Raw genomic sequence first — 230,686 nt, 5'->3', positions numbered from 1 at the left:
CCCCTCCGCTCTGGGTACGGCTGCTTCCTCCGGTGCTGCTGGTGGCGATCTGCGTGGCAGAGCTGGCGACGCGCGAGGCGCTGGACATCGGCTTCCTGCTGGGGGCCATTCCCTCGCTCGCCGTGCTGTCCTACGGCCCGGTGGCGACGGCGGCGTTCGGCCTGATCGTGGTCGTCCTGCTCAACGTTCCGGCCATCCAGCTCAACCATCCGGGCAACACCGACCTGCTGACCATCACCTTCATCGCGCTGCTCAGCGTGCTCGTCGCGCTGGTGCGCAGCCGCAGGGAGCAGCACCTGGTCACCGTGCGGTCGGTGGCGGAGGCCGCCCAGCTGGCCGTGCTGCCCCCGCTGCCCGGCCGGGTCGGCGCGGTGCGCTGCGTCGGTCTCTACCGGCCGGCGCAGCGCGAGACGCTGGTCGGCGGTGACTTCTTCGACGTACGCGACGGCCCGTTCGGGGTGCGGGCGGTGATGGGGGACGTCCAGGGGCACGGGCTGTCGGCGGTGGGGACGGTCGCCTCGCTGCTCGGGGCGTTCCGGGAGACCGTTCTCGACCAGCGCGATCTCGTCGACGCGGCGGCCCGGCTGGACCGCAGGCTGGTCGCGGACTCCGCGGCGGCGGGGAACACGGAGATGTTCGCGACCGCGCTGCTGCTGGAGTTCCTGCCCGGCGCGGACGGGGTGCGGCTGGTGTCCTGCGGGCATCCGCGTCCGTTCCTGCTGCGCGGCCCGAAGGTCCTGGAACTCGACAGCGATCCCGGTCCCCCGGTCGGCACCGGGTTCTTCGCCCTGGCTCCACCGGAGTGCCGCACGGTCGTGCTGGAGCCCGGCGACCGGCTGTTCGTGGCGTCGGACGGGGTGAACGAGAGCCGCGACGAGTCCGGCGCCTTCTACCCCCTGTCCGAGCGGCTGACGGAGTTCGCCGACGAACCCTCGCAGACCCTGCCGGACCGGGTGTGGGAGGACCTCACCGCCTTCTGCCCCCGGATTCGCGACGACGTCACGATGCTGGTGCTGGCGCCCGTGCCGAGCGGTGCGGGGTGACGGCGCGGACGGCCGGGCCGCCGGCGCCGCCCGTTCCCGGCTCCACCGTGGAGACCCTCGCGCGCGGCGGGGCGCCGACCGCGCCGCAGCCGCCCCCGGGAGCGGGGAAGGGTGGCCTGCCGGGCACCGGGCCTAAGCTCGGGGCATGGCCAAGTACTTCGACGTGCACCCCGAGAACCCACAGCGCCGCACCATCGGGCAGGTGGCCGAGATCGTCCGGAGCGGCGGGCTGATCGTCTACCCGACGGACTCCTGCTTCGCTCTCGGCTGCGCGCTCGGCAACAAGGAGGGCATCGACCGCATCCGGTCGATCCGGCAGCTCGACGAACGGCACCATTTCACGCTGATGTGCGAGGACTTCGCGCAGCTCGGCCTGTTCGTGCGGATCGACAACGCGGTGTTCCGCTCGGTCAAGGCGGCGACGCCGGGCAACTACACCTTCATCCTCCCGGCGACCAAGGAGGCCCCGCGCCGGATGCTGCACCCCCGCAAGAAGACGGTCGGCGCGCGCATCCCGGACCACGCGGTCGCCCAGGCGATCCTCGCCGAACTCGGCGAACCGCTGCTGTCGAGCACGCTCCTGCTGCCCGAGGAGGACAAGCCGCTCACGCAGGGATGGGAGATCAAGGACCGGCTCGACCACGTGGTGGACGCGGTGATCGACTCCGGGGACTGCGGGACGGAGCCGACGACGGTCGTCGACTTCTCCGCCGGCCGGCCCGAGATCGTGCGGCTCGGGGCGGGCGACCCCGCACGCTTCGAGTAGCCGGAGCACCGCGGCCGCGCCGCGGACTCCCGGGGAGTCCGCGGCGCGGCCGCCGCTGTCGCGATGGTGCGTGCGGTGCGGATCAGCTGGTCGTCAGGGCGGTGTCGTCGACGACGAAGCTGGTCTGGAGCGAGGAGTCCTCGGTGCCGGTGAACTTCAGGGTGACGGTGGAGCCGGCGAAGGAGGAGAGGTCGAACGTCTTCTGCGTGTAGCCGCCGGCCTTGTTCAGGTTCGAGTAGGTCGCCAGGGTGGTCGAGCCGGCCTTGACGGTGAGCTTGTCGTAGGCGGTGCTCGTGGTGGTCTCGGCGGTGTCGATGTGCAGGTAGAAGGTCAGCGTGGCGTGGCAACCGGCAGGCACGGTCACCGACTGGGACAGCGTGTCGGTGTGGGTGGAGCCGTAGCCGTCCAGCCAGGCCTTGTAGGAACCGGAGTGGGCCGCCTCACCGGAGTCGGTGGTGATGACCCCGCTCGACGCGGTCCAGGTGGTGTTGCCGGACTCGAAGCCGGCGTTGCCGAGCAGCTGGGCCCCGGTACAGGTGCCGCCGCCTGAGGGGCTGACCGTCCAGGTGAACGAGGCGGTGCCGGTCGCGCCGGTGCCGTCCGTGACGGTGACGGTCGTGCTGGACGTTCCCGCGGCCGTCGGGGTGCCGGTGATGGCGCCCGTCGAGCTGTTGATCGACAGCCCGGCCGGCAGCCCGGAGGCCGCGTAGCTCAGGGAGCCGCCGTTGGTGCTGCTCGCCGCGATCTGCAGGCTCACCGCGGTGCCGACGGTCGCGGCCTGGCTGCCCGGGTTGGTGACGGTCACTCCGTTCCCCGGAGGCGTGACGTGACTGCCCACGTTGATGCCCGCGAAGGCGTTGGCGACTCCGGCGTACTGCGTCGAGTTGGCGCCGTACAGCGCGGTCGCGGCGTTCAGCGCGGCGGTGCGGGCGCCGGCGTAGTTGGTGCTGGACGTCATGTACGTCGTCAGCGCCTTGTACCAGATCTGGAGCGCCGCGGCGCGGCCGATACCGGCGACGGCGACGCCGTCGGAGGTCGGGCTGTTGTAGCTGACGCCGTTGATGGTCTTGGCGCCGCTGCCCTCGGAGAGCAGGTAGAACATGTGGTTCGCGGGGCCCGAGGAGTAGTGGACGTCCAGGTTCCCGATACCGGAGTACCAGGAGTCCTTCGACCCGCCGTCCTTGCTGGGCTTGTCCATGTAGCGCAGCGGGGTGCCGTCGCCGTTGATGTTGATCTTCTCGCCGATGAGGTAGTCGCCGACGTCGGAGGAGTTGTTGGCGTAGAACTCGACGCCGGTTCCGAAGATGTCGGAGGTCGCCTCGTTCAGGCCGCCGGACTCGCCCGAGTAGTTGAGACCGGCGGTGTTGGAGGTGACGCCGTGGCTCATCTCGTGGCCGGCCACGTCCAGCGAGGTCAGGGCGTGGGTGTTGCCCGAGCCGTCGCCGTAGGTCATGCAGAAGCAGCCGTCGTCCCAGAACGCGTTCACGTATCCGGAGCTGTAGTGGACGCGGGAGTAGGCGGCGACGCCGTTGTTCTTGATGCCGCTGCGCCCGAAGGTGTTCTTGTAGAAGTCCCAGGTCTCCTGGGCGCCGTAGGCGGCGTCGGCGCCGGCGGTCTGGGTGTTGGAGCCCGACCCGGTGCCCCAGGTGTCGTCGGAGTCCGTCATCAGCGTGCCGGTCCCGGACGTGCCGCCGTTCAGGCTGTACGTCTTGTGGCCGCCGCGCGTGGTGTCGTACAGCTGGTACGTGGAGCCGGACAGCGTGGTGTTGAGGCTGACGGTGCCGCTGTACTGGGTGTTGCCGGTGCCGGTCTGGACGCCCTCGTAGCGGCTGAGCTCCTTGCCGGTGGTGGCGTCGGTGACGACGTGCAGCTTGCTCGGGGTGCCGTCGTCCTGGAGGCCGCTGACGACGGTCTCCCAGGCCAGGCGCGGGGTGCCGGTGCCGGCCCAGATCACCTTGCGGGCGCTGTCGGTGGCCGGCCGCTGCGCCTTGAGTTCCTTGGCCGCGCCGAGCGCCTTGGTTCCGGCGGCGGCCTTGGTGACCTTGGCGGTGGTGGTCGCGACCTTGATGGCGCGCTTGTTGTTGAAGGTCGTGCCGACGGTCCCGGAGGCCCGCGAGGCGGGCGGGGTGTGGACCACCACGTCGCCGCCGAGCACCGGAAGTCCGGCGTAGGTGCGCTCGTAGCGGGTGTGCAGGGTGCCGTCGTTGTCCTTGACGACGTCCTTGACGACCAGCTTCTCCTTCGGGCCGAGACCCAGGAGTCCGGCCGTGTCGGTCGTCCGCTGCGACGCCTTCTTCAGCAGGGCCACGTGCTGGGACGGGGTGAGCTTGGCCTCCAGTCCCCCGGAGCGCAGGGGGCTGGTGTGGGGGGCGGGCCGGGCGGCTGCCGGAACCGTCTGCATGCCGACGGCGAGCAGGGCGGCGGTGGCCACCAGGGCTCCGGCCGCGGTCGCCTGACGGGGGATACGTCTCACTCGGACTCCTACTGATTCGGCCGCGGTCGGCGGCCGGTGAGGGGACCGGACAGACGGGATGTGCTGTCCGGGAGGAGCTGCGCAAGCGCGTGCGGGAACGCGACCGTGGGCAGGTCGGGGAGTGACCTGCGCTTCGGGTGGGGGAAGAATGGCATTGTTGACTGATGCATGACATCGCTGCGGCGGCGATCGAGGGTTATCCCTACGCGACGCCGGGGGACCCCCCTCGCCACCCGCCCCTCGCCTCCCCCGGGACCGCCCGGCTCGCCCGATTCCCGCCGGGCCGCGGTGATCGTCCCGACGTTTAATGAGGGCGTCGGAGGGTCGTCTTCCCCGGGAGCAGCGCATGACGGCGGCACAGGTCACTTCAGGGGGCGGGCGGAACAAGCCCGGAAGGCTACGGCGGCTGGGCGAGTGGTGTGCCCGGCACTTCGTGGTCGTGATCGTGGCCTGGCTGGTCGCGCTGGCCGCGCTCCAGGTGCTGAACCACTCGTACGGCGGAGACTACTCGGACAATTTCACGCTCCCCGGAGTCCAGTCCACGAAGGGCGTGGACGTGCTCAAGGAGCACGACCCGGCCGCCGGCGGCTACAGCAGCCAGGTCGTCCTGCGGGACACACAGAAACCGCTGACGTCGCTGAGCAGCCAGATGAACCAGACGGTCGGCGACCTGCAGAAACTGCCGCACGTGCTGTCGGCGCAGAACCCGCTGCCCCCGCCCGGGTCGCAGCCCTCCTCCGGGCAGTCCCAGCAGCCGAACGTCGGGCCGTTGTCCGACGACGGCAAGACGGCCTACATCACCGTGCGCTTCGACGTGCAGCCCTCGACGCTCGGCTCCGGCTACCTGGACGGGGTCGACAGCGCCGTGCAGCCGCTGCGGTCCGCGGGCGTCGAGGTGGAGTACGGCGGCCCGCTGGGCGAACTGGCCCGGCCCGCACCCAACGACCGGCTCAGCGAGGCCATCGGCTTCGCGGTCGCGATCGTCGTCCTGCTCGTCGGCTTCGGCAGCGTGCTCGCGGCCGGACTGCCGCTGGTGACCGCGCTGATCAGCGTCGTCGGAGGGCTGGCCTGCCTGGGTCTGCTGGCCGCCGCGTTCACCTTCGCGACCGTCTCACCGACGCTCGCCACCATGATCGGACTCGGCGTCGGCATCGACTACTCCCTGTTCCTGATCACCCGTCACCGCCAGCGGCTCATCGACGGCGCCGACCCCGTCCACGCGGCGGGGCAGGCCACCTCGACCAGCGGCCGGGCCGTCGTCGTCTCGGGCTGCACCGTCGTCATCGCCCTGGCCGGGCTGTCCGTCTCCGGCGTCTCCTTCATCAGCAAGCTCGGCCTGGCCGCGGCCGTCACGGTCGTCTCGGCGGTCGTCGGCGCCCTCACCCTCGTACCGGCCCTGCTCGGCCTCATCGGCCGGCGCATCGACCGGTACCACCTGCGCAAGCCCATCGCGGAGACCGACGCCGAGCCGGGCGAGCCGGTCCACGGCACCTGGCACCGCTACGCCCAGCGCGTCGAACGGCGCCCCTGGTGGTTCCTGACCGGCGGCCTGGTGACGGTGGCGGTGCTGGCCATCCCGCTGTTCTCCATCCAGCTCGGGCACATCGGCGACGGAGCGGACCCGACGTCCTTCACGGACCGGCGGGCGTTCGACATCATGTCGGACTCCTTCGGGCCGGGCTCCAACGGCCCCCTGACGGTCGTCATCGACCAGACCGACGTGCCCTCGGACCAGCGTTCGGCACTCGCGTCGAATGCGAAGAAGGCGCTCTCCGACGTGCCGGGCGCCGCCACGGTGACCCCGCTCACCGCCACCAAGGACGGCGACGTGCTCGTCGGCACCGTGTTCTCCAAGGAGTCGCCGCAGGACGAGGTGACCACCGACCTGACGAACCGGCTGGTCGACGACACCCTCCCGCAGGCGGTCTCCGGCACGGCCGCCAAGGGCTACGTCACCGGGACCACGGCGGCCCAGGTGGACTTCCGCGACATCGTCGCGAGCCGGCTGCCGCTGATCATCGCCGTGGTCGTGGCGCTCGCCTTCCTCATCATCCTGCTCGTCTTCCGCGGACCGTTGGTCGCGCTCAAGGCGGCGGTGCTCAACGTGGTGTCCATCGCCGCCTCCTACGGTGTCGTGGTCGCCGTCTTCCAGTGGGGCTGGGGCGGCCCCTCGCTCGGCGTGTCGGGCACGGTGCCCATCGAGAGCTACGTGCCGATGATGATGTTCGCGATCATCTTCGGACTCAGCATGGACTACGAGATCTTCCTGCTCTCGCGGGTCCACGAGGCGTGGCTGAGCACCGGGGACGCCAAGGGCAGCGTCGCGCACGCCCTGGAGATCACCGCACGAGTGATCACCTGCGCCGCCCTGATCATGGTGAGCGTGTTCGCCGCGTTCATCATCAGCGACAACATCGTCGTCAAGATGCTCGGGCTCGGCCTCGCCGTGAGCGTGCTGATCGACGCGACCGTGGTGCGCCTGCTGCTCGTCCCGGCCGTGATGACGCTGCTCGGCGCGCACGCCTGGTGGACCCCGCGCCTGCTCGACCGGATCCTGCCGCACATCGACACCGAGGGAGAGTCCGAACCGGCCGCCGCGGACCGCACGCGTCCCCCGGCCGGCCACTGACCGCCTCACGCTCCCGACCCGGCAAAGGCCGGCCCGCCGGGAGCGCGAGCGTAAAAACCCGGCTGCCGCACGCCGTCCGGCTCCCTAGCATGGCCAGGATGCCTCGACTCGAAGCGCTCCATCCCCGCCACGCCGCGTCGCTGCTCGCCTTCGAGCGGGAGAACCGCGCGTACTTCGCCGCCTCGGTCCCCGACCGCGGTGACGCCTACTTCGCCGAGTTCGACGCCCGCCTGCGCGCCCTGCTGGCCGAGCAGGACGCCGGAGTGTGCTTCTTCCACGTCCTGACGGACGAGACGGGAGAGGTACTGGGGCGGGTGAACCTCGTCGACGCGGCCGGGGGCGCCGCCGACCTCGGCTACCGGATCGCCGAGCGGGCGACGGGCCGGGGACTGGCGACGGCCGCGGTGCGCGAGGTCTGCGCCCTCGCCGCGACGGCGTACGGGCTGCGCTCGCTGCGGGCCGCCGCGACCCGCGACAACGCCGCCTCCCGTGCGGTGCTCGCCCGCACCGGGTTCCGGCCGGTGGGCGAACTCGTGCTCAACGGGCGGCCGGCGATCCGGTTCGCGGTCGACCTGCCCGCCGCGGGCCCGACGGCCCCGGCCGGGCCGTTCAGCCGATCGGTTCGGCCGCCGGGCTGATCGGGGTCTGGTACGCGCCGCTGGCCAGCATGCGGACCTCACCCGCCGGGCTGATCTCGGCGCGCAGGATGCCGGTGGGGTCGCTGTACACGGGATGGCCGCCGGGACCACTGGCGGCCGTCCGCTCGACGGTCACCTGGTCCGTGACCATGGTGGAGTCCGGTCCGGGGTGGGTGAAGGTCAGCCGGTAGCGGTCCACGGTCATGTCGGGCCTCCTGCGCCGATGGACTGAGCCGAAGAACAAACGGGACGAAAGGGTACGCATCCATGATGCGGCCAGATGCCCGCGACAGCAGCACCGCCTCCGCCGACACCCCGGGCACCACCGGCCCCACCGCTCGCACCGGCGATCACCCTGGGTGACGCCCCTCGCCTCAGGGCGCCGGGCAGTGTAGACATGGCACATGGTCGGACTCTTGGGTCGAACCCGCTCTCGGTCGACCCGCCGCCCGAGTACAGCGCACCAGCAGCACGGGGCCCACGAGGGAAAGCACCGGCGCGGTCCCTCCAACGGACGCCGCTCCGCACTCGGTGGACGCAGTGTCGCCGGACAGGTCTTCGTCCTCCAGGTGGCCGTCGTGCTGCTGCTGGTCGTCGCCGCGGTGGTCGCCCTCGTGCTCCAGGTGCGGCACGACAGCACGCAGGAGGCCCGGGGCCGCTCACTGGCCGTGGCCGAGACCTTCGCGAACGCGCCCGGCACCCGCGCGGCGCTCAGCGCCCCCGACCCCAGCGCCGTGCTCCAGCCGAGCGCCGAGGCCGCCCGCAAGGCGTCCAAGGTCGACTTCATCGTCGTCCTGAACACCGACGCGATCCGCTACACCCACCCCAAGCCGGACCGCATCGGCAAGAAGTTCGTCGGCACCACGGCGCCCGTCCTCGCCGGGCACTCCATCACCGAGCAGATCAACGGGACCATCGGGCCGCTCGTCCAGGCCACGGTCCCGATCAAGGCACCCGACGGCAAGGTCGTCGGCATGGTGTCGGCGGGCATCACCACGGCGAACGTCGGCGGCGCCGCCGACCGCCAGCTGCCGCTCGTACTGGGCGCCGCCGCCGTGGCACTCGCGCTGGCCACCGCCAGCACCGCGCTCGTCAGCCGGCGCCTGCTGCGCCAGACCCACGGTCTCGGCCCGTACGAGATGACCCGGATGTACGAACACCACGACGCGGTGCTGCACTCGGTGCGCGAAGGGGTGATCATCGTCGGCGGGGAGGGGCAGCTGCTGCTCGCCAACGACGAGGCGAACCGGCTGCTCGACCTGCCCGCCGACGCCGAGGCCCGGTCCGTCGAGGACCTCGGCCTCGACGCCGAGACCGCCGAGCTGCTGGCCTCCGGCCGGGTGGCGACCGACGAGGTCCATCTGGTCGGCGACCGCCTGCTGGCCATCAACCAGCGCCCCACGGACCTGCGGGGCGGCCCCGCGGGCAGCGTCGCCACGCTGCGCGACTCGACCGAGCTGCGGGCGCTCTCGGGCCGCGCGGAGACCGCGCGGGAACGCCTCAAACTCCTCTACGACGCCGGAGTCGGCATCGGCAGCGGTCTGGACGTCACCCGCACCGCCGAGGAGCTGGCGGAGGTCGCGGTGCCGCGCTTCGCCGACTTCGCCACCGTGGACCTGGCCGACGCCGTGCTCAGCGGACAGGACCCGGACACGGGCACCGGGCTGCGCCGCACGGCCTCCGCCGGCATCCGCGAGGACGCCCCCCTCTACCCGGTCGGCGAGCACATCACGTTCATCCCGTCCTCGCCGCAGGCCCACAGCCTGCGCACCGGCGAGGCCGTCGTGGAGCCCGACCTGCAGGACGCCCCGGGCTGGCTGGACCAGGACCGGCCGCGGGCGACGAAGATCGTGGAGTACGGCATCCACTCGCTGATCACCGTGCCGCTGCGGGTGGGCCCGCTGGTCATGGGCGTGGTGAACTTCTGGCGGTCGCAGAAACCGGAGCCCTTCGACGCCGAGGACGTGGCGTTCGCCGAGGAACTGGTCACCCGCGCCGCCGTCTCCATCGACAACGCGCGGCGCTACACGCGCGAGCACACCATGGCGGTGACCCTCCAGCGCAGCCTGCTCCCCCGCAGCCTGCCCGAGCAGAGCGCCCTGGACCTCGCCTACCGCTACCTGCCGGCTCAGGCGGGCGTCGGCGGCGACTGGTTCGACGTGCTGCCGCTGCCCGGCGCCCGGGTCGCGCTGGTGGTGGGCGACGTCGTCGGGCACGGGCTGCTGGCCGCGGCGACGATGGGGCGGCTGCGCACGGCCGTCAACAACTTCTCCGCGCTCGACCTGCCGCCCGACGAGCTGCTCGGCCTCCTGGACGAGCTGGTCGGCCGGATCGACCAGGACGAACTGCCCGAGGGCGGCACGGCCGTCGTGACCGGGGCCACGTGCCTGTACGCCGTCTACGACCCGACGACCCGGCGGTGCACCTTCGCCCGGGCCGGGCATCCGCCGCCCGCCGTGGTGCTCCCGGACGGCACGGTGGAGTTCGCGGAGGTGCCGGCCGGCCCCCCGCTCGGCCTGGGCGGGCTGCCGTTCGAGACGGCGGAGCTGGAACTGCCCGAGGGCAGCCGGCTCGTGCTCTACACGGACGGGCTGGTGGAGGACCGGGAGCGGGACATCGACGTCGGCCTGGAGATGCTGCGCAGCGCGCTCGCCGGCGCCGCCCCGTCCCCGGAGGACACCTGCCGGGCCGTGCTGGACGCGATGCTGCCGGCCCGGCCGAGCGACGACATCGCCGTGATCGTGGCCCGCACCCACGCGCTCGGCCCGGACCGGATCGCCGAGTGGGACGTGCCCGCCGAGCCCTCCGCGGTGGGCGAGGTGCGCTCGGCCGTCACCCGGAAGCTGGCGCAGTGGGGGCTGGAGGAGATGACCTTCACCACGGAACTGATCCTGAGCGAACTGGTGACCAACGCGATCCGCTACGGCAACGGGTCCATCGGCGTGCGGGTGCTCTACGACCGGACGCTGATCTGCGAGGTCTTCGACGGCAGCAACACCTCCCCGCACCTGCGGTACGCGGCGTCGACGGACGAGGGTGGGCGCGGCCTGTTCCTGGTGTCGCAGATGGCCGAGCGCTGGGGGACGCGGTACACCCCCGAGGGCAAGGTGATCTGGGCGGAGCAGCCGCTGCCCTGAGGGCGGCGGCGCACCCGGTCGCGCCGCGGCGACGGTGCGGTGGCGGCTCCGGCGCACTCAGCCCTGGGCCGCGGTGCCGGTCCGGTGCCCGCAGGGGGCGGTGCCGGTCCGGTGCCCGCGGGGACGGGAACGGGGCTTCGGGTCAGCCGGGCGGCGGGCCCTCGCGGGTGTCGCGGGCGGGCGCCGAACCGCCGCCGACGCCCTCGCCCGCGCCGGGGCCGTCGGCCGGCACGAGCGCCGCACCGCCCTGCAGCCGCTCCAGGTCGGAGGGGCGGACCTGGATGACGACCAGGGCGACCAGGGCCGCGAAGACGGCGAACACGGCCGCGGCGACGAAGGCGCTGGAGATGCCGGAGGTGAGCACCTGCTCGCCGAAGGGCGGCGGGAGCTGCCCGGTCCTGCGGAACTCAAGGCGCTGCTGCGGGGTCGCGGTCGCCAGGAACTTCCGCACCTGGACCGTGGTCTCGTTGCGGCTCGCCGTGCCGAACACGGTGACCAGGACCGACAGGCCGAGCGAGCCGCCCACCTGCTGGGTGGCGTTGAGGATGCCCGAGGCCGCACCGGCGTCGCGCTGGCGCACGCCGGAGACCGCCATCAGCGTCAGCGACACGAACTGCAGGCCCATGCCGAAGCCGAAGACGATCGTGGGACCCAGGATGCTGCCGAGGTACGTGCTGTGGACGTCCGTCAGCGTCAGCCAGCCGAGCCCGGCGGCGGCCAGGATCGCGCCGACCGCCATGAAGGGCTTGGGGCCGAAGCGGGGCAGCAGGTTCGAGGCGACGCCGGCGCCGATCGCGATGATCACGCTGACCGGCAGGAAGGCGAACCCGGCCTTGAGCGGACTGAACCCGAGGATGTTCTGGACGAACAGGGTCAGGAAGAAGAACATCCCGAAGATGGCGGCGGACAGGCTCAGCATCATCGCGTAGACGCCCGAGCGGTTGCGGTCGCGGAACATCCACAGCGGCGTGATGGGCTGTCTGGAGCGGCGCTCGACGGCGACGAACGCGAGCAGGAACACCACCGCCGCGCCGAAGGCGCCGAGAGTCAGGGAGTCGCTCCAGCCCTCCTCGGAGGCGCGGATGAAGCCGTAGACCAGGAGCACCATGCCCAGCGTGGAGGTCAGGGCGCCCAGGAGGTCGAACCGGCCCGGATGGCGCTCGGACTCCCTGATGAAGCGGGGGGTGGCGAGCACGATCAGCAGGCCGATGGGCACGTTGACGAAGAAGACCCAGCGCCAGTCGAGCCACTCGACGAGGACGCCGCCGGCGAGCAGCCCGATGGCGCTGCCGCCCGCCGAGACGGCGGCGAACACGCCGAACGCCCGGTTGCGTTCGGGGCCCTCGCGGAAGGTGGTGGTGATGAGGGACAGCGCGGTCGGCGAGGCGATGGCACCGCCGACGCCCTGGAGGGAGCGGGCGGCGAGCAGCTGCCAGGACTCCTGGGCGAGCCCGCCGAGCAGCGAGGCGAAGACGAAGAGCAGGACACCGAACATGAAGACGCGGCGGCGCCCGAGGATGTCCCCGGAGCGCCCTCCGAGCAGCAGCAGCCCGCCGAAGGTCAGCGTGTAGGCGTTGACGACCCACGAGAGGTTCTCGGTGGAGAAGCCGAGGGCCGTCTGGATGTGCGGCAGGGCGATGTTCACGATGGTGATGTCGAGGACCACCATCAGCTGGCACGAGGCGATGACGAGGAGGGCGATGCCGTTTCCTCGGCCCCGCCGCGGAGAGTCGGCGGACTCGGATGATGTCGCGTGATCGGCCGTCATGGAGAGGGCCCCGCATCTAGGGTCGGCGGTGGTCGTGGAGGGTCACCCACACGACGCTATGCCCGCCCGCGCCACCCCACCAATCGATCATCCTTGCGATCCCTGCGGGCGGCGCACCTCCTCCCACCTGCGGGTCACTCGCCGGGCACGGTTGCCGACGGTGCCACGGGCCGCGCGCCCCGGGGGTGCGCGCCGCGCGCCGGATCGCGCGCCGTGCGACCCGCGAGACCGCGTCCGGCGGGGCACCCTCCCCGGAAGTCGGGAGTGTGCATCCGGCGTCGGGGGGTAACCGTTGACCTGCTCACCGGCGCCCGGCGCCGGACGGTCCCCGACGAGCCCGTGTCCCAGGAGGTAAGCGTGCCGGCCGAACCCGTTCCCGTGTCCATCGAGACGACCCCGTGCGGCGACGGCGTCGTCCTGGTCGCCGTCGCCGGGGAACTGGACGTCGAGACGGCTCCCGCGCTGCGCAACCGGCTGGCCGACCTGGTACGGGAGGGTCACCGGCACCTGCTGCTCGACCTGTCCGAGGTCCCCTTCATGGACTCCTCCGGGATCAACGCCCTGCTGATGGCGCATGACGAGGCAGGCCGCGCGGGCGGCGGCATCTGCCTCGTCTCGCCCGCGCCGGTCGTCCGGCGCGTCCTCGATCTCACGGGGGTGAGTCTCACGATCGCGTCGCTGGACGGCGTCGAGGCGGCCCTCGCGCACGTGGGCGGGGCAGGGTCGCGCCCGTAGGACACGCGGTCGTGCGCGGGCTCCCGGCCGGCCCCGCTCCTGCTGACCACCGCGGAGCCGTAGACCTGCGAGGAAGGACCAGAGACCAAGATCACGCGACGGACAGTTGCCATTTGACAACTATGGACGCCAGGCAACAAAGTGAGCGCCCTCGGCGAGCGGAAAGGAACGGAGATGGCGCAGTGGACGTGGAGTTCGCGGGTGGCGACGGCGGCGAGCGCCGCCCCGCCGCAGCCGATCGCGGCCCTGCGGCGCCGCGCGGTTCAGGCCGTGCGGACCGCCGGTGAGTCGTCCTCGTGCAGTTGCGCGGCCGCCGTCGCGCAGAAGGCGGCGAGCCCCTCCGCGAGCGCCGTCCGCTGCGCCACGGGCATCTGGGCGAGCACCGACTCCACGGCGTGCTCGCGCCGTGTGCGCAACTCCGCGAGGAAACTCCGGCCGCGCGCGCTCAGGAACAGGCGCAGCTCGCGGCGGCTGATGGCGCTCGGCGCCCGCTCGATGTACCCCACGGCCTGCAGCCGGTCGCAGAGCCGGCTGGTGGAGGGCGGCGTCGAACCGAGCGCGTCGGCGAGCGTGCGGAGGTTGATTCCCTCGCCGTGTTCCAGAATGAACAGAACGCGCAACTGGGATGCGGAGACCGGGGTCGTCGAGGCCCGCCCCCAGAGAACCTCCAGCAGTTCGGCCGCCTCGGAGGTCACACGAGCCACCTCACTGGGCTGTGGACGCGGGCCGGTGGAAGTCACGGTTTCACTCTCCCAGTCTTCTCGGTCGCTGTCAGCCTGTCGGCACCACGGACAGGAACAGGACAGCTGTCGGGAGCCGGGACAGGAACAAAACAACAGATACCGGGTCTCACGTGTGCCGGACCAGCTCCCCGGAGCTTGGACCCGGCATCGTACTAGTCGAAGAATGGCGTATCCGACATCGTGAACAGATTCGTGGCCGCGGAGCGGGCTCTGCGCACCGCGCCACCCCACCAGCTCCTCGACGCGGTCCGCGCCGTGCTGTGCGATCAGTACGGGGCGGAATCCGTCGAGCTCTTCATGGCCGACTACGGTCTCACCGTGCTCCAGCCCGTGTCGGTGCTGCCGCACACCCTGGAACCGATCCCGGTGCACAGCAGCCCCGAGGGCCGGGCGTTCGGCGCGCAGGAGCCCTTCGTCGAGCAGCGCGCGGGCGACGGGGTTCGGGCGCACCTCCCGGTCACGGTGCGCGGCGACCGGCTCGGCGTACTCACCGTCGGCCTGTCCCCCGACGCCTGCGACCCGCGGACCCTCTCCGAACTTGCCGAGATCGCCGAGATCCTCGCCCACGAGGTGCTCGTGGCCGAGCGCGACACCGACCTCTACCTCCAGGCCCGGCGCAAGGACCGGCTCACCCTCGCCGCCGAGATGCAGTGGCAGCTGCTGCCCGGCCGCTCCTGCGCGCAGGCGGAGTACGAACTCGGCGCCCAGCTGGAGCCCGCCTACGCGATCTTCGGCGACAACTTCGACTGGTCGGCGAGCGCCGACCGGCTGCTGCTGTACATCACCAACGGCATGGGCGAGGGCATCGAGGCGTCCCTGCTGACGAACCTCGGCATCAACGCACTGCGCAACGCGCGCCGGGCGGGCATCCCGCTCCAGGACCAGGCCGCCCTCGCCGACCAGGCGATCTACGCCCAGTACCGGGGCTCCTCGTACCTGTCGGTCCTGATGCTCGACTTCGAGCTGTCGACGGGCCGGCTGCGGGTGATCGACGCGGGCTCGCCCCAGATGCTGCGGCTGCGCGGCAGGACCGTCGAGCGGGTCGACTTCGAGGCCCAGCTGCCGCTCGGCATGTTCGAGGAGACCGACTACGTGGTGCAGGAGTTCCAGGTGGAGCCGGGCGACCGGCTGCTGTTCGTCAGCGACGGCGTCTACTCGGTGGCCGGCCCGGGCGGCGAGGCGTACGGCGAGAAGGCTCTCGCCATGGCGATCACCTCCACGCGGCTGCTGCCGGCGACGGAGGTGCCGCGGGCCGTCCTGCGCGAACTCGGCGGGCACCGGGGCAGGCCGAACACCGAGGACGACGCCCTCGTGGTGTGCCTCGACTGGCACGGGCCGCGGCAGGCCGGGTAGCCGGGCCCGCGGGAGGGGCCGAGCCCGGCCGCCGCGGACCCCGGCGGCGAGCGGGTGTCGGACTCGTTCGCGCCATGGCTACAGTTGCCGTACGACAAGAGATCATGCCGGGCCGGGACCACGCCCCTCGGCACGCAGACGGACCGAAAGAGGAGAGCCACACGTGGCGGACCACCAGGCAGCGGCACAGCAGGAATCGGCGGCTCACGAGGTCGGCGCGTTCCTGCGCGGACGCCGCGAGCAGATCGCCCAGCGCTGGGCCGACGAGGCGCTGTTCCGCACCGTCTTCACCGTCTCGCGGGACGAGGCGGTGGAAGCCGGCCGGGCCGTCGTGGAAGCACTCGCCGCCGTCGCCACCGCGGGCCGGGTCGAGGACCTCGGGGCCGCGGGGTTCGCCACCGTCCGGGACCAGCTGGGGCGCATGTCGGCGTCCCGCGCGCGGACCGGCGCGACCTCCGCGCAGATCGCCGACGAGGTCGCGGCGCTGCGCCTCCCGGTCGCCGAGATGCTGGACGCTGATCTCGCCGACGCCCCCGCCGAGCGACCCGAGGCGTGCGCCGTCACGCTCACCGCCCTGCTGGGCACCCTGCGCCTGGTCGTGCTGGAGACGACGCTGAGCGCCGGGCAGGAACTCATCGACCGCCAGCGCCTGCAGTTGCTGGAGGTGGCGACCCCCGTGATCAAACTGTGGACCGGGGTGGTCGCCGTGCCCCTGATCGGCACACTGGACAGCGCGCGCAGCCAGGTGGTGATGGAGAGCCTGCTGGAGGCCGTCGTGACCCAGCAGGCCCGCTTCGCCATCCTGGACATCACCGGTGTGCCCACCGTCGACTCCCTGGTGGCGCAGCACCTGATGAAGACGGTCGCCGCCGCCCGGCTGATGGGCGCGGAGTGCGTGGTGTCGGGCATCCGACCCGCGATCGCGCAGACCATCGTGCACCTCGGCATCGACCTCGGGGAAGTCGTCACCCGCGCCAGCCTGGCCGACGCGCTCGCCTACGCCCTCAACCGCCAGGGCATCGCGATCGTCGACCAGGACCGCACCGGCCAGAGCCCGCGGTGAGCCCGCCGTACGACGCCGGCTTTCCCGGCGCCCGCGTCCCGGTCCTGAAGCTCGGGGACGTCCTCCTGGTCACGCTGCAGGGCGAACTGCACGACGAGGCGGCCGAGCGGTTGCAGCGCGACATCGGAGAAGCCATCGCCGCCAGTTCCGTGACCGGGGTCGTCATCGACATCTCCGGCGTGGAGATCGTCGACTCCTTCCTCGGGCGGGTGTTCGCCGAGGTGGCGGCGCACGCCAGGCTGCTCGCGGCGCAGACGGTCGTCGCGGGCATGCGGCCCGCCGTCGCCATCACGATGGTCGAGCTGGGGCTGACACTGCCCGGGCTGCGCACGGCGCTCGACGTCCAGGAGGCCATGCGCCTGCTCGGGGCGCCCGTGCCCGGGTACGGGCCGGCCGGCGGGGAGCGCCCGTGACCGACACGTCCGACCACGTCACCGCCTGCCTCCCGATCCGCACGGACATGGATCTCGCGTGGGTGCGCCAGCACGTCCGCCAGGCCGCCGGCCGCATCGGCTTCGGGCTGGTGGACCAGACGAAGCTGGTCACCGCCGCCAGCGAGCTCGCGCGCAACACGCTCGTACACGGAGGCGGCGGCCAGATGGATTCCACCGAGCTGCGGACCGGCGCGACCCGGGGGCTGCGCCTGGTCTTCTCCGACCGGGGACCCGGCATCCCCGACATCGAGCGGGCCCTCGGCGACGGCTACACCTCGGGCGGCGGTCTCGGCCTCGGCCTGGGCGGAGCCCGCCGGCTGGTGCACGAGTTCTCCGTCGACAGCACACCCGGCGAGGGCACCGCGGTGACCGTGATCTGCTGGACCACCGGGCCTCCGCCGCCCGGCCGGGAGAGCACGTGACCCGCGTCTGGGACGTTCCCGTCCACGACTCCACCCGGGTCCGGGACGTCCGGGTGGCCGCCGAGGCGGCCGCCGACCACACGGGACTCGGACGCGACCGGCGGGCCGCCGCCGCGCTCGTCGCCACCGAGCTGGCCACCAACCTGCTCAAGCACGGGGGCGGCGGGCGGATACTGATCGACACCGTCGACGCCGATCTCGCGCCGCCCGGCACCGGCCGCGGCCCCGCCCTCCAGATAGCGGCGCTCGACCACGGTCCGGGCATCGCCGATCTCGACGCCGCGCTGCGCGACGGCTTCTCCACGACGGCGTCGCTCGGGGCGGGGCTCGGCACCTGCCGCCGCATCGCCGACCGGTTCGAGGTGCACACCGTGCCCGGGCAGGGCACGGTCGCCCTGGCACGGGTTCAGGCCGCCCGCCGGGACCGGCCCGGGCACCGCGTCCCGGACCCGAGCGCTCCGGTGCGGGCCGGCGGCATCAACGTGCCGCTGGCGGGCGCCGCGTTCTCGGGCGACGCGTGGGCCTGCGTACGGACCGACGACCACGTCAGCCTGCTGCTCGCGGACGGGCTCGGGCACGGCGAGGCCGCCGCGAAGGCGTCCGGGGCCGCCGTGGACCAGCTCCACCACTGGGCGCACCTGCCGCCCGCGGACCTGCTCGGGCAGCTGCACACCGCCCTGCGCGACACCCGGGGCGCGGCCGTCGCCGTGGCCCGGCTCGACCTCGCGGCGGGCCGGCTGGACTTCGCGGGGATCGGCAACGTCGGCGCCCGGCTGCTCACCGGGGACACCTGGCGTCCCCTGCTCTCCCACCCCGGCATAGTCGGCGCCCACCGGCCGGCGCGCCTGCCGCACTGCCGGGTGCCCTGGACCGCCGACAGTCTCCTGGTGCTGCACAGCGACGGGCTGCCCAGCCGCTGGACCCCGCCGGCCGGCGCTCCCCCGATCGCATGGGACCCCGCCGTCACCGCCGCGGTGATCGTGCGAGACTCCAGCAGCGCAGCCCGTCCGGTACGGGACGACACCACCGTGGCCGTCCTGACCCCCACCCCGCAGGATCACCGCCGATGACCCACTCCTGGAAGATCAGCACCGTCGACGACGCCGCGCGGGCGCGCATCGCCGCGGCCCGGCTCGCCGCCGCCCACGGCGTACCCACCGTGGAGCGCACCCGGCTGGTCACCGCGCTCAGCGCCCGGCTGCGGCAGTGCCTGGTCAAGGGCGGCAGCTGGACCATGACGCTGAACGTCGCGCCGCCGGCGGACGGCGACGGGCCCGGCAGCCTCACCGTCACCCTGTCCGCCCGGGGCGGCTCCGCCGGCGCGCCCGGCTGGCAGGAGAGCGTCGCCGTCGCCGAGCCGGTTTCCGGCTCGGACGCGGCGCGGGTGCCCCGCGACCGACGGGCGTTCGCCGACGCCCTGCTCAGCGCCGACGAGGACACCGCCCAGATCCTGGACCGGCTCGGCGAGCGGGAACAACTGGTCGCCTTCCACCGGGAGGAACTGCACCAGACCAACCAGGGCGTCCTCGCCCTGCACGCGGAACTCGACGCGGCCGGGCGGGCGCAGCGCGAGCTGTTCGCCGCCGAGCGCGCGGCCCGCACGGAGGCCGAGAGCGCCCGGCACCGGCTGACCTTCCTCGCCGACGCGAGCGCCGCGCTGACCGCCTCGCTGAACCACGAGGAGATCCTCAGCCGGCTGCCGCGCCTGCTCGTGCCCGCCTACGCGCGGAGCGTCGACGTGTGGCTCCTCGCCGACGACGACGGCAGGCGCACCCCCCGGCCGGCCGCGGCGGTCACCGCGGCCCGCACCGGCAGGCCGCAGTACGCCGCCGACCACCCGGGCGGCCTGCCCGGGGTCGACGACCTGCCGCCGTCCGCCCTCCATCCCGACGGGCCGCTGCTGTGCATCCCGCTGCCGAGCCGGCACGCGCCCCTCGGCGTTCTGACGCTGACGCCACCGCAGGAGCGCTGGAGCGCCGACGACGCCGTCACGCTCATCGAACTCGCCCGGCGCGCCGGGACCGCGATCGACCACGCGCAACGCTTCGAGCACAACCGGGACATCGCCGAGACGCTCCAGCGCGCCCTGCTCACCGACCTGCCCACGACCCCGGGCCTCAGTCTGGCCGCGCGCTACCTGCCGGCCACCCACGGCCTGAACGTCGGAGGAGACTGGTACGACGCGTTCCGGCAGCCGGACGGGGGGCTCGTCGTCGTGATGGGCGACGTGACGGGTCACGGGCTGCGGGCCGCCGTCATGATGAGCCAGCTGCGCACCGCGCTCCGGGCGTACGCGGTGGACGGCGGGACGCCGGGGCGGCTCCTCACCCGCCTGCACGTCTTCCTGCACCACCTCCAGCCCGACCTCTACGCCACGGCGGCCATCGCCCGCTTCCACCCGGACGAGCCCACCGTCACCTGGGCCGCCGCGGGTCACCCGCCGCCGGTGCTGCGCACACCGGACGGGGCGGTGCGCGTGCTCGACGACAAGCCCGGTGCGATGCTCGGCATTCCGCTGGACCAGGAGATCCGCGACCACACCGCCGAGCTGCCGCGGGGCTCCACCCTGGCGCTGTACACGGACGGCCTCGTGGAGCGCCGGGCGCAGGGGATAGACCCGGGCATCCACCGGCTGGCCGAGGCGCTCGCCGCGCAGCGCGCGGCGGATCTGGGCCGCGACCTGGAGGGCGCCGCCGACCGCATCCTGAAGCCGATGCTGCGCGACTCGCAGCGGGACGACGACGTCTGCCTGCTGCTGTGCCACGTCGGCGCCACCGACGCGGCCGTCACCCTCCCCCGGCAGAGCACCGCGTCGGCGGCCGCGCGGGCGCCCGGGCAGGGCGTCCAGGGGGCCGCGCCACGGCCCTGATCGGCCCGGGGGGGGGGCCCCCCGGGGGGGGGGGCCCCCCCCCCGCGCAGCAGGGGGGGGTCGCCCCCCGGGGGGGGGGCGGCGCACAACCCCCCGCGGGGGGGGCTCCCCTGGGGGGCGCCTAACCCCCCCGGGGGTGCCGGGGGGGGGGGGGGGGGGGCGGGGGGCCCCCCCCCCCCCCCCACCCCGCCCGGGCCCGCACCCTCGTGTGCGGGCCCGCCTTCATCACCGGCCCGCCCGGGCCGCAGGAGCCACCATGCACACTCGTACTCCCCGCTCCCTCCGGCGCGGTGCCGCCGGCGCCCTGATCGCGCTGGTCGCGCTCTGCGGATGCAGCTCGGACGGCGACGACGCCGACGCGGCGGCGAAGCCGACCCGGAGCATCTCCGAGGACCAGGCGGCCGGGATACCGGACGACCAGGCGAGCCCGCCGGCCGAGACGTCGGCGGCCCCCTCCAAGGGCCCGGTCCTGCCCGACGCGAAACTGACCCCGGCGACCGGCTCCTTCACGGACCGGCAGAAGAAGTACCTGCACGGCAGGGTGCCGAAGAACATGGACCCGGCAGCCGTCCTCCAGCTCGGCGAGGAGACCTGCCAGCGTGTCGAGCGGACCGCGGCCCACGACGAGGACGCCGCCGTCGGCGCGCTCATCGCCGGGGACCTGCCCTCGGCGGACGCCGCGATCGAGAAGCTCTGCCCGAAGCAGAAGCCCCTGCTGGCGAAGGCCGCGACCGGCTTCGCCGACGGGACCCGCAAGAACCCCGACCCCGGCAGCTACCGCGCCCTGACGACCGCCGAGGGCTGCACCTGGAAGGCGCTGGGACCGGACGGCAAGCCGCTGGCCTCGGGACCGGGGCCGGACGCCCCGAAGAAGGTGACCGCGAAGATTCCGTCGGGCACCCGGACCTTCATCTCCACGGGCTGCTACGCCTGGCTCCCCGCGTAACCGGGCGCCGGGCGGCCCGGGAGCCGCCCGGCCCGGTCGTCAGGCCCGCTCGTACACGTCGAGCAGGGTGCCGAGGACCGCGTCCATGGAGAAGGTCTCGGCGGTGAGGTTGCGCGCGGCGGCCGACGCCTCGCGCCGGGTGTCCGGCTCCAGCAGGTCGAGCACGGCCGGGGCGATGCCCTCGGGGCCGGCCACCACGCGGCCGGCCCCGGCCCGGCCGACGTCGCGGGCCAGGCCGTTGGAGCCGGTCACCACGACCGGGGTGCCCACCGCCATCGACTCCAGGACCGACATCGGGAACGGTTCGTCCACCGCCGGCAGGACGTACACGTGCGCCGCGCGCAGCTCCTCCGTCATCCGGGCCCCGTCGAGCGCTCCCGGGCAGCTCACCCGGTCCGCGAGCCCCAGCTCTCCGATCCGCCGTCGCACGGCGGCGAGTTCGCCCTCGTCGGGGCCCGCCACCACGAACGTCGCGTCCGGATGCCGGGCCAGGATCGCCGGTGCCGCCTCCACCAGGTCGACGGGCCGCTTGCGGGCCTGGAGCCGGGCCGCGTACAGGATGCGCGGGGCTCCGGCGGGGGCGGGTCCCCCGGGCTGCGCCGGCACCCCGTTCACCAGCCGGACGGCGGGTGCCAGGCCCGGCGCTCCCGCCACGGCCTCCAGGTCGCGCAGCTCACGGGCGGTCAGGTGCAGGACGGCGGTGGCCTCGCGCAGCACCCGGCGGACCGCGACCGCGTCGAGGACGCGGGCCGAGCGCCGGCCGCTCGGGTCGACCATGCCGTGCGTCTGGAGGACCAGGGGCCGCCCGGCGCGCAGTGCGGCCAGCGCCACGGGCAGGGTCACCAGGTCGCGGGCCAGGTGCACGTGGACGACGTCCGCCTGCCGTACCAGCCGGCGGGCGCCGGCCAGCAGGGACGGCGAGGTCAGCCCGCTGAAGCCGAACGGCAGTACCCTGCGCGCCGGGTGGAGGCGGGCGGGCACGCCCTCCACCTCCGTCGGGGGCGAACCGGGGAAGCCGTCGGCGAGGGCGGTGAGCCGGGCGTCGTGCCCGCGTTCGCGCAGCCCCTTGCAGAGGTTGAGGGCGACCCGGACCGGGCCGCCGAAGGCATGGGTGGGGCTGTGCAGGGTGACCGCGTGCAGCACTCTCACGCCGGCTCCTCGACGGGTCGGCGCCGGTTGTCGGCGGTGTGCAGGGTCAGTTCGGGCAGGTCCTGGTGCAGGACGGCACCGGCCCCGACGACCGCGCAGCGGCCGACCTTCACTCCGGCCAGGACGGTGGCACGCGCGGCGATCCAGGCGCCGTCGTCGACGCTGATCGGCGCGTTGCGGTAGCGGAAGTCGGCGGCGCGGTGGTCGTGGCTGCCCGTGCACAGCAGGGCCTCCTGGGACACGCACACATGGGCGCCGAGGGAGACCGGCTCCAGGTTGAGGATCCAGGCCCCCTCGCCGATCCAGGTGTGGTCGCCCACCGTCAGCTTCCACGGCCACAGCACGCGCACCCGGTGGCGGACGAGCACCCCCTGGCCGATGTCGGCGCCGAAGGCCCGCAGCAGGGCCGTGCGGACCCGGGCCGGGGTGAACCACGCCATGAAGACCGTGTTCATCACCGCGAACCAGAGCGCCTGGACGACTATGCCGCGCCCCTTGTCGTATCCGGCCAGCGTGAAGGCCGGGAGATCTCGCATCGATCCATCCCCCCAACGGCGTCTCCCCGGACGCCACTTCGCCCCACTGTAGTAGCTGACCGTTCACCCCAGGCCGGCGCTGGATACACTGCGCCGGGGATCACTTTCGGGGCGGGGGCGCCATGACGCAGCAGACGGACCCGGGCAGGACCGGTACGTCCGGGCCGCCCGAGCGGGACCGGCCGACGGCGGTTCCCCCCTTCCGGCCGCGCACGCTCCTCTCCCGCGCCCTGTCGGTGCCGCTCGTCCTCGGCTTCGCGGTGTTCCTGCCCCTGCTGGTGCTGGTGCAGCCCGGCACCGGTCTCCACGACTCGGCGCTGTGGCTGCAACTCGCCCTCACCATGTACGCCGGCATCCGGCTGTCGGCGATGATCCTGTCGAGCCGCCGCAAGCTGCTCGCCGGTTCGTTCTGGCTGTTCGTCTACATGGCGATGGGGGTGGCCCCGCTCGCGCAGGCCGTGCTCGGCAGGACGCCGACACCCGTGGTGGGCGCGCGCACCGATCTGACGGAGGCCGTCGCGCTGGTCCTGATCGGCTGTGTCGCCTTCGACATCGGCACCCTGCTGGCCCGCCAGCGTCCGGAGCGCAAGCGGGACGACAAGATGCGGCCGGCGCTGGTGCACCGCCGCCGCCTGTACCTGCTGACGCTGCTCGCCTTCGCCGGTTCCGCGCTCCTCGTGGTGAAGCTGGGCGGCCCCGCGGTCTTCTTCACCAGCCGCCAGGAGATCATCAGCAGCGTCGAGGAGGCAGGTCTGTCACAGGCCGACTCGCAGGCCGGGCAGGCCGTCGTGCGCGGCTTCGGCACGGTGCCCGCCCTCATCGCCTGGCTGGCCTACACGCGCTGGCTGGTGACCTCGCGGCGGGCGCGGCGCTCCGTGGTGATCATCGCGGTCTGGGCGGCGCTCGCCGGGCTCAACGCGGTGGTCAACAACCCGATCTCCAACCCGCGCTTCTGGTTCCTCACCGTGCTCTTCTCGCTGCTGTTCACCGTCTTCCCGGTGAGCGCGGCCTTCTACCGGGTCGCGCTGAGCCTCGGGGTGATCGTGGCGCTGGTCGTCTTCCCGTTCGCCGACCGCTTCCGCTACGACGACGCCAACTACCGCCCGGTGCAGACGACGTCACCGCTGGAGCCGCTGGCGCTGAAGGACTACGACCAGGTCGGCATGTTCGCGAACACCATCACCTACGTCCGCTCGGGCAGCGGCCACACCTTCGGCGCCCAGCTCGCCGGGTCGGTGCTGTTCGCGGTTCCGCGCTCGGTGTGGCCGGACAAGCCGATGGACACCGGGGTCATGGTCGGCCAGTGGATGGGCGCCACCAACACCAACCTGTCGTCGCCGGTGTGGGCCGAGCTGTGGATCGATTTCGGTCCGGTCGGCATGGTCGCGGGCTTCGTGGCCATGGGCTACGCGGCGGCGCGGGTCGACCGGCGCTACGCGCGGCGTGCGGTGCGCAGTTCCCGGCCGGGCAGCCTGATCGCCCTGGCCGTCCCGCTGGTCGCCGGCTACTCCTTCATCCTGCTGCGCGGGCCGCTGCTCCAGGCGTCGGGCCGGGTGGCCATCGCCGCCGTCTGCATAGCGCTCATCACCACGTTCCGCCAGGACCGGACACCGGGTCTGCGCTGACGGTTCCGCTGTGCCGACGGGACCGGCGGGGCCGGCACCCGACCCCGGGCGGGCCGCTCGCGGCGTCCTCCGGTGCGGTTCGGTGCGGTGGTCCGGCGGGTCGGCCGGCGCCGGGCGCGGCGCCGCGTGCACGGCCGTCTCGCGGAGCGGAGGGAGCGGGCCCCTGCCGGCCGCCGGCCCCGTCGTGCGGGGAGGGCGTCCGGGACACGGCGGACGGTGTCGGGCGGGCCGGCGGGGCGCCCGAAGGCGCTCCCCCGGCGGACACGGTCGGGCTCAGCTCGCCGGCACCGCCGGTGCGGCCGCTGGGGCGGTCTCCCGCTCCCGCAGGCGGACGACCCTGGTCCAGGCCGCGACCGCCTTCAGCGCGGAGCCCGCGGCCAGGCCCCAGGCGGCGCCGAGTGCCGAGCCGGTGAGCAGGTATCCGCCCAGCATGAGGACGACCGCGAGCAGCGAGAAGACCACCTGGACGGAGAGGGTGGCGCGCGGGCTGAGGACGCGCAGCGTCACCAGGGCGCAGGTGCCGAGGCCCATCACCGCGTACTGGGCACCCGAGGCGGGCAGCAGGTCGGCGGCCGACTGCCAGGTGGCGCCCAGCAGTTGGCGGCCGACGTGGGCGGGCAGCGCGTACAGCACCAGGCCCCAGGCGAGGCCGACGGCGCTGAGGCCGAGGCCGAGGGCGGCGGCGGCGCGGGTGACCGCCCGCCGGCCGCCGAGCCGGTTCAGCAGCGGCGGACCGAAGGCGTTGACCGAGTTGAACAGGACGTTGAGCGGCCCGAAGAGCGTGGTGGCGCCGCGCAGGGCGCCGACGGCCAGCGGCGCGGCGAACAGGCCGAGGCCGAGCACGGCCAGCTGGCTGGAGGCGTTGCCGACGGCGAACTCGACGACGAAGCGCCGCCCGAGGTGGCCGCGGCGCACATAAGGCCGCAGGTCGGCCCGCGCGGCCCGCACGTGCGGCCACAGCAGACGCAGTCCGAGCAGCAGCGCCGGCACGGCGGACACGCCCCACACGGCGACCAGGACGCCGGGCGCGGCGTGCCGCGGCTGGACCAGCAGCGCGGGCACCACGCACACCAGACGCAGCGTGTCGGCGGCCAGCGCCAGCCCGGGCCGGCGCAGCGTGGAGAACGCGTACCGCAGGCCGTCCTGCACGAGCACCAGGGGCAGGACCAGGCCGAGCGCGAGGAACGCCCCGCCCGGCCCGGCCAGGCCGCCGGTGAGCGCCCCGGTGACGGCGCCGGCGACGGCGAGCGGTACGCCGACGGCGGCGGAGGCGAGGGCGGTGAACGCGATCGCGGAGCGGCAGGCGGCACCGGTCACGGCGGTGTCCCCGCGGGTGAGGACGACGGCCTGGCCGACGTAGGCCATGTTCAGGCCGAGCAGCACCGTGAAGGTGAGGTACACCATCGAGAAGGTGGCGAAGCCGTGCGCGGTGGAGACACGGGCGGCGATCACCAGGACGGCGATGTTGGTGAGGCTGGACGCCGCCTGGTCCAGGACGGAGGCGAGGGCGGCCGCCGACCGCCGCGGGGCGCGCGGCGGTTCGGACGGCGTTCCGGTCGGCGGCTGGTGTCCGGCGGCGGTCACCGGTCCCCCGAGCGGACGGTGCGCAACGCGACCGTGTCGCTGCCGTCGCCGTCGAAGCGCCGCTCGGGTTCCGGGGTGCCGGCCGGTTCGGGCGCCGGGGCCGGTGTGCTCTTGGGCGTGCGCCGGCCGCCGCCCCGGCGGGCGGCGGGCGCGCCGACCCGCTTGGCGTCGCTGTGGGTCACCGCGCCGAGGACGGTTCCGCCCGCCCCGACGATGAGCTCGCGGATGCGCGTGAGGTCGGCGCGGTGCACGGTCCGCGGGTCGCAGACGATGAGCACGCCGTCGACGCGGTCGACGAGGGCGAGGGCGTCGGCGTACGCCAGGACGGGCGGGGCGACGACCACCACGGTGGCGTCCGGGTCGTCGGCCTCGGCGATCAGCCGGGTCGTGCGGGCGGAGGTCAGCGCGCGCGGCACGTTGCGCACCCGCTCGCCGGGAACGAGCCCGAAGGCTCCCGACTCGCCCGCGTCGACGAGGAGCTGGCCGCGGCTGGGCCACTCCCCCTCGGCCTGCTCACCGCTGCGGCTCCAGCGGGGCCGGGACGCGGCGGTGACGTCGAGCCGCTCGGAGAGCGACGGGGTGCGCAGGTCGGCTTCCACCAGCAGGACGTTCTTGCCGGTCTCGGCGAAGGAGGCGGCGAGGTTGACCGCGACGGCGACGCTGGACTCCATCGACCCGCGCGGGGCGACCACGAGCAGCCGGCGCCGGTCCGCGAACCGGTCGTCGTAGGCGAGCCGGAAGGCGATCGAGCGGTACTCCTCGGCCGCCCGGGAGTCGGTGTGGCCAACCACCAGGGTGCCCGCCGAACCGCGGGGCAGCGCGCCGAGGACGGGCCCGCGGACGGCGCGGGCGACGTCGCCGGCCGAGCGGGGCGCGGGGTCGAAGACCAGGCGCACCCAGGCGCCGAGCAGGCCGAGTCCGACGCCGACGAGGCCGCCGAGACCGAGCGACAGCGGCAGGCCGGGGCCGTCGGGGGAGGTGGGGACGGTGGCGTTGCGGATCACGTTGGCGGGCGTCATGTCGAGCGCCTTGAGGCTCGTGATCTTGGAGCGGAGGTCGGTGATGCGGTTGAGCAGGTTGGCCTGCACGGCGTAGGCGGAGTCGGCGGCCGAGCCGTCGGGGAGCTGCTTGATCCGCTCGGACAGCTGGTCGTTCTGCTTGGCGACCGGGTTGAGCTGGTCCTGGAGGCTCTTGAGCATCGAGTCGCGGACGGCCTCCCACTGGTCCTTGCGCATGTCGATGTACGAGGTCGTGAGGGCGTTCGCCCGGCGCGCCGCCTCCCGGGGGTCGGAGGCGTTGTACGTGAAGTGGAGCACGAGGGTCTGCGGCGGGTTGGTGACCTGGAGACCGTGCTGGAGCCGGTCCACCTCGCCCGAGCCCAGCTTGAGCTGCTTCGCGGCGCCCTCCGCGACCGACCGGCTCAGCGCGGTCTGCCGTTCGGACCCCATGTTCAGCGCCTTGTCGCTGGAGAGCGTCGGCGCGAACGGGTCGCTGGTGGGAGCGCGGAGCACGATGTCGGTGGTGGCGGCGTAGCTGTCGGCGCCGGTGACACCGAGCCAGGCGCCGGCCAGCAGTCCGATGCCGACGCCGCCGCCTATCAGCCACCGGTACCGCAGCAGCTGGCGGAACTGCTCGCGCAGTTGCTCCGGCTCGTCCTCCCCCCGGACGGGAACGTGTGTCTCGTTCACCTTCCAAGTCCCCCCATTGCCTCGTCGATCAGCGCGTCGATGCGCGCGAGACCCGCCTCGCGTGACAGATGGGCGGCGACGTGGCGCGGACCCGCCGCACCCAACTCGTCAGCCCTTCGCGGATCTTCGGCGAGTCTACGCACCGCGGACAGAAACTGATCAGGATTCTCCGGTTCCACCAGCGTTCCGGCACCGGAGCGCAGCACCTCGCGGGCCGTCCCGCCCTCGGCGGCGACCGAGGCCACCACCGGGCGGCCGGCCGCGAAGTAGGAGGTGAGCTTGGAGGGCACGCTCATGTCGAGGACGGAGGCGCGCTGCGTGACGGCGAGGACGTCGGCGGCGGCCAGCACGTCGGGGAAGTCGGCGTCGTCCACCGGCGGCAGGAACTCCAGGTTGGGCAGTCCGTCGGCCAGTGCGGCGAGGTGCTCGCGCTGGTTGCCGTCGCCCATCAGCACGATCCGGGTGGCCGGGTCGCGGCGGGCGGCGTCCACCAGCACCTCCAGGCCCTGCTTGAGGCCCATGTTCCCGGAGTGCAGGACCACCGTCTGCCCCGGCTGCCAGCCGAGCCGCTCGCGGGTGGCCGCGCGCGGCGCCGAAGGGGCCTGTATGTGGCTCCAGTTGGGCACGAGCCGGATGCGGCCGGGGTCGACGCCCATGGCCCGCACCCGCTCGACGAACGTCTCGTGGATGACACCGACCAGGGTGGCGCGGCGCAGCACCCAGGACTCGGCCCGCTCGGCGAGTTCGGCGGCGCGCCCGCCGCCCTGGATGCCGGACTGCGCGGCGGCCGCCCCCATCAGGTCCTGCACGACCGGGACGTACGGCGCCCGGTGCCGGGCGGCGATCCGGGCGCCGAGCACGCCGCCGGCGAGGCTGGGCAGTTGGGCGAGCACGGCGTCGAGCCGGCCGGTGCGGGGCGGGGCGGCGAGGCCGTGGACGAGGATCGAGCTCTCGAACAGGGCCCGGCGCAGGGCGCTTTGGCGTGGCGGGACGCTGTGCCGCCGGCGGTGCACGGTGACCCCGGCACGGCGTTCGGTGGCCCGCCAGACCGTGCGGTAGGCGGGGTCCAGGCTCCAGGACGGGTAGTGCGGCAGTCCGGCGAGCACGTGGGTGTCGTGGCCCCGGCTCGCCCAGTGCTCCGCGATTCCGGTGGCGTACGGGCCGATGCCGGTGTGCTCGGGCGCGTAGTTCGTGGACACGAGCAGCAACCGGCGCCCGGGTGTGCGGAGTTCGCCGCGCTGTCCGGCGCGGCCGGCGACGTCCGGCTCGGCGGGGCGTGCGGCGGCGTCCGGCTCGTCGGTGCGTTGCACCGGTACCGACCTTGCCGGGCCGGCCACTTCGGTGCCGCTCCGGTCACGACGCTCGTCGTGGGCATGTGTCACGCGACAGAACCTTCCCCCCGGCCGCCTGCGCGGCCTCCCCTGTGTGTCGGCGCCCCGCGGGACCCCCCGGTCCTCGCGCCGGTCGGAAGTGACCCAGGACGCACCCTAATTGTTCACCCTCCCTGCACCATGCATGAACGCTATCGTCAAAGTCCGCGCATCCCCCGGAAAGGGGTGCGCACAGGGGGCCAAAAACGAACAAGGGGGACATCTGTGCCATCGAGCAAGCCGTACCGCGTGGGCTACGCGCCGGGCGCCTACGACCTTTTCCACATCGGGCACTTGAACATCCTGCGCCACGCACGCGCGCAGTGCGACTACCTGGTGGCCGGCGTCGTCTCGGACGAGATGGCCGAGCGAGCCAAGGGCAGGCTGCCGATGATCCCGCTGGTGGAGCGGCTGGAGATCGTCAGGAGCATCAAGTACGTCGACGCGGCGTTCGTGGAGACCGTGCCGGACAAGCTGGAGACGTGGAAGCAGGTCCGCTTCGACGTGCTGTTCAAGGGCGACGACTGGCGCGACACCCCGAAGGGGGACCGGCTGGAGCAGGAGTTCGCCACGGTGGGCGTGGACGTCGTCTACTTCCCGTACACCGTGCACACCTCCAGCACCCAGTTGCGGCGCGCCATCGACGCGCTGGACGGGACGCGGTTCACCGACGAACTGCGGACAGCTCCCGGAACCACTTGGTGAGGAAGGCGGCCAGGAAGAGCACGGCGGCGGCGGCGAGGACCGTGTAGGCCCACCGGAAGGCGCTGCCGCCGCCGAGCAGCAGGAAGACCAGGCAGAAGACCCCGTGGTCGACGGGGAGCAGGGCCACCGCGCGCACCGTGGAGGGCCCGGCCCCCTCGCCCGGGGCCGCCTTGGGCTTGAGCTTCTCGGTGAGCAGCCCGCCGAAGAACGTGACGACGGCGGCGAGCTGGAAACCGAGCGGCACGAGCAGCCAGGCGTCGGCCCCGGTGCCGAAGTGCCCCGGGGCGCGGTAGAAGGCGATCAGCACGGCGGTGTGCAGCGCGGTGATCTTGGCACAGTCGACCACGTGGTCGAGCCACTCGCCGGCCGCGCTGCCGCCGCCGCGCAGCCGGGCGAGCTGCCCGTCGGCCGAGTCGAAGGCGAAACCGACGGCGAGCCCGAGCCAGACGACGACACCCGCGGCCCAGGTCGGCGCGGCGACCGCGGCCGTGGCGACGGCCGCGAAGCTGAACACCGCGCTGATCAGCGTGACGTGATTGGGCGTCAGCCCCAGCCGGTAGGCGCCGGCGGCGAGGTACCGGCCCACCGGCCGGTTCACGAACCGCGAGTACAGGGACACGCCCTTGGCGCTCTTCTGCGCGGACTTCAGCCGTATCAGCGCGGACGTCGTGCTGCTCATCGATCCCCCCGGACCTCGTCTCCGCACGGCCTCCCCGGCCGCTCCCCTGATCCACATCATCACAGCAGTCGACGTGCGATGGCGAACGATCGGATAACTGACCGGAAACGAAACGCGACGGAAACCGCCAGGGCTCCGGGGGGCCGACGGGCCCGCACCCGAGCCGCCCGCCGGCCCGGCCGGGCAGGGGCCCTCAGTAGGCTGGGCGCATGCCCGCCTTCCTCCCTTCGCTCGTCTGCTTCATCCTGTTCTGCGCGGGTTTCGTGCGGGACCGCCGCCGGGCCGGCAACGCGGTTCTGCTGGGGCTGTCCCTGGTCTTCGGCGGGATCGCCCTCTTCCGGGAACTGACCCGCGGACATCCGCAGGTGGGGCGCGATCTGGCCTTCGCGCTGCTGATCCTGGCGGCCCTCGGCGTCATCGTCCTCGCCTGGTTCCTGATCGCCAACGGGATCACGATGGTGCGCAAGGAGGGCAGAAGCCCCGCGAACCTGCTGTCCCTCGGGGCGGGCGTCGGCCTGGTCGCCCTGCTGGTCCTGCTCGCCACCGCACTGGCGCTGCACACGCACGCGCTGATGGTGGTGGCGGCGGCGGCCGTCGCCCTGGCCGGATACGTCGCCTTCCTGTTCCTGTGCTTCCTCTCCTACGGCGCGCTGTACGGACGTCTGCGGCTGCGGCGCCGGGCGGACTACGTGGTGGTCCTCGGCTCGGGCCTGATCGGCGGCACCACCGTGCCCCCGCTGCTGGCCGGCCGGCTCGACCGCGCCCGGAAGGAGCACGCCCGGCTCTCCCGGCGCGGACGGCGGCCGGTGCTGCTCACCTCCGGAGGACGGGGACCGGACGAGAAGCTGCCGGAGTCGCACGCGATGGCCGACCACCTGATCGCCCGGGGTTTCCCCGCCGACCTGATCCGGCGCGAGGACCGCTCGACCACCACGGACGAGAACATGCGCTTCAGCAAGGCTCTGATGGAGAAGGAGAAACCGGACTACCGCTGCGTGATCGTCACGAACAACTACCACGTGTTCCGTGCCGCGGTGACCGCCCGCCGCGCGGGGGTCCGCGGCCACGTGATCGGCGCGCCCACCGCCTCGTACTTCTGGCCGAGCGCGATGATCCGCGAGTTCGTCGCGCTGCTGGTCTCCTACCGCCGCACCAACGCCGCCCTGTTCCTGCTGGTCCTGGTGAGCGGCCTGTTCATCTGGTGGCTGGGGTGGCCGGCCCCGGGCGGCCCGGGCATCCTCGGAGCCGCACGGACCTGACGGCGCGCGAGAGACGTCGCCTCGCGGCCGGGGGGAGCTGTGCGCAGGTCCGGAGGAGGAGCCACGGCCGCGCCCCCGGTGACCGGCGCTGCGGCCACCACCCGCCGCGACCGCCCCGCCCCCACCCCGACGCCCGTCGCCCGACGCCCGTCGCCCGGAACGGAGTCCGCGTCCGGCGTACCGAGCCCCCGGTCCGGCGTTTCGAGCCCCGTCCGGCGCCCCCACGCGCCGTACCGCGCGCCGGGAGCCGCCGCGGACGGCGGAGGGGCCCGGCGGATGCCGGGCCCCTCCTCACACGACGCGGGGTGACCGCGGCCGGGGCCACGGGCGTCCGCTGACGGCTGTGCGTCAGCCGCGCACGATGTTCTCGGCCTGGGGGCCCTTCTGGCCCTGGGTGACGTCGAACGTGACGTGCTCACCCTCCACCAGTTCCCGGTAGCCGTTGCCGGAGATGTTGGAGTAGTGGGCGAAGACGTCCGGGCCGCCACCCTCCTGCTCGATGAAGCCGAAGCCCTTTTCGGAGTTGAACCACTTCACGGTGCCGCTGGCCATACTGCTGTCCTTCGCATAACGCCGGGACTTCCCCGGCTGATCTGTAGCAGGTGCCCGTCCGCCGCCGGAGTCCGTCGTCGGAGCGCACCGATCCTTTTCTACCCCACCGGCCGCACGGATCACCCAACGGGTGCCCTGCCTCAGCGCGCCGCCGTCCCGCCGACGGGGCGACACTCGGACATGTGTACGCCCACAGGCAGGAGTTGTACGCTGCAAAAGTGCAGGGCGACAAGTTCTTTTTCGGGGTGTTCGAACTCGACACGGCTCGGCACCAGCTTCGCCGGTCCGGCCAGCCGGTGCACGTCGAGCCCCGGGCGCTCGGCCTGCTGCGCCACCTGGTCGAGCACCGGGACCGGGTGGTCCCGAAGGACGAGCTCCTCGACGAGGTGTGGGGCGACCGCTTCGTCAGCGAGGCCGCCCTCACCACGGCCCTGCGCACGGCACGGCTGGCGGTGGGCGACACCGGCAGCCGCCAGCAGGTGATCCGCACGGTGCACCGGCGGGGCTGCCAGTTCGTGGCCCCGGTGACCGTCGCCGGTGACGCGGGGGCCCCGCCCGCCGGCCGGGACATCGCCCCGGGTCACCAGCCGGACACGCCGGGTGCGGAACCCGGCCGGGCGGCACCTTCCGGCCGACCGGGTGGGCCGGACCGCCAGACCATTCGCTTCTGCCGGGCGGCCGACGGCACCCGCATCGCCTACGCCTCCGTCGGCTCGGGCCCGCCCCTGCTCAAGGCCGCCAACTGGATGTCCCATCTCGACCTGGAGTGGTCGACGCCGGTGTGGTCGCACTGGCTGACCGGGCTCGCCCGGGACCGCCGGCTGATCCGCTACGACGAGCGCGGATGCGGCCTCTCCGACCAGACGGTCCCCCACTCCACCTTCGAGGACTGGGTCGACGACCTGGAGACCGTGGTCGAGGCCGCGGGGGTCGACCGGTTCCCCCTGCTCGGGGTGTCGCAGGGCGGCGCCGTGGCCGTGGCCTACGCCGCGCGCCACCCGGAGCGGGTCAGCCGGCTCGTCCTCGCCGGGGCCTACGCCCGGGGCCGGCAGGTCCGGGCCCGAGGCGAGGCGGAGAGCGCCGAGGCCGCCCTCGACCTCGACGTGGCCCGGGTGGGCTGGGCCCATCAGGACCCGCGGTTCCTACGGGTCTTCGCCTCCCAGTTCCTGCCCGAGGGCACGCCGGACGACTGGGACGAGTTCACCGCCTTCCAGCGGCAGACCACCTCACCGGCGAACGGGGTGCGGTTCCTTGAGGAGTTCGCCCGCATCGACGTCTCCGAGACGGCCCAGCACGTGGCGTGTCCGACGCTGATCCTCCACTCCCGCGAGGACGAGCGCGTACCGGTCTCGCAGGCCAACGAGCTGGCCTCCCTCATTCCCGACAGCCGGCTCGTCCTGCTCCGGAGCCGCAATCACCTGCTCACCGCCCACGAGCCGGCCTGGGGCGAGTTCCTGGCGCACATCGACGCCTTCCTCGCCGAGTAGGCCCCCGCGGCCGACGGGCGACGCGCCGGGTGAACCGGCGGCCGGCTCCCCGTGACCGGCGGCCTGGCACCGCCAGGTTCGGGCGGCCGGCACCGGCACGGCCCACGCCCCGCCCCGTGGACCCGCGATGCGCGCCCCGGGCCTCGCCCGCCCGCAGTCGCGCCCCGCGCCGGCCGAAACGACCCGCCAACGCCGCGCACCCCACCCGCCCCCGTCCCGTCGGCCCGCACCGGTCCCGCGCCGCAATCCGGCTCGCCGCATGAGGGAAGTGCCCTCAGAACACCCTCAGTTCGTCCTCAGGGGGACCTCAGTCGGCCACCATGCCTCGACCTGCCTCTCGGCCCGATGCTTGAGCGGTACCGGACGCAGACGACGGGGGCGTCGCACCGCGTCCGGCACACGTCAACGACACGACACTCACGAGAGAAGGACCGAAGATGCGACGCGACAACTCCAGGACGGCCGGCCGGAACGGGACGCGCCGGGGACTGGCGATGCTGATCGCGACGGGGGCGGGGCTGGGCTCTCTGCTGCTGGGAACGCTTCCCGCGCAGGCCAACGACACCACCAAGACGGTCGCGGACGACGGCCGGTCGATCACGTTCTCCACCGGCGACAGCAGCCGCGACGTCAGCGGGAACGTCACCTTCGTGGTGTCGTCGGACGGCAACTGGTCGATCACGGGCACCGGCAGGAACGCGCACCTGCTCGTCCGCACGTTCCACTGGACCTGCGACCTGACGTGGGACGCGGCCCGTGTCTCGCACGGCACCGGCAAGAAGGCCGTGCCCGGCAAGAAGACCCGGACCACGAGCGCGCAGGCCTACGACCCCGCCATGCAGGCGGACTTCGCGGACATCGCGGCCCGCGGACGCGCCGACTGCGACATCGTCGTCGGCTGACGCCACCGGCCGCCGTCCGCCCCCCGGCCCGTACGCGCGGCGACCGCCTCGGGCCCGACGGCCGGGGCGGGCCCGCGCGGCGGCGGCGCTCGCCCCGGGCCCGCGGGGGCGCCGGCCGCTCCCGGGGCACGACGGTGTTCTCCCGGATGCCGCGGCGATGGAGGTCTCCTCCACCGCCGCGGCATCCGCGCGTTCCGGACGGACGCCGGCCCCGCCCGCCGCCTGCCGGCCGGCACGGCTCGTCGTCCCGGCCCGGAGGGTCCGAGGCGTCACTCCTCCTCGGCGAGGAAGGCGTGCAGATGCGCGAGGTAGGTGGGCCAGGCCGGGTCGGCGGCGGTGAACAGGTGGTTGCGTCCGTCCAGCAGGATCAGCCGGCTGTCGGGAATGAGCGTGGCCAGTTCCAGCGCCTGCGCGACCGGGACCCGCGGATCGTCGCGAGCGTGGACGATCAAGGTGGGGCACCTCACCTCGCGGGCGACGGAGGCGACGTCGATGCGGGTGAACTCCTCCAGGAACCGCAGGGCGTTGGCGGGCGAGGTCGTCTGCCGCTGATAGGCGGCGAAGGCGTCCCACTCCGCGGGCGTGGCGTCGCCGATGAACTGGGAGGCGTAGTAGCGCAGGAAACTGCTCTCCTGGGTACGCCACCCGGCCCGGGCGATGTCGAGGTCGACCTCGGCGGCGTCCCGTTCGGCGGCGCTGCCCGCGCGGACCCGCTGGCCCCGGGCGTACGCGGAGGTGAGGATGAGCCGGCTGACCCGTTCGGGGCGGCGTGCGGCGTAGGCGACCGCCACCGCGCCGCCCTGGGAGACCCCGAGGAGGGGGAAGCGGTCGAGGCCCACGGCGTCGACGACGGCGTCGAGGTCGGCGACCAGGTCGTCGAGGGCGAAGCCGGGCACCGTCCATTCGGACAGGCCGCAGCCCCGTTCGTCGTAGCGGATCAGCCGCCGGCCGCGGGTGAGGCCCTCGAACCAGTGCGCCCACATCGGCGTGGTCCGGTCGAGATCGAGACGGGTCAGCCAGTTGGCGGTCTTGACCAGGGGCGGGCCCTGCCCGGTGGCGGTGTAGGCGACACGGGTGCCGTCGGCCGACCGGCAGAAGCGGATGACCTCGTGATCGGCCGCGGCCGGGGCGGGGGAACCCGAGGACGTGGGAGGCACGGTGGACGCCGCGGCCGGGGCCACGGCGGACGCCTCACCGGAGGCGGAGTCCGCCACCTCGTGCCCGGCGCCCGCGCCGTCCGCGACGGCCGCCGTCCGGGGCACCGCGTCGGGACCTGCGGTCACCGGCCCGGAGCCCTCGGCAGCGTCGCGGCGCACTCCGGCGCGGTCCGCGCCGCCCGCGGGAACCGCCGTCACCGGTGCGACGAAGCGGTGGCGATGTGGACCGACCGTCCGGATCAGCTGCTGGCGGGCCTCGGTGTCCCCCACGGCGAAGCGCGCGGTGCGCAGCCAGCCGCTGAGCGCGGCCTCGCCGGCCGTGCCCAGGTCCCCCACGCGCTCGCGCAGTTCGTCGGCCGTCACGACACGGTCGCGGTGCTCGACCAGATGGCACAGGATCTCCAGAGCGCGCGGCCCGACGTCGACCGCCTGCCCGTCGTGGCTGAGCGCCCGGCGGTCCACGTCCAACACGTACCGCCCGAACCGATACACCGCGCCACCCACACGAAAACCTTACAACACCTGCACGGATGACCGGAGTTGACCGGCCATCCGTGCCGGGTGCGTCGCGCCCGGCCGGGGCCGGCGCTCAGGAGTCCACCGACTCCCGATCGCGCAGTTCCCGGCGCAGGATCTTGCCGGAGGCCGCCTTCGGCACCGCCTCGATGAACTCGACCCGCCGGATCCTCTTGTAGGGGGCGACCTGCCGCTCCACGTGCTCCATGACCTCGGCGGCGGATATCGGCACGCCGGTCATCGGCACCACGAAGGCCTTGGGGATCTCGTTGCCCTCCTCGTCGCGGACGCCGATCACCGCGGCGTCGGCTACGGCCGGATGCTGCACCAGGAGAGCCTCCAGTTCGGCCGGGGCCACCTGGTAGCCCTTGTACTTGATGAGTTCCTTCACCCGGTCGACGATGAACCAGTTGCCCTCCGCGTCCACCCGCCCGATGTCCCCGGTGTGCAGCCAGCCCTCGGCGTCGACGGTCGCGTCGGTGTCCTCGGGGCGTCCGAAGTAGCCCTTCATCACCTGCGGTCCGCTGATCCACACCTCACCCGTCGCGCCGGCCGGCACGTCCTGACCGGTGACCGGGTCGACCAGCCGGGCCAGGGTGGACGGGAGCAGGTGCCCCACGCAGGCGAGGGGCTCGTCACGGTTGCCGTCGGCGTGGATGTGGGTGGCCGGGGACAGCTCGGTCATGCCGTACGCCTGCCCCACCTCCACCCCGAGCCGGTCCGACACCGCCTGCTGGAGGCCGGCGTCGAGCGGCGCCGCGGCGCAGATCACGCGCCGCAGGTGGGACAGGTCCAGGGCCCCCACCGCCGGATGCTTGGCGAGCGCGAGCATCACCGGCGGGGCGACGTAGGCGTGGGTGATGCGGTCGCGCTCCAGACCGGCCAGGAACGCGTCGACGTCGAAGCGGGTGTGCACGTAGACCGTGGCGCCGCGCAGCAGCGCGCTGTTGACGAGGGCGGTGAGCCCGAAGATGTGGAAGAAGGGCAGGATCGCGATGACGCGGTCGTCCGCCTCGACCCGGTGCAGCGCGTTCAGCTGTTCCAGGTTGGTGCACAGGTTGCGGTGGGTCAGCATCACGCCCTTCGGCACGCCCGTCGTGCCGCTCGAATAGGGCAGGACGGCCACGTCGCGGGCCGGGTCGATCTCGACCACCGGCACGTCGCCGTCGCGGACCAGGTCCAGGACCGGACGGTGGCCCTCGGCCCGGTCGCAGACCAGGATCTCGATGTCCCGGCCGGTCAGCTGCCGGACCGTCTCCACGGCGGCCCGCGCGGTCTCGATCAGCGCCGAGACGCCGACCATCAGCCGGGCGCCGGAGTCGACGAGTTGCTTGGCGATCTCGGCGGGTGTGGCCAGCGGCGACAGCGTGGTGACCGTCGCGCCCACGGTGGTGGCGGCATAGAGGACCACCGGGAACAGGATCGTGTTCGGCGAGTGCAGTGCCACCACGTCGCCCTTGCCGAAGCCCTCCCCCGCCAGCCCCGCCGCGAGCCCGCGGACCAGTCCGGTCAGCTCGGCGTAGGTGAGGGTGCGCCCACTCGCCACGTCCACCATGGCGGGCTTGGTCCCGTGCCGCGCCGCGCCGTCGAGCACCCACGCGTGGACCGGCCGGTCGACGACGGCGACGTCCGGGTACCTGCTCGTGTAGATCACTGTGTCTCCTTCTCCCGCGCGCCGCGGTGCCGCGGATCGCCTTCGGTCTCCGGCCCGGCGGGCCCGCCCCCCTGCCGGGCGGCGGTCCGAAGCACGGCGCGCGAGAGCGCGGCCCCGGGAGCCGGGCGCCGCGGGGGCGGCCCCCCGCCACCGCACCACGCCGCCCGGCTCCCGGCCGGTCGTCCCGGCCTGTCCGGAACAACCCGATCATCCTGGGGTCCGCCGCTCCGGGACTTGGTGGAACTCTGAGCCTTCCCTGAGGGCGCCCTGAGGACAAGACCCGGGAATCAGGACAAGCCCCGGGAAACGCACCGCTGTTACCCGGCGGCGACACCCTGCGCCCGCGGTCACCGGGCCCGCGGAAGCACTCCCCCCTCCGCGCGGGCCCCGCGCAGGGCGGGCGTCCGGCGAGACGGCGGTGACCGGCCCTGGACCGCCGGCCCCGGCCCGCGGGACACGGATCGCCGGGCGCGGATCGCCGGACGGTCCACCGGGCGCAGACCGTCGGACGCGGACCACCGGACGGGTCCACCGGGCGCGAACCGTCGGACGTGGACCACCGGACACGGACCGCCGGACGCGAACCACCGGACGCGGATCGCCGGACGGGTCCACCGGGCGCAGACCGTCGCACGCGGACCACCGGGCGCAGTCCACCGGACGCGAACCACCGGGCGCGGGCCACGGACGGGTCGACCGGACGTGGACCACCGGGCGGCACGGTCCACCGACGAGCGCGGCCCCTCCGGCGGCTCCGGTCGCCGTGGGGCGCCGGGCGGATCATGCGCCATCGGACGCGAAGGCCGCCCGTGTCCCTGCCGTTCCCGCGCGGCCCGGCTCCGAATACTGGGCAGATGCTCCGACATCTGCGCGAAAGGGTCCTGCCGGACAACCAGCGCCGCTCCCTGGACGACCTCCAAGAGGACCTCGACCTGTCGTCGGGGGACAGCCGGGCCAAGCAGTCGGCCTTCTGGACCATGCTCACCCTGTCGTCCGTCATCGCGGCCTGCGGCATCCTGACGGACTCCACGGCGACGGTCATCGGCGCGATGATCATCGCGCCGTTGTCCACGCCCATCATGGGGATCGCGCTCGGGGCCGTGCAGCGCCGCCGCAGCACGGCGTTCGCCTTCATGGCCCTCGGGTGCCTGCTGGTGATCCTCGTGGGGGCCGCGGCGTCGGTGGTGGTCCCCCAGTCCTACGACCTGCTGACGAACGGCCAGATCTCCGGCCGCACCTCCCCCGGGCTCCTCGATCTCGTCGCCGCTCTGACCACGGGCTTCGCCGGCGCGGTGGCACTGGCACGCAAGGACGTCGCGGCGGTCCTGCCCGGTGTGGCGATCGCCATCTCCCTCGTCCCGCCCCTCGTGGTCACGGGCGTGTGCGCGGGCCAGACCGCCTGGTGGCTGGCGCTCGGCGCGCTGGTCCTCTTCCTGTCGAACCTCTTCGGCCTGGTCTTCGCGGGCATGGTGGTCTTCGCCACCCTCGGCTACACCCTCCCGTCCGATCCGCGCACCCACCGCGGTCCGCGCAGGGCCTACGTCATGCTCGGACTGCTCTTCGCCGCGGTCCTGCTCCCCCTCGGGGCCAACACGGTGACCACGGTGCTGATCAACGCGTGGACCTCGCGGACGAAGGCGGCGGCGGAGCGGTGGCTCGCCGACAGCCCCGGCGCGAGCGTCACGAGCGTCGACGCCCAGTCCCGGACCCTGTACGTCCACGTCCGCGGCCCGGGAGACCTCCCGCCCGTCGGCGACCTCCTGGACGACCTCGCGGGCAAGATCCCGGACGGCGTCCTCATCGTCGTCGACGCCACGCGGGGGCAGCAGGTCACCGCAGGGAAGGTCGGCGGGTGACGGGTCCGCGCGTCACGAACGGGTCCGACAACAGCGGGATCAGTCCGCCCGACGGACTGCCAGGGGCCGGCACCGCTCCCGGAACCGCACCCTGTCCCGTCCCCACGACGTCGAACGTCAGGAAACGGGGAACCAGGCCGAGAGTCGCTTGGCGATGGCCGGTACATCGTGAGTTCGGCCAGGACGTCATCGACCTTCGGCTCGGCCCGATTCCGGGCGTCGCGGATGGCCTCAATGGCACGTTCCTGCTTGCTGCGACGCTCCCGACGAGCTCGCTCGGTGAGCTTCGCGTCAAGGTCGCCGGGGCGAGGTCCGAACCGGAGTCGCCGCCCGTGCCGACGGCCCCGGTCCGCGCGGCCCAGGGTCGGAGAGGTCCGCGCGGTGGAGACTCCCGACATCCGAGCGTCATCCGAGCGTCAAAGTCGCGCATTCCGCCCTCGCCCCGTCGCCGCGAGCCCCGCGCCGGCCCTTGAAGCTGCAGCTCAGGCCGTTCTGCACAATGGATACACGCTGAAGCAGGCCAAGGACGCCACAGGCGCCATCACGGAACGCACCTACACCAGGGACAGTGACGGAACCGCCGTCTACAGCGACGCCGTCACCTCCACGATCCAGGGCCGAACCTCCTCACACGTGGGCTGGTCGCACCAGCGATACAGCTACGACGCCGCCGGACGCCTGACCCGCGTCGAGGACACCAGCGACAACACCTGTGCGCTGCGCACCTACACCCTGGACAAGCGCTCCAGCCGGACAGGTACCGCGAGCGTCTCGGCCGACACCGGGCTCGCCTGCCCCACCGGTGCAGGCACCACCACCGCCCGCGCCTCGACACCGCGGACCGAATCGTCGACTCGGGCTACACCTACGACGTGTTCGGCCGCACCACCGCCCTGCCGGGCTCGACCCTCGCCTATTACGCCAACGACCTGGCCCGCCAGCAGACCGCCGGCACCCGGCGCCAGACCTGGCAGCTCGACGCGGCCCTGCGCTCCCGCTCCTGGACCACCGAGACGAACAGCGCCGGCACCTGGACCCAGACGTCCGCCAAGACCAACCACTACGGCGGCGACTCCGACGACCCCAGCTGGATCGTGGAGAACACCGCGCAGGGAACGGTCACCCGCAACGTCACCTCCGCGACCGGCGTGTTCAGCGCCACGACAAGCAAGTCCGGTGACACGGTCCTGCAGTTCTCCAACATCCACGGAGACATCGCCCTGCAACTGCCGCTCGACACGGCCGTCGCACCCACGGTTCTCGACAACGACGAGAACGGCGCGCCCCGTGCGAACAAGGCCGCGGCACGCTACGGCTGGTTCGGCGGCAAGCAGCGCTCCGGCCAAACGCTCACCGGACTCGTCCTCATGGGCGCACGCCTCTACAACCCGGGCACAGCACGCTTCCTGCAGACCGACCCGGTCTTCGGCGGCAACTGCAACGCCTACGACTTCGTCTGCGCGGACCCGGTGAACGGAACCGACCTCGACGGCCGGTGCGGCGCCTGGGGAAATCCGTTCAAGAAGTGCGGCAAATGGCGCATCATCATGTGGTCGCGCTCTCCCGGAAGCCACTGGAAGACCATCCGCGAGGGCAGCACGTCCAACGTCACGGTGAACGGAGTCAAGTACGGCAAGTTCGGCCTCCGGCACATCAAGGACAAGCATGTCGGGAGCGGAAAGCGTCCGCCTGGCGTTCCAGCTCCACCATGCTCAGCGACCTCAAGAAGACACTCATCTCCGGCAAGTGGAGGAACGCCTGGGGCGGCGTCTACAACGGCAAGTACGACATCACGTAGAAGAAGTACACCGTCACGGCTCACTACCGCACCACCGCCGCACCGGACGGAAAGCCGCTCGGCGTGACAACCGCCTACATCAACAGGAGGGGCTGACATGCGATCTCCACATGGGGAGAAGGGTCCCCTCACATGAACTCGCCCACCTCACCGGACTCGCTCACCCGATCCGTCGCCGAGAGCATCGCACGACGTATCGCCGACCAGACGAGACCGGCGAGGTCACTGGCATCGGTCGTCGATCTGGTCGACAACGATGAGACCGAAGAAGCTCTGGACGATCTCGCGCACGTGATCGAATACTTCCGCATCTCGATCCATCGCGCCGAGTACGACCAACTCGTCGCAGCAGCACAGCAGTTGGACGCAATGGACTCACTCACCAACCTGAGCGTGGAGCAGTTCGTGACCGAGCAGACCTGATCCAGGTCTCCACTCGCGGAACAGGGGGCTCGGCCGAATATTCGGCCGAGCCTCTTTCGCGACCTCGGGCATCGAACCCGGAACATCTGTTCGGCCGAGTGACAGACCAACCGAACAGCCAGAGCACTCCAGGGCGGCGCGCACGCTCTCCCCGGCCGCCACCAGGCCGGCCTCCTTGCAGTGATCCAGCAGCCGGTCGAAGACCACCCGTTCCATGCCGCGCTCGGCCAGACGGGCCCGGAACCGGACAGCACACTTGCGGGTGCTGACGCGGCCTCGGCGAGCGGGCGACAGCGCCGACAGGACGCGTCGGCCATCTCCCCGATGCCCTGCTCGAAGACTTCTTCTGCACCTACCAGCAGGTCACGGGCGGTCTGGAGGGCGACGGCGAAGCCGCAACGGTCGGGATCGGTGCCTGCCCGGGAGTCCGCTGCCTGGACCATGGTGCGTCGCTGGTAGAGGGTGAGCACGGCCCACACCTCCTGCTCGACGCCGGCCGGGTCGTGCGAGCGCAGGACACGTCCGTGCAGGATGGTGTGGCGCAAGGCGTAGTAGGCGCTCTCGTGCTCCCAACGCTCGTGATACAGGTGCACGAGGCGGTCGGCGGGTAGCGGCGGGCGTCTAGGAGCGTGGTCACCAGACGGTGGGAGCCCCCGAAGGCGCCACCGGTGCAGGTGATACTCACCTGGGCTTCGACGATGCGCACTGGGACGCCGCCGATGACCGAGAGGTAGGAGGAGTCGGCGAGGGGCTGAGTGGACGTTAAGTCCGCTCCCCCTCGGTTCATGACCGCTCGATCGTGTTACTGGGGGAGCACGATCACGAAGACGAGCCACCCTGTCTTCGCCGCCCCGCTGGGCGTCTCGTCCCCGTCGGGCAGCAGGGCAGCCCGACGGGTTCCTTGACGCGGCGGACAGCGGTCACCACTCGGCGTCGGTGCCGCCCGACGCAATCGGGGTGCCGGTGGACGTCCTGCGATCAGTCCATCATGAACCAGCCGCGTACCTGCGCCTCGTGATCGACGTAACGTTCGCCGGAGACGTCGACGACGACCTTGTCGATCGCGCCTCCGGTGAACGGGAACGGCCCTTCGTAGTCAGGGGTGACCGGCGAGGCGTCGTCCCGGCCCACACAGATCCCGTCCCCGACGAGGCAGAAGGAACCGGGCTGCGTGACGATATCGTCGCTGCCCACCTCCTGGTCGTCCATGTAGAGGGTGAGGGTGCCCGCGGCGCCGGGCATCGTGGGATCGGTGCTGCGTCCGTTCGCCGCGAACTCGGCCGTGAGCACGTGCCTGCCCGGCGGAATGTCCCGGTCGGCGTCCACGGCCTGGAGGGTGCTGCCGACCCAGTTGAACGCGTAGTGCAGGCGATGGTCCTTGACGTAGAGGCTGTGGCCGCCCGCCACCCCGCCGTGGGCGTACAGCACGCCCTCGGCGTCGGGCGAGTCGACGTCGACCCCGGCGGCGATGGTGTACGACCGGCCGCTGGTCACGACTCCGGACTGTTCGGGGACCGCCGCGGTGTCGGGGTAGTACACGTAGCGGTCGCGCTCGGGGCTTCCGTGCGGGCGCTCGGCCAGGACCTGTTCCAGGGCGGTGCGGTCGTCCAGCGGCAGCCCGTTGTAGATGCCCGCGTAGTAGTACCAGAGGCTCTTGAGGGTCTCCAGCCGGGCCGGTTCACGCGCGGCAAGGTCTGTGGACTGGGCTCGGTCGGTGGTGAGCTCGTACAGCTCCCACACGTCGTGGGCGAAGTCGCCCCAGCCGCTCAGTGGCGGGTGCACGGTGCAGGCCAGCCACCCTTCGTGGTAGATCGACCGCTGCCCCAGCATCGCGTAGAACTGGGTCTGTCGTCCCGGCGCCCCGGGGTCGGTGAGCGACGCCTTGAAGCTCTCCCCCTCGATCGGGTTCTGCGGGCGGCCCTTGAGTACCTCGGGCGGCTCGATGCCGAGCAGGTCGTAGAGGGTGGGCACGACATCCACCGCGTGAACGTACTGGTCGCGCACCTCCCCGCGGGCTTCGATCCCGTCGGGCCAGGCGACCACGCACATGTCGGCCACGCCGCCCTCATAGCCGGCCCAGCGCTTCCAGTACGGGAACGGGGTGTCGAACGCCCAGGCCCACCCGGTGTTGTAGTGGTTGTACGACGTCGGTCCGCCGAGGTCGTCAATGTGTTCCAGGGACAGCTCGGTCGGCGTGCTCATGCCGTTGAAGAACCGCCACTCGTTGAACGTCCCGTCCGGTCCGCCCTCGCCGCTCGCCCCGTTGTCGGAGACAGCCACAATGATCGTGTTGTCGAGCTCGCCGGTGGATTCGAGGAAGTCGAGCACCCGACCCAGCTGGTCGTCGCTGTAGGAGACGTATCCGGCGAAGACCTCTGCCATCCTGACGAACAGCCGCCGCTCGTCGGCACTGAGCTCGTCCCAGGGCCGCACGGTGTCCAGCAGCGGCCACGGCTGGCCGTCCGGCCCGGTCACCACAGGCTCCCCGTGCGGATTGATCGGGGAGAGTTCGGTGTTCTCCGGCAGCAGACCCATGTCCTTCTGACGGCGCAGGATCCCCGGCCGGATGGCTTCGTAGCCCTCGTCGAACACGCCCTTGTACCGGTCGGCCCACTCTCTGAAGACGTGGTGCGGCGCATGAGCCGCGTCGAGGGAGAGATACATGAAGAAGGGCTTGCCGGGGTCGACGACCTTGGCGTCGCGGATGAAACCGATCGCCTTGTCGGAGAAGTCCTTGGCGATGTGGTACCCCTCGTCCGGCGTGGCCGGCGGGTCGACCGGGTGGTTGTCGTGGACCAGGTCCGGATACCAGCAGCTCGACTCGCCGCCGAGGAAGCCGTAGAACCGCTCGAAGCCGCGCCCCAGGGGCCAGCGTCCCTTGTAGGCGGCCAGATTGGTCTCCTCGCCGGGAGTGAGGTGCCACTTGCCGACGCAGTAGGTGTTGTAGCCGCGTTCACCGAGGACCTCCGAGACGAACCCGTTCTCGAACGGGATGCGGGTGGAGATCCCGGGGAAGCCGGAGCTGAACTCGGCGATGGTCGCCATCCCGTTCGACGTCGCGTTCCTGCCGGTCATCAGCGAGGCCCTGGTCGGGGAGCACAGCGCTGTGGTGTGGAAGTTCGAGTAGCGAACCCCCATGTCGGCGATCCTCGACATCGCCGTCGTCTTCACCGGGCCGCCGAAGCAGTCCATCGTCCCGTAGCCGACGTCGTCCCACGCGATCACCAGCACGTTCGGAGCGTTCTCGGCCGCCTTCGGTGCGAGGAACGGCGTCCAGTCCGGCTGCGAGTCACGGATGTCGAGAGCGATCTTCCCCTTGAACGGCTTGGCCATGACGGTTCTCCTCATTGCCCGGGGCCTGACCGGCTGTCCATCCACCCTGGCCGGGTACGACCCGCCTCGCCTCACCCCTCACGGGTGACAGAACGCAGGAGCGGCACACCGTATCGCCGAGTGGACGTGCGGCGTCATCGCACGGTGACGCGCCACTGGGCGGCCTCAGGGACAGCGGTCTCCTGGTCCGGTCCCGCACGGCGGGAATGACAGGGCGTCCGACGGCGATGAGGGGCACCCGAGCCCCGCCCGCGAGGAGACGAAGTCGGGACATGCTCGTCGCCCTGCTCGCCGTGGTTGCGCTCCTGACGGTCCTGCTCGGCCTGAGGGGCTGCACACCCGGTGGGGGCCCGGTTACGGCCGATGGTGTGGGAAGTACGGCGCTCGCGCCGCCTGACGGCAGCCACCACCCTGACCGCCCCTCGCGCGCTACTTGAAGTCGCCGTGCGCGAGCAGGACGAGGTGCTGCCCTGCCGACGGCCCGCCGCAGACCCGACCGGCTTGAAGGGATCACCGCGCGGCAACCTCTGACGGCGTGCGAGGGAGTTCCCGCGCGTCACCCCTGCCGGGTGGCGTGCCTGGGGATTGCGAGGTCCCATCCTGGGCCGATGAGCACCGTAGAACTGCCCGATCCGACCGTCCGGCGCCGGCCCTTTCATCTGCTGGCCAAGCCGGCCGGGGCGATCTGCAATCTGGACTGCACCTACTGCTTCTTCCTGTCCAAGGAGTTGCTGTACGAGGGCAGCAGATTCCGCATGGCAGACGAACTGCTCGACACCTACATCCGGCAACTCATCGAGGCGCACGGACCGGCGCCCGAGGTCACTGTGGCCTGGCAGGGCGGTGAGCCCACGCTGATGGGCCTCGACTTCTTCCGCAGGTCCGTCGAGTACGAGCACCGCTACGCCCGCCCCGGCCAGCGGATCGTCAACACCATCCAGACCAACGGCACACTCATCGACGCCGAATGGGCCCGCTTCTTCCGGGAGAACGACTTCCTGGTCGGGCTCTCCGTCGACGGCCCCCGTGAGTTGCACGACGCCTACCGGGTCGACAGGGGCGGAAAGCCCACCTTCGACCGCGTGATGCACGGACTGCGTCACCTGCGCGAACAGGATGTGCGGTGGAACGCGCTGACCACCCTGCACGACGCCACCGCCGGGCAGGGCCGCGAGGTATACGCCTTTCTGCGCGACGACTGCGGCGCCGAGCACATGCAGTTCATCCCGATCGTGGAACGCGCCACCGCGCACGACCTGCCGCTGGCCAACGACGGCTGGGGCGCCCGCGCCACGGACCGGCCCCTGTACCGGCAGGAGGGCGACCGCGTCACCGACCGGTCGGTCACCGGAACGCAGTACGGCCGGTTCCTCATCGACGTCTTCGAGGACTGGGTGCGCCACGACGTCGGCCGGGTCTACGTCCAGATGTTCGACGTGGCGCTGGCCAACTGGTACGGCGAGCCACCCTCTCTCTGCGTACACTCCGAAACCTGTGGCAGTGCCCTCGCCCTGGAGCACAACGGCGACCTGTACTCCTGCGACCACTTCGTCGAGCCGGAACACCTGCTCGGCAACGTCGGCGACCGGCACCTGCTGGAGCTGGTCGACTCACCGCAACAGCGGAAGTTCGGCCAGGACAAACACGACACCCTTCCCCGGTACTGTCTGGACTGCGACGTACGCTTCGCCTGCCACGGTGGCTGCCCCAAGGACCGCTTCGACACCACACCGGACGGCGAACCGGGCCTCAACCACCTGTGCGCCGGATTCAAGGCGTTCTTCCACCACGTCGACCACCCGATGCGCACAATGGCCGGGCTGCTGCGCCAGGGGCGGGCACCCGCACTGATCATGCGCGAATACGCGGAGGCGGACGCGCACCGGCCGCACAACACGCCCTGCCCGTGCGCGGGCGGACGCAAGTGGGCCCGCTGCCACGGCAGGCCCGTCGCGGCGCACCAGCGGTAGCGCCCAACACGTCAGGGCACCTCGCGGAGCAGCCCTGCGCGTCTCCACCCCATGCAGGCGCCGGCAAGCGGCCTGAAGAGCTACAGGAGCGAGCGTCATCGCGATGGCCGAGGCCCTGAACGGCACCTTCAAGGCCGAGCTGATCGAAATGCAAGGACCCTTGGAAGGACGTCGCCCAAGTCGAGCAGGCGATCTTCCGCTGGGGCACGCGGTACAGACGAAGAGCGCCTCCACGGCGCCCGCGACTACGTGCCACCGGCGCGTACGAGGAAGCCTTCTGGCGCAGCCAGGAACGCGCCCCCGCAGCCGGCCGGACCAAGGCTGTACCTGGTCGTCGTCAGCCGGCCCTCCCGGGCAGGGCACCGGCCCCTCCCTGTCTGACCTGCTGCTCTCGCTTCCGTGAGGCGCCCTGTCCGTGGCGTCGACAGCCACACCGGGCCGCCGCATACTGAAAACAGGGTCGGCGAGGCCCGGCCCTGGGCCCGGGAGGTACCAGACATGGACTGGTGGCTGTGGGTGGTGATCGCCCTGGCGGTCGTGGCGCTGGGTGCCGTGTCGCTGCTCGGGGTGCAGGCACGTCGTCGCAGCGGTGGGGTCATCGCGGGCGGCAGGCGGCACCCGCACGACAGGAAGGGGCCGGGGTCATGACCGGCTACGTGCGCGCCAGTGAGATAGCCAAACTGCCCGTGGTCACCCTCGGCGGCGAAGACGTCGCCCAGATCAAGGACGTCGTTTTCGACGCGGCCGACGGCAGTGTGCGCTGTTTCACCCTCAGTGGGCGGGGTCTGCTCTCGGGCCCGCTCAAGCGGGACCTGCTGTGGAACAAGGTGCACGCCCTGGGGCCGGACGCGGTGATGATCCGGAACGAGAACGCCCTGGCCGATGACGATGCAACGGCCAAAGCTTCCGAAGCGTCCGGCGGCGGCAACGTCATCGGCTCACGGGTGATGACCGAGGGCGGTACCGACCTCGGCAAGATCGTCGATGTCGTCATCGAGGCGGGGCGGAATCCGGCAGTGGCCGGATACGAAGTGGAATCCGCCGCGCAGGGCCGCCGGCACATCCTGCTGCCGGTCATCAAACCCGGAGCCATCTCCGGTGAGATGGTCCTCGTACCGGAGGCCACCGGCGAGTTCACCGCGGGTGATCTGGCCGGGTTCCCCGAAGCCGCCCACGGCCTGCACGCCCGCCTCGAACGGGAGAAGTGATGCTGTTCAGCCAGGCCAAGAGCCGCGACGTCGTCGCCCTGACCACCGCCGAGACCCTGGCCACCCTCACCGGCCTCACCATCGCCCCTGCACCCGCCCGCGTCGCCGCGCTCCGCGTCAAGACCCGCGGCCCCGGCACCCTGGTGACCTGGAGCAACGTGCACTCCTTCGGCCCGGACGCGGTGACCGTCCGCACACCCGACAAGATCCAGGGCGACCAGGACACCAGCGCCGTCTCCGACAAGCACCACGACCCCATCGGCAAACGCGTCCTGACCGAAACCGGACAGGACCTGGGCACCCTCGACGACATCGACTTCGACGAAGGCACCGGCCATATCGAACGCCTGATCACAGCCGACCAGGACATCCCCGGCTACCGCCTCCTGGGCGCCGGCACCTACGCCATCGTCATCGCCGTCCCCTAGGCAGGAGCGACGTCTGGTTTCCGGCCTCAAGGGCAGGTACGCGCCGTTGGGTACTCGACGACGGGGCCGTCGGCTTCGCATCAACAACTACGCCCCGGTCGGCGGCGAGCGCATCGACAAGGAGCAGTCTGTGGCATCCGCCCTCGTCCGGATCGGAAGCCGGTCGCGCCAACCGGGTGGGGTGAATGTCGGTCAACTCGATTCGGACGACGCCCAGACTCTCGTCGTGGGAAAGGGCGGGGCTGAGCACCGCCCGGGACGCGGCCGTGGAGGACGGCCCGCTGCATGGAGAGGAACAGATCGGTCGAACCGCCTGCGACACAAAGCCGCAGGTCAGGCGCCCTTCGCGGCAGGCTCCAGAATCGCCACGCACTCCACGTGATGGGTCATCGTAAAGGTGTTGGCCTGAGTGAGTCATGGAAAAGACCAGGTCAGAGGCGCATTCTCGGCTTGATGTGCAGCTTGAAGGGGGCCCAGAGCGTCAAACGAGCGTCGCGGTGGACAGTGCCGAGTCGGTGTCGGGCCACCGGCCTCGCGGGCGAGCGAGCGGGATCCCTCGGGATGATCCGGTTGCCGCAGTCTGTTCAGCCCTGAGCAGCACGGAGGAGGTCGCACGGTCTACCCGGATTCCTGGTCTCGCCTGGAAATGCCCCACTCTCGTCGGCGCAACAGGTCCTCCGCCCACTGCGGAACCGCGACCGGCATGCCCGCGATCACCACGGTCATGTCCGGTCACGATGCACGTGCGGCGCTGTCACCCCTTGAGCGCCACCCACTCCCGGAGCACCGGTTCCAGGCGCAGCTGGGTGTCCTCGCGATCGAAGACCTGGAGGGCGTCGAGGAAGTCGACGATCCACCGTGCCTCGTCCTCGTCATCGATCTTGAGCGCGACGGCGGTCACCGCGCCTTCCAGGTCGAAGAGGCCGTCCTTGAACTCGTCGGTGAGGGCCCGGTATCCGGCGGCCAGCAACGGATCCGCGTACACGCCGGTCGCCTCGGCGAATGCGCGGGCCTGGGCCCGGTCCGCGCGGAGGTCGGCCAGACGGCGCAACACCTCGTCGGGGTCGCCCAATTCCTCGTGCAGGCGGTGGGCCCGGTCCACCAGGAGCGGCCAGCCGCCAGTCAGTTCGTGGAGACGGTCCAGGCGGTCCTCCGTGTGGAACATGTTGATGCGCTGGGCCCAGCCGCGCAGGCTGCGGTGGTCGTGCCTACGCAGCACCACCGGTGCGGCCGAGGTCGGCTCGGTTCCCGTCAGCAAGGAGCGCCACAGGGTGAGCTGAGCGGGGCCGGTGACGATGACGACCGCGCGGGTGACCCCCGGAGTGGCGGGCAGCAGCGTCTCGGCCAAGTCGACGGCTTCGCGGCAGGTCTCGGGCCGGACCGGATCCCGGTAGTTGACGAAGTCGCTGATGACGACCCGTCGTTCTCGGGGGCGTCCGCCAGTGAGTTCCTGTTTGTAGACGCTGGGCTTGCCCACGGGTGGCAGCGTCCAGCCGTCGATCGGTCCGGCGATCGTACGCAACGTCCGGGCGACGTCGGTGACTCCGGTGGCCGTGCTGCCGAGGACGACTCGGGTCCGGTTGGACCGCTCGCCCAGGAGGTCGTCGAGCTGTGTGTTGGTCAGCGGAGCCGGCCGCCCGTCGGGGAGCTCGGGGCGGCCCTCCTGCACGATGCTCTCCTGCAGTTCACAGTCCTGTTCGGCCCTAAGCAGACGTGCCTCCACCTCGTGGGAGGTCCCGATCATGCGCAGGGCGTTGGGACCGCGCAGATGCCAGCCCAGTCCGTCGTGGTTGGGCGCGAGGATACCGAGACCCACCATCTCGGAGAGGTAGGCGCGGAAACCCTCGGTGTCGAGCTGGTCGAACCCCTTGCGCCAGTACGTCTCACACTCCTCGCGCAACTCGGTGTCGCTCAGCCGCACCTCCAGGCCGTGATGGCGGGCGTGGTACGCCAGCACATTGGCGATCACGTCATAGCGGTGGTCGAGGCTCAGCGTGTCCTTGAAGGCCGCCGAGATGCCGTCCCGGAGCGCGGCGTCCGACTCCACGATCTCGATGTCGGTCACCTCCACCTCGTAAGGGGGTTGCCCGGCGCCGCGCCGCGTCCGCTTGCGGTGCATCAGCTCGACCAGCCTGTGCCCGAACATCTGCAGCAGGAACGGCTGGTACGAGCAGTAGCCGAGCACACGGTTGACGAGATCCAGGTCCTTGAACTCGAACCCGAGCGCCCGCATCGGCTCGACCAGCAGTTCCGCAGCCGACTGGGGAGCCAGCGGGCCGATCACCTTCGGGGTCTGAGCGAGGTGGCCGAACGGCCCGTTGCTCGCGAGCTTGGAGAAGCGCTGCACGGAGTGAAGTCCTGCGAAGACGACCTTTGCCGCGTCCTTGGTGTCGGACCCGAGGCCCTTGAGCTTCTTGGTCTGGTCGAACCGCGGGGCGTCGGCCTCGAAGAACTGGTCGCACTCGTCGAGCAGGATCAGCAGTCGGCGACGGGAGTCCCCGTCCAGCCAAGCCCGGATGCCGGCGCGCACCCGCTCGGAGGTCTCCTGTCGCTTTCCGCGCCCCTGCGGCCGGTCATCGAGTACCTGTGCCACGGTCAGCTCTCTCAGGAGGACGCTCCACAGCGCCTCCGGCCCGCGCGAGCTGCCCTTGCCGATGTTCTCCTGGTCGAGGTTGACGTAAACCGTCTGGTGATATCCGGGGCGCTGCTCCGTGAACAGTTCCCCGGCGTCGGCGAGCAGCGCCGACTTGCCCAGGCCCCGGCCGCCGTAGATGACCTGGGTGCCGCGCGGGTCGAGGATGCTCTTGCGTTCGGCGTCGCGGCCGTAGAACATCTCGCCGCCGATCCGGCCGCGCTTCTCCCTGATGTACGGGTTGACGCCGGAGAAGGGCAGCAGGGTCTGCGTGGCGGCGCTGACCTGGCGGTTGCCGCAGGCCGCGAGATAGGCGAGGGCGGCATCGTCCACCACGAGCAGCGGCTGCAACCGGTCGGAGCCGGCGGCGAGTTCGACTCGGGCCTCAAGGCTCAGCGTGCCGAAGTAGACGACGAGAAGGCTCGCTCCGCTGGTGTCGCGCTCCGCCCAGCTCATGACGACCTTGGCGGGCGGCCTGCCCCAGACCATCATCACCCGCAGGTTGCCGCCCTGCTCCTTGATCTGCGAGCCGAACGCGGGCGCCTTCGCTCTACCGTTGATCTCCACGCCGGTCGCTTCGAAGAGACGGTATTCCCGCCGGTGCTGGGATCGGTCGTCGAGCGGCCTGGCGCTCTTCGCGTCGTAGCCGAGGAGCTTAAGGAGAGGCGGCACCTGTCGCGTCGGAGCCACCTGGAGCCGGTCCTTGCGTTCGGTGGCGGCAAGCGCGCGCCACTCGTCGAGGGCGTCGGCCGCAAGCGCCGCCTCGTCGGTGGAGAGGCCGCCGTAGTCCAGGACGGGGACCATCGGATGCTTGCCGCCGGACCGAACCAGCTCGACGAGCTCATGGTCGATCCCTCCGGGCAGGCCGTCGGGCACGGCCGGGAAGAACTCGGTCAGATGGGACTCACCGCCCTCGATCTCCGGGACCGGCTCGCCGATCTCCAGGAAGTAGACGAGGTCGGCAGCGGTGGCCAGGTCGTTCGTCTCCAGGCGCCGCAGGACCTGGGCCCGCTCCTCCACGGAGGGGTCCAGGGCGTCGAGCCGAGCCCGGATTCGATCCGCCGCCTGCTCCCGGAAGGCCGGCAGGCCACTCCGTACCGTGTCGAGCGCCCGTCGCACGTGCAGCAGGTCGTGTCGGTCACCGCTTTCGAGGCTGTTGTGGGCGTCGGCGAGCAACTCCTGAAGGCCCAGGTCCTGGTCCTCGGTCACGGCACCGTCGGCCTGCGCACGGTGCAGCTCGGCGACGAGTGCGTCGTGCGCCTTCCGCAGCTGCGCACGCCGGGTGGTCTCCCTGTCGTCGAGCTCGGCTTCCGCAGGCGGGAAGAACTCCCCCGCCCCAGCGGCAGGCAACAGCCCGCGTCCGGCCAGCTCGACGATGTCACGGGCCGCGGTGAACGCGTCATGGGAGAGCCGCTCGTCCAGCGCCTCCTGCCAGCTCCGGTGGACCGCGGTCAGCAGTTCGTCGGGCGACGGCCGCTCGTCACGGGTGTCACACACCTTCAGCAGCTCCGCGTCCAGAACGAGCGCTGGGTCGACGGGACCGCCGGAACGCGTGGTCACGGTGGCGTCGGCCAGCAGAGCGAACAGCTCCTCCATCGAGGCATGGGCCGCCCAAGCCATCGCGCCCGAGAGGGCGTCCGGGCGCCGCGCCAACCGCTCCAGTTCGCCCAGCGCCGCTTCCCTGCCGTCCAGCAGGGACTGGCGCAGGGAGGAGATCTCCTTGACCGCCCGGCTGCCGTCGGAACGGTCGCCGCGACGGGTGCCGTCGACCGCCAGGCACCACTCCTTGACCAGACTGACGGCCCGCTCCACGAGATGCACCAGGTCCTGCCGCCCGGAGCCCTGGAGCGGCTTGCCGCTGGACGAGCGGTACTTGCGGTCCATGCGGTCGATCTCGCTGTTGACCTCGGCCAGTTTCGACAGCCGATCGGCCTGCTCCCGCACCTGCTGCAGCGCGTCGCGGTCGTCGCCGACGACGGTCGTGAGCAGCGATCCGAGCATCCCGTCGTCGGGGGCGAGCCAGCGTTTGGCGATCTCCGTCGCCCGTGCGAACCGCAGCCGCTGCGGCGAGAGCAGGGCACGGCTCTGATCGCGCAGTTCCCGCAGCCGGGCCTCGGTCTCGGAGACGTCGGCGACCAGCGGCGAGGCGATCAGCAGGGCACCGCTGAGGGCACGGTCGGCGACGGCGGCCGCCGCCTCCCCCAGCCGGTCCGGGAGCCTCGGCACCAGCGCCTTGAGCTGAGCGCCCGCAGCGTGGTCACCGGTGATCAGCGCGGTACGCAGCAGGGCGGGCAGCAGGAGGAGATCGCTGCCCTCGGTGTCCTTGCCCGCATATCCGCCGTACTCCTGGAGCAGGTCCGCCGTCAGCCGGGCACTCTGGCTGTCCCCGGAGGTGAGCAGCGCGGCGGCACCGGCCAGGCGGATCGCCGCCACCTTGGGCTCGGGGTGGCCGGCGGCCCTTGCCACATGGTGGGCAAGTCCGAAGCGCCGCTCCACGACCAGTTGCGCCAGGACCCCCTCGACCGCGACCTCATGGGTGGCGTCGTCCGCCGCCGGGACCGCTGCCCGGACGGACGTGTCATCGACGGGAGAAAGCGTGGGTGCTGCGGGTGCCTGGACGGGCGCGTCAGCGGACGTGGGGAGTGCCGAGTCGCTGTCGGCGGCCGGCCCGGCGTCTGCCTTGGGTGCGTGGACCGGCGCGGCGGTCGTCGTGGCTTCCGGCTCGGCGGCGGGCTGGGGCGCGATCGCCTCGGTCGACGCGGCCGACTGCACGGTTTCGTGCTCTGCGGTCGTCTCGGCGTCGGACGGCTCGGCGGTGCCGTGTGCCTTGTCGGTCCCGGCGGGGTACGAGTCACCGTCCGCCGGCTGGTCCAGCGTCAGCTCGGGAGCGATGAGCACGGCCATGGCGCACGTGGGCAGGACCCGTACGACCTTTCCCTGCAGTGCCAGGATCTCCGTGGCGGCATCCGCCTGTCGTCCCAGCCTGATGAGCCGGGCCAGGGCGGCGAGCGCGGCGCCCTCCTCGTGGTGCAGCTCCTCCCACACCGGCACGTCCAGCAGGCGGCGAGCCGCGCCGCGCACGGCCTCGGCGGCAGCGGCGGCAGCGGCGGAGCTGTCCGGACGGCAGTCGACATCCAGCAGTTCCCGCAGCGGCTCGCGGGCCTGGAGGTCACGCTCCCGCGCTGTCCGGTGGGCGTGAGCAGCGCGCGTGATGTCCTCTAGGCGACGAGGCACCCCCTCAATCCCGGCGGCCCGGAACACCGCGTCCACGTCGTTGAAAACAGTGCTCAGCGCAGCGAGCCGAGCCAGGTCCTCATCCTGCGGAGGGCGGCCCTCCATGACCGCGTCGGTGACCTTCTCCGCGGCCTGGCGGGCCCCTGCCAGGGCGGACTCCAGCTGCTGACATGCTTCCTCGGGAGCTGTCCCAGCCTTGGTCCCGGGGTTGTCGGACGCGGTAGCGGTCTCCTCGTGCGAAGTACCGGTGTCCGCTGCCGCGGTCTGCGGTGCGGGGGCGCTGGCGCCCGGCCGGTCGGCGATGGCAGCGGCCCCTGGTTCACTGTCCTCGGCGAGCGCCAACCCGTCGTCTTCCGCCGCTCCAAGAACGAAATCGGGGTGCGCCTCCACGAGGGGCCGCGCCGCGGCAGCGACGGCGGCGAGCCCGGCCGCCTCCTCGTCGTCGGCCGTCGCCCCGAACCAATCCTGGTCCGCCGCCCAGGCAAGGATGTGGGCGTCGGTGACGGAGGCGTTGCACCACGCGAACACGGTGGCCCGGACCAGCGAGGCGCCCCACCGGGCAACAGGGTCGGGGACCGGCTCCCCGTCGTGCGCCAGGACGAAGGCGCGCACCTGGTTCATCACGGTGACCGTGAGTCCCTTGATCCCGCATGTGCAGGCGTGCTGCCGTGACTCGCGCCGTAGCCTGGTGAGGACGTCCCGGCACAGGGCACTACTCACCCGTCGAGGGGCCGACATGCGGATGCCCAGACTGGTAAGCAACTCCTGGCGGTGCTTGGGCCGCAGGGAGTTGAAAGTGAGTTCCACCATGTCCGCCGTGAGGTCGTTCAGGGCGGCGACGGCCGGGGATTGCAAGGCGTTGAGCGCGGCGGCCAGGCCTTCCAGGTCCTCGGCCGAGACGCTCGGCGGGGACCACGGCGGCCCTGTGACGACGCGGTAGCGGTCCTGCATGTACACGCACTCCGTTCCTGTTGGTGACGGGAAGATTTCTGTGGGTGACGGGAGGAAGAGAGAGGGCCGGAGCCGTGGACGCGTGAAAGCCTTGAAAGGTCAGCGGCCGCGCGTGTGCTCGGTCACGAACGTGTACCCGTAGGGCAGTTCCCAGCCGTCCGCCTTGCCGAGCCTGCGGCAGTGCTCCCGGAAGGCCGCGCGCTGAACGTCGCTGGGCAGACACCCCGGCCGCAGTCGGCGCAGATGACCTGCGACGAACTGAGCGCCGCGCAGTCCCTCACCGCCCGGTTCGCCACCGCCCCACGGACGTATCACCCGCGGCCTGGCGGGGCGGTAGCCGATGAGGTGAATGGTCCGCTGTCCGTCACGCGGCGGGAAGTGCGGCTGCCCCCAGGCGTCCTGGCTGCCCAGGGCCGACTCCAGAAGACGTTCCGCGAGCAGTTCCGCGACGGCCGAGCCCAGGGCGGCGGCCTGCGACCGGGCCGGTCGGCGCCCATAGACCGCGCTCGGCAGGACCGACCGGTCCATCAGGGCATGACCGTCCAGGGTGAGTAGACCGCAACGGCGCACGGTGCGCATCACCAGTTGCCGGGGACCCAGCCCGACCGCGCTGTCACCGTGGCGGCTGCTGCCCGGCACGTCCTCCCTGGTGAGCACGCGAGGGTCGTAACAGTGCCCAGTCTCACGGTCACCGGCCTGCACCCATTCCTTCAACCGCGTCGTGGCCAGCCGAATCACCGTGTCGCCACGGAGCCGGCGCAGCTCCAGCATCAGGCCGGGGAAGAAGTCACCGGGCCAGACGATTCCCGTCAACCGACCCGATTCGTCACCGAGTTCGGCCGCGACATACTGCACCGCCTCCTTCTCGTCCAATGTCTCACCAGCATGGTCGAGTTCGAGGCGAAGCGTGGGGTGCGCGCCGCGGGGCCGGCAAAGGTCCTGCGCGACGAACGGGTGCATGGGAAACCAGCCGCCGATGAGATGGGCCAGCCGCAGGGGCGCCCTCCAGACGATGTCCTGCGCGTCGCTTCGCAGGAGTTCGCCGATGCCGAGGGCGTCGTCGTCGGCGAGAGGCGCATCTACCGGTTCCAGCTCCACTTCCGTTTCCGGCTCCGGCGGTGCGGGCAGTGTGGAGTTCCAGCCGCGCCCGGCCGGGACCAGGGGGTCTCTGGGTGCCTCTGCGTCACCGGGATGGTGGGACCGCCACACCCCTCCCCCCTCGAAGGCGTCGTCGAGGGTGACCCGGGAGCCGTTGCCGAACAGGCCCTGGTCGCTGTCCCCTTGGACCACGTCGGCAAGCGCCACGTTCGCCCGGCACACCGCAGCGGCATACCCCACTTCCCTGAGCCGTTCCTCCGCCCCGGGAAAACCGCGGAGCCGTGGTCCGACCGCTGTGTACACAGTGACCGGAGCGACGAGGCCGTGTCGCCGCCTCGCCGGGGTGGCCGCGCGCTCGACCGCGGCCACGAGAGACCTGAGGTCATCGCCGCCCAGCGGTCCGGTGTCCCGCCAGCAGTCCGCGAGGGAGGTACGGGTCAGGGCGTAGTGGCCCCAGGTGCGCAACACTGCACTGGAGTTGAGGACACCCCGCATCGTGTCGAGGAGACCGAGCAGTCCCGCCCGCAGATCGTCGTCGTGCGTGCCGCCCACCAGGGAGGCAAGGGAAACAGGGACGAAGGGGCTGAGAAGCTGTTCCCGAGCCGTCGTCAGGAGATGGTCCGCGTAGGCCGTCAGGTCGTCGCGCCGGGCTGCTTGCAAGGACGGATAGCACACGTCGACGACGACATGTCCGTCCTCATTGATCCATCGCCCGCGCGTGCGTAAGCGATGAAGCTGGGCCGGTGACAGACTCAGTGCCGGACCGAAGGCGTGGAGGTCCGGCACCAGCAGCTCCCTGCGCCGTGGTTCGGCGTCTGCACCCGGCCTACCCGAGCCCTCGGCGCCCGCGGGCGCCCCTGACACCCAAGCCGGGACGTCACCGAGCGCGTCCACCTCCGGGTGCGCGCCCTCCCTGTAGACGATTTCGGCGTAAAGCGGGTCCGACCCGGTGGCGACACACACCATGGCCCCGACCGGGAGCACGGGAGCGCACTCACCGAAGGTAATGACGGGAAAATCATCGAGGCACAGCGGGCTTCCCCCGTAGCCGTCGCCGCCGAGCTCGTACCCGAAGTACACGGCGTTGAAGGCGACCGTGGTATGCACCGGCGCCGGACGGACCGCGACAACGGCTTCGAGATAGCTCCGCAGTCGACTGCGTTCCTGGCCGGGGACGGCGTCGTAGCCCCGCGTCATGGCAGGCGTCAGGAGAGCCTGGTCACCGTACGGATCCGGCACCCCCGTGCGCTCGCGTTCTCCGACCCCTTTTGCTGACACATACGGGTCCCCACCCATGACACCTCCGCCGCATTACAGGTCGCCCCAGCCCACCTGCGGTGATTCCCGCAGAGTATGCCCATCCTTGGGTTTCCTGTGGCACTTTCATCACTTTGCGATGGCCCACGACGATCGAATCCGCCTACCGCGTTCACGAATTCCGTAGAACTGGAGCGTTAACGCCACGAATACGGCCCGGCCGGAGAGGTACACCAGCGCCGCCATCTGCCGCGGCAGTCAAGCTCCGACCAGCAGGGGCGAGCCAGCCAGCCACGCAATAGGCCAATCCCGTAGCGGCCTGACGAGAAAGATCCACCACCCCGTGGGACGGCAACGCCACCCGCTGACAGTCGTAGCCACCCATGGCCAGGTCCACGATGCGCAACAGGCACAGCCCGGCGCAGGGGCTGCTCGTACCGCCGCACTCCACCACCCCCGTCGACACCGGACCGCCGGTCACCTTCCTGATGTGGCCGCCCATCGCCGCGCTCCGTGCAACGACGCACGGACCGCATACCGACCTCATGCATGAGCTGACGCCCTATCAAAGCGAACGTCCCATGAGCGTCAGGGCCACCTCAAGCGGACCTGCGAAGACCGGTGGCCACACTCGCCCACCTTCCCGTCCGGGATTGGAACCACAGGTGTCGAGCACGCCCGGCTACGCCCGAGCAACCCACGAAAACCGCAGGTCAGATCCCCTTTGCAGTAAGCTCCAGAATCGCCACGCACTCCACATGAGGCGCCCTTGCCTCGTCGAACGTCAAGAAACGGGGAACCAGGTCGCGAGGCGCTTGGCGATCGCCGGTACATCGACGTTGTCCTGCGCGACTTCCTCGACGAACGGGCCGGCCACGGAAACGGGCGGCGGGACGGTACTGGCGCTCACGCCGTTGAACCGCAGGAAGACACGCATGGCAAGCCAGGCGGTGCGCTTGTTGCCGTCGATCAGCGCGTGATTGCGGGCAACGGAGTGCAGCATTGCTGCCGCCTTCTCGTGCAGCGTGGGATACAGCTCGGCTCCGAACACGTTCGTCCGGGGCCGTTCGATCGCTGACACCAAAAGTCCCATGTCACGCACGCTGTGCTCGGTACCGTTGACCGCGCGAGCGATGGCCAGGATCTCGTCGACCTGGATGTAGCGCACGTCCGTCACTTCAGGTAGTCCAGGATCTCCGCGTCACTGTCCATCAGCTCGGCCAGGACGTCATCGACCTTCAGCTCGGCCCGGTCCTGGGCGTCACGAATGGCCTCAATGGCAAGTTCCTGCTTGCTGCGGCCCTCCCGACGAGCCCGCTCGGTGAGCTTCGCGTCAAGGTCGTCGGGGAGTCGAAGTGTCATCGCCATACGGAGATGATACCAAGCCGGTATCAAGTGGCGCGATCGGGCCGCGCTCGGCTCCTCGGAGCGTGGGACCAAGCGGCCGTGCGCATCGCTACCGCGGAGGCCCAAAGACTTCCATTTCGAGCGTCATCCGAGCGTCAAGAATCTCGCAAGAGCCACTTCAAGGCGTCGCCGTTGCAAGCGTCTCGCTCACGAATTCGCAGGTCAGAGAGATCTCAAAGATCGATCCGCCCGCTCCAACCGCTGCACGGAGGGAAACAGGTCGAGCAAGCCACCCGGACAACAAAACTGCAGGTCAGGCGCCCTTCGTGGCCGGCTCCAGAATCGCCACGCACTCCACGTGATGGGTCATCGGGAACAGGTCGAACGCCCGCAGCGTCCGCACGCGGTATCCGCCGTCGCGGAAGTACGCCAGGTCGCGGGCCAGGGCCGCCGGGTCGCAGGCCACGTAGGCGATCCTGCGGGCGCCCAGGGACGCCAGGTGCTCCACCGTCTTCCGGCCGGCGCCCGCGCGCGGCGGGTCCAGGACGACGAGGTTGACCTCGGTGATCCCGGTGCGCGGCAGGACCGCCTCCACCTTGCCCTGCTCGATGCGGACCCGCTCGAAGCCGGCGAGGTTGTGCCGGGCGTCCTCCACCGCGCGCTTGCCGGACTCGATGCCGAGGACCGCGCCCTGGTCGCCGACGCGGTCCGCGAGCGCGCCCGCGAAGAGGCCGACGCCGCAGTACAGGTCGAGCGCCATGTCGCCCTTGCGCGGCAGCAGGCCCTGCATGACCGCCTTGACGAGGGTGTCGGCGGCCTTGGGGTGGACCTGCCAGAAGCCGCCGCTGCCGACCCGGTAGGTCCGGCCGTCGGCCCGTTCGCGGACGAAGGCGCGGCCGTGGACGCGGTGGATGCCGCCGTCCTGTTCGGCCACCCGCATCACCGAGACCGGCTTGTCCAGTTCGACGAGGGGGAGCCGGGCTCCGGGCCGCGGCTCCAGGATGACCATGCGGTCCTGGGAACCCGTCGCCGCGATCGCCTCCACGCCGGCCATACCGGACCAGTCGCGCTCCTCGATCCCCAGTTCGGTGACGCCCTCGGCGGCGATCATGCACCGCTCGACGGGCTCGACCTCGTGGGACCGGTGGCGGCGCAGACCGGCGTTGCCGTCCGCGTCGACCGCGTACTGCACGCGCGTGCGCCAGGCGGGCACCTCGCCGGCGGGAAGCTTGTCGCCCTCGGCGGGCATCACGGTGCCGTCCCAGCCGGCCTCCTCGGGCGTGAGGCCCGCGAGACGCCGCAGCTGCTCCGCGATGACCTCGCCCTTCAGCCGGCGCTGCGCGCCCGGCTTGGCGTGCTGCCAGTCGCAGCCACCGCAGCGGCCGGGGCCCGCGTAGGGGCAGGGGGCCTCCACGCGGTCCTTGGACGGGTCGACGATCCGGACGGCGTCGGCGCGCAGGAAGCGCGCGCCCTCCTCGCCCTCGGTGACACGTACGACGACGCGCTCGCCGGGCAGGGCGTGCCGTACGAAGAGCACCTGGCCCTCGTCCGTGCGGGCGATGCAGTGCCCGCCGTGCGCGACGGGGCCGATCTCGACCTCGTACTCGACCCCCACCAGCGACTTCTTCGGTTCTGCCTGCATGGTGGGGTGACTCCAGATGCGATGGGGTGGGACGGCCGGACAACAGCCGACCAGTCTACGTGCTCCGGGCGCGCGCCTCCGCCGCACCCGGTCGGCGCAGGGTCCGGCCGGGCCGGCCGAACGCTGCGCCGCCGCGGGCTCAGCTCTTCGAACTGGATTCCTTCGGCCGCTCGTTCGCGGGTCCGCGGCGCACCGCGCCCGGGGCGTTCCAGTCCTGCCGCCTGCGGGCGCGCACCTTGGCGGCCTCCGAGGACACCAGCTGGTAGGGCACCGAGGTGACCATGACGCCGGGCGTGAACAGCAGGCGGCCCTTGAGGCGCAGGGCGCTCTGGTTGTGCAGCAGGTGCTCGTACCAGTGACCGACCACGTACTCGGGGATGATCACGGAGACGGCGTCGCGCGGCGACTCCTTGCGCAGACCCTTCACGTACTCGATGACGGGGCGGGTGATCTCGCGGTAGGGCGAGTCGAGGACCTTCAGCGGTACGTCGATGCCGCGCCGCTCCCACTCCTCGCGCAGGTTCTTCGTCTCGGCGGGGTCGACGTTGACGCTCAGCGCTTCGAGGGTGTCGGAGCGCAGCAGCTTGGCGTAGGCGAGGGCGCGCAGCGCGGGGCGGTGGATCCTGGAGACCAGGACGACGGAGTGGACGCGCGAGGGGCGGACGCTGTCGTCGGTCGGCCCCTCGGGGGCGGCCAGTTCCTCGGAGACCCGGTCGTAATGCCTGCGGATCGCGGACATCGTGACGTAGAAGATCACCATGCCGAGCAGGGCGACCCAGGCACCGTGGGTGAACTTGGTGACGAGGACGACGACGAGGACCAGGCCGGTGAAGAAGGCGCCGAAGGCGTTGATCGCCCGGGAGCGGACCATGTGGCGGCGTTTGGCCTGGTCGGTCTCGGTGGCCAGGTGGCGGTTCCAGTGGCGGACCATGCCGGTCTGGCTGAGCGTGAACGAGACGAACACGCCCACGATGTAGAGCTGGATCAGGCGGGTGGAGTCGGAGCCGTAGATGACGACGAGCAGGCTCGCGGCACCGGCCAGCAGCACGATGCCGTTGGAGAAGGCCAGGCGGTCGCCGCGGGTGTGCAGCTGGCGCGGCAGGTAGCGGTCCTGGGCGAGGATCGAGCCGAGCAGCGGGAAGCCGTTGTACGCGGTGTTGGCGGCCAGGAACAGCACGAGCGCGGTGGCGGCGGCGAGGACCACGAACAGGAAACTGCCCTTGCCGAACACGGCCTCGGCGACCTGCGAGATCACCGGATTCTGCACGTAGCCCGAGCCGACCGCCATGCCGTTGTGGATCAGGTCGGTGGCCGGGTTCTCGGCCATGCGCACGTTGGTGGCCATGGCCAGGGCGATGATGCCGCAGAACATGGTGACGGCGAGCAGGCCCATCATGGCGAGCGTGGTCGCGGCGTTCTTCGACTTCGGTTTGCGGAAGGCGGGCACGCCGTTGGAGATCGCCTCGACGCCGGTGAGGGCCGCGCATCCTGAGGAGAAGGCGCGCAGCAGCAGGAAGACGAGCGCGAAGCCCGCGAGACCCTGGTGCTCGGCCTTGATGTGGAAGGCGGCGGTGGGGGCCCGCATGGTGTCACCGAGGACGAGCCCGCGGAACGCACCCCACGCGATCATGATGAAGACGCCGGCGACGAACACGTAGGTGGGGATCGCGAAGAGCTTGCCGGACTCCTTGACGCCCCGCAGGTTCATCAGGGTGAGCAGGATGATGACGGCGACCGCGCAGGGCACCTTGTGCTGCACCACGAAGGGGACCGCCGAGCCGAGGTTCTCGATGCCGGAGGCGATGGAGACGGCGACGGTGAGGATGTAGTCGACGAGCAGGGCGCTCGCGACCGTGAGGCCGGCGCGCGGGCCGAGGTTGGTGTTGGCCACCTCGTAGTCGCCGCCGCCGCTCGGGTAGGCGTGCACGTTCTGGCGGTAGGAGGCCACCACCGTGAACATGAGCACGACGACCGCGACGGCGATCCAGGGGCTGAAGTGGTACGCCGACACGCCCGCGATGGACAGGACCAGCAGGACTTCTCCGGGGGCGTACGCCACGGAGGAGAGCGGGTCGGATGCGAAGACGGGCAGGGCGATGCGCTTCGGCAGGAGCGTTTCGCCGAGCCGGTCGCTGCGCAGGGCCCGCCCGATCAGAATCCGTTTGGGCACGTCGGTCAGTTTGGACACAACAGGGAATCGTAAGGGCTCGAACAGGGAGCCGCCCACCCGCCGCCCCCGTTCGTCTCGCCCTCTGCCCTCCGAGTGAAAACGGGACCCCTCCCGCTGCGGATTCCGCAGCCCCGCGGGTCGGCGTGTCTATATGACAAAACCCCGCACCCTGACCGCCCTGGAGAACCCATGCACCTGAGCGCGGAGCTCGTCGGCGCGACCGTCGGACTGGTCGGCCTCGGAATCCTGACCCTCGCCAGTGTCCGGAGCATCACACGGCGCTGAGGCTCCCGTGCGCCCGCGGTCCACCGCCGTGTCGGCGACCGCCCGCGAAAAAGCGCAGGCGGCGCTGCACAGGGGTGCCGCCGGGTGACCGCGCGTGTGTAGCTTGGGCGGCGGTCTGAGACCCTGTTGGCCTGATCCGTAACCATTGACATCCGGAAGGACGGTCGTGCACATCGTCATCATGGGCTGCGGAAGAGTGGGTTCCGCTCTTGCCCAGAACCTGGAGCAACAGGGGCACACGGTCGCCGTGATCGACCAGGACCCCACCGCCTTCCGTCGGCTGGGCTCCGGGTTCGGCGGCCGTCGGGTCACCGGAGTCGGCTTCGACCAGGACACCCTGCGCGAGGCGGGCATCGAGGAGGCGGGCGCGTTCGCCGCGGTCTCCAGCGGTGACAACTCGAACATCATCGCCGCCCGCGTGGCCCGCGAGATGTTCGGCATCGAGAACGTCGCCGCGCGCATCTACGACCCGCGTCGCGCCGAGGTCTACCAGCGACTCGGCATCCCGACCGTCGCCACCGTCCGCTGGACGGCCGACCAGATGCTGCGCCGGCTGCTGCCCTCGGGCGCCGAACCGCTGTGGCGCGACCCCACCGGCGGTGTGCAGCTCGCCGAGGTACACACCTCTCCCGCCTGGGTGGGCCACAAGATCAGCCGCCTCCAGGAGGAGACCGGCGTGCGCGTCGCGTTCCTCACCCGGCTGGGCGAGGCGGTCCTGCCGACCTCGCAGACGGTCCTCCAGGAGGGCGACCTGGTGCACGTGATGATGCGCACCGACGAGGTGGACAAGGTCGAGGCGGCGTTCGCCAAGGGCCCTGAGGAAGAGGCGGGTCACTGATGAGGGTCGCCATTGCCGGCGCCGGAGCCGTGGGCCGCTCGATCGCGGGCGAACTGCTGGAGAACGGCCACGAGATCCTGCTGATCGACAAGGCTCCGACCGCCATCTCGGTCGAGCGCGTCCCGCTGGCGGAGTGGCTGCTCGCCGACGCCTGCGAGATCACCTCCCTGGACGAGGCGGCGCTCCAGCGCTGCAACGTGGTCATCGCGGCCACCGGTGACGACAAGGTCAACCTCGTCGTCTCCCTGCTCGCGAAGACCGAGTACGGCGTCCCGCGGGTCGTCGCCCGGGTGAACAATCCGAAGAACGAATGGCTGTTCAACGAGTCCTGGGGCGTGGACGTCGCCGTCTCGACGCCGCGTCTGATGTCGGCGCTCGTCGAGGAGGCCGTGAGCGTCGGCGACCTGGTGCGGCTGCTGCGCTTCAGCCACGGGGACGCCAACCTCGTCGAGCTGACCCTGCCGCCGGAGTCCGCCCTCGCGGGCACGACGGTCGGTGACGTCGCGTGGCCGGAGGACACCTCGCTGGTGACCATCATCCGCGGCACCCGGGTGCTCACCCCGTCGCGGGAGGACTCCCTGGAAGCGGGCGACGAACTCCTCTTCGTGGCCGCACAGGCCCGCGAGGAGCAGCTGGAGGACCTGCTCTCGGTGCGCCGCGAGGACGCGTCCGGCTAGGCCGCGACCGCGCCGTACGACGGCGGGGGCGCCCGGAGGGATCTCCGGGCGCCCCCGCCGTCGTGGACGTGCGGACGCGCGAGGCCGGCGTGCGGACGCGCGAGGTCGGCGTGCGGACGCCGTCACGCCCCGCCGTCTCATGGCTCGGCCCGGTCGGCGGGCCGGAGCGGTTCCACGGCGCCACCGGCACCGGGCCTTTTCGGCGCTTCCGTGCACCCAGCGCACCGGCTTCACCGGCTTCACCGGCCGGCGTACCCCCGCGACGGCGGCCCGCCTTGCGAGCGCGCCCTCGTCCGTCGGGTGAACGGTCGCGCGCCCCGGCGCGCCGGGTGAGGCGCCTGGGGCGTGGCGCGAGAGTCCCTTCGCGGCGGAGGGGGCTTTCGCCGCCCGCCCTAAGCCTCGCGGCGGTGCCGGGCCGGGGCGGCGGCCGCGCCGCGCTCCTCGGCGAGGGCGGCCTTGCGCTCCTTCTCCGCCTTCTCCTCGGCCTCCATCTCCGCGAACACGTCGATGGGCGGCGGAGCCTTCGCCAGGAAGACCCAGGTCAGCCACACGGCGAGGAGGAACGGCGGGATCTTGAGGGCGATCAGCACCCAGCCGAACTGGGTGGTGTCGGCCCACCAGTAGAGCGGGAAGAGCACCGCGCACTTGGCGAGGAGGATCAGCCCCCAGGCCCAACTGGCCTTCGCGTACGCCGCCTTGCGGCCGGGGTTGCGGGTCCGCCAGGAGAGGTTCTCCTTGAAGACCGGGCCGAGGATCAGCCCGATCAGCGGCACCCCGGCGAGGGTCGTGGCGATGTACGCGACGGCGAGGCCGAGGGTGTAGAGCATGCCGGGCAGATAGAAGTCCTTGGCGTTGCCGGTCATCATCGCGAAGACCACGCCGAAGGCCACGCCGAACACACCGCTGAAGGCGTGCTTCACGGTGTCGCGCCGCACCAGGCGGACGGCGACGAGCAGCAGGGACACCGCGAGGGCGGCGATCGCCGACCAGTGCAGGTCCTTGTTGATCGTGAAGATGCTGACGAAGAGCAGGCCGGGCACCACCGTCTCGACCATGCCGCGCACGCCGCCGAAGGCCTCGAAGAGCGCGGCCTCCGTCACCGCCCTCGAATCCTGCTGGGGGTCTTCGGTCGGCTTGTCGAGCGACGTCACCGGCTACTCCCGTCCGAGCGGTCTGAGTTCGTACTTCGGATTGAACAGCACCCTACGGCCCCGGCTCATCGAGATGCGGCCGGATGCGATGAGCTTGCGCCCCGGCTCGATGCCGACGATGGAGCGGCGGCCGAGCCAGACCACGTCGAGGGCGGCCGAGCCGTCGAACAGTTCGGCCTCCAGTGCCGGGACACCGGCTCGTGGCCGCAGAGTGACCGTGCGCAAGGTACCAGTAACCGTGACGATCTGCCGGTCGTGGCAGTCGCCGATCCGGGTGCAGCCCGCGGTCGCCGTGTCCTCCCGCAGCTCCTCGGACTCCAGATCCTCCTGGGTCGAGGAGAGCCGGTCCATCATGCGCCGGAACCGGCCCGCCGGCTTTTCGGAACGAGGAACAGCACTCATACCGAAAGCGTACCGGTGAGCGTTGACACCTACGTACCCGCGGCCGCCCGCTGCGAACCGGGGGCCGGGAGCCCGCCCGGCCGGCCGGCCGGGAACGTCACGTTCCGTACAGACGATCGCGCCGTCGCCCGGACCGGTGCCCCCGCGCCGGCACGCCACCTCACCCGTCGAACATCACTGCGGTTCACGGCTCGAACCGGTACCCCATGCCCGGCTCGGTGATGAAGTGCCGGGGGTGCGAGGGGTCGGCCTCCAGCTTGCGGCGCAGCTGGGCCATGTAGACCCGCAGGTAGTTCGTCTCCGTCCCGTACGACGGCCCCCACACCTCCTGGAGCAGCTGTCTCTGGCTGACGAGGCGGCCGGTGTGGCGGACGAGCACCTCCAGCAGGTGCCACTCCGTGGGCGTCAGGCGGACGTCCCGTCCCGCGCGGTGCACCTTCTTCGCGGCCAGGTCGACGGTGAACCCGGCGGTCTCCACCAGCACGTCGTCCTCACCGGCGCCGGTGGGCTCGGCGCGGCGGACGGCGGCACGCAGCCGGGCCAGCAGTTCGTCCATGCCGAAGGGCTTGGTGACGTAGTCGTCCGCGCCCGCGTCGAGCGCCTCGACCTTCTCGTCGGAGGAGTGCCGGGCGGACAGCACCAGGATCGGGACCCTGGTCCAGCCCCGCAGACCTCTGATCACGTCGACGCCGTCCATGTCCGGCAGGCCGAGGTCGAGGACCACGACGTCGGGGTGCCGGGCTGCGGCGAGCCGCAGCGCCGTCGCGCCGTCGGGTGCCGCGTCGACCTCGTATCTGCGTGCCTTCAGGTTGATCACGAGGGCTCGGGTGATCTGCGGCTCGTCGTCGACCACGAGGACCCGGGTCATGAGACCTGCCTTTCTGCGGCTGCCGGGGAGACGTCCTTGGCGGGCACGCGATCCACCGCCCGGACGGTGAGCACCATGGTGAGTCCGCCGCCCGGGGTGTCCTCGGCGTTCAGGGTGCCGCCCATCGCCTCGGCGAAGCCGCGGGCCACGGCGAGGCCGAGGCCCACCCCGGTGCCGCGCGGCGCGTCCCCGTAGCGCTGGAAGGGGGCGAAGATGCGGTCCTTGGCCTCGTCCGGGACACCGGGGCCCTTGTCGACCACCCGGACCTCCACCCGGTCGGCGATGGCGCTCGCGGCGACCAGGACCCGCTCACCGGGCGGGCTGTACTTGACGGCGTTCTCCACCAGGTTCGCGACGGCGCGCTCCAGGAGTCCGGCGTCGACCGCCACCATCGGCAGGCTCTCGGGGATCTCCAGGTCCACGCCGTCCTCGGGAACCCCGCCGAGCGCCATGGGGACCACCTCGTCGAGGTCGATCGCGCGGATCAGCGGTGCGACGGTGCCGGTCTGCAGGCGGGACATGTCGAGCAGGTTGCCCACCAGGTGGTCGAGCCGGTCGGCGCCGTCCTCGATGCCGGCCAGGAGTTCGGCCCGGTCCTCCTCGGACCAGGCGATGTCGTCGGAGCGCAGCGAGGACACCGATGCCTTGATCCCGGCGAGCGGGGTGCGCAGGTCGTGGCTGACGGCGGCCAGCAGGGCGGTGCGGATGCGGTTGCCCTCGGCGAGCTCCTTGGCCTGATCGGCCTCGTGCTGGAGGCGCTGGCGGTCCAGCACGACCGCGGCCTGGGCGGCGAAGGCCGCGAGCACGCGGCGGTCGGAGGCGGGCAGCACGCGGCCGGACAGAGCGAGCGCCATGTGGTCGCCGACGGGCATGTCGGCGTCGGCGTCCTCGGGACGGGTGGAGGGGTCCGGTCCGACGCTGCCCGCGCAGGTCCACGGCTCGACGTCGCTGACCCGCTCCAGCAGCGCGACCGACTCCATCGCGAAGGTCTCCCGGACCCGCTCCAGCAGGGCCTCCAGGCTGGTCTCGCCGCGCAGCACGCTGCCCGCGAGGAAGGAGAGGATCTCCGACTCGGCGCGCAGCCGTGCCGCCTGGTGGGTGCGGCGCGCCGCGAGGTCCACCACCGAGGCGACGGAGACGGCGACGCCCACGAAGATCACGAGGGCGACGATGTTCTTCGGGTCGGCGATCGTCAGCCGGTGCAGCGGCGTCGTGTAGAAGAAGTTCAGGAGCAGGGAGCCGAAGGCGGCCGAGGCCAGCGCCGGCAGGAGCCCGCCCAGGAGGGCGGCGGCGACGGTCACGGACAGGAAGAGCAGCATGTCGTTGGCCAGGCCGAGGTCCACCGTGTTCAGCAGCAGCGCCAGCACGACGGGTCCGCCCAGTCCGATGAGCCAGCCCCAGATGATCCGGGACCGCCCGAGCCGGGCCCCGCGCGCCACGGGCAGCCCGCGGCCCTTGGCGGCCTCCTCGTGGGTGACGATGTGGACGTCGAGGTCGGGGCCGGACTCCCGGGCGACCGTGACGCCGACCCCGGGGCCGAGGACGTACTGCCAGGTCTTGCGGCGGGAGGATCCGAGCACGATCTGCGTGGCGTTCACCCCGCGCGCGAAGTCCAGCAGGGCGGCCGGTATGTCGTCCCCCACCACGTGGTGGAAGGTGCCGCCGAGGTCCTCGACCAGGGTGCGCTGGAGGGCCAGTTCCTTGGGCGAGGCCGAGGTCAGCCCGTCGCTGCGCGCGATGTAGACGGCCATGACCTCACCCCCCGCCCCCTTTTCGGCGAGCCGGGCGGCCCGCCGGATCAGCGTCCGCCCCTCGGGGCCGCCGGTCAGCCCGACGACGATGCGCTCCCGCGAGCCCCAGATCCGGGAGACCCGGTGCTCGCTGCGGTATTCGGTCAGGTACTCGTCGACGCGGTCGGCGACCCAGAGCAGGGCCAGCTCGCGCAGGGCCGTCAGGTTGCCGGGACGGAAGTAGTTGGACAGCGCGGCGTCGACCTTGTCGGACGTGTAGATGTTGCCGTGGGCCATCCGGCGGCGCAGTGCGGGCGGCGACATGTCGACCAGCTCGATCTGGTCGGCCCGCCGCACGACCTCGTCGGGAACGGTCTCCCGCTGCCGCACCCCCGTTATCGACTCGACGACGTCACCGAGTGACTCCAGGTGCTGGATGTTGACGGTGGAGACGACGTCGATACCGGCGGCCAGCAGATCCGCCACGTCCTGCCAGCGCTTGTCGTTGCGCGAGCCGGGGATGTTCGTGTGCGCCAGCTCGTCCACCAGGGCCACGGCGGGAGCGCGCCGGAGCACGGCGTCGACGTCCATCTCGGAGAAGGTCGCGCCCCGGTACTCCAGCTCCCGCAGGGGGACCTGCTCCAGGCCGTGCAGCATCACCTCGGTGCGGGGCCGCCGGTGGTGCTCCACGAACGCCACCACGCAGTCGGTGCCGCGCTCCACCCTGCGGTGGGCCTCGGCGAGCATGGCGTAGGTCTTGCCGACGCCCGGTGCCGCACCGAGGTAGATCCGAAGCTTCCCGCGTCCCATGATCCCTATTGTCTTCCTGTCACCGTCGTGTACGCAGCGTCGACCTTACGGCCAACAATTCCGGCATCGCGGGCGAGAGGCCCGGTCGGGGGACGTCTTTGACGCAACCCTGACGCCTTGGACAGGGCGCCGCCCGGCGGCTCGGCGCCCGGCGCGGCGCCCCCGGAGCGGAACGTCCGGACCGCCGCGTCCGGCCCGGGGCCGCCGCCTGCCGCCTGCCGCCTGCCATCTGCCCTCTGCCCTCTGCCCTCTGCCGCCACGATGGCCACGGCCGGCCTCGGCCTCGCCGCCCGCGGCGACGCAGGATCGAGACGCCTCTCCCCCTCATCCACAGCTCCCACCCGTCCACAGCCCCTCGTCCACAGTCCGCGTGCCGTCCCGTGGACCGGCACGCGGGTCAACCCCGGCGACCGGCCCTCACCTATGGATCGCACGAGACCCCCGTTCCGGTTCACGCGCCCTGTCACCGTGTGTCGGCCTCGCCGACGCACGGTGCGGCCGCGGCCGGGGACGGCCGGGGCAACCAGCCGGGCCGCGCGCGGGCCGGGGCGGTGCCGCGGTACGCGGGCAGGGGTGCGCGTCATCGCGGCGCCCCCGATGCACCGGAGGGCGTCGCGGACACGGAAAGGGCCGCACCCCGAGGGATGCGGCCCTTCCTGTTGGCTGTTCCGGCCGTCTAGCGAACCTCGGTGATCTCCGGTCCGCGCTGGAGCTGCCCCATGCCGCCGGAGAAGCGGGAACCGCTCTGCTCCTCCTGCTGGACGCCCTCGGGCACCATCTGCGCGTCGTTGGGCAGCTTCAGGACGATCGGGTCGCGCGGGGCCATCGGGCCCTCGCCGCGGACCACGACCGTGTCCCGGAAGATCTGCTCCAGCAGGCCGGCGGCCTGCGGCTGCACCGCGCCCTGCCCGGAGATCACTCCGCGCAGGAACCAGCGGGGGCCGTCCACGCCGACGAAGCGGACGACCTGGAAGCCGCCGGTGCCGTCCGGCAGCTGGACGGGCACCTGGGCCCGCAGCTCCCAGCCCAGCGGGCCTTCGACCTCGTCGATGACGCCGCCCTGCTGGGTGATCCCGGAGGCGATCTCCTCGCGCACCTCGCCCCAGATGCCCTCGCGCCGGGGAGCGGCGAAGGCCTGCAACTGCACGGCGCTGTCCTTCAGGACGACGGTCGCCGCGACGATCGCGTCTCCAGCGACCTCGACGCGCAGCTCCATGCCGTCGACTCCGGGCACGAAAAGGCCGCCCAGGTCCACGCGGCCCTCGGCGGGGTCACGGACCTCGGCGCTGTCCCAGGGGCCATCGGGGCGCGGCTCGGGTTCGAGGCGCACCCGCTCGCGGTCCTCGTCCTCGTCCGCCTCAGTGTCGACGCCGTCGACGACCTGCTCGGCCTCGCCCGCCGCGTCCTCGGCGGCACTGCCCTTCTTGCGACGTCCGAACACGTCACTGTCCTTCCCGGTCGGATACGACCGAAGCGTATCGATTCCCACCCGTTGTGCTGTCCACGACGGCATGGCCGCCGGTGGACCCGAAGCCCCTTGTGGCCCGCGCCGATGCGGGAAGTTCCGCCACCTCCCGGAAGCGGGCCTTCTCGACCTGCTGGACGACCAGTTGAGCAATCCGGTCGAAGCGCTCGAACCGCACCGACTCGTGCGGGTCGAGATTCACCACGATCACCTTGATCTCCCCACGGTACCCGGCATCCACCGTCCCCGGGGCATTCACGAGGGCGACGCCGCAGCGGGCGGCGAGGCCGGAGCGCGGGTGCACGAAGGCCGCGTACCCCTCGGGCAGCGCGATGGAGACGCCCGTCGGCAGCACGGCGCGCTCGCCGGGCGCCAGCTCGCGGCCCTCGGTGGTCCGCAGATCGGCGCCGGCGTCACCGGGCAGGGCGTACTCGGGCAGGGGGACGTCCGGGTCGACGCGCCGGATCAGCACGTCGAGTTCGGGACGGGACGCAGCGGTCACGGGTTCACCTCGAAGGCGCGGGACCGGCGGACCTGGTCCGGGTCGCTCATGGCGGCCTGGATCTCCTCGGGGCGTCCGTTGTCGATGAAGTGGTCGACCTTCACCTCGATGAACAGCGCGTCCGCGCGGACGGCCACGGGCCCCTCGGGGCCGCCGATCCGCCCGGTGGCGGTGCAGTAGATCTTCCGGCCGGCCACCGCGGTGACCTCGGCCTCCAGATACAGCACCGTGCCGACGGGGACGGGGCGGGCGAAGTCGGTCTCCAGGCGTCCCGTCACGGCGATGGTGCGCAGCAGCCAGTTCAGCGACCCGAGCGTCTCGTCCAGCGCGGTGGCGAGGACGCCGCCGTGCGCGAGACCGGGAGCGCCCTGGTGCACGGGCCGCACGGTGAACTCCGCCGAGACGCGGACCCCGTCGCCGGCGCGGGATTCGAGATGGAGGCCGTGGGGCTGCTCCCCACCGCATCCGAAACAGTGTTCGTAGTGTGCTCCGAGCGGCTCGCCGGGAGCGGGCGCGTCGGGGTGCCGCACCGGCGCGACGGCGTCGGCGGGAGGGGTCAGAGCTGCGGAAGTACCACTCACAGCCGCAGACCTTACCCGCGAGTCCGCCCGGTCCTCGCACCGTGCCAAGCTTGACTTCATGCAGCTCTCCGCATCCCCGTACGAAGAACGCCTCACCGCGCCCCGCTCGTGGTGGGCGATCAGCTTCCTGGTCGGGCTCGCGCTGGCCCTGGTCTTCCTCCCGTTCGGCACGCTGCCGATGCTGGGAGCCCTGGTCGGCGGCACGGCCGTCGCGGCGGTGGCGGCGAGCGCCTACGGTTCGATCCGGATCCGCGTGGTCGGTGGCGCGTTGATCGCCGGAGAGGCGCGGATTCCGGTCACGGCCCTCGGCCGGGCGGAGATCCTCGACCAGGAGGCGGCGCGCGCCTGGCGCACCCACAAGGCCGACACCCGCGCCTTCATGCTGCTGCGCTCCTACGTTCCGACGGCCCTGCGCGTGGAGGTCACCGACCCGGCGGATCCGACGCCGTACCTGTATCTGTCGACCCGGGAGCCGGAGCGCCTGGCGGCCGCGCTCGACGCGGCACGCGCGGGCGTCTAGCGCTGCGACCGCGGTGGCGGACCGGAAGGCTCGCAGGGTCCGGTGCGGTGCGTCGCGCGGCGGAGCGTCTCCCGCGGAGCGGACCGACTCGGGTGGTGCGACCACGCGGCGCGCAGCCGATGCCGGGCATCGCGAGCCGGTGCCCCCGTCCGGCCGCAGCACGGGCCCGCTGCGCGACGGGGCCGGGGCGGCGGACTGAGCGGGCGGAGCGCGGCCGAGAGGCGGGCGGTACGGCGGCAGGACCGGGTCCGGCCGGTGTCGCACGGCGGAAGGACCGGGTCCACCGGTGCAGGGCGGCGGTCACGGGGCGCTCGGTGCCCGCGCCCCGCTCCTCAGCGCCCCAATTCCCGGGGGATCTCCCCGATCCGGAGCGGATCGGCGGGCTCCTCCAGCGGGGGCAGCTGCGCCAGTTCCTCCCAGGGCACCTGCATCCTCCGGAGATCCTTGCGGATGTGGCCCGCGACCCGCTTGGTGTCGCGGCGGTTCATCACCGCTCCCACCGCCGCGCCGACCATGAAGGGCATCAGGTTCGGCAGGTCGCGGATCGTCCGTTTCATGATCTGCCGGCGCAGTTCCCGCTTCATGCGGCCGCCGAGCGCGGCGTCGAACGTCAGGGGGTTGGTCACGTCGATCCCGCGCTCGCCCGACCAGGAGTGCAGGTAGGCGGTGCTGCGCTGCTTGAGGTTGCCGGGGGGCCGCAGGCCGTAGACCTCGTGGAGTTCGGCGATGAGCTTCAGCTCGATCGCGGCCACGCCGGTGATCTCGGCGGCCAGCTCCGTGGGCATGGCGGGGGGCACCGGCAGCATGGCGGCGGCACCGATTCCGGCGCCGACGGTGGAGGTCGCGGCGGCGGCTCCCGCGACGAGTTTGTCCGCGAGTTCCTCGCGGCCGAGGCCCGGGAACTGTCTGCGGAGGGTCGCGAGGTCCCGGACGGGCACCCGCGGGGCGAGATCGATGATCCGGTCGGCGACGTACGCCAGGCCCGCCCTGGCCCGGCCGCCGGTTTTCCGGGCGCCGTTCCTGACCCCGTCGCGCACGGCGGCGGCGCGCCGTCGGGAGGCGGGGGTGGGAGCGTCCGGCGGGGCCGCGAGGCCCTCTGTGGCGGCCGTTCGGTCGAGCGAGGCTGATCCTGGTCGGGAAGAGCCCCGCTCGTCGTCACGCGCGCCGTCAGGGCCCTCGTGGGGCCCTTCGTCCGCTCCCCTGGAGAAGCGGCGCTTCCAAGGAGGGGTCGAGCCTGTCACGGCCGACCCTGCCTCAGTCGCAGTCGCGGCAGATCGGCTGGCCGTTCTTCTCGCGGGCCAGCTGACTGCGGTGGTGCACCAGGAAGCAGCTCATGCAGGTGAACTCGTCCTGCTGCTTGGGCAGCACCCGGACGGCCAGCTCCTCGTTGGAGAGGTCCGCGCCGGGCAGCTCCAGGCCTTCGGCGGCCTCGAACTCGTCGACGTCGACGGACGACGTGGACTTGTCGTTCCGGCGAGCCTTCAGTTCTTCAAGGCTGTCCGAGTCGACGTCGTCGTCGGTCTTTCGTGGGGTGTCGTAATCCGTTGCCATGTCAGCTCTCCCCCTCTGGGTGTCTGCGGTGTCTCGACGCACGTAACGCGCGAGAGGCCGGACTTGTGCCCGACCTGAGGCGGAGATTTTGCCTCACATCAAGGTCTGTTACTCAATCGACACCCAACCGGACTCCCCATGAGTGATCGGCTTGGATGGCGATGCGGACCGTACACGGTCCGAAGGCCGCACATCAAAGGCGTCCCACCGTGTACTTCCCGTGATCAGGACCCCCGAAAACCCGGATTTTCCCGGCGTTTCGACAGCCCACATGATCACGGAGAGTGGATGGACACCCATTCGCCCGTGTGATCGATCACACACGGGCCGCTTGATGGGGCGACCAGAAAATTCCGCGCAAAGCGAACATCGCCGCGTGTCGGCGACATGGTCTCAGATGGGAAGGGTGACGCGCATCACGAGTCCGCCACCCTCCCGGGGCCGCGCGACGATGTGGCCGCCGTGCGCGCGGGCCACCGACCTGGCGATCGACAGGCCGAGACCCACACCCTTGTCGCTCCCGGTCCGCTCCATGCGGAGCCGCCGGAAAGGCTCGAAAAGATTGTCGATCTCGTACGCGGGAACGACCGGTCCGGTGTTCGACACGACCAGGACCGCCTGACCGTGCTCCTCCTCGGTGGTCACCTCCACCCAGCCGTCCTCCGGGACGTTGTAGCGGACGGCGTTCTGGACCAGGTTGAGGGCGATCCGCTCCAGCAGCACGCCGTTGCCCTGGACGACCACCGGACGGCGCTCGCCGCGGATCTTCACGTCCTTGGCGACCGCCTCCGCGTGCACCTGGTCGACGGCCTGCGTGGCCACCTCGGCGAGATCCACCGGCTTGCGCTCGACGATCTGGTTGTCGCTGCGGGCGAGCAGCAGCAAGCCCTCGACGAGCTGCTCGCTGCGCTCGTTCGTGGCGAGCAGCGTCTTGCCGAGCTGCTGGAGCTCCACCGGTGCGCCCGGGTCGGAGAGGTGGACCTCCAGAAGGGTCCGGTTGATCGCGAGGGGGGTCCTGAGCTCGTGCGAGGCGTTCCCGACGAACCGCTGCTGGGCGGTGAACGCGCGCTGCAGCCGCTCCAGCATGTCGTCGAAGGTGTCGGCCAGCTCCTTCAGCTCGTCGTCGGGACCGTCCAGCTCGATGCGGCGCGACAGGTCCGATCCGGCCACCGCGCGCGCGGTGCGCGTGATCCGGCCGAGCGGCGACAGGACCCGGCCCGCCATGGCGTAGCCGAACGCGAACGCGATCACGGCCAGGCCGAGCAGCGCCAGCAGGGAGCGGCTGAGCAGGTTGTCCAGCGCGTGCTGGCGCTGCTCGTTGACGCAAGCGTTCATCGCGCTGTTGAACACGTCGGGCGACGCCTTGTCGGGCAGGTTGCAGATGGTGCTCGTTACCTTGCCCTCGGTGATCTTGAACGGGAGTTCGCTGCCGACGTTCAGCGCCTGCGCCGCCAGCAGGTAGATGATCGACAGCAGCAGGATGCCGGCGATCAGGAACATGCCGCCGTAGAGCAGCGTCAGCCGTATCCGGATGGTCGGGCGCAGCCACGGGAAGGGCGGCTCGGGCCGGGGGTCCCAGGTGGGCTTGGGGGGCGCCGTGGGCGGCGCGGGAGTGCTCGCCACGGGGATCAGATCCGGTAGCCGGAGCCGGGCACGGTGACGATGACGGCGGGCTCGCCGAGCTTGCGGCGCAGCGTCATGACGGTCACCCGGACGACGTTGGTGAAGGGGTCGGTGTTCTCGTCCCAGGCCTTCTCCAGGAGCTGCTCGGCGGAGACGACGGCGCCCTCGCTGCGCAGCAGCACCTCCAGCACGGCGAACTCCTTGGGTGCGAGCTGGACCTCCCTGCCGTCCCGGAACACCTCGCGGCGGTTGGGGTCGAGCTTGATCCCCGCGCGCTCCAGGACGGGGGGCAGCGGCACGCTGGTACGACGCCCGAGGGCCCGCACGCGCGCGGTCAACTCGCTGAAGGCGAAGGGCTTGGGCAGGTAGTCGTCGGCGCCGATCTCCAGGCCCTCCACCCGGTCGCTGACGTCTCCGGACGCGGTGAGCATCAGCACGCGGGTGGGCATGCCCAGCTCGACGATGCGGCGGCAGACGTCGTCGCCGTGCACGAGGGGGAGGTCACGGTCGAGGACGACCACGTCGTAGTCGTTGACCCCGATGCGCTCCAGGGCGGCCGCTCCGTCGTACACGACGTCGACGGCCATGGCCTCCCGGCGCAGTCCGGTGGCCACCGCATCGGCGAGCAGCTGCTCGTCCTCGACGACGAGTACGCGCACGTCGCTTGTCCTTCCTCTGTCCACCGGCGCGGCGCGTCTTCGGGCACCCCGCGGGCAGGTCTGTCACGGATGAGACCTCCATCCTGCCCTTTTCGGCCGTAAACCGGCTGTAAGGCAGGTGAGGGCGCCGGTAAGCCGGTCCGGGGACCGGGAATGCCGGACTTTCTCGCCGGGTTGAGGTTTCCACGGAAGAGAGCGGGGGGAGGACGGCTGTACACCCCGCGATCACGCTCTGCACGTGGCAAGCCACCTTGTGGTAGGTCCAACCGCTTCCGCAGAGCGGGCGTGGGTGTCCGGCACCGTCGCCGCCCAGCCCGGGCTGCGCTGGGCGGCACCCATTCGGAGACGTGATCGCCCCTTCCGATCGGCACACCCCCGTGCCACCCGACCCACGACCCAGGACGAGGGGGCGCAGCATGGACGCTTTCACCGCAGGACTTCTGCAGCGCATAAGGGCGACCGAGACCGACCTGACGCGTGCGCGCGAAACAGGGGACGACTTCCTCGCCGAGGTCGAGCAGGCCGAGCTGGACGACCTGCACCGCCTCGCCGCCGAGCACGGTGTGGAGGTCGGCGCGACGCGCGTCTGATCCGTACGTTCACGAGCGGAGCGGGGCCCCGGTATCGATCCAGTACCGGGGCCCCGCTCCGTTGTGCTGCGGCCGGTCCCCCGCCCCGGGCCGGCCGCTGCCCGGTGATCGGGCGCGGCGTCGCGGACAGGCCCCGGCGCCGGCCGGGTCCCGCGGCCGGTCCGGCGCTGGGGGGAGTTCCACGCTCGCGCGGACGCGCGGTCCCTCAGTCGTGCCAGGCTCCGAAGTCCTCCAGGAGTCCCTGGAGAGGCTCGAAGACGCCCGGGGAGGCGGCGAGGGCGAGGTCGCCTCCGGGACGCTCTCCGGGGCGCCCACCGGTCACGGCGCCCGCCTCCCGGGCGATCAGGTCCCCCGCCGCGAGGTCCCAGGGGTGAAGACCGCGCTCGTAGTAGCCGTCGAGGCGGCCGGCCGCGACGTCGCACAGGTCGACGGCCGCGGAGCCGGAGCGCCGGATGTCCCGCACCAGGGGGATCAGCCGCCGCGCCACCTCCGCCTGGTGCGCCTTGACCTCGGTGACGTAGTTGAAGCCCGTCGCGACCAGAGCCTGCTCCAGGGACGGCGACGGACGGCATGTCAGCCGCCGTTCGCCGACCCAGGCGCCGGTGGCGCGGGCCCCCCGGCCGCGGACCGCGTGGTAGGTCTCGCCGCGCATCGGCGCCGCGACGACGCCCACGACGGTCTCGCCGTCCTGTTCGGCCGCGATGGAGACGGCCCAGGTGGGCAGCCCGTAGAGGTAGTTGACCGTGCCGTCGAGCGGGTCGACGATCCAGCGGATGCCGCTGGTGCCCTCGGTCGCGGAACCCTCCTCGCCGAGGAAGCCGTCGCGCGGCCGGTGCTCCGCGATCAGGTTGGTGATCAGCTTCTCCGCGGCGATGTCCATCTCGGTGACGACGTCGATCGGGCTGGACTTGGTGGCGGCGACCGCCAGGTCCGCGGGGCGGCCGTCCCGCAGCAGGGCGCCGGCGCGGCGGGCGGCCTCGTGCGCGAGCTGGAGCAGTTCGGTGTGCAGGGGCGCGGTCACGGGGCTCCTCATGCGTAGGGGCTGTCGGCGCCCGCGGCGGCGGGCTTGGGCGTACGGGCGGGACAGCAGCCCACCGGACACAGGTCGTGGCCGGCACCCACGGCGCCCAGGGCACACCGTGTCACCTCACGGCCGCTCTCGGTCGCGGCGCGCTCCAGCACCAGGTCGCGGACCGCGGCGGCGAACCGCGGGTCGGACCCGACCGTGGCCGAACGGCGCACCGGCAGTCCCAGGTCCGCCGCCTTGTCGCGAGCCTCGGTGTCCAGGTCGTACAGGACCTCCATGTGGTCCGAGACGAAACCGATCGGCACCATCACGGCGCCCGGGGCTCCGGAGGCGTGCAGCTCCTCCAGGTGGTCGCAGATGTCCGGCTCCAGCCACGGGATGTGCGGGGCGCCGGAGCGCGACTGGTAGACCAGCCGCCAGGGATGGTCGACGCCGGTCTCCTCGCGCACCCGGGCCACGATCAGCTCGGCGACGTCCAGGTGCTGGCGGACGTACGCCCCGCCGTCGCCGTGCCCGTCGGCCGGGCCGGAGGTGTCGGCGGCGGCGGTCGGGATGGAATGCGTCGTGAACGCCAGGTGCGCGCCCTGCCGGGCCTCCTCGGGAAGCTCGGCCAGCGAGCGCAGGACGCTCTCGGTCATCGGCTCCACGAAACCGGGGTGGTTGAAGTAGTGGCGCACCTTGTCGATCCTCGGGAGCTCCCGTCCTTCGCCCTCCAGGACGGCCAGGGCCCCGGCGAGGTCCTCGCGGTACTGCCGGCAGCCCGAGTAGGAGGCGTACGCGCTGGTGGCGAGGACCAGGATCCGGCGCCGGCCGTCCGCCACCATCTCGCGCAGCGTGTCGGTCAGGTAGGGCGCCCAGTTCCGGTTGCCCCAGTAGACCGGCAGGTCCAGGCCGTGGTCGGCGAAGTCCTTGCGCAGGGCGTCGAGCAGGGCGCGGTTCTGGTCGTTGATGGGGCTGATCCCGCCGAACAGGAAGTAGTGCTGCCCCACCTCCTTGAGCCGCTCTGTGGGGATACCCCTGCCCCGCGTCACGTTCTCCAGGAACGGGACCACGTCGTCCGGCCCTTCGGGACCGCCGAACGAAAGCAGCAACAGGGCGTCGTAGGGGGTGGCATCGAGCACGTCTGGCATGACTCCGATCCTGCCACCCGGCACGGACATGCGGGAAACGGCGGGGTGGCGAACGGGGAACGGCGCCCGCGCCCGCGCCGTCCGGCGGCGAGCCCGGTGGCCCCCCGGGGCGTCCCGGCGGGTTCGGGGCGCGCGGGCGGCTCCGGGACGGTTCCGCGGAACGGCGCTTTTTAGGGTTACCTAACCCGTAAGCTGTATCGGCCAGCTTCACGCCTTACCGACGTTCGGCCGCCCGCGGTGACCGGGAGGGCCGAGCCGAGCCGACGGAGACACCCGTGCCCAGCCCGTACCGCGCCCTCTTCGCCGCCCCCGGCTCCAAGGCCTTCTCGACCGCGGGCTTCCTCGGCCGGATGCCGCTGTCGATGATGGGCATCGGCGTGGTCACGATGATCTCCCAGCTCACCGGCCGGTACGGACTCGCCGGCGGGCTGTCGGCGACCATGGCGCTCGCCGCCGCCGCGCTCGGCCCGCAGGTCTCCCGGATGGTCGACCGGCACGGCCAGCGGCGGGTGCTGCGTCCGGTCACGCTGTTCGCGCTCACCGCCGCCGCCGGTCTGCTCCTCGCCGCGCGCCTCGCGTGGCCGGACTGGGTGCTGTTCGTGTGCGCGGCCGGCATCGGCTGCGTACCGAGCATCGGCGCGATGATCAGGGCCCGTTGGGCGGCCCTCTACGGAGGCACGGCGCAACTGCACACCGCGTACTCCCTGGAGTCCGTGGTGGACGAGGTCTGCTTCATCTTCGGGCCGATCATCTCCATCGGGCTGTCCACGGTGTGGTTCCCGGAGGCCGGCCCGCTGCTCGCGGCCTGTTTCCTGGCGGCGGGCGTCTTCTGGCTGACCTCGCAGCGCGCCACCGAGCCCGTGCCCCATCCGCGCGAGCAGCACACCGGCGGCTCCGCGCTCCGGTCGGCCGGACTCCAGGTCCTCGTCACGACGTTCGTGGCGACGGGAGCGATCTTCGGAGCCGTCGACGTGGTCACCGTGGCCTTCGCCGAGGAGCAGGGGCACAAGGCCGCCGCGAGCGTCGTCCTCGCGGTCTACGCGGCCGGATCCTGCCTCGCGGGAGCCGTCTTCGGGCTCCTGCACGTCACGGGGGCGCCGGAACGCAGGTGGCTGCTGGGCGTCTGCACGACGGCCGTGAGTATGATCCCCCTCCTACTGGTCGGGAACCTGCCGTTCCTGGCCGTGGCGCTGTTCGTTGCCGGCCTGTCCATCGCTCCCACGATGATCACGACGATGTCCCTCATCGAGCAGCACGTACCGCGCGCGCAACTGACCGAAGGCATGACCTGGGTGAGCACGGGACTCGCGGTCGGGGTCGCGCTCGGCTCGTCCGTGGCCGGCTGGGTGATCGACGCGGCCGGTGCGCGGGCGGGGTACGTGGTTCCGGCGGCGTCCGGAGCCGTCGCGGTCGTGGTGGGTTTCCTCGGGTATCGCCGGCTCGGCAGGCCGGTTCCGGCGCGGGGAGGGTCTGTTGAGCACCACAGCGAGCGCGAAGAGCGGCACCTGGCGTAACTGGGCGGGGAACGTCACCGCCCGTCCCGTACGGGAGGTCACCCCTGCCTCGGTCGAGGAACTCTCCGCCGCGGTGCGCCGGGCGGCCGAGGACGGGCTGACCGTCAAGGCCGTCGGCACCGGGCACTCGTTCACGGCCGCGGCCGCCACGGAGGGTGTGTTGATCCGCCCTCGGCTGCTGACGGGCATCCGCCGGATCGACCGCGCGGCCATGACCGTCACGGTGGAGGCGGGCACCCCCCTCAAGAGGCTCAACCTCGCCCTGGCGCGCGAGGGGCTGTCGCTCACCAACATGGGCGACATCATGGAGCAGACGGTCTCGGGGGCGACCAGCACCGGAACCCACGGCACCGGGCGGGACTCGGCCTCGATCGCCGCGCAGATCGTGGGGCTCGAACTGGTGACGGCGGAGGGCTCTCTGCTGACGTGCTCCGCGACGGACAACCCGGACGTCTTCGCGGCGGCGCGGATAGGCATCGGCGCCCTGGGCATCGTCACGGCGATCACCTTCGCCGTGGAGCCGGTCTTCCTGCTCACCGCCCGCGAGGAGCCGATGCCCTTCGAGCGGGTCGCCGCCGAGTTCGACGACCTGGTCGCGGAGAACGAGCACTTCGAATTCTACTGGTTCCCGCACACCGGCAACTGCAACACCAAGCGCAACAACCGCAGCTCCGGCCCGGAGAAGCCGGTGGGCGCGGTCCGCGGCTGGATCGAGGACGAGTTCCTCTCCAACGGGCTGTTCCAGACGGTGAATCTGCTCGGGCGCGCCGCCCCCGCCACCATCCCCTCGATCGCCCGGCTCTCCAGCCGCGCGCTCTCCGCGCGGACCTACACGGACATCCCCTACAAGGTCTTCACCTCGCCGCGGCGCGTGCGCTTCGTGGAGATGGAGTACGCCGTTCCGCGCGAGGCCCTGGTGGAGACGCTGCGCGAACTGAAGTCGATGGTCGAACGCTCCGCGCTGCGGGTCAGCTTCCCGGTCGAGGTGCGCACCGCCCCCGCCGACGACATCACCCTCTCCACGGCGTCCGGACGGGACAGCGCCTACATCGCCGTCCACATGTTCCGGGGCACGCCGTACCAGGCGTACTTCACGGCGGCGGAGCGGATCTTCACCGCCCACGACGGGCGGCCCCACTGGGGCAAGGTGCACACCCGCGACGCCGCGTACCTCTCCGCGGCCTACCCGCGCTTCGGCGAGTTCACGGCGTTGCGGGATCGGCTGGATCCGGATCGGCGCTTTGCGAACGACTATCTGCGGAGGGTGCTGGGCTCGTAGCGGTCGTCCCCGGGTCCGGGGTCGGTGTGCCGTCCCCGGGTCCCGGGTCCGTGGACGCGTCGCCGCCCGGTGTCGGGGCGGGTGCCGGAGCACCGTCGTCGCCCTGGACCCGCGGAGCGCCGCCGTCCGACCCGCCGGACGGAGCCGTGGTCCGGGGCGCATCCGGAGTCCGGGAGGGCGGGGACTGTCGAGAGGGCGTCGGGCCGGAGCCGCCGGAGTCCGGGCGGTGCCCCGTGAAGGCGTCGCCGACGGTGGTGCCGGCGCCGTCACCGCTGAAGCTGCGGCCCGCGACCAGTTCGTACGTGGTGATGCCGGTCATCGTCACGCCGAAGACGAGAGCGGTGGCGACCAACGGGCGCCTCCACCCTCTGGCCCGGGCCCGGTGGACGGTGCCCTCCGTGAACTCCCCCGGCGCGACCGCGGGGGTCCGCCGGGCCTGCGCCCCCGAGCCCGGCCTCGGCTGCACCCTGACCACGCGGATCTGCTCCCCGGTGCGCTTGAAGAAGTGCTGGAAGACCGATCCCCCACTCGTGGCGATGACACTGACGACACCTGCCCCGAGGATCGTCCCGTAGACGCCGAAGTAGGACGCGAGTTTCGCCGCGACCACGGCGGCGACCGCGCTTCCGGCGACCTGGGGGACGCTCAGGTCGAGCCTCTTCCTCCTCGCTTCCGTCCCGCCACCCGGCTCACCGCCGCCGATATCCGGCCTCTCACGCATTTCCGGACCCGACCTCCCTTTCCCGAACTTGATCGACCGACCACACAAGAAGGGGACGTACCGACGAAACGATTGGTTCCGTTTATGGCGATGCCGTGAAGTGCGCCACGCCGCACGACAGGGGTCCGCGGCCCAACTTCGAACGGGGGCCGCCAACTGACACCCCCCGCTCGAAGTTGGGCGGCGCGGCGATCCACGCGGATGGTCCGAATGGAGTACTGTTGCGAGCCCTGGGTCCGGACTCCCGCCGGGGTGTCCGGGGCCTCGCAGGACCACCGGGAGGGGGCTCGTTGCACAGGGTGATGACGTTCGTCACTTAGCGTTGCGAACAGGTAACCGTGCCATAACGGCGATCACGGGCCCGCGCCCGACACGCCGGGCAACTCGGCAAGGTTGTGGCAGGCTGCACCCGGGCAGGCCACACTCGACTAGCGGAAGCAGCGACGCACGTGACGTCGGCAGGCACCACCCGGGAGGTCCCCATGCCGGAACTGCGTGTCGTGGCCGTCTCTAACGACGGCACACGGCTGGTGCTGAAGGCTGCGGACAGCACGGAGTACACGCTTCCGATCGACGAGCGTCTGCGCGCCGCGGTACGCGGCGACCGTCCCCGCCTCGGCCAGATCGAGATCGAGGTGGAGAGCCATCTCCGCCCCCGGGACATCCAGGCGCGGATACGCGCCGGAGCCTCCGCCGAGGAGGTCGCCCAGCTCGCCGGGATTCCCGTCGACCGCGTGCGGCGCTTCGAGGGCCCCGTCCTGGCCGAGCGCGCCTTCATGGCCGAGCGGGCCCGGAAGACGCCCGTACGCCGCCCCGGCGAGAACGTCGGGCCCCAACTGGGCGAGGCCGTCCAGGAACGGCTGACGATCCGGGGCGCCGAGAAGGACACCGTCCAGTGGGACTCGTGGCGCCGCGACGACGGCACCTGGGAAGTCATGCTGGTGTACCGGGTCGCGGGCGAGCCGCACGCGGCGAGTTGGACGTACGACCCGCCGCGGCGGCTCGTACAGGCCGTCGACGACGAGGCCCGCTCGCTGATCGGCGAGTCCGAGGACCTCGCGGCGCCGGAGCCGAGCTTCCCGTTCGTGCCCCGGATCGCCCGCCTGCCGCGGGACCGTCCGCTGGACCGCGCCCTGGACCGGCAGATGGAACGGCCGAGCCTGCCTTCCGCACCGGCGGAGGCGGCCGAGGAGCCCGGGGAGCGGGACTCGCTCACCAGCCTCCTGGAGGCGGTGCCGAGCTTCCGCGGGGACATGGTGGTGCCCGAGCGGCCCGCTCCGGTCGAGCGCACCGCCGTCGAGGAGCCCGTCACCGAGCCCGAGGAGGAGGAGCCGCCCGCTCCCGCCGCCTCGGCCGGGGCCGGAGCCGCCTACGCGGACGTCCTGATGCCCCGCTCCGTGGGCAGCCACCGCGACCGGCTCGTCGGGTCGACGGACCGCCAGGCGGAGGCCGACGGGGTCCGCCCGGGCCGCCGTGCGGCCGTCCCGAGCTGGGACGAGATCGTCTTCGGCACGCGGCGGAAGAAGCAGGAGTAGCCGGTCCACCGGCGCAGAAGAGGGGCCCGTACCGGATCGGTACGGGCCCCTCCGCCATGCCGCGCGCCGCAGGCCCCGCGGCGGCACCGGAAGACCGGAGCCGGGCCCGCCGCGGGCGTCGCCCGGCACCCTCCTCGTCACAGCGGGTCGGGCCCCACCGCCACCGGCCGCCCGGCGTCCCGCGACCACTCCGACCACGAACCGACGTAGAGCGCGGCCGGGACACCCGCGACGGCGAGGGCCAGCACCTGGTGGGCTCCGGAGACGCCCGAGCCGCAGTAGACGCCGACGTCCGCCCCGGGGACCGCGCCGAGGGCGGCGAACCGCTCGGCGAGTTCCGCGGCGGGCCGGAACGTGCCGTCCTCCGTCACGTTCTCCGTGGTCGGCGCGGAGACGGCCCCCGGGATGTGCCCGCCGACCCGGTCGATCGGTTCCACCTCGCCCCGGTACCGCTCCCCCGCGCGGGCGTCCAGCAGCAGCCCCGAGCGGGCGAGCCCGGCCGCGGCGTCCGCGTCGAGCGACGGCAGGCCGCCGGGGGCCGGCACGAAGGTCCCCGGCACCGGCTCGGGCTTCTCGGAGGACACCGGTCCCGCCCAGGCCGCGAACCCGCCGTCAAGCACGCGTACCGACGGATGACCCGAATAGCCCAGGAGCCACCAGGCGCGCGCGGCGGCCCACCCCTGCCCGCCGTCGTACACGACGACGTCACGGTCGTCGGACACCCCGGCGGCCCGCATAGCCGCGCCGAACACCTCCGGGTCGGGCAGCGGATGGCGTCCGCCGGCACCGGCCGGACCGGCCAGTTCGGAATCCAGATCGACGAAGACGGCACCCGGGATGTGCGCCTCCTCGTAGGCGGAGCGCAGGTCGGGACCGCCCAACTGCCAGCGGACGTCGAGGAGGACCGGAGGGGTCGGCCCCGCGAGGTCGCTCGCGAGCTGGGAAGCGGTGATGGTGGCGTTCATGGCCCCATCCTCGCGCACGGGGTGGCCGCCTCGCCCGGGTCCCGCTACTCTGCCCGCCGGGCAGGCTCGATCACCGCGTGTACAGGAACGGGCACATGCTGTACAACCGATGCACACCACGCGGCCAGCGCCCCGAAACGGCGGGGCAAGGGCAGCCCGGGCATCCTCCGGCCGTGTGCCGCCGAACGGCGGCGCGGACGGGACGCACGGCACGACCGGTGGTGCGGACGGCGGCCACGGGCGTGCAAGGACGCGACGGGGTACGCGTGTTCACAGGCGGAAGGTGACCGGCCACCGCGAGGGGCCGAGAAGAGAGTGACGATGACCGAGGCACGCGGGCCGGCCGGCCGGAACGGCACCACGCACGCTCGGCACGCGCCCGGCGCACCCTGCTGGGTGAGCCTGATGGTGCACGAGACGGCCGCGACCCAGGACTTCTACGGAGCGTTGTTCGGCTGGGAGTTCCAGCCGGGACCGCAGCAACTCGGCCCCTACGCGCGGGCCCTGCTCGACGGCCACGAGGTGGCCGGAATCGGCCAGCTGCCACCCGACCGGCACCTGCCCATCGCCTGGACGCCGTACTTCGCGACCGACGACGCGGACCGGACGGCCGCGACGGTACGGCAGAGCGGCGGCACCGTGGGCGTGGGCCCGCTCGACGCCGGCGAGGCGGGGCGCCTCGCCATCGCCTCCGACCCGTCCGGCGCCGTCTTCGGCATCTGGCAGGTCGCCGTTCACACCGGCACGGCGATCACCGGTGTGCCGGGCACGCCCGCGTGGAACGAACTGGTGACGCGGGACAGCGACCTCGTCGTCAAGTTCTACCAGGGGGTCTTCGGCTTCGAACCGGAGCCGGCGGTCACCGCCGACGTCGACTACGTGACCCTGCACATCGACGGCCGCCCCGTGGCCGGCATCCACGGTGTCGGCCACGCCCTGCCACGCGATCGGGGCCCGCACTGGCTGACGTACTTCGAGGCGGCGGACGTCGACGCCGCGGTCCGGCGCGTCGGGGACCTCGGCGGGCAACTCCTCACGCCGGCCCACGACTCGCCGCATGGGCGGGTGGCGACGGTCGCGGACCCGGAAGGGGCGGTGTTCTCGCTGATCCACGCCGTCACCTGAGGCACCCTCCCGGCGACGCCCCGAAGCGTCCGAGGGGAGCCCGGCCCGCGGTCGCCTCGGCAGCGCCGAGGGCCGCGCCCGCGGACGGCCGCGACCGGGCGGCCCGTCACCGCGCGCCCGGCCGGAGACGGCACGAGACAACCAGCCACGCCGTGTACGTCCCGGCTCAACCGGTAGGGGGCGCGGCGGACGATGCGCATCGGGTCGCCGGCGGCGCGTACACCAGGGCATTGAGGGCTTGACCACGTCAACGCCCGTAGTCGACCAGGCCAGGCCCTCGTCGATCTTCCCGTTCGTACAGCTTCGCCTACCCACGCGACACACCCCACCCCCGAGCGAGTGAATCTCGTTGACGAGAAGAGGACTTCTGCCACGCGATGACGAACGCCAGCCGCCATCGGGTCGGACACATGCCGGTACCGCAGCATTCCCAGCGGCCATGACGCACAGGACCCGATCGCCCGTCATCCGGGGCTACGGCGTGAGCCCCGTCCTCACACCGCTGGGCAGGCACCCGACAGGCGGACGAGGCGTGCAGTGACACAACTCATGGGGTAGATCACGCCACTTCACCCCGAACCGCGTTGCGCCTGCAATCAGTGATGCGCAAGAATGTTCGACGGGTTGTGAGGCACGTGTGACACGCGGGAACTGTCTGACGCACGAGAGCGTCGCGATTGTCGAACGGGTGGGCTGTCGCGGCGTACAACACGATGTACACGGGGGCGGGTGGATGAAGTTCGACATGGGGTCGTCGACCCTGGCGGATCTCGGCAAGAGCACGGTCGGTTCGGTCGATGACCTGGGCACGCTGATCCAGTGGCTGATCGCGGCGGCGGAGCCGCTGGAGGGGAAGTTCAACGGGGCGGGCAAGGCCGCCTTCGACGACTTCAAGCGGCGTGCGGATGAGATCACTGACGATCTGAACGGCGCGCTGAACGCGATCCTGGGCGGCCAGGGCGGCATGGAGACGGCGTTCGGCTCCGGTGACCAGGAGCAGCAGGACAACGCGCACCAGAACATGGGGCACGCCAACTTCGACGCGGCCCGCTTCGGCGCCCGATAGACCGCAGTCGCAGTCCGTAGTCCGTCCACCAGGGGGAGTTTGACGATGGGTCAGAACCAGGACCGCCGCTCGTACGACACCGGCGCCTCCAGCGAGGTACAGGGCAGCCTGCAGGGCATCATCGGCCAGTTGGAGCGCGTCCTCGGCGACCGCGACCGCGCCGTTAAGGCCGCTATGGGCGACTTCACCGCCGACCACGTCTCCGACGAGTACCACGGCAAGGAAGTCCGCTGGAACCACGCCGCGAACGAGGTCCGCGACATCATCCGCCTCGTGCGCAGCACGCTCGAGCACAACGACGGGACCGCGCAGTCGACCATGGCCAAGGCGCGGGCCGCTGTTGACAACATCGGCTAGTCGCAGGGCACCTTCACGCGGCGAGGCGACGAGAGTTCTTACAGGGGGCGGACGAGCAGCATGACGACGTGGGACATCGAACCGGCCGGGGTATACGGCGTGCTGAGCCGCACCGGGGAAGAAGCCGAGGGACTGGCGAAGGCCGGCGAGGCGCTCGGCGAGCACATCCAGGGGGCAGCGATGTCCGCAGGCTCGCTGGCGCAGGGCTACGGGCCGTACGTTCCCGGGCGGGGGGCGGTCGCGGCAGCGCTGGGCGAGTACTTCACGACGCGCGAGGACTCCCTCATTTATCTGGCGGCTCGCACCTGGAGTTCGACGCAGGGCGCCTCGACTGCGACTCAGGCGTACCAGGAGGGCAGCCTCGAGATGGCCGCCAACGCCCAGAAGGAAGCTTCGAAGGAGCCGGATGTCGAGGCGTTCTTGAAGGCGATGAAGGCCCGGTCGGCCACGTGACCACCGGCGGAGCGATCGATCCGGCCGGTATACCGCACTTCACCGGCAACCTGGATGAAGTGGAGAAGAGCGCCACCGGAGTGCACAAGGCGGCCAAGAACCTGGCCGAGCACGGCCACGGGGTGCACTCCACCTTCCAGGGCCTGTCCGCCTTCTACCAAGCTCCCGAGGCGGAGAAGCTGTTCGCCTCGACGCATACGATCCCCGAGAAGGCCGACTCGCTCAAGGACGAACTGTTCACCGTCGCCTCGGCGCTGGAGGACTACGCCACGGCGGTGCGTCCGATCATCGTTCGGATCGAGCACATCCGCGCCCAGGCCGCCACGTTCGCCGCGAGCGTGGAGGGCGACGACGACTGGCACAAGGATGCCGACAAGGTCTCGACGAACAGCGGGCTGCGGCACGACCTGGCCGTCGCCATGGAAGACTTCGCGACCGCGCAGAACGACTGCGCGACCAAGATCAGCAGTCTGGTCGGCGGCCACGAGTACATGCTCACGCCGACCGGGGACAAAGCGTTGATCCCCAAGAACGCTCAGTTCAACGGCTACGACGCCGAGGCATGGGAGCACGCGGAGAAGACTCCGTGGGGCTCGCCGGTCGAGCGCGAGTACGAGGGCGTGGAGTGGCTGTGGCACCAGACCAAGAGTCTGGTGTGGGACGGCTTCATCATCAACGGCCTGGGCGGAACGGTCGACGGCCTGGCCACCTTGACCGGCTTTCACGGCTGGGACCAGGCCGGTACGGCATGGAAGGGCCTGGGCGATGTGGTGGGCGGCATCGGCCAGTACACGATGACGCCGTACGACTGGGTCATGGACCACACCATCGGTCCTGATGAGGAGAGCGCGGGCGAGAAGCGGCAGAAGGAAGCCGCCAAGAACTTCTTCAAGGGCTTCGTCGCCTACGACGACTGGAAGGAAAACCCGGCACGGGCCGCCGGAACGCTCGGCTTCAACGCGCTTACCCTTGCCGCCGGTGCGGGCACGGGAGCCGCGGCAAAGGGCGGGGCCGGGGCCCGCGCCCTGTCGGCGCTGGGCAAGGCCGGACGCCTCGCCGACCCCATCACCTACATCGGCAAAGCGGGCAGTTTCGCCGTAGTGAAGGTTGGTGACGCGTTCACTGCGCTCAAGAACCTGTCCGGCAGCTCGACAACCCTGCACCTCACGGACGGCGGCTCGTTCACCCCGCACGAGGCCACGGCCGGCTTGCCGGAACGGCCTGCGGCCATTCCCGAGGACGCCATCCCCGGCACCGACGAGCTCGGTCGGACCGTCTACCTCGACACGGAGACGGGCCACCTGCTCAACGCAGACGGCAGCATCCACCAGTACGTCGATGATGCAGTCAAGGAGCGGCCCCCGGTCCACGCCGATACGACAGCGCCCGGCCAGACGGTACGCCAACCGGAAGCGGTCGGCGCGCACGCCGGGACCAACGCGGTCGGCGGCACCGGGCGCGCCGGCACCCACGCGACGGGAGGTGGCGCACGTGGCCTCGGGCCAACGGGGCCGGAGACGGCGCGCACCGGGGCCACAGCCCATGCCGGATCCGGTGCAGGACACACAGCAGGTGCAACATCCCTGGATGAGATTACCCGCGCCCGGGAGGCGGCCGCCGACTCCGGCCACCACGGCACCGGGTCCCACGGGGACGACCTGTCGAACCCATGCGAGGAGCGCCCGGACGGAGACTCCGGTCCCGACCAGGACAGCGCCCCAACGGACGCGGCGCGTCACCACACGCAGGCCGAACTCCAGGAGATCGCGCGCCGGCAGGTGGAGCGCGCCAACAGCGACAAGCAATACTTCAAGGACTTCTACAAGAAGAACGGCAACCGCAAGCTCCTGGTGCCCGATGAAACCGGGCTGATTCCGCCGCAGTTGGTCAAACCTGAACCGAACGGCCCCTGGATCTCTGTCGCTGACGCCCCGGACCCGATCCCACCTGATTACCTCACCCGCGGCATCGAGGGAACCCGCGGCACCGCCGGCGCCCACGCCATCGACACGCTCGACGACTCCGCACACACCCGCCACGAGGCCATCACCGCGGACAAGGCAGCCGAAAATCGCCTCACGGCCGCGAAAAAAGCCCTGGCGCAGCACCACTCCCAGGCCAACGTGGACGCCGTCGCGGCGGCAGACAAGGCGCACAAGCCGCTGCACCGGCACATGGGAGAGTCCGCCGAGGCATACGGCGAAGCCATCGCCGAGCACCATGTGGTCCCCGAGCACTACCCCGGCTACGAGCGGATGGAACTGGACGGGCCGAAGAACGGCAACGACCAGTTCGACCAGGTGTGGCGCCACCCGGATGGCAGGATGGTCGTCATCGAGGCGAAGAGCAGCACCAGGACCACACTCGGTGCACGGAACCTGCCCAGCGGGATACGCGTATCCCAGGGCACTCGCGAGTACTTCAATGACATCCTCCGGGAAATGCGCAAGCGAGGGAAGAGGAATCCACGCGAGCAGGAATTGGCCGAACAACTCGAAGAGGCACTTGCGGACGGAAAGTTGGACTATATCGCCGTCAAGGGTAACGTGAACACGGGCCACTACACTGGCTTTACCATGGACAAGTTCGACATCGGGTGACGGGAGTATCTGGTGAGCATTCAAGTTGCCCGGCACGGTGAGCCCGGACCTGACGACGAGGACTACGCCAAGCGACTGGCCGACGGTACGGCACGATCGATTGGCCGTCTTGAGCAGTCGCCGCGCATGTTCGACATCACCTTCGACAAGGCAGTGATGTCCGCACAGGCCCGCTGCGCTGTCGACCCGAAGGCCATCGCGCTCGAGACGTGGGAAGCCGTAGTCGATGCGATGCAAGTGGGCTCAGCGATCTTCGCCACGGCTAGCGCCAGCGGAGGGCCCGTACTGTGCCGCATCGCCCACGAAGTACGCTCACTCCCTGCAACAGGGCCCCAGCCGTATGCCGATGCCGGGAACTGGTTGACGGCGTTCTGGTTCGCGATCGTTTGTCGCGATCAGCGCCGCATGACCGAACTGTGCACGGTCCCGCAGAGCCTGCTGCGCGAGTCGGGGCACGAGTACGACGAATACATCTACCACTGGGTCGAGGCCTTGCAAGCCTATTGGCTGAAGCGACCCAACTTCGTGGAAAGCCTGACCGCCGCAATTCAGCAATCGCATCCCGATATCGCACGGATCGCCGATCGGGATCTGCTGGATAAAATCCTTTACCAGCCGATCAACTTGCTCCACAAGTTCGTACGCAAGGACGAGGCCGGTTTCAACCGGGCCCTCGTCGAGGCGTTGGAGCACCACAAGGCGTACTGGACCGAGACCGAGGAACGCGAGGAGAGCGTCGAGGGACTCCTTGCTCTTGGCCCGCTGGCCATCACCTGCTTGGCCTACGACGGCGGCATCCCCGTCGAGGTGGAGTCCGACTACCTGCCCAAGCATCTGGTGGAGCGCTCCTGGGTCGGGGAGTTCGAGGTCTGAACCGCGTCCCCTGCGGTGCAACGCACGCTCTTGCCCGGCCACTCTGCTCGACGAAGGCCCGACCTGATCCGTACGTCACGGCGCCCAACCCCGTGGCTCCACACCGGAATTGATCCATGTCAGCCCAGGATTACGACAGTCAGCTCCTTGAGTCGGTGGCGGTACGCCGTCGCCGGCTGCGTGATGCGGTGCTCTTCGGGGCGCAGCGTCAGCGGCGCACGCTCGACGAACGCCACGGGAAGGTGGTCGCGGGCATCGTGCTGGGGGCGGTGCTGTGTGCCGGGTGCGTGGGGTGGTCGTTCGTGTCGCACCGGATCGTCGGGAAGAGCACGTACGGCCCTTCCGTACCGGTCTCGACGACCAGTCAGCCGCCCGCAACGTCGACGGGTACGCCGTCGGCTCGATGATAGGTTCGAACGCGTGATATCTGCGAGGTCCGTGAGCCGTACGGCACTGAGCCGGATCACTCTGGTCGGTGAGCAGCGGCGGGTGGATCTTGTCCTGTCCTCCCAGGAACCGATCGGTCGGCTCCTCCCCGAAGTGATGCGACTGCTCGACGACGAGGCGAGCGCGCAGCCCCGCACGCGACAGCTGATCACCACCGACGGCAGTGCGCTGGAGATGGACGCCACCTTGGAGTCGGCGCAGGTTGCCGACGGCGCCGTGCTGCGCCTGGTGCGCTGGGAGGACGCCCCCTCGGCGCCAGTGATCCACGACGTGACCGACGAGGCCGCCGAGGATCTGGACCTGCGTGCGTGGCGGTGGGGTCCCCGAGCCCGCCGGGTCGTGGCCGCCGGTGCCACGGTGGGGTGGGCGCTGGCCGCCGCCCTGCTGTCCCGACAGGAGTTCGCCGCCCAGACGACGAGTGCGGCGCTCCTCGTCCTCGCCGGACTCGCGGCCGTCGTCGGTGCGTTGCTCGGGCGATCCGGGCACAAGGGAATGGCCGGCACGCTGATCGTCACCGGCGCCATGTTGGGCGTGTTGGGTGCCTGGACACTCGCCGACGCGTATGCATGGTCCGCGTCGGCACGTCTGGGAGGGGTTGCCGGGGCTGTGACGGTGGGGCTGCTGTTGCTCGGCTGGTTCACACCGCTGGGCCGGGGCGGGTTGACCGGTGCGGCCGCGCTCGCCGGATGCGGCGTGTGTTGGGAGGCGGTCCTCGCGTTCCAGTCGGGTGGGGATACAGCCGTCGGGCAGGCGCGTGCGGGAGCGCTCGCCGCGCTGGTGTCCGTCGTGGTCCTGGGGGTATTGCCGCGTCTCGCGCTGATGGCGTCGGGGCTTTCGGGGCTGGACGACCGCCGCTCGGGCGGCGCCTCGGTGAGTCGCTACCAGGTGTCGACCGCGCTGGCCGCCACGCACCGTGGCCTGGCTCTGGCCACCGTGGTCCTCGCCGCCTCCGGGTCCGTCGCCGCGGTGTGTGCGCTGCGTACGCCGTCGTCGTGGACGGTGCCGCTCGCGGCCTGTGTCGCCCTGGTGCTGGCGCTGCGGGCGCGGACCATGCCGCTGACCGTGGAAGTGGCCGCGTTCCTCGTGGCGTCCGCGGTCATCGTGGCGCGCCTGGTGTGGACGTGGCTGGGGAACTCTGGTGCGGCCGGTCCCCTGGCCGCACTCGTTCTACTGGCCCTGGTCCCCCTGCTGATCCTCGCGGTGCAGCCTGCCGAACATGTGCGGGTACGGCTGCGGCGGTTCGGCGATGTGCTGGAGTCGGTCGGCGTGATCGCGCTGTTCCCGCTGGTGCTGGGCGTGTTCGGCGTGTACGGGCGGCTGCTCGACACGTTCGCGTGAAGGGGCGGTTCAGATGACTCAGGGCCGCTGGCAGGACGACGTACTGCGGGAGCTTCGCGGGGACCCCGCGCCGGGATCGCCCACCGATGGGCGGCATCCGCTTCCCGTACAGGATCCGAACGAGCAGCGGCCCGATACGAGTTCGCGCGCTGACCGGCCGACGCCGCGCGCCGAGGGCCCGGGCCACCTCATATCCCGGGGGACCGAGCAGACGCCCCACCCCGCTCCCGCCACCCGGCAGCCGCAAGCCACCTCCCAGCGTGCGGGTCGCCCGCCCCGTGAGGCCCAGCTCCCCCTCGCCGTCCCCGAATCCGTGGCCCCGGTCGACCCCCGACTGGCCCTGGCCCTCGGCAGGCCGCAGCACGGCGACACCGTCGCCCGACGTACCGGCCGCTCGCTGCGCAAGCTGGCCTCCTCCGCCTCGCAGGAGGTCGCCGAGGAGACCCGGCTCGGGCGTGAGCTGCAGCAGCCGGTGACCACCGGCCGGGTTGTCGCCGTCACCTCGATCCGTGGTGGCGTCGGTAAAACCACCACCGCAGCCCTCCTCGCCCGTACCCTCAACCACTACCGCCACGACCCGGTCCTCGCCCTGGAGGCGGATGCCGCGCTCGGCACTCTGCCGGTGCGGATGGGCGCGGAGGCGGTGCGCTGGACGTGCGCCGAGCTCGCCCGGATCCTCACGCCGTCGATGCAGCTCACCGATATCACCGGCTATCTGGTGCCCGTCTCGGGCGGCGGCTGGCTGCTGCCCGCGAGCCAGGGCCGTATCGGTGCCCCGCTGGACATGCCCACCTACCGCACGGTGACCCTTGCGCTGCGCCGCTACTTCGCGGTGACGGTCGTCGACTGCGAGACGCTGCCCGGCGAGGTGGCGCGGTGCGCGCTGGATACCGCGCATGCGCGGGTGGTGGTGGCCCCGCTCACGGCGGAGGGCGTGGGTGGCACCCGGGTCGTACTGGACTGGCTGGCGCAGTTGCCGCACGCGGCGCTCACCACCACCGTCGTCGCCCTCACCTCGAGCACTCCCGACCAGAGCCTTGACCTGAATACCGCCACGGCGCATCTGCGCGAGACAGGGGTCACCGTCGTGCACCTGCCCTACGACCGTCATCTGGCCGCAGGCGGCCCGATCCGGCCCGAACTGCTCGGCGAGGCCACCCGCCGCGCCGCCACCCGGCTCGCCGCCGAGGCGATGAACCGGGCGGTCCAGGTCCGATGACACAGCGCCTCATCCACCGCCCCGCACGCACCACTCGCCCCCTCCCTGCCACCGGGACGCGCGTCATCGAGCCACCGCCGAACCTGCCTGACGGCAAGGCGGGCAGTGCGGCCACCGCCATGCTGCCGATGGCCGGCGTCACGGGCTCGGTCGTGATGATGACGGTGATCCGCAACAGCCAGTTCGCCGCGCTCGGCGCCATCGTCCTGGTCATCGCCGTTCTGGGTGCGGTCGCTCTGTTCCTGTCCCAGCGCGGCAAGGCCGGGCGGCAGCGGCGCATCCAGCGCGAGCGCTATCTGGAGTATCTGGAGGAACTGCGCGAGGAGCTCGCTCAAGCCGAGCGCGAACGGCGCAGCGCAGCCCGGCTGCTCAACCCGGCCCCGCAGGCGCTGTACGACCTGATCCGCGACCCGGCCCGGGTGTGGGAACGGCGCCGAACCGACGCCGACTTCCTCCATCTGCGTCTCGGTGTCGGCGACGTACCCATCCGGAACGTGACCGTCGGGCAGAACTCGGCGGGCGGCGTGCTCACCCCGCCAGACCCGTTCATGCTCAACGAAGCCCGGGCGCTGCAGGCCCGCTACGCCGTCGCACCGGACCATCCCCTCACCGTGCCCCTGGACCGGGCCGGGAACGTGAGCCTGGTCGGCGACCGCGAGGGCGTACTCCGCGTGGCGCGCGCCCTACTGGTCCAGACGGCCGTCACCCACGCCCCGGACGACGTCGCGATCGCACTCGCCACACCCGGGGAACACATCGAGGAGTGGGAGTGGGCCAAGTGGCTCCCGCACATCCTCGACCCGCACGAACAGAGCGGCCCGGCGGCCGCGCGCCGCATCGCACCGGACCTGACCCAACTGGGCCGCCTGATCGGCACCGACCTCAAACGACGCGCCTCATACGCCGCCGAGGTACGCCGCGGACTGTCCGACCGGAACGCGCTCACCCTCACCGACAGGCTCCTGGTCGTGAGCGACGAGTACGGCCGAACGGCCACCGACCTGCCCCGCCCCGACACGGCAGTCGACCTGACCGCCATGGGTGTCACCGTGCTTCACCTCCTCCAAGAACAGATCCACGAACCCGACCAGGTCGCCGTCCGGATCACCGTCGACACAGACCATCACGTCACCGTCGACGACCTGCGCGAGCCACACCCCGCGCGCGCCCACGGCTCGTCGGATGCCGTGAGCAAGGCGGGCGCCGAAGGCATCGCCCGCATGATCGCGCCGCTGCGGCTGTCGGCAGAGTCGGCCGACGAAGGCACCCCCGTAGCCGGGCCAGTCGATTTCCCCTCCCTCCTTGGCATCGACGACGCGGCCGCACTCGACCTCGACCGGCAGTGGGCACCGCGCAGCGAGCGGGACTTCCTGCGCGTCCCGATCGGCATCGACGACCGCCACCAGCCGGTCCTCCTCGACCTCAAGGAATCCTCCGAACTCGGCATGGGCCCGCACGGGCTGTGCGTCGGCGCGACCGGCTCCGGCAAGTCCGAACTGCTGCGCACCCTCGTCCTCGCCCTGGTGACCTGTCACCCGCCCGAGGACCTGGCGATGGTGCTCATCGACTACAAGGGCGGCGCCACCTTCGCGCCCTTCACCCGCCTCCCCCACGTCGCCGGGGTGATCACCAACCTGGAGAACCAGGCCGGCCTCGTGGAGCGCGTCCACACCAGCCTCGCCGGCGAGATCAAACGCCGCCAGCAGGTCCTCAAGGACGCCGGGAACATCGCCGACATCGGCCACTACGCCGCCCTGCGCGCCACCCGGCGACCCGACCTCGAGCCGCTGCCCCACCTGTTCGTCGTCATCGACGAGTTCGGTGAACTCCTCACCGCGAAACCGGACTTCATCGACCTGTTCCTGTCCATCGGGCGCATCGGCCGCTCCATCGGCGTGCATCTGCTGCTGTCCAGCCAGCGCATCGAATCCGGCAAGCTCAAGGGCCTGGACACCTACCTCTCCTACCGGCTGGGCCTGCGGACCTTCTCCGCCGACGAGTCCCGCACCGTCCTGGACACCACCGACGCCTTCCACCTGCCGCCGCTGCCCGGCTTCGGCTACCTCAAGGTCGACACCTCGCTGTACGAGCGGTTCAAGGCGGGCTTCGTCTCCGGCGCCCACCACGGGGCGGTCCTGCGTGACATGGCCGACGACGAGCCGCCGGCCTGGGAGTACCCGATGTTCAACACCTTCGTCTCGACATCCTCCGACTCCGCGGGCCAAACCGCTCCGGCGATGCGGGAGCGGGAGACCGGGCCGACCGTCCTGTCCGCGATGGTCGAACAGATCGAAGACGCCACGCGCACACCGGTACGCCGCATCTGGCTGCCCCCACTCCCCGAAGCGATCACCCTCGCCACGGCCGCCGGACCCATCGAAGCAAGCGCCGCCGGCCTCCGGCTCACCCACCGAGCGGGCCCACTTCGCGTGCCGCTCGGCATCCTCGACAACCCGGCCCGCCAATGGCAGGGCCCCTGGGTACACGACCTGACCGTCGCGGGCGGCCACAGCGCCGTCATCGGCGGACCCCAGTCCGGCAAGACCACCCTTCTGCGCACCCTCGCCCTGTCACTCGCGCTCACCCACACCCCACGCGACGTCGCCATCTACGGTCTCGACCTGGTCGGCGGCGGCCTGTCCGCCCTGGCGGGCCTGCCCCACGTCGGCGGCATCGCCGGCCGCGCCGACCGCGAACGCACCGCCCGCACCGTCGCCGAACTGCAAGCCATGCTCGCCAGACGCGAAGAAGCCTTCCGCGAGCACGGCATCGACTCCCTCGACCGACTCCGCGCCCTGCGCGCCCAGGGCGGACTGCCCGAACTCGGCTCCACCGACGTCGTGTTGCTCATCAACGGCTTCGGCGCACTGCGCGACGAGTTCTCAGACCTCGACGACCCGGTCGCCGACCTCCTCAAGCGCGGCAGCGGCTACGGCATCCACGTCATCGCCGGCATGCTCCGCTGGAACGACGTCCGCATCGCCACCCAGTCGATGTTCGGCAGCCGCATCGAACTCCGTCTCAACGACGCCACCGACTCCTCCATCGACCGCAAGCTCTCCGAAACCCTCACCGCGGACACTCCCGGCCGTGTCCTCACCGACGGCAAACTCTTCGCACAGGCCGCCCTGCCCCGCATCGACAACATCACCTCGGCCGCCGATCTGGGACAGGCCCTCGACGAAGCCGCCATGTCGCTTCGCACCGCCTGGCACGGCGAACTCGCCGCCCCCGTCCGGGTATTGCCCACCCGCCTGCCCGCCGAGCACCTGCCCTCCCCCTCGGCGGAACCACACCGCATCCCGATCGGTGTCGACCAGGACTCCCTCTCTCCCGCCCTGCTCGACCTGTTCGGCGCCGACCAGCACCTGCTGATCCTCGGCGACAACGAATGCGGCAAGACCAACCTCCTCAAACTGATCTCCCGCTCCCTCGTCGACCGCTACACCGAAGACGAACTCGTCTTCGCCGTCTTCGACCCCCGCCGCCACCTACGGGGCGCCGTCCCCGAGCCCTACCGCGGCGGCTACGCCCACAACGCCCCGCTCTCCACCGCCCTCGCGGGCGGCATCGCCGACGTCCTGGCCAAGCGCCTCCCGGAGATCGCCGACCCGGACGCCCTCACCGACGAACCCGCCTTCACCGGCCCCCGGATCGTGATCCTCGTCGACGACTACGACATCCTCACCACCGCCGGACAGCAGCCCCTCGCCCCCTTCCTGCCCTACGTCTCCTCCGCCCAGGACATCGGCCTGCACTTCGTGATCACCCGCCGCGTCGCAGGCTCCTCCCGCGCCCTGTACGAACCGCTCCTGACCACCCTGCGCGAGACCGGCGGCACCGCTCTCGTCATGACCGGCGACCGCACCGAAGGCCAGCTCTTCCCGGGCCTGTACGCCTCCGCCCAACCGCCCGGCCGCGGCACCCTGGTCCGCCGAGGGCGCCGCCACCAACTCGTCCACACGGCTCTCGCACCCGAACCACAGCACGAAGAGACCTCACCAGCCCAAGCCACCACGGAGCATTCCCCATGACCCGGGACGTCATCGCTCTCACCCCGAAGATGCCCGACACCTGGTCACTGCTCACCGGCTTGTACGCGGGCGGCCCCGAACTCGCATTGACGGCCGCCGACGACGGCGCGGTCCTCCAGCTACGCACACGGGCGGGGCGCCCCCTCGTCTCCGTCGAAGCCCCTCTCCTCGTCCATACCCCGGGTGAGGCAGAGCGGCTCCTCGGCCCCGAAGTCACCCCACCCAAGCTGCCGTTCTGGTGGACCGAAGCCAGGGCATCCACCGGCGTCCCCGAGGCCGAAGCCATCGCGGGTTCCGTCTGCGGACGCCTCACCACCTTGCTCGGCGGTACCGTCTGGCCACCTGGCATCGCCTCGACCCACGTGATTGCCACTGAGGGAGTCCCCGCCGCCGAAGGGGAGACCGTCATTGTCGCACCGGCCCCTGTCGTCTCCGCAGTCGACGTCCTGACCGACTCCACTGCGGTCGTCCTCACCGACCGTCCACTCCTCGGCCTCACCACCTGGCTCTCCGACGTACTACGCGCCGCAGCCGACGCGAATCGCGCCCTGCACCTGGTCACACCACCCCACGTGCGCCTCACCCTCCCCCTGCGCACCGCACTGTCCGGCGCACCCAACCGCTGGGTGATCCAGGATCCCGCGGGCGGCTACTACGACGGACTGTCCGGTGTCCGCCTGGCCTGGCAGGGCGGAACCTTCGCTCAGATCGGCACCGCGCTCGCCGACGCCTTCACCGCCCACACCGAGCCCACCCCGGAACGGCAATTGACCGTCTCCTTCCGCATCGTCCACGCTCCCACCCCGAACCTCGTCCTCGGCCAAGGCCTGGCGGCAGCCTGGCAGCACCTGACCGACGGGGCGCCCTCCGGCTGGGGGACCGCCGAACCCATCAACCTCCCATGGTCACCACGCCAGTTGACCGAACTGGCCCGCAAGCGCGCACCCTCCCCCACCCACTTCCTCGCGGTCGGCCACCCCGACCGCCCAGCCCTCGCCACACTCCGCACCACTCGCACCACGGCCGGCGTCGCAGAGGAAGCCACGTTCACCCTGGGCTACCACCGCGCCGAAGACGTACCCCTGGACGCCATCAGCTCCCTCTCGGCAGTCCTGGTCGACAAGCACAACCTGACGACGATGCTCACCACGCTCCGCGCAGCCCGAGCCGACCTCACGCAACCCCCGCACCTTGAGGCCCCACCCATCCCCGTCTCTTTCACGCTCGGCCCACGGGACACCAACGCCATCGGCCTCGAACACGCCCGCCGCCCTCCGATCACCGCGGAACCCAGGCAACTGGGCACTGCCGCACACCCAGCCCTGCACTACCCGTTGGGCGACGGCACCCACGCCGATGCGTGGGCACAGCTGCAGCAACTCACCACCCACCTCAAGACACCGGCAAACGCTGCCCGTCGAGGTGCCCCCGGCTCATAAGCGTCGACGGTCGCGAGAACGGCATCGGCCCGGGACCCGGCTCTCGCTCGCGGCCACGGTCACCCATCCCGTCCCCGGCAGCACCGGCACCAGCCGCGTCCGCCCCTCCACCCGGACGCCGGCAGCGTCCGATCGACCCACACCGGGCCTGATAACCCTGCGCATCCGAGAGGCACCAAGGCGCGAGGCCCTACCGCTATCCCGCCGGCCTCTGGGATGAGGCAGCCGGCGGTCTCAGCCTGCCCAGGGCGGCGAGGCGTTCGTGTTCGCTCGGTGCGGGCCCGACGGGCAGTCTTCATCGTGGGGATGGCCAGGGAACGTCGGCAGTGCCGGCCCTGCCTGGCTCGTTTGAGGAAACCTCTCAGGCGGGTTCGGGCGTGCTCGGTCTACTCGGCGAACCGGGCATCGATGTCGACCTGCCCGCATGACGCGAGGGGGGTGTTACGCCCGCTGAGCCATTACTGGAAGGTGGTCGCGTACTTGATCCGAGGCCCTGACCACGAGCAGCTTTGTCCGCAGGGCCCCCGAGCGGCCGGAGCTCCCGGGGTCGCCTGGGATCAACCGGCCCGGCACTACCCGGGCGGGCGATCAAGCGATCCCAACGCAGAGACGGAACGATCTACCCGTCTTGATCACGTTGACAGGTTCCGAAGCACTCCGCCGTACCACCGGGCAAGCCCCACGCCACTCGCGCAGTCGCCGAACCCAACCTCAGGTCGACGCGACCGGCAGCACATCAGGGGACAGTGCCCCCGCCCGAGCCGCGGCGCTCGTCATCCGCCTGCGGTGGTGGCGTCGGCACAGCACTTCGTACCCCACGTCCTCCGCCGGTCGGTTCACGTCTCCGACCACGACCTGCTCACCCTCGACCACCATCTCCCCGCCCACCGTCCGCGCGTTGTGCGTCGCCCGGGCACCGCACCAGCACATCGCCTCGACCTGCAGCGTCTCCAGCCGGTCGGCCAGCTCGATCAACCGCTGGGAGCCGGGGAAGAGCCGAGTGCGGAAGTCGGTGGTGATACCGAACGCGAAGACGTCCAGATCCAGATCATCCACGATGCGGGCCAGCTGGTCGATCTGTCCGGGCGCAAGGAACTGCGCCTCGTCCACGATCACGTAGTCGACCTTGCCGCCCCGCGACAGCTGCTCCACCACATAGCCGTACAGATCCCGGCCCGGCCCCGCCTCCACCGCCTCGGTCACCAATCCCAGCCGTGACGACAGCTTCCCCTCCCCCGCACGATCGTCCCGCGTGAAGATCACGCCCTGGAGCCCCCTGGCCGACCGGTTGTGGCCGATTTGCAGCGCCAAGGTGCTCTTGCCGCAGTCCATCGTTCCCGAGAAAAACACCAACTCGGACATCAGCGGATCGGCACCTTTCCGGACGGAAGGCAACATGTGAACCCAAAACCGACAAAGCCGTGATCATGCGCTACAGCACCGTCCACGACACCATGCAACGACGGCGCATACCCAGGCAGGTCGGTGGACTTCCCGCAGTCCATCGTTCCGGAGAAGAACACCAGCTCGGGCATGGGAGGTCGGGCACCTTTCGGCAGCGGGGGCGGGGAGGGAGACCGGGAACGGCCGTCAGGAACGGACCTGGAGCAGCGGCACCAGCTGCTCGACCGGGGTCATCGAGCCGTGGTTGCCGACCATGGCCGACTCCTTGGGCTCCCGTTCGGAGGCGATGATCAGGACGTCGTCGCGGGCCGCGGCGATGACGTCGCCCAGCCGGGCACGGACCCGTTCGTCCACGTTCGGGCCGAACCAGCCCGCCTCGATCGCCTCGTCGCGGGAGGCGATCCAGAACTGCTCACCGAGCACCTCGCGCCAGCAGGTCAGCACGTCCGACTGGGCGCCCGCGACGGCGTAGACGTGCCGGGCGCGGCCCTCGCCGCCCAGCAGGGCCACACCGGCGCGCAGCTCCCAGTCCTCGTCGAAGTCGATGCGGTGCTGTTCGTCGAACGGGATGTCGATCATGCCGTGGTCGGCGGTCACGTACAGCGCCGAGCGCGGCGGAAGCTGCTCGGCCAGGCGCTGGACGAGCCGGTCGACGTACATCAGCTGGCCGCGCCAGGGGTCGGAGTCGACGCCGAAGCGGTGCCCCTTGCCGTCGACCTCGGCGTAGTAGGTGTAGACCAGGGAGCGGTCCCCCGCCGCCAGCTGTTCGGCCGCGAGGTCCATGCGCTCCTCGCCGGTCAGCCGGCCGTGGAAGGTGCCGCCGCTCAGCGCGATCTTCGTCAGGGGCGTGTTCTGGAAGGTGGGCGCGGAGACCTGGGCGGTGTGCACCCCGGCCGCGTCGGCCAGCTGGAAGACCGTGGGGTGGGGCTGCCAGGCGTGCGGGTCGGTCCACGGGTTCCAGCGGAGCTGGTTCATCAGCTCGCCGGTCGCGGGGTTGCGCACGGTGTAGCCGGGCAGGCCGTGTGCGCCGGGGGGCAGGCCGGTGCCCACGGAGGCGAGGGAGGTGGCGGTGGTGGCCGGGTACCCCGCGGTGATCGGGCGTCCCGTGCCGCCGCGCGAGGAGCCGAGGAGCGAGGTCAGGAACGGGGCCTCGTCCGGGTGGGCCCGGAGCTGCTCCCAACCGAGGCCGTCGATCAGGAAGACGCAGTTCCGGTCGGCGGGCGCCAGCTCGGGTATGGCGGCGGTCGTGCCGGGCACGGACATGCCGGCGGCGAGCGTGGGCAGCAGGTCGGCCAGCGATCCGGCGCCGTATTCGGGGACGGGCGCGGAGGCGACGGAGAGCGGCTCGGGGTCGTCCCAGGTGGGCAGAGCCATCAGCGGGTGATGTCCGCGGTCGCCTCGGAGAGCGACTGCGCGAAGGCGAGCGCCTGCTGCACGGTCTCCGGGCCGTCGCCCGCCTCGCTGACCCGCAGGCTCAGGTCGTCGGCCGTCGAGTTGCCGGTGTAGCCGTGGTCGGCCTCGCAGTTGGGGTCGCCGCAGGCGGCGGGCTCCAGGTCGATACGGCTGACCGCGCCCCACCCGATGGTCAGGACGACCTCGCGGGGCAGCGTGCCCGGGGTGTACGACTCGGGGTTCGCCACGACGCGGCTGACGACGACCGACGAGATCCGGCCGAGCTTCACGGACTCGGTGGACGTCGTGGCGTAGGGGGTGGGGGACGTGGTGTCCGCGTTCTGCTCGTCGGTGTGGCTCACGATGAAGCGGTTGCCGGTGAGGACGAGCACGGTGACGTGCCGCCGCACCTCGTTCGCGTCGAACGTCGTCTCCTGGTGGACCAGGTACGACCGGATGGTGTCGCCGCCGATCGCGGCCTCCACCGCCTCGGCCACGAGGGCCGGGTAGTAGCCGCTGCGCTCGATCGCCGCTCGCAGCCCCTGGGTCGTCGTACTGGTCTTGGCCATGACGTCCATCCTACGGGGGCCCACCGACTGCGAGGCACCGCCCGCGGGGTCCGGCGTGGCCGGAACGTCCGATCCGCCGCGCCGGAGTGGACGTCCGGGCCGGGTCAGACCACGGGCAGGGTGCGGGGCCCGAGGTCGTCGCGGATCGGGGCGCGCGCGAGCCGCACGGTGGCGCCCAGGACGCTGATGCCGGTGGGGGCGACCACCACCGGCTCCAGGGCCACCGCGACCACCTCCGGGTGATCGTCGACCAGCCGGGACACACGCAGCATGAGCTGTTCCAGGGCGGCGGTGTCGACCGGCGCGGAGCCCCGCCAGCCGAAGAGCAGGGGCGCCGTCCGGATCGACCGGACGAGGGAGGCGGCGTCCCGGTCGGTGACCGGGACGAGCCGGTGCGCGGTGTCCCCGAGCAGTTCGGACGCGGCTCCGGCGAGTCCGAAGGAGAGGACCGCCCCGGCCGCCGGGTCGATCACCGCGCGGACGACCGTGTCGACCCCGCGCGGGGCCATCCGCTGCACCACGGGGCGGAGCACCGCGGGTGTGCCGAAGAGCGCGGTCAACTCCGCGTATGCCCGGCGCAGTTGCTCCTCGTCCGCCAGGTCGAGGCGCACGCCGCCGAGGTCGGCGCGGTGCCGCAGGTGCGGGGCGGTGGTCTTGAGGGCCACCGGATAGCCGAGGGCACCCGCGGCGGCCACGGCGTCGTCCGGGGTGGGGGCGGGCAGGGCGCGGTGCACGTCGATGCCGTACCGCCCGAGCAGGGCGCAGGTGTCCGGGCCGTCGAGGGTCAGCCCCTCGCCGCGTCCGAGCAGGCCGTCGATGAGCCCGGCCGCGCCCTTCTCGTCGATGTCCTCGTACTCCGGGACCTTGCCCGGCTCCTCGGCGTCGAGTCGCCACTGGGCGTACTTGACGGCCTCGGCGAGGGCGCGGACGGCGCGCTCGGCGGCGGGGTAGGCGGGGATGAGCCGGGAGTCCGGGCCGGTGGCGGGGCCCGGCTGGGCCGGCGCCGTCCCGTCGGCGGGGTGGAAGCGCCGGGCGGCGCCGGGGGCCGCGCCGGCCGCCGGCCCGGCGGCCTGGGGAGCGGTGCTGGCGGCGGCGGACAGTGCCTCGGCCAGCCCGCCCAGCTCGACGTGCACGACGAGGACGGGCTTGGCGGGGGCCGCCGCCGCGGAGGAGCGCAGGGCCTCGGCGAGGGCGGCGTCGGCCGTGGAGTTCTCGCCCACCGCCGGGATGGCCGTCACCACGACGGCGTCGCAGCCGTCGTCGGCGAGGGCCTGCGACAGCGCCCGGTGGAAGTCGGCCGCCGAGGCCGCGGTGGTCAGGTCCTTCGGGGGCAGTGGCCTCAGGCCCTCGGCGAGACAGGCGTCGTAGGTCAGCAGGCCCAGCGACTCGGAGTTCCCGACGATCGCCACCCGGGGGCCTCTGGGGAGGGGCTGGCGGGCCAGCAGGAGTCCGGCGTCGACCAGTTCGGTGATCGTGTCCACCCGGATCACCCCGGCCTGGCGCAGCAGGGCCGAGACGGTGGCATGCGGCAGCCGGGTGGCCCGTACGGCGTGCCCCTGGGGGGCCGCTCCGCCGTGGCGGGCGCCCTGGACGACGACCAGCGGCTTCGCCGCCGCGGTCCGGCGGGCGAGGCGGGTGAACTTGCGCGGGTTCCCGATGGATTCGAGGTACATCAGGGCGACGTCGGTGTCGGGGTCGTCGAACCAGTACTGCAGGACGTCGTTGCCGGACACGTCCGCGCGGTTGCCGGAGGAGACGAAGGTCGACACGCCGGTCACCCCGGTGACCCCGCCGCCGCGCCGGTGCAGCCGGGAGAGCAGGGCGATGCCGATGGCGCCGGACTGGGCGAAGAGCCCGATCCGGCCCGGGCGCGGCATCTCCGGGGCGAGCGAGGCGTTCAGCCGCACCTGCGGGGAGGTGTTGATGACGCCGAAGGCGTTGGGCCCGACGATGCGCATCCCGTACGTACGCGCGTGCCGGACGAGTTCGCGCTGGCGTTCGCGCCCCGCCGGCCCGCTCTCCGCGTAGCCGGCGGAGACGACCACGAGTCCCTGCACACCGTGTTCGCCGCACTCGGTCACGGCGTCGAGGACCTGCTCGGCGGGGACGGCGACGACCGCGAGGTCGACGGGTTCCCCGATGTCGCGGACGGAGCGGTGGGCGGGGACGCCGTCGAGTTCCTTCTCCTCCAGTGCCCTGTTCACCGCGTACAGGCGGCCGGTGAAGCCGGCCTGCCGGAGGTTGTCGAGGACGCTGCGGCCGACCCCGCCCCGGGCGCGTCCGGCACCGATCACGGCGACCGAGCCGGGCGCCAGCAGCCGCTTCACGGACCGGGCCTCGGCGCGCTGCTCGCGGGCGTGCTGCACCGCGAGGGACCGGTCGGTGGGTTCGAGGTCGAACTCCAGGCGGACGACACCGTCCTCGAAGCTGCGCTTCTGGGTGTACCCGGCGTCCGTGAACACCTTGATCATCTTGTTGTTGGCGGGCAGCACCTCGGCGGCGAAGCGGCGGATGCCGCGCTCGCGCGCCACGGCCGCGATGTGTTCGAGCAGCGCCGAGGCGACGCCGCGGCCCTGGTGGGAGTCCTGCACGAGGAAGGCCACCTCCGCCTCGTCGGCGGGGGCGGAGGCGGGCAGGCCCCGGGCGTCGATCCGGTCGTAGCGCACGGTCGCGATGAACTCGCCGCCCACCGTGGCGGCGAGGCCGACGCGGTCCACGAAGTCGTGGTGCGTGAAGCGGTGGACGTCCTTGGCGGACAGCCTGGGGTAGGGCGCGAAGAAGCGGTAGTACTTCGACTCGTCCGAGACCTGCTCGTAGAAGCTGACCAGGCGCTCCGCGTCGTCGGTCGTGATGGGTCTGACGCGGGCGGTGCCGCCGTCGCGCAGCACCACGTCGGCCTCCCAGTGCGCGGGGTACTCGTGCCGGTCCGACGGGGTCTGCATGGGCCCCAGACTACGGCTCGCGCAGGACAGCGGCGCGAGGCACTCTGTGGGATACGGCGTCGCGACGGGCCGCCGTCCGCGGGCGGGGCGCGGCACCCGTCCGGGCACGCTTCCCGATATGGGACACTGGTCTAGACAACCCTGAACACCTGAAGGGCAGCATCACATGGCTGAGCGCCGCGTCAACGTCGGCTGGGCTGAGGGCCTCCACGCCCGCCCCGCCTCCATCTTCGTCCGGGCCACCACGGCCTCCGGTGTCCCCGTGACGATCGCCAAGGCCGACGGCACCCCCGTCAACGCGGCCTCCATGCTGGCGGTCCTCGGCCTGGGCGCCCAGGGTGGCGAGGAGATCGTCCTCGCGTCAGACGCCGAGGGCGCGGACGCCGCTCTCGACCGCCTGGCCAAGCTGGTCGCCGAGGGGCTCGACGAGCTGCCCGAGACCGTCTGAGCCGGCCCACGAGGCCCGCGGGCGCCACACGGCCGAGCCGCGCCACCCTGCACCGGGGGCGCGGCTCGGCCGTTTCCGCACACCGGTCCGAGAATTCCCCGGAACGGCACCCGGGCCGCGCCGCCCGGAACGAAAGGAGCGCACTCCGGAATGTCGGGCACACGAATGAAGCGGCGGCAGAATAGTCGGCCACCCGAATAACCTTCTTTGTATACGGCGCCCATGTTAATGGCGTTGGCCCGTCATGTTTACGGGATGTTGCGAAGTCCTCACACGGTCCTGGCGGTCGCCGCCCGCGGGAAATCGGAGCCGGTGCGCCGGCGCCGAGCGCTCCACGTGCAGCGCGGTGATCGCACGGGCCCGCTCCCCGTCCCCGCGGGCGACCGCGTCCACGATGGCGCCGTGCTCGGCCCAGGACTCCGCGGCATTGGCGGGCGCCTCCACCAGGTACATCCACGCGATCTTGTGCCGCAACTGGGACAGCGTCGACGTCAGCGCGGGGCTGCCCGACGCCTGGGCGAGCGTCTCGTGGAACCAGCCGCCCAGGGAGCGCAGGTCCTCGCTGTTGCCCCGCCGGGAGCGCTCCTGGCCGAGCCTGACCAGGCCCCGGAGCACCTTGAGGTGCGCCTCGGTGCGGCGCTGCGCGGCCCGCGCGGCACCCATCGGCTCCAGCAGCATGCGCATCTCCAGCAGATCCGCCGCCTCCTGCTCGGTGGGCTCGGCCACGCACGCCCCCGCGTGCCTGCGGGTGACGACGAACCCCTCGGCCTCCAGGGTGCGCAGGGCCTCGCGCACGGGGACGCGCGAGACGCCGTAGCGCCGGGCGAGCAGTTCCTCGGTGAGCCGGCCGCCTCGCTCGTAGACGCCCGCCACGATGTCGTCACGGATTGCCGTGCATACCGAGTGCGCCGGAATACGCATGATCCGACCTCCGCTTTAATCCCCGCGAAACGCCATCGATTGACGCTTGTTCAGCGACTCTATTGCAGGAAGCCTTAATTTCCGATGGGAGGACCGAATCCATGGATATTTTTTGGCCAGGCGACCCCGGAAACGACGATGCCCCGGCTCGGTGAGCCGGGGCATCGAAATCGGCGGAGAAGCGGCGAAGCGGTCGTCAGACGTTCACGCCGTGCGAGCGGAGGTAGGCGACGGGGTCCATGTCGGAGCCGTACTCGGCGCTGGTGCGCGCCTCGAAGTGCAGGTGCGGTCCCGTGGTGTTGCCGGTCGACCCGGAGAGCGCGATCTGCTGCCCCGGGGTGACCGCCTGGCCGACGGAGACCCCGATCGACGACAGGTGCCCGTACATGGTGTACGTGCCATCGTGCATCTTGATCACCACCTGATTGCCGTAGGCACCGCCCCAGCCGGCCGTGACGACGGTGCCGGCCCCGACGGCGTGCACCGAGGTGCCCGACGCCGCGTGGAAGTCGACACCGGTGTGGCTGCCGGAGGACCACAGGCTGCCGCCGGCCTGGTAGCCGGTGGAGACGTAGGAGCCGGGGATGGGCGTGACGAAGCTGTTGAGCCGCTTGCGCTCGGCGGCGCGGGCGGCACGCTCCTTGGCCTCGCGGGCCTGCGCGGCCTGCTCGGCGGCCTTCTTGCGCGCGGCCTGCTCGGCCTTCTCCCGCGCGGCGGCCACGTCGGCCGCGTGCTGCTGGGCGGCGGCCTGCTCGTCGATCTGCTCGGCGACGGAGCCGCCGATGGTGACGGCCTGGGTCAGTCCGGTCTGCTCGACGGAGGACTCGGCGGCGAACGCCGGGGCCGCGAGGGTTCCGAGGACACCGGTGGTGGTGAGGGCCGCGACGCCGACGGCGTTCTTCGTGCCGCGCTGAACGCGGCCCGGACGACGATGCTTCCCGGTGCCACAGGTGAACGCCATGAAGGGGCTGGTCCTTTCCTTCCTTCTCGCCTACCGGGTTAGCTGACGGGTTCGGAGCAGGAAGGTCTCCTACGGACCCCCTCCGGGAGGGCGTCCGATTCACCCCAGGGACTGCGTGTGGGTCCCCGGCTCCCCTGGCTCGCGCCATGCGGGGACTCGGCGATGACTGTCCGGTGCCGCGGGCGCGGCGCACTGCCTGACGAACAGCCGGACCGACGCTAGACGCGGCGTCTTTCGAACAACAAACGGATCACGTTTTTTGTAGCGCATCCCACAGCGCAGAAGCCAACCTCCGTACCAATACGGACATCTTGGCGACGATGTCCGCGTAAAGGAGGGCCCTGGCGACGCATCGGTCACCAGGGCCCATCTCGGTCACACGGTCCTACTCGGCGGAGACGACGCTGACTTCGCCGATGCCGAGCGCCCTGACCGGCTCCGCGATCCGGGCCGCGTCGCCCACCAGGACCGTCACCAGACGGTCCGTCGGGAAGGCGCTGACGGCGGCGGCGGTGGCCTCCACCGTGCCGGTGGCGGCCAGTTGGCGGTACAGGGTCGACTGGTAGTCGTCCGGGAGGAACTGCTCGACCTGGTCGGCGAGCGTGCCCGCGACGGCGGCGGCGGTCTCGAACTTGAGGGGCGCCACACCCACCAGGTTCTGCACGGCGACGTCGCGTTCCGCGTCCGTCAGCCCCTCGGCCGCCAGCGTGCGGAGGACCTTCCACAGGTCGTCCAGAGCCGGGCCGGTGTTCGGCGTGTCCACCGAGCCGCTGATCGCGAGCATGGCGGCACCGGAGCCGTCCGGGGCGGAGCGCAGGACCTGCCCGAACGACCGCACGCCGTAGGTGTAGCCCTTCTCCTCGCGCAGGACGCGGTCCAGGCGCGAGGTGAGGGTGCCGCCGAGACAGTACGTGCCGAGCACCTGGGCGGGCCACACACGGTCGTGCCGGTCGGCGCCGACGCGCCCGATCAGCAGTTGCGTCTGCACGGCGCCGGGACGGTCCACGATGACCACGCGTCCGGTGTCGTCGGCGTGCACCGGCGGCACCGGGCGCGGCTCGGCGGACGAACCCGTCCAGGAGCCCAGGGTGTCGCCGAGCAGGGCGTCCAGGTCGACGTCCGTGAGGTCACCCACGACGACGGCGGTGGCCGTGGCGGGACGGACGTGCTTCTCGTAGAAGGACCGTACGGCCGCGGAGTCGATCCGCTCGACGGTCTCCTCGGTCCCCTGGCGCGGGCGCGACATGCGGGCCGTCGCGGGGAACAGCTGCCGGGACAGCTCCTTGGCCGCGCGGCGGGCCGGGTTGGCCGTCTCGTGGGGGATCTCGTCGAGCCGGTTGCGCACCAGCCGCTCGATCTCCCCGTCCGCGAAGGCCGGGGCGCGCAGGGCGTCGGCGAGGAGCCCGAGTCCCTTGGCCAGGCGCGAGACGGGCACCTCCAGGGAGAGCCGGACCCCCGGGTGGTCGGCGTGCGCGTCGAGCGTGGCGCCGCAGCGCTCCAGCTCCGCGGCGAAGTCCTCGGCCGAGTGCTTGTCGGTGCCCTCGGAGAAGGCACGCGCCATGATCGTGGCGACGCCGTCCAGCCCCTCTGGCTCGGCGTCCAGCGGTGCCGCGAGGATCACCTCGACGGCCACGACCTGCTGGCCGGGGCGGTGGCAGCGCAGGACGGTGAGGCCGTTGCCCAGGGTGCCGCGCTCGGGCGCGGGGAAGGCCCACGGCTTGGGCCGGCCGGCCTGCGGCTGCGGATGGAAGTCCATGGTGGCGAGCTCGGTCACTTCGCCGCCTCCTCGTCGGTGTCGTCAGCGGCGTCGGTGGCTTCGGGGGCGGTGGGCTCGTAGACGAGCACGGCGCGGTTGTCGGGCCGCAGGCGGGCCGCGGCGACCTCCCGGACCTCGTCCGCGGTGACCTCGAGGACGCGCTGCACGGCGCTCAGGGCCAGCTGCGGGTCACCGAACAGGACGGCGTAGCGGCACAGTTCGTCCGCCCGTCCGGCGACCGTGCCGAGCCGGTCCAGCCACTCGCGCTCCAGCTGGGCCTGCGCGCGCTCCATCTCCTCGGCGGTGGGGCCCTCCGCGGCGAACCGCGCCAGCTCCTCGTCGACGGCGGCCTCGATGACCGGGACCTCCACGTCACCGGACGTCTTCACGTCCAGCCACCCCAGCGAGGGCGCCCCGGCCAGCCGCAGCAGACCGAAGCCGGCCGCGACGGCGGTGCGGTCGCGGCGGACGAGACGGTTGTAGAGCCGGGAGGACTCTCCGCCGCCGAGCACGGTCAGCGCCAGATCCGCGGCGTCGCACGCGCGCGTGCCGTCCTCCGGGAGGCGGTAGGCGGCCATCAGGGCGCGGGCCGGCACCTCCTCCTCGACGACCTCGCGCAGCTGCCCGCCCATGGTCTCGGGCAGCGCGCCGTCCCGCGGGGCGGGCTTGCCGTCGTGCCCGGCGATGGAGCCGAAGTACTTCTCGACCCAGGCGAGCGTCTGCTCCGGGTCGATGTCGCCGACCACCGACAGGACGGCGTTGTTGGGCGCGTAGTAGGTGCGGAAGAACGCGCGGGCATCCTCCAGGGTGGCGGCGTCCAGGTCCGCCATCGACCCGATCGGCGTGTGGTGGTACGGGTGGCCCGCCGGGTAGGCGAGCGCGGTCAGCTTCTCGAACGCGGTGCCGTACGGGACGTTGTCGTAGCGCTGCCGGCGTTCGTTCTTCACGACGTCGCGCTGGTTCTCCATCGACTCGTCGTCCAGGGCGGCGAGCAGCGAGCCCATGCGGTCGGCCTCCAGCCAGAGGGCGAGCTCCAGCTGGTGGGCGGGCATGGTCTCGAAGTAGTTGGTGCGCTCGAAGCTCGTCGTGCCGTTGAGGGAGCCGCCGGCGCCCTGGACGAGTTCGAAGTGACCGTTGCCGTGGACCTGGTGGGAGCCCTGGAACATCAGGTGCTCGAAGAGGTGGGCGAGTCCGGTACGGCCCTTGACCTCGTGCCGGGAGCCGACGTCGTACCAGAGGCACACCGCCGCGACCGGGGTCAGGTGGTCCTCGGAGAGCACCACGCGCAGGCCGTTGGCCAGGCGGTGCTCGGTCGCTGTCAGGCCGCCGGAGCCTGCCTCGGCTGCGGCCGTGTGACCCATGGGCATGTACGTCCCTTCGATCGCGGAACTGCGTCATTCCTGTCGGTCCTGCCACTGTATGCAAGCGCGCGGACGCCTGGCGAAGTTCCCGCACCTCGTACGCCGAGAGCGAGACGCGTGCGCCCCCTCCGCATCCCCGGACCCCTCCGCGGGGCCGGCCGGCCGCGGACCCGGACGGCGACGTCCGGACCCGCCCTCCGGGACGGGTGCGGAGCGGGCCCGGGGCGGATCGGGAAGCGGCCGGCCGAGGGCCGACCGGGGACGGCCGGGGGCCTCGGCAGGGCCGCCGGCACGGTCGTGAGAGCCTCCGCGGAGCGCTCCGCGGAACCGCTACGGACGGGTCGCGGTCCGCGTTGTCGGCGGCTCGGTCCACAATGGTCCGCGTCAGATCCCGTTCATGCCCCGGCAGAGACTGTGAAGGAGCCGCAGCAGCGATGGCCCGCCGCAGCACGAAGACCCCGCCGCCCGACGACTCGTACGAGGAGAAGATCCTCGACATCGACGTCGTGGACGAGATGCAGGGCTCCTTCCTCGAATACGCGTACTCGGTCATCTACTCGCGAGCCCTGCCGGACGCCCGGGACGGCCTGAAGCCCGTGCACCGCCGCATCGTGTACCAGATGAACGAGATGGGCCTGCGCCCCGATCGCGGCTACGTGAAGTGCGCCCGTGTCGTGGGCGAGGTCATGGGCAAGCTCCACCCGCACGGTGACGCGTCGATCTACGACGCCCTGGTGCGCCTCGCCCAGCCCTTCTCGATGCGCCTGCCGCTGGTCGACGGCCACGGCAACTTCGGTTCGCTCGGCAACGACGACCCGCCCGCCGCGATGCGCTACACCGAGTGCCGCCAGGCCGACGCGACCTCCCTGATGACGGAGTCCATCGACGAGGACACGGTCGACTTCTCGCCCAACTACGACGGGCAGGAGCAGGAGCCCGTGGCCCTCCCGGCCGCGTTCCCCAACCTCCTCGTCAACGGCTCGTCGGGCATCGCCGTGGGCATGGCGACCAACATGCCGCCGCACAACCTGGGCGAGGTCATCGCGGCGGCCCGGCACCTCATCCGGCACCCCGGGGCCGACCTCGAGACGCTGATGAAGCACGTCCCGGGCCCCGACCTGCCCACCGGTGGCCGGATCGTCGGCCTCAGCGGCATCAGGGACGCCTACGAGTCGGGCCGCGGCACCTTCAAGATCCGCGCCACGGTCTCGGTGGAGGACGTCACGGCCCGCCGCAAGGGCCTCGTCGTCACCGAACTGCCCTTCACCGTCGGCCCGGAGAAGGTGATCGCCAAGATCAAGGATCTGGTCGGCTCGAAGAAGCTCCAGGGCATCGCCGACGTCAAGGACCTCACCGACCGCGCGCACGGACTGCGCCTGGTCATCGAGATCAAGAACGGCTTCGTGCCGGAGGCGGTCCTCGAACAGCTCTACAAGCTGACGCCGATGGAGGAGTCCTTCGGCATCAACAACGTGGCCCTGGTGGACGGCCAGCCGCTCACCCTCGGCCTCAAGGAGCTCCTGGAGGTCTACCTCGACCACCGGTTCACCGTGGTCCGCCGCCGCAGCGAGTTCCGGCGCGGCAAGAAGCGCGACCGCCTCCACCTGGTGGAGGGGCTCCTCGTCGCCCTCCTGGACATCGACGAGGTCATCCGGCTCATCCGCTCCAGCGACAACTCGGCCCAGGCCAAGGAGCGCCTGATCGAGCACTTCTCGCTCTCCGAGATCCAGACCCAGTACATCCTGGACACGCCGCTGCGGCGCCTGACCCGGTTCGACCGCATCGAGCTGGAGTCGGAGCGGGACCGCCTGATGGGCGAGATCGACGAGCTGACCGGCATCCTGGAGTCGGACGCGGAGCTGCGCAAGCTGGTCTCGGGCGAACTCGCCGCGGTGGCGAAGAAGTTCGGCACCGAGCGGCGCACGGTGCTGCTGGAGTCGGCCGGCGCGCCCGCCCCGACGGTGTCCCTCCAGGTGGCCGACGACCCCTGCCGGGTGCTGCTGTCCTCGACGGGGCTGCTGGCCCGCACGGCGACCGGCGACCCGCTCGGCCAGGACCCGGACGGCAAGCGCACCAAGCACGACGTGATCGTCTCCACGGTGCCGGCGACGGCGCGCGGCGAGATCGGTGCCGTCACCTCGCTGGGCCGGCTCCTGCGCCTCAACGTCATCGACCTCCCCCGGCTGCCGGAGACGGCCGCGGCGCCGAACCTCTCCGGTGGTGCTCCGGTCTCGGAGTTCCTGTCCCAGCTGGAGCCGGACGAGACGGTGGTCTGCCTGACCACGCTCGACGAGTCGTCGCCCGGCCTGGCGATCGGCACGGAGCAGGGTGTCGTCAAGCGCGTGGTGCCCGACTACCCCTCGAACAAGGAGGAGCTGGAGGTCATCACCCTGAAGGACGGCGACAGGATCGTCGGCGCGACGGAGCTGCGCACCGGCGAGGAGGACCTGGTCTTCATCGCGGACGACGCCCAGCTGCTGCGCTACCAGGCCGCGCAGGTCCGCCCGCAAGGGCGTGCCGCCGGCGGCATGGCGGGCATCAAGCTCGCCGAGGGCGCGAAGGTGATCTCCTTCACCGCGGTCGACCCGGCGGTGGACGCCGTGGTGTTCACGGTGGCGGGCTCGCGCGGGACGCTCGACGACTCGGTCCAGACCACGGCCAAGCTGACGCCGTTCGACCAGTACCCGCGCAAGGGACGCGCCACCGGCGGTGTGCGCTGCCAGCGGTTCCTCAAGGGCGAGGACTGCCTGTCGCTGGCGTGGGCGGGCCCGGCTCCGGGGCGTGCGGCACAGCGGAACGGCACCCCGGTCGACCTGCCGGAGATCGATCCGCGCCGTGACGGTTCGGGGGTCTCCCTGGGGAAGACGGTGTCGGTGGTGGCGGGCCCGGTGTAGCCCGGGTCAGCTCTCGGGATCATCCGGCTCGCGCACGTAGCGCAGGACGCCCCACATGCCGTGCTCGTCGGCGTGCGGGGCGTCCTCCGTGCACGCCTCCAGTTCCTCGGCCAGTGCCGCCGTGTCGATGCCCGCCCCGATGAGGACGAGCCGGGTCAGACGCTCGTCCGTACCGGCCCAGGGCTCGGGGTGGAAGCGGAGGAAGCGGCCGACGGCGTGCACGGCGTACCGGTTGCGGGTGTCCCGGACGCCGAAGTCGACGTATCCCTTGATCCGGTAGAGCCCCTCGGGCCGGCTGTCGAGGAAGGCCATCAGACGCCGGGGATCCATCGCGACGTCGGCGGTGAACGAGAGCGACGTGTAGGCGGCGTGCAGGTGGCCCGCGTGTCCGGACGGCCCGTCACCGGGCTCCCCGTGGTCTGCGGCCTCCCGGTCGTGGAGGTCGTCGAAGGAGAGTTGCCCGACGCGCTCCTCGCTCGGCCGGCAGTCGAACAGGAACTCGGGGTCGACACTGCCGAAGCGGGCCGGGAGCACCGCGGCACCGTCGGCCAGCTCGCGCACGACGCGCAGGACGCGCTCCGCGTCGTCGGCCCGGTCGGTCTTGTTGACGACGACGAGATCGGCCAGGGCCAGATGCCGGTCGATCTCGGGATGCCTGTCGCGGGTGGCGTCGAACTCGGCGGCGTCGACGACCTCGACGAGGCCGCCGTAGACGATCCCCGGGTGTTCGCTGGCGAGGACCATCCGGACGAGTTCCTGCGGTTCGGCGAGCCCGCTCGCCTCGATGACGATGACGTCGATGCGGGCGGAGGGCTGAGCGAGCCGGTCGAGATACCGGTCGAGTTCGCTCACGTCGACGGCGCAGCACAGGCACCCGTTGCCGAGCGAGACGGTGGAGTCGCCGAGCGCCCCCGCCACCGCCATCGCGTCGATCTCGATCGCGCCGAAGTCGTTGACGACGGCTCCGAGCCGGCTGCCTCCACTGCGATGCAGGAGGTGGTTGAGCAGCGTGGTCTTGCCGGAGCCCAGGAAGCCCGCCAGGACGATGACCGGGATCTGCCGTGGACTCGACTGACTCACCGTGCGCCTCTCGGAGACCTGTGCGCGCACCGGCTCACGGGACCGGCGCGCACACACGGAACGAATACCGACCCAGCATACGAGGGGGAGGAATCGCCCCTAACTGAACGATTGTCGGCGGCGCTCACGGGGCACACGTTGGGCATGGCGCCGGGAACCGCGACCCGCACGTCCCTCCGTGCGCCTCCTCTCCGCCTCCCTGCCGATCAGAGCGGCTCGGCAAAACTGGGAGACGGCAAGCGCGCCGCCCGCCGGTCCGCTCCGTGTCGCACCACACCGGACGGCCGGCGGACGGTCGCCTGATTCGGGGGTTGACATGGTCAAACGGATAACCAGATGGTGCGGAATGAGGTGTACCGCCGCCACGGCGATGGGTCTTGTCACGGGAGCCGCGCTGACACTCGCCGCCCAGCGGACCCGTCTCGGCGCCCTCCACACCCGGATCGAGTTGCTGGAACAGGCGGCGCAGGCGCAGCGCCAGGCCAATCTCGCCCATCAGCAGCGACTCCACTGGGAACTGCTGAGCAAGGCGATGGACGATCCCGAGTTGGCCGAGGTGCTGGACACCTACGAGGGGACCGTCTCGCAGAAGAAGCAGCGCCAGTTCCTCTTCACCAACGCCTTGTACACCAACGCCTTGTGTTACTACCGCATGGGCAACATGACGCGCGAAGAGTTCTTCGGCTTCGCGCGGGGGATGCTCCAGCATCCGATTTTTCGCGAGTACTGGTACGCGACACGCCCCCATCGAGCCACGCTGATCAGCACGTCGGACGAAGCCCAAATCGGACGCATGGTCGAAGATCTACTCGTACAGCTGGACGAAACAGACACGGACGAGTGGTGGGTCGTGGGCGAGCCTCCCAGCGAATAGACCGCTTCACCTGCCGCACCCCGGCGCACGGATCCCGACGTGCGCCACCCGGTCGAGACGGTCACACTGACGGCCCATAACGAAGTGGCAAAGCGCACCGTTTAGTTGATGGTCTTTGAGTTGACTGCTGCGTTATCGCGCATTGAGTCGACCCCGACCGACGCCGCCGCTGGTCGTCGAGGCCGCAGCCCCACAGGGCAGTCGCGCCGCGCCGCGCAGCATCGGCGCGCGCAAGAGCACCTCTCGACCAAAGGAACGCAGGAACAGTGAGTCACATCATCCGTCGGATTGGCACTCCTCCCAGCATGCGCGGAAGCACGACCGGTGCCAATTGTCCGGATATTTTTGAACTTTCCGACGGAAGGTTCGCCGTCATCGGCGAAGATCTCACCGAGAAGCTGGACGCCGAACTTCCGGCCGACGCATCCCGGGCGGATTACGAAAGAATTGTCGTGGTCACCCGCGAAACGCTCATTCACGCGAAAGCGGATATCCCGGACGCCTAGGCGACGCTTCCCTTGTTTCAGGTCCGATGACTTCCCTCCGATGCCGCCTCAACGGACCGGTGACCGCCACTCATTGACCTGCGAGGCGAGTCGGCGGTAGCCGGCCGCAGCGTCCGACGCGCCGCCGGTGCACACCGCGCACGGCGTGGATCGCCGCACGACTCGCCGGGCTTGGCACCGTCCAGGTGCCAAGCCCACTTCGGAACACCGTCACGTCACGCCGGGCGCCGCCACCGGCGGGCCCGGCCCCACGGAGCGGGCCGCGGGTCCGGATGGCCGGCTGGAGCGCCGACGTCCCGGAGGAGTAGGCCGAGCGCCGGCTCCGTACGCCTCCGAGCGGCCACTGACGCGGGGGAACGTCGACCGCAGCCACTCCCCCTGGGCCGCCGGGAGACCGTGCGGGCCGCATCGGGGCCCCGCGCCGGTCCCCGGCCCGGGGGCCGGGAGCGTGTCTGCCGTCCGGGAACACCCGCTCCGTCGCCGGAAATCTCCGCTCCGCCGCCGGACCTGCTCGGCCCCTGCGGCGCTCGATCCGCCGTCCCGGCGCGGTCCGCCTCCCCGAAGTCCCTGACCCTCGTCGCCGCGCGCGACACAGGCTCCCCCGCCACCCGCTCCTCCCCGTCCCGGCCGCGCAGCCCGCGGCCCGGAGGCCCGCGCCTGCGCGGCCGGAGGACGCTCCGGGGCGAGTCAGGTTAGGCTCACCTCTGTGAGAACGTGCACCAGCGCGTCGCGGCACCTCGACGAGCCCCTCGCGGGGACCGCGGCCACCGCGAGGACGTGGCTGCTGATCGAGCAGCCCGGACCCTGGGGTGCCCGAGCGCTCACCTCCAGCCACCTGGACCCCGCACTCGGCCGAGCCCTCGAATCGGCCGCGCAGGCCACGGGCGTGCGGATCGCCCTCATCCGCCGCCCCGGTCGGCACGCCGACCACGGAACACCCACCGAGCGGCACGTGTACGCGGCCCACACGACCGCGGGCGGTGTCTGGTTGCGCGCCGCCCGGGTGTCCGACCCCGCTCGTCTGCTCGATCTCGACCTCGCCGCGCTCGGCCGCGGCGATCCGCGGTCCTTCGACGAGGTCCTCCGGGGCCGCCCCCACACGCAGGGCCCGCTCGCCCTCGTCTGCACCAACGGCCGGCGCGACCGCTGCTGCGCCCTGCTCGGCCGGCCGTTGGCCGCGGAACTGGCCTCGTCCGGGGTGGACGGGGTCTGGGAGGTCACCCATCTGGGCGGTCATCGCTTCTCCCCCACCGTGCTCGTGCTCCCGTACGGGTACGCGTACGGGCGCGCCGAGGCCCACGCCGTCAAGGAGGTCCTGCAGGGCGTCCGCGAAGGCCGCGTCGTCACCGAGGGCTGCCGCGGCAGTTCCGCCTGGGAGCGGCCGGGCCAGGCGGCCGAACTGGCGGTTCGGACCGCTGCGGGCGAGCACGCCGCCGGGGTGCTGAAGGTGGTGCGCACCGACGGGGCCGCGCCTCGCTGGGACGTCACCGTGGCCCACGACGACGGGCGCCTGTGGCGGGTGGTCGTCGCGCAGGGAAACTCCTCGCCGCCCCGTCCGGAATCCTGCGGCGCGGCGCTGGGGTCCCCGGCCCGGATGGACGTGGTGTCCGTTCGCCGGTGGGACGGGACGGCGGACCGCAGGGCCGGTTGACGCCCCGAGGCGTCCGTCGGGAGGCAGACCCCGCGTGCCCCCGGGCCTCGGCAGCAAGAGGCACACGGCGACCCGGGGCGGGTTGCCCCAGGGGCGCCGGCCGGCCTGCCACGGAACCGTCCCGCTGTTGATCAAGAGATCCCCGCCACACACCCCTCGATCCCGCACACGTGCCCCCGTACGGTCGGGACATGAGCCCCACTCCCTCCGCGCGGCGCCTGCGCCTCGGTATGCCGCGACGGGTGTTCTCGCAGGTCCTGCTGATGCAGATCGCGGTCGCCGCCGGAGTCGCCGTTCTCGCCACCGGTCTGTTCCTCGCGCGGCTCAGCGCGCAGCTGGACGACCAGGCCATGCGGCGGGCCCTCGCGATCGCGCAGACCACGGCCGTGCAGCCGCAGATCGCCGAGGACCTGGTCACGACACGCCCCTCGGCGGCCGGGCCGGTCCAGGCAGAGGCCGAGCGGATACGGAAGGCCGGCGACGCCGAGTACGTGGTGGTGATGGACACCCGCGGCATCCGTTGGTCGCACACCGACCCGGCGGAGATCGGCAAGCCGGTGTCCACGGACCCGCACAAGGCCCTGGACGGCCGAGACGTCATGGAGATCGACACCGGGACGCTGGGGCGCTCCGCACGGGGCAAGGTCCCGTTGCGCGACACGACGGGACGGATCGTCGGGGCGGTGTCGGTGGGCATCCGCTACGACAGCGTGCGGGCCGGACTCGTCGACGCGGTCCCGGGCCTGCTGGCCTACGCGGGCGGGGCCATGGCCGTCGGCGCGCTGGCCGCGTACCTCGTCTCCCGCAGGGTGCAGCGGCAGACGCGCGACCTGGCGTTCTCCGACATCTCCGCCCTGCTGGCGGAACGCGAGGCGATGCTGCACGGCATCCGGGAGGGCGTGGTCGCCCTGGACCCTCAAGGTCGCGTGCGCCTCCTGAACGACGAGGCGCAGCGGTTGCTGGGGGTCGGCGGCGAGGCCGTGGGGCAGCCGCTGGACACCGCTCTGGGGGCCGGTCGTACCACCGACGTGCTGGCCGGCCGGGTCGGCGGCACCGATCTCCTCACCGTCCGCGGTCAGCGCGTGCTGGTCGCGAACCGGATGCCGACCGACGACGGCGGCGCCGTCGCCACGCTCCGCGACCGCACCGAGCTGGAGCAGCTGGGCCGTGAGCTGGACTCCACCCGCGGGCTCATCGACGCGCTGCGCGCGCAGGATCACGAACACGCCAACCGCATGCACACCCTGTTGGGGCTGCTCGAACTGGAGATGTACGAGGACGCCGTGGAGTTCGTCGGCGAGGTCGTCGGCGACCACAGGGTCACCGCGGAACAGGTCACCGAGAAGATCCACGATCCGTTGCTTGCCGCCCTGCTGGTCGGCAAGGCGACGGTGGCGGCGGAGCGCGGAGTGGCGCTGTGGATCTCCGACCGGACGGTGCTGCCGAACCGGCTGGTCGATCCGCGCGGACTCGTGACGGTCGTGGGGAACCTCGTCGACAACGCGCTGGACGCCGTCGCGGGCACGCAGCACGCGCGCGTGGAGGTCGAACTGCGCGCGGAGCAGCGGACCGTGGTGCTGCGGGTCCGGGACACCGGGCCGGGGATTCCGGCGGACCACCGCGAGCTGGTCTTCGCCGACGGCTGGAGCACCAAGGAGCCTCCGGCGCACGGCAAGCGCGGCATCGGCCTCTCCCTCGTGCACCGGTTCGCCGAGCGGCAGGGGGGCCGGGCGCATGTGGCGGACGCAGAGGGCGGCGGCGCGGAGTTCACGGTCGTCCTTCCGGAGGCACTCGCCGAATCACCGTCGCGGCACGACGGCGGGGCCGCCTGCCGGGGCTCCGCGCCTGCGGTGACCGCCGGTTCGGGAGACGACCGGTGCGCGCCGGGCCCGGCGCAGGAGTCCCCGTGATCGAGGTCCTGGTCGTGGAGGACGACGAACGGGTGAACCGGGTCCACGCCGCCTACGTCGCCAAGGTTCCGGGTTTCCGGGTCGCGGGCCGGGCGCACGGCGCGGCGGAGGCGCTGCGGCTCACGCAGACGCTGCCCCGCCTCGACCTCGTCCTCATGGACCACCACCTGCCCGACCGGACGGGTCTCGCGGTCGTGGGCGAGATGCGGCGGCGCGGCGACGGCACCGACGTGATCATGGTGACCGCGGCCCGTGACATCGCCACCGTGCGGGCCGCCCTGCGCCTGGGGGCGCTCCAGTACCTGATCAAACCGTTCGCCTTCGCCGCGCTGCGCGACAGACTGGAGGCCTACGCGGAGCTCCGGCACGCCCTGCACGGCGAGGGCGAGGCCGGTCAGGAGCAGGTGGACCGGCTTTTCGGGGCCTGTTCCGCGACCGCCGAACCGGGTGTTCCCACGGGCCACTCCCCCGCGACGGCCGACCTGGTGCGGCGCGCTCTGATCGATGCCGAGGGATCGCTGTCGGCGCAGCAGGTCGCCGAGGCGACCGGGCTGAGCCGGCAGACCGCACAGCGCTACCTGAAGCTGCTGGAGCGGACACGGCGGGCCGCGCTGACCCTCAGGTACGGCGAAGCGGGCCGCCCGGAGCATCGCTACGTCTGGGCGACCCGCGTCTGAGGCCCGGAACGCCCGGGCGGCCCCCTGCCCGCCGGTTCAGCCGGTCGGCGCGTTCAGCCGGTCAGCCGGCGGCCTTGTCCACGAACTCGGTCGTGTAGGTCTTGTCCAGGTCCACGTCGGCGTTGCGGATGTTGGGGTTGAACGCCTTGAGGACCTTCTCGACGGTCTCGGGGCCGTTCTTCGGCATCACGCCGTCCTCGGTGAACATCGGCAGCGTGCTGCGGATCGCCGCGGCGTACAGCTTCTTGTCGCCCTGGGAGTAGTCCGCGGGCATCTTGGCGGCGATGTCGGACGCGCTGTGCGTGGACATCCACCGGAGCGTCTTGACGAAGGCGTCGGCGAGCTTCTGCACCGTGTCCTTGTGGCCGTTCACCCAGTCCGTGCGCATGTAGAGGCTGGAGGAGGGGTAGGGCCCCCCGAGTGCCTCCTGCGATCCCTCGGGCGTGCGCATGTCGACGAGGACCTTGCCGAGCTTCTTCGCCATGACGGTGGCGACGGTGGGATCGGTCGTCATGCCACCGTCGATGGAACCCTGTTGCAGGGCGGAGACGAAGGTGGGCCCGGCTCCGACGGCGACCGGTGTGAACTCGCTGACCTCGACGCCGTTCTTGACGGCCAGGTACTTCGTCAGGAAGTCGGTGGACGAACCGAGCCCCGTGACGCCGAGCTTGCGGCCCTTGAAGTCCTTGGGCGAGGTGATGTCGCCCGTCCGCTTGGCGGAGACGATCTCCACTTCCCCGGGAGCGTGCGAGAACTGCACGACGGATTCGACGGCCTTGCCCTTGGTCTGGAGGTCCAGCGTGTGGTCGTAGAACCCGACGGCGGCCTGCACCTGCCCGGACACGAGGGCGGTCTCGGCCTGGACGCCGGCCGGCTCGCTCAAAAGCTGGACGTCGAGACCCTCGTCCTTGAAGTACCCGAGCCGCTGGGTGAGCATCGCGGGCAGGTATATGACCTTGTCGAGTCCGCCGACCATGATCTTGACGTGCTCTCCCGTGCCGCCTCCCCCGATGTCACCGGAGGCGGCCGTCGGGCTCGCCGCGTCGTTGGCGCAGGCGGTGAGCGAGGAGAGGGCGAGCAGTGCGGCGCCGGCCAGAGCGGAGCGACGGGCGGTGATGCGCATGTGGTTCACGTCCTTGTGAAGGGATTCCGGGGATGTACGGGGTGCGGGGAGGGGTGCGGGAGGGGTGCGGATTCCGCGCACCGGCGGTGGGCCTCCGCGGGCCGCGGGGGTCGTCGGGCCGTGCGGGTGCGTAGCGGGTGTCAGTTGCCGGAGTCCGACGGCTTCCAGCGGAAGATGCGCCGCTCGGCGAACGTCAGCAGTCCTTCGGCGAGCAGGGCGACGACGGCGAGGATGACCATCGCGGCGTACACGCCGGCCGCGTTGAAGGTTCCCTGCGACTGCGCGACGAGCAGGCCGATTCCCTTGGTCGCGCCGATGTACTCGCCCACGATGGCGCCGATGAGGGCGAAGCCGAAACTGACGTGGAGACTGGTGAAGATCCACGACGTGGCGGACGGGATGACGACCTGAAGGGTCACCCGCCGGTCGCTCGCTCCGAGGATGCGGGCATTGGCGACCAGGTTGCGGTCGACCTCCCGGGCTCCCTGGAAGGCGTTGAAGAACACCGGGAAGAAGACGAGCACCACGGCCGAGGCGACCTTCGAGGCGGGTCCGAGCCCGAACCAGATCACGAAGATGGGGGCGAGCACGATCCTCGGTATGGAGTTGAGCACCTTGATGTACGGGCCGAGCACGTCGGCGAGCAACGTGATCCGCCCCAGGGCGATGCCGAACACCACACCCGCGACGACGCCGATGCCCCAGCCGAGCAGCGCCTCGTGGAGCGTGTACCAGATCTGCTCGCCGAGCGAGCCGAGTGCGGTGCCGTGGGTCGCCCAGGTGTAGGCCTGGTCCCAGATCTTCGAGGGCATCGAGAAGTTGAACGGGTCGATGACCTCGGCTCGGGACAGTGCCTCCCAGAGGCCGAGGAAGGCGACGAGGAGCGCGGCTCGGGCGGCGTTCACCATGATCCGGCGCCTGCGCGCGGCGCGGGCGCGCGACTGTTCGCGGCCGGGCGCCTTGGCCGTCTCGACGACAGGTGTGCTGAGGATTTCAGGCGACATCGGCGGCACCCCTCTCGCGGGTGATGCGGACCTCTTCGCCGAGGGACTCCCAGATCTCGCGGTAGATCTCGATGAACCGTGGTTCCAGCCGGATCGACTCGACCTTGCGCGGTCGCGGGAGGTCGATGTCGAAGACCTGCTTCACGGTGGCGGGGCCGGCGGTCATCACGACGACCTTGTCGGCGAGCGCGATGGACTCCTCCAGGTCGTGGGTGACGAAGACGACCGAGGCACCGGTGCCCTCCCACAGTTCGAGGAGTTCGTCGGACATCAGCGCCCGGGTCTGTACGTCGAGGGCCGAGAAGGGCTCGTCCATCAGGAGGATCTCGGGGTCGTTGACGAAGGTCGCGGCGAGGGCGACGCGCTTGCGCTGACCGCCGGAGAGCTGGTGCGGGTACCGGTCCTCGAAGGCCGCGAGCCCGACCCGGGCGAGCCACTCGCGGGCCCGCGCCCTGGCCTCGTCCTTGGGGACGCCGCGGAATCGGGGGCCGGCCATCACGTTGGACAGGACCGTGCGCCAGGGGAAGGTCGCGTCCTGCTGGAAGACGAAGCCGACCTTGCTCCCGACGCCGTCGACGGGTTCCCCGGTGACGAGAACCTCGCCCTCGGTGGGCTCCTCAAGGCCGCTGACCAGGGTCAGGGTGGTGGACTTTCCGCAGCCGGTGGGGCCGACGACGGCGACGAACTCGCCTCTGGCGACGGTCAGGTCGAGTTCCCGCACGGCTGTGTGCAGACCCCCCGACGGGGTCTTGAAGATCTTGCTCGCGCCCCGCAGCTCGATGGCGGGGCCGGTGTCTGCGCTCATGAGCCGGGACCGTAGATGTGGTCCGGGCCACGGCATCAGTCTTCTGGGCGCAAGGCCCACTTCTGCTCGCAGGAGTCTGTTGTGCTCATTTTGCTCGCGCTACAACGGCACAGCCGAAACACGGGCTTAACGCTCGCCAGGCCTTGAGAGGAATGAGGCCCGATGATCGACGTCCTCGTCGTGGACGACGACTTCCGCGTCGCCGAGATCAACGCGCGGTACGTGGGGAAGGTTCCCGGATACCGGGTGACCGCCCGCGCGCACGGCGCTGCCCAGGCACTGGCCGCCGTGGAGCGCGCGCCCGTCGACCTGGTCCTGCTGGACCACTACCTGCCGGACATGACCGGCCTGGAACTCGTCCACCGCATGCGCGAGCAGGGCCACGGCACCGACGTCATCATGATCACGGCGGCCAGCGACGTGGCGACCGTCCAGGCGGCGATGCGGCTGGGCGCCGTGCACTACCTGGTCAAACCGTTCACCTTCCTCGCACTGCGCACCCGGCTCGACGCGTACGCCGCGCTCCGCCGGACCGTGGACCGGGTCGGCGGCCGCGGCGTGACCGGCCAGGATCAGGTGGACCGGATGTTCGGCGCTCTGCGCGCCGGCGCCGCGCCGTCCTCCCCCGGTCTGCCCAGCGGCCACTCGGAGCCCACCACGGACCTGATCTGCGCGGTGCTGCACAGCGCGCGGCAGGCGCTGTCGGCGCACGAGGTGGCCCTCGAGACGGGCCTCAGCCGGTCCACCGCCCAGCGCTATCTGCGCCACCTGGAGCAGGCGGGGCGGCTCCGGCTCTCCCTCAAGTACGGCGACACGGGCCGCCCGGAGCACCGCTACGCCTGGGTGTCCCCGTGAGCGCCGGCCGCGCCTCCCGCCGACGGCCCGGGCGCGCGGCTCCCGCCCGGGACGTCGCCGCCCGGTCCGATCGCGACCGGCCGGGCCGGGCGTCCCGTGCGCGGCCGCCGCGTCCCGGCGGTCAGACGGCCCCCGCGCCCGTGAGCGCGCGCACCTCGACCTCGGCGTGCTTGGCCTCGTCCGGCGGCTCGGGCGAGGTGACCGCGCCGAGCCAGCCCGCGACGAACCCCAAGGGGATCGAGACGAGACCGGGGTTCTCCAGCGGGAAGTACTGGAAGTCCACCCCCGGGAAGAGCGACCCGGGGCTGCCCGACACCACCGGGGACAGCAGCACCAGGACCAGCGAGGGAACGAGCCCGCCGTATACGGCCCACACGGCGCCACGCGTGGTGAAGTTGCGCCAGAACAGCGAGTACAGCAGGGCCGGCAGGTTCGCGGACGCGGCGACCGCGAAGGCGAGGCCCACCAGGAAGGCCACGTTGAGATCGCGGGCGAGGAGTCCGAGGGCGATGGCCGCCACACCGATGCCGACGGACGCCGCGCGCGCGACGGCGACCTCGCTGCGCGGCTTGGCGTGCCGACGGCGCAACGAGGCGTACAGGTCGTGGGCCACTGCTGCCGACGAAGCGAGGGTGATGCCGGCGACGACGGCGAGGATGGTGGCGAAGGCGATGGCGGCGACGACCGCGAACAGCACGGTTCCCCCGGTGGAGTTCACTCCGCCACCCAGGTCGAGCGCCAGCAGCGGGACCGCGGTGTTGCCCGCGGCGTTGGAGCCGCGCAGCGTCTGCGGACCGACGAGCGCCGCCGCGCCGAAGCCGAGCACGATGGTCATCAGGTAGAAGCCGCCGATGAGTCCGATCGACCACAGCACCGAGCGGCGGGCGGCGCGCGCCGTCGGCACGGTGTAGAAGCGCGACAGGATGTGCGGCAGTCCGGCCGTCCCGAGCACCAGCGCGAGGCCGAGGCTCATGAAGTCGAAGCGCGCCGTCCAGTCGCCGCCGTATCTCAGCCCGGGGACCAGGAAGGCCGTGCCGTGGCCGCTGTTCGACGCGGCCGAACGGAGCAGGCCGTTGACATCGCCGTGGAAGCGCAGCAGCACCAGGACGGTGAGGGCGACCGATCCGCTGAGCAGCAGCACCGCCTTGACGATCTGGATCCAGGTGGTCGCCCGCATGCCTCCCATGGACACGTAGATCACCATGAGCGCACCGACGCCGACGACCGTCCAGTTCCGCGCCGCCTCGCTCGTGCCGCCGAGCAGCAGCGCCACGAGGCTCCCGGCGCCCACCATCTGCGCCACCAGGTACAGCACGGAGACCGTCACGGAGGAGGTTCCCATCGCGATCCGCACCGGACGCTCGCTCATCCGGGCCGCGACGACGTCGGCGAGGGTGAACCGGCCGCAGTTGCGCACCAGTTCGGCGACCAGGAAGAGCACGACGAGCCAGGCCACCAGGAAGCCGACGACATACAGCAGCCCGTCGTAGCCGTAGAGGGCGATCAGGCCGGTGACGCCCAGGAAGGAGGCAGCGGACATGTAGTCACCGGAGATGGCAAAACCATTCTCCATCGGGGAGAACAACCGGCCTCCGGCGTAGAACTCCTCCGCCGAACCGTGCCTGTTGCGGCTCACCCAGGTCGTGATGGCCAGCGTCACCGCGACGAACGCGCTGAACAGCAGCAGCGCCAGCGTCTGATGGTTGCCGCTCACCGGTCACCGCCTGCGGCACTGCGGGTCAGCTCCTGGGTGTCCCAGCGCAGATCCAGCGCGGCGCGGTCCCTGCGCAACCGGGCGTGCCGTGCGTACGCCCAGGCCAGCAGGAACGTCGTGAGGAACTGTCCCAGCCCGGCGACCAGCGCCACGTTGACGACACCGGCGACCGGCCGCGCCATGAGCCCCGGCGCCGTCGTCGCCGTCACCACATAGGCGACGTACCAGGGGAAGAAGACGGCGACGGCCGGGATCACGAACCGGCGATACCTGCTGCGCACTTCCCGGAAGGCAGCGCTCCGCTGCACCTCCAGGTAGACGTCGGCCGCCCCGCCGGTCCCCCTTGAGCACTCCGGTCGAGCGGGCGGCACGGCCGGTGCGGGTGCCCCGGTACCGTCCAGCTCGCCCCATCCGGAAGCCAGCGCGTCGTACCAGGGGTCGTCGAACCGGACCTCCCCGGTGTCGCCGCCGTCGTACTTCTCCACCGAACTCTCCTTGTCCGCGACCCGTTTCGGCCGCGTGCCCAAGGATGTGCAGATCGGGAAGATCCCGGACTCCTGTCTCCTCCCTCTTCACCCCATCAGGTGACTCACTCTGCCGGTGGCCGTACGAGACCCTTGCCGTAGGCGTAACGGACCGCCTGGGCGCGGTCCTTGAGGCCCGTCTTCGCGAAGAGGTTGTTGATGTGGGTCTTCACCGTGGCCGTGGAGACGTGGAGTCTCCTCGCGATCTCCTGGTTGCCGAGCCCCTCGGCGATGAGCAGCAGCACCTCGGTCTCCCGCGCCGTGAGCCCGTCCGGGGCCTCCGTGGGCGGACCGGGCTCCGGCCGGGGATCCGACAGGCGCTCCAGCAGTCTCCGTTGCACGCCGGGGGACAGGCCGGCGTCCCCGGAGAGCACGCTCCGCACCGCGCGCACGATCTCGTCGCCGCCGGCGTCCTTGGTCAGGTAGCCGCGCGCTCCCGCTCTCAGCGCGGGGAACAGCGACTCGTCGTCCCCGTACGTGGTCAGCACGACGACCTGCGTGTCCGGGTACTCGGCTCGGATGCGCCGGGTCGCCTCGACTCCGTCGCAACGCGGCATCCGCAGGTCCATGAGGACGACGTCCGGGGCGAGCCGGGCGACCAGGTCCACCGCTTCGTTCCCGTCGCCGGCCGCACCCACGACCTCGATGCCCGGCAGCAGTCCGAGCAGCATCACGATGCCCTCGCGGACGACCGTCTGGTCGTCCGCGACAACGACCCGGGCCGGCGTGCCGCCTTCCGTCCGCTCGGTCATACCGGCACCTTCAAGGTCACGACGAATCCCTCCTCGCTCGGCCCCGCCTCCAGCGAGCCGCCCAGCAGCTGGGCACGCTCCCGCATGCCCAGCAGACCGTATCCGGCTCCGGAGCCGCCGAGATCGCCCGGCCCGCCGCCCGAGTCCCGCACCTCCAGCATCACCTGGTCCTCGCGGTAGTCCAGCCGAATGCGGACGGTGGCACCGGGGGCGTGCTTGCGCACGTTCGTCAGCGCTTCCTGAGCGACCCTGCGGACCGCCTGGGAGGCCTCCGCCTCCAAGGGGCGGCGTTCGCCCGTCACGAGGACGTCGGCGCCTTCGTGGGAGCGGACGAGTTCGCGGAGAAAGTCCTCGGCCGGCGACATCTCCCCCCGCAGCGCGGAGAGCGCGTGCCGGGTCTCGGCGAGCCCCTCCCGGGCCATTCCCCGCGCCGCCACGACTCTGTCGAGGATCGCCTCCCGGTTCGCGCCCCGCTCGATCAGCAAGCGTGCGGCTTCCAGATGCACCAACTGGGCGGACAGGCTGTGGGCGAGCACATCGTGGATCTCCCGCGCGATCCGGGCTCGCTCGGCGAGCGCCGACGACTCCGCCTCGGCGGCCCGGGCCGCCCGTTCCTGTGCGAGGAGGCTTTGCGCACTCCCCCGGGCCTCGGCGTCCAGCCGCACGACGTAGCCGCTGAGGGCCAGGCCGGCCGTGACGGCGGCGGTGGTCGGCCAACCGTCGTTGTCGACCACCGCGAAGGCCGCCAGCGCGACGGCCATGGAGGGCACGGCGTACACCAGGGGCAGCCGTTCGATGGCGTTGACGGCGCAGCCGCACAGCAGGACGAGAGCGGGAACCCGGAATCCCGCCGCCTGGCCCAGCGCCGCGAGCCCCAGCAGCGCCGCGATCAGGGCCAGGGACGGTTTCAGGCGGTGTTCCAGCGTGGTGCGCTGGAAGGCCCAGGCGAGAAGGCCGAACACCACGATGCCCGCGACGCCTCCCGCGAGGGCCCACCCGCCGAGCTCGGAGTCGATGAAGGTCGTCGCGATGAGGAGGCCGAGAGCGATGGAGCGGGTGACGCGGCCGAAGACCCGGCGGGCCGTGTGCACACCTGCCTGGGAGAGCGCCTCGCGAGAAGGCCAGCGCGTCCACATCTCGTCGGTCACACGCGCTCCTTCCCCGGGGCCGCCGCCAAGCCGGCGCCGTGCATCCGCGCCTGCGCCCGTCCTCGCGCCGCCGGCCGCAGGGTCTTCGCCCGCCACTCCACCAGACCGGCCCTGACCAGAAGGGTGACGGCCAGTCCGAGCAGCAGGGCCGAGGAGTCCTGGTGCACGCCCAGCAGAGCGCCTGCACCGAGAAGGGCTCCGCGCAGGCCTATGCCACCGAGCCAGACGGCCGCGCTCGCCATGGTGCCCCTGCTCCAGACATCGCCGCCCGGTTCCGCCCATATGCGTGTCGTCGCCGCCCAGCCGGCCCCGATCGCCAGCCCGGTCACGAGCTCGACACCCAGCAGGACGGACGCCTCGACCGGATGGTGCGGGTCGATCGGCCCCGGTCCCCGCAGGGCCACCAGGGCGAGGACGCCGGGCAGGACCCACCAGCGCCGATCCGTGCCGACGCGGGCGGCACGGGACTGGCGCACGATCACCACGACGGCGACGGCGCAGATCACGACGACGTTCGAGAGCGCGGACATGCACGGCCTCCGTGAGCGGGGACGCCGGCGGCGGGTGCTGCCGACCTCCACGACGCTACGGACACCGCGCGGTCGACGGATCGGAGCACGGGTGGAAGTCGGGTGGATCATCCACACCACCCCTGGTCCACCCTCGGGTGGAGCCGGGTGCCGACCGGCACCCCGGGGCCGGTCCGTGCCGTCGAGGGGCGGGACGTTCGAGGCGGGCCCGGACCGCTTCCGGAAGGACGGGGCCGCCTGGGCCGCGAGAGGCCGGTGCACCGGTCGACGGTCGCGGTCCCGCGGGACCGCGACCGTCCTCGCGACATGACGGCCACCGCAGCGGCCGGAACGGCTACGCGTCGATGCGCGACCGGTCCAGCGTGGCGGCGGAGCTGGAGATGAACTCCTTGCGCGGAGCCACGTCGTTCCCCATCAGAAGATCGAACACCTGCTCGGACGCCTCCAGGTCGGAGATGTTGATCCGTCGCAGCGTCCGGTGACGCGGGTCCATGGTCGTCTCGGCCAACTGGTCCGCGTCCATCTCGCCCAGACCCTTGTACCGCTGGATCGAGTCCTTGTAGCGCACTCCCTTGCGCTGGAACTCCAGCAGCGTGTCGCGCAGCTCGCGGTCGGAGTACGTGTAGACGTACTTCTCCTGCCCCTTCTTGGGCTGGCTGAGTTCGATCCGGTGCAGCGGTGGCACCGCCGCGAACACGCGCCCGGCCTCGACCATGGGCCGCATGTAGCGCTGGAACAGCGTCAGGAGCAGGATGCGGATGTGCGCGCCGTCCACATCGGCGTCGACGAGAAGGATGATCTTCCCGTAGCGCGCGGTGTCGATGTCGAAGGTCCGCCCGGACCCGGCTCCTATGACCTGGATGATCGCGCCGCACTCGGCGTTCTTCAGCATGTCCGTCACGGACGCCTTCTGAACGTTGAGGATCTTGCCGCGGATCGGCAGCAGCGCCTGGAACTCGGAGTTCCGCGCCAGCTTCGCCGTACCGAGCGCCGAGTCGCCTTCCACGATGAACAGCTCGCTGCGCTCCACGTCGTCGCTGCGGCAGTCGGCCAGCTTGGCGGGCAGCGAGGACGACTCCAGGGCGGTCTTCCGGCGCTGGGCGTCCTTGTGCTGGCGGGCGGCGATCCGCGTACGGGCGGCGGCGACGGCCTTCTCCATGACGACGCGCGCCTGGGCGGCGGCATCACGCTTGGTGCTGGTCAGGAAGGCCTTGAGTTCCTTGCTCACCACGTTCGTCACGATCCGGCGGGCCGCCGAGGTGCCCAGGACCTCCTTGGTCTGCCCCTCGAACTGCGGCTCGGCGAGCCGGACGGTGACGACGGCCGTGAGGCCTTCCAGCGCGTCGTCCTTCACGATGTCGTCCTCGGCGACGCGGAGGAGCTTCTTGGTCCGCAGCACCTCGTTCATCGTCTTGGCGACGGCCTGCTCGAAGCCCGCCACATGGGTACCGCCCTTGGGGGTGGCGATGATGTTCACGAAGGACTTGAGCGTCGTGTCGTAGCCGGTGCCCCAGCGCAGCGCGACGTCGACGCCCAGCTCGCGGGTGACCTCGGTGGGCGTCATCTGCCCGTGGTCGTCCAGGACGGGCACCGTCTCCTTGAAGGTGCCCTGCCCGGAGAAACGCAGCACGTCGCACACCGGCTTGTCGCTGGCCAGGTACTCGCAGAACTCGCTGATTCCGCCGTCGAAGCGGAACGACTCCTCGCCCTTGCTGCCACCCTCGCCCAGACCGAACTCGTCACGGACGACGATGGTCAGGCCGGGCACCAGGAAGGCGGTCTGGCGAGCACGCTGGTGGAGGTTCTCCAGGGAGAGCTTGGCGTCCTTGAGGAAGATCTGCCGATCGGCCCAGTAGCGGATGCGCGTGCCGGTGCGGTTCTTCGCGATCCGCTTGACCTTGCGCGGCCCGGTGGCGGCCTCGAAGGCCGCTTCGGGCCCCTCGCCCTTGAAGGCTCCGGGAGTGCCGCGGCGGAAGCTCACCGCGTGCGTGTTGCCGTTGCGGTCCACCTCCACGTCCAGGCGGGCGGAGAGGGCGTTGACCACCGAGGCGCCCACACCGTGCAGGCCGCCGGAGGCGGCGTAGGAGCCGCCGCCGAACTTGCCGCCGGCGTGCAGCTTGGTCATGACGACCTCGACGCCGGAGAGCCCCGTCTTGGGCTCCACGTCGACGGGGATGCCGCGGCCGTTGTCCTTCACCTCGACGGAACCGTCGTCGTGCAGCACGACGTCGATGTGGTCGCAGTAGCCCCCGAGGGCCTCGTCCACCGAGTTGTCGATGATCTCCCAGAGGCAGTGCATCAGGCCACGACTGTCGGTCGAGCCGATGTACATGCCAGGACGCTTGCGGACGGCTTCGAGCCCCTCAAGGACGAGCAGGTGCCGCGCGGTGTAGTTGGAACCGTCCCGGTCTGCTCCGGTCAGCAGCGCTGTGGACGGCACGGACGTCTCGGCGGTCACGCGGTTCGCTCCTCGCTGAATTTCAGGTGAGACCCTTTGGGGTAAGGGCCGGGCTTCGGTCGCCGTTGAGAGGGTACCGAGGCCTGGTAGAGCCGTTGTAACGCCACCCTCGCACTAAACTCACACTAGTCCAGGGTCGCATGGGTGTTCGATCCCTCGATGGAGTGAAGTACATATCACGTTCCCTTCGAGGCATGAACCATTTAGGCTCCGGGCACGTCCTCATGAACAACCGGCAACCCAGCCGGGAGGACCGACCCCCTGACAGACAGCGCGAACCCGTACAGCACGAAGACACGCAATACGGCTCATTCGCCGCCAACCGGCAGCAGCCAGCCGCCCCGAAAGAAAATTTCGAGGAAAAGCCGCGAGCGGGAACGTTTTCGGCCTGGTTGGATGTTGACCCTGGTACGACAGCTCGTCGAGCTAGAGAAGAGGCGACGTGACTACTGTTCTGACCCCCGCGAGCCCGCTGACGGCCGCTGACCGCTGCGACCGTTGCGGCGCCCAGGCATATCTGCGCGTCGTCCTCCTGAGTGGCGGAGAACTGCTCTTCTGCGCCCACCACGGTCGCAAGTTCGAGCCGGAACTCAAGAAGATCGCCGCTGAGATACAGGACGAGACGGAGCGGCTCACGTCCGCTCCCGAGAGCGTCAGCGACGAAGATCGCTGATCCTTCGCGTCAACGACGAGCGAGTGCCGGCGACAGGCCGGTGAGTGGGCGGCCGACTCCTGGTTCCAGGGAGTGGCCGCCCACACTCGTGTCCGGACGCCGGGAAGCCGCCTCCCCGGGCGCCGGAGAGGCTCAGTGGGCGACTGCGAGCGCTCGGGCGGCCTCCGACACCCGGGTGTAGACGCCAGGGCTTCCAGGGCGCCCACAGCCGCTCCCCCACGACACCAGGCCGATGAGCCGACCCTGCGCGACCAGCGGTCCGCCGCTGTCGCCCTGGCAGGCGTCCCGCCCGCCTCCGGGCTCCCCGGCGCACACCATCGACCCTGCGTCGTAGGTGCCGGCCGCACTGCCCGGATAGGCCCGCTCACAGGAGCTGTCGGGCAGGACGTGCACGTCGGCGGCCCGCAGGCTGCGCGCGTAGTCGCCGCCGCCCGTCGTGTCACCCCACCCGTAGACCCTGGCGGCGGTGCCGGCCGCGTAGGCGGGATCGCCGGCCGGTGCCATGGGGATCACCGACGCGGCCGGCAGCGGCTCGGTGAGCGTCAGGACGCCGAAGTCGCCGGCGTTCGTGAAGCTGTCGTAGCGCGGATTGACCCAGACGTCACCGACCGGGATCTCCGTGCCGTCGGCGGACAGCAGGTCGCCGCGGTCCGCGATGACCTTCAGGTCGCGGGCCTGGCGCGGTGGCGCGCCCAGCACGTCGCTGCCCAGGCAGTGGGCGGCGGTCAGCACCGTCGTCGGACCGATGACGACTCCTCCGCAGAACTGGCCCGCGCGCGTACCTCCGAACCGGTCACGGCTGGACAGGGCGACCACCCACGGACTCTCGGAGATCTGGACCGGGTAGCTTCCGACGACGACGCCACCGACCGCCGCCCGAGCGGGGGAGGTCGGCGATATCAACGCTGCGGCGGCCGCGAGGGCCAGGGCGGGGACAAGGGGACGGCGCATGCGCGCTCCTCACACTGTGGTGACCATGGAACACCCACAGTGATCCAGCGGACACGGCCATGCACCCGCACGCGCGCCGGGCTCCGTCTCCCTCGGGGGCCCGGCCCCCTGGGCATGCCTCCGGCACGGCCTTGCCGGAGGTGGGCTCGCCGCCCCTGCCCGAGGTGGTCGCACGGCACGCGGGCGCGCCACGGGCGCCTTTCGGAGGGGGGTGACGTGCGGCCCCGCCGTGGGCACCCGACCACCTCGGGCAGGGGCGACGTCCGCCGACCGGGCCCCTGGGCCCCCACACCTCTTCACCGGTCACCGACCGGGCCGATCAGCCGTCGGTACCGGTCCGCGCTCCCGATCCGGCCCGGCGCGCTTACACAGCACAACGCCCCTGACCGGAACATCCGAGATCAGGGGCGCTGGTGAGCGTGCGGACTAGTCGAGGTAGTCGCGCAGCACCTGGGAGCGCGACGGGTGACGCAGCTTCGACATGGTCTTGGACTCGATCTGGCGGATCCGCTCGCGGGTCACGCCGTACACCTTGCCGATCTCGTCCAGGGTCTTCGGCTGGCCGTCGGTGAGGCCGAAGCGCATCGACACGACGCCCGCCTCGCGCTCGGACAGGGTGTCGAGTACCGAGTGCAGCTGCTCCTGGAGGAGCGTGAAGCTGACGGCGTCGGCGGGGACGACGGCCTCGGAGTCCTCGATCAGGTCACCGAACTCGCTGTCGCCGTCCTCGCCCAGCGGAGTGTGCAGCGAGATCGGCTCACGGCCGTACTTCTGGACCTCGATGACCTTCTCGGGGGTCATGTCGAGTTCCTTGGCCAGCTCCTCCGGAGTGGGCTCACGGCCCAGGTCCTGAAGCATCTGGCGCTGCACGCGCGCGAGCTTGTTGATGACCTCGACCATGTGCACCGGGATACGGATGGTGCGGGCCTGGTCGGCCATGGCACGGGTGATCGCCTGTCGGATCCACCAGGTGGCGTACGTGGAGAACTTGTAGCCCTTGGTGTAGTCGAACTTCTCGACGGCGCGGATCAGACCGAGGTTGCCCTCCTGGATGAGGTCCAGGAAGAGCATGCCGCGACCGGTGTAGCGCTTGGCCAGGGAGACCACCAGACGGAGGTTGGCCTCCAGCAGGTGGTTCTTGGCGCGGCGCCCGTCCTCGGCGATGATCTCCAGTTCGCGCTTGAGCTTCGGGGCGAGCTTGTCGGCGTTCGCCAGCTTGTCCTCGGCGAAGAGACCCGCCTCGATGCGCTTGGCGAGCTCGACCTCCTGCTCGGCGTTGAGCAGCGGGACCTTGCCGATCTGCTTCAGGTAGTCCTTGACGGGGTCCGCGGTGGCACCGGCCGCCGCGACCTGCTGCGCGGGCGCGTCGTCCTCGTCGTCGTCGGACAGGACGAAGCCCTGGGCGCCGTCCTCGGTGGGCTCCTCGGCACCGGGCTTGCCGGGGGTCTCCTCGGCCGCCTCGTCCTCGACGATCTCGGCGTCGTCCTTCTTGGCGGCGGTCTTCTTGGCCGCGGCCTTCTTGGCGACCGTCTTCTTGGCCGCGGCCTTCTTGGCGACCGTCTTCTTGGCGGGAGCCGGCGTGCCGGCGATCTCGTCCTCGGCTGGGTCGCCCGCGACAGGGGCCGGCGCCGGAGTGGCGGTGGCCTTCTTGGCGGTCGCCGTCTTCGCCGCCACGGTCTTGGTGGCGGTGCGCTTGGCCGGACTCTTCGCTGCGACGCTCTTGCGGGTGCGCTTGGGCTCTGCGGCACTGACCATCAGCGTCACACCCTCTTCCTCGAGGATCTGGTTGAGGCTGCGCAGTACGTTCTTCCACTGAGTGGCCGGAATCTGGTCAGCTTCGAAGGCCCGACGCACGTCATCGCCGGCGATCTGCCCCTCAGCCTTTCCCCGCTCGATGAGCGCCATGACAGAGACGGACTCGGCGATCTCCGGCGGGAGCGTACGGGATGTGCTGGCCGACACGAACAACCTCTCGGAACGTTGGAAAACGGCTTCCGGCCCCGCCCGCGGTGGGCAGGAACCGACGACCGCCGACTGGGGATGGGCCGACGGCGCGGGTGGGGGCCGGGGAGAGGGACAGCGCCGCGAGCGGCGTCCGTATTCCCTCCTCGGCTATCACCTCTTAGGTCATCGCGCTGCCAGGTTGAGCGTTACGCCCAATCTACGTGGCCCGAGTCACACCCCGTAAGCGCTCATAAGATGTCAGATACGTTCAAACACGGCCAGGACGCCCTCTCCCCCGCGCGATCGCGCCGTCGGGACGCTGCCGGATCCCGGCGGGGATCCGGCAGCGTCCCGAGGAGAGACGGCTCCACCGGCCGATCGTCGCGCCGGACGGACACACACTCCGGGCCGCGCCACCCCGGATACGCGATCAGTGCTCGCGCGGAGCGGGAACGACCCGCTCCACCTCGGGGTGGACGGTGAGGAGCTGGCGCATGGCGACCTCGGCCGCCGAGCCGTCGGCGGCGGCGAGGGCGTCCGCGATCCGGGCGTGGTGGCCCAGGGACGCTTCGGTCGGCCGGTCGCAGCCGGTCACCGGCCCCCCGGACACCTGCAGGGCCGCCGAGACGATCCCGGAGAGGTGCTCCAGCATCCTGTTGCCCGCGAGCTGGATGAGCAGCGAGTGGAATTCGGCGTCGGCCCGGGAGAACGTGAGGGCGTCACCCTGCGCCATGGCGTGGCCCATGATCTCGACCATGTCGCCCAGCCGCTGCTGGATGTCCTCGCGCCCGTGCCCGGCGGCCAGACGAGCGGCGAGCGGCTCGATGATCCAGCGGAGCTCGCCGAGCTCCCGACGCTGGTCGTCGCGCTGGGGACCGAAGGCGCGCCATTCGATGATGTCGGGGTCGAGCAGGTTCCAGTCGCTGACGGGACGCACCCGCGTGCCGACGTTCGGGCGGGCGCTGACCAGCCCCTTGGCCTCCAGGACGCGAAGCGACTCGCGGACGACCGTCCGGGAGACCTCGAAACGCTGGCCGATCTCCTCGGGCACGAGCGGACGGTCCGCCCCGAGGTCACCGGAGACGATCATCTGACCGAGCTGCTGGACGAGCTGGCCGTGCAGCCCGCGTCCGCGACTGCCCGCGGCACGCCGGCCCACACGTCCGAGCTCGGGCTCGGCGCCCTCCCACACGGGAGCGCTCACACGGTCGACCCCGGGGGCATCGGCGTAGGGGTATCGGTCGAGTTCGCCCGGGCCTGCGAGGCCGGAGTCGGAGGAGCGGGCGGCGGTCATCATGGTCTGCGCAAGGGTACTCACGGGTCTTTTGTCGGCGCCTGCCCCAACTCCCTTGAGGTCTTTGGTGAAAAGCACACGAAAGGGTGATCGCTCACCCCGTCGCAATTGACGCCTTATCGGAAAGAAATGGGCGTTCTTCGGGGAGTTGTGCACAGAGCGGGTACGTAAGGGTGCGGTCGGTCGTCACCGGACCCGGCTGCGCAGGGTCGTGAGCAGATACGCGCAGAGCAGAGCGGTCAACGACAACGCCAGAGCGCCGCCCACAGGTTGGGCCAGCAGCTCCACGGCACCGGCCAGATATCGACCGCCGCCGAACGGCCACTGCACCAGAACCAGCTCCCGCAGCCGTTCCGAGAGTCCGGCCGCGGTCCGCACGGACGGTCCCCGCACGATCTCTTGTACGAGCGGTACGACGACGATCGGCACGGCGACGACCGCGGCGAGCCCGGCGGCCGTGGAGCGGAAGACACCGGCGGCCAGGACCCCGGCCCAGGCGCAGGCCACCACGAGTCCGACCCAACTCATCCCCAGCAAGTACCAGTCGGCGGAAATGCTCGTCAGTTCCCGCCCGTAGGCGAGGTAGAGCACTTCGAGGTCGCAGCCGAGCGAGAGGACGGCGAGCAGCAGGGCGGTGGCCGAGGCGACGAGGAGTTTGGCTGCCAGAAGTCCCAGCCGGCGGGGGACGGTGCCGCGGTCCGCGGCCAGCGCAGGATGCCGGAACTCGTCCCCGAAGGCGACGGCGCCCAGCAGGCCGGCTCCCAGAGCGGCGGGCGGCAGCGGGAGTTCCACCGGCCACGCGGCCAGCAGTCGCGCCTGGGGCGTGTGCCCGACCCGGGCGAGGAGGACGGACAGGAGAGCCGAGACGACGAGAACGACGATCGTGGTGGCGTAGCCGATGCCGACGCCCGCCGTCCGACGCAGTTCGTAGCGCAGGGGCCGCAGCGGACCGGGGGCTCGACGCACCGTGATGGGGGGCGGCAGCGGGGAGGAGGGGCCGCTCGTCACCTGCGGCCGGCAGGGGGGCATCTCGCCGGTCGGGGTGCCGTCCGGATCCGTGTCCGGTTGCTGCTCGACGTCCTCCGCGTCCGATTCCGGCTCCGGTTCGCCCGCTTCGGGGCGGCGTGTGGGAGCGGGACCCATGTCGCCGATCTCGTCGGAGAGTTGGTGGACCAGGATGCCGTTGCGGAACGCGGCCTCGCCGACGTCGGGGCAGGTGCTGCCGTACACCGAAAGCCGGTTGCCCTCTTCCCGCACGACCTCGACGGAGCGGTGCGCGGCACGGGCCTCCCGGGTGAGGAGGGCGCCGAGCCGGGCGGCGTGCGGGCTGCGGACGACGACGCGCGGGCGGAGCCGGGTACGGGCGAAGGCCGGGCCTTCCTGGTCGGCCACGAGTCGCCCCCGGTCCAGGGTGACGACCCGGTCGGCCGTCCGGGCCGCTTCCTTGGGATCACTCGTCGTGAAGAGGACCGTGCCCCCCTGCGAGGCGTGGGCCCGCAGCATCCCGTGCAGCCACCGGGCTTCGCGCACGGAGAGCCCGTCGGCAGGCTCGTCGAGCACGAGGGTGTGAGGGTCGGCCAGGAGTGCGGAGGCCACGCCGAGGCGGCGGTCCATGCCGCGCGAGAGCGTGCCGAGGCGCTCGTGCCGGAGCGCGGCGAGGCCCACAACGTCGAGCACGTCGTCCGCCCTGCGCACCGGGACGCCCACGGCGGCGCACAGCATGCGGAGTTGGCCGCGAACGGTGCGCGCGGGGTGACCGGGAACGTCGCCGAGCAGTACGCCTACCTCGCGGGAAGGGTGGGCGATCCGGTGCAGCGGCCGGCCCCGGAAGTAGGTGATGCCGCGGCCCTGTTGGAGTTCGAGCATGAGCTTCAGCGCTGTCGTCTTGCCTGCCCCCGGCGCTCCGAGAAGCGCCGTGACGCGGCCCGCGTGCGCGTCGAAGGACACGTCGTCGACAGCGGGCGGGTGCTCCTTGTGGGTGGTGCTGGTCAGTCCGATGGCCTGGATCACCCAAAGCAAGATAGCGCGACATAACGGATTTTCCGGGCGCCATGCGGCTCGTCCCGATCCTGCTTCAGCTCCGGGCGCCGAGGGCCGGCCGACGACCTCCTGGCGTCTCGGCTCCCGTCATACCTCGGGGCGCAGCATCGGCGGGTTGAGGAGCGTGGCGCCTCCGGCACGGAACAGCTGGGCGGGACGGCCGCCCTGGCGCGTGGTGGTACCTCCCGTGGGCACCAGGAATCCCGGCGTGCCCGTGACCTTGCGGTGGAAGTTCCGGGGGTCCAGGACCACGCCCCATACGGCTTCGTAGACACGGCGAAGCTCGCCCACCGTGAACTCGGCCGGGCAGAAAGCCGTCGCCAGGGAGGAGTACTCGATCTTGGAGCGGGCGCGCTCCACGCCGTCCGCGAGGATCTGGGCGTGATCGAAGGCGAGGGGCGCGGCCTGCTCCCCGTCCCTCGCGTATCCGCCCTGCTGCAGAAGCTCCTCGACCGGCGCCCAGCGCGCACTGTTCGCGTCGCCGCCGGCCCGCGGCGCGGGCAGATCGGGGGCCAGCGCGAGGTGCGCGACGCTGACCACGCGCATCCGGGGGTCACGCTTGGGGTCGCCGTAGGTGGCGAGCTGCTCGAGGTGAGCGCCGTTGTCCTGCGCGGGAACGGACGGAGCGTGAGCGCTCAGCCCGGTCTCCTCGATCAGTTCGCGGGCGGCGGCCTGGGCGAGGTCCTCGTCCTCCCTCACGAAACCGCCGGGCAGTGCCCACCGGCCCTGGAAGGGCTGCTCTCCGCGCCGGACCGACAACGCGCACAGGGCATGGCGGCGCACGGTCAGCACGACCAGGTCCACGGTCACGGCGAAGGGCGGAAAGGCTGACGGGTCGTAGGGCATGCCGCGATCATAGTCGTCTTCCTGACGATAAACACCTCATTCGACGGCTTCGGCCGCCGGCGGAGCGACATCGGTCCGCTGCCCCGCAACCAACCCCGCCCGTCTCCCGTCGGGGTGCGTTCTGCGGTAGGTCACCGTCCCAGTTGCAGTCCGTCTCCGGCCTCCTCGACCATGGCGAGCCCGAGCCGGCTGACCCGCACGGAGAAGGGGGCGCCGGAGATCCGCAGCCCCGTGAGGACGATCTCGCCCAGCGGCGCCGTACGGAACGGGCGCAGGGTCACCGTCCCCGCGGGCACGTCGGGGCGGATGCCCGCGAGACCGGTCAGCAGCAGTACACCGGCCGCGGCGGAGACGGCCGACGGGCGTGCCGCCGCCGGATGCGGAAGGGGCGCGGAGTCTTGCGTGCGCTGCTCTCCGGCGAACATGTCAGGAAGGCGATGCCCGAAGGACTCGGCCGCCGCGAGCGCTCCACGCAGCAGGGATTCCGCCTCCCGTTCGAAGCCGGCCGCGGCCAGCCCGGCGACCGCCACCGCCGTCTCGTGGACACGTACGGCCCCTGCCCGGTGACCGAAGGGGTTGTAGGCGGGCTCCTTGGCTCCGAGGCTGCGCAGTCCCCAGCCCGAGTCCATGACGGGACTTCCGAGCAACCTCGCGAGTTGTTCGGTACGGACCTTGTCCAGCAGGCCGGGAGCGGTTTCACCGGAGCCGAGCAGACCGGTGTCGAGCAGATGGGCGGCACCGGCGCCGAGCTGGGGAGCGAGTCGTCCGTCCGGCATGCGGGCGGCGGCGGGTCTGCCTCCTCCTCTGTCCTCGACCCAGAACTCGTCACGGAACGCCGTCCGCAGGTCCTGTGCCCACTGCCGGAGCCCCGGGCCTCCCGTCCGGCCGTGCGCGTCGAGCAGGTCGGCGCCGAGAAGGGCGGCGCGGTGTGCGTGCGCCTGCGTCTCGCAGCGCACGGCTCCCCCCGGCGTTGTGTCGGGCAGGAAGGCGCCGTCTCCGACCGCGTTGCGCAGCCATTCGAGGCACAGCTCGGCCGCGGGCAGCAGCTCCTCGATCTCGCGTTCGGCCAATCCCCAGCGCCGCGCTTCGGCCAGGAGTACCGGGAAGAGCAGCGTCGCCTCGGTCGCCGTGCAGCCGGGCGGAAGGTGCGGGCCGGCGTCCCGAAACGGGCCCGGGATCAGCCCGGCGTGCGGTCCCCGTCCGGTGAACTGGGTGCGTGCCAGCGTTCGCAAAGTGCCGGCGGCCAGGCGTGTCCCGAGGGGCAACACCATCCGGGCGGCGGCGAGCGCCTCCGCCGGGACCAGCCCACAGCGCCACGGCACTCCCGCCGCGAGGTGGACGTCGGCCGGGTTCCGCGCGTCGCGCACGAGCAACGACGCGAGGTCCTGGATCGATGTCCGCATCAACGCGTCCGCGCCGTGTCCGTCGCTCACCGCCCGAGCCTGCGCCAGCGGGCTCGCGGCACCACCCCGGCCGACAGCGGTGAAGGGGGCCGTACCGTCCATGTGGACGCGCAGTTCCACGCTCCAGGTGGCTCCGGGCGGCAGGGCGAGCTCCCAGCGCAGCAGTCCCGCCGATGCGAGTGCGTCGGTCGGGGCGGGGTCGGCGGTGACCGCGGCGTGCCCCGTGGCGGAGGACCACCGCAGTCCGGCCGCATGGACGCTGGCGGTCTGTTCGGGACCAGGGCGGCCCGAGGCGACGGCGCCCAGTTCCGCGAGGTCCGTTCCGAGGGCGATCTCCACGGGCAGGCGCAGGGTGCGCGGAGACGCACTCCGCAGAATGATCCGCTCACTCCCGTCGGCACGGCGCGTCCGTTCGACGAGCACGTCCGGATCCGGTCCCGCGGCTGGTGCAACGCACAGCGTGCCGACGAACCGGGCCACGTCCGCCCCGTCCATGCGGGCTTGCACCGGTAGCGGCTCCCTCCCGGCGACGCTCAGGCGGCACCGCGACAGCAGGCGGCGCCCCGCCCGGTAGAAGCCTTCCAGCCCCTGCCCTGTCAGTTGCCCCCCTTCCGGCGAGATCACCAGCCCCGGCAGGGCCACGCAGATCAGCGCGGAGTGGGCGGGCGGCAACCCTCCGGTCCGGCCGGGCCCGCCGGGATGTGCGGAAGGGGCAGCGGAACCGCGTCCTCCGAGGGAGGGAGACGACCCGCCGGCCCGGCCGGCGTGCGATGTTGGCGGGTCGTCCCGGCGCCTGCCGGGCTGCGTGGTGCCGAGCGCCGTCGGGCGGGCGCCGTCGGGTGTCGAGGACGGAACGGTCATGGGCATCGGTTGGCTTCCTCCGCGCTCGGTGCGCCTGGAACGCGTTCGGCCCCTGGTGGATGGCTCCGCAGGGTCGGGGATATCGGTGTGGCGCAACCCGGCCGTGGATTCCGCCACTCAGGTGAACGGGACGGGCCCTGCGGGGGTCACGCGTTCGCCTCGCGATGCCGACCGAATGGCGGCGGGTCCGGGAGGTGACGGCGTTGTGGCCGGCCGCGGACGGCAGCGCCTCCGTGGTCTCGACAGCCCGGTGGCCGAGGCCGGAGCCCCGCAGGGGGCTCCGGGCTCCGCTCGACGGACGCCCTTCCGCGGCAGCGAGCCCGCCCACCTCCCGGCCGGGTGCACTCCGCTGCTTCCCATCCCCTCGGGGCCGGGGCGCCGGCGCACTGATTCACCCGCCCTGGCCATCCGCTCGCCCGCTCTCGTCGCCCGGCGTGTGCCGACGTCCGTCCGTCCGCCGCGCGGCTCGGGCTTGACGGACGGGACGCCCGCCGGTCCGTGCGGGCCCGCCGCCCGGGCGGCTCACCTCACCGCCCGCCTGACGCGGCCCGCGCCCGGCCGGACGGGTACCGCTCTGGGCGCGCATACGGGTTCGCCGTCGCCGGGGCGGCTGAGGGACCACGGCTGCCGTACGCGCCGGACTCGGCGTCGGACCGGCAGGAGAGGGGATCGCGCCGGCATCGGGGGACGGTCCCTCCTGTTCACGGCCGGCCCGCTCGGCGCGCAGGCAGCGGCGGATGCTCTCGGGGTCCAGGCCTTCGTTGCACGCCTGGTGCAGGAGACGCGCGAAGAGGTAGTCGGGGTCGGAGCCGAGAGCCATCGCCAGGGCTTCCCGTGCCTCCAACTCGTCGCCCGTGGACCAGGCGACCCAGCCGGCGAGGGTGAGGGGCGCGGCGGCGTGTTCACGGTAGGAGCCCACGCATCGGCGGGCCAGGGCACGCCACAGGCGCAGAGCCGGGCCCGCTTCGGCGCCCTCCATCCACTCCGCGGCGCGGTCGCGGGTCGCGCGGTCCTGGAGCGCGAGGATCAGCGTGGCGGCCTCCTCGTCCTCGAGAAGCCCGTCGTCCCGCAGGTCGGCCGGACGCACCCCGGGTACGGCAGGGGCGTCCGCCAGCCGGTCCCTGACCCGCCGGGCCAGCGCGAGGGCTTCGGCGGCGACCTCGGCGCGGCCGGTCTCTTCCAGAATCCTCGGAACCAGTGTGATGCCCGCGGTGTCGAGGGCGGCCTCCTGGTGGAGCGCGGCGGCGGATTCCCAGGGAGTGAGCCGGGCGGTCAGCTCCCCGAGTGAGCCGCGTACCTGGAGGCCGGCGTAGGTCGCGGCGGCCGCCAGGACGGACGTCCCCGGCAGCCCCATCGGCGACCCTTCTGGTGGGCAGCACCCTCGCCCGGGGCAGGTGTACGACCAGAAGCGGCCACCGGAGATGCACAGTGCCTCGATCACGGGAACATCGAGGCGTCCGCAGGCCCTGCGCAACAACTGCGCGAGCGGGCGCAGCCGTTCCATGACGTCCCGGCCCGATTCGCCGGTTCCCGGTTCCCGGCAGAGGTAGACCACCATGCTTTCCGGGCGGGCGCCCCGACGCTCGCTCCCCTTGATCAGTCCCTGGGTCAGCTGGTCGGAGGCGGCCGGCCAGTCCTCGGTACTCCCGGGGATGCCGAGGCGGGCACGGCCGCCGAATCGGCCCCGTCGCTCCTGATCGTGCAGGGCGACGAGCACGATGCTGTCCTCGGCGCGGTACCCGAGTAGGTAGGGAAGGGCATCCGCCAACTCCGCCGGGGTCCGCAGGGTCACCTGGTGCGTGACCCGGTGCTCTCCCCCGGCGTCGTCCGTGCGGGCCGCGCCGCACGGGGTCGGTCGCTCGTCCCGGGCAGGCTCCCGCCGATCTGCGGGGGCCGCTGCCCCGGTGTCGGCCGCGCCGGCACGCGCAAGCGGCACGGGTACGCACGGACCGTCCGCCGGATCGGTGGTCCGGACCCCGGCTCCCTCGGATTCCGCGGCGGCCGGACCGAGCCCGTCGTGGGGACACGCCGGTCGACCGGCGAGGCATCCAGGCGGAAGGAGGACACCGGCGCCGGGGCCACCGTCGCCGCCGCCTCGGCCGTCCTCCTCCGCGCGGCGGCGCTCGCACCCTCGGGTGTCACACGTGTCGCTCCGGGCGGAGGAGTGCCGCGCACGGTCCGCTCCGCCGCCGCCCGCCGCGCTGTCGATCGCGTCGCCGAGAGAATGGGCTGCTTCGTCGTGATTCGTCATGCGGCGACCATCTCGCGGATTGCAGGATTCCGGTTTTCCCTGTGGATAACCCTGACCATGGCCACGCCAAAGGTTGTCCACAGGCCGCTCGGCTCGTTCGCGGTTTGTCCGACCCATCGGGTTGCATGGAGCCATGACCAACGAAGACCCGCACCCCGCAGCCCCCGACACCGCGCCCGGCCTCCACCGTGAAGACCTGCGCGCGGCAGCCGACGCCGTCCTGGCCCGGCTCGTCGGCGCGAAGGACGGCGAGGCCCGACTGCGCGAGGACCAGTGGCGCGCCATCGAGGCGCTGGTGGCCGACAAGCGCAGAGCGCTGGTCGTGCAGCGCACCGGCTGGGGCAAGTCCGCGGTGTACTTCGTCGCGACGGCCCTGCTGCGCGAGCGGGGCGCCGGCCCCACGGTGATCGTCTCGCCGCTTCTCGCTCTGATGCGCAACCAGGTGGAGGCCGCCGCCCGCGCGGGTATCCGGGCGCGGACGATCAACTCCTCCAACACCGAGGAGTGGGAGACGATCCAGGCCGAGATCGCGGCGAGCGAGGTCGACGTGCTGCTGGTCAGTCCGGAGCGGCTCAACAACCCCGACTTCCGCGACCAGGTGCTCCCGCGGCTCTCCGCCGCCACGGGCCTCCTGGTGGTCGACGAGGCGCACTGCATCTCCGACTGGGGTCACGACTTCCGGCCCGACTACCGTCGTCTGCGCACCATGCTCGCCGAACTGCCCCCCGGCGTCCCGGTGCTGGCCACCACCGCCACGGCCAACGCGCGTGTGACGGCCGACGTCGCCGAGCAGCTCGGTACCGGCGGCAGCACCGACGCCCTGGTCCTGCGCGGCCCGCTCGACCGGGAGAGTCTGAGCCTCAACGTGCTGCGGCTGCCGGACGCCGCGCACCGGATGGCCTGGCTCGCCGAACATCTCGACGATCTGCCGGGCTCCGGCATCGTCTACACCCTCACCGTGGCAGCGGCCGAGGAGGTGACGGCGTTCCTGCGGCAGAGCGGGTACACCGTCGCTTCGTACACCGGGAAGACGGAGAACGCGGACCGCCAGCAGGCCGAGGAGGACCTGCTGGCCAACCGGGTCAAGGCGCTGGTCGCCACATCGGCGCTCGGCATGGGCTTCGACAAGCCCGACCTGGGGTTCGTCGTCCACCTGGGCTCGCCTTCCTCCCCCATCGCCTACTACCAGCAGGTGGGACGCGCGGGACGCGGGGTGCGGCACGCCGAGGTGTTGCTCCTGCCCGGCAAGGAGGACCAGGCGATCTGGGAGTACTTCGCGTCGGTGGCGTTCCCTCCGGAAGAGCAGGTCCGGCGCACCCTGGACGTGCTGGCCCACGCCGGGCGTCCACTCTCTCTGCCCGCCATGGAACCGCTGGTGGACCTGCGCAGGTCCCGTCTGGAGACCATGCTCAAGGTCTTGGACGTGGACGGCGCGGTGCGGCGGGTCAAGGGCGGATGGATCTCCACCGGGACCCCTTGGACGTACGACACCGAGCGCTATGCCTGGGTCGCCAAGCAGCGCGCCGCGGAGCAGCAGGCCATGCGGGACTACGTGTCGACGACGGACTGCCGCATGGAGTTCCTCCGGCGGCAGCTCGACGACGAGGAAGCGGCCCCGTGCGGACGCTGCGACAACTGCGCCGGAGCCCGATTCCGGGAGGCCGTCTCCGCCGGCGCCCTCGACGCCGCCAACGGTGAACTCGGGCGGGCGGGCGTCGACGTCGAACCGCGCAAGATGTGGCCGACGGGTCTGCAGGCGGTCGGCGTCGACCTGAAGGGACGTATTCCGGTCGGTGAACAGGCCTCCGTCGGACGCGCGCTGGGACGTCTGTCGGACATCGGCTGGGGCAACCGGCTGCGCCCCCTACTGGCTCCGCAGGCTCCGGACGGTCCGGTTCCGGACGATGTGGCCAGAGCCGTGGTCGGCGTCCTCGCGGACTGGGCGAAGGGCCCGGGAGGCTGGGCCTCGGGTGAGCCCGACGCACCCCCGCGCCCGGCAGGCGTCGTGACCGTCGCGTCCCGTTCCCGGCCACAGTTGATCCGGTCGCTCGGCGCGGGCATCGCGGAGATCGGCCGGCTCCCGCTGCTGGGGTCCGTCGAGTACGTGGGCGACGGCGCGCACATCTCCCGGAGCAACAGCGCCCAGCGGCTCAAGGCACTGGACGGTGCGCTGTCGGTATCGGCGGAGCTGGCCGCCGCGCTGAAGGACGCCGCGGGCCCGGTCCTCCTGGTCGACGACGCCACGGAGACCGGCTGGACCCTCGCCGTGGCCGCGCGCATGCTCCGCAGAGCCGGCGCGGAGGGCGTGTTGCCGCTGGTCCTCGCCGTGCAGGCGTGACCCGCGTGTCCCCGGGCGAATCAGCGGGCAGGTATATAGGCGGCCAATCATCCGAAACCGGTCTGTGGCCCCAATTGCTCGTTGCCGCAACTGAGTTCGACAGGAAGAATTGAAGTCCGCTCCCCGCTCGGTTTCGCCCGTGGTCCGGTAGGGCTCCGTCGCGGCGTGCGCACACCCCCATTCCGACCCCGCCCGCAGCCCGGGCGCGTAGCCGAAGGGAGGACCGTGACCTTCGGATTCGCTCCGTCCTCGGCGGCATCCATGCCGATGTCTCCCGGCCTGTCTGCCGTTTCCGCCAACCCCGTGGCCCGCTTGCTCGAACCCGCCGAGTGGGCCGCGGCCGGCATTCCGCTGCTGCGCAACCCCCGTGAAGTCGTCAGCGGACTGCACGCCCGGCACCGGCCGAGACCCGCGACGGCGGTCGTGGCGGTACTCGATCCGGAGGAACGGCTCTTGGCGAGTGCGTCGTTCACACGGCGTTCGGCCCCGGCGGACGGCTGGATGTTCCGCAACGCGCTGCTCGCGCAGCTGCGTCGGGTCATCCCGCACGACTTGCGGCGCCGCACCCCCGCACGGACAGCGGTGCTGCTGTACTGCCGCGAGGGCGACGCCCGGTGGACGGAGGAGGACGGGGCGTGGATGTGGGGACTGCGGGACGCGTGCACGCTGCACGGGCTGCGCTGTGGCGCGTACATCACCCTCACCCGTGACGGCTGGCAGGTTCTCGGCGAGGGCCGCGGCGGACGCCGGCCCCACACGGACTCCCCGCCCGAGTTTCTGGCCGGCGAGGCGCTGCCACCCCTGCCTCGGACCGGAGGAGCCGCGTCGGAAGTGCTGAGGCGAGCAGCAGCGCGCTGAGCGGCCGGCTACGGCTACGGCTACGGCTACGGCTACGGCTACGGCTACGGCTACGGCTACGGCTACGGCTACGGCTACGGCTACGGCTACGGCTACGGCTCAGTATCGGCCCGCCTGCCGGGAAAGGCGGGCCGCAGCCTCACACCAGAGTGCGGCTCGCGCGGGCCGGACCCGACCGGCCAGGTCGGCCCGGCGGGAGCCCGGCTCGCGTGCCGGCAGCGCACGAGGCACGGCGGACACCATGCCCGGGCACGGCTGCACCGAGCCCGCCGCGTCCAGCGCCGCGGGGCCCGGGGCCGGAACCGCACACCACACGGAAACGGCATGCTCATGCCATAAACGCTCCCGCAAGCCGCCCTCGAGTCCGCGGGGAGCGCGAGGTGCGCCCCGAGGCCGAGCACGTTCGTGCGGGCAGGCGAGACCGACCACCGTGCAGGTGCCGCCGTGGCGGCACCTCCGGCACCCCACGGATCGCGTTCCGGACGAGGCCGGGAACGCGATCAGACGCCGACGCCCAGCACCGAGTTGATCTGCTGCGGGTCACCGCAGACGATCAACAGGGCACCGGCCCGGCCGAGAGCGAGCGGGAGCCCCGCGGCGACGACCTCGGTGGAACCACCGTTGACGGCGACCACGACGACGGGACGGGACGCGGCACGGCCGGCGGCGGAAGCCGCGGCGTAGAAGACGTCGTCACCCGCGTCGTGCTGGGCCCAGTAGGCGGCCTCCCCGAAGGAGAGTTCGTGCGCGGCCCACGGGTGCGGATCGCCGGTGGTGATCACCAGCACCTCACCGGGAGCACGGCCCGAGTCCAGCAGCAGGTCGACGGCTTCTTCCGCGGCGTCCAGCGCACCGTCGGCCGAGGCCGGGATGAGCTGGATCTGCGGGGTGGCGGCAGCCGGTGCGGCAGCCTTGACGGACGGCTTCGGCGCGGCCACGACCGGCTCGCGCACGGTGCGTTGGGCCAGCATGGGCCGGACGGGACCCGGGCGGCCTGGACGCGGCGGGGCCACGGGGCGAGGACCGGGTACGGGACGGGGGGTCGGCGTGGTGCGGCCACTGGCCGGGGTCACGCGGGGACCCTGGGCACTCTCGTGAATCTGAGGCTCCTCGGGAAGGAGAGGCATGAGCTGATATTTATCAAACGCCGGTGCGAGTCGCGTCGGCGGGTGGCACATGAGTGCGAACGGAATCGTCAGAAATCGAAGCCGAGCTGACCCTCGATCTCCGGAACGTTTCCGTCCGCCCAGCTGCGGGCCTTCTTGAGGTGCCGCCACTGGGGCAGCGCATCAAGATACGCCCACGACAACCGGTGGTACGGGGTGGGCCCCCGCTCCTCCAGCGCGGCTTTGTGGACCGGCGACGGGTAACCCGCGTTGGCCGCAAAGCCGAAGTCTGCATGGTCGATGCCCAGTTCGGCCATCATTTTGTCGCGCTGAACCTTGGCGATCACGGACGCGGCGGCGACGGCGACACAGGACTGATCGCCCTTGATCACCGTGCGGACCTGCCAGGGAGCGCCGAGATAGTCGTGCTTCCCGTCGAGAATGACCGCATCGGGGCGGACCGGCAAGGCCTCCAGGGCACGCACGGCCGCGAGACGCAGAGCGGCCGTCATGCCCAGGCGGTCGATCTCCTCGTGCGAGGAGTGACCGAGAGCGTACGAGGTCACCCACTTCTGCAGCTCCTCGGCGAGCGCCGTGCGGCGCTTCACGGTCAGGAGCTTCGAGTCGGTGAGCCCCTCGGGCGCGCGACGCAGTCCGGTAACGGCGGCACAGACGGTGACGGGGCCGGCCCACGCACCGCGGCCCACCTCGTCGACACCGGCGACGACCTTGGCTCCGGTCGTGGCGCGCAGAGAGCGCTCGACGGTGTGGGTGGGTGGTTCGTACGGCATGGCGGACCCAGACTACGCCGACCGGGGCCCCGCGCGACACCCAGGTTCGCCGAGCGGCCGGAAGCCCCCGGCACGATCAAGTCGGATCGCCCCGACACGTGGCAGCGGGACCATCAGCCCGCCGACCGACTCCCGCAGATACCGACGGATCCCTTCGCTCGCGCACACCTTGGATCGCTCCGTCATCCCCGCCGGAACGGCGTCGTCGGCCTACGGAGGGCTGCGTCGGGAGGAACGTTGCCACATCCCACTCCTCCTTGGATGCCCGAGTATGGAGCAGGCACAGAGTGGGCGCAGCGCGGGCTCGACGACGCCACCGGGGACCACCCGGCGGAAGCACCCGGGCCGGGGCACATCGCATTCGCGAAGCACTGATCGGAGAGCTGGACCTGGCCGGGTGTACTTCGCCTTGTGGGCCAAGGGACACAGATCGAGAGCGCCCTACCGGACAGCCAATGTCCACGAACAGGTCCAGGCGCCGGGCTTGTGCGACAGGCGGACTGGTAACGGACGGGCACGGCGCCGGTCGCGTCGACCTCGATCGCGCCGCTGCGCGTCCGCCCGCCCACCCGCCCGGACGGACGGGGCGAGACACACATCCGCGCGGACGCAGCTGTTCGGCACTCCGGCGCCCGGGCGGATGGCGGGCCACGAGTCTTCGGCCTGTTCCCTTCGCCGTCGCAGGCCGCCGCTCGGTCCAGGCGGCTGCCTGGACGCCGGTCACGCGGCCGGGGCCCGGCGTCGCACGTGCCGGCCCCAACCGGTCGGCAGTACCGGTGAACCGGGCGGCGGCGCCGTAGGTTCCGCGCGCTGGAGGCGCAGGCGGCGACGGCAGGGTTCACCGCAGCACGGGTCACCAGCAGGGCGAGGTCGTCGAGACGTGCTCGTCAGGGTGAGGACGTTGCCGATGCGCCGGTCCCCCTCCGGCCGGGCGTTGCTGTTGCTGTTGCTGTTGCTGTTGCTGTTGCTGTTGCTGTTGCTGTTGCTGTTGCTGATCGAACGAACCGGCGTCGGCCCGTTCAATGCAACCGCCGTCATCCTCTCCGGTGTGACCGGCCCCTGGTGCCGGTCACACCGGAGAGGATGACGCGGCCGGAGTCAGGGCCGGCCTTCGTGACGCCGACCGTCACCGCCGCCTGTGTCGTCCGGGGCAAGGAGGAGGCAATCTCTTGTCTGCTCAACGACACCCGGCAGGTCGGTGGTTGCCTCGGCCGCTCGCTCCCGGCGAGCACCTTGGGCACCGCGCGCACCCCGCCGAACAGCAGACCGTACGGGACGTCCCTCGCGCCCCCGGTCCTCACCGATCTCGAACGCGTCGCATCCCCTGAGCTGGGGTGTCGCGACGACCACCAGAACTCAAGACCGGACCGGGGGCGCGACGACACAAGAGAGAACCGGACGTCCTGCCGGGCGCCCGCGGCGCGCCGATCCGCCTCGCTCGGCAGAGGGGCGGTCCGCCCGACCGGGTGACGCCCCCGAGTCAACGGGTCGTGAGACGGACGGCCAGTCCGCCGCACTCGGCCCCGTCCGCGGCGGGGGACAGCGGCCGGTCGCGGAGGATGTCCGCGGCACGGGCCTGGCCCAGACTCGTCGCGTACCAGGGCCGGTCCTCCCTCACGTGGCCGGCGATCACCCGCAGCGCGCACGAGCGCATCGGCTCCTCCAGCTCGTCCAGGGCGGGTACGGCATCGGTCGACAGTGTCCGGGCGTAGTCCAGGTCGAACTTCCCCGTGTCCTCGTACCGCTGGACGTTGCGCTCGGCGATCAGACCGTCGGGGGACATCAGCCCGAAGGCCAGCACTCCGGCCGCCGCACTGGCCGCGACCGCTCGGGGAAGCCAGCGGGCGCCCCACACGCCAGCCGCCATGATGAGCACGATGACGAGACCCAGCCACAGCTCCCCGGCGACCACCGACACCCTCAGCCGCGTGAGCCCATAGGCCTCCACGTACATGTCCATACGCCGCACGGCGGATGCCACGACAACGAGCGCCAGCGCGCACAGGGTTCCCAGCACCCCCCGCACCAGGTTCCGGTCGCCCGCGCCGTCCCGCGGCGCCCAGCGCAGGGCGAACACGACGACGAGCAGCGTCAGGACGGTGACGAGCAGCAGCTGCCAGAAGCCCTGGCGCGCGTACTCCGCGTAGGTCTGGCCGGTCTTCTCCAGTACGGCGTCGTAGCCGCCGAAGAGGACGGCGAGCTGGACGGCGTTGAAGGCGGCGAACAGGACGACGAGCAGCACCAGCGGGAGGGCCCACTCGACCCGGTTCCGAGGACGCCCTGCCGGGACGGCCATCCGGTCCCAGCGGGTCGGAGCCGCGGCCGTGTGGGCCACGGCGAGCGCGCCCACCAGGCCCGACGCCAGCAGGACCAGGTGCCAGGGCCCACCGGTGACGGACGCGTCCGGCATGAGATCCGCGAGCAGACTCGCGAATGCGGCGTCGGCTCCGGCGAACAGCGCTCCGAAGACCAGCAGCAGCACCGATGCCGCCACCAGCGCGCGCAGTCCGACTCCCACGCCGCGCCGCGCACCACCGAAACGCTCCCGCAGACCGCGCCAGCCCCAGACGGGTCCGGGCACCAGGGCGTTGAAGACGCCGATCGGGCTCAGCAGCACGGCCGCCCAGGTGCGCCCTCCGTTCAACGCGAGCGACCCCAGGGCGACCGCCGAGACGACGGCGAGGAAGGAGGGCCAGTCCGCGTCCCGCAGCGCGGGCACGACGAGCAGGCCGAGGCAGCCGACCGCCCAGACGAGGCTCCACGCACCCACGCGTCGTTCCGCGGCCCGGCCCGCGAAGTAGGCGGCGAGCGCGGCGGGGATCGCGGCCAGCAGGAGGTTGATCGCCAGACCGTCGCCGAGGAGCAGCATGCTCAGCACACCGGTGGCGAGCACGGCCCACAGGGCCGGCGCACCGATGGCGGACGGCGGCGCGGCCTGAAGTCCGGCCAGCAGTGAGGGAGCGGGAGGCGGCGGGGTGGTCCAGCTGCCGCTTCCGTGGATCGTGCGATCGGCTCGTGAGCGCGGGGCGCCGGCGCCGGAAGCCGCTTCGGAGTCCCGGCCCGACGGACTGGCAGCGGCGTCTCCCCCGGAACCGGCACCGGGACGCCCGGCCTCACCGGGCTCCGCCGGGACGCGGTCGCCGCCCGTGCGATCCTCCGTGCCGTCGCCCGGCGTGCGCGCGGTCAGGCCGCCTGCACCCGGTCGCACACCGGCATCGTCCGCGCTCTCGTCGGCAGCGTCCGTGGCCCCGTCCGAGCGCCCGTCGCGCGGTGCCTCGCCGGACGGATTCACCCCGCCGTCGTTCGGGGCGGTCCCGCTCTCCCTGCCGGAACGCCCGCTTCCCGTCTCCGGTGTCGCCCCCACACCGCCGGAGACGGGGTCGGCGCCCCGGTGCACCGGTCTGGTGGAAGGAGCGTGCAGTCCAGGGGCCTCGGCCGTCGACGGCCTTCCGGCGCTCTCCGACGACGCTTCGCTCTCCCGGGGCTCCGGCGCGGTGTTCCGCTCATCGTGCCCGGGCGGCCCCGCGCCCTCCGGGTGCTCGGGCGCCGTGCTGCCCGGCCGCCCGGGGCGAGCGGTCTGGGGGGCTCGGGCGCCGGTCGGCCCGGCGGCCCCGCGGTCTCCGCTGCTCGCCGGCGCTCCGTGTCGCCTACGGCACGTCGATCAGCCGCCGATGCCGCGTCACTCGGTTCCGGCGTGGACGGTATGTCGGACAAGGGACCCCCTCCCGACCGGCCTCGGGGCAGCCCTCGGAGCGCCACTGCGCCGGGAAGGCCGCCGACCGGTGTCTTGTCGGCGCACACCCGCCAAGATCAACGGGCGGCGTGGCGGACACGGTATCCGCGCACGGCACGACTCAGCAGGTGAGGCCGGGGTTGTAGCGAGCCTGTGACAGTCGCCGGGTCCGGCGCGGCAGAGGGGGCGGACGTCCCGCCCCCTCTGCTCTGCTCGTCCGCAGCGCCTCCGCAGTGCCCTGCCGCGTGCCGCCCACGGATCCGCCGACGGCGCCGCGCATCCGGGCCGAGCCCCGCTCACGTCGGGCGCAGGCGTCGGACGCGCGGCACGCGTCGTATGCCGGGCACCTCACCGGCGAAGTCCTCGTACGATCTGCGCGCTCGCCGGCCCCGTCACCATGACCGGCGCCGGAAGGGCGGCCGGAGCCCCGCGGTCCGATCAACCCGGACGCACGCGCGACGAGGGGCGGAACCCGTGCGCCGCGGCGCGCCCGGGACTCCCCCGTCCCCGGGGTGCCTCAGTCCGCTGTGTGCCCCGGGATCCATTCCGGCAGTCCCTCCGTGGCGTGCAGCCAGGCCGCGGGCGGGGCCCCGGCCTTGCCCGCGGCGACCACGCCGCCCACGATGGCGCACGTGGTGTCCACGTCGCCGCCGACCTGCGAGGTGCCCCAGAAGCCCTTCTCGTAGTCACCCAGGGTGCGGGCCGCCGACCAGAGGGCGAACGGGACGGTGTCGTGCGCCGTCGTGCGCCGTCCGCAGCCGAGGACGGCGGCGACGGTCGCCGCGTCGTCGTAGTCGAGCATGTCCCGGGCCCGGCGCAGCCCCGCGCCGACGGCGCTGCGAGGGATGAGCCCGATGACGCCGTCGAGCAGCGCCTCCGCGCCCGGCGGGCCCGCCGGGTCGGCGGCCAGCGCGGCAGCGGCGGCGACGGCCATCGCGCCGACCACGGCCTCGCGGTGCTGGTGCGTCGTGTAGGCGGAGATCTCCGCCTGGTGGGTGGCCTGCTCGGGGTCGTCCGCGTACCAGGCGCCGAGCGGGGCGATCCGCATCGCGGCGCCGTTGCCCCAGGAGCCGTGACCCTTGAAGAGGGCGGATGCCAGCTCGCGCCAGTCGCCTCCCTCGCGGATCTGCCCCAGCATGCGGTTGACGGCGGGGCCGTAGCCCCGGTCGACGTCGTGGCGCGCGGCGAAGGAGTGCGCGAGCTCGTCCTGGTCGATGCGACGGTGCCTGGCGAGCACCGCGACGACCGAACAGGCCATCTCGGTGTCGTCGGTCCACCGCCACGGGGTGGGAGGCAGCTCGCGGCGCTTGAGCAGCGGGTAGTGCACGGGCACGAAGAACTGCGAGCCCAGCGCGTCACCGACCGCGAGTCCGCGCAGGCTGGCCAGGGCGCGGTCGAGCCGGCCGTCGGGAGAGGTGTCAGCGATCATCGCCCTGCCACTCTATCCGGTGAATCCGTACGATTCCGGTTCACGCCAGTGATCGAAGGGACGGTCCAGGGTGTACCTGCCGTCGTCCCCCAGAACGAGCATCCGCGTCTCGCCGTTCCCGGGGTTCGAGAGCGACTCGAACTCCGCGACCGTCCAGTGGAACCAGCGCATGCAGAACAGCCGCATGGCCAGGCCGTGGGTCACCAGGAGCACGTTCGGCGGATGGTCGGGGGCCTCGAAGCTGCGGTACAGGCTCTCCAGGAAGCCGCCGACCCGGTCGTAGACGTCCGCCCCGGACTCCCCTTGCGCGAACCGGTAGAAGAAGTGCCCGTAGGCGTCCCGGTAGGCCTTCTGGAGCCGGACGTCGTCGCGGTCCTGCCAGTTCCCCCAGTCCTGCTCGCGCAGGCGCGGCTCCTCGCGGACCCGGACGAGCCCGGGGTCGAGCCGGAAGGCGCGGAAGGTCTCGTGGGTGCGGCGGTACGGTGACACGTAGACGCTGACGCGCTCGCCGCCGACGACCTCCCGGAGCCGCTCGCCCGTCTCCGCGGCCTGCTGCCGGCCCTTCTCGGTGAGGGCCAGGGCGTGGTCGGGCTCGCGTTCGTACACGGTGTCATCGGCATTGCCCACCGACTCGCCGTGGCGGACAAGGATGATGCGCCGTGGTCGTGCCATGCCGAAACCCTAGATCGTGTCGGCGCGAACCGAGCGGTCGTACGGGCTCATACGGCGTAGGTCACACCGTTCCCGCACATCGGGGACGTGCCGGGGACAGGGCTCAGACGATCCAGCCGGGCTCCAGTCGCACGATGTCCCCGGCGAGGGCGGCCACGTCGGCCTCGATCTGGGCGCGCAGCGCGAGCCGCTCCACCCGCTCCTCGCGGTACTTCCCGTGCTCGGCGGTCGACAGCCACATGGACAGGACCAGGAACTCGCTGCCCGGGGCCTCGCCGAACAACCCGCGCACCATGCCGGGCGAGCCGGCCATCGCCGGGTTCCAGACCTTCTCCTGCATGAGCGCGAAGTGCTCCGCACGCTCCTCGTGGACCCGGCAGTGCGCGACCCGGACCACGTCGGCGTCCGTGAAGCGCGGCTCGAAGCCGGTCTTGACGTCGAAGCGGTGGTCGAACAGCTTGACCTGGACGTCCTTGAACGTGCCGGACTGCGATGCCGCCAGCCGGTCGTGCGAGCGGGCCATGAAGGAGTCGTAGAAGGCGCGGCTCTCCCAGAAGGAGATGATGTGGGCGACACCGGGGCGCCCCGCGCTCCATCCCCCGCCCTGCCCCCGGAATCCCGGCTCCCCCAGCAGCCCCGCCCACTTTCGCTGCCCTCGTTCGAAACCGCGGCGGTCGACCACGGTGCAGCGAATCCACTTGACCAGCACCGCGCCATCGTAAGGCCACGAAGCGGGACACCGGAGGCGGTCGGACCGACTTGATCCGCGCGGGCGCGCCCGCACCCGTGGCACGATGGTCAACCGGCCTCGCTTGCGCGGCAGTTGGCCGGATCACTGCTGGGACGACGGGGAGGGGAGATCCGATGAGCGGTCTCAACAAAGGCATCCGCAAGGCGGAGTTGGCCATCCGGTGGGATCCGAGCGCGGTCGGTGAGCCGGCCACCGATCTGGACATCATCGCGGCGACGTATCCCGCCTCCGCACCGCAGGCGGAACCCGCCTACGTCGTGCACTTCGACAGCCGTTCGCCGGACGGCACCATCTATCTGAACCGCGACAGCAAGGACGGCAAGGGCTTCGGCTGGGACGAGGTGATGACCCTGGAGCTGGACCGCCTGCACGGCGACTACGCGCGCGTGGTGATCGGGGTGCTCATCCAGCAGCGCTCCGGGGCCAAGACGTACGCCGGGGTGCTGAATCCCGGTTTCCGGCTCCGCGAGGGCTACACCGTCCTGACGGAGGGCGACTTCGGCGACGTGCCGGACGCGACGGCGGCGACCCTGGGCGAGTTCGTGCGCGACCACTCCGGGGAGTGGACCTTCCACCCGGGCGTCCACGGCTTCGACACGGACCCGGCCACGTTCGCGCGGGTCATGGGGAGCCCTCAGGAGGCGTGAGACCGGGCCCCCCACGCGGGCGCCCCGTACGCCGAGGGCGGTGAAGCCGGGCGACCGGCTCCACCGCCCCGATCAGGCAGTCCACGCCTCAGCGGCGCCCGAGATCAGCTGCAGCCGCTGGTCGATCCGCAGCCCTCGCAGATGTAGCAGGAACCGGCGCGCTGCATCTTCGTGCCGCAGGAGAAGCAGAGCGGGGCGTCGGCCTGGATGCCCAGCTGCATCTCGACGAGTTCGGCGCTGGTGTGCGCCTCCTTCGGCGCGGGCACGACCACCGCTTCCTCGGCCTTCGGGGTGGCGACGGCCTTCAACTCCTGGGCGCGGGGCGCCGACTGGGCCAGGCCCTCGACGTCGACGTCGTCGTCCTCGGAGTGCTCGTAGGAACCCGTCTCCAGGTGCCGCTGGCGCTCCTCGGCGGAGTGGATGCCGAGCGCGGAGCGCGTCTCGAAGGGCAGGAAGTCGAGCGCCAGGCGGCGGAAGATGTAGTCGACGATCGACTGCGCCATCCGCACGTCCGGGTCGTCCGTCATACCGGCCGGCTCGAAGCGCATGTTGGTGAACTTGGAGACGTACGTCTCCAGGGGCACGCCGTACTGGAGCCCGACCGAGACGGCGATCGAGAAGGCGTCCATCATGCCGGCGAGGGTGGAGCCCTGCTTCGACATCTTCAGGAAGACCTCGCCGAGACCGTCGTCCGGGTAGGAGTTGGCGGTCATGTATCCCTCGGCACCGCCCACCGTGAAGGAGGTGGTGATGCCGGGACGGCCCTTGGGCAGGCGCTTGCGGACCGGGCGGTACTCGATGACCTTCTCGACCGCGGTGCGGATGGCGTCCTCGGCCTTGGCGGTGACCTCGGCCTTCTCCTTCTCCTTGGTCTTCGCGGAGAGGGGCTGCCCGACCTTGCAGTTGTCGCGGTAGATGGCGAGCGCCTTGACCCCCATCTTCCACGCCTCGAAGTAGACCTCCTCGACGTCCTCGACGGTCGCCGTCTCCGGCAGGTTGACCGTCTTGGAGAGGGCGCCGGAGATCCACGGCTGGATGGCGGCCATCATGCGGACGTGACCCATCGCGGAGATGGACCGCTCGCCCATGGCGCAGTCGAAGACCTCGTAGTGCTCGTGCTTGAGGCCGGGGGCGTCGACCACGTTGCCGTTCTCGGCGATGTGGGCGACGATCGCCTCGATCTGCTCCTCCTGGTATCCCAGGCGGCGCAGGGCCTGCGGCACGGTGCCGTTCACGATCTGCATCGACCCGCCGCCGACCAGCTTCTTGAACTTGACCAGCGCGAGGTCGGGCTCCAGGCCGGTGGTGTCGCAGGACATCGCGAGACCGATGGTGCCGGTCGGGGCGATCACCGAGGCCTGCGCGTTGCGGAAGCCGTTCTTCTCGCCGAGCCGGACCACGTCCTGCCAGGCCTCCGTGGCGGCGGCCCAGATCGGGGTGTCCAGGTCGTCCATCCGGACGGCCGTGGTGTTGGCGTCGGCGTGCTGCTTCATGACGCGCTGGTGCGGCTGGGCGTTGCGGGCGTAGCCGTCGTACGGGCCGACGACCGCGGCGAGCTCCGCGGAGCGCTTGTAGGACGTGCCGGTCATCAGGGAGGTGATGGCACCGGCGAGCGCCCGGCCGCCGTCGGAGTCGTACGCGTGGCCGGTCGCCATCAGCAGGGCGCCGAGGTTGGCGTAGCCGATGCCGAGCTGGCGGTAGGCGCGGGTGTTCTCGCCGATCTTCTGGGTGGGGAAGTCGGCGAAGCAGATGGAGATGTCCATCGCGGTGATGACCAGCTCGACGACCTTGGCGAAGCGCTCGATCTCGAAGGACTGGCGGCCCTTGCCGTCGTCCTTGAGGAACTTCATCAGGTTCAGTGAGGCGAGGTTGCAGGACGTGTTGTCCAGGTGCATGTACTCGCTGCACGGGTTCGAGCCGTTGATGCGGCCGGACTCCGGGCACGTGTGCCAGTGGTTGATCGTGTCGTCGTACTGGATGCCGGGGTCGGCGCAGGCCCAGGCGGCCTCGGCCATCTTGCGGAAGAGCGACTTGGCGTCGACCTCCTCGATGACCTCACCGGTCATGCGCGAGGTGAGGCCGAACATGCCGCCCGCCTCGACGGCCTGCATGAACGTGTCGTTCACGCGCACCGAGTTGTTGGCGTTCTGGTACTGGACGGACGTGATGTCGTCGCCGCCCAGGTCCATGTCGAAGCCCGCGTCGCGCAGGGCGCGGATCTTCTCCTCTTCCTTGACCTTGGTCTGGATGAAGTCCTCGATGTCGGGATGGTCGACGTCGAGAATGACCATCTTGGCCGCGCGGCGGGTGGCTCCGCCGGACTTGATCGTTCCCGCGGAGGCGTCGGCGCCCCGCATGAAGGAGACGGGGCCCGAGGCGTTGCCGCCGGAGGAGAGGAGCTCCTTGGAGGAGCGGATGCGGGAGAGGTTCAGGCCGGCGCCGGAACCGCCCTTGAAGATCATGCCCTCTTCCTTGTACCAGTCGAGGATCGACTCCATGGAGTCGTCGACGGACAGGATGAAGCAGGCGGAGACCTGCTGGGGCTGCGGGGTCCCGACGTTGAACCAGACGGGGCTGTTGAAGCTGAAGATCTGGTGCAGGAGGGCGTAGGCGAGCTCGTGCTCGAAGATCTCCGCGTCGGCGGGCGAGGCGAAGTACTTGTGGTCCTCGCCGGCCTTCCGGTACGTCTTCACGATGCGGTCGATGAGCTGCTTGAGGCTCACCTCGCGCTGCGGGGTGCCGACGGCGCCCCGGAAGTACTTGCTGGTGACGATGTTGACCGCGTTCACCGACCAGAAGCCGGGGAACTCGACGCCACGCTGCTCGAAGTTGACCGAGCCGTCGCGCCAGTTGGTCATGACGACGTCACGGCGCTCCCACTCCACCTCGTCGTACGGGTGCACGCCGGGGGTGGTGTGAAGGCGCTCGATGCGCAGTCCCTTGGTGGCCTTGGCCCCGCCCTTGGTGCGAGATCCTCGTGCCGGACCGCTCGCCGTCTCTGTCATGCCGCCTCCCTGTATCAGGCTAAAACGCCCTGAAAGGCCACGTTCTTCCCGTGGCGCGATGTGCTTCTGGTGCCGCGCACCGCCGGAACACGGCAGGTCGCGGCAGGTCTGTGTGTGTCACCTGCGAGAGAGGTCCGGACGATCCGAGGGGCCCGGACCTGCGGTCAGTCGGCGGCGGTGGCGGGCACGGGGACCTCGGGGGTCCGGCCGCGGCCGCGGTCGTTCTCCTCGCGCACGTCGGCCGGGTCGTCGTCGTCCACGGCGGCGCGCTGCGTCACTTCGCGGAGTTCCGCGATGGCCGTCTCGAAGTCGTCCAGCGAGTCGAAGGCCCGGTAGACCGAGGCGAACCTCAGATAGGCCACGAGGTCGAGCTCCTGCAGGGGTCCGAGTATGGCCAGACCCACGTCGTGGGTGGTCAGTTCGGCGCTTCCGGTAGCCCGCACCGCCTCCTCGACCCGCTGGCCGAGCTGGGCGAGCGCGTCCTCGGTGACCGGCCGCCCCTGGCACGCCTTGCGGACGCCGTTGATGACCTTGGTGCGGCTGAAGGGCTCGGTCACGCCAGAGCGCTTCACCACCATCAGCGAGCACGTCTCCACGGTCGTGAAACGACGGGAGCAGTCGGGGCACTGGCGGCGCCTGCGGATCGACGTGCCGTCGTCGGTCGTACGGCTGTCGACGACGCGGCTGTCGGGGTGCCTGCAGAAGGGGCAGTGCATGGCTCCAACCCTCCTTCACGGCACGACTCATGGACTTCCAGGGACCTCAGGGGCCCCGCGAAGCAGCCTCAAGCATAGGCGATGGCCGGGGGCCCGGAGACCGGGGGACCACAACTTCTGGGCTGCTGTCGCAATCCAACCACTAGATGTGGGGCCTGGCACGCCAAGTCGCCCGATCCGCGCGTGTCGCGCCCGTATGGGCATGTGCCGCGCAGCCGCACCCATTCAGGACACCCGGGGCAGCGCGGCCGACGCACGGAGGGGCAGCCGGTTCCCGGAGGGCGTGGCGGGGAGTGGCACACTGGGCTCCCGCCCGGACCGGCAGGGTCGGCCACCGCCTCGGCGGTGAAGAGTACCGCAATGGACGCTTTCGTCCGTCCGGTGCGTCGCCAGCGCTACACCCAGACACATGATCACGTCAGCTAAATCGCGGTTTTTCACTCGAACGTGTGTTTGGCGCAACCTTTCGAAAGCAACTACCGTTGTCCAGCAGGGAGACCATCGAGAGGGGCCGACGTGACCACCACCGCAGACAGCGCCACCATCACTGCCCAGGAGCGCTCCCAGGGCCGACTCGAGCCGGTGCATGCGATGAACGAAACCGCGAACCATGAGGGGCCCAAGCGCTCCCTGCCCGGCCGACCTCCCGGCATCCGGGCCGACAGCTCGGGACTCACCGACCGGCAGCGCCGGGTGATCGAGGTGATCCGGGACTCCGTGCAGCGGCGCGGTTACCCGCCGTCGATGCGGGAGATCGGGCAGGCCGTCGGGCTGTCCAGCACCTCCTCGGTCGCGCACCAGCTGATGGCGCTGGAGCGCAAGGGCTTCCTGCGCCGGGACCCGCACCGGCCGCGGGCGTACGAGGTGCGCGGTTCCGACCAGGCGTCGGCGCAGCCCACGGACACCGCGGGCAAGCCGGCCGCGTCCTACGTGCCGCTGGTCGGCCGGATCGCCGCCGGTGGCCCGATCCTCGCCGAGGAGTCGGTCGAGGACGTCTTCCCGCTCCCCCGCCAACTGGTGGGCGACGGTGAGCTGTTCGTGCTGAAGGTCGTCGGCGACTCGATGATCGAGGCCGCCATCTGCGACGGGGACTGGGTGACGGTCCGCCGCCAGCCGGTCGCCGAGAACGGCGACATCGTCGCCGCGATGCTGGACGGCGAAGCCACGGTCAAGCGCTTCAAGCGCGAGGACGGCCACGTGTGGCTGCTGCCGCACAACGCGGCATACCAGCCCATCCCCGGCGACGAGGCGACCATTCTCGGCAAGGTCGTCGCCGTGCTGCGCCGGGTGTAGCACCGCGAGGGCGCGTCGTCGCCCCGCCCCTGGACCGGGCCCCGGAACCAACTGCGCCGGTTCCGGGGTCCTGCGCGTGCCGGTCGCCTTCGCGCCCGCCCCGCGGAGCGCCGTCCGGTGCGGGCCCGGGGACCACGGGTCCCACCGGTCGCTGCCGCTCCCGCTCGATCCGGCAGCGACCGACCCGGCTCTACGCCTCGTCCGCCGACTCCCCCGGTCCGTCCGGCTCATCCGCGACCGCGGGTGCCTCCGCGGCCGGGGCCTCCCCCGCCGACGCGGCCTCCTGCGCGGCGGCCGATCGTACGGCCTCGGTCTCCTTCGCCTTCTCGTCGATCGCGGCCAGGGAACGGCGCACCTGGTTCGGGTCCGTGGTGGACCAGAAGTCGGGCAGCGACGCCTTCAGATAGCTGCCGTAGCGGGCCGTGGCCAGGCGCTGGTCGAGCACCGCGACCACGCCCCGGTCCCCGGACGCCCGTACGAGGCGGCCGGCGCCCTGGGCCATCAGCAGCGCGGCATGGGTGGCGGCGACAGCCATGAAGCCGTTGCCCCCGTTGTCCTCGACCGCCTTCTGGCGCGCACTCATCAGCGGGTCGTCGGGACGCGGGAACGGGATCTTGTCCATGACGACGAGCTGGCAGCTCGTGCCCGGCACGTCCACCCCCTGCCAGAGGGAGAGCGTTCCGAAGAGACAGGTCTTCGGATCCGCCGCGAAGTTCCGGATCAGCTCGCCGAGGGTCTCCTCGCCCTGCAGCAGGATCGGGTACTCGGGGATGCGCGAGCGCAGCTCCTCCGCCGCGAGCTGGGCGGCCCGCATCGAGGAGAACAGGCCGAGCGTGCGACCGCCGGCCGCCTGGATCAGGTCGGTCAGTTCGTCGAGCATGTCGCCGCGGTCGGCGTCCCGGGTGGGCCGTGCCAGGTGTTTGGCCACGTAGAGGATGCCCTGCCGGGGGTAGTCGAACGGCGAGCCGACGTCGACCCCCTTCCACGGGGGGACGTCGTCGCCGGCGGTGCCCTCGGGGGCGAGTCCCAGCGAGGCCCCCACGCCGTTGAAGTCGCCGCCCAGCTTGAGCGTCGCCGACGTCAGGACGACGGAGCGGTCGGTGAAGAGCTTCTCGCGCAGCAGACCCGACACGTTCATGGGGGCCACGCGCAGGGAGGCACCGAAGCGGTCGTGGCGTTCGTACCAGACGACGTCCCACTCGGAGCCGTTCGTGATGCGCTCCGCCACGTCGTGCACGGACTCCACGGAGGCCAGCGCCTGCTTGCGTACGGCGTCCTCGTCCTGCACGGACTTGTCGCGGGTCGCGCCGATCGCCGAGATGACCTGGCGGGCCGCGTCCCGGAGCGCCATCAGCGCGTACCCGAGGTCCTCGGGGATCTCCTCCAGACGGCCGGGCAGGGCCAGCTCCATCAGGCGTTCGAAGCCCTCGGCGGCGGTCTGGAGCTGGTCGGCCGCCTTCTCGTTGACCAGCTTCGCGGCGCGGCGCACAGCCCGGTTGACCTGGCCGGGGGTGAGTTCGCCCGTGGCCACGCCGGTGACCCGGGAGACCAGTTCGTGGGCCTCGTCGACGATCAGCACCTCGTGCGGCGGGAGGACCGGCGCGCCCTCGATGGCGTCGATCGCGAGCAGGGCGTGGTTGGTGACGACGACCTCGGCGAGTTTGGCGCGCTCGCGGGCGGCCTCCGCGAAGCACTCCGCACCGTAGGCGCACTTGGTGGCGCCCAGACACTCGCGGGAGGAGACGGAGATCTGGCCCCAGGCCCGGTCGGAGACGCCCGGGGTGAGGTCGTCGCGGTCGCCCGTCTCGGTCTCGTCGGACCAGTCGCGCAGCCGCAGCAGGTCCTGCCCGAGCCTGCTGGTGGGGGCCGCCGCTTCGAACTGGTCGAAGAGGCCCTCGTCCTCGTCCTGCGGCATGCCCTCGTGGAGGCGGTGCAGGCACAGGTAGTTCGACCGGCCCTTGAGCATCGCGAACCCGGGCCGGCGCCGCAGCAGGGGGTGCAGGGCGTCCACGGTGCGGGGCAGGTCCCGCTCCACGAGCTGGCGCTGGAGCGCCAGGGTGGCGGTGGCCACCACCACCCGCTCCCCGTGGGCGAGCGCGGGCACCAGATAGCCGAGGGACTTTCCGGTGCCGGTGCCCGCCTGGACCAGCAGGTGGGAGCTGTCGTCGATGGCGTCCGCGACGGCTTCGGCCATGGTCACCTGGCCGGGGCGCTCCGTGCCGCCGACGGCGGCGACGGCGGCGTGCAGGAGTTCGGGGAGTGAGGGCTTCGTCATAGCGGTGCCAGCCTACGGGGCGCCACCGACAGCCGGTCGATCAAGGCCGGGGCCGGGGGCGCGACAGGGACGGGGGCGGGGCGGCGCTCACCGGGAACCGCCGGCGAGGGAGCCGCGCGCGGGCCGGAGCAGCGGGACCGGCGGTGCGGCGGGCCGGGACTCTGTCCGGTGCCGGCCGGCATCAAGCACCGCGCGCAGCGGCCGGTCACGGACCATCAGGGCGGCCCGCTTGCCGGGCAGCTCGACTTCGGCGGAGTAGCGGAATCCGGCGCTCAGGAAGGCGGAAACGGAGGGCGTGTTGCGCAGGTCGGGCTCGGCGACGACGCGGCCGCAGGCGGGCCGCCGGTCGAGGACGAGGTCGGCGACGGCCGTGAGCAGGGCCGTGCCGAGGCCCCGCCCGCGGTCGGCGACGGTGCCGATGAGGAGGTGGATGCCGGTGTCGTGGGGGCGGGCCGGATAGTGGCGCGCCAGGGGGTCGAGATCGGCCCGGTAGATCTCCCAGTAGCTCATCGGGGTGCCGTCGAGCACGCCCAGGCAGGGCACGCTGCGTCCGTCCCCGTCGAGCTGCGCCCGCAGGTGCTGCTCGACGACCGCCTCTGGTCCGGCCAGTTCCCAGAAGGCGGCGACGGCCGGGTCGTTCATCCAGCGGGAGAGGAGCGGTACGTCCCGCCCGCGGTGCACGGGGACCAGTTCGAAGACACCGGCGCCGGTGGTGACCGGGCCCCAGCCGGCGACACCGCCGAGCAGGTCGCCGCGGGCATCGCCGTCCCCGGCCTCCGGCCCCCGGGCGCCTTGGTCCGCGGCCCTGGTGGCCGTGCCGTGGGAGCGCCGGCGGGCTCGCTCCGGGGCCCCGTCCGGCCGGGGGCGTTCGCCGTCCGCGGCGAGGAGGGCGAGCAGTTCGCCGGGGAGCCGCAGGTCGAGGGTGTCCTCGCAGTCGGTGGGGGTGCCCGGGTCCGCTCCGGTGACGGTGCGCGGCGCGGCGGCGGAAGCGGGTCCGGGCGTGAACGGAGCGGCGGCCGGGGTGCCGGTGTCGGCGCTCGCGTCGGTGGGAGGCACGAGGCTCCTCTCGGGAGGCGGGGCGGGGCGGGCCCGTCAGGAGGACAGGGGGTTGGAGACGGTGACGTAGACGGACTGGGTGTCCACGGGTCCGACGAGTTCGTCCAGGCCGTTGAGGCGCGTGAGCAGGTTGGCCTTGCAGCGCAGCGCGGGCGAGTCGAGCAGCAGGGAGGGCAGCGGGGTGCGCAGCCGGTCCGGGCCGGTGGCGACGTCGGACAGGAAGCGGCGGAAGGCGGCGAGCAGCAGCTCCTCGCCGGCGAGCCCCTGGGAGCCGAAGGCGCCCACGAGTCCGAGGACGTTGTTGATGCCGAGGTAGTACGCGAACCGTTCGTCGGTGACCTCGTCGGGGACGAAGGTGTCGCTGTGCTCGCCGATGCCGGGCAGCCGGGCGTCGAGGTCCGCTCGGCGGGAGGCGCGGAAGTAGTAGCCCTGGTTGTCCCGGTACCGGCCCCCGGCGGGCCAGCCGTCCGCGTCCAGCACGAGCAGGGTGTTCTGCTGGTGGGCCTCCAGGGCGATGCCCGCCTCGGCGTCCAGCCAGAGCACGGGGCGGACGACGTGTTCGAGATAGCGCAGGAACCACTCGGCGGCGACGGCCCCGTGCGGTCGCCCGGTGCGTGCGGCGAGCCGGGCGACGAGTCCGGCGAGCCGGGACCGCATCGGGGGCCTGCCCTCGGCCGCGGGGTGGGGGCGAGGGGAGACGAGTCCCGCGACGCAGCCGGCGTCGTCGGCCGGGCCGAACGGGTTGTGCCGGATCATCACGTCCAGGCCCGCGACGGGTCCGCCGTCCGGTGCGTCGACGGCGAGCCAGGCCGGGTCGCGGACGATGTCGAAGCCGGGATGGACCGCCTGCCACTCCTTGAACAGGCCGCTGCGCAGCAGGCGGTGGACCTCGACGCCCCGGTGGAGTTCCTTGCGCAGGTTCTCCCGGCGGGAGTTGGTGATGCGCAGGCCCAGGGAGAGTTTCAGCATGGACGGCGTGCCGGGGCGGTAGACCGTGCGGACGGAGGAGGTGGGGTGCCAGGGTGCTCCGAGCGGACCGAGGTCGAGCAGCAGTCCGGCGTCCAGGAGAGCGGCGGTCTGCGGGCGGTGCCGGAGTTCGCGCATCTGCCAGGGGTGCAGGGGCAGAGCGGCAGCGTATCCGTCGGGCAGGTCCAGCTCGGCACCGGCCAGCCGCCGGGTCAGTTGCTCCGCCGACACGGGCCGCCCGCGCTCCGTCCACGCCGAGTCGCTCGCGAGCACCGAGGGGGCCACGGCCGTCCAGTGCAGGGGAAAGGACCCGCGGGACTCGGGCGAGTAGATCCGGCCCTCGGCCTCGGAGAGACCTTCGCGGCTCTTGGGGGCCGGGTGCAGCGGGTGGCCGAGGAGGAGGGCCTGTTCCGCGGCGAGGAAGAGGTCGGGCCCGTCGGCGGGGCGCCGTCGGCGGTCCTCGATGAACTCGGCGGTGCGCCGGACGGAGTCGGCGACGCGCCCGACGAGTTCGGCGCCCGCGTCGGCCGCTCCGTCCGCCGCGCGGTCCGCGCGGTGGGCCGGTGCGCTGTCCGCCGGACCGGTGCGGGGAGAGGGGACGGTGTGCGGCGGGGCGGGCGGTCCGCCCGGGGCTGCCCGGCCGGGCGGGGCCGAGGCGCCGACCGTCGGGGCGGTCTGCGGGTGCCGGGGGGCGGCGGCCTCGCGGGCGAGGAGCGCCGCCACGGTGACGGCGTCGGCGGGCGGCGCGTCCTCCGGCGCGTAGGCGAGGTGTGGAGGGCCGAAGCGGTGCCAGCCGGTGGCGGACCAGTAGAGGACGGGGACGAGCAGGATCGCGCCGCTGGCCGGGAGCGGGATGCGGAGGGTGCCGTGGTCGGGGGCGGGGAGGTCGTTCTCGCGCACCCAGCAGCGCAGCAGGTTCTCCACGGCCGCGGCCTGGGCCGCGCTCCGGGGGTCGGGGTGCTCCAGCGGGTCGGGGATGGAGTCGTGCCGCTCTGCGGCGATGCGGTGGCCGTCGGTCCCTCGGGGCCACGCTTCCGCCGGGGCCGGCCGGGGAGCGGGCTGCCCGGCGGCTCGCTCGGGCGCGAGGGGCCGGTGTCCGGGTGCGGGGGTGGTGTTCACGGTCAGTCCTCGTGGGTCGTTCGGGGTGGTCGCGGCACCGGCCGGGGGCGGGGTGACGTCCGGCGCCGGGCGCGGGGCCCGGACCCCGGGGCCGGCTCGACGCGGGCGAACGCGGCCGTGCGGGGCGGGTGGTACCGGTCCGGTGGGCTGTCACCGGGGCCGGTCGGAGTCCCGCGTTCGGTCTGCGGCGCGGGTTCGCCCGTCCTCGCGGGCCACCGCCCGTACGGCGTCCGCGAGTCGGTCCAGGACGGCGGTCGTCTGTTCGTCGCTGATCGTCAGCGGGGGGAGCAGTCGCACGACGCTGCCCTGACGGCCGCCCAACTCCACGATCAGGCCCCGGCGCAGGCACTCCCGCTGCACGGCGGCGGCGAGACCGGGAGCGGCGGGGCGGGGCCCGTCCGGTGCGGGCGCCGGCGGCGCCTCCGGGTCCACGCATTCGAGGCCGATCATGAGGCCGCGGCCGCGGACGTCGCCGACCATGGGGAACTCCGCGGCGAGGGCGCGGAGTTCGGCGAGGATGCGCCGGCCGACGGTCGCCGCGCGCTGGGCGAGGCCCTGCTCCCGGACGTACCGGAGGGTGGCCGCACCGGCCGCCATGGCGAGCTGGTTGCCGCGGAAGGTGCCCGCGTGGGCGCCGGGCCGCCAGACGTCGAGATCGTCGCGGTAGACGACGACGGCCAGCGGCAGGCTGCCCCCGATCGCCTTGGACAGCACCATCACGTCCGGGGTGATCCCGCTGTGTTCGACGGCCCAGAACGTGCCGGTCCGGCCCACCCCGGTCTGGATCTCGTCCGCGATCAGCGGGATGGAGCGGCTCTCGGTGATCGCGCGCATCCGGCGCGTCCAGACGTCCGGGGCGGGGATCACGCCGCCCTCGCCCTGCACCGGTTCGAAGATCATCCCGGCGGGGCGCGGCACCCCCGACTTGGGGTCGTCGAGGACCGACTCCGTCCAGCGCGCGGCCAGTTCGGCGCCCCGGTCGCCGCCGATGCCGAACGGGCAGCGGTAGTCGTGGGGATAGGGCAGGCGCGCGACCCGCACGTCGGTCGCGCCCCCGGACGCTTCGAGCGCCCCCGAGGTCATGCCGTGGTAGGCGCCGGTGAACGCGAGGAGCCCGGTGCGGCCGGTGGCCGCTCGGACCAGTTTGAACGCGGCCTCGACCGCGTCGGTCCCGGCCGGTCCGCAGAACTGGATGCGCGCCCGCTCGGCGAACCGCGGGGGGAGCGTGCGGAACAGCTCGGTGGTGAAGGCGTCCTTGACCGGGGTGGCCAGGTCCAGGACGTGCAGCGGGGCACCGGAGTCGAGGACCGCGCGGATCGCCTCCAGCACGACGGGGTGGTTGTGCCCGAGGGCCAGCGTCCCGGCGCCGGAGAGGCAGTCGAGGTAGCGGCGGCCGTCGGCGCCCTCGATCGTGAGGCCGCGGGCCCGCACGGGAACGATCGGCAGGGCGCGCGCGTAGGTGCGGGCCGCCGATTCGCGCGCCGACTGGCGCCGCAGGATCCCCTCGTGGGCCGCGCGCGCCCCCTCGGTCCCCGCGGGGAATCCGCCCGGCGCCTCCTGCGCTTCCCCGGGGGCCTCCGACGGCACCATCGCTGACTCGGTCACGGCCACGACTTCCGGTCCTCCCGCTGTCCAGATGCGCGTTGGCGGGCGGTTCTGAACGCAGGCGTCAGGCCCCCCGTACGTATCAACGACGTCGCGGGCGTTGGGAAGCGGGTGGATCGAAGATCTTTGCCGTGACGGAACCGTTGCCGTTCTGTCGGATGTCCCCCATGGCGAGCGCATAGTGTGTGGTGCCGTTCGACGAAACCGGGCCGGCGGCGGTCGGAACCGGACGGCCGGTCTCGCGGTCCCGTGCGGCCTGCCCCAAGGCGCCGATCGGCACGACGCGCGCGCACCGCGCGTCCGGCCCGATCCGAGGCGACGGTTTCGGGATCGGCTGATCCGCCCAGTTCACAGACGCCCAGGGGGAGTTGCTCCATGCGATCCATACGCCCGCCCTTCGCCGCACGCCGAGGGAGAGGCGCGCGCCGCGGACCGTCTCCCGTGGGGGCGGCGGTCGGCCTGTGCGCCGTGCTGGCGCTGACCGCCACCGCCTGCGGCGGGGGCGACGACGACGCCGGTGCCGCCGCGTCCGCGTCGGCGTCCGCCGCCGCGAGCAGCGACGGGAGGATCACGATCCCCGACGACCTCAAGGACAAGCTCAAGGAGCACGGCTTCGACGTCGACAAGTGGAAGGACGGCGCCTGGAAGAACTGGGACCGGGACGACTGGCTCCGCGAGGCCGACGACTTCATCAACCCGATCATCAAGGGCCTGTGGGACCCGGACCGGATGCGGCGGGCCGACGACCCGGACCAGGACAAGGGCGTCGACGAAGCCGACCTGAGCGGTGACCAGGGGGTCACCGACGCGGAGCCGGCCCCGGTGCCGGCGCGTGCCGTGAAGCCGGCGTACCACGCCGGGGTGCCCGAGGCGGGCAAGGTGTTCTTCGACTCTCCCGACGGCACGATGGTCTGCTCGGCGACCGTGGTCGAGGACCCGGCGCACCCGGGCAAGTCCAATCTCGTGTGGACGGCGGGTCACTGCGTGCACGCGGGCAGGAAGGGCGGCTGGTACCGCAACATCGCCTTCGTGCCGTCGTACAACGACGCCGGCCGGACCGCCGCCCGGCTGGAGAACGCCCCTCGCGAGGAGGTCGCCCCCTACGGCGTGTGGTGGAGCGACTGGGCGCAGACCTCGGACCAGTGGATCAAGCAGGGCGGGTCCACGGGCGGCCAGGGAGCCTCGTACGACTTCGCCGTGCTGCACGTGACGCCGGAAAAGGGCGGCGACGGCAGGTCGCTGGAGGAGACGGTGGGCTCCGCGCTGCCGGTGGACTTCGCCGCGCCCGCCGTGTCGAAGGTGTCGAGCATGACGGCGACGGGCTATCCGGCGGCGCCGCCGTTCGACGGCCAGCGGATGTTCCAGTGCACCGACAAGCCGGGGCGGCTGTCCGTGGCGCAGGCGGATCCGACGATGTACCGGATCGGCTGCACCATGACCGGCGGCGCGTCGGGCGGGGGCTGGGTGGCCGCGGGTTCCGACGGCAAGCCCGCCCTGGTCTCCAACACCTCGATCGGCCCGGTCAGGTCCGGCTGGCTGGCGGGTCCGCGACTGGGCCCGGTGGCCAAGGGTGTGTACGACTCGGTGAGCGGCAAGTTCGCGGGCCGGTGACACCGGCCGCGTGATGCGACGCGGCACGGGACGCGGGGCCCGGACGTGAGGACGGCGGGGGTGGGCGAACGGGAACGTTCGCCCACCCCCGCCGTTCGGCTCCGGCCGCCCGCGCGGGCATGCGCCTCGTCGGCCGGACCGGTCCCGTACCGGGCCCCGTGCCTGCCGGTGGGGCCGCCTCGGTCCCGGCCGGACCGGCGGTTCCTCCGGTCGGGGCCGTCTGCGCCGGACTGCGGCGGGGCGCGTGCAGGCCGTGTCGACCGGCACGGGCGGGCACTCCGGGCCACGGTGCGCGCGGGCTCTCGGGGCGGACGGGCGATCAGGGGGTGGCCGGGGGTCACCGGGTCGTCGTCCGGCCGGTGCCGCGGACGGCGACGTCCCGCGCCCTGAGGACAGGGGCGGGACGTCGTGTTCATTCCGCGGGCGGCGAGCCGGCTCCGCGGCCGGGCGTCAGCGGAGCGCCGGCTCCGCGACGTACGGCGCGAGGTCCGCGGCCAGTTCCTCGTGCACCCGCAGCTTGAGCAGGGTGCCCTCCGGGGTGTGCTCCTCGGAGATCACCTCGCCCTCGGTGTGCGCACGGGCGACCAGCTGGCCGTGGGTGTACGGCACGAGCGCCTCGATCTCGACCTTGGGACGCGGCAGCTCGTCGTCGATCAGGGCGAGCAGCTCCGCGATGCCCTGGCCGGTGCGGGCCGAGACGGCGATGGAGCGCTTCTCGATCCGCAGCAGCCGCTGGAGCACCAGGGGGTCCGCCGCGTCGGCCTTGTTGATCACAACGATCTCCGGCACGTCCGTCGCGCCGACGTCCCGGACGACCTCGCGCACGGCGGCCAGCTGCTCCTCCGGGTCGGGGTGCGAGCCGTCCACCACGTGCAGGATGAGATCGGAGTCGCCGACCTCCTCCATGGTGGAGCGGAACGCCTCGACCAGGTGGTGCGGCAGGTGCCGGACGAATCCGACCGTGTCCGCCAGCGTGTACAGCCGGCCGCTCGGAGTCTCGGCCCGGCGCACGGTCGGGTCCAGGGTCGCGAACAGCGCGTTCTCGACCAGGACTCCCGCGCCGGTGAGGCGGTTGAGCAGCGACGACTTTCCGGCGTTCGTGTAACCGGCGATGGCGACCGAGGGCACCTTGTTGCGGCGGCGCTCCTGGCGCTTGATATCGCGGCCGGTCTTCATGTCCGCGATCTCCCGGCGCATCTTCGCCATCTTCTCGCGGATGCGGCGCCGGTCCGTCTCGATCTTGGTCTCACCGGGACCACGGGTGGCCAGCCCGCCGCCCGAGCCGCCGCCCATCTGCCGGGAGAGCGACTGACCCCAGCCGCGCAGCCGCGGCAGCATGTACTGCATCTGCGCGAGCGCGACCTGCGCCTTGCCCTCACGGGACTTGGCGTGCTGGGCGAAGATGTCGAGGATCAGGGCCGTCCGGTCGATGACCTTGACCTTGACGACGTCTTCGAGGTGGATCAGCTGGCCGGGGCTCAGCTCACCGTCGCAGATCACCGTGTCCGCGCCGGTCTCGACGACGATGTCCCGGAGCTCGTTGGCCTTGCCGGAACCGATGTAGGTGGCCGCGTCGGGCTTGTCGCGGCGCTGGACGACGCCGTCGAGCACGAGCGCTCCCGCGGTCTCCGCGAGCGCCGCCAGCTCGGCCAGCGAGTTCTCCGCGTCCCGCGCGGTCCCCGTGGTCCAGACACCGACGAGCACGACACGCTCCAGGCGGAGCTGGCGGTACTCGACCTCGGTGACGTCCTCGAGTTCGGTGGACAGACCCGCCACGCGGCGCAGCGCCGCGCGCTCGGAGCGGTCGAACTGCTCGCCGTCCCGGTCTCCGTCGATCTCGTGGCTCCAGGCGACGTCCTCTTCCATCAGGGCATCGGCCCGAAGACCTTCGGGGTTGTTCTGCGCGGAACTCTGCGCGGCCTGGGAAGGGGAAGAAGAGGAGGTCATTGGATCCTTACGTAGAGGGAGACTGAAGGCCGACAGACGTCGCCCCTCAGGGGGAACAACGCGCGGGGCCGCCGGGAGATTCCCGGTCACCGCCGGTGCCGCCCTGGTGACGGGCCGCTCCGCGACCGGACGATGGTCGCACGGCAGGGGCCGCCCCGTCACCCGACTTATCCGGCTCACCGCGCCGCGTGGACCGGCCTGCCCGGCCTCGCCGGCCGCGGGTGCGCCGGACCGGCCGCTCCCGGGCGCGGCACCGGCACGGGCCGTCGCACGGCCGGTCCGGCGGTCCTGCGGCGCACGGCCGCCATCACGGCTCTGCCCGACCCCCGTCCCGGGGCGGGCGGCGGGGGCGGGCCGACGCCCCGCGCGGGCGCGTGGGGCGTCGCGGGCGCGCGCGGCGAACTCCTCGGACTCCCGGCACGCCCGTGCGGGCGTGTGGCGCGTCGTACGCCTTCCGCGTCACGCGCCCGTGCGGGCGTGTGGCGCGTCGCTCTTCCAGTCGGGGTGTCCGGGCATCGGCGGGGTCTTCTCCCCGTAGAGCCATGCCGTGAGGAAGCCGCTCAGGTCCCGGCCCGCCATGTCCGACGCGAGGTCCACGAAGTCGGCCGTCGAGGCGACCCCGTCCCGGTTCACCGCGACCCAGGCCCGCTCCAGGCGCTCGAAGGCGGGGCGCCCGATCTCCTGGCGCAGCGCGTACAGGGCGAGGGCCGCTCCGTCGTAGACGCTGGGCCGGAAGATGCTGATCTTGCGGCCGGGCTCCGGGACCCGGGGGGCGGCGGGCGGGCCGCCCGCCGCCCGCCACCCGTCGGACAGTCCGTAGGCCGCCTTCATCCGCTTCTCCATCGGCCGGTCCGCCTTCTCCTCGGCGTACAGGGCCTCGTACCAGGTGGCGTGTCCTTCGTTGAGCCACAGGTCCGACCAGCTGCGCGGGCTGACGCTGTCGCCGAACCACTGGTGGGAGAGCTCGTGGACCATGATCGACTCGACGTACCACCGCGGGTAGGCCGGCTCGGTGAAGAGGTCCTTCTCGAACAGGGACAGCGTCTGCGTCTCCAGTTCGAAGCCGGTCCGCGCCCCCGCCATCAGCAGCCCGTACGTCTCGAAGGGGTAGCGCCCGACCTTGCTCTCCATCCAGGCGATCTGGTCGGGGGTCCTGTCCAGCCAGGGTTCGAGCGCGGCGCGGTCGCGGGCCGGGACGACGTCCCGCACGGGCAGCCCGTGCGGTCCGGCGCGGTGCAGGACGCTGGAGCGGCCGATGGACACCTGGGCGAGCTCGGTGGCCATGGGGTGCCGGGTGCGGTACGACCAGGTGGTGGCGTCCCCGGACCGGACGGTGCGCCCGGGCAGGCCGTTGGCCACCGCGGTGTACTCCTTGGGCGCGGTGATGCGGAAGGTGAACATCGCCTTGTCGGACGGGTGGTCGTTGCACGGGAACACCAGGTGGGCGGCGTCGGCCTGGTTGGCCATCGCCAGTCCGTCCTCGGTGCGCACCCAGCCGCCGTCCTGGTCCTTCGCGGGGACCGGGTCGCTGGTGTGGCGCACGGTGATGTGCAGCGGGCTGCCCGCGGGCACCGCCTTCGCGGGCGTCAGCACGAGGTCGTCGCCGGCGCTCGCGAAGCCGGCGGGCGCGCCGTTGACCTCGACCGACCGCACCGTGCCGTGCGCGTAGTCGAGGTTGACGCGCTCCAGCCGGGCGGTGGCGAGGGCGTCGATGGTGGTGACCGCCCGGAGGGGCTTGTCGTTCACGCCGGGGTAGGTGAAGGCGAGGTCGTACGCCCGGACGTCGTAGCCGGGGTTGCCGAGGGTGGGGAAGAGCCGGTCGCCGATGCCGAGGGCGGGGCCGGGGGCGGGGGCGCCCGCGGCGATGAGGCAGACGGAGGCGGCCGAGGCGAGCAGGGCCGCGTGGACGCGGCGGCTCCTCGGGCGTCGGACGGTGGGGGCCGGGGCGGGAACGCGGGCGGGCGCGAGGGCGGCTTCGAGCGGCATGGACCACCGCTACCAGCGCGCGGCGGGCCGGCGACGGCGACGCGCGCCCGGCCCACCCGAACGGGTGGGCCGACGGCTCATCGGGCCCCGGCGCCGGCGGCCGGGCGGCGCCGTGGCCGGGGAGCGGCCGGGCGGCTTCGGTGCTACCGGGCTCCCGCCGGATGCTGGGCCCGGCTGACGTCGAAGACGCCGGGCACGTCGCGCATGGCGCGCATCAGGACGGGGAGGCTCGCGGCGTCGGGGAGTTGGAGCGTGTAGGTGTGCCGCACCCGCTGCTGGCTGGGAGGTTCGACGGTCGCCGACACGATGGCGACGCCTTCTCCGGCGATGGCCTCGGTGAGGTCGGCGAGCAGGTGCGGCCGGCCGAACGACTCGGCGACCAGGGTGACACGGCACTGGGTCGTGGCCCCCCAGCGGACGCCGACCTCCGGGCGGCCGTCGCCCTTCATCCGCGCGGCTCCGGGGCACTCGACGCGGTGCACGGTGACCACTCCCCCGCGGACGGCGAAGCCGGTGACCTCGTCGGGCGGCACCGGCGTGCAGCAGCCCGCGAGGCGGACGGAGGCGCCCGGCCGGTCGACGAGGGCGCTCGCGGGACGTCCGGCGGGGGCGGCGGGAGGAGCCACCGGCGTCTCGGCGGCGGGCCGCGGCCCGGTGGCGGCGCTCTCCTCGGCGTCCGGCGCGGGATGGCTCGCCATCCAGCGCTGGATGGCGATGCGGGCGGCGGCCGTGTGGGCGTGCTCCAGCCACTCCCGGGAGGGCTCGGACGCGGGGTCCTGGCCCATCAGGAGCTGGACGGTGTCGCCGTCCCGCAGCACCGTGCTGAGGGTCGCCAGACGGCCGTTGACGCGCGCCCCGATGCAGGCGTGGGCGTCCTCCCCGTACTGCGCGTACGCGGCGTCGACGCAACTGGCGCCCTCCGGCAGGCCCAGCGACCCCCCGTCGGCGCGGAAGACGGTGATCTCGCGGTCCTGCGCGAGGTCCTCGCGGAGCGTCGACCAGAAGGTGTCGGGGTCGGGGGCGCCCTGCTGCCAGTGAAGGAGGCGGGAGAGCCAGCCGGGGCGGGTGGGGTCGGCGCGCTCGCCGTCCGGGGAGCGGTCGCCGCCCGCGTCGGGCTGGTCCTCGGACGGGGTGGCGTAGGGGTTGCCGAGCGCGATCACGCCGGCCTCGGCGACCTTGTGCATCTGGTGAGTGCGGATCAGCACCTCGGCGACCTGCCCGTCGCCGCGGGTGACCGCCGTGTGGAGCGACTGGTACAGGTTGAACTTGGGGACGGCGATGAAGTCCTTGAACTCGGAGACCACCGGCGTGAGGCAGGTGTGCAGCTCGCCCAGCACGCCGTAGCAGTCGGCGTCCTCGTGCACCAGGACGAGGAGGCGCCCGAAGTCGGCGCCGCGCATCGGGCCGCGTTTGCGGGACACCCGGTGGACCGAGACGAAGTGCCGTGGCCTTATGAGGACTTCGGCGGTGATGCCGGCGTCGCGCAGCACCCCCCGTACCTCGTCGGCGATCTCCGCGAGGGCGTCGTCGGGGCGGCTCGCGTTGGCGGCGATCAGCTCCCGGGTGTGCTCGTACTCCTCGGGGTGCAAAATCGCGAAGACGAGGTCTTCCAGTTCGGTCTTGAGGGCCTGGACGCCGAGGCGCTCGGCCAGCGGGATCAGCACGTCGCGGGTGACCACGGCGATCCGCGCCTGCTTCTCCGGACGCATCACGCCGAGGGTCCGCATGTTGTGGAGCCGGTCGGCGAGCTTGATCGACATCACGCGGACGTCGTTGCCGGTCGCGACGAGCATCTTGCGGAAGGTCTCCGGTTCGGCGGCGGCGCCGTAGTCGACCTTCTCCAGTTTGGTGACGCCGTCGACGAGATAGCAGACCTCGTCGCCGAACTCCCGGCGGACCTGATCCAGCGTCACCTCCGTGTCCTCGACGGTGTCGTGGAGCAGCGAGGCGGTCAGGGTCGTCGTCTCGGCGCCGAGTTCGGCGAGGATGAGCGTCACGGCGAGCGGGTGCGTGATGTACGGCTCGCCGCTCTTGCGCATCTGGCCGCGGTGCGAGGACTCCGCGAGGACGTAGGCGCGGCGGAGCGGGTCGAGCGGGGCGTCGGGGTGGTGCGCGCGGTGGGCCTCCGCCACGTGGCCGATCGCGTCGGGCAGCCGGTCCCGCGCGGTGGGGCCGAGGAGGGCGGCCCGGCCCAGTCGCCGCAGGTCGATGCGGGGACGTCCCTTCCTGCGGTGCGCCGGGGCCGCGTCCGGTTCGAGCGGGGCCGAGCGCTCCGGGGCGGGCGTGACGGGGCCTGGCGTCGCGGGATTCGTCGCCTCCGCACTCATGGGCACCTCCGGCTGCGTGAGACCGGCGGACGGGTGCCCCAGGGCGTACGCGGCTCAGGGGATGCTGTCGGTCCCCCGTCCGGGCCGGTGCTTGATGCTACCGAGCCCACCACGCCCGGTTGACCGGCTCTCGCCGAGCGTGAAACGGATCACCCATTCGAGCGACTGTCCGGGGGTTTGCCGTTTCGAACGTCGACCGGGGGCGGCACGGGCGTGCGGGTGGGGAACGCGGGCGGGCGGCCGGGGCTCCGCGGTGTGAGGCCCGCCGACCCGCCGGCGGGGACGGGTGTACGGCGCGCGGACCGCGCCGTGCAGGCGGGCACCGCCCCGGGGACCGCGTCCGCCGGGCCGCGGCTCCCCGCCCGCGCGGAGGGAACGGCTCAGCCGAGGGCCGCGGCCAGCCAGTCGGCGTCGATCTCCCCCTCGGCGACGATCACCGCGGGTCCCGTCATCTCGATCTCGCCGTCGGCCCGCTCGGTGATGACGAGGCGTCCGCCGGGCACGTCCACCGTGTAGGTCACCGGGGTGCCGGTCACGGCCGGATCGGTTCCGTCCCGGCGGGCGGCGGCCACGGCCACCGCGCACGCGCCGGTCCCGCACGAACGGGTCTCCCCCGAGCCGCGCTCGTGGACCCGCAGGGCGACGTGACGCGGGCCGCGGTCGACCACGAACTCGACGTTGACCCCGTCCGGGTACACCGAGGCGGGGGTGACCGGCGGCGGTGTGTACAGGTCGCCCGCGTCCGCGAGGTCGTCCACGAAGGCGACGGCGTGCGGGTTGCCCATGTTCACGTTGCGCGCGGGCCAGCCGCGTCCGCCGACGCTGACCGTGACCTGCGCCTCGGGCAGCAGGGCCCGGCCCATGCCGACGGTGACGTCACCGTTCTTGGCGAGGTGCACGGTCTTCACCCCCGCGCGCGTGGCGACCGTGATGTCCCCCTCGTGGACGTGCCCGGCGTGCTGGAGGTAGCGGGCGAAGACCCGCACCCCGTTGCCGCACATCTCGGCGATCGAGCCGTCGCCGTTGCGGTAGTCCATGAACCACTCGGCCTCGGCGGCCATCGCCCGGGCCTCCGGGTGGGCGGCGGAGCGCACGACGTGCAGCAGGCCGTCGCCGCCGATGCCGGCGCGGCGGTCGCACAGGGCGGCGGTGGCGGCCGGCGGGAGGTCGACGACGTTCTCCGGGTCCGGCACGATCACGAAGTCGTTCTCGGTCCCGTGTCCCTTGAGGAAGGCGATCGGCGTGCTCATGCCCCGATCGTACGGGGTGGCGGGACGGGTCGGCGGCGCGGCGGAGGGGTCAGCGCAGCCGGGCGACACGCCAGACCGCGAGCACGGCCACGGCGGCGACGACCACGACGTACGCGATCACCACCCGCCAGTCCGGGCGGCGGGCGGAGCCGCGCTGCGGGAAACCGGGCAGGGCGTAGCCCACACGGCGGGCGGCCATCATGCCCCAGCCGGCGGCGCACGAGCAGATCAGCAGGCCGAGCATGGCGACCACGGCACCGCCGTCGCCGAACTCGAAGGCGAGCGGGAAGGCGAACATCAGCGAGCCGGTGGCGGCGAGCGCCACGATGGGCGCGAGCTGCCAGATGCGCAGCCGGCGCTGCGGGCGCAGCTCGACCTCGACCTCGGGCTCCGGGGACATCTCGCCGGGTTCGGGGCCGTCGTCGATCACCCCGTCGGGGGTGTCGTCGGGGCCGTCGGAGCTGAGGGGTCCTCCGCCCAGCTCGGGGTCGACGCCGCGCTCGGCGTCCGGGTCGATGCTCAGACCGTCTCCGTCCGGAACGGCACCGCGGTCGGTGCCTCGTGCAGTGTCGCGAGGGCCGGCCTCCATCGCCACGCGCCCTCCCAACTCGGACTTCACTGGTCGATCGAAGCTCGATGATGGCACGTCGCCGAAGGCCCGGATGACGGCCGGAGCGTCCCGATGCCAGGACGTGATCAGGCTGTGACCGGTCGTTCGAGCAACGTCAGTGCGAGCCCGGGGAGTTCTGTGAGATCCGCCGCAGCCCCACTGAGCCAGTGCACCCGCGGGTCGCGCCGGAACCACGAATCCTGACGGCGCGCGAAGCGTTTGGTGGCCCGCACGGTGTCGGCCCGCGCCTCGTCCTCGGTGCACTCCCCCGCGAGCATCGCGAGCACCTGCTGGTATCCGAGGGCGCGGGACGCCGTGCGCCCCTCGCGCAGGCCCCGCGCCTCCAGCACGCGTACCTCGTCGACGAGTCCGGCGTCCCACATCCGGTCCACCCGGCGGGCGATGCGGTCGTCGAGTTCGGGGCGGGCGACGTCGACGCCGATCTGGACGGTGTCGTAGACGGAGTCGTGCCCGGGGAGGTTGGCCGTGAAGGGCTTGCCGGTGATCTCGATGACTTCGAGGGCGCGGACGATCCTGCGGCCGTTGCCGGGCAGGATGGCCCGGGCGGCCCCGGGGTCGGCGACGGCCAGTCGCGCGTGCAGGGCGCCGGAGCCGCGCAGCGCCAGCTCCTCCTCCAGGCGGGCCCGCACCTCGGGGTCGGTGCCGGGGAACTCCAGGTGGTCGACGGCCCCGCGGACGTAGAGCCCGGAACCGCCCACCAGGATCGGCCAGCGGCCCTCGGCGAGCAGGGCGTCGATGCGGGCGCGCGCGAGACGCTGGTACTCGGCGACGCTGGCCGTGACCGTCACGTCCCAGACGTCCAGCAGGTGGTGGGGGACTCCGCCGCGCTCGGCGTCGCTCAGTTTGGCGGTGCCGATGTCCATGCCGCGGTACAGCTGCATGGAGTCGGCGTTGACGACCTCGCCGCCCAGGTGCCGGGCGAGGAAGACGCCCAGATCGGACTTTCCGGCCGCGGTCGGTCCGACGACGGCGATGACGCGGGGGGCGGGGGGTGCGCTGCTCACGGCCCCAGTCTCGCAAACCCGGGGGCCTCTCCCCTAACGAGCCGGGGAGCGCCCCGCCACGGGCCGCCTCAGGGGGCCCGCGGTGACCGGCCGGGAGAGCCGGGGTCGACGTGTGGGGCACGGCCGGACGCCTCGCGCCCCGCGGGAGGGCCCACCGTGCCGCGTACCGCCCGAGGGAGCCGGCGGACGGCCGTGCGGGCCCGTGCCTGCTACCGCCCGCCGGCGGGGGCCGCCGCGGATCGCCGCCGTGCGGCGGGCCCGGTGTGGTCCTCCCGGCCGTCAGGACCAGGCGGCGACGAGGTATCCGACCCCGTAGGGCGCGTCGTCGTAGAGCAGGGCGCCGGCCAGGCCGGCGCCCTCGGCCGCGCCCGCGAGGACCTGCCACGGGGCGCGGCCGGCGGCCTTCAGTTCCCGGGCCAGTGCGGGGTCCAGGGCCTTGAGTGCCTCGACGTCCGCCGCTGCCAGGGCGCGTGCGGCCCGTTCGTCGAAGGCGGCGGCCCGCTCGTCGAGGTAGCCGGGCGCCTTGAGCGTCCGGCACGCGCTGGCGTCGCCCATCACCAGCAGCGCGACCCGTTCGGCCCGCGCGCCGATGTCGGCCCCGACCCGGACGCACCGCTCGGCCTCCAGCGGTTCGCCCACGCCGAGACCCTCGACGGGGGCGTCGGACCAGCCGGTGCGCTCCAGCAGCCAGGCGGCGACGGCGAGGGAGGCGGGCAGTTCGCGCTGCGGCGTCCCGCCCGCCGCGTCGGCCGCCTGCTCCCGGCCGAGGCGGACGGGGAGGTCGACGCCGAAGTCGTGGAAGGAGCCGCGGGTTCCCTCGGGATGCGTTCCCCGGGCGTACCGTTCGGCGGGCCCGACGGCCACCAGCAGGTCGGGGCGGGCGGCGGCGAGCACGCCGAGCGCGTCCGTGCACGCCGCACGCGCGGGGTCCAGCTCGGGCGCCGCGCCGGCGGCGACGTCCGGGACGAGCAGCGGGGGGCAGGGGCAGACTGCGGCGGCTACAAGCATGATCCGCAGCGTAACGCCGACCGGAGGCGGGCCGCCGGGCCGGGAGCACGGCCGGTGCGTGCCGTCACGACGCGGCGGGCCGTCGGCCGCCCGGATCGGCCGAGTGGGCCCGCGTGCCCGGCGGCGGGCCGCGCCGGGCTCCGGTCGTACCCGCGCGGCGGGGCGGACCGCGGCGCCCGCAGGTGCGGGGGCGGGGCACCGTGCGCCGGGGGGCGTGCCAGGTGCGGACGGACTCCGCGCCGCGCCCGGCCCGGCCGGCCGCGTCAGTCGCAGCCGCAGCCGCCGGCGCCGCCCGCGGCGACCGGCTGGGGCTCCGGGGCGCCGATCTTCGGCAGGCCGAGCATGACGCCCGCCGGCTTGGCGGCAGCGGCCGCGTTGCGCTTCTCCCAGGCGTCCCCCGCGCGCGTGCGCCGCACGTCCAGGACGGCGCCCTCGGCCAGCAGGTGGTGCGGCGCGGCGTAGGTGATCTCGACGGTGACGACGTCCCCGGGGCGGACCTCCGCGTCGGGCTTGGTGAAGTGGACCAGGCGGTTGTCGGGGGCTCGGCCGGAGAGCCGGTGGGTGGCACCGTCCTTGCGGCCCTCTCCCTCGGCGACCATCAGCTCCAGGGTGCGGCCGACCTGCTTCTTGTTCTCCTCCCAGGAGATCTCCTCCTGGAGGGCGACGAGACGCTCGTAGCGCGCCTGGACGACCTCCTTGGGGATCTGCCCCTCCATGGTGGCCGCGGGTGTTCCCGGCCGCTTGGAGTACTGGAAGGTGAAGGCCTGCGCGAAGCGAGCCTCGCGCACGGCGTGCAGGGTCTGCTCGAAGTCCTCCTCCGTCTCGCCGGGGAAGCCGACGATGATGTCGGTGGTGATCGCCGCGTGCGGGATGGCGGCCCGGACCTTGTCGATGATCCCGAGGAAGCGCTCCTGGCGGTAGGAACGGCGCATGGCCTTCAGGACGGTGTCCGAGCCCGACTGCATCGGCATGTGGAGCTGCGGCATCACGTTCGGCGTCTCGGCCATGGCGGCGATCACGTCGTCGGTGAAGTCCCGCGGGTGCGGGGAGGTGAACCGGACGCGCTCCAGGCCCTCGATCCGCCCGCAGGCGCGCAGCAGCTTGCCGAAGGCCTCGCGGTCGCCGATGTCGCTGCCGTACGCGTTGACGTTCTGGCCGAGCAGGGTGATCTCGGAGACCCCCTCGCCGACCAGCGCCTCGATCTCCGCGAGGATGTCGCCGGTGCGGCGGTCCTTCTCCTTGCCGCGCAGCGCCGGGACGATGCAGAAGGTGCAGGTGTTGTTGCAGCCGACGGAGATCGACACCCAGGCCGCGTAGGCGCTCTCGCGGCGGGTCGGCAGCGTGGAGGGGAACGCCTCCAGGGACTCGGCGATCTCGACCTGCGCCTCCTCCTGGACGCGGGCGCGCTCCAGCAGGACCGGCAGCTTGCCGATGTTGTGCGTGCCGAACACGACGTCGACCCAGGGCGCCTTCTCGACGATGGTGTCGCGGTCCTTCTGGGCGAGGCAGCCGCCGACGGCGATCTGCATGCCGGGGCGCCGGGTCTTCATCGGGGCGAGCCGGCCGAGGTTGCCGTAGAGGCGGTTGTCGGCGTTCTCGCGGACGGCGCAGGTGTTGAAGACGACGACGTCGGCGTCGCCGTCCGAGCCCTGGGGAGCCCGGACGTAGCCGGCGCCCTCCAGGAGGCCGGCGAGCCGTTCGGAGTCGTGGACGTTCATCTGGCACCCGTAGGTGCGCACTTCGTACGTCTTGGATTCCTGAACGTCCACTGCCTGACTCCGGTCGCCGCTGCTCATGGGACAAGGGTAGGCGGTGCGGGGAGTGGGTCGGGACGCCGGAGCCCGCACGGTGGGGGACGGCCTCGCCGCACCCGGCCGGCCGGGGGCGGGCGGCGCCGGCCGCGGGGGACGGCGGCGCCCCCGGGGACCGGCGCATCCGTCGCCCGCCCCGCGCGGACGGGGAGGGGCCGCGGGCGGGAAGGCGTCCCCGGGCGGTCCCGCACGGCCCGCGGAGGCCGTGCTCGGCGCGATCGCCGCGGACGGGTTCCGCCGCGCCGCCCGGGCCCCTCTCCGCCGTCCCCCGGTCCTCCGCCGTCCCCCGGTCCTCCGCCGCACGGAGTCACCGGCCGCACGGGAGCAGGGCCGCACGCGGACCGGGGCGTCGCTCTGCGGTTCGTCTCGCCCGACGGGACGGCCCGGGGTCAGACCAGCGTCGTGAAGCGCTCCGCGACCGTCCCGGCCGCCGCACCCAGCAGGATCGTGTAGTGGTTGGTGCCCCGCAGCAGCTCGGCGGGCAGGTCCGGCCCCGCGCCGGTCCAGCGCCCGACGACGTCGGCCGGGAGCATCGGGGGCTCCTGACCGAGCAGTCCGAGCGGGGCGTGCAGCAGCAGCGCGGGCACGCCGAGCCCGCGCAGGGCCGCGGCGAACCGGTCACCGGAGGCCAGCAGGTCGCGCCCGTCCCGGCGTACGGCCCCCTCGCGCGCCTTGGAGCGCCGGGCACCCCCGGGGCCCGTCAGGTCGTAGCGCACGTAGGCCTCGACGTCGGCGTTCCAGTCCGGGCCGAGCGCCGGGTGGGCGCGGAAGAACTCGACGTATTCGCCGTCGGTGGGATAGGTGCGGCCGAGCCGGTCGATCGCGGGGCCCAGCGTCGCGTCCAGGATCGCGTCGAGGTCGGCGCCGGGCGGCACGGGCAGCGGCAGCCCGCCGTCGACGAGGAGCAGGCGGTCGAACAGGTGGGGCCGGCGGTCGGCGGCGAGCAGGGCCACGTAGGCGCCCATCGAGTGTCCCGTCAGCGCCACCGGCGCCCCCGCTCCCAGGTCCCGGGCGAGACGGCACACGTCGTCGGCATGCCGGTCGAGCCCGTACCCGCCGGGGGCGTCCGCGCTGCCTCCGCGCCCGCGCAGGTCGGGGGCGTACAGGCTCCACTCGGCGGGGAGCCGGCGGGCCAGGGCGCCGAAGGCCATGCCGGACGCGGTGATGCCGTGCACGGCGAGCGCGATCCGCGGCCCGTCCCCGAACCGCAGCACGCGCAGGGTTCCTCCCTCGACGGGCAGGTCGAGTTCGGCCGGCTCGGTCATCCGCTCCCCCTGATCGTCCCCGGCGGCCTCCACGGCGTCGCCGCGCGGCGGTGCTCCCCGGGTCGGCGCGGCACCGCCCGGCGAACCTAACAACCGGGAGCGGAGCCGGGGAAGGGGTGCGCGCGGGCCGCCGGGCGCCGGGGCGAAGGCGCGGGGCGGCCCGGCCCCCGCGACGGCGCTCAGCGGGTTCCGGGCTCCTCCCAGCCCTGCCGGCGCAGGACGTCCGCCACGTCGGGTGCCCGGTAGTGGTCGCCCTTGAGGACCTTGCCGTCGGCGCGGCGGGCGATCCGGCCGTCGGGCCCGATCTTCGTCATGTTGGCCCGGTGGATCTCGGAGATCACCGCGTCGAGGTCGATCCCGTGGACCAGGGCCGTGCCGTAGGCGACGTAGACGACGTCGGCCAACTCGTGCGCCAGCCGGTCGAGGGGGCCCGCGACGGACACCTCGGCCACCTCGGCGGCCTCCTCCGCCAGCAGGGCGCCGCGGTGCTCGGCCAGCGCGGGCGCGACCTCGCCGGGCACGGTGCGCACGTCGAGGCCGAACGCCCGGTGGAACTCCCGCACCAGGGAGGCCGGCGACCCCGAGGGGGCGGCGGGACCGTCCGGCGGGCCGTCCGGACGGCCCGGAGAGGGTGGCCCGGAGGGGCGCGAGGCCCCGGCAGGAGCGGCGGCCGGGCCGGTGGCGGAGGGAACCTGCGACGGGAGATGCGGCTGCATGCGGCGAGCCTACGGTGCTTCTCACACCGCTCCCCGACGTCCCGCCCTGGTCAGGGAAGCCCTCGGGCTGGCAGGATCGCGCGCATGGTCCAGCCCCTCCTCCCCCGCACCGGCCGGCGCGGCGCGCTGTTCGGCTCGGCGGCCGTTCTCGCGGTCGTCGGGCTGCTGCTGTGGTGGCTGCTGCCGCTGGGCGAGGACTCCCCGCGCGGGACGATCACCTTCAGCGCGGGCACGCCGACCGGCGTCTACCAGCGGTACGGCACGCTCCTGCGCGGAGCCATGGCCAAGGACATGCCCCGGGTCGACGTCAATCTGCTGACCAGCGACGGATCGCAGGAGAACATCGAGCGGGTGGCCACCGGCAAGGCCGATTTCAGCATCGCGGCGGCCGACGCCGTGGAGACCTACCTCCTCCAGGACAAGCCCGGGGCCGGACGGCTGCGCGGCTGCTCGCGGCTCTACGACGACTACGTGCACCTGGTGGTCCGCCGCTCCTCCGACATCCGGTCGGTGGCGGACCTGCGGGGGCGGAAGGTCGCGGTCGGTCCGGGCGGTTCCGGTGTCCGGCTGATCGCCGACCACGTGCTCCAGGCGGCGGGGCTGGACCCCGACAGCGACATCGAGTCGTTCGACGACGGCATCGCGACCATGCCCGCCCTGCTCCGCGACCACTCGATCGACGCCTTCTTCTGGTCCGGCGGCCTGCCGACGAGCGCCGTGCTGGGCCTGTCCGAGTCCGACGACATCAGGCTGCTGCCGATCAGCGGCGGACTCGTCAAGAAGCTGCACGAACAGGGTGGCTCCTCCCGCTACTACCGGGCCGCCGTGATGCCCGCCGACGCCTATCCCGAGGCCCAGCGCGGCACGCCGGTGCAGACGCTCGCGGTCGCCAACTTCCTGATCACGCGGGACGACGCCGACCCGCGGCTGACCGAGGAACTCACCCACACGGTGATCGCCAGCCGCGACCGCATCGGCGCGGTGGTGCACGCGGCGCAGCTGGTGGACCTGCGCACGGCGATCTACACCGACCCGCTGCCGCTGCACGACGGCGCCCGGCGCTACTACCGTTCGATCAAGCCGTAGCCGGACCGGCCGCGAGCCGGCGGGCCGCCCACCTCAGGCGCCCGGCCCGGGCCCCGTCCTCGGCACCGTCACGGTCACCCGGAGCCCGTGCGGCTCGTGGTGGCCGTACGCGATCGACCCCCCGCCCGCCTCCAGCAGGGCCCGCGAGATGGACAGACCGAGGCCGGAGCCCTTGACGTTCTGGTGGACGGGGCTGCGCCAGAAGCGGTCGCCGATGCGTGCCAGGTCCTCGTCGGTGAGACCGGGCCCGCCGTCGGTGACCTCGACGGTCGACGTCCTGCCGTTGGAGGCGACGGTCACCTCGACGCTGCCTCCCTCGGGCGTGAACTTGACCGCGTTGTCGATCACCGCGTCCAGGGCGCTGGACAGGGTGACCGGGTCCGCCCAGGCGGTGGTGGCCGGACAGCTGCCCGCCAGCCGTACTCCCCGGCTCTCGGCGACGGGCTGCCAGGAGGCGACCCGTTCCTCCGTCAGCGCGCCGATGTCCGTCAGGCGCAGATCGGCCTCGGCGTGCTCGGCGAGGGCCAGGTCGAGCAGGTCGTCGAGGACCTGGGCGAGGCGCTTGCCCTCGGTGCGGACCGAGGCGATCTCCTCGTTGCCCTCGGGCAGTTCGAGGGCGAGCAGCTCGATGCGCAGCAGCAGCGCGGAGAGCGGGTTGCGCAGTTGGTGGGAGGCGTCGGCGACGAAGGCGCGCTGCTGTTCCAGGACGTCCTCGACGTGGTCGGCCATCTCGTTGAAGGACCGGGCCAGGCGTTGCAGTTCCGGTGGCCCGCCGGCCGCGGCGACCCGGGACTTCAGCCGCCCGGTGGCGATGTCGTGGGTGGTCGCGTCGAGCACGCGGACGGGGCGGAGCACCCAGCCGGTGAGCCGCAGCGCCGCGCCGACCGCGAGGAGCATCGCGGCGATCTCGCCCGCCCCGATGATCAGCCAGCCGTGCAGCGTCGCCGACCGCATCTGCCCGGTGGGCGAGTCGGTGACGACGACGGCGATGACGTCGCCGTCCCTGATCACCGGGGAGGCGACGACGAGACGGCCGCGCTGCCAGGGCCACACCTGCTGCGGATCGTGGCTGCGGCGGCTGACGAGGGCCTCGTTGAAGGCGTCCCGGGCCGCGCCCTCGGCGGGCAGCCGCCAGCCCTCCGGAGCGTTGGCCATGGGTGTGTCGTTCCGGTAGAACACGCCGGCCCGGATGCCGTACACGGCGTAGTAGCGGCCCAGCTCGGTGCGGAGCGTCTCGCCCCGTTCGTCGGGGTAGCCGCCCTGGGGGCCGCCCGGCGGTTCGGTGACGTACTGGGCGAGGGCGGCGAAGCGGGCGGTGTCGTCGATGCGGTCGACGACGACGCGCTGCTGCTGGGCCGCCGCGACGCTGCCGGCGAGCGGGACGCCGAGGGCGAGCAGGACGGCCGCCATCAGGACGATGAGCAGCGGGAGCAGACGCGCGCGCACCCGGGCCCGCTATCCGGCGGGGGCGACGAGCCGGTAGCCGACGCCGCGCACGGTCTCGATCAGGGCCGGCATGCGCAGCTTGGAGCGCAGCGAGGCGACGTGCACCTCCAGGGTGCGCCCGGTCCCCTCCCAGCTGGTGCGCCACACCTCGCTGATGATCTGCTCGCGGCGGAAGACGACGCCGGGGCGCTGGGCGAGGAGCGCGAGCAGGTCGAACTCCTTGCGGGTGAGCTGGACGGCGGCGCCGTCGACGGTGACCTGCCGGTTGGGGAGCTCGATGCGGACGGAACCGAGCACCAGCGCGTCCTCGCCGGGAGCGAGGCTGTCGTCGTGGGCGGTGCGCCGGGCGACGGCGTGGATGCGGGCGAGCAGTTCCCCGGTGTCGTACGGCTTCACCACGTAGTCGTCGGCGCCGAGGTTGAGGCCGTGGATACGGGAGCGGACGTCCGCGCGCGCGGTCACCATGATCACGGGGGTGGCGGTGCGCTTGCGGATCTTCCCGCAGACCTCGTATCCGTCCTGGTCGGGCAGTCCGAGGTCGAGCAGGACGACGCCGAATCCGTCGCTGTCCGGGACGAGCGCCTGCAGGGCCTCCTCGCCGCTGCGGGCGTGCGTGACGTGGAAGCCGTGCCGTGCGAGCACGGCGGACAGGGCCGCGGCGACGTGGTTGTCGTCCTCGACGAGCAGCAGTCTCATTCCGGCCCCCTCCGGTTCATCGTCGGTACGGTCTCGGTGTGCAGGGTCTTCGGTGCACGGGCGCGCGCACCAAAAGGGAAGTCACGCCGATGGACAAGGACGGCGTCAAGGGCCTTCGGGTTGCGTGCGGGGACCGTTATGCACCCGGTACGCACATCCGTACGAGCCACTACGACATGTGGGCGATTGCTACCGGATCGTGATGCTCAAGTTCACCTCAGATGTAATGACGCTGGTCGTGCCGGGTCACTACTGTCCTCCGAAACCGAGGAGGACGGAGCCCAGAAGCGATGACCAAAGTATCGCCGGCCGAGGACGACCTGGCCGGGACCGACGAGCTGGTCGTCCTGAAGAGCGTCAACAAGCACTTCGGCGCGTTGCACGTACTCCAGGACATCGACCTGACGATCACCCGCGGTGAGGTCGTCGTGGTCATCGGGCCGTCCGGGTCCGGGAAGTCCACCCTCTGCCGCACCATCAACCGCCTGGAGACCATCGACTCGGGCGACATCTCGATCGACGGCAGGCCGCTGCCCCAGGAGGGCAAGGCGCTCGCCCGGCTCCGGGCCGACGTGGGCATGGTCTTCCAGTCCTTCAACCTCTTCGCGCACAAGACCGTGCTCGAGAACGTGATGCTGGGGCAGACCAAGGTCCGCAAGACCGACCGGAAGGCCGCGGAGGAGAAGGCCCGCGCCCTGCTGGACCGTGTCGGTGTCGGCACCCAGGCGGACAAGTACCCGGCGCAGCTCTCGGGCGGCCAGCAGCAGCGCGTGGCGATCGCCCGGGCGCTGGCGATGGACCCGAAGGTCATGCTCTTCGACGAGCCGACCTCGGCTCTGGACCCCGAGATGATCAACGAGGTGCTGGAGGTCATGCAGCAGCTCGCCCGGGACGGCATGACCATGATCGTGGTCACGCACGAGATGGGCTTCGCCCGCTCGGCCGCGAACCGCGTCGTGTTCATGGCCGACGGCCGCATCGTCGAGGAGGCCGTGCCGGACCAGTTCTTCAGCAATCCGCGCAGCGACCGTGCCAAGGACTTCCTGTCGAAGATCCTGCACCACTGACCGCCGCCCGGAGCGGAGTCCCACACGTCACCCCGCGCCGGGTGCACCCTTCGACAGCCCGTACCTCTTCACCACGCAAAGGATGTTCACCATGAAGCTCTCCAGGGTCATCGCCGCCTCGGCCGCCGTCCTCGCCCTCACCGCCACCGCCACGGCGTGCGGTTCGGACGACAAGGACGACAGCGGTTCCTCGGGCGGCGGCAAGATCAAGGTCGGCATCAAGTACGACCAGCCCGGTCTCGGCCTGAAGCAGCCGGACGGCTCCTTCTCCGGCTTCGACGTGGACGTCGCGACCTACGTGGCCAAGGAGCTCGGCTACAAGCCCGACCAGATCGACTTCGTCGAGACCAAGAGCGCCGACCGGGAGAACGCGCTCGCCCGCGGCGACGTGAAGTTCATCGCGGCCACCTACTCGATCACCGACGAGCGCAAGCAGAAGGTGGACTTCGCCGGCCCGTACCTGCTGGCCCACCAGGACCTGCTGGTCAAGTCCGACTCGAAGATCGCCAAGGGCGACGACCTCAACGGCAAGAAGCTCTGCTCGGTCACCGGCTCGACGTCGGCGCAGAACGTCAAGAAGACGATCGCCCCCAAGGCGAACCTGCGCGAGTACAGCGGCTACTCGGAGTGCATCGCCGGGCTCCAGAGCGGCGCCGTCGACGCCGTGACCACCGACGACTCGATCCTCGCGGGCTTCGCCGCGCAGGACAAGTACAAGGGCCAGTTCAAGCTCGCCGGCCTCAAGCTGAGCAACGAGAACTACGGCATCGGCATCAAGAAGGGCGACTCCGCCCTGGAGAAGAAGATCAACGCCGCGCTGGAGAAGATGGTCAGCGACGGCGCCTGGCAGAAGGCGGTCGACAAGAACTTCGGCCCGGCCGAGTACAAGAACGAGCCCGCCCCGAAGATCGGCGTGATCGTCCAGTAGCCCGCGGGTCGCCTGCCGACGCAGGGGCCTTCAGGTAACGCAGGAATCCGCGGTTCGCGCGAGGTTCCGCAGGTGCGCCGCCGCCCGCCGCGATCACGGCGGCGGCGCGCCGCGTCCGCCACGTACGCCACCACCCGGAAGCGCGGGAGATCGTGTTCGACTTTCTTCAAGGTTATGACGTCCTCGGGGCGTTCTGGACGACGGTGCAGCTCACCGTCTACTCCGCCATCGGCTCCCTCGTCCTGGGCACGCTGCTCGCCGCGATGCGGGTCAGCCCGGTCCCGCTGATGCGCGGGTTCGGCACCGCCTACGTGAACATCGTCCGCAACATCCCGCTGACGGTCATCGTCGTCTTCAGTTCGCTCGGCCTCGCCGACATCTTCGGCGTGACGATGGGCGCCTCCGACGACTTCAAGCTCCAGGGCTTCCGGCTCGCCGTCCTCAGTTTCGTGGCCTACACGGCGGCGTTCGTGTGCGAGGCGCTGCGCTCCGGCATCAACACCGTGCCGGTCGGCCAGGCGGAGGCGGCCCGGGCGATCGGGCTCGGCTTCAGCCAGACGCTACGGCTGATCGTGCTGCCGCAGGCGTTCCGCTCCGTCATCGTCCCGCTGGCCAACGTGCTGATCGCGCTCACCAAGAACACGACCGTGGCCGCGGCCATCGGTGTGGCCGAAGCCGCCACCCTGATGAAGGAGATGATCGAGAACGAGGCGCAGACCCTGCTCATCGCCCTCGTCTTCGCCTTCGGGTTCGTGGTCCTGACCCTCCCCACCGGCCTCCTCCTCGGCTGGCTCGGCAAGCGCATGGCGGTGAAGCGATGACCTCCGTCCTCTACGACGCCCCCGGCCCCCGGGCCCGGCGCCGCAACGTCGTCCTCTCGGTGGTCTTCGTCGTCCTGCTCGGCCTGTTCCTGTGGTGGATCTGGCGGGCCATGGACGACAAGAACCAGCTCAAGTGGGCGCTGTGGGAGCCCTTCACCACGGCGAACGCCTGGTCCACCTATCTGTGGCCGGGCCTCCTCGGGACCCTGAAGGCCGCCGCCCTCAGCATGGTGATCGCCCTGCCGCTGGGTGCCCTCTTCGGCATCGCACGCCTGTCCGACCACCGATGGGTGCGCGTTCCGGCCGGAGCCGTGGTCGAGTTCTTCCGGTCGATCCCCGTCCTGCTGCTGATGCTGTTCGCGAACGAGCTGTTCGCCCGTTCCGCCGGCATCCCCAGCGAGGACCGCCCGTTCTACGCCGTCGTCACCGGCCTGGTGCTGTACAACGCCTCGGTGCTCGCCGAGGTCGTCCGGTCCGGCATCCTCGCTCTGCCCAAGGGCCAGACGGAGGCCGCCTACGCCGTCGGCCTGCGCAAGGGCCAGACGATGAGCAGCATCCTGCTGCCGCAGGCGGTGACGGTGATGCTGCCGGCGATCGTCAGCCAGCTGGTCGTCATCGTGAAGGACACGGCACTGGGCGGCGTGATGATCGGGTACGCCGAACTCCTGACCGCGCGCAGCACGCTCGCGGCCAACTACGCCAACGTCGTCCCGAGCTTCATCGTGGTCGCCGTCATCTTCATCGTCGTGAACTTCTCGATCACCAGTTTCGCCTCGTGGCTGGAGGCACGGCTGCGCCGCGGCAAGAAGTCGACCGGCACGGTGCTCCCCGCGGACGACGCCTCGGTCGCGGGGACCGCCGGTACCGGTGCGGGCGGCGGTATCTGACAAGCAGTCAATCCGGGTGGTACGCGAGGGCAGTGGCATGATCGCCACTGCCCTCGTCACTTGACGCAAGCACCGGCAATGGGTTGCATACGTTCTGTGATCGTGCACCCCGCCCCACCTGCCTGTTCCCGTACGTCCCCGAGGACACCGCTCCGGGCAGGGGGCACCGCGCCGTGGACCCGGTGATCATCGTCGGAGCAGGGCCCGTCGGGCTCGTGCTCGCCCTTGCGCTGGCCCGCCAGGAAGTCCCCTCCGTCGTCCTCGACGAGGGGCCCGGCAAGGACGAGCAGCGGCTCGCCCGGACCGTGGTGCTGCGCGAGGACACGGCGGCGCTCGTCGAGAGGCTCACCGGCCGCCGGCTCGACGACACCGGTCTGCGTTGGGCCGGATGGCGGTCGATGCGGCGCAGGCAGGTGATGCGCGAGATCTCCTTCGGCACGCGGGCCGCCGCGGACACCGGCCCGCACGGCTACGGCCCCCGGGACGCGGGGACCGCCGGCGGTGACGGCCCTCGGGGGGCCGCCACCGCGCGCGGCGCGGACCCGTCCCGGAGCACGGACGGCCCGGCTCCGGCGGAGGAACTCGACGCTCCGCTGCACATCGCCCAGCACGAGCTGACCGGCGCCCTGCGCGAGGCGATCGTCCACGAACGGCTCGTCCGGCTCGCCGCCGACAGCCGCGTCGACTCCGTCGAACAGGAGACGTCGGGCGTCACGGCACACACCCGCGGCCCCAACGGAACCTACTGGCGCGGCAGTTACCTGGTCGGCTGCGACGGTCCGCGCTCCACCGTGCGCAAACTGCAGGACATCCGCTTCCCCGGCCGTACCGCCGTCGAACGGCACGCCGTGGCGGCCCTGCGCGCCGAGCTGCCCCGGCCCGGCGAAGCCGTACTGCACCGCCTGCCCCCGTGGCGCACCTCCGGCCCCTCCGCCGGAGAGGTGACCGCCCGCCCGCTCGCCGGGGACGTGTGGCGGCTGGACTGGCTGCTGCCCCAGAGCAAGGACCTGGTCACCCCCGACCTGCTGGTGGCGCGGATCAGGGAGACCCTCGGCGGCTGGAGCGGCGGTTCCACCCCGCCGTACGAGTTGCTGGACACCGGCGTCCACACCGTGCACCACCGGCTCGCCCGCCGGTGGCGTGCCGGGCGGGTCTTCCTCGCCGGGGACGCCGCCCACCTGCTCGGCGCCCTCGGCACGCAGGGGCTGGACGAGGGGCTCCGGGACGCGGACAACCTCGCGTGGAAGCTGGCGCTCGCCTGGCACCACGGTCCGCACGACGCCCTGCTCGACAGCTACCAGACCGAGCGGCGGGCCGCGGTCGCGTCGCGGCTGCGCGCCGCCGATCAGGCCCTGCCCCTGCTGCGCGGAGGCGGCGGCCTGCGTCTCCACCTGCCCGGCGCCGCCCGGGGGCACGACGCGCTCCTCACGGACGGTCACCTCGGGCGTGGGCCGCTCGGCGCGCCGGGCACCTACGCCGACTCGCCGCTCGCCCCGCCGCCCGCCGACTCCCGGGCGCCCGTCGCCACCGAGCCCGGCGCCCCGGTCACCGACGTGCGGGTCACCGCGGAGGACGGTTCCTTCGTGCCGCTGCGGGAACGGCTCGGGCGCGGGGTCCTGCTCGTCGTGCTGATCGCGCCGGGCACCGGTGTGTGGGAACGCAAGCACTGGGTCACCGCCGGCGTCATGCCCCGGCTCGCCGCCGCCGTGACCGCGCTCCCCCACCCCGCCGAGCTGCTCGTCGCGGAGAGCTACCCGGGAGCGTCCGCGCACACGGTGCTCCTCGTCCGGCCCGACGGCCATCTGGTCACCGCGCTCAACGGGGTCAGGCCGGCCGATCTGTACGAGGCGGCCGAAGCGGCCATCGGCGGTCCGGCCCCGGCCGAGGCCACCACGGAGGCGACCGCCGGACACCGCTGACACCCGGGCGGCGGCAGCGGCCCCGCGCCCGGCGGGGCGGGGGCGGCCACACCGCGGAGGCGGAGCGGAGGCAGGCACCGGCCGCGCCCGACGGCGCACGGTGCGGACAATCCGTCCGCACCACTCGGGATCGCGTCCGCGCGGAGGCGGCCACCGAGCGGCGGTTACCACCCGGGAAGCACCACACGAGGCGCGGGCGGTGCGTACCGGACGGAGGCGGCGGCGAGTCCCGTCCCGGTCCAACGCCGTTGCCGGGATCACCGGCCCGAGGCTGCCCGGAGGCCGCAGGCCGATGCGCACCCCCGCCGACGGCAGGGTCCACGGGCCCCTGCCCCGAAGCAGAAGCCCGCCGGCCGGAAGACGCGCACCAGGGCCGGGCAGCGCCGGGAAAGGCGGGGTCGGCGGTCGATTGCCAGACGGTCAGCGGGCGACGGCCGGCCTCGGTCGCCGGGCGGGTGGCGGGTGGCGGGTGGCGGGTGGCGGCGGACGGTCGGCGGGTGACGGGCGGCCTCGGTCGCCGGACGGTCGACGGGTCGCGGCGGACGGTCGGAACTCGCCGATCGACGGCCGGGACTCACCGGCCATGGCTCGGCGGTCGACGGGCCGGGACTCGGCGGTCGACGGGCCGGGACTCGGCGCGCTATCGGCCGAGGCTCGGTGGTCGATAGCCCGCACACGTCGGCAGGCACTCGGCGGTCGGCCCTCACCGGCCAAGGCTCGGCGGTCGACGGGCCGGGACTCGGCGCGCTATCGGCCGAGGCTCGGTGGTCGATAGCGCGCACACGTCGGCAGACACTCGGCGGTCGGCCCTCACCGGCCAAGGCTCGGCGGTCGACGGGCCGGGACTCGGCGCGCTATCGGCCGAGGCTCGGTGGTCGATGCGCGCACACGTCGGCAGGCACTCGGCGCTCGGCGCTCGGCGGCCAAGGCTCGGTCGTCGGCACTCAACGGTCGACGGCCGGGGCTCGGCGGTCGACCGTTGGCGGTCCACAGGGTGGCGGTCGGTTGACCGCCTTCCACCAGCGTGGTCTACTCCGGACCGTGACCGACACCTGTGTGCGCCTGTGGCGGAGGGTCCATATGGACCTCCTCCGCTACGCGGGCTGCGTGTGTCGTCCGTCCTGCTGACTCGCCCCCCTTCCCGCGCGCCGCACTCCCCTGCCCTCGCGCGCACTCCCCGCGACCCCAGGACGGTCCGAGTGTCTGCCTCCTCCCCTCCCTCCGCCATGCCCGTTCCACCCGGCACGCCCGCCGCCCCGGCGCCTGCCGCCACCCCCGCTCCGTCCGGCGCCCCCAGCCGGGCCGACCTCCTCGACTTCGTGCGCCGCACGGCAGCCGACGCCGAACTCGTCGCCTCGCTGCCCCTCGACCCCGAGGGACGGACCTGGGTGCGGCTCGCAGGCCCCGGCGGCAGCGAGGCCTGGCTCATCGGCTGGCCGCCCGGCACGGGCACCGGCTGGCACGACCACGCCGAGTCGGTGGGCGCCTTCGTCACCGCGTCCGGTGAACTGCGGGAGAGTGCGCTCGCCGCGCGGCTCCCCGCCGACGGCTGGAAGACCCTCGAACTCGCCGACGGCATCGACCGGGAGCGGAACCTGCCCGCCGGCACGGGCCGTTCCTTCGGCCGCCACCACGTACACGAGGTCCTGAACGCGTCCGCCGACGCCCACGCGATCTCCGTGCACGCCTACCACCCCCCGCTCCCGCAGATCCGCCGCTACAGCCGCACCGGTCGGGTGCTGCGCCTGGAGCACGTCGAACGTCCGGAGGACTGGCAGTGAGCACCTCACCCCGCGTCGGCATCGACGCCTTGCTGGAGCAGGTTCGCTCCGGCCTCGACCGGATGGACGCCGCGGACGCCCACGACGCCGTGCGCGCCGGCGAGATCCTGCTGGTCGACACCCGGTACCAGGCCCTGCGCGACCGTGACGGGCTGATCCCCGGCGCCCTGGTCGTGGAGCGCAACGAACTGGAATGGCGGCTCGACCCCGACGGCAGCCACCGCGCGCCGGAGGCCACGCACCACGACCTGAAGGTCGTGGTGGTGTGCGACGAGGGGTACGCGTCGAGTCTCGCCGCCGCGTCCCTGCACCGGCTGGGGCTGCACCGGGCGACCGATCTGATCGGCGGTTTCCAAGCGTGGAAGGCGGCCGGACTCCCCGTCACGGCCCCCGCCGTCGAGCCGCGCCCCGAGACGGCCCCGGAAACCGGCGCGGGGGCGGGTTCCGCGGACTGATCCCCCGCCCGGCAGGGCCGTCGGCAGGGGGCGGGTCCGTCCGTCACCGGCTTCGGCCGGGCGCGGACGGACCCGCCGCCGTGCGTCCGGGCGTCGAACGCGATCGGCGCCCCCGCGCGTCCACCGTGTTCATCGCCCGTGACATCGACGACGCGCCCGCGGTTCCGGTCCACGCCATCGGTGTTCTGCCCTCGACCTATCGCCGCAGTGTTCTGCGAAGCCGACAACCCCGACTCCCCGGTGCGCGTTCGGCCTGCGCTCCCACGGCTCCGTGTCTCGTGCCGCCGTGCCTCACGGTCGGCTCGGAACACGCGATGTCGAGCCGGCTGAGCCGGCTCCTCCGGCTCCGGCCTCCTGCCCCGCTCAGAACCCCTCGTCCATCAGCCCTTCGGTGTCCTCGCCCTCTTCCTCCAGTGCCTGCCGGACCACGCGCAGGGCCAGGCCCTGGGAGTAGCCCTTGCGGGCGAGCATGCCCGCGAGACGGCGCAGCCGCTTGTCGCGATCGAGTCCCCGGGTGGAACGCAGCTTGCGGTCGACCAGGTCGCGCGCGGTCGCTTCCTCCTGCTCGGAATCCAGCTGCCCGACGGCCTCGTCGATCAGTGTCGGCTCGACCCCCTTGGTCCGCAGCTCCTGGGCGAGGGCGCGCCGGGCCAGCCCGCGGCCGTGGTGGCGGGACTCGACCCATGCCTCGGCGAAGGCGCCGTCGTTGATCAGCCCGACCTCCTCGAACCGTGACAGCACCTCGTCCGCCACCGCGTCCGGGATCTCCCGCTTGCGCAGGGCGTCGGCGAGCTGCTTCCGCGTGCGCGGGGTCCCGGTGAGCAGACGCAGGCAGATCGCTCGCGCCTGCTCGGCCGGGTCCCTGGGAGGCTCCCTCTTCTCGGCCCTCGACGAGGAAGGGGAGCCTCCGTCCTGCGGGTCGTCGGACGGCTCGCCGAATCCGCCGCGTCTCCGACGCCCTCGTCCACCGCGCGGCCCCGCGGCGGAGCGTCCTCCGCCGCGCCGCGCCCCGTCGGAACCGCTTCTCCGGGCGCCGAACGGCGCACCGCCGTCGTCCGGCCCCGCGTCGGCGTGCTCGTCGGCGGAGAAACCGAACGCGTCCCCGAACCCGCCGCCGGAGCCGTACCGCCGGCCGCCGGACCCTCCGGCTCCGCCGTACGTCCGGTCACCGTCTCCGTCCGGGCCACCGTCGCCTCCGCCGTGTCCCTGCCCCGGCCGCGCGGGGACCACGGGAGAGGTGTACTCGGCCCAGTCGGTTCGCCGTGTCATGGACTAGCTCTTGGCCGCCGCGGCCCGCGACTTGGTGGCCTTGGCCGCCGGGGCGGCGACCGCCTTCGCCGCATCGTCCGGAGCGGCCGCGACGGCGGCGTCCGTGCCGGGCGCGGCGGCGGGCTCCTCGGGCTTCACGCCGACGCCCAGCTTCTCCTTGATCTTCTTCTCGATCTCGTTGGCGAGGTCGGGGTTGTCCTTCAGGAAGTTACGGGCGTTCTCCTTGCCCTGACCGAGCTGATCGCCCTCGTACGTGTACCAGGCGCCGGCCTTGCGGACGAAGCCGTTCTCCACGCCCATGTCGATCAGGCCGCCCTCGCGGCTGATGCCCTGTCCGTAGAGGATGTCGAACTCGGCCTGCTTGAAGGGGGGTGCGACCTTGTTCTTGACGACCTTGACGCGGGTGCGGTTGCCGACCGCGTCGGTGCCGTCCTTGAGCGTCTCGATGCGGCGGATGTCGAGTCGCACCGAGGCGTAGAACTTGAGCGCCCGGCCACCGGTCGTGGTCTCCGGCGAACCGAACATCACGCCGATCTTCTCGCGCAGCTGGTTGATGAAGATCGCGGTGGTCTTCGACTGGTTGAGCGCGCTGGTGATCTTCCGCAGGGCCTGGCTCATCAGGCGGGCCTGGAGACCCACGTGCGAGTCGCCCATCTCGCCCTCGATCTCCGCGCGCGGCACCAGGGCCGCGACGGAGTCGATGACGATGAGGTCGAGCGCGCCGGAGCGGACCAGCATGTCCACGATCTCCAGGGCCTGCTCGCCGTTGTCCGGCTGGGACAGGATGAGGTTGTCGATGTCGACACCGAGCTTCTTCGCGTACTCGGGGTCGAGGGCGTGCTCGGCGTCCACGAACGCCACCTGGCCGCCGGCCTTCTGCGCGTTCGCCACGGCGTGCAGGGTCAGGGTCGTCTTGCCGGAGGACTCCGGGCCGTAGACCTCGACCACGCGGCCGCGCGGAAGCCCGCCGACGCCGAGGGCGACGTCGAGCGCGGTCGACCCGGTGGGGATGACCTCGACGGGCTCATTCGGCCGCTCGCCCAGGCGCATCACGGCGCCCTTGCCGAACTGCCGTTCAATCTGCGCGAGCGCGGCGTCGAGCGCCTTCTCGCGGTCGGTTCCTGCCATGGGTTCCACCCGGTTTGCTTGAGTCGATCGCTTCACGTCAAAGACGCTAACGCCTGCCACTGACAATGCGCCCCGACGCCCGGCCGGCCTGTGGATAACTCGGGCACATCCGCACGAAAGCCCTGCCCGACATCCTCGGAAAGGCCCTCGCCGGAACATCCATAAGAATGGATGTTCGATTTTCGTGTCAAGCGCACCACGCGACACCTCCGAGACTACGGTCGCGCTCGGACAACGCCCCGGATTCCGCCCCGCGCCGGGCCCGCCGCGCCCCCGTGCCGGACTGCTCCCCGAGGCGTAGCCCCGGTGCCTCCGGCCGTACGACGACGGCCGGGAGGTCTCCCGGCAGGCTGTGCGCCATGGAAGCGACACGGGGCCGCCCCACGACTCCGCCGGCTCCCGGGCTCCGCCCGGTCGAGCGGCTCTGCCACGCGACGGGCGCGGTGCTCGTCCTGTCGGGATGCGTGCACCTGCTGGTGTTCGCCGTCGACGGCGGGCCCTGGGACGGTCCGGTGTCCTGGCGCAAGCCCGTCACCTTCGGGCTCTCCTTCGGCCTGACGCTCATGGCGGTCACCTGGGTCGCGTCGTTCCTGCGCCTGGGCAGGCGGCTGCGCACGGTGCTGCTCGCGGTGTTCGCGGCGGACTGCGTGGTGGAGGTCGGCGGGATCACCCTCCAGGCGTGGCGCCGCGTGCCGTCGCACCTCGACATGGAGACCGGTTTCGACACGGCGGTGTCCCTGACCCTCGCCGTGGGCGGCGGCGTGCTGGTCGCGGTGCTGACCGTGTTCGCGCTCGCGTCGTTCCGGAGCAGGCCCGCGGGGCCCTGGGGCATGCCGCTCGCCCTGCGGTCCGGGTTCGCGATCCTGCTCGTCGCCCTGGCCTCGGGCGTCGCGATGATCGCGCGCGGCGCCGTCCTGGCGCGCACGGACCGTCAGGAGGACGCCTACCGGTCGACCGCCCCGCTGAAGCCGCTGCACGGGGTGAGCCTGCACGCCGTACTGGTACTGCCCGCGGTCGCCTGGCTGCTGTCCCGCACCGGCTGGAGCGAACGGGCCAAGGGGCGCGTCCTGTACGCGGCGGTGGGCTGCTACGCCGTCGCCGTCCTCGCCGCCGGCGCCGACGCGGTGCTCACCTGGTGAGCCTCACCGGTCGAGCAGGCGACGCACGCGGGTGAGGAGCCCTTCCGAACCGCGCCTGCGATGTCCCTGGACCCGCGGGTCGTCCATGACGTCGTAGCGCGTCACGTAGGCCCCGAGGAACGCCTGGAGGGTGGCGACCGCGGGGATGGCGATCAGGGCGCCGACGGCGCCGAGGAGCGCCGTTCCGGCGATGACGGACCCGAAGGCGACCGCCGGATGGATGTCCACCGACTTGGAGGTCAGCTTGGGCTGCAGCACGTAGTTCTCGAACTGCTGGTAGATCACGACGAAGACGAGCACCCACAGCGCGTACCAGGGGTCCACGGTGAAGGCGATCAGCATGGGCAGGGCGCCCGCGAGATAGGTTCCGATGGTCGGGATGAACTGCGAGACCAGGCCGACCCAGACGCCGAGCACCGGCGCGTAGGGCACATCGAGCGCCTCCAGCAGGATGTAGTGCGCCACTCCGGAGATCAGCGCCATCAGACCGCGCGAGTACAGGTACCCGCCGGTCTTGTCGACGGCGATCTCCCAGGCGCGCAGCACCTCGGCCTGACGGGTCGGCGGCAGCACCGAGCACAGGGCGCGCCGCAGTCGCGGCCCGTCGGCGGCGAAGTAGAAGGAGAACAGCCCGACCGTCAGGAGCTGGAAGAGCCCGCCCAGAACCTGGCCGGAGACGTCCAGGACGCCGGTGGCGCTGTTCTGCACGTACTTCCGCAGCCACGCCGAGTGGAGCAGGCTGTCCTGGATGTCGACCCGCCGCAGGTCGGTGTGGAAGTGCCCGTTGATCCAGCTGATCACGGAGTCGAGGTAGTCCGGGAATCCCTCGACCATCTTGATGATCTGGCCGGCGAGCATCGAGCCGAGCAGCGCGACGAAGCCGGCGGTCAGGATCAGGGCACCGAGGAACACGAGGAAGGTGGCCAGCCCCCGGCGCAGGCCCCGCGCGGACATCCAGCTCACCGCGGGTTCTATCGCGAGGGCCAGGAAGAACGAGATCAAGATGTTGATCAGCAGGCCGGTGAGCTGGTGGAACGCCCAACTGCCCAGCTGGAACGACGCGATGAGCGCGAGCGCGAGCACCATGGCGCGCGGCAGCCAACGCGGCATCCGGCCGTCCCGCGCGACGCCGCCCGCGGGCGGCGGGTCCGGGGGCGTCGTGACGGGCGGGGATGCCTGCCGACCGACCTGCGTGTTCTCGTCTGTGGGGGCCACGGAGCAAGTTTCGCCCACGCCACCGACAATCGGTTCCGGTCCCCCTCGTTCGATGCCCGCCCGAGGTCCGGCCGCCTCCGAACCGGGCCCCCGTCGGTGACCCGTCAGTGCTTCTCGTGGGGAACGCCCATGGACGCGCACACCACGCGCCAGACGTCCTTCGCCTCCCAGCCGGCGTCCAGCGCCTCGTTGACAGTGCGCCCGCCGAGTTCCGCCATCACGTGATCGCGCGCGAAGGTGTCGGCGTATCCCGCGCCGAAATGATCAGCCATTCGCTGCCAGAAGACCGTCAACCGCATGACACCAGTATCCCGCCCCTGGGGGGTGGCCCGTCCCAGGACCGCGTGCCGACACCGCTTTCCGCCCTACGGTCTGATCCATGGCCGAAACCGGAGCTTCCCCACTCCCCCCGACGCCCCCGGCGCGTTCACCGCTCGCACGCGCCGAGCACTTCATCTGGCTCACCGCGCGCGTGCTGGAACAGCGGCGCTTCGCCCACCACTTCCTCGGCGGCGGCGCCGACGCCGTGGAGACCGCGCTGTCCGCCTACCGCAACGACGACGGAGGGTACGGCCACGCGCTCGAACCCGATCTGCGCGGTCCCGTCAGCCAGCCGCTGCACACCGCGCACGCCCTGCGGGTCCTCGACGCGATCGGGCGGTGCGGCGGGCAGCGGGCCGAGCGGGTGTGCCGCTACCTCACCTCCGTGTCGACGGCCGACGGCGCGCTGCCGGCGATCCGTCCCGCCCAGCGCGGCTACCCGGCCGCGCCCTTCCTCCCGATCGTCGACGACCCGCCGGGCGAGCTGCTCGCCACCGGCCCGGTGGTGGGCCTGCTGCACCGCAACGAGGTGTGGCACGCGTGGCTGTTCCGCGCCACCGACTTCTGCTGGCGGGAGATCGAGTCACTGGAGCGGTCCCACCCGTACGAGATCGAGGCGGCGGTCGCCTTCCTCGACTCGGCGGCCGACCGGCCTCGCGCGGAGGCGAGTGCGGACCGGCTCGGGCGCCTGGTCCGCGAGCAGCATCTCGCCGCACTCGACCCCGGGAACCTGGCCGCGTTTCCCGTCGCACCCGGCTACGCGGAGGGCGAGCACCACTTCCCGCACGACTACGCGCGCACCCCGGGCTCCCTCGCGCGCGCGTGGTTCACGGACGAGGAGATGCGGCGCTCCCTGGACCACCTCGCGGCCGAGCAGGAGGAGGACGGCGGCTGGCCGATCCGCTGGCGCCGGTGGGCGCCCGGGATCGCGCTGGAGAGCCGTCCCATGGTGACGATCGAGGCACTGCGCACCCTCCGGGCCCACGGCAGACACGTCGGATGACACGGGGCCGGCGCCGTCGTGGCGGGCTCCGCGAACCGCTCCCTCGCGCCCCTCTCCACGGTGTCCTCGGGAAGGGGCGCGGCGGCGCCGGGCGCCCGTCACCGACCCGCGGCCGAGCCCTGCCTTAAGCCGCGCCCAGGCGCCGCGACGTCCGCGTGGCGCCGCCTCCCACGGCCGCGACGGCCGCTCAGCCCGTGAACGCGCGGACCCCGGCGGTCACGGCCACGGCGGCGGCGACGACCAGGAGGAACGGGGCACGCAGGATCAGGGCGACGGCCGCCGCCGCGAGCCCGGCGGCCTTGGCGTCCACGACCAGGGTCTGCCCGTCCGCGAAGGTCTGCTGGGCCGTGAGGGCCGCGAGCAGCGCGACGGGCAGCAGGGCGGCGAGCCGCTGCACGAGAGGCCGTTCCAGGGCCCCGGCGGGGATGAGCAGGCCGATGAGTTTGACGGCGTAGCAGCCGACGGCGGTGGCACCGATGGCGATCCAGACGGTCAACGGTCTTCCCCCGGTGCGTCGTGCGGTGTGCCGTCGGGCAGGTCTGCCTGCGGCCCGGTTGCCGGTCGGGGCCCGGGCCGGACCCCGGCAGCGGTTTCGGGCCGGGGCGCCGGCCGGCGGGTGGCCCCGGACTCCGGTGCACCGCCGGCCGGGCCGCCGTCCCGGGGCGCGCGGTCGCGGCCCGTCACGTACAGCACGGCGGGGGCGGCGAGCGCCGCCGCCAGGACCGGGACCCCGGCGGGCAGCACGGGCAGCAGGCCGAGGCCCAGCAGCACGGCGACGCCCGCCACCGCGCGTTCGGTCGTGGTCTTCAGCATGGGTGCGAGGAGCGCCAGGAACACGGCGGGTCCGGCGGCGTCGAGGCCCCACGCGTCGGTGTCCCCGATGGCCTCGGCGCCGACCGCGCCGAGCAGGGTGGTGAGGTTCCACAGGAGGTAGAGCGACAGGCCGGTGACCGTGAAGCCGAGCCGGACGCCGCGACGGTTCGGCTGGGCCAGGGCGACGGCCGTGGTCTCGTCGATCACCCAATGGGCAGCGAACGGGCGCACGGTCCGCGGCAGGGCGAGGAGCTGCGAGAGGCGCAGCCCGTAGAAGGCGTTGCGCACCCCCAGGAAGAAGGCGCCGGCCGCCGCCGTGAGCGGGTTGCCTCCGGCCGCGAGCGCCCCCACCAGGGCGAACTGGGACGCGCCGGTGAACACCAGGAGGCTGAGCGCACAGCTCTGCAGCAGGCTGAGCCCGCTCCCCGCCGCCGTCACCCCGAAGGCGAAACCGGACAGTCCGACGGCGATGCCGACTCCCAGGGCGTCGCGGACGACGGCGGCGTCGGGTTTTCGGCCTGCCGTACCTCGGCGGTCCGCGAGCGTTGTCTGTTCTCCCACGTCCCCGACGGTAGGAGCAGGGACCCCGCGCCGTCTTGTACGTTCTTGCGCTCGCGCTGGTACGCCCCCGGGGGTACGCCCACGCTTCGGGTGAAGTGGCGGTTGAGGTGCGGCTGGTCGGTGAAGCCGACCGCGACGGCCGCCTCGGCGGGCGCGGAACCGGCGTCCAGGAGGTGCCGGGCCCGGCGTACCCGAGCGTCCGTGAGCCAGGTGTGCGGCGGCATCCCGTAGGCGGCCCGGAAGGCGCGCAGCAGCGCGAAGGGGCTGGTGCCGAGGTCGGTGGCGAGCCGCTCCAGGGTCGGCGGCGCGGCCATCCGCTCCTCCAGCACGGCACGCGCGCGGGCCGCGATCCGGCTGCCGGCGGTCCGTGGCGCGCGCTGCGGCAGGGTCCCGCCGTTCAGGCGCAGCAACCGGGTCACGGCGACCCGCAGCAGGGTGTCGGCGGCCAGCGCGTTGCCCTCGTCGGCGGCCCGGAGCACCTGGTGGACCAGGCCGGCCGCGTAGGGGTCGTCGAGCACCGGCCGCGTGAATCCGGGGGTGCCGCGCAGGGTGGTGGTCTCGGCGGCGATCTCGGCGACCAGTTCCGGGGAGGGGTACACGGCCCCGTAGTGCCAGCCCTCGGGAACTCCGGCACGTCCGGTGTGCGGGGTGTCGGGGTTGACGAGGGCCAGGGTGCCGGGTCCCGCGTACTGGTCCGCTCCGCCGTGGTGGAAGACCTCGACGCCCTCGTCGATGGCGGCGATCACGAAGTTCTCGTGGGTGTGGCGGACGAAGATCTTCTCGACGTAGCGGGCACGCAGCAGGTCGACACCGGGCAGTTCCGCGTACCGCCAGTGCCGTGCCCGCTCCCGTCCCGAACCCGCCACCTCCTCATTGTCCGCCACCTCGCCCGGAGCCCCCGGCCCGGAGCCGCTCCACCGCGGGAACCGCCCGCCGGCCGGGCATTCGATCCGCGCCCGGGGCCGGTGCGGCGGGCCGCGAGAGGGGCCCTCGCGGCCGTCGTCCGGGCGGCCCGGGCGACGGGGCGGCGGACCGGGTCCGCGCCATCCGCGCAGCTCAGGGCGATTGTCGGTGGGCGGGTGCAGGATGGACGCATGGTCAGCTCCGCGCATCGGGCCCTCGCAGGCTTCTCCCCCGCGACCCGCGGTTGGTTCTCGGGGGCGTTCTCCGCGCCCACCGCGGCCCAGGCCGGGGCGTGGACGGCCATCGGGGCGGGGTCGGACGTGCTGGTGGTCGCCCCGACCGGGTCCGGCAAGACGCTGGCGGCGTTCCTCGCCGCGCTCGACCAACTGGCGTCCACGCCCCCGCCCGCGGACCCCAGGAAGCGCTGCCGTGTGCTGTACGTGTCGCCCCTGAAGGCCCTGGCCGTCGACGTGGAGCGGAATCTGCGCAGCCCGCTGACCGGCATCCGGCAGGAGTCGGTGCGGCTCGGGCTGCCGGAGCCGGAGGTGAAGGTCGGCATCCGCTCCGGCGACACCCCGGCGGCCGAGCGCAGGTCGCTGGCCACCCGTCCGCCGGACATCCTCATCACCACCCCCGAGTCGCTGTTCCTGATGCTGACGTCGGCCGCCCGGGACGCGCTGACCGGCATCGAGACGGTGATCCTGGACGAGGTGCACGCGGTCGCGGGCACCAAGCGCGGCGCCCACCTCGCGCTCACCCTGGAGCGTCTCGACGAGCTGCTGCCGAAGCCGGCCCGCCGCATCGGCCTCTCCGCGACCGTGCGCCCCGTGGACGAGGTCGCCCGGTATCTCTCGCCGCGCCGCAAGGTGGAGATCGTCCAGCCGCCGTCCGGCAAGGAGTTCGACCTGTCGGTCGTGGTCCCGGTGGAGGACCTGGGCGAACTGGGCGGCTCCCCTGCGGCCGACGGCAAGGACGGTGCGGAGAAGCCCTCCATCTGGCCGCACGTCGAGGAGCGGATCACCGACCTCGTCCAGTCCCACCGCTCGACGATCGTGTTCGCCAACTCCCGGCGGCTCGCGGAGCGCCTGTGCAACCGGCTCAACGAGATCGCCCACGAGCGGGCGACCGGCGAACCGCTGGAGGAGGCGCATTCCCCGGCGCAGCTGATGGGCGGCTCCGGCGCCGTGCAGGGAGTGCCCGCCGTCATCGCGCGCGCCCACCACGGCTCGGTCTCCAAGGAGCAGCGTGCCCAGGTCGAGGAGGACCTGAAGGCCGGCCGCCTTCCGGCCGTCGTCGCCACCTCCAGTCTCGAACTGGGCATCGACATGGGCGCGGTCGACCTGGTCGTGCAGGTCGAGTCGCCGCCGTCGGTGGCCTCCGGGCTCCAGCGCGTGGGCCGCGCGGGCCACCAGGTCGGCGCGGTGTCCACGGGTGTGGTGTTCCCGAAGTACCGGGGGGACCTGGTGCAGGCGGCCGTCGTGACCGAGCGGATGCGGACGGGGTCCATCGAGTCCCTGCGGATTCCGGCCAATCCGCTGGACGTGCTGGCGCAGCAGCTCGTCGCGATGACGGCGCTCGACACCTGGCAGGTCGACGACCTGATCACGACCGTCCGGCGGGCGGCTCCCTTCGCCTCGCTGCCCGAGTCGGCGTTCACGGCCGTGCTCGACATGCTCGCGGGACGCTACCCCTCGGACGCCTTCGCGGAACTGCGGCCCCGGGTCGTCTGGGACCGCGTCGCGGGCACGGTGACCGGCCGCCCCGGCGCCCAGCGCCTCGCGGTCACCTCCGGCGGCACCATCCCGGACCGCGGGCTCTTCGGCGTCTTCCTCGCCGGAGCCGACCCCAAGAAGGGCGGCGGCCGGGTCGGTGAACTCGACGAGGAGATGGTCTACGAGTCCCGGGTCGGCGACGTGTTCACCCTCGGCACGAGTTCCTGGCGCATCGAGGACATCACCCGCGACCGGGTGCTGGTCTCCCCCGCGCCCGGTGTCCCCGGCCGACTTCCCTTCTGGAAGGGCGACCAGCTCGGCCGCCCCCTCGAACTGGGCCGCGCGGTCGGCGCGTTCCTCCGCGAGGTCGGCTCCCTGCCCGAGGACGACGCCCGGCTCCGCCTCCTCGCGGCCGGGCTGGACGCCTGGGCCGCGGACAACGTCCTGGCGTATCTCCGGGAGCAGCGCGAGGCCTGCGGGCACATCCCGGACGACCGGACGATCGTGGTCGAGCGCTTCCGCGACGAGCTGGGCGACTGGCGGGTCGTCGTGCACTCCCCGTTCGGCGCGCAGGTGCACGCTCCCTGGGCGCTGGCGCTGGGAGCGAAGCTGTCCGAGCGGTACGGCATGGACGCCCAGGTCATGCACGCCGACGACGGCATCGTGCTGCGGTTGCCCGACGCCGACCTCCTGGGGATGGACCTGCTCGACCAGGCGCCCACGCGAGCGGGGTCGGAGTACGACGCGGACCGGGCTCCCGTCGGTGCGGGGGACGTCGCCTTCGACAAGGGCGAGGTCAACCAGATCGTCACCGACCAGGTCGGCAGCTCCGCGCTGTTCGCCGCCCGCTTCCGCGAGTGCGCGGCGCGTGCCCTGCTGCTCCCGCGGCGCAACCCGGGCAAGCGCACCCCGCTGTGGCAGCAACGCCAGCGTGCCGCCCAGCTGCTGCAGGTGGCCGGCGAGTTCGGCTCGTTCCCGATCGTCCTCGAGGCGGTCCGCGAGTGCCTCCAGGACGTCTTCGACGTCCCGGGCCTCACCGAGCTGATGGGCGACATCGAGTCCCGCGCCGTGCGCCTCGTGGAGGTCACCACCCCCGAGCCCTCCCCCTTCGCCCGCTCGCTCCTCTTCGGCTACGTCGCCCAGTTCCTGTACGAGGGCGACTCCCCGCTGGCCGAGCGGCGCGCCGCCGCGCTGTCGCTGGACTCCCGGCTGCTGGCCGAACTCCTCGGCCAGGCCGAGCTGCGCGAACTGCTCGACGCCGACGTGCTGGCCGAGCTGGAGAGCGAGCTGCAGTGGCTCACCGAGGACCGGCGCATCAAGGACGTGGAGGGCGTGGCCGATCTGCTGCGCATGCTCGGCCCGCTGACGGCCGCCGAACTGGCCGAGCGGGGAGCCGAGCCGCACTGGGCGCAGGAGCTGGCCGCCGCCCGCCGCGCGATCCGCGTGCGGATCGCCGGGGCCGAGCACTGGGCGGCCGTCGAGGACGCGGGCCGCCTGCGTGACGCGCTCGGCACCGCCCTGCCCGTCGGTGTCCCGGAGGCCTTCACCGAACCGGTGAAGGACCCCCTCGGAGACCTCCTCGCCCGGTACGCCCGCACCCACGGCCCGTTCACGTCTACGACGGCCGCGGCGCGCTTCGGGCTCGGTACGGCGGTCACCGACGGCGCGCTGCACCGGCTGGCCGCCGGCGGACGGGTGGTGCAGGGCGAGTTCCACCCGGCGGGCATCGGCCAGGAGTGGTGCGACGCGGCCGTCCTGCGCAGGCTGCGGCGGCGCTCCCTGGCCGCGCTGCGGCACGAGCTGGAGCCGGTGCCCCCGGCCGCGCTCGCCCAGTTCCTGCCTCAGTGGCAGCACGTCGGCAGAGGGCACGGCCTGCGCGGCGCCGACGGACTGGTGCGCGCCGTCGAGCAGTTGCAGGGCGCGTCCGTGCCGGCGTCCGCGCTGGAGAGACTGGTGCTGCCGTCCCGCGTCGCCGGGTACACCCCGGCGCTGCTGGACGAGCTGACGGCGGCCGGTGAAGTGGTCTGGGCCGGGGCGGGCTCGCTCCCGGGCAAGGACGGATGGGTCTCGCTGTACCTGGCCGACGCGGCTCCGCTGCTGCTTCCGGCGCCGCATCCCTTGGAGCTGACGGCCCTGCACCAGTCGGTCCTCGACACGCTCGGCGGCGGCTACGGCCTGTTCTTCCGCCAGATCGCCGACCAGGTGCGCGCCACCACCCACCCCGACGCCACCGACCCCCAGTTCGCGGACGCCCTCTGGGACCTGGCCTGGTCGGGCCGCCTCACCAACGACACGCTCGCCCCGCTGCGTTCCCTGCTCGGCTCGGGGCGTACCGCGGGATCGACCGCCCACCGCGCCCGGCGCTCGGTCCCGCGCGGACGCTACGGCTCCCTCACGGGCGGCGCGCGCCCCACGTCGCGCACCGGCCCGCCGACCGTGGCGGGCCGCTGGTCGCTGCTGCCCGAGCGCGAGCCCGACGCCACCGTGCGCGCCCACGCCCTGGCCCACACCCTCCTCGACCGGCACGGCGTGGTGACCAGGGGGGCCGTCGCCGCGGAAGGCGTGGAGGGGGGGTTCTCCGCGGTGTACCGCATCCTGTCCGCCTTCGAGGACAGCGGTCAGGCTCGTCGCGGCTACGTGGTGGAGGGTCTCGGCGCGGCCCAGTTCGCCATGGACGGGGCGGTGGACCGCCTGCGCGCGGCGGCGAACGCCCGGGAGCGGGGCGGCTCCGCTATCGGTCCCGGGTCGCCGGGCGGGTCCGGTTTCCCCGACGACTCCCCGCAGGCCCACGGCTTTCCCGCCGGTCACGGCCTGCCGGGCGGGCCGTGGTCCGCTGCCGGCCCGGCCGATCTTCCGGGCTTCCCGGACCTCTCGGAGTTCCCCGGCGCAGGCGGGCACCGGGACGGCCCCGGGCGGGCGGCTCCGGACGGCGACGGGCACGACGCGTTCTTCCTCGAGGGCCGCGGACCGGACGGGTCCGGACCTTCCGTCGACCGCCACGACCGCGCTCCGTCTCCCGACGGCGCCGACGACCACGCTTCGGCCCCCTGGCCCGACGGACCATCGTCCTTCCCGGCCGGCGCCGGAGGGCCCGGTGACTCCAGGGCGCCGGACGCCTCGGGCCGTCCGCCGGCCTGGACGCCGTACGGCAGCGGCCGCCCGGACGCCGACCGTGGCGTTCCCGGCAGGCGTTCCGCCGCTCCTGCCGTCTCCCCGGCGGTCGTGCTGGCCGCCGCCGACCCGGCGAACGCGTACGGGGCGGCCCTGCCCTGGCCGGAGTCCCCGACCGAGGCGGGCCACAAGCCGGGCCGCAAAGCCGGGTCCCTGGTCGTCTTGGTCGACGGGGAGCTCGCCCTCTACATGGAGCGGGGCGGCAAGACGCTGCTGGCCTGGCCCGCCGATCCGGACGGCCCGGTGAGCGACGACGCCCGCCTGCGGGCCGCCGCCGAGGCGCTGGCCGCATCGGCCCGCGCCGGCTCCCTCGGCACCGTGACGGTCGAGCGGGTCAACGGCACGGCGGCGCTGACCTCCCCCCTGGGCGCCCTTCTGGAGGCAGCGGGGTTCGTCGCCACTCCGCGGGGGCTGCGGCTGCGGGCCTGACGCCCTCCCGGCCGCCGGGCCTGCCCGCACGCGTGGGCCGCGTCCCCGCCTCGCGGCCGTGCCACCCTGGACCCATGCCCGAAGGAGACACCGTCTGGCGGACCGCGAGGCGACTGCACGAGGCCCTCGCCGGGAAGGTGCTGACCCGGTCCGACCTGAGGGTTCCCCGGTTCGCCACGGCCGACCTCACCGGTCGCCACGTCCTGGACGTCACGCCGCGCGGCAAGCATCTCCTCACCCGGATGGAGGGCGGTCTGACGCTGCACTCGCATCTGCGGATGGACGGCTCCTGGAAGGTGTTCGAGCCGGGCCGACGCTGGAGCGGCGGCCCGGCCCATCAGATCCGGGCCATCCTCGGCACCGCGGACCGCACCGCGGTCGGATACCGCCTGCCCGTCGTGGAACTGCTCCGCAGCACGGAGGAGGAACGGGTCGTCGGACATCTCGGCCCCGACCTCCTGGGCCCGGACTGGGACCCGGACCGGGCCGAGGAGAACCTGCTCCGCGATCCCGGCCGCGCACTCGGCGAGGCGCTCCTCGACCAGCGGAATCTCGCCGGGATCGGCAACGTCTACAAGAGCGAGCTGTGCTTCCTGCTCGGCGTCACCCCGTGGCTCCCGGTCGGCGCGCTGCCCCCGGACCTGGCCGCCCGGCTGCCCGGCCTCGCGGAAAAGCTGCTGGTCTTCAACCGCGATCGTCTGCAACGGGTCACCACGGGCCTGCGCGACCAGCATCTGTTCGTCTACGGTCGCGCCCCGCGCCCGTGTCTGCGCTGCGGAACCCCGGTCCGGGTCGCCGACCAGGGCGACGGCTCCAGCGAGCGCCCCACCTACTGGTGCCCCCGCTGCCAGTCGGGCCCGGCCCCCACGCCGGACAGGCACCGCGCCGGTGCGGATCGGCCCCGCACCGGCGCTTGAGGGTCCGCCGGCGTCATGTCGTCGTTCCCCGAGAACCGGCGTTGACGCGCGCCAGGGCGGTCGGCCCGCGGGGCACCCCGTTCGGCGCGGCCGCTCTGCGTCGGGCCCACGCGCCACGTCATCCGCCCCGGGCGGGAAGCCGGCGCGCACCGAGCCGCTCAGGCCCCGGACGCCACCACCAGGGTCACGCCGGTGAGCACGAGTACGGGGACGTCGTCCACGCCGTGCGGCACCGGCGCCGGACACTTCCACCGGCGCCCCCGGCCGCCTCCGCCGCCTCAACGACCGCGCTGCGACACCCCCGGTACCGCCGCGGGGCGCGCCCCTCCCCACCGGCGCCCTCCGTCACCCCATGCCCGGAGCCGGACCGGGCCCCTCCCCGTCGCCCCCGGCGCGGGGCCCTCTCCGGCGCCAGACCTCCCGCCAGTACGCCCCCCACCGGTCGGAACCCACGGCGCCGGCCGCGAGGGACTTCGGGACACAGTGGACCGGTAGCAGGCTCAGCCCCCAGCCTCCCGCCGCGATGGTCCCTTCGAGGACACCCGCGCCGGGAACCAGAGCCAGCCGGAGCACGCTGCACCACCACAGCGCGCCGACGGCCAGCGCGACCCCCCGGCGCACTATTCGCCCGGTCATGGCACCGTCCTCCAGTCGGCCCGCAGCCGAGCCGTCGATCCCCCCGCGACGAGAACCCCCGTGCGACGGCGCCCCGCGCGGCCTCGGAAGGGCGAGGGGCCGAGGCGCCGGGCACAGCCCGCGCCCTCGGCCCGAACGGACGCTCCGGGCCTCGTCTCCCGCCGCTCCGGCACTCCGTTCCGCCGCCGCGTCGTGGCGGCCCGCCGGCCGACCGCCCGGGGCGGCGCGCCGGCGCCGTCAGCCGTTCTCCGCCTGGAACATCCAGTGGTGCTTCTCCAGATCGGCCGTGATGCCGATGAAGATGTCCTGGCTGATCGCGTCCGGCTCGGCGGTGGCGTCGACGCGTTCACGCATGCGGGTGATGACCGCGGCGAGCGCGTCCACGAGCGTCGCCACGGCGTCCTCGTCCTTGATCCAGCCGTCGGGGGTCACACCGATACCGCTGCTCGTCGCCACCGTCGCGGCCCGCCCGTCCGGCGGGACGCCCAGCGTCGCGGCGCGCTCCGCGACGGTGTCGGAGTGCAGGCGCGCGGTGTCCACGACCTCGTCGAGCTGAAGGTGGACGGAGCGAAAACGCGGGCCCACGACGTTCCAGTGGACCTGCTTCGCCACCAGGGAGAGGTCCACCAGGTCGACCAGGGCTCCTTGCAGGGCCTCGGCGACGGTCTTCAGGTCCGCGTCGGACAGGGGGCTCTTGACGACGTACATCCGCTTCCTCCGATTCACGGCGGGCCCGACGATCGGTCTCGCCCGCTTCTCCACGATGAGGGGCGGACCCGATACCGGCAAATGGGCCCATACCGGCCCTCGGGTACCCGTTCACGGAGCACGCGAAAGCCCCGGCAGGGCCCCCGGGTCTCCCGGGGTGGCCCCAGCCGGGACTTTCCTCACATGCGTGGTCGGCTCAGGGACGAGGGTCCGTGAGCGTCAGGCGGCGACGACGTCGACCGCCTCGGCAGGCGCCTTGATCGTGACCCGTTCCGGCGGCACACCGGCCACGGACACGGAATTGAGCACGGGGCGACGCACCGGCGCGGGCACCGGTTCGGTGGCCGCAGCCGACTGGGCCAGCTCGGCGAGGGCGAGCTCGTCGCTCACTTCCCGCATGAGCTCGGACATCCGTACGTCCAGCGCGTCGCAGATCGCGGAGAGCAGCTCGGAGGACGCCTCCTTCTGCCCCCGCTCCACCTCGGAGAGATAGCCGAGAGAAACTCGGGCGGACGAGGAGACTTCGCGCAGAGTACGGCCCTGGCGCTGGCGCTGCCGACGCAGCACGTCACCCAGCAGGCGACGGAGCAGAATCATCGGTGGCTCCCTCCTCGGACCGCGTAGCCGCATCCTTCACGCCCCACCGTACCGCCTTGCGCCGCGGCCGTGCGGGGAGCGATGTCGTGTTCACTCAGGGCTGCAAACATCAAAACCCCCCGTTCTGTTCCGTATCCTGTGCCCGCTCATTCCCGGTCTGTTCGCCCGCCAGCTCCTCCAGGAGCAGGGCGAGCACGCTGCGTACACTCTCCATACGGATTTCCGCCCGGCCACCGTTCAACCGCAGTGGCGCCACTTTCCCGCCGCTGGAGGCGGGAAAAGCCGCGCCGGGCGGTCCCGCGACCGCCACGTAGACCGTGCCGACCGGCTGTCCGTCCTGCGGATCGGGGCCGGCCACACCCGTGGTCGCGATCCCCCAGTCCGCGCCGAGCGCGCGGCGCACTCCGGTCGCCATGTCGGCCGCGACCTGCGGATCCACCGCCCCGCGCTGGGCCAGCAGGGTGGCGTCGACCCCCAGCAGCTCGTGCTTGAGCGCGGTGGCGTAGGCGGTCACGGATCCGCGGAACGCCTTCGAGGCACCCGGCACGGCGGTCAGCTCGGCCGCCACGAGACCACCGGTGAGCGATTCGGCGACGGCGAGCGTCTCGCCCCTCACCGTGAGTAGTCGCACCACCTCGGCGGCCGTGGACGTCACCGCAGGGCCTCCGCGGCGGCGGCCCGGCGCGCGGCGATGCCCTGCCGGCGCAGCACAATGGCCTGTCTCACATAGTCGAGTCCGGTGACGACGGTCAGGACGACCGCCGCGGCCATCACCCAGAACCTCAGGGTGGCCAGGGCCCCCGTCAGCGCCAGGATGTACATGCCCACCGCCGTCCCCTGCGTGAGCGTCTTGAGCTTGCCGCCCCGGCTCGCCGGGATGACCCCGTACCGGATCACGACGAAGCGCAGCAGGGTGACGCCCAGTTCGCGGCCGAGGATCACGACGGTGACCCACCACGGCAGGTCGCCCAGTCCCGACAGGCAGATGAGGGCCGCACCCATGATCGCCTTGTCGGCGATGGGGTCGGCGATCTTCCCGAAGTCGGTGACCAGGTTGTACGTGCGCGCCAGGTGGCCGTCGAAGATGTCGGTGATCATGGCGACGGCGAAGGCCGCCCACGCCCAGGCGCGCATGGCGGGGTCGTACCCGCCGTCGGCCAGCATCAGGGCCACGAAGCCGGGCACGAGCACGAGCCGGATCATGGTCAGGATGTTGGCGATGTTCCACAGGCTGGCCTGGTCGACGGCCGCCGCGGTCAGCTTGCCGCCCCGCACCGGCTTGGTGTCATCCGGAGCGCCGGACGCGTCGGGGGCGCTCGTCGCGCCTTTGGCGCTGGGGGAGCCGCCCGCCGCGGATGCCGGGACTCCGGTCATCTGGCCGCCTCCTCGGTCTCCGTGCCGGCGAGCGCTCCGATCAACGGCTCGGCCACGAGGTCGACACCCTCCGTGCCGACCACCCTGGCATCGACGATACGGCCGACGGCCAGTCCCGCGCCGCTCGTGAACAGCACCTGACCGTCCGTCTCGGGGGCCTGATGGGCGGCGCGGCCGTACGCTCCGTCCTCGTCGTCGACCGACTCGACCAGCACGCGCAGCGTCTCCCCGATCCGCTCCTCGGCACGCTGGGCGACGAGTTCCTCGGCGAGCCGGGACACGCGCGCGAGGCGCTCCGCGACGACGTCCTCGTCCAGCTTGTTCTCGAAGGTCGCCGCCTCGGTGCCGTCCTCGTCGGAGTAGCCGAAGACGCCGATGGCGTCGAGGCGGGCGCCGGTGAGGAAACGCTCCAGCTCGGCGAGGTCGTCCTCGCTCTCGCCGGGGAAACCGACGATGAAGTTCGAGCGGACGCCGGCCTGCGGGGCCTTGGCGCGGATGGTGTCGAGCAGGTCCAGGAACCGGTCGGTGTCGCCGAAACGGCGCATGGTGCGCAGCACGTCGGGCGCGGAGTGCTGGAAGGAGAGGTCGAAGTAGGGGGCCACGTTCTCCGTCGACGTCAGGACGTCGATCAGTCCGGGGCGCATCTCGGCGGGCTGGAGGTAGCTGACGCGGACCCGCTCGATGCCGTCGATCTCGGCCAGCTCGGGCAGCAGCGTCTCCAGCAGCCGGATGTCGCCGAGGTCCTTGCCGTAGGAGGTGTTGTTCTCGGAGACCAGCATGATCTCCTTCACGCCCTGCCCGGCGAGCCAGCGCGCCTCGTTCAGCACGTCGCTGGGCCGGCGCGAGATGAACGAACCGCGGAAGGAGGGGATGGCGCAGAAGGTGCAGCGGCGGTCGCAGCCGGAGGCGAGCTTCACGGAGGCGACCGGGGAGCCGTCCAGGCGGCGGCGCAGCGGCGCGCGGGGGCCGGAGACCGGGGCGACGCCCTCGGGCAGGTCGGTGGGGGCGCCGTGGCCGGGAAGGGCCACCTCGTCGCCGGCGTCCTGGCGCTCGGCGGGGCTGATGGGCAGCAGCTTGCGCCGGTCGCGCGGGGTGTGGGAGGCGTGGATTCCGCCGCCCAGGATGGTCCGGAGCCGGTCGGAGATGTCGGCGTAGTCGTCGAAGCCCAGCACGCCGTCGGCCTCGGGGAGGGCTTCGGCGAGTTCCTTGCCGTACCGCTCGGCCATGCACCCCACCGCCACGACGGCCTGGGTTCTGCCCTGGCCCTTGAGGTCGTTGGCCTCCAGGAGGGCGTCGACGGAGTCCTTCTTGGCGGCTTCGACGAAGCCGCAGGTGTTGACGACGGCGACGTCCGCTTGCTCGGCGTCCTCCACGAGGTCCCAGCCGTCCGCCTCCAAGCGGCCTGCGAGCTCCTCCGAGTCCACCTCGTTACGGGCGCAGCCAAGGGTGACGAGTGCGACGGTACGGCGTTCAGGCATGGGCTCAAGACTACTTCGTCCGTACGACACCCCACGTCGACGGGGTTGGCCGATCTTGGCCAACCCCGTGAACCTCTTGTGCCCGTCGGCCTCAGCCGGCCTGCGGATCACCCTTGGTGTAGGTCAGACGCTCGACCGCGCCCGGCCGGAAATCGTCCTCGATCTTCTTGCCGTTGACGTAGAGCTGGATGGCTCCGGCGTCACCGAGGATGAGGTTGATCTTGGAGCTGTCCTGGAAGGTCTTCGACTCGCCCTTGTTCAGGAGGCCGTCGAAGAGCATCCGCCCGTTGTGGTCCTTGGCGGAGATCCAGCTGCGCCCGTCCTCGGCACTGACCCGCACGGTGACCTTGTCCTGCGGGGCCGCCGCGATGGCGCTGTCGGACGGTTCGGGCTTCGGGTCGGACGGCTTGCCGGCCGACGCGCTGGGCTTGGCGGACTTGCTCGCCGTGGGCGTCGAGCCCTCGGCGGCCTGCGTCTTCGCGGCGTCGCCGTCGTCGCCGCCCTTGACGACGGTGAACCCGACGAACCCGATCACCGCGACGATCGCGGCGACCATGGCGGCCGTCCAGTTCGGTCCGCGGTGTTCGGGGCGGATGCGCTCGGCCTCGAAGAGCGGGGCGGCGGGCGTCGGCGCGGGACGTCCGCCGTGGTCGGCGTCGTACTGCTCCAGGAGCGGGGCCGGATCGAGGCCGACGGCCCGGGCCAGCGTGCGGATGTGACCGCGGGCGTAGACGTCGCCGCCGCACGGACCGAAGTCGTCCTGTTCGATGGCGTGGATGATCGTGATGCGGACGCGGGTGGCGTTGCTGACGTCGTCGACGGTCAGGCCGGCGTCGATGCGTGCCTGCTGGAGGGCACGACCGACCGGGACCCGGGCCGCCGCGGGATCGTCTTCGAACGGACGCTCGTCTTCGGGGGTGTTGCCGTCAGGGGAGTTGCCGAGGGACACGGGGGCGCCTTTCGAGCGTGTAGCCACCTGTGCTGGAGGTTCATTTTAGGGGGGGTGCGAAAGGGTGGGGCAACCGGGCGGTGGGACTTTGTACGCCATCAGAATGGCCGGTCATCCTGACGCGGGACGGTTCGCGTCCCTTCGCTCAACTTGACGTGCGGCGAAGGGAAAGAGTTGCTCACCGTCCCCTTACGGGTGAGTCACGTTCGCATCTCGGCCCGGGGCCGAACGTGTCGTTCCGCAACCCGCACGGCGGACCGCCGGTCTCCCGGTGTCCCGCCGTGCGCCGCCGAGCAGCGACCGTTGTGCCGTCCTCCTCCACCGAAGCGTCCTCCGGCCTTCCCGGCGACGGGCCTAGCCCTCTGTTTCCCCGCGAATGACGGCCAACACCCCGTCCAGCTCGTCGGCCTTCACGAGCACGTCCCGGGCCTTCGATCCCTCACTCGGTCCGACGATGCCGCGCGACTCCATCAGGTCCATGAGCCGGCCGGCCTTGGCGAAGCCGACGCGCAGCTTGCGCTGGAGCATCGAGGTCGACCCGAACTGGGAGGTGACGACCAGCTCGGCCGCCGCGCACAGCAGGTCGAGGTCGTCGCCGATGTCCTCGTCGATCTCCTTCTTCTGCTTGGTGCCCACGGTGACGTCGTCCCGGAAGACGGGCGCCATCTGGTCCTTGCAGTGCCGCACGACGGCCGCGACCTCGTCCTCGGTGACGAAGGCGCCCTGCATGCGCGTGGGCTTGTTGGCGCCCATCGGCAGGAACAGGCCGTCGCCCTTGCCGATCAGCTTCTCGGCGCCCGGCTGGTCGAGGATGACGCGCGAGTCGGCGAGCGAGGAGGTGGCGAAGGCGAGCCGGGAGGGCACGTTCGCCTTGATCAGACCGGTGACGACGTCCACGGACGGACGCTGGGTGGCGAGCACCAGGTGGATGCCGGCCGCGCGCGCCAGCTGCGTGATGCGCACGATCGCGTCCTCGACGTCGCGCGGGGCGACCATCATCAGGTCCGCGAGCTCGTCGACGATGACCAGCAGGTACGGGTACGGCGTCAGCTCGCGCTCACTGCCCTCGGGCGGCTTCACCTTGCCGTTGCGGATGGCCTCGTTGAAGTCGTCGATGTGCCGGTAGCCGAACGCGGCGAGGTCGTCGTAGCGCAGGTCCATCTCGCGGACGACCCACTGGAGCGCCTCGGCGGCCCGCTTGGGGTTGGTGATGATCGGTGTGATCAGGTGCGGGATGCCCTCGTAGGCGGTCAGCTCGACGCGCTTGGGGTCGACCAGGACCATCCTGACGTCCTCGGGGGTCGCGCGGACCATGATCGAGGTGATCAGGCAGTTGATGCACGAGGACTTGCCGGAGCCGGTCGCGCCCGCGACCAGGACGTGCGGCATCTTGGCGAGGTTGGCCATCACGTAGCCGCCCTCGACGTCCTTGCCGAGCGCGACCAGCATCGGGTGCTCGTCCTCGGCGGCGTCGGCGAGCCGCAGCACGTCACCGAGGTTGACCATCTCGCGGTCGGTGTTGGGGATCTCGATGCCGACCGCGGACTTCCCGGGGATCGGGCTGATGATCCGTACGTCGGGGCTGGCGACGGCGTACGCGATGTTCTTGGTGAGCGCGGTGATCCGCTCGACCTTCACGGCGGGGCCGAGCTCGACCTCGTAGCGCGTGACCGTCGGCCCGCGGGTGAAGCCGGTGACGGCGGCGTCGACCTTGAACTCGCGGAAGACGTTCTGGAGGGAGGCGACGACGGCGTCGTTCGCGGCACTGCGCGTCTTGCCGGGGCCGCCGCGCTCCAGCAGGTCGAGCGAGGGCAGCGAGTAGGTGATGTCGCCGGAGAGCTGGAGCTGCTCCGCGCGCGCCGGCAGCTCCCGGGGCGCGTCCGGCGCGGCCTTGGTGAGGTCGGGCACCACGCCCTCGGAGGGCAGCGTCCCCTGCCTGGGCCGCTTGGCCCCCGGCACCGGCCCCTTCGCCCGGGCGGCGGGTACCGGGGTGGTCTCCTCGTAGCCGTCCCGCTCGGTGCCGACGCCCTGGGTCAGGTCGGCGACCAGCGGCGAGGGCGGCATCCCGTGCAGCACCGCGCCGTCCAGCGCGGCGGCGGCAGCGGCGGCCACGTCCACGGCGTCCATCGGCCGGTTCGGGTCGGGCTGCCCGCCGGACCGCCGGGGGCGGCTCCGGCGCTTGGTCAGTGCGTCCTGCTCGGCGCCGTCCGGGTCGTAGCCGTCGGGCGACTGGGGACGCCTGCGGGAGCGAGCGGGCGGGGCCTCGCGCCACTGGCCGTCGTGGTACTCGTCGTCCTCGCCGAAGGCGTCCTCGTCGAAGGCGTCCTGGACGATGCCGAGTTTCCGGCCGAGCAGCCGCAGCCGCTGCGGGATCGCGTTGACCGGCGTGGCCGTCACGACCAGCAGGCCGAAGATCGTGAGGAGCACCAGGAGGGGCACCGCGAGGACGTCGCCCATGGTGTAGGTCAGCGGGGTGGAGGCGCTCCATCCGATGAGTCCGCCGGCGTCCCTTATCGCCTGCATGCCGTCGCTGCGCGCGGGCGAGCCGCACGCGATGTGCACCTGCCCGAGCACGCCGACGGCGAGGGCGGACAGGCCGATCACGATGCGGCCGTTGGCCTCGGGCTGCTCGGGGTGGCGGATCAGCCGTGCGGCGATGACGCCGAGGAGTATCGGGACGAGGAGGTCGAGGCGGCCGAAGGCACCGGTGACCAGCATCTCGACGAGGTCGCCGACCGGGCCGCGCAGGTTCGACCAGGTCCCCGCCGCGACGATGAGCGCGATGCCGAGCAGCAGCAGCGCGACGCCGTCCTTGCGGTGCGCGGGGTCGAGCCCCTTGGCACCCCGCCCTATGCCCCGGAAGGTCGCTCCCACGGCGTGGGCGAGGCCCAGCCATACGGCGCGCACCAGTCGGTACACGCCCGCGGTCGGGCTGGGCGCCGGTGCGGGTCTCCTGGCCGGGGCCCTCTTGGCGGGCGCCTTCTTGGCGGCCGTCTTTTTCGCCGGGGCCTTCTTCGCCGGAGCGGCCGCCTTCTTCGCGGGCGGCTTCTTGGCTGCGGACTGACGTGAGGCCATGGGTGTGAGGTTACCGGTGGAGACGACAGCGGACACGTGTGCCTACTGCTTCACCCGTTCGTGTCGCCCGTGGCGGGGAACGAAACTGACGCGTCCTCACGCCGTCCCCCGCCCGGACGCGTCCGTTCCGACAACGTTTCCGCCGACGGCGGCCGTCACGGCCCGTCAGCTGGGCGACGGCACCGAGGGGGCGCCTCCGGCGCCCGGTTCCAGGGCGTCCAGCGCCCTGCGCAGTCCGGTCAGCTTGCGTTCGAGGTGAGCGGCCGTCGCCACCGCGGCGGCGTCCGCCGACTCGTCGTCCAACTGCTTGGACAGCGCCTCGGCCTGCTCCTCCACGGCCGCGAGCCGCGCGGAGAGCTCGGCGAGCAGACCGGCGGGCTCCTTGGTGTCGCCGAGAGCCGCCTTGCCCTCGCCGCCCTCCAGCTGGAGCCGCAGCAGGGCCGCCTGCTCGCGGAGTTGACAGTTCTTCATGTACAGCTCGACGAACACCGACACCTTGGCCCGCAGCACCCACGGGTCGAACGGCTTCGAGATGTAGTCCACCGCTCCGGCCGCGTACCCCCGGAAGGTGTGGTGGGGGCCGTGGTTGATGGCGGTCAGGAAGATGATCGGGATGTCCCTCGTCCGCTCCCGCCGCTTGATGTGCGCGGCGGTCTCGAAACCGTCCATGCCCGGCATCTGGACGTCCAGCAGAATGACCGCGAAGTCGTCCGTGAGCAGCGCCTTGAGCGCTTCCTCCCCGGACGATGCCCGCACCAGTGTCTGATCGAGCGCGGAGAGGATCGCCTCCAGCGCCAGCAGATTCTCCGGCCGGTCATCGACCAGGAGGATCTTGGCCTTCTGCACCATGGCCCGCCCTCCTCGCCCCGGCATGGGGCCTCCCCTGTCCGCAGGACTTGGGGTCGCGCCCTGGGCCGCCCCTGAGGACGACTCCCTTACGCCGTCCGTCCTTGTGCCGGTCATGGTAGCCGCACCCCGCCTGTCGCCACACCCTGTCACCGTGATGTCACTGTGCACGTAGCGGAAACGTGGCGGGAGTCCAGAAGGTTCCCCGGATCCGGGGCTTCTACACGGCACCGGACCCGGTCGGTCCGCGCCGGCTCCGTCCGAGGTCGGACCGCCGCGCGGACCGCTGCGCACGGTCACCGGGACGTCGACTCCGCGTCACCGGGCGGCGTCCCGCGCGCCACCCGGTGTCGGATACGTCACCCCTCGCGCATCCACTGCTCCATCACGGAGAGCAGGTGATCGGGATCGACCGGCTTGGTCACGTAGTCCGAGGCGCCCGACTCGATCGCCTTCTCCCGGTCGCCCTTCATCGCCTTCGCGGTCAGCGCGATGATCGGCAGCCCGGCGAACTGCGGCATCCTGCGGATCGCGGTGGTCGTCGCGTAGCCGTCCATCTCGGGCATCATGATGTCCATCAGAACGACCGTCACATCGTCGTGCTGCTCCAGCACCTCGATGCCCTCGCGGCCGTTCTCCGCGTACAGCACCGACAGGCCGTGCTGCTCCAGGACGCTCGTCAGCGCGAACACGTTGCGGATGTCGTCGTCGACGATCAGGACCTTCTCGCCCTCGAAGCGGATGCCCCGGCTCGCCTGCGCCACCGCCTCCGGAGCGGCCCACTGCTCCTGAGGCGCCGTCCCGCCGCTCTCCGGCAGCCCGGGAGCCGCAGGGCGCTCCTCGGCCGCCGGAAGCGCCCTGCGCCGCCTCCTGAAGAGGGCGGCCGGACCGTTCTGGGCCTCCTGGTACGACTTCACCTCGCCGGTCATCTCCACGCCCGGGCCGGCCTGCTCCGCCTCCGAGGCGAGCAGCTCGCCGGCCTCCAGCGCCGGGGCCAGCTGCCCGTACCCCTGCGGCGGCAGCTCGCTCGGGTGCAGCGGCAGGTACAGCGTGAACGTCGAGCCGCGGCCCGGCTCGCTCTGCGCGTGGATCTCACCGCCCAGCAGCCGCGCGATCTCCCGCGAGATGGACAACCCGAGGCCGGTGCCGCCGTACTTGCGGCTGGTGGTGCCGTCCGCCTGCTTGAACGCCTCGAAGATCACCCGCATCTTGCTCGCGGCGATCCCGATACCGGTGTCGGTCACGGAGAACGCGATCAGGTCGGCGTCGGCATCCCGCAGCGAGCCCGACTCCAGGAGCTGCTCGCGGATGGCCACCGGCACGTCCGCGCCGGCCGGCCGGATCACCAGCTCCACCGCCCCGGAGTCGGTGAACTTCACCGCGTTGGACAGCAGGTTGCGCAGCACCTGGAGCAGCCGCTGCTCGTCCGTGTGCAGCGTCGCGGGCAGCTCCGGGGAGACCCGCACCGAGAAGTCGAGCCCCTTCTCCGCGGTCAGCGGGCGGAAGGTGGCCTCCACGTAGTCCACGAGTTGGACGAGCGCGATACGGGTCGGCGACACGTCCATCTTGCCCGCCTCGACCTTCGACAGGTCGAGGATGTCGTTGATCAGCTGGAGCAGGTCGGAACCGGCGCCGTGGATCGTCTCGGCGAACTCGACCTGCTTGGGCGTCAGGTTGGTGTCCGCGTTGTCGGCGAGCAGCTTGGCGAGGATCAGCAGGGAGTTGAGCGGCGTCCGCAGCTCGTGCGACATGTTCGCCAGGAACTCGCTCTTGTAGCGCATGGAGACCGCGAGCTGCTCGGCGCGCTCCTCCAGGACCTGGCGGGCCTCCTCGATCTCGGTGTTCTTCACCTCGATGTCGCGGTTCTGCTGGGCCAGCAGCTCCGCCTTCTCCTCCAGCTCCATGTTCGAGTCCTGGAGGGCCTTCTGCCGGTTCTCCAGCTCCGCCGACCGCTCCCGGAGCTGCTCCGTCAGCTCCTGCGACTGACGGAGCAGCACCTCCGTCTTGGTGTTGACGGAGATGGTGTTCACGCTCGTCGCGATCATCTCCGCGATCTGGTTCAGGAAGTCCTTCTGGATCTGCGTGAACGGCGTGAACGACGCCAGCTCGATGACGCCGAGCACGGTCCCCTCGAAGAGCACCGGCAACACGATGACCTGGGCCGGAGGCGCCTCTCCGAGCCCGGAGGAGATCTTCAGGTATCCGCTCGGCGCGTTCTCCACCAGGATCGTGCGCTTCTCCTGGGCGGCCGTCCCGATGAGCGCCTCACCGGGCCGGAACGAGGTCGGCATGGAGCCCATCGAGTAGCCGTAGGACCCGAGCATGCGCAGCTCGTACGCCTCCTCGTCGTCCGCGCCCGCGTCCTTGCCGTCGACCAGCGGCATCGAGAGGAAGAACGCGCCGTGCTGCGCCGACACCACCGGCGTCAGCTCGCTCATGATCAGCGAGGCGACGTCGTCGAGGTCGCGCCGGCCCTGCATCAGCGCGGAGATCCGGGCCAGGTTGCCCTTCAGCCAGTCCTGCTCCTTGTTCGCGATCGTGGTGTCGCGCAGGTTGGCGATCATCTTGTTGATGTAGTCCTGGAGTTCCTGGATCTCGCCGGAGGCGTCCACGTCGATCTTCAGGTTCAGGTCGCCCCGCGTCACCGCGGTCGCCACGCGCGCGATGGCCCGCACCTGCCGGGTCAGGTTCCCGGCCATCTCGTTCACCGACTCGGTGAGGTCGCGCCACGTGCCGTCGACGTCCCGTACCCGCGCCTGGCCGCCCAGCTGGCCCTCGGTGCCCACCTCGCGGGCGACCCGGGTGACCTCCTCCGCGAAGGACGACAGCTGGTCCACCATCGTGTTGATGGTGGTCTTCAGCTCCAGGATCTCCCCTCGCGCGTCGATGTCGATCTTCTTGGTCAGGTCGCCCTTGGCGATGGCGGTCGTGACCATCGCGATGTTGCGCACCTGACCGGTCAGGTTGGACGCCATCCCGTTCACCGACTCGGTGAGGTCCTTCCACGTGCCGGACACACCCGGCACGCGCGCCTGGCCTCCGAGGATGCCGTCGGTGCCCACCTCGCGGGCCACCCGGGTCACCTGGTCGGCGAACGAACTCAGCGTCTTCACCATCGTGTTGACGGTGTCGGCGAGTTGGGCGACCTCACCGCTCGCCTCGACGGTGACCTTCTTGGTCAGGTCGCCGTTGGCCACGGCCGTCGCCACCTGGGAGATGTTCCGCACCTGGTTGGTCAGGTTGTTGGCCATCACGTTGACGTTGTCGCTGAGATCCTTCCAGATGCCGGTGACCCCCGGCACCCGCGCCTGACCGCCCAGGTTGCCGTCGGTGCCCACCTCGCGGGCCACCCGGGTCACCTGCTCGGCGAAGTTCGACAGCTGGTCCACCATCGTGTTGACGGTGGTGACCAGTTCGAGGATCTCGCCCTTCGCGTCGACGGTGATCTTCTTCGACAGGTCGCCCTTGGCGACCGCGGTCGTGACCTCGGCGATGTTGCGCACCTGGATGGTCAGGTTGTTCGCCATGAAGTTCACCGACTGGGTGAGGTCCTTCCAGGTGCCGGACACACCCTGGACCTCGGCCTGCCCGCCGAGCATGCCCTCCGTGCCCACCTCGCGGGCCACCCGCGTCACCTGCTCGGCGAAGTTCGACAGCTGGTCCACCATCGTGTTGAGGGTGTTCTTCAGCTCCAGGATCTCGCCCCGCGCGTCCACGTCGATCTTCTGCGACAGGTCGCCCCGCGCCACCGCGGTCGCCACCTGCGCGATGTTGCGCACCTGGGCGGTGAGGTTGCCCGCCATGCCGTTCACCGAGTCGGTCAGGTCGCGCCACACACCCGCCACCCCGGGCACCTGCGCCTGACCGCCGAGGCGGCCCTCCGTACCCACCTCGCGGGCCACCCGCGTCACCTGGTCGGCGAACGCGGAGAGCTGGTCGACCATCGTGTTGATGGTGTTCTTCAGCTCCAGGATCTCGCCCCGGGCGTCCACGTCGATCTTCTGCGACAGGTCGCCGCGCGCCACCGCGGTGGTCACCTGGGCGATCTGCCGCACCTGCGAGGTCAGGTTCCCCGCCATGAAGTTGACGGAGTCGGTGAGTTCCTTCCACGTGCCGGACACGCCGTCGACCCGGGCCTGACCGCCGAGCCGGCCCTCCGTGCCCACGTCCCGTGCCATCCGCGTCACCTGGTCGGCGAAGCTCGACAGCTGGTCCACCATCGTGTTCACGGTGTTCTTCAGCTGGAGCATCTCACCGGACACGTCCACGGTGACCTTCTGCGACAGGTCGCCGTTCGCGACCGCCGTCGTCACCTGCGCGATGTTGCGCACCTGACCGGTCAGGTTCTGGAACGCGGTGTTGACCGAGTCGGTGAGGTCCTTCCAGGTGCCGGCCACGCCGGGGACCTGCGCCTGACCGCCCAGCTCGCCCTCGACACCGACCTCGCGCGCGACGCGCGTCACCTCGACGCCGAACGACGACAGCTGGTCCACCATCGTGTTGACGGTGTTCTTCAGCTCCAGCATCTCCCCGGCCACGTCCACGGTGACCTTCTGCGACAGGTCGCCGTTGGCCACCGCCGTCGTCACCGCGGCGATGTCGCGCACCTGGGTCGTCAGGTTCCGGAACACCGTGTTGACCGAGTCGGTCAGGTCCTTCCAGGTGCCCGCGGCACCCGGCACGTTCGCCTGGCCGCCGAGCTGCCCGCCCGCGCCCACCTCGTTGGCGACCCGGGTGACCTCGTCCGCGAACGTCCGCAGCGTCTCGGTCATCTGGTTGATCGTCTCGGCGAGCTGCGCGACCTCGCCCCGCGCCGAGACCGTCACCTTCTGCGACAGGTCGCCGCTCGCGACCGCCGTCGTCACCTGCGCGATCCCGCGCACCTGGGCCGTCAGGTTGCCGGCCATCAGGTTCACCGAATCGGTGAGGTCCTTCCAGACCCCGGCCACCCCCGGCACCTGCGCCTGACCGCCCAGCTCACCCTCGGTGCCCACCTCACGCGCGACGCGCGTCACCTCGGAGGAGAACGACGACAGCTGGTCCACCATCGTGTTGACGGTGTTCTTCAGCTCCAGCATCTCGCCGGCCACGTGCACGGTGACCTTGCGTGACAGGTCTCCCTTGGCGACCGCCGTGGTCACCAGCGCGATGTCCCGCACCTGGGCCGTCAGCCGGTACGCCATCGTGTTGACGGAGTCGGTGAGGTCCTTCCACGAACCCGACATGCCGCGCACCCGGGCCTGCCCGCCCAGCTTGCCCTCGGTCCCCACCTCGCTGGCCACCCGCGTGACCTCGTCGGTGAACGTCGACAACTGGTCGACCAGGTTGTTGACCGTCCGCCCGACCTTCAGGAACTCCCCGCGCAGCGGATGCCCGTTCCCGTCCGCCGCCTGCGCCCGCAGGTCCATCCGGGGCGACAGATCGCCCTCCGCGACCGCGGACAGCACCCGGCCGACCTCGGAGACGGGCCGTACGAGGTCGTCGACGAGCGCGTTCGACGCGTCGATGGCGGCGGCCCAGGAGCCCTCGCAGACCCCCGTCTCCAGCCGCTCCGTGAGCTTGCCCTCCCGGCCCACCACGCGCCGTACGCGGGACAGCTCTCCGGTCAGGTGCAGATTGCGGTCGGCGACCTCGTTGAAGACCGCCGCGATCTCGGACATCACGCCGTCGCCGGAGACGGTCAGGCGCTTGCGGAAGTTTCCGTCGCGCATCGACACCAGAGCGGCGAGCATGCGGTTCAGGGCCGCGGTGTCCACCTCGGTGGTGCCGCCCTTGGGTGTACGCCCGCTGTTCAGGGACGGTCCGCCCTTCGCGCGCGTCCTACCGCCCCGCGTCGCTCCGCCAGACTCCACTGTGTCCCTCCCGCAAGGGTCGACCATTACTGCTCGGCGTACTCGGCTACTGCTGCTCGGCGTGCAGAGGAGGCACTCGGCCTGCCGGAACCTTCCCCATGGAGCCTGCCCAGTGTTTCACCCCGGCCGAACCAGGCCATAACAGTTCGGCAGCTTCGCACATCGTCCGCACACCGCGGAGCCCCGGTCCGAACACCCGCCACACCGGACACGGCCCTGGTCGCGGACGACCGCAGGCACGCGGCACAACGGAAAGTCCCGGCCCTTCCGGACGGAAACACTGCTGACCGGCATCCGCACGGACGGCGAAGGTAAGTAACCTTGCATGCGGCTGTCCAGCCGAGCCGGACCCGTCCGGCCTGGGCGGTGGCACGAGCACGAGCGGGCAGGCATCGGAGGGGCACCGCACCATGACCACCGGACTGCATCCCGGGGAAGCTCCCCGGGATCCCCGGCCGACGGGGAACCACGCTCTTCCCACGCAGGGGCGGGTCGGCCCCGCCGCCGTGCACGCCGACAACCGGACGAGGAGTTCTGTGATCACCGCGCGCGCGGCCGCCAGTTTCGAGCCGGTGGGACGCTCTGTCGCGACCGCCCGCTCCTTCGTCCGCGACACCCTCCAGGGCTGGGGCTTCGCCGACATCGTGGACGACGCCGTCGTCCTGACCAGCGAACTGGTCACCAATGCCGTCGTGCACGCGGGCACCTCCGCCGACGTCCTGTGTCTGCGCAGCGACGACGGCGTACGCATCGAGGTGGCGGATCACTACCCCGAACGCGAGATCCCACTCCAGGGGACCGCCGTCAACATGGGAAGTCCCGACCGGGAGGGCGGACGCGGACTGCAACTGTGCGCGGCCCTCGCCGGCCGCTGGGGCGTCGAGTACACCCCCACCCACAAGCAGGTCTGGTTCCAGCTCGACCTCCCCGACCGCGCCGTCGGCACCCGCGCCGCGGGACCGGCTCTGCCGGCCCACCTGCTGCCCCTCGCCGACGGCCGGGTCCGGGTGGCCGTCGTCCAGATCGACCGCACGGGCGCCATCAACGCCTGGAACGAGGACGCCGAGGAACTCTTCGGGTACGCCGCCGAGCAGGTCACCGGCAAACCGCTCACCGACCTCGCCGCCTGGCCGCACACCCCGGGCACCAGCACCGGCATCGTCGAGGCCCTGCAACTCTCCCGCTGGGAGGGCAGTTACGGCATCCGCTGCGCCGACGGACGGGTCACGCCGGTGTACGCCTCACACCTGCGCGTCCGCGACACCAGCGGCGAGCCGTCCACGGTCTGCCTCCTCGTCCGCGACCACGAACGCGCCGTCCTGCAGACACCGTTGCGGCTCACCGCCGCCGACTCCGCCAGCGGCACCGAGGGCCAGACCACCGACCCGTTCGAGGTGTTCATCGGCTCGCCCGCGCCCGACGACCTCGACGGCCTGCTCCAGCGCACGGTGGAGCGCGCCCGCGACATGCTGGACGCCGACTCGGCCTTCCTGCTCCTGGCCACCGACGACGAGACGGAGCTGGAGGTCCGCGCCTCGACGGGCCTGCCCTCCGCCCGCCAGCGCTTCGCCCGCGTCCCCGTCGAGGCGGGCCCCGGGCGCTACGGCTCGGCCCGCATGCCCGCCGTGCACGAGGACCTGTCCGTGGTGCCCGGCGCCGTCCCGCTGCTCGGCGGGACCGGCATGCGCTCGGTCGTCACCGTCCCGCTGAAGGTCGAGGGCCGCCTCACCGGCTCGCTCGGCGTCGCCGCCGAAGCCCCGGGCCGCTACTCCAACGAGGAGGCCCTGCGGCTCCAGTTCGCCGCCGACCGCATCGCCCTCGCCGTGGAGTCCGCGCGCCTCGGCGAACTGGAACGCCTGCGCCGCGGCTCGCTGTCGTTCCTCGTCGAGGCCTCCGACCTGCTCGCCGGCACCCTGGACCGCGACCAGACCCTGGCCCTCATGGCCCAGATGACCGTCCCGACCCTCGCCACCTGGTGCGCGGTCTACACGATCGCCGACCAGTCCTCGGAGCCCTACCTCTCCTACGTGCTGCACGAGGACGAGGAGCGCATCGACGGCCTCAAGGCGCTGCTGTCGAAGATCGCCCCGCCCGACCCGGTACCCACCCCGGGCGCCCGCGTCTGGTCGGCGCCCGCCGCCGCGGCCCACGAGGCGGCCCTGCGCACCTCGATGCGCAGCCTCGGTCTCGGCGAGACCTCCCCCACGAGCTCCGGCATCGGCACGACGCTGGCCACCGCCTCCGCCGTCGGCGGCGAGACGGTCGTCCTGCCGCTGGTGGCCCGCAACCGCGTCATCGGCATGCTCACCCTGGGCAAGCCGTCCGACGAGCACTTCCGCCAGGAGATCCTGGAACTGGCCGAGGACCTCTCCCGCCGCGCGGCGCTCGCCCTGGACAACGCCCGTCTCTACTCCGAGCGCACGGCCATCAGCCAGTCCCTCCAGCGCAGCCTGCTCCCGCCGGAACTCCCCGACGTCCGGGGGGTCGAGGTCGAGGTCATCTACCGGGCGGCCGGCGAGGGCAACGAGGTCGGCGGCGACTTCTACGACCTCTTCCCCATCCGTGACGGCGCCTACGGCTTCGCCATCGGCGACGTCTGCGGCACGGGCCCGGAGGCGGCGGCGGTGACGGGCCTGGCCCGGCACGCGCTGCGCCTGCTCGCCCGCGAGGGCTACGGCGGCCCGGCGGTCCTGGAGCGGCTGAACTCGGCGATCCTCGACGAGGGCGCCCGCAGCCGCTTCCTGACGCTCCTGTACGGCGAGCTGTGGCCCCAGGAGGACGGCAGCGCGGTCCTGAAGGTCGTCTGTGCCGGCCATCCGCTGCCGCTCCGGCTGCGCCAGGACGGCACGGTCGAACCGGCCGCCGAACCGCAGCCCCTCCTCGGCGTCATGGACGACCTGGAGCTGTACGAGCAGACGGTCACCCTCGATCCGGGGGATGTCCTGCTCTGTGTCACGGACGGGGTCACGGAGCGCCGTGAGGGCACCCGGATGCTCGGTGACGACGGCCTGGCGGATGTCCTCACCACGTGCACGGGTCTCACGGCGGGTGCTGTCGCGGCACGCATCATGCGGGCGGTGGAACGCTTCGCCTCGGACGCGCCGTCGGACGACATGGCCATCTTGTCGATGCGTGTCCCGGGGCTTCAGAACGACTGAGGGGCATCCGCGGCCTGCCGGACACCGGCGGGCCGGCCCGTCTCATGCGAAAAGCCTCCGCCCACAAGGGCGGAGGCTTTTTCCTTTCTGAGCCCCCCAACGGAATCGAACCGTTGACCTTCTCCTTACCATGGAGACGCTCTGCCGACTGAGCTAGGGGGGCCGGCCGCTTTCGCGAAGTTTCCCTCGCGGCAACGGAATAGATCATACCCCGAACACAACGGTGCTCCCAACCATCCAGGCGGAGGTCAGAACGCGGGCTGGAGGAGACCGCCGAGCGCGTTGCAGGCCGCGACGATCCGGTGCATCTGGCGTCTGGTCAGCGACCCGTCGACCGGCAGCGAAAGCGTCTCGTCCGCGGCCTGCTCGGTCGCGGGAAGGTGGACGTCCCGCCGGAAGCCGGGCATGCGGTGCACGGGTACCTTGACCGGCACGTGGCACGCGACTCCCCTCGCCCGCACGGCCCGTGCGAAAGCGTCCCGGTCGGGCCGTCCGTTGCCCGGCACGCGCACCACGTACTCCTGGTAGGTGTGGCCGTCTCCGCCGTCGGGCGTCCGTACGCCGCTGAGCCGGTGGTCGAGGTAGGCGGCCCGCTCCCGGCGTCGCGCCGTCTCGTCGTACGACGCCGCGGTCTCGCCCTGCTCCAGCACCAACAGCCCGTGCCGCCGGCCGAGTTCGTGCAGTCGCGGGAGGTCGGCCGTCCGGCCGAAACGGTGCACGGCGACGACGGCCGCGGATCGCGGGGTGACGGCGGCGGCGACGGCCGACGGGTCGAGGCAGTAGGTCGCGGGGTCTATGTCGGCGAAGACGACGGAGGCTCCGGCCCGGTTCACGGCCTCGGCGACCTCCACGTTCCCGAAGGCCGGCACGATGACCTCGTCACCGGCTCCGACGCCCGCGGCCCTGAGCAGTGCAGCAGTACCCATGCAGGTGATCGTGGTCGCGAAACGTGAACTCCACATGACGCACAACAAAAAAGAGCTGGTCCCCGAACCGAAGTTCGGGGACCAGCTCTATGAAAAGGAGTTCGGCGGCGTCCTACTCTCCCACAGGGTCCCCCCTGCAGTACCATCGGCGCTGTAAGGCTTAGCTTCCGGGTTCGGAATGTAACCGGGCGTTTCCCTCACGCTATGACCACCGAAACACTATGAAACTGTCAACCGGAGCCGAGGCCATACGGCTACGACGGTTGTTCGTGGTTTCAGAACCAACACAGTGGACGCGAGCAACTGAGGACAAGCCCTCGGCCTATTAGTACCAGTCACCTCCACCCGTTACCGGGCTTCCAGATCTGGCCTATCAACC

Annotated in this window: 175 protein-coding genes, 1 tRNA gene, 1 rRNA gene and 1 riboswitch (1 of these 178 cut by a window edge); of the genes, 73 read left to right on the top strand and 104 right to left on the bottom strand. The window is 72.2% G+C overall.

The genetic code is table 11. The features are described from left to right. Both ACGFS9_RS00885 and ACGFS9_RS00880 read left to right on the top strand, forming a co-directional pair. A protein-coding gene (locus ACGFS9_RS00885) for a PP2C family protein-serine/threonine phosphatase (protein ID WP_393249408.1) crosses the window boundary here: on the top strand, positions 1-1,043 show its 3' portion. Its footprint begins 64 nt before the window's first position; only the last 1,043 of its 1,107 coding nucleotides appear in the window; its start codon lies beyond the left edge, outside the window; it ends in the stop codon at positions 1,041-1,043. Between the two features lie 145 nt (positions 1,044-1,188). Beyond that, on the top strand, positions 1,189-1,809 hold the full coding sequence (locus ACGFS9_RS00880) for an L-threonylcarbamoyladenylate synthase (protein WP_393249406.1): 621 nt from the start codon (positions 1,189-1,191) through the stop codon (positions 1,807-1,809). An 82-nt stretch (positions 1,810-1,891) separates the two neighbouring features. On the opposite strand, the gene ACGFS9_RS00875 is transcribed toward ACGFS9_RS00880, so the two are convergent. Continuing rightward, complete coding sequence (locus ACGFS9_RS00875) at positions 1,892-4,282, bottom strand: M4 family metallopeptidase (RefSeq protein WP_393249404.1); 2,391 nt, start codon at positions 4,280-4,282, stop codon at positions 1,892-1,894. A 346-nt stretch (positions 4,283-4,628) separates the two neighbouring features. On the opposite strand from ACGFS9_RS00875, the gene ACGFS9_RS00870 reads away from it, so the two are divergent. After that, positions 4,629-6,911 carry an MMPL family transporter gene (locus ACGFS9_RS00870; RefSeq protein WP_393249402.1) on the top strand — a complete coding sequence of 761 codons (2,283 nt, stop codon included), beginning with the start codon at positions 4,629-4,631 and terminating at the stop codon, positions 6,909-6,911. Positions 6,912-7,009: 98 nt separating this feature from the next. After that, the gene (locus ACGFS9_RS00865) at positions 7,010-7,549 is read left to right on the top strand and encodes a GNAT family N-acetyltransferase (RefSeq protein WP_393249400.1); all 540 of its coding nucleotides are present in this window, start codon (positions 7,010-7,012) and stop codon (positions 7,547-7,549) included. Here ACGFS9_RS00865 and ACGFS9_RS00860 read toward each other — a convergent pair. After that, positions 7,521-7,754 carry a DUF6296 family protein gene (locus tag ACGFS9_RS00860; protein WP_393249398.1) on the bottom strand — a complete coding sequence of 78 codons (234 nt, stop codon included), beginning with the start codon at positions 7,752-7,754 and terminating at the stop codon, positions 7,521-7,523. The two genes, ACGFS9_RS00865 and ACGFS9_RS00860, sit on opposite strands and share 29 nt — an antisense overlap. A 199-nt stretch (positions 7,755-7,953) precedes the next feature. Here ACGFS9_RS00860 and ACGFS9_RS00855 point away from each other — a divergent pair, with 199 nt between their 5' ends. Next, positions 7,954-10,686, top strand: coding sequence for a SpoIIE family protein phosphatase (locus ACGFS9_RS00855; protein ID WP_393249396.1), 2,733 nt, complete (start codon positions 7,954-7,956; stop codon positions 10,684-10,686). 142 nt (positions 10,687-10,828) lie between these two features. Here the strand turns inward: ACGFS9_RS00855 and ACGFS9_RS00850 are convergent, their stop codons facing one another. Next, a complete protein-coding gene (locus tag ACGFS9_RS00850; protein ID WP_393249394.1) occupies positions 10,829-12,454 on the bottom strand; it encodes an MFS transporter in 1,626 nt (541 codons plus the stop codon). A gap of 357 nt (positions 12,455-12,811) precedes the next feature. Here ACGFS9_RS00850 and ACGFS9_RS00845 point away from each other — a divergent pair, with 357 nt between their 5' ends. After that, on the top strand, positions 12,812-13,189 hold the full coding sequence (locus ACGFS9_RS00845) for an STAS domain-containing protein (RefSeq protein WP_393249392.1): 378 nt from the start codon (positions 12,812-12,814) through the stop codon (positions 13,187-13,189). A gap of 263 nt (positions 13,190-13,452) precedes the next feature. Here the strand turns inward: ACGFS9_RS00845 and ACGFS9_RS00840 are convergent, their stop codons facing one another. Continuing rightward, positions 13,453-13,884: a MarR family winged helix-turn-helix transcriptional regulator gene (locus ACGFS9_RS00840; RefSeq protein ID WP_393249390.1), complete on the bottom strand. Its 432-nt coding sequence runs from the start codon at positions 13,882-13,884 to the stop codon at positions 13,453-13,455. A gap of 228 nt (positions 13,885-14,112) precedes the next feature. On the opposite strand from ACGFS9_RS00840, the gene ACGFS9_RS00835 reads away from it, so the two are divergent. The 7 genes from ACGFS9_RS00835 (at position 14,113) to ACGFS9_RS00805 (ending at position 21,019) form a co-directional block, all read left to right on the top strand. After that, a complete protein-coding gene (locus ACGFS9_RS00835; RefSeq protein ID WP_393249388.1) occupies positions 14,113-15,285 on the top strand; it encodes a PP2C family protein-serine/threonine phosphatase in 1,173 nt (390 codons plus the stop codon). Between the two features lie 163 nt (positions 15,286-15,448). Beyond that, the gene (locus tag ACGFS9_RS00830) at positions 15,449-16,348 is read left to right on the top strand and encodes an STAS domain-containing protein (protein WP_393249386.1); all 900 of its coding nucleotides are present in this window, start codon (positions 15,449-15,451) and stop codon (positions 16,346-16,348) included. Then, positions 16,345-16,761: an STAS domain-containing protein gene (locus ACGFS9_RS00825; protein WP_393249384.1), complete on the top strand. Its 417-nt coding sequence runs from the start codon at positions 16,345-16,347 to the stop codon at positions 16,759-16,761. The genes ACGFS9_RS00830 and ACGFS9_RS00825 overlap by 4 nt, the downstream gene beginning before the upstream one ends. 47 nt (positions 16,762-16,808) lie before the next feature. Next, positions 16,809-17,204 carry an anti-sigma regulatory factor gene (locus tag ACGFS9_RS00820; RefSeq protein WP_393250462.1) on the top strand — a complete coding sequence of 132 codons (396 nt, stop codon included), beginning with the start codon at positions 16,809-16,811 and terminating at the stop codon, positions 17,202-17,204. Next, entirely contained in the window at positions 17,201-18,274 is a 1,074-nt protein-coding gene (locus ACGFS9_RS00815; RefSeq protein WP_393249382.1) for a SpoIIE family protein phosphatase, read from the top strand. The genes ACGFS9_RS00820 and ACGFS9_RS00815 overlap by 4 nt, the downstream gene beginning before the upstream one ends. Further along, positions 18,271-20,073 carry a PP2C family protein-serine/threonine phosphatase gene (locus tag ACGFS9_RS00810; RefSeq protein ID WP_393249380.1) on the top strand — a complete coding sequence of 601 codons (1,803 nt, stop codon included), beginning with the start codon at positions 18,271-18,273 and terminating at the stop codon, positions 20,071-20,073. Before ACGFS9_RS00815 ends, ACGFS9_RS00810 begins: the two co-directional genes overlap by 4 nt. Positions 20,074-20,329: 256 nt before the next feature. Beyond that, entirely contained in the window at positions 20,330-21,019 is a 690-nt protein-coding gene (locus tag ACGFS9_RS00805; protein WP_393249378.1) for a hypothetical protein, read from the top strand. A gap of 39 nt (positions 21,020-21,058) precedes the next feature. Here ACGFS9_RS00805 and ACGFS9_RS00800 read toward each other — a convergent pair whose 3' ends face one another. Together ACGFS9_RS00800 and ACGFS9_RS00795 are read right to left on the bottom strand one after the other, a co-directional pair. Beyond that, the gene (locus ACGFS9_RS00800) at positions 21,059-22,168 is read right to left on the bottom strand and encodes a glycosyltransferase (RefSeq protein ID WP_393249376.1); all 1,110 of its coding nucleotides are present in this window, start codon (positions 22,166-22,168) and stop codon (positions 21,059-21,061) included. Then, on the bottom strand, positions 22,165-22,704 hold the full coding sequence (locus ACGFS9_RS00795; protein ID WP_393249374.1) for a WcaF family extracellular polysaccharide biosynthesis acetyltransferase: 540 nt from the start codon (positions 22,702-22,704) through the stop codon (positions 22,165-22,167). Before ACGFS9_RS00795 ends, ACGFS9_RS00800 begins: the two co-directional genes overlap by 4 nt. 122 nt (positions 22,705-22,826) lie before the next feature. Here ACGFS9_RS00795 and ACGFS9_RS00790 point away from each other — a divergent pair, with 122 nt between their 5' ends. Further along, positions 22,827-24,329 carry a hypothetical protein gene (locus tag ACGFS9_RS00790; RefSeq protein WP_393249372.1) on the top strand — a complete coding sequence of 501 codons (1,503 nt, stop codon included), beginning with the start codon at positions 22,827-22,829 and terminating at the stop codon, positions 24,327-24,329. Between the two features lie 273 nt (positions 24,330-24,602). Here ACGFS9_RS00790 and ACGFS9_RS00785 read toward each other — a convergent pair whose 3' ends face one another. Genes ACGFS9_RS00785 through ACGFS9_RS00775 form a run of 3 tightly spaced genes read right to left on the bottom strand, consistent with a single transcriptional unit; the run spans position 24,603 to position 28,806 of the window. After that, the gene (locus ACGFS9_RS00785; RefSeq protein WP_393249370.1) at positions 24,603-25,913 is read right to left on the bottom strand and encodes a hypothetical protein; all 1,311 of its coding nucleotides are present in this window, start codon (positions 25,911-25,913) and stop codon (positions 24,603-24,605) included. Then, a complete protein-coding gene (locus ACGFS9_RS00780; protein ID WP_393249368.1) occupies positions 25,910-27,601 on the bottom strand; it encodes a lipopolysaccharide biosynthesis protein in 1,692 nt (563 codons plus the stop codon). The genes ACGFS9_RS00785 and ACGFS9_RS00780 overlap by 4 nt, the downstream gene beginning before the upstream one ends. Continuing rightward, positions 27,598-28,806 (bottom strand): glycosyltransferase family 4 protein, encoded by a 1,209-nt coding sequence (locus ACGFS9_RS00775; protein ID WP_393250460.1) that lies wholly within the window; start codon positions 28,804-28,806, stop codon positions 27,598-27,600. Before ACGFS9_RS00775 ends, ACGFS9_RS00780 begins: the two co-directional genes overlap by 4 nt. 390 nt (positions 28,807-29,196) lie before the next feature. Between ACGFS9_RS00775 and ACGFS9_RS00770 the strand changes: the two genes are divergently transcribed. After that, positions 29,197-29,676 (top strand): adenylyltransferase/cytidyltransferase family protein, encoded by a 480-nt coding sequence (locus tag ACGFS9_RS00770; protein ID WP_393249366.1) that lies wholly within the window; start codon positions 29,197-29,199, stop codon positions 29,674-29,676. Here the strand turns inward: ACGFS9_RS00770 and ACGFS9_RS00765 are convergent. Continuing rightward, positions 29,636-30,355 (bottom strand): CDP-alcohol phosphatidyltransferase family protein, encoded by a 720-nt coding sequence (locus ACGFS9_RS00765; RefSeq protein WP_393249364.1) that lies wholly within the window; start codon positions 30,353-30,355, stop codon positions 29,636-29,638. The two genes, ACGFS9_RS00770 and ACGFS9_RS00765, sit on opposite strands and share 41 nt — an antisense overlap. A 209-nt stretch (positions 30,356-30,564) precedes the next feature. Here ACGFS9_RS00765 and ACGFS9_RS00760 point away from each other — a divergent pair, with 209 nt between their 5' ends. Then, positions 30,565-31,614: a YdcF family protein gene (locus ACGFS9_RS00760; RefSeq protein ID WP_393249362.1), complete on the top strand. Its 1,050-nt coding sequence runs from the start codon at positions 30,565-30,567 to the stop codon at positions 31,612-31,614. Between the two features lie 348 nt (positions 31,615-31,962). Here the strand turns inward: ACGFS9_RS00760 and ACGFS9_RS00755 are convergent, their stop codons facing one another. Next, the gene (locus ACGFS9_RS00755; RefSeq protein ID WP_081220973.1) at positions 31,963-32,166 is read right to left on the bottom strand and encodes a cold-shock protein; all 204 of its coding nucleotides are present in this window, start codon (positions 32,164-32,166) and stop codon (positions 31,963-31,965) included. Positions 32,167-32,384: 218 nt separating this feature from the next. Between ACGFS9_RS00755 and ACGFS9_RS00750 the strand changes: the two genes are divergently transcribed. Together ACGFS9_RS00750 and ACGFS9_RS00745 are read left to right on the top strand one after the other, a co-directional pair. Continuing rightward, entirely contained in the window at positions 32,385-33,653 is a 1,269-nt protein-coding gene (locus tag ACGFS9_RS00750) for an alpha/beta fold hydrolase (RefSeq protein ID WP_393249360.1), read from the top strand. 437 nt (positions 33,654-34,090) lie between these two features. After that, positions 34,091-34,555, top strand: a complete 465-nt coding sequence (locus tag ACGFS9_RS00745) for a hypothetical protein (RefSeq protein WP_393249358.1) — start codon at positions 34,091-34,093, stop codon at positions 34,553-34,555. A 269-nt stretch (positions 34,556-34,824) separates the two neighbouring features. Here the strand turns inward: ACGFS9_RS00745 and ACGFS9_RS00740 are convergent, their stop codons facing one another. After that, entirely contained in the window at positions 34,825-36,216 is a 1,392-nt protein-coding gene (locus ACGFS9_RS00740) for an alpha/beta fold hydrolase (RefSeq protein WP_393249356.1), read from the bottom strand. Positions 36,217-36,301: 85 nt separating this feature from the next. Next, positions 36,302-37,882, bottom strand: a complete 1,581-nt coding sequence (locus tag ACGFS9_RS00735) for an AMP-binding protein (protein ID WP_393249354.1) — start codon at positions 37,880-37,882, stop codon at positions 36,302-36,304. 854 nt (positions 37,883-38,736) lie between these two features. Between ACGFS9_RS00735 and ACGFS9_RS00730 the strand changes: the two genes are divergently transcribed. The 3 genes from ACGFS9_RS00730 to ACGFS9_RS00720 all read left to right on the top strand — a co-directional run bounded on the left by ACGFS9_RS00730 (position 38,737) and on the right by ACGFS9_RS00720 (position 41,959). Then, positions 38,737-39,738, top strand: coding sequence for a DUF389 domain-containing protein (locus tag ACGFS9_RS00730; protein WP_393249352.1), 1,002 nt, complete (start codon positions 38,737-38,739; stop codon positions 39,736-39,738). Positions 39,739-40,610: 872 nt separating this feature from the next. Further along, a complete protein-coding gene (locus ACGFS9_RS00725) occupies positions 40,611-41,603 on the top strand; it encodes an RHS repeat-associated core domain-containing protein (RefSeq protein WP_393249350.1) in 993 nt (330 codons plus the stop codon). 65 nt (positions 41,604-41,668) lie between these two features. Beyond that, positions 41,669-41,959, top strand: coding sequence for a hypothetical protein (locus ACGFS9_RS00720; protein ID WP_393249348.1), 291 nt, complete (start codon positions 41,669-41,671; stop codon positions 41,957-41,959). A 978-nt stretch (positions 41,960-42,937) separates the two neighbouring features. Here ACGFS9_RS00720 and ACGFS9_RS00715 read toward each other — a convergent pair. Further along, positions 42,938-45,292 (bottom strand): sulfatase-like hydrolase/transferase, encoded by a 2,355-nt coding sequence (locus tag ACGFS9_RS00715; RefSeq protein ID WP_393249346.1) that lies wholly within the window; start codon positions 45,290-45,292, stop codon positions 42,938-42,940. A 608-nt stretch (positions 45,293-45,900) separates the two neighbouring features. Here ACGFS9_RS00715 and ACGFS9_RS00710 point away from each other — a divergent pair. From ACGFS9_RS00710 to ACGFS9_RS00695, 4 genes are all read left to right on the top strand, one after another. Beyond that, entirely contained in the window at positions 45,901-47,262 is a 1,362-nt protein-coding gene (locus ACGFS9_RS00710; protein ID WP_393249344.1) for an anaerobic sulfatase maturase, read from the top strand. 498 nt (positions 47,263-47,760) lie between these two features. Beyond that, positions 47,761-47,910 carry a hypothetical protein gene (locus tag ACGFS9_RS00705; RefSeq protein ID WP_393249342.1) on the top strand — a complete coding sequence of 50 codons (150 nt, stop codon included), beginning with the start codon at positions 47,761-47,763 and terminating at the stop codon, positions 47,908-47,910. After that, positions 47,907-48,470 carry a PRC-barrel domain-containing protein gene (locus tag ACGFS9_RS00700; RefSeq protein ID WP_393249340.1) on the top strand — a complete coding sequence of 188 codons (564 nt, stop codon included), beginning with the start codon at positions 47,907-47,909 and terminating at the stop codon, positions 48,468-48,470. The genes ACGFS9_RS00705 and ACGFS9_RS00700 overlap by 4 nt, the downstream gene beginning before the upstream one ends. After that, positions 48,470-48,898 carry a PRC-barrel domain-containing protein gene (locus ACGFS9_RS00695; RefSeq protein ID WP_393249338.1) on the top strand — a complete coding sequence of 143 codons (429 nt, stop codon included), beginning with the start codon at positions 48,470-48,472 and terminating at the stop codon, positions 48,896-48,898. Before ACGFS9_RS00700 ends, ACGFS9_RS00695 begins: the two co-directional genes overlap by 1 nt. A 754-nt stretch (positions 48,899-49,652) precedes the next feature. Here ACGFS9_RS00695 and ACGFS9_RS00690 read toward each other — a convergent pair. The 6 genes from ACGFS9_RS00690 to ACGFS9_RS00665 form a co-directional block, all read right to left on the bottom strand. Further along, complete coding sequence (locus tag ACGFS9_RS00690; protein ID WP_393250458.1) at positions 49,653-55,715, bottom strand: hypothetical protein; 6,063 nt, start codon at positions 55,713-55,715, stop codon at positions 49,653-49,655. Positions 55,716-55,814: 99 nt separating this feature from the next. Continuing rightward, positions 55,815-58,109, bottom strand: a complete 2,295-nt coding sequence (locus ACGFS9_RS00685; RefSeq protein ID WP_393249336.1) for a hypothetical protein — start codon at positions 58,107-58,109, stop codon at positions 55,815-55,817. Between the two features lie 745 nt (positions 58,110-58,854). Further along, on the bottom strand, positions 58,855-59,247 hold the full coding sequence (locus ACGFS9_RS00680) for a type II toxin-antitoxin system death-on-curing family toxin (RefSeq protein WP_133919456.1): 393 nt from the start codon (positions 59,245-59,247) through the stop codon (positions 58,855-58,857). Then, positions 59,244-59,438 carry a ribbon-helix-helix protein, CopG family gene (locus ACGFS9_RS00675; RefSeq protein WP_007445201.1) on the bottom strand — a complete coding sequence of 65 codons (195 nt, stop codon included), beginning with the start codon at positions 59,436-59,438 and terminating at the stop codon, positions 59,244-59,246. Before ACGFS9_RS00675 ends, ACGFS9_RS00680 begins: the two co-directional genes overlap by 4 nt. Before the next feature lie 292 nt (positions 59,439-59,730). Further along, entirely contained in the window at positions 59,731-61,059 is a 1,329-nt protein-coding gene (locus tag ACGFS9_RS00670; protein ID WP_393249333.1) for a class I SAM-dependent RNA methyltransferase, read from the bottom strand. 139 nt (positions 61,060-61,198) lie between these two features. Continuing rightward, the gene (locus ACGFS9_RS00665; RefSeq protein WP_393249331.1) at positions 61,199-63,247 is read right to left on the bottom strand and encodes an APC family permease; all 2,049 of its coding nucleotides are present in this window, start codon (positions 63,245-63,247) and stop codon (positions 61,199-61,201) included. Positions 63,248-63,680: 433 nt separating this feature from the next. Here ACGFS9_RS00665 and ACGFS9_RS00660 point away from each other — a divergent pair, with 433 nt between their 5' ends. Together ACGFS9_RS00660 and ACGFS9_RS00655 are read left to right on the top strand one after the other, a co-directional pair. After that, a complete protein-coding gene (locus tag ACGFS9_RS00660) occupies positions 63,681-64,352 on the top strand; it encodes a potassium channel family protein (protein WP_393249329.1) in 672 nt (223 codons plus the stop codon). Further along, the gene (locus ACGFS9_RS00655; protein ID WP_393249327.1) at positions 64,352-65,029 is read left to right on the top strand and encodes a potassium channel family protein; all 678 of its coding nucleotides are present in this window, start codon (positions 64,352-64,354) and stop codon (positions 65,027-65,029) included. The genes ACGFS9_RS00660 and ACGFS9_RS00655 overlap by 1 nt, the downstream gene beginning before the upstream one ends. 392 nt (positions 65,030-65,421) lie before the next feature. On the opposite strand, the gene ACGFS9_RS00650 is transcribed toward ACGFS9_RS00655, so the two are convergent. From ACGFS9_RS00650 to ACGFS9_RS00620, 7 genes are all read right to left on the bottom strand, one after another. Beyond that, positions 65,422-66,180: a DUF3159 domain-containing protein gene (locus tag ACGFS9_RS00650; RefSeq protein ID WP_393249325.1), complete on the bottom strand. Its 759-nt coding sequence runs from the start codon at positions 66,178-66,180 to the stop codon at positions 65,422-65,424. Positions 66,181-66,183: 3 nt separating this feature from the next. Continuing rightward, the gene (locus tag ACGFS9_RS00645; protein ID WP_366696423.1) at positions 66,184-66,582 is read right to left on the bottom strand and encodes an OB-fold nucleic acid binding domain-containing protein; all 399 of its coding nucleotides are present in this window, start codon (positions 66,580-66,582) and stop codon (positions 66,184-66,186) included. 184 nt (positions 66,583-66,766) lie between these two features. Beyond that, positions 66,767-67,450 (bottom strand): response regulator, encoded by a 684-nt coding sequence (locus tag ACGFS9_RS00640; RefSeq protein WP_393249323.1) that lies wholly within the window; start codon positions 67,448-67,450, stop codon positions 66,767-66,769. Then, the gene (locus tag ACGFS9_RS00635) at positions 67,447-69,990 is read right to left on the bottom strand and encodes an ATP-binding protein (protein WP_393249321.1); all 2,544 of its coding nucleotides are present in this window, start codon (positions 69,988-69,990) and stop codon (positions 67,447-67,449) included. The genes ACGFS9_RS00640 and ACGFS9_RS00635 overlap by 4 nt, the downstream gene beginning before the upstream one ends. Positions 69,991-70,666: 676 nt before the next feature. Continuing rightward, positions 70,667-71,431, bottom strand: a complete 765-nt coding sequence (locus ACGFS9_RS00630; RefSeq protein ID WP_393249319.1) for a DUF3710 domain-containing protein — start codon at positions 71,429-71,431, stop codon at positions 70,667-70,669. A gap of 1 nt (position 71,432) precedes the next feature. Further along, positions 71,433-71,957 carry a dUTP diphosphatase gene (gene dut, locus ACGFS9_RS00625; protein ID WP_393249317.1) on the bottom strand — a complete coding sequence of 175 codons (525 nt, stop codon included), beginning with the start codon at positions 71,955-71,957 and terminating at the stop codon, positions 71,433-71,435. Further along, the gene (locus tag ACGFS9_RS00620; RefSeq protein WP_393249315.1) at positions 71,954-72,538 is read right to left on the bottom strand and encodes a PaaI family thioesterase; all 585 of its coding nucleotides are present in this window, start codon (positions 72,536-72,538) and stop codon (positions 71,954-71,956) included. The genes dut and ACGFS9_RS00620 overlap by 4 nt, the downstream gene beginning before the upstream one ends. Positions 72,539-72,596: 58 nt before the next feature. Between ACGFS9_RS00620 and ACGFS9_RS00615 the strand changes: the two genes are divergently transcribed. Next, positions 72,597-73,058, top strand: a complete 462-nt coding sequence (locus tag ACGFS9_RS00615; protein WP_393249313.1) for a DUF3093 domain-containing protein — start codon at positions 72,597-72,599, stop codon at positions 73,056-73,058. Between the two features lie 332 nt (positions 73,059-73,390). Here ACGFS9_RS00615 and ACGFS9_RS00610 read toward each other — a convergent pair whose 3' ends face one another. From ACGFS9_RS00610 to ACGFS9_RS00595, 4 genes are all read right to left on the bottom strand, one after another. Next, positions 73,391-74,299: a hypothetical protein gene (locus tag ACGFS9_RS00610; protein WP_393249311.1), complete on the bottom strand. Its 909-nt coding sequence runs from the start codon at positions 74,297-74,299 to the stop codon at positions 73,391-73,393. A gap of 13 nt (positions 74,300-74,312) precedes the next feature. After that, a complete protein-coding gene (locus ACGFS9_RS00605; RefSeq protein ID WP_003997302.1) occupies positions 74,313-74,609 on the bottom strand; it encodes a DUF4193 domain-containing protein in 297 nt (98 codons plus the stop codon). A gap of 393 nt (positions 74,610-75,002) precedes the next feature. Then, complete coding sequence (locus ACGFS9_RS00600) at positions 75,003-76,232, bottom strand: sensor histidine kinase (protein WP_393249309.1); 1,230 nt, start codon at positions 76,230-76,232, stop codon at positions 75,003-75,005. A 5-nt stretch (positions 76,233-76,237) separates the two neighbouring features. Further along, a complete protein-coding gene (locus ACGFS9_RS00595) occupies positions 76,238-76,891 on the bottom strand; it encodes a response regulator transcription factor (protein ID WP_384801131.1) in 654 nt (217 codons plus the stop codon). A 416-nt stretch (positions 76,892-77,307) separates the two neighbouring features. Here ACGFS9_RS00595 and ACGFS9_RS00590 point away from each other — a divergent pair, with 416 nt between their 5' ends. Continuing rightward, positions 77,308-77,481: a hypothetical protein gene (locus ACGFS9_RS00590; protein WP_366696432.1), complete on the top strand. Its 174-nt coding sequence runs from the start codon at positions 77,308-77,310 to the stop codon at positions 77,479-77,481. Between the two features lie 205 nt (positions 77,482-77,686). On the opposite strand, the gene ACGFS9_RS00585 is transcribed toward ACGFS9_RS00590, so the two are convergent. Together ACGFS9_RS00585 and ACGFS9_RS00580 are read right to left on the bottom strand one after the other, a co-directional pair. After that, positions 77,687-78,502, bottom strand: a complete 816-nt coding sequence (locus ACGFS9_RS00585; RefSeq protein WP_393249306.1) for an inositol monophosphatase family protein — start codon at positions 78,500-78,502, stop codon at positions 77,687-77,689. A gap of 8 nt (positions 78,503-78,510) precedes the next feature. After that, entirely contained in the window at positions 78,511-79,638 is a 1,128-nt protein-coding gene (locus tag ACGFS9_RS00580) for a ferrochelatase (RefSeq protein ID WP_393249304.1), read from the bottom strand. Positions 79,639-79,913: 275 nt separating this feature from the next. Here ACGFS9_RS00580 and ACGFS9_RS00575 point away from each other — a divergent pair, with 275 nt between their 5' ends. From ACGFS9_RS00575 to sepH, 4 genes are all read left to right on the top strand, one after another. Next, positions 79,914-81,152, top strand: a complete 1,239-nt coding sequence (locus ACGFS9_RS00575; RefSeq protein WP_393249302.1) for an MFS transporter — start codon at positions 79,914-79,916, stop codon at positions 81,150-81,152. Next, entirely contained in the window at positions 81,112-82,431 is a 1,320-nt protein-coding gene (locus tag ACGFS9_RS00570) for a D-arabinono-1,4-lactone oxidase (protein WP_393249300.1), read from the top strand. The genes ACGFS9_RS00575 and ACGFS9_RS00570 overlap by 41 nt, the downstream gene beginning before the upstream one ends. 233 nt (positions 82,432-82,664) lie before the next feature. Then, positions 82,665-83,006, top strand: a complete 342-nt coding sequence (locus tag ACGFS9_RS00565; protein WP_393249298.1) for a hypothetical protein — start codon at positions 82,665-82,667, stop codon at positions 83,004-83,006. 628 nt (positions 83,007-83,634) lie between these two features. Then, entirely contained in the window at positions 83,635-84,687 is a 1,053-nt protein-coding gene (gene sepH, locus ACGFS9_RS00560) for a septation protein SepH (protein WP_393249296.1), read from the top strand. A 137-nt stretch (positions 84,688-84,824) separates the two neighbouring features. Here the strand turns inward: sepH and ACGFS9_RS00555 are convergent, their stop codons facing one another. After that, positions 84,825-85,652: a sulfurtransferase gene (locus ACGFS9_RS00555; RefSeq protein ID WP_393249294.1), complete on the bottom strand. Its 828-nt coding sequence runs from the start codon at positions 85,650-85,652 to the stop codon at positions 84,825-84,827. A 321-nt stretch (positions 85,653-85,973) separates the two neighbouring features. Here ACGFS9_RS00555 and ACGFS9_RS00550 point away from each other — a divergent pair, with 321 nt between their 5' ends. The 11 genes from ACGFS9_RS00550 (at position 85,974) to ACGFS9_RS00500 (ending at position 100,603) form a co-directional block, all read left to right on the top strand. Further along, positions 85,974-86,777, top strand: coding sequence for a VOC family protein (locus ACGFS9_RS00550; RefSeq protein ID WP_393249292.1), 804 nt, complete (start codon positions 85,974-85,976; stop codon positions 86,775-86,777). Between the two features lie 733 nt (positions 86,778-87,510). Beyond that, positions 87,511-87,843, top strand: a complete 333-nt coding sequence (locus tag ACGFS9_RS00545) for a hypothetical protein (RefSeq protein WP_393249290.1) — start codon at positions 87,511-87,513, stop codon at positions 87,841-87,843. A gap of 45 nt (positions 87,844-87,888) precedes the next feature. Then, on the top strand, positions 87,889-88,200 hold the full coding sequence (locus tag ACGFS9_RS00540) for a pore-forming ESAT-6 family protein (RefSeq protein ID WP_393249288.1): 312 nt from the start codon (positions 87,889-87,891) through the stop codon (positions 88,198-88,200). Between the two features lie 60 nt (positions 88,201-88,260). Continuing rightward, positions 88,261-88,653, top strand: a complete 393-nt coding sequence (locus ACGFS9_RS00535; RefSeq protein ID WP_393249286.1) for a DUF6507 family protein — start codon at positions 88,261-88,263, stop codon at positions 88,651-88,653. Next, positions 88,650-91,253, top strand: coding sequence for a hypothetical protein (locus ACGFS9_RS00530; protein ID WP_393249284.1), 2,604 nt, complete (start codon positions 88,650-88,652; stop codon positions 91,251-91,253). The genes ACGFS9_RS00535 and ACGFS9_RS00530 overlap by 4 nt, the downstream gene beginning before the upstream one ends. A gap of 12 nt (positions 91,254-91,265) precedes the next feature. After that, complete coding sequence (locus ACGFS9_RS00525) at positions 91,266-92,126, top strand: immunity 49 family protein (RefSeq protein ID WP_393249282.1); 861 nt, start codon at positions 91,266-91,268, stop codon at positions 92,124-92,126. A gap of 116 nt (positions 92,127-92,242) precedes the next feature. Next, positions 92,243-92,533: a hypothetical protein gene (locus tag ACGFS9_RS00520; RefSeq protein ID WP_393249280.1), complete on the top strand. Its 291-nt coding sequence runs from the start codon at positions 92,243-92,245 to the stop codon at positions 92,531-92,533. Between the two features lie 31 nt (positions 92,534-92,564). Next, positions 92,565-93,911, top strand: coding sequence for a type VII secretion integral membrane protein EccD (eccD, locus tag ACGFS9_RS00515; protein ID WP_393249278.1), 1,347 nt, complete (start codon positions 92,565-92,567; stop codon positions 93,909-93,911). 313 nt (positions 93,912-94,224) lie between these two features. After that, complete coding sequence (locus ACGFS9_RS00510; RefSeq protein WP_393249276.1) at positions 94,225-95,130, top strand: type VII secretion protein; 906 nt, start codon at positions 94,225-94,227, stop codon at positions 95,128-95,130. After that, a complete protein-coding gene (gene eccCa / locus ACGFS9_RS00505) occupies positions 95,127-99,164 on the top strand; it encodes a type VII secretion protein EccCa (protein ID WP_393249274.1) in 4,038 nt (1,345 codons plus the stop codon). The genes ACGFS9_RS00510 and eccCa overlap by 4 nt, the downstream gene beginning before the upstream one ends. After that, complete coding sequence (locus tag ACGFS9_RS00500) at positions 99,161-100,603, top strand: DUF6177 family protein (RefSeq protein WP_393249272.1); 1,443 nt, start codon at positions 99,161-99,163, stop codon at positions 100,601-100,603. Before eccCa ends, ACGFS9_RS00500 begins: the two co-directional genes overlap by 4 nt. A gap of 711 nt (positions 100,604-101,314) precedes the next feature. Here ACGFS9_RS00500 and ACGFS9_RS00495 read toward each other — a convergent pair. The 5 genes from ACGFS9_RS00495 to ACGFS9_RS00475 all read right to left on the bottom strand — a co-directional run bounded on the left by ACGFS9_RS00495 (position 101,315) and on the right by ACGFS9_RS00475 (position 106,910). Continuing rightward, a complete protein-coding gene (locus ACGFS9_RS00495) occupies positions 101,315-101,965 on the bottom strand; it encodes a thymidine kinase (RefSeq protein WP_393249270.1) in 651 nt (216 codons plus the stop codon). Further along, positions 101,965-102,138, bottom strand: a complete 174-nt coding sequence (locus ACGFS9_RS00490) for a hypothetical protein (protein ID WP_393249268.1) — start codon at positions 102,136-102,138, stop codon at positions 101,965-101,967. The genes ACGFS9_RS00495 and ACGFS9_RS00490 overlap by 1 nt, the downstream gene beginning before the upstream one ends. A gap of 55 nt (positions 102,139-102,193) precedes the next feature. Then, entirely contained in the window at positions 102,194-103,381 is a 1,188-nt protein-coding gene (locus tag ACGFS9_RS00485; RefSeq protein WP_393249266.1) for an alkaline phosphatase family protein, read from the bottom strand. Next, the gene (locus ACGFS9_RS00480) at positions 103,381-103,968 is read right to left on the bottom strand and encodes a DUF5998 family protein (protein WP_393249264.1); all 588 of its coding nucleotides are present in this window, start codon (positions 103,966-103,968) and stop codon (positions 103,381-103,383) included. Before ACGFS9_RS00480 ends, ACGFS9_RS00485 begins: the two co-directional genes overlap by 1 nt. A gap of 104 nt (positions 103,969-104,072) precedes the next feature. Beyond that, positions 104,073-106,910, bottom strand: coding sequence for a GNAT family N-acetyltransferase (locus ACGFS9_RS00475; RefSeq protein ID WP_393249262.1), 2,838 nt, complete (start codon positions 106,908-106,910; stop codon positions 104,073-104,075). 166 nt (positions 106,911-107,076) lie between these two features. Between ACGFS9_RS00475 and ACGFS9_RS00470 the strand changes: the two genes are divergently transcribed. Then, on the top strand, positions 107,077-107,358 hold the full coding sequence (locus ACGFS9_RS00470; RefSeq protein WP_393249260.1) for an HPr family phosphocarrier protein: 282 nt from the start codon (positions 107,077-107,079) through the stop codon (positions 107,356-107,358). A 225-nt stretch (positions 107,359-107,583) separates the two neighbouring features. Here ACGFS9_RS00470 and ACGFS9_RS00465 read toward each other — a convergent pair whose 3' ends face one another. The 4 genes from ACGFS9_RS00465 to ACGFS9_RS00450 all read right to left on the bottom strand — a co-directional run bounded on the left by ACGFS9_RS00465 (position 107,584) and on the right by ACGFS9_RS00450 (position 112,363). Then, on the bottom strand, positions 107,584-108,279 hold the full coding sequence (locus ACGFS9_RS00465) for a GntR family transcriptional regulator (protein ID WP_393249258.1): 696 nt from the start codon (positions 108,277-108,279) through the stop codon (positions 107,584-107,586). Between the two features lie 196 nt (positions 108,280-108,475). Next, complete coding sequence (locus ACGFS9_RS00460; RefSeq protein WP_393249256.1) at positions 108,476-109,240, bottom strand: M23 family metallopeptidase; 765 nt, start codon at positions 109,238-109,240, stop codon at positions 108,476-108,478. Between the two features lie 13 nt (positions 109,241-109,253). Further along, a riboswitch (cyclic di-AMP (ydaO/yuaA leader) is annotated at positions 109,254-109,412 on the bottom strand. Positions 109,413-109,625: 213 nt separating this feature from the next. Then, positions 109,626-111,014, bottom strand: a complete 1,389-nt coding sequence (locus ACGFS9_RS00455) for a M16 family metallopeptidase (protein WP_393249254.1) — start codon at positions 111,012-111,014, stop codon at positions 109,626-109,628. Further along, the gene (locus ACGFS9_RS00450) at positions 111,011-112,363 is read right to left on the bottom strand and encodes a M16 family metallopeptidase (protein ID WP_393249252.1); all 1,353 of its coding nucleotides are present in this window, start codon (positions 112,361-112,363) and stop codon (positions 111,011-111,013) included. The genes ACGFS9_RS00455 and ACGFS9_RS00450 overlap by 4 nt, the downstream gene beginning before the upstream one ends. Before the next feature lie 428 nt (positions 112,364-112,791). Here ACGFS9_RS00450 and ACGFS9_RS00445 point away from each other — a divergent pair, with 428 nt between their 5' ends. Beyond that, positions 112,792-115,251 carry a DNA topoisomerase (ATP-hydrolyzing) subunit A gene (locus tag ACGFS9_RS00445; protein WP_393249250.1) on the top strand — a complete coding sequence of 820 codons (2,460 nt, stop codon included), beginning with the start codon at positions 112,792-112,794 and terminating at the stop codon, positions 115,249-115,251. 6 nt (positions 115,252-115,257) lie between these two features. On the opposite strand, the gene ACGFS9_RS00440 is transcribed toward ACGFS9_RS00445, so the two are convergent. Next, entirely contained in the window at positions 115,258-116,331 is a 1,074-nt protein-coding gene (locus ACGFS9_RS00440) for a CobW family GTP-binding protein (protein WP_393249248.1), read from the bottom strand. Positions 116,332-116,677: 346 nt separating this feature from the next. On the opposite strand from ACGFS9_RS00440, the gene ACGFS9_RS00435 reads away from it, so the two are divergent. The 5 genes from ACGFS9_RS00435 to ACGFS9_RS00415 all read left to right on the top strand — a co-directional run bounded on the left by ACGFS9_RS00435 (position 116,678) and on the right by ACGFS9_RS00415 (position 121,949). Continuing rightward, positions 116,678-117,205, top strand: coding sequence for a DUF6082 family protein (locus tag ACGFS9_RS00435; protein ID WP_393249246.1), 528 nt, complete (start codon positions 116,678-116,680; stop codon positions 117,203-117,205). A gap of 305 nt (positions 117,206-117,510) precedes the next feature. Beyond that, complete coding sequence (locus tag ACGFS9_RS00430; RefSeq protein ID WP_393250456.1) at positions 117,511-117,711, top strand: hypothetical protein; 201 nt, start codon at positions 117,511-117,513, stop codon at positions 117,709-117,711. Between the two features lie 706 nt (positions 117,712-118,417). After that, positions 118,418-119,362, top strand: a complete 945-nt coding sequence (locus tag ACGFS9_RS00425; RefSeq protein ID WP_393249244.1) for a sucrase ferredoxin — start codon at positions 118,418-118,420, stop codon at positions 119,360-119,362. Positions 119,363-119,553: 191 nt separating this feature from the next. Beyond that, the gene (locus ACGFS9_RS00420; protein ID WP_393249242.1) at positions 119,554-121,272 is read left to right on the top strand and encodes an ATP-binding protein; all 1,719 of its coding nucleotides are present in this window, start codon (positions 119,554-119,556) and stop codon (positions 121,270-121,272) included. Continuing rightward, positions 121,269-121,949 (top strand): response regulator, encoded by a 681-nt coding sequence (locus ACGFS9_RS00415; RefSeq protein WP_393249240.1) that lies wholly within the window; start codon positions 121,269-121,271, stop codon positions 121,947-121,949. Before ACGFS9_RS00420 ends, ACGFS9_RS00415 begins: the two co-directional genes overlap by 4 nt. A gap of 61 nt (positions 121,950-122,010) precedes the next feature. Here the strand turns inward: ACGFS9_RS00415 and ACGFS9_RS00410 are convergent, their stop codons facing one another. From ACGFS9_RS00410 to ACGFS9_RS00400, 3 genes are all read right to left on the bottom strand, one after another. Then, positions 122,011-123,072 carry an ABC transporter substrate-binding protein gene (locus tag ACGFS9_RS00410; RefSeq protein ID WP_393249238.1) on the bottom strand — a complete coding sequence of 354 codons (1,062 nt, stop codon included), beginning with the start codon at positions 123,070-123,072 and terminating at the stop codon, positions 122,011-122,013. A gap of 140 nt (positions 123,073-123,212) precedes the next feature. Next, positions 123,213-124,076, bottom strand: coding sequence for an ABC transporter permease (locus ACGFS9_RS00405; protein WP_393249236.1), 864 nt, complete (start codon positions 124,074-124,076; stop codon positions 123,213-123,215). Further along, positions 124,066-124,881 carry an ABC transporter ATP-binding protein gene (locus ACGFS9_RS00400; RefSeq protein ID WP_393249234.1) on the bottom strand — a complete coding sequence of 272 codons (816 nt, stop codon included), beginning with the start codon at positions 124,879-124,881 and terminating at the stop codon, positions 124,066-124,068. The genes ACGFS9_RS00405 and ACGFS9_RS00400 overlap by 11 nt, the downstream gene beginning before the upstream one ends. A 162-nt stretch (positions 124,882-125,043) precedes the next feature. Between ACGFS9_RS00400 and ACGFS9_RS00395 the strand changes: the two genes are divergently transcribed. Next, a complete protein-coding gene (locus ACGFS9_RS00395; protein WP_393249232.1) occupies positions 125,044-125,736 on the top strand; it encodes a response regulator in 693 nt (230 codons plus the stop codon). 121 nt (positions 125,737-125,857) lie between these two features. On the opposite strand, the gene ACGFS9_RS00390 is transcribed toward ACGFS9_RS00395, so the two are convergent. From ACGFS9_RS00390 to ACGFS9_RS00365, 6 genes are all read right to left on the bottom strand, one after another. Then, positions 125,858-127,450 carry a cation acetate symporter gene (locus tag ACGFS9_RS00390; protein ID WP_393249230.1) on the bottom strand — a complete coding sequence of 531 codons (1,593 nt, stop codon included), beginning with the start codon at positions 127,448-127,450 and terminating at the stop codon, positions 125,858-125,860. Continuing rightward, complete coding sequence (locus tag ACGFS9_RS00385; protein ID WP_393249228.1) at positions 127,447-127,935, bottom strand: DUF485 domain-containing protein; 489 nt, start codon at positions 127,933-127,935, stop codon at positions 127,447-127,449. Before ACGFS9_RS00385 ends, ACGFS9_RS00390 begins: the two co-directional genes overlap by 4 nt. A 104-nt stretch (positions 127,936-128,039) precedes the next feature. Beyond that, positions 128,040-128,726: a response regulator gene (locus ACGFS9_RS00380; protein WP_393249226.1), complete on the bottom strand. Its 687-nt coding sequence runs from the start codon at positions 128,724-128,726 to the stop codon at positions 128,040-128,042. Next, a complete protein-coding gene (locus ACGFS9_RS00375; RefSeq protein WP_393249224.1) occupies positions 128,723-129,874 on the bottom strand; it encodes a sensor histidine kinase in 1,152 nt (383 codons plus the stop codon). Before ACGFS9_RS00375 ends, ACGFS9_RS00380 begins: the two co-directional genes overlap by 4 nt. Then, positions 129,871-130,404, bottom strand: a complete 534-nt coding sequence (locus ACGFS9_RS00370) for a DUF1453 domain-containing protein (protein WP_393249222.1) — start codon at positions 130,402-130,404, stop codon at positions 129,871-129,873. The genes ACGFS9_RS00375 and ACGFS9_RS00370 overlap by 4 nt, the downstream gene beginning before the upstream one ends. Before the next feature lie 334 nt (positions 130,405-130,738). Next, a complete protein-coding gene (locus ACGFS9_RS00365) occupies positions 130,739-132,862 on the bottom strand; it encodes a type IIA DNA topoisomerase subunit B (protein WP_393249220.1) in 2,124 nt (707 codons plus the stop codon). A gap of 442 nt (positions 132,863-133,304) precedes the next feature. Here ACGFS9_RS00365 and ACGFS9_RS00360 point away from each other — a divergent pair, with 442 nt between their 5' ends. Next, on the top strand, positions 133,305-133,535 hold the full coding sequence (locus ACGFS9_RS00360; protein ID WP_393249218.1) for a hypothetical protein: 231 nt from the start codon (positions 133,305-133,307) through the stop codon (positions 133,533-133,535). A 132-nt stretch (positions 133,536-133,667) separates the two neighbouring features. On the opposite strand, the gene ACGFS9_RS00355 is transcribed toward ACGFS9_RS00360, so the two are convergent. From ACGFS9_RS00355 to ACGFS9_RS00325, 7 genes are all read right to left on the bottom strand, one after another. After that, on the bottom strand, positions 133,668-134,486 hold the full coding sequence (locus tag ACGFS9_RS00355; RefSeq protein WP_393249216.1) for a S1 family serine peptidase: 819 nt from the start codon (positions 134,484-134,486) through the stop codon (positions 133,668-133,670). Positions 134,487-134,912: 426 nt separating this feature from the next. Further along, positions 134,913-136,448, bottom strand: a complete 1,536-nt coding sequence (locus ACGFS9_RS00350; protein ID WP_393249214.1) for an RNA polymerase sigma factor — start codon at positions 136,446-136,448, stop codon at positions 134,913-134,915. A gap of 412 nt (positions 136,449-136,860) precedes the next feature. Beyond that, entirely contained in the window at positions 136,861-137,748 is an 888-nt protein-coding gene (locus ACGFS9_RS00345) for a FadR/GntR family transcriptional regulator (protein WP_393249212.1), read from the bottom strand. A gap of 162 nt (positions 137,749-137,910) precedes the next feature. Continuing rightward, complete coding sequence (locus ACGFS9_RS00340) at positions 137,911-139,734, bottom strand: ATP-binding cassette domain-containing protein (protein ID WP_393249210.1); 1,824 nt, start codon at positions 139,732-139,734, stop codon at positions 137,911-137,913. A gap of 117 nt (positions 139,735-139,851) precedes the next feature. Continuing rightward, the gene (locus ACGFS9_RS00335; RefSeq protein WP_393249208.1) at positions 139,852-140,610 is read right to left on the bottom strand and encodes an NUDIX domain-containing protein; all 759 of its coding nucleotides are present in this window, start codon (positions 140,608-140,610) and stop codon (positions 139,852-139,854) included. Between the two features lie 131 nt (positions 140,611-140,741). Beyond that, a complete protein-coding gene (locus ACGFS9_RS00330; protein ID WP_393250454.1) occupies positions 140,742-142,874 on the bottom strand; it encodes a glycogen debranching N-terminal domain-containing protein in 2,133 nt (710 codons plus the stop codon). Between the two features lie 391 nt (positions 142,875-143,265). Then, complete coding sequence (locus ACGFS9_RS00325) at positions 143,266-144,666, bottom strand: DUF4192 domain-containing protein (protein WP_393249206.1); 1,401 nt, start codon at positions 144,664-144,666, stop codon at positions 143,266-143,268. Between the two features lie 592 nt (positions 144,667-145,258). Here ACGFS9_RS00325 and ACGFS9_RS00320 point away from each other — a divergent pair. Both ACGFS9_RS00320 and ACGFS9_RS00315 read left to right on the top strand, forming a co-directional pair. Then, positions 145,259-147,463 carry a RecQ family ATP-dependent DNA helicase gene (locus tag ACGFS9_RS00320; protein WP_393249204.1) on the top strand — a complete coding sequence of 735 codons (2,205 nt, stop codon included), beginning with the start codon at positions 145,259-145,261 and terminating at the stop codon, positions 147,461-147,463. A 225-nt stretch (positions 147,464-147,688) separates the two neighbouring features. Next, positions 147,689-148,321: a hypothetical protein gene (locus ACGFS9_RS00315; RefSeq protein WP_393249202.1), complete on the top strand. Its 633-nt coding sequence runs from the start codon at positions 147,689-147,691 to the stop codon at positions 148,319-148,321. A 500-nt stretch (positions 148,322-148,821) separates the two neighbouring features. On the opposite strand, the gene ACGFS9_RS00310 is transcribed toward ACGFS9_RS00315, so the two are convergent. Both ACGFS9_RS00310 and ACGFS9_RS00305 read right to left on the bottom strand, forming a co-directional pair. Beyond that, complete coding sequence (locus ACGFS9_RS00310) at positions 148,822-149,448, bottom strand: hypothetical protein (RefSeq protein ID WP_393249200.1); 627 nt, start codon at positions 149,446-149,448, stop codon at positions 148,822-148,824. Positions 149,449-149,516: 68 nt separating this feature from the next. Next, complete coding sequence (locus ACGFS9_RS00305; protein WP_393249198.1) at positions 149,517-150,218, bottom strand: ribonuclease HII; 702 nt, start codon at positions 150,216-150,218, stop codon at positions 149,517-149,519. An 880-nt stretch (positions 150,219-151,098) separates the two neighbouring features. Here ACGFS9_RS00305 and ACGFS9_RS00300 point away from each other — a divergent pair. Further along, entirely contained in the window at positions 151,099-151,305 is a 207-nt protein-coding gene (locus tag ACGFS9_RS00300) for a hypothetical protein (RefSeq protein ID WP_393249196.1), read from the top strand. A gap of 393 nt (positions 151,306-151,698) precedes the next feature. On the opposite strand, the gene ACGFS9_RS00295 is transcribed toward ACGFS9_RS00300, so the two are convergent. The 4 genes from ACGFS9_RS00295 to ACGFS9_RS00280 form a co-directional block, all read right to left on the bottom strand. Further along, the gene (locus ACGFS9_RS00295) at positions 151,699-153,111 is read right to left on the bottom strand and encodes a DUF4153 domain-containing protein (RefSeq protein WP_393249194.1); all 1,413 of its coding nucleotides are present in this window, start codon (positions 153,109-153,111) and stop codon (positions 151,699-151,701) included. A 1,357-nt stretch (positions 153,112-154,468) separates the two neighbouring features. Continuing rightward, positions 154,469-155,380, bottom strand: coding sequence for an ADP-ribosylglycohydrolase family protein (locus ACGFS9_RS00290; RefSeq protein WP_393249192.1), 912 nt, complete (start codon positions 155,378-155,380; stop codon positions 154,469-154,471). A gap of 12 nt (positions 155,381-155,392) precedes the next feature. Next, the gene (locus ACGFS9_RS00285; RefSeq protein WP_393249190.1) at positions 155,393-156,052 is read right to left on the bottom strand and encodes a histidine phosphatase family protein; all 660 of its coding nucleotides are present in this window, start codon (positions 156,050-156,052) and stop codon (positions 155,393-155,395) included. Between the two features lie 103 nt (positions 156,053-156,155). Then, positions 156,156-156,761, bottom strand: coding sequence for a YdbC family protein (locus ACGFS9_RS00280; RefSeq protein ID WP_393249188.1), 606 nt, complete (start codon positions 156,759-156,761; stop codon positions 156,156-156,158). Between the two features lie 155 nt (positions 156,762-156,916). Between ACGFS9_RS00280 and ACGFS9_RS00275 the strand changes: the two genes are divergently transcribed. Then, positions 156,917-157,450 (top strand): TerD family protein, encoded by a 534-nt coding sequence (locus ACGFS9_RS00275; protein ID WP_393249186.1) that lies wholly within the window; start codon positions 156,917-156,919, stop codon positions 157,448-157,450. Positions 157,451-157,554: 104 nt separating this feature from the next. On the opposite strand, the gene ACGFS9_RS00270 is transcribed toward ACGFS9_RS00275, so the two are convergent. After that, positions 157,555-160,455, bottom strand: a complete 2,901-nt coding sequence (locus ACGFS9_RS00270; protein ID WP_393249184.1) for a vitamin B12-dependent ribonucleotide reductase — start codon at positions 160,453-160,455, stop codon at positions 157,555-157,557. Between the two features lie 164 nt (positions 160,456-160,619). Continuing rightward, entirely contained in the window at positions 160,620-161,171 is a 552-nt protein-coding gene (nrdR, locus tag ACGFS9_RS00265; protein ID WP_393249182.1) for a transcriptional regulator NrdR, read from the bottom strand. Between the two features lie 516 nt (positions 161,172-161,687). Here nrdR and lexA point away from each other — a divergent pair. Continuing rightward, a complete protein-coding gene (lexA, locus tag ACGFS9_RS00260) occupies positions 161,688-162,464 on the top strand; it encodes a transcriptional repressor LexA (RefSeq protein WP_393249180.1) in 777 nt (258 codons plus the stop codon). A 190-nt stretch (positions 162,465-162,654) separates the two neighbouring features. Here lexA and ACGFS9_RS00255 read toward each other — a convergent pair whose 3' ends face one another. The 4 genes from ACGFS9_RS00255 to ACGFS9_RS00240 all read right to left on the bottom strand — a co-directional run bounded on the left by ACGFS9_RS00255 (position 162,655) and on the right by ACGFS9_RS00240 (position 169,491). Further along, a complete protein-coding gene (locus ACGFS9_RS00255) occupies positions 162,655-164,739 on the bottom strand; it encodes an ATP-dependent DNA helicase (RefSeq protein WP_393249178.1) in 2,085 nt (694 codons plus the stop codon). 87 nt (positions 164,740-164,826) lie between these two features. Further along, positions 164,827-165,795: a GNAT family N-acetyltransferase gene (locus ACGFS9_RS00250; protein ID WP_393249176.1), complete on the bottom strand. Its 969-nt coding sequence runs from the start codon at positions 165,793-165,795 to the stop codon at positions 164,827-164,829. Positions 165,796-165,831: 36 nt separating this feature from the next. Next, positions 165,832-167,763, bottom strand: coding sequence for an IucA/IucC family protein (locus ACGFS9_RS00245; RefSeq protein ID WP_393250452.1), 1,932 nt, complete (start codon positions 167,761-167,763; stop codon positions 165,832-165,834). A 267-nt stretch (positions 167,764-168,030) separates the two neighbouring features. Beyond that, on the bottom strand, positions 168,031-169,491 hold the full coding sequence (locus ACGFS9_RS00240; RefSeq protein WP_393249174.1) for a diaminobutyrate--2-oxoglutarate transaminase family protein: 1,461 nt from the start codon (positions 169,489-169,491) through the stop codon (positions 168,031-168,033). A 369-nt stretch (positions 169,492-169,860) separates the two neighbouring features. Between ACGFS9_RS00240 and ACGFS9_RS00235 the strand changes: the two genes are divergently transcribed. After that, on the top strand, positions 169,861-171,096 hold the full coding sequence (locus ACGFS9_RS00235) for a trypsin-like serine peptidase (protein ID WP_393249172.1): 1,236 nt from the start codon (positions 169,861-169,863) through the stop codon (positions 171,094-171,096). 450 nt (positions 171,097-171,546) lie between these two features. Here the strand turns inward: ACGFS9_RS00235 and hflX are convergent, their stop codons facing one another. The 10 genes from hflX to ACGFS9_RS00185 all read right to left on the bottom strand — a co-directional run bounded on the left by hflX (position 171,547) and on the right by ACGFS9_RS00185 (position 185,041). Continuing rightward, positions 171,547-173,043 carry a GTPase HflX gene (gene hflX / locus ACGFS9_RS00230; protein ID WP_393249170.1) on the bottom strand — a complete coding sequence of 499 codons (1,497 nt, stop codon included), beginning with the start codon at positions 173,041-173,043 and terminating at the stop codon, positions 171,547-171,549. Positions 173,044-173,502: 459 nt separating this feature from the next. Then, positions 173,503-175,029 carry a M1 family metallopeptidase gene (locus ACGFS9_RS00225; RefSeq protein ID WP_393249168.1) on the bottom strand — a complete coding sequence of 509 codons (1,527 nt, stop codon included), beginning with the start codon at positions 175,027-175,029 and terminating at the stop codon, positions 173,503-173,505. A gap of 143 nt (positions 175,030-175,172) precedes the next feature. Beyond that, positions 175,173-177,356, bottom strand: coding sequence for a RelA/SpoT family protein (locus ACGFS9_RS00220; protein ID WP_393249166.1), 2,184 nt, complete (start codon positions 177,354-177,356; stop codon positions 175,173-175,175). 380 nt (positions 177,357-177,736) lie between these two features. Beyond that, positions 177,737-178,606 (bottom strand): diaminopimelate epimerase, encoded by an 870-nt coding sequence (gene dapF / locus ACGFS9_RS00215; protein ID WP_393249164.1) that lies wholly within the window; start codon positions 178,604-178,606, stop codon positions 177,737-177,739. Positions 178,607-178,655: 49 nt separating this feature from the next. Then, the gene (locus ACGFS9_RS00210) at positions 178,656-179,195 is read right to left on the bottom strand and encodes a hypothetical protein (protein ID WP_393250450.1); all 540 of its coding nucleotides are present in this window, start codon (positions 179,193-179,195) and stop codon (positions 178,656-178,658) included. A gap of 107 nt (positions 179,196-179,302) precedes the next feature. Beyond that, complete coding sequence (gene miaA / locus ACGFS9_RS00205; protein ID WP_393249162.1) at positions 179,303-180,241, bottom strand: tRNA (adenosine(37)-N6)-dimethylallyltransferase MiaA; 939 nt, start codon at positions 180,239-180,241, stop codon at positions 179,303-179,305. Between the two features lie 279 nt (positions 180,242-180,520). Beyond that, positions 180,521-181,249 (bottom strand): class III extradiol dioxygenase subunit B-like domain-containing protein, encoded by a 729-nt coding sequence (locus ACGFS9_RS00200; protein ID WP_393249160.1) that lies wholly within the window; start codon positions 181,247-181,249, stop codon positions 180,521-180,523. Between the two features lie 263 nt (positions 181,250-181,512). Next, positions 181,513-183,045 (bottom strand): tRNA (N6-isopentenyl adenosine(37)-C2)-methylthiotransferase MiaB, encoded by a 1,533-nt coding sequence (gene miaB / locus ACGFS9_RS00195; protein WP_393249158.1) that lies wholly within the window; start codon positions 183,043-183,045, stop codon positions 181,513-181,515. A gap of 404 nt (positions 183,046-183,449) precedes the next feature. Beyond that, positions 183,450-184,325, bottom strand: a complete 876-nt coding sequence (locus ACGFS9_RS00190; protein ID WP_393249156.1) for an alpha/beta fold hydrolase — start codon at positions 184,323-184,325, stop codon at positions 183,450-183,452. 179 nt (positions 184,326-184,504) lie between these two features. After that, positions 184,505-185,041 (bottom strand): MazG nucleotide pyrophosphohydrolase domain-containing protein, encoded by a 537-nt coding sequence (locus ACGFS9_RS00185; protein WP_393249154.1) that lies wholly within the window; start codon positions 185,039-185,041, stop codon positions 184,505-184,507. Between the two features lie 84 nt (positions 185,042-185,125). Here ACGFS9_RS00185 and ACGFS9_RS00180 point away from each other — a divergent pair, with 84 nt between their 5' ends. After that, entirely contained in the window at positions 185,126-186,127 is a 1,002-nt protein-coding gene (locus ACGFS9_RS00180) for a TAXI family TRAP transporter solute-binding subunit (protein ID WP_393249152.1), read from the top strand. Between the two features lie 33 nt (positions 186,128-186,160). Here the strand turns inward: ACGFS9_RS00180 and ACGFS9_RS00175 are convergent, their stop codons facing one another. After that, positions 186,161-187,573 (bottom strand): ATP-binding protein, encoded by a 1,413-nt coding sequence (locus ACGFS9_RS00175; protein ID WP_393249150.1) that lies wholly within the window; start codon positions 187,571-187,573, stop codon positions 186,161-186,163. Between the two features lie 9 nt (positions 187,574-187,582). Continuing rightward, on the bottom strand, positions 187,583-188,269 hold the full coding sequence (locus tag ACGFS9_RS00170) for a response regulator transcription factor (RefSeq protein ID WP_393249148.1): 687 nt from the start codon (positions 188,267-188,269) through the stop codon (positions 187,583-187,585). 290 nt (positions 188,270-188,559) lie between these two features. On the opposite strand from ACGFS9_RS00170, the gene ACGFS9_RS00165 reads away from it, so the two are divergent. The 8 genes from ACGFS9_RS00165 (at position 188,560) to ACGFS9_RS00130 (ending at position 196,127) form a co-directional block, all read left to right on the top strand. Further along, on the top strand, positions 188,560-189,336 hold the full coding sequence (locus tag ACGFS9_RS00165) for an amino acid ABC transporter ATP-binding protein (RefSeq protein WP_393249146.1): 777 nt from the start codon (positions 188,560-188,562) through the stop codon (positions 189,334-189,336). A 91-nt stretch (positions 189,337-189,427) separates the two neighbouring features. After that, positions 189,428-190,264 (top strand): glutamate ABC transporter substrate-binding protein, encoded by an 837-nt coding sequence (locus ACGFS9_RS00160; protein ID WP_393249144.1) that lies wholly within the window; start codon positions 189,428-189,430, stop codon positions 190,262-190,264. A gap of 152 nt (positions 190,265-190,416) precedes the next feature. After that, positions 190,417-191,085: an amino acid ABC transporter permease gene (locus ACGFS9_RS00155; protein ID WP_393249142.1), complete on the top strand. Its 669-nt coding sequence runs from the start codon at positions 190,417-190,419 to the stop codon at positions 191,083-191,085. Next, the gene (locus ACGFS9_RS00150; RefSeq protein WP_393249140.1) at positions 191,082-191,972 is read left to right on the top strand and encodes an amino acid ABC transporter permease; all 891 of its coding nucleotides are present in this window, start codon (positions 191,082-191,084) and stop codon (positions 191,970-191,972) included. The genes ACGFS9_RS00155 and ACGFS9_RS00150 overlap by 4 nt, the downstream gene beginning before the upstream one ends. Positions 191,973-192,145: 173 nt before the next feature. Further along, positions 192,146-193,891: an FAD-dependent monooxygenase gene (locus ACGFS9_RS00145; protein ID WP_393250448.1), complete on the top strand. Its 1,746-nt coding sequence runs from the start codon at positions 192,146-192,148 to the stop codon at positions 193,889-193,891. A gap of 657 nt (positions 193,892-194,548) precedes the next feature. Next, on the top strand, positions 194,549-195,019 hold the full coding sequence (locus ACGFS9_RS00140; RefSeq protein WP_393249138.1) for a putative leader peptide: 471 nt from the start codon (positions 194,549-194,551) through the stop codon (positions 195,017-195,019). A 98-nt stretch (positions 195,020-195,117) separates the two neighbouring features. Continuing rightward, positions 195,118-195,672 carry a cysteine dioxygenase gene (locus tag ACGFS9_RS00135; protein WP_393249136.1) on the top strand — a complete coding sequence of 185 codons (555 nt, stop codon included), beginning with the start codon at positions 195,118-195,120 and terminating at the stop codon, positions 195,670-195,672. Further along, a complete protein-coding gene (locus ACGFS9_RS00130) occupies positions 195,669-196,127 on the top strand; it encodes a rhodanese-like domain-containing protein (RefSeq protein ID WP_393249134.1) in 459 nt (152 codons plus the stop codon). Before ACGFS9_RS00135 ends, ACGFS9_RS00130 begins: the two co-directional genes overlap by 4 nt. 363 nt (positions 196,128-196,490) lie before the next feature. Here ACGFS9_RS00130 and recX read toward each other — a convergent pair whose 3' ends face one another. Together recX and recA are read right to left on the bottom strand one after the other, a co-directional pair. Beyond that, positions 196,491-197,396 (bottom strand): recombination regulator RecX, encoded by a 906-nt coding sequence (gene recX, locus ACGFS9_RS00125; protein WP_393249132.1) that lies wholly within the window; start codon positions 197,394-197,396, stop codon positions 196,491-196,493. A 3-nt stretch (positions 197,397-197,399) separates the two neighbouring features. Further along, positions 197,400-198,524, bottom strand: coding sequence for a recombinase RecA (gene recA, locus ACGFS9_RS00120; RefSeq protein WP_393249130.1), 1,125 nt, complete (start codon positions 198,522-198,524; stop codon positions 197,400-197,402). A gap of 359 nt (positions 198,525-198,883) precedes the next feature. Here recA and ACGFS9_RS00115 point away from each other — a divergent pair, with 359 nt between their 5' ends. Next, positions 198,884-199,663: a hypothetical protein gene (locus ACGFS9_RS00115; RefSeq protein WP_393249128.1), complete on the top strand. Its 780-nt coding sequence runs from the start codon at positions 198,884-198,886 to the stop codon at positions 199,661-199,663. 3 nt (positions 199,664-199,666) lie between these two features. Here the strand turns inward: ACGFS9_RS00115 and ACGFS9_RS00110 are convergent, their stop codons facing one another. Continuing rightward, positions 199,667-200,878: an AI-2E family transporter gene (locus tag ACGFS9_RS00110; RefSeq protein WP_393249126.1), complete on the bottom strand. Its 1,212-nt coding sequence runs from the start codon at positions 200,876-200,878 to the stop codon at positions 199,667-199,669. A gap of 104 nt (positions 200,879-200,982) precedes the next feature. After that, positions 200,983-201,177, bottom strand: coding sequence for a DUF3046 domain-containing protein (locus ACGFS9_RS00105; protein WP_393249124.1), 195 nt, complete (start codon positions 201,175-201,177; stop codon positions 200,983-200,985). Positions 201,178-201,257: 80 nt separating this feature from the next. Between ACGFS9_RS00105 and ACGFS9_RS00100 the strand changes: the two genes are divergently transcribed. Then, positions 201,258-202,202 carry a hypothetical protein gene (locus tag ACGFS9_RS00100; protein ID WP_393249122.1) on the top strand — a complete coding sequence of 315 codons (945 nt, stop codon included), beginning with the start codon at positions 201,258-201,260 and terminating at the stop codon, positions 202,200-202,202. A gap of 187 nt (positions 202,203-202,389) precedes the next feature. On the opposite strand, the gene ACGFS9_RS00095 is transcribed toward ACGFS9_RS00100, so the two are convergent. The 3 genes from ACGFS9_RS00095 to ACGFS9_RS00085 are packed head-to-tail and all read right to left on the bottom strand — an operon-like array spanning position 202,390 to position 204,442. Further along, entirely contained in the window at positions 202,390-202,698 is a 309-nt protein-coding gene (locus ACGFS9_RS00095; RefSeq protein ID WP_393249120.1) for an AzlD domain-containing protein, read from the bottom strand. Next, entirely contained in the window at positions 202,695-203,498 is an 804-nt protein-coding gene (locus ACGFS9_RS00090; RefSeq protein ID WP_393250446.1) for an AzlC family ABC transporter permease, read from the bottom strand. The genes ACGFS9_RS00095 and ACGFS9_RS00090 overlap by 4 nt, the downstream gene beginning before the upstream one ends. Further along, the gene (locus tag ACGFS9_RS00085; protein ID WP_393249118.1) at positions 203,450-204,442 is read right to left on the bottom strand and encodes an AraC family ligand binding domain-containing protein; all 993 of its coding nucleotides are present in this window, start codon (positions 204,440-204,442) and stop codon (positions 203,450-203,452) included. The genes ACGFS9_RS00090 and ACGFS9_RS00085 overlap by 49 nt, the downstream gene beginning before the upstream one ends. Before the next feature lie 228 nt (positions 204,443-204,670). Between ACGFS9_RS00085 and ACGFS9_RS00080 the strand changes: the two genes are divergently transcribed. Then, positions 204,671-209,791: an ATP-dependent helicase gene (locus tag ACGFS9_RS00080; protein ID WP_393249116.1), complete on the top strand. Its 5,121-nt coding sequence runs from the start codon at positions 204,671-204,673 to the stop codon at positions 209,789-209,791. A 74-nt stretch (positions 209,792-209,865) separates the two neighbouring features. Further along, positions 209,866-210,708, top strand: a complete 843-nt coding sequence (locus ACGFS9_RS00075; protein WP_393249114.1) for an Fpg/Nei family DNA glycosylase — start codon at positions 209,866-209,868, stop codon at positions 210,706-210,708. Positions 210,709-211,053: 345 nt separating this feature from the next. Here the strand turns inward: ACGFS9_RS00075 and ACGFS9_RS00070 are convergent, their stop codons facing one another. From ACGFS9_RS00070 to ACGFS9_RS00025, 10 genes are all read right to left on the bottom strand, one after another. Next, entirely contained in the window at positions 211,054-211,344 is a 291-nt protein-coding gene (locus ACGFS9_RS00070) for a hypothetical protein (RefSeq protein ID WP_393249112.1), read from the bottom strand. 237 nt (positions 211,345-211,581) lie between these two features. After that, entirely contained in the window at positions 211,582-212,052 is a 471-nt protein-coding gene (locus ACGFS9_RS00065; protein ID WP_393249110.1) for a Dps family protein, read from the bottom strand. A 219-nt stretch (positions 212,053-212,271) separates the two neighbouring features. Further along, entirely contained in the window at positions 212,272-212,649 is a 378-nt protein-coding gene (locus ACGFS9_RS00060) for a helix-turn-helix domain-containing protein (protein ID WP_393249108.1), read from the bottom strand. Positions 212,650-212,758: 109 nt separating this feature from the next. After that, positions 212,759-213,304, bottom strand: coding sequence for a CinA family protein (locus ACGFS9_RS00055; RefSeq protein WP_393249106.1), 546 nt, complete (start codon positions 213,302-213,304; stop codon positions 212,759-212,761). Then, positions 213,301-214,023, bottom strand: a complete 723-nt coding sequence (gene pgsA, locus ACGFS9_RS00050) for a CDP-diacylglycerol--glycerol-3-phosphate 3-phosphatidyltransferase (protein WP_393249104.1) — start codon at positions 214,021-214,023, stop codon at positions 213,301-213,303. The genes ACGFS9_RS00055 and pgsA overlap by 4 nt, the downstream gene beginning before the upstream one ends. After that, the gene (gene rimO, locus ACGFS9_RS00045) at positions 214,020-215,501 is read right to left on the bottom strand and encodes a 30S ribosomal protein S12 methylthiotransferase RimO (RefSeq protein WP_393249102.1); all 1,482 of its coding nucleotides are present in this window, start codon (positions 215,499-215,501) and stop codon (positions 214,020-214,022) included. Before rimO ends, pgsA begins: the two co-directional genes overlap by 4 nt. Before the next feature lie 91 nt (positions 215,502-215,592). Beyond that, positions 215,593-216,450 (bottom strand): helix-turn-helix domain-containing protein, encoded by an 858-nt coding sequence (locus tag ACGFS9_RS00040; protein WP_393249100.1) that lies wholly within the window; start codon positions 216,448-216,450, stop codon positions 215,593-215,595. Between the two features lie 354 nt (positions 216,451-216,804). Next, positions 216,805-219,525 (bottom strand): DNA translocase FtsK, encoded by a 2,721-nt coding sequence (locus ACGFS9_RS00035; protein WP_393249098.1) that lies wholly within the window; start codon positions 219,523-219,525, stop codon positions 216,805-216,807. 165 nt (positions 219,526-219,690) lie between these two features. Then, positions 219,691-220,374, bottom strand: a complete 684-nt coding sequence (locus tag ACGFS9_RS00030) for a two-component system response regulator (protein ID WP_393249096.1) — start codon at positions 220,372-220,374, stop codon at positions 219,691-219,693. A gap of 356 nt (positions 220,375-220,730) precedes the next feature. Beyond that, positions 220,731-226,223: a HAMP domain-containing protein gene (locus ACGFS9_RS00025; protein WP_393249094.1), complete on the bottom strand. Its 5,493-nt coding sequence runs from the start codon at positions 226,221-226,223 to the stop codon at positions 220,731-220,733. A gap of 410 nt (positions 226,224-226,633) precedes the next feature. Here ACGFS9_RS00025 and ACGFS9_RS00020 point away from each other — a divergent pair, with 410 nt between their 5' ends. Further along, positions 226,634-229,381, top strand: coding sequence for a SpoIIE family protein phosphatase (locus tag ACGFS9_RS00020; RefSeq protein ID WP_393249092.1), 2,748 nt, complete (start codon positions 226,634-226,636; stop codon positions 229,379-229,381). Between the two features lie 90 nt (positions 229,382-229,471). On the opposite strand, the gene ACGFS9_RS00015 is transcribed toward ACGFS9_RS00020, so the two are convergent. The 3 genes from ACGFS9_RS00015 to rrf form a co-directional block, all read right to left on the bottom strand. Then, a tRNA-Thr gene (locus ACGFS9_RS00015) sits at positions 229,472-229,544 on the bottom strand. A gap of 85 nt (positions 229,545-229,629) precedes the next feature. Beyond that, a complete protein-coding gene (locus ACGFS9_RS00010; protein ID WP_393249090.1) occupies positions 229,630-230,307 on the bottom strand; it encodes a DegT/DnrJ/EryC1/StrS family aminotransferase in 678 nt (225 codons plus the stop codon). Between the two features lie 99 nt (positions 230,308-230,406). Continuing rightward, positions 230,407-230,523, bottom strand: a 5S ribosomal RNA gene (gene rrf, locus ACGFS9_RS00005). Positions 230,524-230,686: the final 163 nt, after the last annotated feature.

The organism is Streptomyces sp. NPDC048566 (assembly GCF_043199735.1).
Taxonomy (GTDB): Bacteria; Actinomycetota; Actinomycetes; order Streptomycetales; family Streptomycetaceae; genus Streptomyces.
The sequence above is the reverse complement of the archived record's forward strand: the minus strand, read 5'-3'. Positions and strand labels throughout refer to the sequence as shown.

Bases quoted from the DNA above. Each gene is read 5' to 3' on its own strand.
- ACGFS9_RS00880 (WP_393249406.1), top strand. From the start codon at position 1,189: ATGGCCAAGTACTTCGACGTGCACCCCGAGAACCCACAGCGCCGCACC.
- ACGFS9_RS00870 (WP_393249402.1), top strand. From the start codon at position 4,629: ATGACGGCGGCACAGGTCACTTCAGGGGGCGGGCGGAACAAGCCCGGA.
- ACGFS9_RS00865 (WP_393249400.1), top strand. From the start codon at position 7,010: ATGCCTCGACTCGAAGCGCTCCATCCCCGCCACGCCGCGTCGCTGCTC.
- ACGFS9_RS00860 (WP_393249398.1), bottom strand. From the start codon at position 7,754: ATGACCGTGGACCGCTACCGGCTGACCTTCACCCACCCCGGACCGGAC.
- ACGFS9_RS00855 (WP_393249396.1), top strand. From the start codon at position 7,954: ATGGTCGGACTCTTGGGTCGAACCCGCTCTCGGTCGACCCGCCGCCCG.
- ACGFS9_RS00850 (WP_393249394.1), bottom strand. From the start codon at position 12,454: ATGACGGCCGATCACGCGACATCATCCGAGTCCGCCGACTCTCCGCGG.
- ACGFS9_RS00820 (WP_393250462.1), top strand. From the start codon at position 16,809: ATGGATCTCGCGTGGGTGCGCCAGCACGTCCGCCAGGCCGCCGGCCGC.
- ACGFS9_RS00810 (WP_393249380.1), top strand. From the start codon at position 18,271: ATGACCCACTCCTGGAAGATCAGCACCGTCGACGACGCCGCGCGGGCG.
- ACGFS9_RS00805 (WP_393249378.1), top strand. From the start codon at position 20,330: ATGCACACTCGTACTCCCCGCTCCCTCCGGCGCGGTGCCGCCGGCGCC.
- ACGFS9_RS00795 (WP_393249374.1), bottom strand. From the start codon at position 22,704: ATGCGAGATCTCCCGGCCTTCACGCTGGCCGGATACGACAAGGGGCGC.
- ACGFS9_RS00790 (WP_393249372.1), top strand. From the start codon at position 22,827: ATGACGCAGCAGACGGACCCGGGCAGGACCGGTACGTCCGGGCCGCCC.
- ACGFS9_RS00765 (WP_393249364.1), bottom strand. From the start codon at position 30,355: ATGAGCAGCACGACGTCCGCGCTGATACGGCTGAAGTCCGCGCAGAAG.
- ACGFS9_RS00760 (WP_393249362.1), top strand. From the start codon at position 30,565: ATGCCCGCCTTCCTCCCTTCGCTCGTCTGCTTCATCCTGTTCTGCGCG.
- ACGFS9_RS00755 (WP_081220973.1), bottom strand. From the start codon at position 32,166: ATGGCCAGCGGCACCGTGAAGTGGTTCAACTCCGAAAAGGGCTTCGGC.
- ACGFS9_RS00745 (WP_393249358.1), top strand. From the start codon at position 34,091: ATGCGACGCGACAACTCCAGGACGGCCGGCCGGAACGGGACGCGCCGG.
- ACGFS9_RS00730 (WP_393249352.1), top strand. From the start codon at position 38,737: ATGCTCCGACATCTGCGCGAAAGGGTCCTGCCGGACAACCAGCGCCGC.
- ACGFS9_RS00720 (WP_393249348.1), top strand. From the start codon at position 41,669: ATGAACTCGCCCACCTCACCGGACTCGCTCACCCGATCCGTCGCCGAG.
- ACGFS9_RS00715 (WP_393249346.1), bottom strand. From the start codon at position 45,292: ATGGCCAAGCCGTTCAAGGGGAAGATCGCTCTCGACATCCGTGACTCG.
- ACGFS9_RS00710 (WP_393249344.1), top strand. From the start codon at position 45,901: ATGAGCACCGTAGAACTGCCCGATCCGACCGTCCGGCGCCGGCCCTTT.
- ACGFS9_RS00705 (WP_393249342.1), top strand. From the start codon at position 47,761: ATGGACTGGTGGCTGTGGGTGGTGATCGCCCTGGCGGTCGTGGCGCTG.
- ACGFS9_RS00700 (WP_393249340.1), top strand. From the start codon at position 47,907: ATGACCGGCTACGTGCGCGCCAGTGAGATAGCCAAACTGCCCGTGGTC.
- ACGFS9_RS00695 (WP_393249338.1), top strand. From the start codon at position 48,470: ATGCTGTTCAGCCAGGCCAAGAGCCGCGACGTCGTCGCCCTGACCACC.
- ACGFS9_RS00690 (WP_393250458.1), bottom strand. From the start codon at position 55,715: ATGCAGGACCGCTACCGCGTCGTCACAGGGCCGCCGTGGTCCCCGCCG.
- ACGFS9_RS00685 (WP_393249336.1), bottom strand. From the start codon at position 58,109: ATGGGTGGGGACCCGTATGTGTCAGCAAAAGGGGTCGGAGAACGCGAG.
- ACGFS9_RS00675 (WP_007445201.1), bottom strand. From the start codon at position 59,438: ATGGCGATGACACTTCGACTCCCCGACGACCTTGACGCGAAGCTCACC.
- ACGFS9_RS00670 (WP_393249333.1), bottom strand. From the start codon at position 61,059: ATGCAGGCAGAACCGAAGAAGTCGCTGGTGGGGGTCGAGTACGAGGTC.
- ACGFS9_RS00655 (WP_393249327.1), top strand. From the start codon at position 64,352: ATGAGGGTCGCCATTGCCGGCGCCGGAGCCGTGGGCCGCTCGATCGCG.
- ACGFS9_RS00645 (WP_366696423.1), bottom strand. From the start codon at position 66,582: ATGAGTGCTGTTCCTCGTTCCGAAAAGCCGGCGGGCCGGTTCCGGCGC.
- ACGFS9_RS00640 (WP_393249323.1), bottom strand. From the start codon at position 67,450: ATGACCCGGGTCCTCGTGGTCGACGACGAGCCGCAGATCACCCGAGCC.
- ACGFS9_RS00635 (WP_393249321.1), bottom strand. From the start codon at position 69,990: ATGGGACGCGGGAAGCTTCGGATCTACCTCGGTGCGGCACCGGGCGTC.
- ACGFS9_RS00615 (WP_393249313.1), top strand. From the start codon at position 72,597: ATGCAGCTCTCCGCATCCCCGTACGAAGAACGCCTCACCGCGCCCCGC.
- ACGFS9_RS00605 (WP_003997302.1), bottom strand. From the start codon at position 74,609: ATGGCAACGGATTACGACACCCCACGAAAGACCGACGACGACGTCGAC.
- ACGFS9_RS00590 (WP_366696432.1), top strand. From the start codon at position 77,308: ATGGACGCTTTCACCGCAGGACTTCTGCAGCGCATAAGGGCGACCGAG.
- ACGFS9_RS00580 (WP_393249304.1), bottom strand. From the start codon at position 79,638: ATGCCAGACGTGCTCGATGCCACCCCCTACGACGCCCTGTTGCTGCTT.
- sepH (WP_393249296.1), top strand. From the start codon at position 83,635: ATGCCGGAACTGCGTGTCGTGGCCGTCTCTAACGACGGCACACGGCTG.
- ACGFS9_RS00555 (WP_393249294.1), bottom strand. From the start codon at position 85,652: ATGAACGCCACCATCACCGCTTCCCAGCTCGCGAGCGACCTCGCGGGG.
- ACGFS9_RS00550 (WP_393249292.1), top strand. From the start codon at position 85,974: ATGACCGAGGCACGCGGGCCGGCCGGCCGGAACGGCACCACGCACGCT.
- ACGFS9_RS00545 (WP_393249290.1), top strand. From the start codon at position 87,511: ATGAAGTTCGACATGGGGTCGTCGACCCTGGCGGATCTCGGCAAGAGC.
- ACGFS9_RS00540 (WP_393249288.1), top strand. From the start codon at position 87,889: ATGGGTCAGAACCAGGACCGCCGCTCGTACGACACCGGCGCCTCCAGC.
- ACGFS9_RS00535 (WP_393249286.1), top strand. From the start codon at position 88,261: ATGACGACGTGGGACATCGAACCGGCCGGGGTATACGGCGTGCTGAGC.
- ACGFS9_RS00520 (WP_393249280.1), top strand. From the start codon at position 92,243: ATGTCAGCCCAGGATTACGACAGTCAGCTCCTTGAGTCGGTGGCGGTA.
- eccCa (WP_393249274.1), top strand. From the start codon at position 95,127: ATGACACAGCGCCTCATCCACCGCCCCGCACGCACCACTCGCCCCCTC.
- ACGFS9_RS00500 (WP_393249272.1), top strand. From the start codon at position 99,161: ATGACCCGGGACGTCATCGCTCTCACCCCGAAGATGCCCGACACCTGG.
- ACGFS9_RS00495 (WP_393249270.1), bottom strand. From the start codon at position 101,965: ATGTCCGAGTTGGTGTTTTTCTCGGGAACGATGGACTGCGGCAAGAGC.
- ACGFS9_RS00490 (WP_393249268.1), bottom strand. From the start codon at position 102,138: ATGCCCGAGCTGGTGTTCTTCTCCGGAACGATGGACTGCGGGAAGTCC.
- ACGFS9_RS00485 (WP_393249266.1), bottom strand. From the start codon at position 103,381: ATGGCTCTGCCCACCTGGGACGACCCCGAGCCGCTCTCCGTCGCCTCC.
- ACGFS9_RS00480 (WP_393249264.1), bottom strand. From the start codon at position 103,968: ATGGCCAAGACCAGTACGACGACCCAGGGGCTGCGAGCGGCGATCGAG.
- ACGFS9_RS00475 (WP_393249262.1), bottom strand. From the start codon at position 106,910: ATGCAGACCCCGTCGGACCGGCACGAGTACCCCGCGCACTGGGAGGCC.
- ACGFS9_RS00470 (WP_393249260.1), top strand. From the start codon at position 107,077: ATGGCTGAGCGCCGCGTCAACGTCGGCTGGGCTGAGGGCCTCCACGCC.
- ACGFS9_RS00465 (WP_393249258.1), bottom strand. From the start codon at position 108,279: ATGCGTATTCCGGCGCACTCGGTATGCACGGCAATCCGTGACGACATC.
- ACGFS9_RS00460 (WP_393249256.1), bottom strand. From the start codon at position 109,240: ATGGCGTTCACCTGTGGCACCGGGAAGCATCGTCGTCCGGGCCGCGTT.
- ACGFS9_RS00450 (WP_393249252.1), bottom strand. From the start codon at position 112,363: ATGCCCATGGGTCACACGGCCGCAGCCGAGGCAGGCTCCGGCGGCCTG.
- ACGFS9_RS00445 (WP_393249250.1), top strand. From the start codon at position 112,792: ATGGCCCGCCGCAGCACGAAGACCCCGCCGCCCGACGACTCGTACGAG.
- ACGFS9_RS00435 (WP_393249246.1), top strand. From the start codon at position 116,678: ATGAGGTGTACCGCCGCCACGGCGATGGGTCTTGTCACGGGAGCCGCG.
- ACGFS9_RS00430 (WP_393250456.1), top strand. From the start codon at position 117,511: ATGCGCGGAAGCACGACCGGTGCCAATTGTCCGGATATTTTTGAACTT.
- ACGFS9_RS00420 (WP_393249242.1), top strand. From the start codon at position 119,554: ATGAGCCCCACTCCCTCCGCGCGGCGCCTGCGCCTCGGTATGCCGCGA.
- ACGFS9_RS00410 (WP_393249238.1), bottom strand. From the start codon at position 123,072: ATGCGCATCACCGCCCGTCGCTCCGCTCTGGCCGGCGCCGCACTGCTC.
- ACGFS9_RS00405 (WP_393249236.1), bottom strand. From the start codon at position 124,076: ATGTCGCCTGAAATCCTCAGCACACCTGTCGTCGAGACGGCCAAGGCG.
- ACGFS9_RS00400 (WP_393249234.1), bottom strand. From the start codon at position 124,881: ATGAGCGCAGACACCGGCCCCGCCATCGAGCTGCGGGGCGCGAGCAAG.
- ACGFS9_RS00395 (WP_393249232.1), top strand. From the start codon at position 125,044: ATGATCGACGTCCTCGTCGTGGACGACGACTTCCGCGTCGCCGAGATC.
- ACGFS9_RS00380 (WP_393249226.1), bottom strand. From the start codon at position 128,726: ATGACCGAGCGGACGGAAGGCGGCACGCCGGCCCGGGTCGTTGTCGCG.
- ACGFS9_RS00370 (WP_393249222.1), bottom strand. From the start codon at position 130,404: ATGTCCGCGCTCTCGAACGTCGTCGTGATCTGCGCCGTCGCCGTCGTG.
- ACGFS9_RS00355 (WP_393249216.1), bottom strand. From the start codon at position 134,486: ATGCGCCGTCCCCTTGTCCCCGCCCTGGCCCTCGCGGCCGCCGCAGCG.
- ACGFS9_RS00335 (WP_393249208.1), bottom strand. From the start codon at position 140,610: ATGCCCTACGACCCGTCAGCCTTTCCGCCCTTCGCCGTGACCGTGGAC.
- ACGFS9_RS00330 (WP_393250454.1), bottom strand. From the start codon at position 142,874: ATGACCGTTCCGTCCTCGACACCCGACGGCGCCCGCCCGACGGCGCTC.
- ACGFS9_RS00320 (WP_393249204.1), top strand. From the start codon at position 145,259: ATGACCAACGAAGACCCGCACCCCGCAGCCCCCGACACCGCGCCCGGC.
- ACGFS9_RS00310 (WP_393249200.1), bottom strand. From the start codon at position 149,448: ATGCCTCTCCTTCCCGAGGAGCCTCAGATTCACGAGAGTGCCCAGGGT.
- ACGFS9_RS00305 (WP_393249198.1), bottom strand. From the start codon at position 150,218: ATGCCGTACGAACCACCCACCCACACCGTCGAGCGCTCTCTGCGCGCC.
- ACGFS9_RS00290 (WP_393249192.1), bottom strand. From the start codon at position 155,380: ATGATCGCTGACACCTCTCCCGACGGCCGGCTCGACCGCGCCCTGGCC.
- ACGFS9_RS00285 (WP_393249190.1), bottom strand. From the start codon at position 156,052: ATGGCACGACCACGGCGCATCATCCTTGTCCGCCACGGCGAGTCGGTG.
- ACGFS9_RS00275 (WP_393249186.1), top strand. From the start codon at position 156,917: ATGAGCGGTCTCAACAAAGGCATCCGCAAGGCGGAGTTGGCCATCCGG.
- ACGFS9_RS00270 (WP_393249184.1), bottom strand. From the start codon at position 160,455: ATGACAGAGACGGCGAGCGGTCCGGCACGAGGATCTCGCACCAAGGGC.
- nrdR (WP_393249182.1), bottom strand. From the start codon at position 161,171: ATGCACTGCCCCTTCTGCAGGCACCCCGACAGCCGCGTCGTCGACAGC.
- ACGFS9_RS00255 (WP_393249178.1), bottom strand. From the start codon at position 164,739: ATGACGAAGCCCTCACTCCCCGAACTCCTGCACGCCGCCGTCGCCGCC.
- ACGFS9_RS00235 (WP_393249172.1), top strand. From the start codon at position 169,861: ATGCGATCCATACGCCCGCCCTTCGCCGCACGCCGAGGGAGAGGCGCG.
- hflX (WP_393249170.1), bottom strand. From the start codon at position 173,043: ATGACCTCCTCTTCTTCCCCTTCCCAGGCCGCGCAGAGTTCCGCGCAG.
- ACGFS9_RS00225 (WP_393249168.1), bottom strand. From the start codon at position 175,029: ATGCCGCTCGAAGCCGCCCTCGCGCCCGCCCGCGTTCCCGCCCCGGCC.
- ACGFS9_RS00220 (WP_393249166.1), bottom strand. From the start codon at position 177,356: ATGAGTGCGGAGGCGACGAATCCCGCGACGCCAGGCCCCGTCACGCCC.
- dapF (WP_393249164.1), bottom strand. From the start codon at position 178,606: ATGAGCACGCCGATCGCCTTCCTCAAGGGACACGGGACCGAGAACGAC.
- ACGFS9_RS00210 (WP_393250450.1), bottom strand. From the start codon at position 179,195: ATGGAGGCCGGCCCTCGCGACACTGCACGAGGCACCGACCGCGGTGCC.
- ACGFS9_RS00200 (WP_393249160.1), bottom strand. From the start codon at position 181,249: ATGCTTGTAGCCGCCGCAGTCTGCCCCTGCCCCCCGCTGCTCGTCCCG.
- miaB (WP_393249158.1), bottom strand. From the start codon at position 183,045: ATGAGCAGCGGCGACCGGAGTCAGGCAGTGGACGTTCAGGAATCCAAG.
- ACGFS9_RS00190 (WP_393249156.1), bottom strand. From the start codon at position 184,325: ATGACCGAGCCGGCCGAACTCGACCTGCCCGTCGAGGGAGGAACCCTG.
- ACGFS9_RS00185 (WP_393249154.1), bottom strand. From the start codon at position 185,041: ATGCAGCCGCATCTCCCGTCGCAGGTTCCCTCCGCCACCGGCCCGGCC.
- ACGFS9_RS00180 (WP_393249152.1), top strand. From the start codon at position 185,126: ATGGTCCAGCCCCTCCTCCCCCGCACCGGCCGGCGCGGCGCGCTGTTC.
- ACGFS9_RS00170 (WP_393249148.1), bottom strand. From the start codon at position 188,269: ATGAGACTGCTGCTCGTCGAGGACGACAACCACGTCGCCGCGGCCCTG.
- ACGFS9_RS00165 (WP_393249146.1), top strand. From the start codon at position 188,560: ATGACCAAAGTATCGCCGGCCGAGGACGACCTGGCCGGGACCGACGAG.
- ACGFS9_RS00160 (WP_393249144.1), top strand. From the start codon at position 189,428: ATGAAGCTCTCCAGGGTCATCGCCGCCTCGGCCGCCGTCCTCGCCCTC.
- ACGFS9_RS00150 (WP_393249140.1), top strand. From the start codon at position 191,082: ATGACCTCCGTCCTCTACGACGCCCCCGGCCCCCGGGCCCGGCGCCGC.
- ACGFS9_RS00135 (WP_393249136.1), top strand. From the start codon at position 195,118: ATGCCCGTTCCACCCGGCACGCCCGCCGCCCCGGCGCCTGCCGCCACC.
- recX (WP_393249132.1), bottom strand. From the start codon at position 197,396: ATGACACGGCGAACCGACTGGGCCGAGTACACCTCTCCCGTGGTCCCC.
- recA (WP_393249130.1), bottom strand. From the start codon at position 198,524: ATGGCAGGAACCGACCGCGAGAAGGCGCTCGACGCCGCGCTCGCGCAG.
- ACGFS9_RS00115 (WP_393249128.1), top strand. From the start codon at position 198,884: ATGGAAGCGACACGGGGCCGCCCCACGACTCCGCCGGCTCCCGGGCTC.
- ACGFS9_RS00105 (WP_393249124.1), bottom strand. From the start codon at position 201,177: ATGCGGTTGACGGTCTTCTGGCAGCGAATGGCTGATCATTTCGGCGCG.
- ACGFS9_RS00100 (WP_393249122.1), top strand. From the start codon at position 201,258: ATGGCCGAAACCGGAGCTTCCCCACTCCCCCCGACGCCCCCGGCGCGT.
- ACGFS9_RS00080 (WP_393249116.1), top strand. From the start codon at position 204,671: ATGGTCAGCTCCGCGCATCGGGCCCTCGCAGGCTTCTCCCCCGCGACC.
- ACGFS9_RS00075 (WP_393249114.1), top strand. From the start codon at position 209,866: ATGCCCGAAGGAGACACCGTCTGGCGGACCGCGAGGCGACTGCACGAG.
- ACGFS9_RS00070 (WP_393249112.1), bottom strand. From the start codon at position 211,344: ATGACCGGGCGAATAGTGCGCCGGGGGGTCGCGCTGGCCGTCGGCGCG.
- ACGFS9_RS00065 (WP_393249110.1), bottom strand. From the start codon at position 212,052: ATGTACGTCGTCAAGAGCCCCCTGTCCGACGCGGACCTGAAGACCGTC.
- ACGFS9_RS00060 (WP_393249108.1), bottom strand. From the start codon at position 212,649: ATGATTCTGCTCCGTCGCCTGCTGGGTGACGTGCTGCGTCGGCAGCGC.
- pgsA (WP_393249104.1), bottom strand. From the start codon at position 214,023: ATGACCGGAGTCCCGGCATCCGCGGCGGGCGGCTCCCCCAGCGCCAAA.
- rimO (WP_393249102.1), bottom strand. From the start codon at position 215,501: ATGCCTGAACGCCGTACCGTCGCACTCGTCACCCTTGGCTGCGCCCGT.
- ACGFS9_RS00035 (WP_393249098.1), bottom strand. From the start codon at position 219,525: ATGGCCTCACGTCAGTCCGCAGCCAAGAAGCCGCCCGCGAAGAAGGCG.
- ACGFS9_RS00030 (WP_393249096.1), bottom strand. From the start codon at position 220,374: ATGGTGCAGAAGGCCAAGATCCTCCTGGTCGATGACCGGCCGGAGAAT.
- ACGFS9_RS00020 (WP_393249092.1), top strand. From the start codon at position 226,634: ATGACCACCGGACTGCATCCCGGGGAAGCTCCCCGGGATCCCCGGCCG.
- ACGFS9_RS00010 (WP_393249090.1), bottom strand. From the start codon at position 230,307: ATGGGTACTGCTGCACTGCTCAGGGCCGCGGGCGTCGGAGCCGGTGAC.